Annotated in this window: 207 protein-coding genes and 8 pseudogenes (2 of these 215 running past the window's edge); 91 read left to right on the top strand and 124 right to left on the bottom strand. The window is 61.2% G+C overall.

Annotated features, from left to right (window positions below):
* The 8 genes and pseudogenes from QMO82_RS31745 to QMO82_RS31780 form a co-directional block, all read left to right on the top strand.
* A protein-coding gene (locus QMO82_RS31745) for an ABC transporter permease (RefSeq protein ID WP_097616861.1) crosses the window boundary here: on the top strand, nt 1–131 show its 3' end. Its footprint begins 739 nt before the window's first position; only the last 131 of its 870 coding nucleotides appear in the window; its start codon lies beyond the left edge, outside the window; its stop codon occupies nt 129–131.
* 52 nt (nt 132–183) lie between these two features.
* Complete coding sequence (locus QMO82_RS31750) at nt 184–696, top strand: RidA family protein (protein WP_183610472.1); 513 nt, start codon at nt 184–186, stop codon at nt 694–696.
* Between the two features lie 70 nt (nt 697–766).
* Nucleotides 767–1963: an aminotransferase class V-fold PLP-dependent enzyme gene (locus QMO82_RS31755; RefSeq protein ID WP_183610471.1), complete on the top strand. Its 1197-nt coding sequence runs from the start codon at nt 767–769 to the stop codon at nt 1961–1963.
* A gap of 17 nt (nt 1964–1980) precedes the next feature.
* Nucleotides 1981–3813, top strand: coding sequence for an ABC transporter ATP-binding protein (locus QMO82_RS31760; protein ID WP_183610470.1), 1833 nt, complete (start codon nt 1981–1983; stop codon nt 3811–3813).
* Nucleotides 3814–3902: 89 nt separating this feature from the next.
* On the top strand, nt 3903–4724 hold the full coding sequence (locus tag QMO82_RS31765; protein ID WP_183610469.1) for a bifunctional allantoicase/(S)-ureidoglycine aminohydrolase: 822 nt from the start codon (nt 3903–3905) through the stop codon (nt 4722–4724).
* A 19-nt stretch (nt 4725–4743) separates the two neighbouring features.
* A complete protein-coding gene (locus QMO82_RS31770; protein WP_183610468.1) occupies nt 4744–5277 on the top strand; it encodes a GNAT family N-acetyltransferase in 534 nt (177 codons plus the stop codon).
* Nucleotides 5278–5895: 618 nt separating this feature from the next.
* Nucleotides 5896–6411 carry a tyrosine-type recombinase/integrase gene (locus QMO82_RS31775; protein WP_277546469.1) on the top strand — a complete coding sequence of 172 codons (516 nt, stop codon included), beginning with the start codon at nt 5896–5898 and terminating at the stop codon, nt 6409–6411.
* A gap of 63 nt (nt 6412–6474) precedes the next feature.
* A pseudogene (locus QMO82_RS31780) lies at nt 6475–7132 on the top strand (tyrosine-type recombinase/integrase); the annotation flags it as partial.
* 129 nt (nt 7133–7261) lie between these two features.
* On the opposite strand, the gene QMO82_RS31785 reads toward QMO82_RS31780, so the two are convergent.
* A complete protein-coding gene (locus QMO82_RS31785) occupies nt 7262–7843 on the bottom strand; it encodes a TetR/AcrR family transcriptional regulator (protein WP_210305950.1) in 582 nt (193 codons plus the stop codon).
* A 115-nt stretch (nt 7844–7958) separates the two neighbouring features.
* Here QMO82_RS31785 and QMO82_RS31790 point away from each other — a divergent pair, with 115 nt between their 5' ends.
* Together QMO82_RS31790 and QMO82_RS31795 are read left to right on the top strand one after the other, a co-directional pair.
* Nucleotides 7959–8714 (top strand): 3-oxoacyl-ACP reductase family protein, encoded by a 756-nt coding sequence (locus tag QMO82_RS31790; RefSeq protein ID WP_183610467.1) that lies wholly within the window; start codon nt 7959–7961, stop codon nt 8712–8714.
* 191 nt (nt 8715–8905) lie between these two features.
* Entirely contained in the window at nt 8906–9883 is a 978-nt protein-coding gene (locus tag QMO82_RS31795) for an SDR family NAD(P)-dependent oxidoreductase (RefSeq protein ID WP_183610466.1), read from the top strand.
* A gap of 508 nt (nt 9884–10391) precedes the next feature.
* On the opposite strand, the gene QMO82_RS31800 is transcribed toward QMO82_RS31795, so the two are convergent.
* Both QMO82_RS31800 and QMO82_RS31805 read right to left on the bottom strand, forming a co-directional pair.
* Nucleotides 10392–11096, bottom strand: a complete 705-nt coding sequence (locus QMO82_RS31800; protein WP_183610465.1) for an IS6 family transposase — start codon at nt 11094–11096, stop codon at nt 10392–10394.
* A 134-nt stretch (nt 11097–11230) separates the two neighbouring features.
* A complete protein-coding gene (locus QMO82_RS31805) occupies nt 11231–12229 on the bottom strand; it encodes a helix-turn-helix domain-containing protein (protein ID WP_246718416.1) in 999 nt (332 codons plus the stop codon).
* Nucleotides 12230–12451: 222 nt separating this feature from the next.
* Here QMO82_RS31805 and QMO82_RS31810 point away from each other — a divergent pair.
* Nucleotides 12452–12984: pseudogene (locus QMO82_RS31810) on the top strand (IS6 family transposase); the annotation flags it as partial.
* A gap of 55 nt (nt 12985–13039) precedes the next feature.
* Nucleotides 13040–13168 (top strand): annotated as a pseudogene (locus QMO82_RS31815) (IS6 family transposase); the annotation flags it as partial.
* 54 nt (nt 13169–13222) lie between these two features.
* On the opposite strand, the pseudogene QMO82_RS31820 reads toward QMO82_RS31815, so the two are convergent.
* The 3 genes and pseudogenes from QMO82_RS31820 to QMO82_RS31830 form a co-directional block, all read right to left on the bottom strand.
* Nucleotides 13223–14202: pseudogene (locus tag QMO82_RS31820) on the bottom strand (IS5 family transposase).
* A gap of 948 nt (nt 14203–15150) precedes the next feature.
* Nucleotides 15151–15873 carry a response regulator transcription factor gene (locus QMO82_RS31825; protein WP_164577368.1) on the bottom strand — a complete coding sequence of 241 codons (723 nt, stop codon included), beginning with the start codon at nt 15871–15873 and terminating at the stop codon, nt 15151–15153.
* A 13-nt stretch (nt 15874–15886) separates the two neighbouring features.
* A complete protein-coding gene (locus QMO82_RS31830) occupies nt 15887–17125 on the bottom strand; it encodes a sensor histidine kinase (protein WP_183610463.1) in 1239 nt (412 codons plus the stop codon).
* 278 nt (nt 17126–17403) lie between these two features.
* On the opposite strand from QMO82_RS31830, the gene QMO82_RS31835 reads away from it, so the two are divergent.
* The 5 genes from QMO82_RS31835 to QMO82_RS31855 all read left to right on the top strand — a co-directional run bounded on the left by QMO82_RS31835 (nt 17404) and on the right by QMO82_RS31855 (nt 22765).
* The gene (locus QMO82_RS31835; protein ID WP_183610462.1) at nt 17404–18420 is read left to right on the top strand and encodes an ABC transporter substrate-binding protein; all 1017 of its coding nucleotides are present in this window, start codon (nt 17404–17406) and stop codon (nt 18418–18420) included.
* 73 nt (nt 18421–18493) lie between these two features.
* Nucleotides 18494–19945, top strand: a complete 1452-nt coding sequence (locus QMO82_RS31840) for a sugar ABC transporter ATP-binding protein (RefSeq protein ID WP_183610461.1) — start codon at nt 18494–18496, stop codon at nt 19943–19945.
* Nucleotides 19942–20889, top strand: coding sequence for an ABC transporter permease (locus QMO82_RS31845; protein ID WP_183610460.1), 948 nt, complete (start codon nt 19942–19944; stop codon nt 20887–20889). The genes QMO82_RS31840 and QMO82_RS31845 overlap by 4 nt, the downstream gene beginning before the upstream one ends.
* On the top strand, nt 20886–21836 hold the full coding sequence (locus QMO82_RS31850) for an ABC transporter permease (protein WP_183610459.1): 951 nt from the start codon (nt 20886–20888) through the stop codon (nt 21834–21836). The genes QMO82_RS31845 and QMO82_RS31850 overlap by 4 nt, the downstream gene beginning before the upstream one ends.
* A 14-nt stretch (nt 21837–21850) precedes the next feature.
* Complete coding sequence (locus tag QMO82_RS31855; protein ID WP_183610458.1) at nt 21851–22765, top strand: SMP-30/gluconolactonase/LRE family protein; 915 nt, start codon at nt 21851–21853, stop codon at nt 22763–22765.
* A 14-nt stretch (nt 22766–22779) separates the two neighbouring features.
* Here QMO82_RS31855 and QMO82_RS31860 read toward each other — a convergent pair whose 3' ends face one another.
* From QMO82_RS31860 to QMO82_RS31870, 3 genes are read right to left on the bottom strand one after another with little or no spacing between them, the layout of a single operon-like run.
* Nucleotides 22780–24093, bottom strand: coding sequence for an LLM class flavin-dependent oxidoreductase (locus tag QMO82_RS31860; RefSeq protein ID WP_183610457.1), 1314 nt, complete (start codon nt 24091–24093; stop codon nt 22780–22782).
* 16 nt (nt 24094–24109) lie between these two features.
* A complete protein-coding gene (locus QMO82_RS31865) occupies nt 24110–25096 on the bottom strand; it encodes an LLM class flavin-dependent oxidoreductase (protein ID WP_183610456.1) in 987 nt (328 codons plus the stop codon).
* 45 nt (nt 25097–25141) lie between these two features.
* The gene (locus QMO82_RS31870) at nt 25142–25768 is read right to left on the bottom strand and encodes a GNAT family N-acetyltransferase (RefSeq protein WP_183610455.1); all 627 of its coding nucleotides are present in this window, start codon (nt 25766–25768) and stop codon (nt 25142–25144) included.
* A gap of 229 nt (nt 25769–25997) precedes the next feature.
* On the opposite strand from QMO82_RS31870, the gene QMO82_RS31875 reads away from it, so the two are divergent.
* The 7 genes from QMO82_RS31875 (at nt 25998) to QMO82_RS31905 (ending at nt 35334) form a co-directional block, all read left to right on the top strand.
* Nucleotides 25998–26999 carry an MsnO8 family LLM class oxidoreductase gene (locus QMO82_RS31875; protein ID WP_183610454.1) on the top strand — a complete coding sequence of 334 codons (1002 nt, stop codon included), beginning with the start codon at nt 25998–26000 and terminating at the stop codon, nt 26997–26999.
* A gap of 31 nt (nt 27000–27030) precedes the next feature.
* Nucleotides 27031–28668 (top strand): ABC transporter substrate-binding protein, encoded by a 1638-nt coding sequence (locus QMO82_RS31880; RefSeq protein WP_183610453.1) that lies wholly within the window; start codon nt 27031–27033, stop codon nt 28666–28668.
* Between the two features lie 42 nt (nt 28669–28710).
* On the top strand, nt 28711–30333 hold the full coding sequence (locus QMO82_RS31885; RefSeq protein ID WP_183610452.1) for an ABC transporter substrate-binding protein: 1623 nt from the start codon (nt 28711–28713) through the stop codon (nt 30331–30333).
* Between the two features lie 62 nt (nt 30334–30395).
* Nucleotides 30396–31412, top strand: a complete 1017-nt coding sequence (locus QMO82_RS31890; protein WP_183610451.1) for an ABC transporter permease — start codon at nt 30396–30398, stop codon at nt 31410–31412.
* The gene (locus QMO82_RS31895; RefSeq protein ID WP_246718415.1) at nt 31409–32281 is read left to right on the top strand and encodes an ABC transporter permease; all 873 of its coding nucleotides are present in this window, start codon (nt 31409–31411) and stop codon (nt 32279–32281) included. The genes QMO82_RS31890 and QMO82_RS31895 overlap by 4 nt, the downstream gene beginning before the upstream one ends.
* Nucleotides 32278–33942 (top strand): ABC transporter ATP-binding protein, encoded by a 1665-nt coding sequence (locus QMO82_RS31900; RefSeq protein WP_277546468.1) that lies wholly within the window; start codon nt 32278–32280, stop codon nt 33940–33942. Before QMO82_RS31895 ends, QMO82_RS31900 begins: the two co-directional genes overlap by 4 nt.
* 69 nt (nt 33943–34011) lie before the next feature.
* Complete coding sequence (locus QMO82_RS31905) at nt 34012–35334, top strand: NtaA/DmoA family FMN-dependent monooxygenase (protein WP_183610449.1); 1323 nt, start codon at nt 34012–34014, stop codon at nt 35332–35334.
* A 39-nt stretch (nt 35335–35373) separates the two neighbouring features.
* Here QMO82_RS31905 and QMO82_RS31910 read toward each other — a convergent pair whose 3' ends face one another.
* On the bottom strand, nt 35374–36759 hold the full coding sequence (locus tag QMO82_RS31910; RefSeq protein WP_183610448.1) for an FAD/NAD(P)-binding protein: 1386 nt from the start codon (nt 36757–36759) through the stop codon (nt 35374–35376).
* A gap of 373 nt (nt 36760–37132) precedes the next feature.
* Between QMO82_RS31910 and cysE the strand changes: the two genes are divergently transcribed.
* The 3 genes from cysE (at nt 37133) to QMO82_RS31925 (ending at nt 39910) form a co-directional block, all read left to right on the top strand.
* Nucleotides 37133–37981: a serine O-acetyltransferase gene (cysE, locus tag QMO82_RS31915; protein WP_183610447.1), complete on the top strand. Its 849-nt coding sequence runs from the start codon at nt 37133–37135 to the stop codon at nt 37979–37981.
* 324 nt (nt 37982–38305) lie between these two features.
* Nucleotides 38306–39361, top strand: a complete 1056-nt coding sequence (gene ligD / locus QMO82_RS31920; protein ID WP_183610480.1) for a non-homologous end-joining DNA ligase — start codon at nt 38306–38308, stop codon at nt 39359–39361.
* Between the two features lie 315 nt (nt 39362–39676).
* Nucleotides 39677–39910, top strand: a complete 234-nt coding sequence (locus QMO82_RS31925) for a BrnA antitoxin family protein (protein ID WP_097616833.1) — start codon at nt 39677–39679, stop codon at nt 39908–39910.
* A gap of 100 nt (nt 39911–40010) precedes the next feature.
* On the opposite strand, the gene QMO82_RS31930 is transcribed toward QMO82_RS31925, so the two are convergent.
* From QMO82_RS31930 to QMO82_RS31955, 6 genes are read right to left on the bottom strand one after another with little or no spacing between them, the layout of a single operon-like run.
* Nucleotides 40011–40307 carry a YciI family protein gene (locus QMO82_RS31930; RefSeq protein ID WP_183610446.1) on the bottom strand — a complete coding sequence of 99 codons (297 nt, stop codon included), beginning with the start codon at nt 40305–40307 and terminating at the stop codon, nt 40011–40013.
* Nucleotides 40304–41152, bottom strand: coding sequence for an intradiol ring-cleavage dioxygenase (locus QMO82_RS31935; RefSeq protein ID WP_183610445.1), 849 nt, complete (start codon nt 41150–41152; stop codon nt 40304–40306). Before QMO82_RS31935 ends, QMO82_RS31930 begins: the two co-directional genes overlap by 4 nt.
* 20 nt (nt 41153–41172) lie before the next feature.
* Nucleotides 41173–42231 (bottom strand): maleylacetate reductase, encoded by a 1059-nt coding sequence (locus tag QMO82_RS31940; protein WP_183610444.1) that lies wholly within the window; start codon nt 42229–42231, stop codon nt 41173–41175.
* 1 nt (nt 42232) lies between these two features.
* Complete coding sequence (tsdA, locus tag QMO82_RS31945; RefSeq protein WP_183610443.1) at nt 42233–43213, bottom strand: gamma-resorcylate decarboxylase; 981 nt, start codon at nt 43211–43213, stop codon at nt 42233–42235.
* 47 nt (nt 43214–43260) lie between these two features.
* Nucleotides 43261–44493, bottom strand: coding sequence for a flavin-dependent monooxygenase (locus QMO82_RS31950; protein WP_183610442.1), 1233 nt, complete (start codon nt 44491–44493; stop codon nt 43261–43263).
* A gap of 10 nt (nt 44494–44503) precedes the next feature.
* Entirely contained in the window at nt 44504–45043 is a 540-nt protein-coding gene (locus QMO82_RS31955; protein ID WP_183610441.1) for a flavin reductase family protein, read from the bottom strand.
* A gap of 198 nt (nt 45044–45241) precedes the next feature.
* Here QMO82_RS31955 and QMO82_RS31960 point away from each other — a divergent pair, with 198 nt between their 5' ends.
* Together QMO82_RS31960 and QMO82_RS31965 are read left to right on the top strand one after the other, a co-directional pair.
* Nucleotides 45242–45694 (top strand): MarR family winged helix-turn-helix transcriptional regulator, encoded by a 453-nt coding sequence (locus QMO82_RS31960; protein ID WP_097616826.1) that lies wholly within the window; start codon nt 45242–45244, stop codon nt 45692–45694.
* A gap of 181 nt (nt 45695–45875) precedes the next feature.
* Nucleotides 45876–47177, top strand: a complete 1302-nt coding sequence (locus QMO82_RS31965) for an aromatic acid/H+ symport family MFS transporter (RefSeq protein ID WP_183610440.1) — start codon at nt 45876–45878, stop codon at nt 47175–47177.
* 88 nt (nt 47178–47265) lie between these two features.
* On the opposite strand, the gene QMO82_RS31970 is transcribed toward QMO82_RS31965, so the two are convergent.
* From QMO82_RS31970 to QMO82_RS31985, 4 genes are all read right to left on the bottom strand, one after another.
* Entirely contained in the window at nt 47266–47547 is a 282-nt protein-coding gene (locus QMO82_RS31970) for a hypothetical protein (protein ID WP_183610439.1), read from the bottom strand.
* 172 nt (nt 47548–47719) lie between these two features.
* Complete coding sequence (locus QMO82_RS31975; protein WP_183610438.1) at nt 47720–48184, bottom strand: NUDIX domain-containing protein; 465 nt, start codon at nt 48182–48184, stop codon at nt 47720–47722.
* A 24-nt stretch (nt 48185–48208) separates the two neighbouring features.
* Complete coding sequence (locus tag QMO82_RS31980; protein ID WP_183631864.1) at nt 48209–48376, bottom strand: hypothetical protein; 168 nt, start codon at nt 48374–48376, stop codon at nt 48209–48211.
* A 111-nt stretch (nt 48377–48487) separates the two neighbouring features.
* Nucleotides 48488–48886 carry a RidA family protein gene (locus tag QMO82_RS31985; protein WP_183610437.1) on the bottom strand — a complete coding sequence of 133 codons (399 nt, stop codon included), beginning with the start codon at nt 48884–48886 and terminating at the stop codon, nt 48488–48490.
* A 153-nt stretch (nt 48887–49039) separates the two neighbouring features.
* On the opposite strand from QMO82_RS31985, the gene QMO82_RS31990 reads away from it, so the two are divergent.
* Nucleotides 49040–49633, top strand: coding sequence for a TetR/AcrR family transcriptional regulator (locus QMO82_RS31990; protein WP_183610436.1), 594 nt, complete (start codon nt 49040–49042; stop codon nt 49631–49633).
* 88 nt (nt 49634–49721) lie between these two features.
* On the opposite strand, the gene QMO82_RS31995 is transcribed toward QMO82_RS31990, so the two are convergent.
* From QMO82_RS31995 to ligD (QMO82_RS32030), 8 genes are all read right to left on the bottom strand, one after another.
* The gene (locus QMO82_RS31995; RefSeq protein ID WP_183610435.1) at nt 49722–50402 is read right to left on the bottom strand and encodes a redoxin domain-containing protein; all 681 of its coding nucleotides are present in this window, start codon (nt 50400–50402) and stop codon (nt 49722–49724) included.
* 123 nt (nt 50403–50525) lie between these two features.
* Nucleotides 50526–51425 (bottom strand): carbohydrate ABC transporter permease, encoded by a 900-nt coding sequence (locus tag QMO82_RS32000; RefSeq protein ID WP_183610434.1) that lies wholly within the window; start codon nt 51423–51425, stop codon nt 50526–50528.
* A gap of 23 nt (nt 51426–51448) precedes the next feature.
* A complete protein-coding gene (locus QMO82_RS32005; RefSeq protein ID WP_183610433.1) occupies nt 51449–52381 on the bottom strand; it encodes a carbohydrate ABC transporter permease in 933 nt (310 codons plus the stop codon).
* Between the two features lie 82 nt (nt 52382–52463).
* Nucleotides 52464–53768 (bottom strand): ABC transporter substrate-binding protein, encoded by a 1305-nt coding sequence (locus tag QMO82_RS32010; RefSeq protein WP_183610432.1) that lies wholly within the window; start codon nt 53766–53768, stop codon nt 52464–52466.
* Between the two features lie 151 nt (nt 53769–53919).
* Nucleotides 53920–54987 (bottom strand): ABC transporter ATP-binding protein, encoded by a 1068-nt coding sequence (locus QMO82_RS32015; RefSeq protein WP_183610431.1) that lies wholly within the window; start codon nt 54985–54987, stop codon nt 53920–53922.
* 163 nt (nt 54988–55150) lie between these two features.
* Nucleotides 55151–56137 (bottom strand): D-erythronate dehydrogenase, encoded by a 987-nt coding sequence (gene denD / locus QMO82_RS32020; protein WP_183610430.1) that lies wholly within the window; start codon nt 56135–56137, stop codon nt 55151–55153.
* A gap of 21 nt (nt 56138–56158) precedes the next feature.
* Nucleotides 56159–56887 carry a FadR/GntR family transcriptional regulator gene (locus QMO82_RS32025; RefSeq protein ID WP_183610479.1) on the bottom strand — a complete coding sequence of 243 codons (729 nt, stop codon included), beginning with the start codon at nt 56885–56887 and terminating at the stop codon, nt 56159–56161.
* A gap of 162 nt (nt 56888–57049) precedes the next feature.
* Complete coding sequence (gene ligD, locus QMO82_RS32030; RefSeq protein WP_183610429.1) at nt 57050–59695, bottom strand: DNA ligase D; 2646 nt, start codon at nt 59693–59695, stop codon at nt 57050–57052.
* 305 nt (nt 59696–60000) lie between these two features.
* Between ligD (QMO82_RS32030) and QMO82_RS32035 the strand changes: the two genes are divergently transcribed.
* A complete protein-coding gene (locus tag QMO82_RS32035) occupies nt 60001–61767 on the top strand; it encodes an SLC13 family permease (protein ID WP_183610428.1) in 1767 nt (588 codons plus the stop codon).
* A 332-nt stretch (nt 61768–62099) separates the two neighbouring features.
* On the opposite strand, the gene QMO82_RS32040 is transcribed toward QMO82_RS32035, so the two are convergent.
* A complete protein-coding gene (locus tag QMO82_RS32040) occupies nt 62100–62339 on the bottom strand; it encodes a hypothetical protein (RefSeq protein WP_183610427.1) in 240 nt (79 codons plus the stop codon).
* Nucleotides 62340–62496: 157 nt separating this feature from the next.
* Here QMO82_RS32040 and QMO82_RS32045 point away from each other — a divergent pair, with 157 nt between their 5' ends.
* Nucleotides 62497–62982, top strand: coding sequence for a DMT family transporter (locus tag QMO82_RS32045; protein WP_183610426.1), 486 nt, complete (start codon nt 62497–62499; stop codon nt 62980–62982).
* Complete coding sequence (locus tag QMO82_RS32050) at nt 62979–63419, top strand: DMT family transporter (protein WP_183610425.1); 441 nt, start codon at nt 62979–62981, stop codon at nt 63417–63419. Before QMO82_RS32045 ends, QMO82_RS32050 begins: the two co-directional genes overlap by 4 nt.
* A 53-nt stretch (nt 63420–63472) precedes the next feature.
* On the opposite strand, the gene QMO82_RS32055 is transcribed toward QMO82_RS32050, so the two are convergent.
* From QMO82_RS32055 to yghX, 3 genes and pseudogenes are all read right to left on the bottom strand, one after another.
* Entirely contained in the window at nt 63473–63691 is a 219-nt protein-coding gene (locus tag QMO82_RS32055; RefSeq protein ID WP_097616810.1) for a hypothetical protein, read from the bottom strand.
* Between the two features lie 188 nt (nt 63692–63879).
* A pseudogene (locus QMO82_RS32060) lies at nt 63880–64686 on the bottom strand (pirin family protein); the annotation flags it as partial.
* 264 nt (nt 64687–64950) lie between these two features.
* The gene (gene yghX / locus QMO82_RS32065) at nt 64951–65838 is read right to left on the bottom strand and encodes a YghX family hydrolase (RefSeq protein ID WP_183610423.1); all 888 of its coding nucleotides are present in this window, start codon (nt 65836–65838) and stop codon (nt 64951–64953) included.
* A gap of 317 nt (nt 65839–66155) precedes the next feature.
* Here yghX and QMO82_RS32070 point away from each other — a divergent pair, with 317 nt between their 5' ends.
* The 5 genes from QMO82_RS32070 to QMO82_RS32090 all read left to right on the top strand — a co-directional run bounded on the left by QMO82_RS32070 (nt 66156) and on the right by QMO82_RS32090 (nt 71577).
* Nucleotides 66156–67313, top strand: coding sequence for a Gfo/Idh/MocA family protein (locus tag QMO82_RS32070; protein WP_047613509.1), 1158 nt, complete (start codon nt 66156–66158; stop codon nt 67311–67313).
* A 13-nt stretch (nt 67314–67326) separates the two neighbouring features.
* The gene (locus QMO82_RS32075; protein WP_183610422.1) at nt 67327–68211 is read left to right on the top strand and encodes a carbohydrate ABC transporter permease; all 885 of its coding nucleotides are present in this window, start codon (nt 67327–67329) and stop codon (nt 68209–68211) included.
* Entirely contained in the window at nt 68208–69065 is an 858-nt protein-coding gene (locus tag QMO82_RS32080; RefSeq protein ID WP_183610421.1) for a carbohydrate ABC transporter permease, read from the top strand. The genes QMO82_RS32075 and QMO82_RS32080 overlap by 4 nt, the downstream gene beginning before the upstream one ends.
* A gap of 74 nt (nt 69066–69139) precedes the next feature.
* Nucleotides 69140–70345 carry an ABC transporter substrate-binding protein gene (locus QMO82_RS32085; RefSeq protein ID WP_183610478.1) on the top strand — a complete coding sequence of 402 codons (1206 nt, stop codon included), beginning with the start codon at nt 69140–69142 and terminating at the stop codon, nt 70343–70345.
* A gap of 98 nt (nt 70346–70443) precedes the next feature.
* On the top strand, nt 70444–71577 hold the full coding sequence (locus QMO82_RS32090) for an ABC transporter ATP-binding protein (RefSeq protein WP_183610420.1): 1134 nt from the start codon (nt 70444–70446) through the stop codon (nt 71575–71577).
* Nucleotides 71578–71741: 164 nt separating this feature from the next.
* Here QMO82_RS32090 and QMO82_RS32095 read toward each other — a convergent pair whose 3' ends face one another.
* From QMO82_RS32095 to QMO82_RS32110, 4 genes are all read right to left on the bottom strand, one after another.
* Entirely contained in the window at nt 71742–73964 is a 2223-nt protein-coding gene (locus QMO82_RS32095) for an AAA family ATPase (RefSeq protein ID WP_183610419.1), read from the bottom strand.
* A gap of 263 nt (nt 73965–74227) precedes the next feature.
* The gene (locus tag QMO82_RS32100) at nt 74228–75328 is read right to left on the bottom strand and encodes a D-TA family PLP-dependent enzyme (RefSeq protein WP_183610418.1); all 1101 of its coding nucleotides are present in this window, start codon (nt 75326–75328) and stop codon (nt 74228–74230) included.
* Entirely contained in the window at nt 75329–76804 is a 1476-nt protein-coding gene (locus QMO82_RS32105; RefSeq protein WP_183610417.1) for a M81 family metallopeptidase, read from the bottom strand.
* Between the two features lie 30 nt (nt 76805–76834).
* Nucleotides 76835–77317 carry a hypothetical protein gene (locus tag QMO82_RS32110; protein WP_183610416.1) on the bottom strand — a complete coding sequence of 161 codons (483 nt, stop codon included), beginning with the start codon at nt 77315–77317 and terminating at the stop codon, nt 76835–76837.
* 111 nt (nt 77318–77428) lie between these two features.
* Between QMO82_RS32110 and QMO82_RS32115 the strand changes: the two genes are divergently transcribed.
* The 5 genes from QMO82_RS32115 (at nt 77429) to QMO82_RS32135 (ending at nt 82124) form a co-directional block, all read left to right on the top strand.
* Complete coding sequence (locus tag QMO82_RS32115) at nt 77429–77818, top strand: RidA family protein (RefSeq protein WP_183610415.1); 390 nt, start codon at nt 77429–77431, stop codon at nt 77816–77818.
* A gap of 21 nt (nt 77819–77839) precedes the next feature.
* On the top strand, nt 77840–78703 hold the full coding sequence (locus QMO82_RS32120; protein ID WP_183610414.1) for a MurR/RpiR family transcriptional regulator: 864 nt from the start codon (nt 77840–77842) through the stop codon (nt 78701–78703).
* A gap of 39 nt (nt 78704–78742) precedes the next feature.
* Nucleotides 78743–79519, top strand: a complete 777-nt coding sequence (locus QMO82_RS32125; RefSeq protein ID WP_183610413.1) for an SDR family oxidoreductase — start codon at nt 78743–78745, stop codon at nt 79517–79519.
* A gap of 102 nt (nt 79520–79621) precedes the next feature.
* Complete coding sequence (locus tag QMO82_RS32130; protein ID WP_183610412.1) at nt 79622–80845, top strand: MFS transporter; 1224 nt, start codon at nt 79622–79624, stop codon at nt 80843–80845.
* A 76-nt stretch (nt 80846–80921) separates the two neighbouring features.
* A complete protein-coding gene (locus QMO82_RS32135) occupies nt 80922–82124 on the top strand; it encodes an ROK family transcriptional regulator (RefSeq protein WP_183610411.1) in 1203 nt (400 codons plus the stop codon).
* A gap of 27 nt (nt 82125–82151) precedes the next feature.
* On the opposite strand, the gene QMO82_RS32140 is transcribed toward QMO82_RS32135, so the two are convergent.
* Both QMO82_RS32140 and QMO82_RS32145 read right to left on the bottom strand, forming a co-directional pair.
* Complete coding sequence (locus QMO82_RS32140; RefSeq protein WP_183610410.1) at nt 82152–83153, bottom strand: NADP-dependent oxidoreductase; 1002 nt, start codon at nt 83151–83153, stop codon at nt 82152–82154.
* A gap of 49 nt (nt 83154–83202) precedes the next feature.
* Entirely contained in the window at nt 83203–84018 is an 816-nt protein-coding gene (locus QMO82_RS32145; RefSeq protein WP_183610409.1) for an oxidoreductase, read from the bottom strand.
* 90 nt (nt 84019–84108) lie between these two features.
* Here QMO82_RS32145 and QMO82_RS32150 point away from each other — a divergent pair, with 90 nt between their 5' ends.
* Nucleotides 84109–84567 carry a helix-turn-helix domain-containing protein gene (locus tag QMO82_RS32150; protein WP_183610408.1) on the top strand — a complete coding sequence of 153 codons (459 nt, stop codon included), beginning with the start codon at nt 84109–84111 and terminating at the stop codon, nt 84565–84567.
* A gap of 114 nt (nt 84568–84681) precedes the next feature.
* On the opposite strand, the gene QMO82_RS32155 is transcribed toward QMO82_RS32150, so the two are convergent.
* From QMO82_RS32155 to QMO82_RS32180, 6 genes are read right to left on the bottom strand one after another with little or no spacing between them, the layout of a single operon-like run.
* On the bottom strand, nt 84682–86703 hold the full coding sequence (locus QMO82_RS32155) for a beta-N-acetylhexosaminidase (protein ID WP_183610407.1): 2022 nt from the start codon (nt 86701–86703) through the stop codon (nt 84682–84684).
* Nucleotides 86704–86755: 52 nt separating this feature from the next.
* A complete protein-coding gene (locus tag QMO82_RS32160) occupies nt 86756–87700 on the bottom strand; it encodes an ABC transporter ATP-binding protein (protein WP_183610406.1) in 945 nt (314 codons plus the stop codon).
* Nucleotides 87697–88512: an ABC transporter ATP-binding protein gene (locus QMO82_RS32165; RefSeq protein ID WP_183610405.1), complete on the bottom strand. Its 816-nt coding sequence runs from the start codon at nt 88510–88512 to the stop codon at nt 87697–87699. The genes QMO82_RS32160 and QMO82_RS32165 overlap by 4 nt, the downstream gene beginning before the upstream one ends.
* Nucleotides 88509–89411: an ABC transporter permease gene (locus tag QMO82_RS32170; protein WP_183610404.1), complete on the bottom strand. Its 903-nt coding sequence runs from the start codon at nt 89409–89411 to the stop codon at nt 88509–88511. Before QMO82_RS32170 ends, QMO82_RS32165 begins: the two co-directional genes overlap by 4 nt.
* On the bottom strand, nt 89411–90391 hold the full coding sequence (locus QMO82_RS32175) for an ABC transporter permease (protein WP_183610403.1): 981 nt from the start codon (nt 90389–90391) through the stop codon (nt 89411–89413). Before QMO82_RS32175 ends, QMO82_RS32170 begins: the two co-directional genes overlap by 1 nt.
* A gap of 19 nt (nt 90392–90410) precedes the next feature.
* On the bottom strand, nt 90411–92102 hold the full coding sequence (locus QMO82_RS32180; RefSeq protein ID WP_183610402.1) for an ABC transporter substrate-binding protein: 1692 nt from the start codon (nt 92100–92102) through the stop codon (nt 90411–90413).
* A gap of 632 nt (nt 92103–92734) precedes the next feature.
* On the opposite strand from QMO82_RS32180, the gene QMO82_RS32185 reads away from it, so the two are divergent.
* Together QMO82_RS32185 and QMO82_RS32190 are read left to right on the top strand one after the other, a co-directional pair.
* Nucleotides 92735–94273, top strand: coding sequence for a DHA2 family efflux MFS transporter permease subunit (locus tag QMO82_RS32185; RefSeq protein WP_183610401.1), 1539 nt, complete (start codon nt 92735–92737; stop codon nt 94271–94273).
* A gap of 261 nt (nt 94274–94534) precedes the next feature.
* A complete protein-coding gene (locus QMO82_RS32190; protein ID WP_183610400.1) occupies nt 94535–95146 on the top strand; it encodes a L,D-transpeptidase in 612 nt (203 codons plus the stop codon).
* 35 nt (nt 95147–95181) lie between these two features.
* Here QMO82_RS32190 and QMO82_RS32195 read toward each other — a convergent pair whose 3' ends face one another.
* A complete protein-coding gene (locus QMO82_RS32195; protein ID WP_183610477.1) occupies nt 95182–95592 on the bottom strand; it encodes a hypothetical protein in 411 nt (136 codons plus the stop codon).
* A 299-nt stretch (nt 95593–95891) separates the two neighbouring features.
* Here QMO82_RS32195 and QMO82_RS32200 point away from each other — a divergent pair, with 299 nt between their 5' ends.
* Nucleotides 95892–99179, top strand: a complete 3288-nt coding sequence (locus QMO82_RS32200; RefSeq protein ID WP_183610399.1) for a cellobiose phosphorylase — start codon at nt 95892–95894, stop codon at nt 99177–99179.
* Between the two features lie 4 nt (nt 99180–99183).
* On the opposite strand, the gene QMO82_RS32205 is transcribed toward QMO82_RS32200, so the two are convergent.
* The 5 genes from QMO82_RS32205 to QMO82_RS32225 form a co-directional block, all read right to left on the bottom strand.
* Nucleotides 99184–99930 (bottom strand): FadR/GntR family transcriptional regulator, encoded by a 747-nt coding sequence (locus QMO82_RS32205; protein WP_183610398.1) that lies wholly within the window; start codon nt 99928–99930, stop codon nt 99184–99186.
* 183 nt (nt 99931–100113) lie between these two features.
* Nucleotides 100114–100878: a 2-dehydro-3-deoxy-D-gluconate 5-dehydrogenase KduD gene (kduD, locus tag QMO82_RS32210; protein WP_277546457.1), complete on the bottom strand. Its 765-nt coding sequence runs from the start codon at nt 100876–100878 to the stop codon at nt 100114–100116.
* On the bottom strand, nt 100875–101711 hold the full coding sequence (kduI, locus tag QMO82_RS32215) for a 5-dehydro-4-deoxy-D-glucuronate isomerase (RefSeq protein ID WP_183610396.1): 837 nt from the start codon (nt 101709–101711) through the stop codon (nt 100875–100877). Before kduI ends, kduD begins: the two co-directional genes overlap by 4 nt.
* A gap of 705 nt (nt 101712–102416) precedes the next feature.
* Nucleotides 102417–102563, bottom strand: a complete 147-nt coding sequence (locus QMO82_RS32220; RefSeq protein WP_097616699.1) for a DUF1127 domain-containing protein — start codon at nt 102561–102563, stop codon at nt 102417–102419.
* 166 nt (nt 102564–102729) lie between these two features.
* Entirely contained in the window at nt 102730–103710 is a 981-nt protein-coding gene (locus QMO82_RS32225; RefSeq protein ID WP_183610395.1) for a 3'-5' exonuclease, read from the bottom strand.
* A 113-nt stretch (nt 103711–103823) separates the two neighbouring features.
* Here QMO82_RS32225 and QMO82_RS32230 point away from each other — a divergent pair, with 113 nt between their 5' ends.
* Both QMO82_RS32230 and QMO82_RS32235 read left to right on the top strand, forming a co-directional pair.
* Nucleotides 103824–105089: an NAD(P)/FAD-dependent oxidoreductase gene (locus QMO82_RS32230; RefSeq protein WP_183610394.1), complete on the top strand. Its 1266-nt coding sequence runs from the start codon at nt 103824–103826 to the stop codon at nt 105087–105089.
* A 222-nt stretch (nt 105090–105311) separates the two neighbouring features.
* Nucleotides 105312–106343: an aldo/keto reductase gene (locus QMO82_RS32235; protein ID WP_183610393.1), complete on the top strand. Its 1032-nt coding sequence runs from the start codon at nt 105312–105314 to the stop codon at nt 106341–106343.
* A 108-nt stretch (nt 106344–106451) separates the two neighbouring features.
* On the opposite strand, the gene QMO82_RS32240 is transcribed toward QMO82_RS32235, so the two are convergent.
* A complete protein-coding gene (locus QMO82_RS32240) occupies nt 106452–108236 on the bottom strand; it encodes an APC family permease (RefSeq protein WP_183610392.1) in 1785 nt (594 codons plus the stop codon).
* 251 nt (nt 108237–108487) lie between these two features.
* Here QMO82_RS32240 and QMO82_RS32245 point away from each other — a divergent pair, with 251 nt between their 5' ends.
* The 4 genes from QMO82_RS32245 to QMO82_RS32260 all read left to right on the top strand — a co-directional run bounded on the left by QMO82_RS32245 (nt 108488) and on the right by QMO82_RS32260 (nt 112090).
* Nucleotides 108488–110854 carry a DUF1989 domain-containing protein gene (locus QMO82_RS32245; RefSeq protein ID WP_183610391.1) on the top strand — a complete coding sequence of 789 codons (2367 nt, stop codon included), beginning with the start codon at nt 108488–108490 and terminating at the stop codon, nt 110852–110854.
* A gap of 260 nt (nt 110855–111114) precedes the next feature.
* Entirely contained in the window at nt 111115–111324 is a 210-nt protein-coding gene (locus tag QMO82_RS32250; protein ID WP_003548109.1) for a cold-shock protein, read from the top strand.
* 128 nt (nt 111325–111452) lie between these two features.
* Complete coding sequence (locus tag QMO82_RS32255; RefSeq protein ID WP_183610476.1) at nt 111453–111677, top strand: hypothetical protein; 225 nt, start codon at nt 111453–111455, stop codon at nt 111675–111677.
* A 32-nt stretch (nt 111678–111709) separates the two neighbouring features.
* The gene (locus QMO82_RS32260) at nt 111710–112090 is read left to right on the top strand and encodes a DUF6481 family protein (RefSeq protein ID WP_183610390.1); all 381 of its coding nucleotides are present in this window, start codon (nt 111710–111712) and stop codon (nt 112088–112090) included.
* A 38-nt stretch (nt 112091–112128) separates the two neighbouring features.
* Here the strand turns inward: QMO82_RS32260 and minE are convergent, their stop codons facing one another.
* The 16 genes from minE to QMO82_RS32340 all read right to left on the bottom strand — a co-directional run bounded on the left by minE (nt 112129) and on the right by QMO82_RS32340 (nt 127523).
* Entirely contained in the window at nt 112129–112389 is a 261-nt protein-coding gene (gene minE, locus QMO82_RS32265) for a cell division topological specificity factor MinE (RefSeq protein ID WP_183610389.1), read from the bottom strand.
* Nucleotides 112386–113201, bottom strand: a complete 816-nt coding sequence (gene minD / locus QMO82_RS32270; RefSeq protein WP_097611766.1) for a septum site-determining protein MinD — start codon at nt 113199–113201, stop codon at nt 112386–112388. Before minD ends, minE begins: the two co-directional genes overlap by 4 nt.
* Nucleotides 113202–113326: 125 nt before the next feature.
* On the bottom strand, nt 113327–114046 hold the full coding sequence (gene minC / locus QMO82_RS32275) for a septum site-determining protein MinC (protein ID WP_183610388.1): 720 nt from the start codon (nt 114044–114046) through the stop codon (nt 113327–113329).
* A 209-nt stretch (nt 114047–114255) separates the two neighbouring features.
* Nucleotides 114256–114858, bottom strand: a complete 603-nt coding sequence (locus QMO82_RS32280; RefSeq protein ID WP_183610387.1) for a PAS domain-containing protein — start codon at nt 114856–114858, stop codon at nt 114256–114258.
* Between the two features lie 139 nt (nt 114859–114997).
* Nucleotides 114998–116335 (bottom strand): NAD(P)-binding domain-containing protein, encoded by a 1338-nt coding sequence (locus tag QMO82_RS32285; RefSeq protein WP_183610386.1) that lies wholly within the window; start codon nt 116333–116335, stop codon nt 114998–115000.
* An 83-nt stretch (nt 116336–116418) separates the two neighbouring features.
* A complete protein-coding gene (locus tag QMO82_RS32290; RefSeq protein ID WP_183610385.1) occupies nt 116419–117459 on the bottom strand; it encodes a DUF3445 domain-containing protein in 1041 nt (346 codons plus the stop codon).
* 34 nt (nt 117460–117493) lie between these two features.
* Nucleotides 117494–118459: a PDR/VanB family oxidoreductase gene (locus tag QMO82_RS32295; protein ID WP_183610384.1), complete on the bottom strand. Its 966-nt coding sequence runs from the start codon at nt 118457–118459 to the stop codon at nt 117494–117496.
* Nucleotides 118456–119061, bottom strand: coding sequence for a dimethylamine monooxygenase subunit DmmA family protein (locus QMO82_RS32300; protein ID WP_183610383.1), 606 nt, complete (start codon nt 119059–119061; stop codon nt 118456–118458). The genes QMO82_RS32295 and QMO82_RS32300 overlap by 4 nt, the downstream gene beginning before the upstream one ends.
* A gap of 11 nt (nt 119062–119072) precedes the next feature.
* Nucleotides 119073–120206 carry an aminomethyltransferase family protein gene (locus tag QMO82_RS32305; protein ID WP_183610382.1) on the bottom strand — a complete coding sequence of 378 codons (1134 nt, stop codon included), beginning with the start codon at nt 120204–120206 and terminating at the stop codon, nt 119073–119075.
* Between the two features lie 132 nt (nt 120207–120338).
* Complete coding sequence (gene purU / locus QMO82_RS32310; RefSeq protein WP_283196663.1) at nt 120339–121223, bottom strand: formyltetrahydrofolate deformylase; 885 nt, start codon at nt 121221–121223, stop codon at nt 120339–120341.
* Between the two features lie 95 nt (nt 121224–121318).
* Nucleotides 121319–122626 carry a type III glutamate--ammonia ligase gene (gene glnT, locus QMO82_RS32315; RefSeq protein ID WP_183608750.1) on the bottom strand — a complete coding sequence of 436 codons (1308 nt, stop codon included), beginning with the start codon at nt 122624–122626 and terminating at the stop codon, nt 121319–121321.
* A gap of 81 nt (nt 122627–122707) precedes the next feature.
* Nucleotides 122708–124036 (bottom strand): FMN-binding glutamate synthase family protein, encoded by a 1329-nt coding sequence (locus QMO82_RS32320; protein ID WP_097616662.1) that lies wholly within the window; start codon nt 124034–124036, stop codon nt 122708–122710.
* 14 nt (nt 124037–124050) lie between these two features.
* Complete coding sequence (locus tag QMO82_RS32325; protein ID WP_183608751.1) at nt 124051–124737, bottom strand: GXGXG domain-containing protein; 687 nt, start codon at nt 124735–124737, stop codon at nt 124051–124053.
* Between the two features lie 68 nt (nt 124738–124805).
* Entirely contained in the window at nt 124806–125711 is a 906-nt protein-coding gene (locus QMO82_RS32330) for a glutamine amidotransferase family protein (protein WP_183608752.1), read from the bottom strand.
* Between the two features lie 89 nt (nt 125712–125800).
* On the bottom strand, nt 125801–126484 hold the full coding sequence (locus tag QMO82_RS32335; protein WP_183608753.1) for a helix-turn-helix domain-containing protein: 684 nt from the start codon (nt 126482–126484) through the stop codon (nt 125801–125803).
* Between the two features lie 79 nt (nt 126485–126563).
* Nucleotides 126564–127523, bottom strand: coding sequence for a GlxA family transcriptional regulator (locus tag QMO82_RS32340; protein ID WP_183608754.1), 960 nt, complete (start codon nt 127521–127523; stop codon nt 126564–126566).
* Nucleotides 127524–127609: 86 nt separating this feature from the next.
* Between QMO82_RS32340 and QMO82_RS32345 the strand changes: the two genes are divergently transcribed.
* The 4 genes from QMO82_RS32345 to QMO82_RS32360 are packed head-to-tail and all read left to right on the top strand — an operon-like array spanning nt 127610 to nt 132658.
* Nucleotides 127610–128860: a sarcosine oxidase subunit beta family protein gene (locus tag QMO82_RS32345; protein WP_183608755.1), complete on the top strand. Its 1251-nt coding sequence runs from the start codon at nt 127610–127612 to the stop codon at nt 128858–128860.
* A 12-nt stretch (nt 128861–128872) separates the two neighbouring features.
* A complete protein-coding gene (locus tag QMO82_RS32350) occupies nt 128873–129154 on the top strand; it encodes a sarcosine oxidase subunit delta (protein WP_183608756.1) in 282 nt (93 codons plus the stop codon).
* Complete coding sequence (locus tag QMO82_RS32355; RefSeq protein WP_183608757.1) at nt 129151–132108, top strand: sarcosine oxidase subunit alpha family protein; 2958 nt, start codon at nt 129151–129153, stop codon at nt 132106–132108. Before QMO82_RS32350 ends, QMO82_RS32355 begins: the two co-directional genes overlap by 4 nt.
* Nucleotides 132101–132658: a sarcosine oxidase subunit gamma family protein gene (locus QMO82_RS32360; RefSeq protein ID WP_183608758.1), complete on the top strand. Its 558-nt coding sequence runs from the start codon at nt 132101–132103 to the stop codon at nt 132656–132658. The genes QMO82_RS32355 and QMO82_RS32360 overlap by 8 nt, the downstream gene beginning before the upstream one ends.
* Before the next feature lie 358 nt (nt 132659–133016).
* Here QMO82_RS32360 and QMO82_RS32365 read toward each other — a convergent pair whose 3' ends face one another.
* From QMO82_RS32365 to QMO82_RS32415, 11 genes are all read right to left on the bottom strand, one after another.
* Complete coding sequence (locus QMO82_RS32365) at nt 133017–133394, bottom strand: hypothetical protein (protein ID WP_183608759.1); 378 nt, start codon at nt 133392–133394, stop codon at nt 133017–133019.
* 285 nt (nt 133395–133679) lie between these two features.
* Entirely contained in the window at nt 133680–134711 is a 1032-nt protein-coding gene (locus QMO82_RS32370) for a hypothetical protein (protein WP_183608760.1), read from the bottom strand.
* Nucleotides 134712–134723: 12 nt separating this feature from the next.
* Entirely contained in the window at nt 134724–135902 is a 1179-nt protein-coding gene (locus QMO82_RS32375; RefSeq protein WP_183608761.1) for an MFS transporter, read from the bottom strand.
* 11 nt (nt 135903–135913) lie between these two features.
* Complete coding sequence (locus QMO82_RS32380) at nt 135914–137143, bottom strand: glycosyltransferase (protein WP_183608762.1); 1230 nt, start codon at nt 137141–137143, stop codon at nt 135914–135916.
* 15 nt (nt 137144–137158) lie between these two features.
* The gene (locus QMO82_RS32385; RefSeq protein WP_183608763.1) at nt 137159–137866 is read right to left on the bottom strand and encodes a histidine phosphatase family protein; all 708 of its coding nucleotides are present in this window, start codon (nt 137864–137866) and stop codon (nt 137159–137161) included.
* Between the two features lies 1 nt (nt 137867).
* The gene (locus QMO82_RS32390) at nt 137868–138854 is read right to left on the bottom strand and encodes a nucleotidyltransferase domain-containing protein (RefSeq protein WP_272784126.1); all 987 of its coding nucleotides are present in this window, start codon (nt 138852–138854) and stop codon (nt 137868–137870) included.
* Nucleotides 138855–139360: 506 nt separating this feature from the next.
* A complete protein-coding gene (locus QMO82_RS32395; RefSeq protein ID WP_183608765.1) occupies nt 139361–140254 on the bottom strand; it encodes a glycosyltransferase family 2 protein in 894 nt (297 codons plus the stop codon).
* 14 nt (nt 140255–140268) lie between these two features.
* Nucleotides 140269–141489, bottom strand: a complete 1221-nt coding sequence (locus tag QMO82_RS32400; RefSeq protein ID WP_183608766.1) for an MFS transporter — start codon at nt 141487–141489, stop codon at nt 140269–140271.
* A 32-nt stretch (nt 141490–141521) separates the two neighbouring features.
* A complete protein-coding gene (locus QMO82_RS32405) occupies nt 141522–142115 on the bottom strand; it encodes an HAD family hydrolase (protein ID WP_183608767.1) in 594 nt (197 codons plus the stop codon).
* A gap of 12 nt (nt 142116–142127) precedes the next feature.
* Complete coding sequence (locus QMO82_RS32410) at nt 142128–142754, bottom strand: AAA family ATPase (RefSeq protein WP_183608768.1); 627 nt, start codon at nt 142752–142754, stop codon at nt 142128–142130.
* Between the two features lie 126 nt (nt 142755–142880).
* Nucleotides 142881–143612 carry a glycosyltransferase gene (locus tag QMO82_RS32415; RefSeq protein ID WP_183608769.1) on the bottom strand — a complete coding sequence of 244 codons (732 nt, stop codon included), beginning with the start codon at nt 143610–143612 and terminating at the stop codon, nt 142881–142883.
* Nucleotides 143613–143641: 29 nt separating this feature from the next.
* Here QMO82_RS32415 and QMO82_RS32420 point away from each other — a divergent pair, with 29 nt between their 5' ends.
* The 3 genes from QMO82_RS32420 to QMO82_RS32430 are packed head-to-tail and all read left to right on the top strand — an operon-like array spanning nt 143642 to nt 146326.
* A complete protein-coding gene (locus QMO82_RS32420) occupies nt 143642–144676 on the top strand; it encodes a Gfo/Idh/MocA family protein (RefSeq protein ID WP_183608770.1) in 1035 nt (344 codons plus the stop codon).
* Nucleotides 144669–145760 carry a DegT/DnrJ/EryC1/StrS aminotransferase family protein gene (locus QMO82_RS32425; protein WP_183608771.1) on the top strand — a complete coding sequence of 364 codons (1092 nt, stop codon included), beginning with the start codon at nt 144669–144671 and terminating at the stop codon, nt 145758–145760. The genes QMO82_RS32420 and QMO82_RS32425 overlap by 8 nt, the downstream gene beginning before the upstream one ends.
* Before the next feature lie 11 nt (nt 145761–145771).
* The gene (locus tag QMO82_RS32430; RefSeq protein ID WP_183608772.1) at nt 145772–146326 is read left to right on the top strand and encodes an NUDIX hydrolase; all 555 of its coding nucleotides are present in this window, start codon (nt 145772–145774) and stop codon (nt 146324–146326) included.
* Between the two features lie 259 nt (nt 146327–146585).
* Here the strand turns inward: QMO82_RS32430 and rtcR are convergent, their stop codons facing one another.
* Entirely contained in the window at nt 146586–148190 is a 1605-nt protein-coding gene (rtcR, locus tag QMO82_RS32435; RefSeq protein WP_183608773.1) for an RNA repair transcriptional activator RtcR, read from the bottom strand.
* A 210-nt stretch (nt 148191–148400) separates the two neighbouring features.
* Between rtcR and QMO82_RS32440 the strand changes: the two genes are divergently transcribed.
* Nucleotides 148401–149957 (top strand): RNA-binding protein, encoded by a 1557-nt coding sequence (locus QMO82_RS32440; protein ID WP_183609058.1) that lies wholly within the window; start codon nt 148401–148403, stop codon nt 149955–149957.
* Between the two features lie 785 nt (nt 149958–150742).
* Nucleotides 150743–152149 (top strand): RtcB family protein, encoded by a 1407-nt coding sequence (locus QMO82_RS32445; protein WP_183608774.1) that lies wholly within the window; start codon nt 150743–150745, stop codon nt 152147–152149.
* A 74-nt stretch (nt 152150–152223) separates the two neighbouring features.
* Here the strand turns inward: QMO82_RS32445 and QMO82_RS32450 are convergent, their stop codons facing one another.
* Nucleotides 152224–153543 carry a CpaF family protein gene (locus tag QMO82_RS32450; RefSeq protein ID WP_246718344.1) on the bottom strand — a complete coding sequence of 440 codons (1320 nt, stop codon included), beginning with the start codon at nt 153541–153543 and terminating at the stop codon, nt 152224–152226.
* Nucleotides 153544–154012: 469 nt separating this feature from the next.
* On the opposite strand from QMO82_RS32450, the gene QMO82_RS32455 reads away from it, so the two are divergent.
* From QMO82_RS32455 to QMO82_RS32510, 12 genes are all read left to right on the top strand, one after another.
* On the top strand, nt 154013–154216 hold the full coding sequence (locus tag QMO82_RS32455; protein ID WP_018246152.1) for a hypothetical protein: 204 nt from the start codon (nt 154013–154015) through the stop codon (nt 154214–154216).
* 12 nt (nt 154217–154228) lie between these two features.
* Nucleotides 154229–154792, top strand: a complete 564-nt coding sequence (locus QMO82_RS32460) for a prepilin peptidase (protein WP_097616635.1) — start codon at nt 154229–154231, stop codon at nt 154790–154792.
* A gap of 5 nt (nt 154793–154797) precedes the next feature.
* Nucleotides 154798–155595 (top strand): TadE/TadG family type IV pilus assembly protein, encoded by a 798-nt coding sequence (locus QMO82_RS32465; RefSeq protein ID WP_183608775.1) that lies wholly within the window; start codon nt 154798–154800, stop codon nt 155593–155595.
* Nucleotides 155592–157232, top strand: coding sequence for a TadE/TadG family type IV pilus assembly protein (locus QMO82_RS32470; protein WP_183608776.1), 1641 nt, complete (start codon nt 155592–155594; stop codon nt 157230–157232). The genes QMO82_RS32465 and QMO82_RS32470 overlap by 4 nt, the downstream gene beginning before the upstream one ends.
* Nucleotides 157204–157884: a TadE/TadG family type IV pilus assembly protein gene (locus tag QMO82_RS32475; RefSeq protein WP_183608777.1), complete on the top strand. Its 681-nt coding sequence runs from the start codon at nt 157204–157206 to the stop codon at nt 157882–157884. Before QMO82_RS32470 ends, QMO82_RS32475 begins: the two co-directional genes overlap by 29 nt.
* A gap of 1 nt (nt 157885) precedes the next feature.
* On the top strand, nt 157886–158824 hold the full coding sequence (locus QMO82_RS32480; RefSeq protein ID WP_183608778.1) for a hypothetical protein: 939 nt from the start codon (nt 157886–157888) through the stop codon (nt 158822–158824).
* On the top strand, nt 158821–159756 hold the full coding sequence (locus tag QMO82_RS32485; protein WP_183608779.1) for a Flp pilus assembly protein CpaB: 936 nt from the start codon (nt 158821–158823) through the stop codon (nt 159754–159756). Before QMO82_RS32480 ends, QMO82_RS32485 begins: the two co-directional genes overlap by 4 nt.
* A 20-nt stretch (nt 159757–159776) precedes the next feature.
* A complete protein-coding gene (locus QMO82_RS32490; RefSeq protein ID WP_283196658.1) occupies nt 159777–161675 on the top strand; it encodes an ATPase, T2SS/T4P/T4SS family in 1899 nt (632 codons plus the stop codon).
* A 10-nt stretch (nt 161676–161685) separates the two neighbouring features.
* The gene (locus QMO82_RS32495) at nt 161686–162549 is read left to right on the top strand and encodes a type II secretion system F family protein (RefSeq protein WP_183608781.1); all 864 of its coding nucleotides are present in this window, start codon (nt 161686–161688) and stop codon (nt 162547–162549) included.
* Nucleotides 162546–163451: a type II secretion system F family protein gene (locus QMO82_RS32500; protein ID WP_183608782.1), complete on the top strand. Its 906-nt coding sequence runs from the start codon at nt 162546–162548 to the stop codon at nt 163449–163451. The genes QMO82_RS32495 and QMO82_RS32500 overlap by 4 nt, the downstream gene beginning before the upstream one ends.
* A gap of 2 nt (nt 163452–163453) precedes the next feature.
* Nucleotides 163454–164329, top strand: coding sequence for an FHA domain-containing protein (locus QMO82_RS32505; RefSeq protein ID WP_183608783.1), 876 nt, complete (start codon nt 163454–163456; stop codon nt 164327–164329).
* A 145-nt stretch (nt 164330–164474) separates the two neighbouring features.
* Nucleotides 164475–165245 (top strand): SDR family NAD(P)-dependent oxidoreductase, encoded by a 771-nt coding sequence (locus tag QMO82_RS32510; protein WP_183608784.1) that lies wholly within the window; start codon nt 164475–164477, stop codon nt 165243–165245.
* Nucleotides 165246–165508: 263 nt separating this feature from the next.
* On the opposite strand, the gene QMO82_RS32515 is transcribed toward QMO82_RS32510, so the two are convergent.
* Nucleotides 165509–165880 carry a hypothetical protein gene (locus tag QMO82_RS32515; protein WP_183608785.1) on the bottom strand — a complete coding sequence of 124 codons (372 nt, stop codon included), beginning with the start codon at nt 165878–165880 and terminating at the stop codon, nt 165509–165511.
* Nucleotides 165881–166000: 120 nt separating this feature from the next.
* Nucleotides 166001–166885 carry a LysR family transcriptional regulator gene (locus QMO82_RS32520; RefSeq protein WP_183608786.1) on the bottom strand — a complete coding sequence of 295 codons (885 nt, stop codon included), beginning with the start codon at nt 166883–166885 and terminating at the stop codon, nt 166001–166003.
* 125 nt (nt 166886–167010) lie between these two features.
* Here QMO82_RS32520 and QMO82_RS32525 point away from each other — a divergent pair, with 125 nt between their 5' ends.
* Nucleotides 167011–167196 carry a 4-oxalocrotonate tautomerase gene (locus tag QMO82_RS32525; protein WP_097616603.1) on the top strand — a complete coding sequence of 62 codons (186 nt, stop codon included), beginning with the start codon at nt 167011–167013 and terminating at the stop codon, nt 167194–167196.
* 215 nt (nt 167197–167411) lie between these two features.
* Here QMO82_RS32525 and QMO82_RS32530 read toward each other — a convergent pair whose 3' ends face one another.
* Both QMO82_RS32530 and serA read right to left on the bottom strand, forming a co-directional pair.
* Nucleotides 167412–168986, bottom strand: a complete 1575-nt coding sequence (locus QMO82_RS32530; RefSeq protein ID WP_183608787.1) for a carboxylesterase/lipase family protein — start codon at nt 168984–168986, stop codon at nt 167412–167414.
* Nucleotides 168987–169157: 171 nt separating this feature from the next.
* On the bottom strand, nt 169158–170396 hold the full coding sequence (serA, locus tag QMO82_RS32535) for a phosphoglycerate dehydrogenase (protein ID WP_183608788.1): 1239 nt from the start codon (nt 170394–170396) through the stop codon (nt 169158–169160).
* A 450-nt stretch (nt 170397–170846) separates the two neighbouring features.
* Between serA and QMO82_RS32540 the strand changes: the two genes are divergently transcribed.
* Nucleotides 170847–171818 (top strand): DMT family transporter, encoded by a 972-nt coding sequence (locus QMO82_RS32540; protein ID WP_183608789.1) that lies wholly within the window; start codon nt 170847–170849, stop codon nt 171816–171818.
* Between the two features lie 169 nt (nt 171819–171987).
* Here QMO82_RS32540 and QMO82_RS32545 read toward each other — a convergent pair whose 3' ends face one another.
* Nucleotides 171988–172299 (bottom strand): DUF982 domain-containing protein, encoded by a 312-nt coding sequence (locus QMO82_RS32545; protein ID WP_183608790.1) that lies wholly within the window; start codon nt 172297–172299, stop codon nt 171988–171990.
* 403 nt (nt 172300–172702) lie between these two features.
* Here QMO82_RS32545 and QMO82_RS32550 point away from each other — a divergent pair, with 403 nt between their 5' ends.
* The 4 genes from QMO82_RS32550 to QMO82_RS32565 all read left to right on the top strand — a co-directional run bounded on the left by QMO82_RS32550 (nt 172703) and on the right by QMO82_RS32565 (nt 178474).
* Nucleotides 172703–172924 (top strand): hypothetical protein, encoded by a 222-nt coding sequence (locus tag QMO82_RS32550; RefSeq protein ID WP_183608791.1) that lies wholly within the window; start codon nt 172703–172705, stop codon nt 172922–172924.
* 114 nt (nt 172925–173038) lie between these two features.
* On the top strand, nt 173039–173728 hold the full coding sequence (locus tag QMO82_RS32555; RefSeq protein ID WP_183608792.1) for an HAD family phosphatase: 690 nt from the start codon (nt 173039–173041) through the stop codon (nt 173726–173728).
* 99 nt (nt 173729–173827) lie between these two features.
* Nucleotides 173828–174307 (top strand): GNAT family N-acetyltransferase, encoded by a 480-nt coding sequence (locus tag QMO82_RS32560; RefSeq protein ID WP_183608793.1) that lies wholly within the window; start codon nt 173828–173830, stop codon nt 174305–174307.
* 435 nt (nt 174308–174742) lie between these two features.
* Nucleotides 174743–178474: an SIR2 family protein gene (locus QMO82_RS32565; protein WP_183608794.1), complete on the top strand. Its 3732-nt coding sequence runs from the start codon at nt 174743–174745 to the stop codon at nt 178472–178474.
* Nucleotides 178475–178522: 48 nt separating this feature from the next.
* On the opposite strand, the gene QMO82_RS32570 is transcribed toward QMO82_RS32565, so the two are convergent.
* From QMO82_RS32570 to QMO82_RS32600, 7 genes are all read right to left on the bottom strand, one after another.
* Nucleotides 178523–180925, bottom strand: a complete 2403-nt coding sequence (locus QMO82_RS32570; protein ID WP_183608795.1) for a serine/threonine protein kinase — start codon at nt 180923–180925, stop codon at nt 178523–178525.
* A 37-nt stretch (nt 180926–180962) separates the two neighbouring features.
* Nucleotides 180963–182144: a serpin family protein gene (locus tag QMO82_RS32575; RefSeq protein ID WP_183608796.1), complete on the bottom strand. Its 1182-nt coding sequence runs from the start codon at nt 182142–182144 to the stop codon at nt 180963–180965.
* 14 nt (nt 182145–182158) lie between these two features.
* Nucleotides 182159–184675 carry a trypsin-like serine protease gene (locus QMO82_RS32580; RefSeq protein ID WP_183608797.1) on the bottom strand — a complete coding sequence of 839 codons (2517 nt, stop codon included), beginning with the start codon at nt 184673–184675 and terminating at the stop codon, nt 182159–182161.
* Nucleotides 184672–186288, bottom strand: coding sequence for a caspase family protein (locus tag QMO82_RS32585; protein WP_183608798.1), 1617 nt, complete (start codon nt 186286–186288; stop codon nt 184672–184674). Before QMO82_RS32585 ends, QMO82_RS32580 begins: the two co-directional genes overlap by 4 nt.
* Before the next feature lie 22 nt (nt 186289–186310).
* Nucleotides 186311–188266 (bottom strand): DUF4384 domain-containing protein, encoded by a 1956-nt coding sequence (locus tag QMO82_RS32590; protein ID WP_183608799.1) that lies wholly within the window; start codon nt 188264–188266, stop codon nt 186311–186313.
* Between the two features lie 212 nt (nt 188267–188478).
* Nucleotides 188479–188856 (bottom strand): hypothetical protein, encoded by a 378-nt coding sequence (locus QMO82_RS32595; protein ID WP_183608800.1) that lies wholly within the window; start codon nt 188854–188856, stop codon nt 188479–188481.
* A gap of 192 nt (nt 188857–189048) precedes the next feature.
* On the bottom strand, nt 189049–189639 hold the full coding sequence (locus tag QMO82_RS32600) for a hypothetical protein (RefSeq protein ID WP_047613358.1): 591 nt from the start codon (nt 189637–189639) through the stop codon (nt 189049–189051).
* A 150-nt stretch (nt 189640–189789) separates the two neighbouring features.
* Here QMO82_RS32600 and QMO82_RS32605 point away from each other — a divergent pair, with 150 nt between their 5' ends.
* Complete coding sequence (locus QMO82_RS32605) at nt 189790–191397, top strand: hypothetical protein (RefSeq protein WP_283196659.1); 1608 nt, start codon at nt 189790–189792, stop codon at nt 191395–191397.
* Between the two features lie 13 nt (nt 191398–191410).
* On the opposite strand, the gene QMO82_RS32610 is transcribed toward QMO82_RS32605, so the two are convergent.
* The 5 genes from QMO82_RS32610 to QMO82_RS32630 form a co-directional block, all read right to left on the bottom strand.
* On the bottom strand, nt 191411–192670 hold the full coding sequence (locus tag QMO82_RS32610; RefSeq protein WP_183608802.1) for an isoprenylcysteine carboxylmethyltransferase family protein: 1260 nt from the start codon (nt 192668–192670) through the stop codon (nt 191411–191413).
* Nucleotides 192671–192687: 17 nt separating this feature from the next.
* Nucleotides 192688–193311 carry a tail fiber domain-containing protein gene (locus QMO82_RS32615; protein ID WP_183608803.1) on the bottom strand — a complete coding sequence of 208 codons (624 nt, stop codon included), beginning with the start codon at nt 193309–193311 and terminating at the stop codon, nt 192688–192690.
* A gap of 24 nt (nt 193312–193335) precedes the next feature.
* Nucleotides 193336–195918 (bottom strand): caspase family protein, encoded by a 2583-nt coding sequence (locus QMO82_RS32620; RefSeq protein ID WP_183608804.1) that lies wholly within the window; start codon nt 195916–195918, stop codon nt 193336–193338.
* A gap of 223 nt (nt 195919–196141) precedes the next feature.
* Nucleotides 196142–197419, bottom strand: coding sequence for an L-fuconate dehydratase (locus tag QMO82_RS32625; RefSeq protein WP_183608805.1), 1278 nt, complete (start codon nt 197417–197419; stop codon nt 196142–196144).
* A 90-nt stretch (nt 197420–197509) separates the two neighbouring features.
* Nucleotides 197510–198244 (bottom strand): SDR family oxidoreductase, encoded by a 735-nt coding sequence (locus QMO82_RS32630; protein ID WP_183608806.1) that lies wholly within the window; start codon nt 198242–198244, stop codon nt 197510–197512.
* Nucleotides 198245–198654: 410 nt separating this feature from the next.
* Between QMO82_RS32630 and QMO82_RS32635 the strand changes: the two genes are divergently transcribed.
* From QMO82_RS32635 to QMO82_RS32645, 3 genes are all read left to right on the top strand, one after another.
* Nucleotides 198655–199440: an IclR family transcriptional regulator gene (locus QMO82_RS32635; protein ID WP_183608807.1), complete on the top strand. Its 786-nt coding sequence runs from the start codon at nt 198655–198657 to the stop codon at nt 199438–199440.
* A 156-nt stretch (nt 199441–199596) separates the two neighbouring features.
* A complete protein-coding gene (locus QMO82_RS32640; RefSeq protein ID WP_183608808.1) occupies nt 199597–200433 on the top strand; it encodes an amidohydrolase in 837 nt (278 codons plus the stop codon).
* A gap of 208 nt (nt 200434–200641) precedes the next feature.
* Complete coding sequence (locus QMO82_RS32645) at nt 200642–201046, top strand: helix-turn-helix domain-containing protein (RefSeq protein ID WP_097616581.1); 405 nt, start codon at nt 200642–200644, stop codon at nt 201044–201046.
* A gap of 180 nt (nt 201047–201226) precedes the next feature.
* Here the strand turns inward: QMO82_RS32645 and QMO82_RS32650 are convergent, their stop codons facing one another.
* The 13 genes and pseudogenes from QMO82_RS32650 to QMO82_RS32710 form a co-directional block, all read right to left on the bottom strand.
* Nucleotides 201227–201493, bottom strand: a complete 267-nt coding sequence (locus QMO82_RS32650; RefSeq protein ID WP_097611698.1) for a hypothetical protein — start codon at nt 201491–201493, stop codon at nt 201227–201229.
* A gap of 65 nt (nt 201494–201558) precedes the next feature.
* Entirely contained in the window at nt 201559–202302 is a 744-nt protein-coding gene (locus tag QMO82_RS32655; protein WP_183608809.1) for a TfuA-like protein, read from the bottom strand.
* A complete protein-coding gene (locus QMO82_RS32660) occupies nt 202299–203537 on the bottom strand; it encodes a YcaO-like family protein (RefSeq protein WP_183608810.1) in 1239 nt (412 codons plus the stop codon). The genes QMO82_RS32655 and QMO82_RS32660 overlap by 4 nt, the downstream gene beginning before the upstream one ends.
* 139 nt (nt 203538–203676) lie before the next feature.
* Nucleotides 203677–203820: a hypothetical protein gene (locus tag QMO82_RS32665; RefSeq protein WP_183608811.1), complete on the bottom strand. Its 144-nt coding sequence runs from the start codon at nt 203818–203820 to the stop codon at nt 203677–203679.
* A 106-nt stretch (nt 203821–203926) separates the two neighbouring features.
* Complete coding sequence (locus QMO82_RS32670) at nt 203927–205879, bottom strand: BTAD domain-containing putative transcriptional regulator (RefSeq protein ID WP_283196660.1); 1953 nt, start codon at nt 205877–205879, stop codon at nt 203927–203929.
* Nucleotides 205880–206135: 256 nt separating this feature from the next.
* On the bottom strand, nt 206136–206336 hold the full coding sequence (locus tag QMO82_RS32675) for a hypothetical protein (protein WP_183609081.1): 201 nt from the start codon (nt 206334–206336) through the stop codon (nt 206136–206138).
* 53 nt (nt 206337–206389) lie between these two features.
* Nucleotides 206390–206467 (bottom strand): annotated as a pseudogene (locus QMO82_RS32680) (IS6 family transposase); the annotation flags it as partial.
* A gap of 87 nt (nt 206468–206554) precedes the next feature.
* The gene (locus QMO82_RS32685) at nt 206555–207907 is read right to left on the bottom strand and encodes a cytosine deaminase (protein WP_183608812.1); all 1353 of its coding nucleotides are present in this window, start codon (nt 207905–207907) and stop codon (nt 206555–206557) included.
* A 32-nt stretch (nt 207908–207939) separates the two neighbouring features.
* On the bottom strand, nt 207940–208842 hold the full coding sequence (locus QMO82_RS32690; protein ID WP_183608813.1) for a LysR family transcriptional regulator: 903 nt from the start codon (nt 208840–208842) through the stop codon (nt 207940–207942).
* Between the two features lie 71 nt (nt 208843–208913).
* Complete coding sequence (locus QMO82_RS32695) at nt 208914–209909, bottom strand: isopenicillin N synthase family oxygenase (RefSeq protein ID WP_183608814.1); 996 nt, start codon at nt 209907–209909, stop codon at nt 208914–208916.
* Between the two features lie 86 nt (nt 209910–209995).
* Nucleotides 209996–210790, bottom strand: a complete 795-nt coding sequence (locus QMO82_RS32700; RefSeq protein ID WP_183609060.1) for an ABC transporter permease — start codon at nt 210788–210790, stop codon at nt 209996–209998.
* Nucleotides 210791–210794: 4 nt separating this feature from the next.
* On the bottom strand, nt 210795–211568 hold the full coding sequence (locus QMO82_RS32705) for an ABC transporter ATP-binding protein (protein WP_183608815.1): 774 nt from the start codon (nt 211566–211568) through the stop codon (nt 210795–210797).
* A 5-nt stretch (nt 211569–211573) separates the two neighbouring features.
* Nucleotides 211574–212563, bottom strand: coding sequence for an ABC transporter substrate-binding protein (locus QMO82_RS32710; RefSeq protein ID WP_183608816.1), 990 nt, complete (start codon nt 212561–212563; stop codon nt 211574–211576).
* Nucleotides 212564–212607: 44 nt separating this feature from the next.
* Between QMO82_RS32710 and QMO82_RS32715 the strand changes: the two genes are divergently transcribed.
* Nucleotides 212608–212958: a hypothetical protein gene (locus QMO82_RS32715; RefSeq protein ID WP_183609082.1), complete on the top strand. Its 351-nt coding sequence runs from the start codon at nt 212608–212610 to the stop codon at nt 212956–212958.
* A gap of 196 nt (nt 212959–213154) precedes the next feature.
* A pseudogene (locus tag QMO82_RS32720) lies at nt 213155–213244 on the top strand (IS6 family transposase); the annotation flags it as partial.
* Nucleotides 213245–213321: 77 nt separating this feature from the next.
* On the opposite strand, the gene nadC reads toward QMO82_RS32720, so the two are convergent.
* From nadC to QMO82_RS32760, 8 genes are all read right to left on the bottom strand, one after another.
* A complete protein-coding gene (nadC, locus tag QMO82_RS32725; protein WP_183608817.1) occupies nt 213322–214221 on the bottom strand; it encodes a carboxylating nicotinate-nucleotide diphosphorylase in 900 nt (299 codons plus the stop codon).
* A gap of 1 nt (nt 214222) precedes the next feature.
* Entirely contained in the window at nt 214223–215800 is a 1578-nt protein-coding gene (locus tag QMO82_RS32730; protein ID WP_183608818.1) for an L-aspartate oxidase, read from the bottom strand.
* Nucleotides 215797–216768: a quinolinate synthase NadA gene (gene nadA / locus QMO82_RS32735; RefSeq protein WP_017991961.1), complete on the bottom strand. Its 972-nt coding sequence runs from the start codon at nt 216766–216768 to the stop codon at nt 215797–215799. Before nadA ends, QMO82_RS32730 begins: the two co-directional genes overlap by 4 nt.
* 69 nt (nt 216769–216837) lie before the next feature.
* A complete protein-coding gene (locus tag QMO82_RS32740) occupies nt 216838–217836 on the bottom strand; it encodes a hypothetical protein (RefSeq protein WP_183608819.1) in 999 nt (332 codons plus the stop codon).
* 29 nt (nt 217837–217865) lie between these two features.
* On the bottom strand, nt 217866–218678 hold the full coding sequence (locus QMO82_RS32745) for a 3-methyl-2-oxobutanoate hydroxymethyltransferase (protein ID WP_097616573.1): 813 nt from the start codon (nt 218676–218678) through the stop codon (nt 217866–217868).
* A gap of 42 nt (nt 218679–218720) precedes the next feature.
* Complete coding sequence (locus QMO82_RS32750; protein WP_183608820.1) at nt 218721–219947, bottom strand: NAD(P)/FAD-dependent oxidoreductase; 1227 nt, start codon at nt 219945–219947, stop codon at nt 218721–218723.
* Nucleotides 219948–219958: 11 nt separating this feature from the next.
* The gene (locus QMO82_RS32755; RefSeq protein ID WP_183608821.1) at nt 219959–220273 is read right to left on the bottom strand and encodes a MocE family 2Fe-2S type ferredoxin; all 315 of its coding nucleotides are present in this window, start codon (nt 220271–220273) and stop codon (nt 219959–219961) included.
* 21 nt (nt 220274–220294) lie between these two features.
* Complete coding sequence (locus QMO82_RS32760) at nt 220295–221383, bottom strand: fatty acid desaturase family protein (RefSeq protein ID WP_183608822.1); 1089 nt, start codon at nt 221381–221383, stop codon at nt 220295–220297.
* A gap of 131 nt (nt 221384–221514) precedes the next feature.
* On the opposite strand from QMO82_RS32760, the gene QMO82_RS32765 reads away from it, so the two are divergent.
* The 4 genes and pseudogenes from QMO82_RS32765 (at nt 221515) to QMO82_RS32780 (ending at nt 224221) form a co-directional block, all read left to right on the top strand.
* Nucleotides 221515–222543, top strand: coding sequence for a LacI family DNA-binding transcriptional regulator (locus tag QMO82_RS32765; protein WP_183609061.1), 1029 nt, complete (start codon nt 221515–221517; stop codon nt 222541–222543).
* Between the two features lie 163 nt (nt 222544–222706).
* The gene (locus QMO82_RS32770; RefSeq protein WP_183608823.1) at nt 222707–223519 is read left to right on the top strand and encodes a TIM barrel protein; all 813 of its coding nucleotides are present in this window, start codon (nt 222707–222709) and stop codon (nt 223517–223519) included.
* A gap of 58 nt (nt 223520–223577) precedes the next feature.
* Entirely contained in the window at nt 223578–223832 is a 255-nt protein-coding gene (locus tag QMO82_RS32775; protein WP_183608824.1) for a type II toxin-antitoxin system VapB family antitoxin, read from the top strand.
* A pseudogene (locus QMO82_RS32780) lies at nt 223832–224221 on the top strand (type II toxin-antitoxin system VapC family toxin). Before QMO82_RS32775 ends, QMO82_RS32780 begins: the two are co-directional and overlap by 1 nt.
* A 2-nt stretch (nt 224222–224223) precedes the next feature.
* Here QMO82_RS32780 and cobM read toward each other — a convergent pair.
* Complete coding sequence (gene cobM, locus QMO82_RS32785; RefSeq protein ID WP_183608825.1) at nt 224224–224982, bottom strand: precorrin-4 C(11)-methyltransferase; 759 nt, start codon at nt 224980–224982, stop codon at nt 224224–224226.
* A 4-nt stretch (nt 224983–224986) separates the two neighbouring features.
* Nucleotides 224987–226219, bottom strand: coding sequence for a precorrin-6y C5,15-methyltransferase (decarboxylating) subunit CbiE (cbiE, locus tag QMO82_RS32790; RefSeq protein WP_183608826.1), 1233 nt, complete (start codon nt 226217–226219; stop codon nt 224987–224989).
* Between cbiE and QMO82_RS32795 the strand changes: the two genes are divergently transcribed.
* Nucleotides 226218–226988 (top strand): cobalt-precorrin-6A reductase, encoded by a 771-nt coding sequence (locus tag QMO82_RS32795; RefSeq protein ID WP_183608827.1) that lies wholly within the window; start codon nt 226218–226220, stop codon nt 226986–226988. The two genes, cbiE and QMO82_RS32795, sit on opposite strands and share 2 nt — an antisense overlap.
* Here the strand turns inward: QMO82_RS32795 and QMO82_RS32800 are convergent.
* The 4 genes in view from QMO82_RS32800 to cobG are tightly spaced (at most 2 nt apart) and all read right to left on the bottom strand, a layout consistent with a single transcriptional unit that may run on beyond the window.
* Complete coding sequence (locus QMO82_RS32800; protein ID WP_183608828.1) at nt 226952–227716, bottom strand: precorrin-3B C(17)-methyltransferase; 765 nt, start codon at nt 227714–227716, stop codon at nt 226952–226954. The two genes, QMO82_RS32795 and QMO82_RS32800, sit on opposite strands and share 37 nt — an antisense overlap.
* Nucleotides 227713–228444 carry a precorrin-2 C(20)-methyltransferase gene (locus QMO82_RS32805; RefSeq protein ID WP_183608829.1) on the bottom strand — a complete coding sequence of 244 codons (732 nt, stop codon included), beginning with the start codon at nt 228442–228444 and terminating at the stop codon, nt 227713–227715. Before QMO82_RS32805 ends, QMO82_RS32800 begins: the two co-directional genes overlap by 4 nt.
* Nucleotides 228441–229073, bottom strand: a complete 633-nt coding sequence (locus tag QMO82_RS32810; protein WP_183608830.1) for a precorrin-8X methylmutase — start codon at nt 229071–229073, stop codon at nt 228441–228443. Before QMO82_RS32810 ends, QMO82_RS32805 begins: the two co-directional genes overlap by 4 nt.
* A 2-nt stretch (nt 229074–229075) precedes the next feature.
* A protein-coding gene (gene cobG, locus QMO82_RS32815; RefSeq protein ID WP_183608831.1) for a precorrin-3B synthase crosses the window boundary here: on the bottom strand, nt 229076–229819 show its 3' portion. The gene runs 639 nt beyond the window's last position; 744 of the gene's 1383 nt are visible here — the last part of the coding sequence; its start codon lies beyond the right edge, outside the window; the stop codon is at nt 229076–229078.

A 229819-nucleotide genomic window follows, 5' to 3' on the forward strand; every position in this document is an offset into this window, starting at 1 on the left:
AATATATCGGCCAGGCCGACTGGATGACGCTGTTTCCCGGCGTCGCCATCATTCTTTCGGTGCTGTCGCTGCAGATGGTCGGTGACGGCCTTAGGGACATGCTCGACCCAAGACTTCGCAAGGATCTTTAAATCCGCCGACCCCTCGGTCGGCTTAATCCAAATTCGCCAAATCGAAAATTGCATGACAGGAGTTTGCGTGAATCAGTTTCCCACCGCCGCCGGCAAGGCCGAGAACTCGCCTTACGAACGGCTTGCCGCCCTCGGCATAACGCTGCCGCCGCCGCCGCCGCCGATCGCCAATTTCGTGACGCATGTGCTGGAGGGCAATATGCTCTATCTCTCCGGCCAGGGACCGCGCGAGGCCGACGGCTTCCTGCATGCCGGCAAGGTTGGCGCCGACGTCGGTGTCGAGGCGGCCTATGATCATGCGCGGCTGACCGGCATCAATCTGCTCGCCGTCATGCAGGATGCGCTCGGCGATCTCTCCCGCGTCAAGCGGGTGGTCAAGCTGCTCGGCATGGTCAATGCCGTGCCCGAGTTCGAGGATCATCCGAGCGTCATCAACGGCTGCTCGGATCTCTTGATCGAGGTCTTCGGGCCGGCTGGCGAACATGCCCGCTCGGCCGTCGGCTTCGGCTCGCTGCCCGGCAACATCACCGTCGAGATCGAGGCGATCGTCGCCTTGCACGGCTGACGAGAACTTTCATATTGGGAGCAGGGTTCTATTTTATCCCGCTACTCGCCCCAGAATTCTGGAGACCTTCATGTCCACTGATATCAGACCATCAATCGGTCTTCGCCCCGTCATCAACGTATCGGGCACGATGACGGGCCTCGGCGCTTCGATCGTCGTGCCGGAGGCGATCGAGGCGATGGCGTCGATCCTGCCGCATTTCGTCGAGATCAACGACCTGCAGCGCAAGGCCAGCACCGTCATTGCCCGGCTGACCGGCGGCGAGGCGGGTTTCGTCACCGCCTCCTGCTCGGCCGGCATTTCGCTCGCCGTTGCCGGGGCCATCACCGGCGACAATCTGCTGGCGATCGAGAAGCTGCCGGATGTCACCTCCGAGAAGAACGAAGTGCTGGTGCAGATGGGCCATGTGGTGAGCTACGGCGCACCGGTCGACCAGGCGATCCGGCTTGCCGGCGGCAAGGTCGTGCTGATCGGCCAGGCAACCTCGACGCATCGCTTCCACATGGAAAATGCCATCACCGAAAAAACCGCGGCTGCAGTCTATGTCGTTTCCCATCATGTCGTCGACTACGGCCTGCTCAACCTGAAGGAATTTGTCGAGATCGCCCATGCCAGGGGCGTGCCGGTCATCGTCGATGCGGCCTCGGAATATGATCTCAGGGTTTTCCTGGAGCAGGGCGCCGAAATCGCCCTTTACTCCGGCCACAAATTCCTCGGCGGCCCGACTTCGGGCATCGTGGCCGGCAAGAAGGAACTGGTGCGCCACGCCTTCCTGCAGAATATGGGCATCGGCCGCGGCATGAAGGTCGGCAAGGAGAGCATCTTCGGGGTCATGGCGGCACTCGAAGCCTGGGAAAGCCGCGATCATGCCGGCATCCGCGAACGCGAGACCGGCTATCTCAACCTGTGGAAGCGCGCGCTCGACGGCCGCCCCGGTGTCACCGCGCTGATCGAGCCGGATCCGACCAACAATCCGCTCGATCGGCTGCGTCTGATCGTTGAGCCCGAGCAGGCGCATATCACCGCCTGGGATCTGGCCGATGCGCTGGCGAGGGGCAACCCGCCGATCATCGTGCGCGATCACGAGGTGGAGCACCGCTATTTCTATCTCGACCCGTGCAACCTGCACCCCGGTCAGGAGACGATCGTCGCCGAACGTCTGGCGGAAGAACTCGACAAGGCGCGTGCCTCCAACGAGATCATCGCAACGCCCATCGAGAACCGTAGCCGGCACCGTTTCGATGGTATGCTGCGCTGGCCGGATTGAGCCGAAGAGGAGCGGATATGGCCAGGGTCCAAGCGCAACCGATCGAGTCGGCAGACGTTCTTTCCGTCGACGGACTGACGACGTCCTTTCTGGTGGACGGCGTCTGGAAACCTGTTGTGCGCGACGTCTCCTTCACCGTCGCACCTGGTGAAACGGTGGCGATCGTCGGCGAATCCGGCTCGGGCAAGAGCGTCACCTCGCTCTCGATCATGCGGCTGCTGCAGGCGGATACCAGCCGTGTAGAGGGCCGCGTCATGCTCGGCGGGCGCGACCTGCTGGCCTTGCCGGAACATGCCATGCGGCAGGTGCGCGGCAACGAGGTGGCGATGATCTTCCAGGAGCCGATGACATCGCTCAATCCGCTCTTCACCATCGGCGACCAGATTTCCGAGGCGCTGCTCTGCCATTCCGATATGAGCAAGGCGGACGCCAAAGCCGAGACGATAAGACTTCTGGAAAAGGTCCGCATCCCGTCGGCCGCCTCGCGCTTCGGCGAATATCCGCATCGTTTTTCCGGCGGCATGCGCCAGCGGGTGATGATCGCCATGGCGCTCGCCAGCCGGCCGAAACTGTTGATCGCCGACGAGCCGACGACGGCGCTCGACGTGACCATCCAGGGCCAGATCCTCGATCTCATCAAGATGCTGCAGGAGGAGGAGGGAACCTCGGTTCTGTTCATCACCCATGATATGGGCGTCGTCGCCGAGATCGCCGACCGGACGGTGGTGATGTATCGCGGCGAACAGGTCGAAAGCGGCGCCACCGCCGATATCTTCCACCGCGGCAGACATCCCTACACGAGGGCGCTGCTCTCGGCCGTGCCGGTGCTCGGCTCGATGCAAGGCCGGCAAAGGCCGCTGCGCTTTCCGGTGGTCAATACGGCAACCGGGGAATCCGACGTGCCCGCCGAGGCGGCCGATACGGTGGCGGCGACGCCGGTGTTGCAGGTGAAGAATCTCACCAAGCGCTTCGACATTCATACCGGCCTGTTCGGCCGGCTGACCAGCCGGGTGCATGCGGTCGAAAACGTCTCTTTCGATCTGCATGCCGGCGAGACGCTGTCGCTCGTCGGAGAATCCGGCTGCGGCAAATCGACGACGGGGCGTGCCATCATGCGCCTCATCGAGCCACAGGCCGGTTCCGTTCTAGTCGAGGGCAGGGAGGTGCTCGGCCTCGACAGGAAGGATTTGCGCGAGATGCGCAAATCCGTGCAGATGATCTTCCAGGACCCCTTTGCCAGCCTCAATCCGCGCATGACGGTGGGGGCGGCAATCGCCGAGCCCTATCTCGAACACAGGATGGGCAATGCGAGAGAGGCAAAAGAGGTGGTCGCCGACCTCTTGGTAAAGGTCGGCCTGTCCCCGGATATGGCCGCGCGTTATCCGCATGAATTTTCCGGCGGTCAGCGCCAGCGTATCTGCATCGCCCGGGCGCTCGCCTTGCAGCCGAAGGTCATCTTCGCCGATGAAAGCGTCTCGGCGCTCGACGTTTCGATTAAGGCGCAGGTCATCAACCTGATGCTCGATCTGCAACAGAGCCTCAATCTCGCCTTCCTGTTCATCTCGCACGACATGGCGGTCGTCGAGCGCGTCAGCCACCGTGTGGCGGTGATGTATCTCGGCGAGATCGTCGAGATCGGCCCGCGCGCCGCCGTCTTCGAAAATCCGCAGCATGCCTATACGAAGAAACTTATCGCGGCCGTGCCAGTGCCTGATCCCGATCGTCGCCATGAAAAGCGTATGGTGGCGAATGACGAGATCAAGAGCCCGATGCGCCCGGTCGATTATCGGCCTCCGGCCACCTTCTATCGCGAAGTCGGGCCGGGTCATCTGGTGATGGCCGATCGGTAGTGCAGCCCTGCGCGAGCCATTGGGAGTTGCCTAACGGACCGTCGGCGCATAAAGCAGATGCATAGCCAAATGCTTGGAAAACCGCACCAATGAACAAGACAGATTATTTTTCGAAGCTCGGCGGTTTGCCGCCGCAGACCCAGCTGCTTTCCGGCAAGGCCGTTTTCACCACGGCTTACGCGGTCATCCCGCGCGGCGTCATGACCGATATCGTCAGCAGCGTTCTTCCGCATTGGGCGGGAACGCGCGCATGGGTGCTCTCCCGGCCGCTCTCCGGTTTCTCCGAGACCTTCTCGCAATATGTGATGGAGGTTCAGCCGGGCGGCGGAAGCGACCGGCCGGAGCCCGACAAGCGGGCCGAGGCGGTGCTCTTCGTCGTCGAAGGCGGCATGACGGTGGAGCTCGACGGCGTCAGCCACGCACTGCGCGCCGGTTCCTTCGTCTATATTCCGGCGGGTTCGGCCTGGCGCCTCAAAAACGATGGTTCGGCCGCGGCGATCTTCCATTGGATCCGCAAGGCCTTTCAGGAGGTCGAGGGGCTGGAGCCGCCGCCGGCGATCGTCACGCATGAGGACGATCATCCGATCCGGCCCATGCCCGACACCGACGGCCGCTGGGGCACGACCCGCTTCATCGATCCGGCCGACGTGCGCTACGACATGCACGTCAATATCGTCACCCTCGAGCCGGGCGCCGTGATCCCCTTCATGGAGACCCATGTCATGGAGCATGGTCTCTATGTGCTGGAAGGCAAGGCGGTCTATCGTCTGAACCAGGATTGGGTCGAGGTCGAGGCCGGCGATTTCATGTGGCTGCGTTCCTTTTGCCCGCAGGCCTGTTATGCGGGCGGCCCCGGCCGGTTCCGCTACCTGCTCTACAAGGACGTCAACCGCCACATGACGCTTTGGTAGGAGCTGTCGCGGAGGGACGATGAGGCTCGAAAGCGAACGCCTGATTTTGAGACCCTGGCGGCAGTCGGATCGCAAACCCTTCACTGCGATCAACGCCGAGCCCGACGTCGTCAGATATCTCAATCCTCTGACCGACGACCAGTCGGATGCGATGCTCGACCGCATCGACCGGCACTTCGAGGATCATGGTTGGGGGCTGTGGGCTCTGGAGGAAAAGGCAAGCGGCGCGTTGATCGGCATGTGCGGCCTCAACAATGTGTCGCCGGCCTTGCCGTTTTCCCCGGCCGTCGAAATCGGTTGGCGGCTTTCAGCCTCCCGGCACGGCGCCGGATATGCGCGCGAGGCGGCGGAACGCTCCCTCGATTTTGCCTTCAGCGATCTGAAGCTCGACCGCATCGTCAGCTTCACCGTGCCGGCAAACAGCAATTCCTGGGGTTTGATGAGACGGCTCGGAATGAGCCGGGTCGGTGAATTCAATCATCCCAATTTCGCGGAGGGGCACCCGTTGCGCCATCACGTGCTCTACGAGCTGCGATCGTCAAACGGTCTTTGAAAGCCGGATTTCAGGGTTCGCGCCGGCCGTTGATTGAGATGAAACCAAAAGGAGTAAATTTGATAATTACTCAATCTTAAATTGTAAAAGTGGCGTAATCTGTCGATTGGAACTGTCCCCTCAGGCTGCTCACAACCAGCATGAGCGCTTCATACGGCATTTAGTTTCGCGCGTTAGCAGAGGTGTGCAGTGAAGCCTCCGCCGCCGCCCGTACGAGTCATCTATTCCCGCGCCGCTTCTGCCGGTTCTGCTTCGATTTGCGGTGGCCCGATTGCGCCCTATTGTCCAGCGCGATCAGGCGGCGCGCACCCAACGTCAGCTGTTGCGGTCAACATCTACACCGCCTCCGCCCATTTCCCGTATACTGAAAATACAGCATCTCCGCTCAGCGTCGTGATATTGAGCGAAAGCGATTGAGTGCGGCTTCCAGACAGCGGCATGTCCAGGCCACGCCACCACATAGCGCTATAAGGATGATCAGATAATACAGCGTGGGTTGGTCAGCAGCCTTGATTACCGAAGTTTTAGAGTGCACCTCCCCCTGCGCCAACATTACGAACGGGACGCTCAAAGGCAGAGGAACCTCGTTCGACGGTTTTGTCGCCGGAGGAGGAGGCGGTGATCGTGGCCCTCAGGCGTTATACGACGGTCAGAGCTTTTGCCCGCCACCTCCAGGTGGTCGACCCCCAAACCCAGATTCCGCCTTCGCACATATTTCCACCACAACGAAGACCGCGTCCTTTCATCTATTCAGACGAACAGATCGCCGATCTCCTGAAGTCGATGCTCGACCTGCATCCTGGAAGCTTCCGAGGGCCGACATATCATTACTTCTTCGGCTTGCTGGCATCCACCGGACTTCGATTCTCAGAGGCGGCGCGGTTGCTTCGTGAGGACGCCGATCTGGAAGCAGGCATGCTGACGATCCGTGAGACGAAGTTCGGAAAGACCCGCATCGTGCCGCTGCATCCGAGTACGACGCTGGCGCTTCGGCGATATGCGTCAATCCGTGACGATCAGACGGGTAAGCAAATACTTCTTTACCGGAGACCTTGGCAAGGCCGTGATCCATGCCAACCCACACTTCTCCTTTATCCTCTGGACACGCCAGGCGGGACTGAGGCAGCCGGATGAGCGTGACGGTCCCAGGATTCACGATCTCCGCCACACCTTCGCCGTTCGAACGCTGCTATCCTGATCCCAGGGAAGATCGGGTCGAAGGGGGAAGTGCAATTTCTCACCCGAGACCGAAGCGATCCTCGCGGCTCCTGATCGACGAACCTGGGTTGGGCGTCGTGACCATGTTTTGATGCTGACAGCCGTGCAGACAGGGATGCGCCTCTCCGAACTCGTGGGCCTTGATCGAAGTGCCGTCACCATCGGCACAGGGGCGCACATCCGGTGTTTCGGGAAGGGACGCAAGGAACGCACTACGCCGACAACCAGAATGCTCAATGTTACGCTCAAAGCCTGGTTGGACGAGCCACCGGTTGGGAACGGCAATGCTCTTTTCCCGACCGTTCACGGCGGGCGGATGAGCCCTGATGCCGTTCAGTATCTTCTGGCAAAATACGTGTTAACGGCGTCGAAGGGCTGCTCGTCGTTACGATCAAAGCGGATATCTCCCCATGTCCCTCGACATAGTGCGGCGATGGAGTTGCTGGATGCCGGTGTCGACAGCACGGTGATCTCATTGTGGCTCGGCCATGAGTCCATGCGGTCCACACAGCCTTACTTGCATGCCAACCTGGCAATCAAGGAGGCCGCTCTAGCCAAGATCGACCCGTTCAATGGACAATCGCCTGGCCGGTTCAGGGCCGGCGACGAGTTATTGGCGTTTCTCGACAAACTTTGATCCCTGCCGGAGCTATTGACATCGCGGTGAGGGCCGCGATGTCATGCCGAGCCCACCAATCATCGAGGAACTCTCACTAGGCAGGAAAGCGCCACCACAGGACATTGCATTCCCCTTGACCGCGCATCGTCACAGCAAAAGGCCATCCGCCAACAACGCCACCATCCGTTGCGCCTGAGCGGGGTCGTCATTCTCCGACATTGATAAACGGGCGATTGCTCCCAGCAATTCATCTGCGGCGATGTCCGAACGGATGCGGCCGGTGGCTGACGCCGAAGCAAGAAGTTCTTGAAGAGCGGGACGAAGGCGTGCCTCGAAATGGCCCGGCAAGGCTGAATAGGCGGGTTCGCCCGAGTGAAGTGCTCCTGCGAGCCCGCGCTTGGTTGCGAAGAACGCAGAGAAGCGCTGCATCCACAATCGCAATGCCTCGAAGGGCTCGTGACGTTGCGCGAGATCGATAGCTGCGTCTGCGCAGTCGTCGATTTCGCGACGAAAGACAGCGGCGATCAGGTCAGACCGCTGCGGGAAGTGCCGGTACACCGTGCCCAAACCCACGCCTGCCTTGTTGGCAATGGTGCGAATGGGAGCATCCACTCCCTCGACGGCGAAAACGTCTTTGGCCGCCTGCAGCAGGGCATCCAGACTACGCTGCGCATCCGCACGCATGGGTTTGGTCGCCCCCTTCGCATCGCCATCCGATCCTGTTTCCATATATACTCCTTGACAAACGGAACATCGTTCCACATTTAAAGTGAACGTTGTTCCGTTTCCCTGTAACCGGTCCGACGTCTTTTGACAATGGCATGGCCCTCATGGAGATCGCCCGATGAACACTGAAATATTTAATCTTTCCGGGAAAGCCGCCCTTGTAACAGGGGGCAGTCGCGGCATCGGCGCGGCCTGCGCCAAGCTTCTGGCTCATCGTGGTGCTTCGGTCGCGATCACCTATTCGAAGAGCGCGGAACGGGCCGAGGCACTTGTAGCTGAGATCGTAGCCGCAGGCGGATCGGCCTTTGCAATCGTTGCCGACGCTGGTGACGCCAACGCCACCAAGGCAGCCGTGGCTCAAGCCCTTGATCGGCTCGGCGGTCACCTCGACATCCTGGTCAACAACGCTGGCATTGCCGACCACGGTCCGGTTGGACTGGTGAGCGAGGCCAGCTTCGAACGACAGATGGACATCAACGTGCGCGGCGTCTGGTATACGACTTCCTCCGCCGTTGCGGCGATGCGTGATGGCGGACGGATTATCAACATCGGCAGCTTCTTCAGCGAGCGCGTGCCGACGCCCGGTGCCAGTTCCTACGGGATGACAAAGCACGCCGTGGTCGGGATGACCAGGGGGTGGGCACGTGATCTCGCGGCCCGCCAGATCACGGTCAACACGGTCGAGCCGGGACCGATCGCGACAGAAGCCAATCCTGATGAAGGTGACCGCGCCGCAATGATCAAGACCATGGTCCCCCTTGGTCGCTATGGACAGCCTCACGAGGTAGCCGAGCTGGTCGCCTTTCTGGCGTCACCAGCAGCGGCTTACATCACTGGCGCACAAATTCTCGTGGACGGGGGTATGCTTGCCTAACGCTGGCGTGGCAGTCCCAGACTTGAGGATACCTATCGGCATGACCACCTGCCTCTACGGCGCATTATGAGCTGAGCTCCGAGACGAGAGCTAGATTTATCATCTCGGGGATCGGCATACCTTTAGACTTCGGCTCGCGCGGGACCGGTCCGGCATAACCCCGCTTTTGCCCACATGCAGGAACTATCCCGATGAGCCATAAGCAACACCCCATCGGCAGTGGCTTCGCGCCCGCGTCGACAGCAGACGACGTCCTCGCCGGCATCGATCTTACTGGTCGGAACGTCGTCGTCACCGGCGGCCACGCCGGCATCGGATTGGAGGTCACACGCGCACTCACTAAGGCCGGTGCATCTGTCGTAGTTGGGGCCCGCAATCCCGATGGAGCCGCCGAAGCATTAAGAGGCCTATTTCGCGTCGAGGTGGACAAGCTCGACTTGATCGACCCGTCGTCGATCGACGCCTTTGCCGCTCGTTGGCTCGACACGGGAAAGTCGCTGCACATCCTTGTCAACAATGCCGCCGCGTCCGGCGGACCCGAGCGCGACGCGCGAGGATACGAAACACAGTTCGCAACCAATCATCTCGGCCATTTCCAGCTAACGCTGGCGCTGCTGCCAGCACTACGTGCCGCCAGGGGCGCGCGAGTGGTCAACGTATCCTCCGGCGCTCATCGGTTCGGACGCATCCGCTGGGAGGACCCGAACTTCACAACGGACTTCGACTCGCTCGCCGCATACGCCCAGTCCAAGACGGCGAATGTGCTGTTCGCGGTCGAACTGGATCGTCGCTACGCAGCGGACGGGATTCGCGGGTACGCGGTCCATCCGGGGGTCGTCGCCGGCACCAAGCTTAACAGCGCTGCCGGCGATGAAGCACTGCGCAGAATGGGCCTGATCGACGAGGCAGGCCTTCCAATTATCGATCCCATCATCGGCAAGAAGACGCCTGCCCAGGGTGCCAGCACGATCGTCTTCGCTTCTGCTAGTCCTTTGCTTGACACCGTTAGTGGCGTGTATCTCATGGACAACGACATTGCACCGCTGAACGATGAGCCTCGATCGCTTAATGATCAAAGCATCCCGGCCGACGCGGCGTCGCATTCAATCGATCCGCACTCCGCCAAGCGGCTTTGGGATATGAGCAAACGGCTGCTTCGGCGGACCTGACTTGAAAGTCACCGCGGCCGTATCACCCGCATTTCCATATCGGCACTTGCAACAAGCGAATGCCGGCTTCGGGCCGAACCCGGTCTTCCAACGCGTTCAAATTATGCCGAGCTTTCGATCCTGGATTACCGGAAATCTCGGGCCTTAGGGAAGTTACTCGGCATAGTATCGGGCTCGGGATAAGTGCCCGTCTTCATATCGACACGTTGAAGATCAAGGCGCGGAATTTTCACTAACAAATGCCGTCGTCTCGCTTGGGCTTCGAAGTCTTCGATGATTGCAACTGACGCGTTAGATGCAGCAATTACCAGCAAAAATTTCGTGTTTTTTCCCTGTTGCGATCTGCTAGATTCTTCATAGCCTATGAAGCTGCAGGATTATTGATGGACGAGCAACTTGAACTCATCAATAACGCCTGTGGGCTGCTTTCCAGCATAATCCATCATTGGTCCACCGGGAGATGTCACGTTATCGAGCTGTGATCGAACTACCCCAGCTGCCCCTGAGATCAGGCAGCAGCGCTTGTCACGGCTTTCCAATATGCGATTGCGAGGACGCGGTGAATGTGAGTGGCCAGGGCGGATCGTTTGTGATGCGGGGTGACGAAGAGATTTCGGAGTGCCGAGAAGATCGAGATGAACCGCTGCAAGCTGCCGGCTGACCGGAAACCTTGCATCGTGCGTTCCCGTTTTCGCAGCGGCAGATGAGAATTTTCCGCTCGATTGTTGAGACCCTTGTGGGACCGGTGCTCGACAGCCGGCATAACATCACGCTTGGCCGCGCCATACGAACGGAGCTTGTCGGTGATGATCCGTTTGGGCGGCATGCCTTGCTTCTTCAGCAGCCTAATGAGCAAGCGTCTGGCCGCCTTCGTATCGCGTCGGCTGTGAACAAGCTCGTCGAGAACGTACCCGTCTTGATCAACGGCACGCCAAAGCCAGTGCTTTCGGCCCGCGATCGAAACCACCACCTCGTCCAGATGCCAGACGTCCCGCTGCGACGGCCGCCGGCGACGGAGTTGCTTGACGTAGGCCGGTCCGAATTTCCAACCCCATCGGCGGATCGTTTCATACGAGACGACAATGCCGCGCTCCAGCAGCATTTCCTCCACCAGCCGCAGGCTCAGCGGGAACCTGAAATACAGCCACACCGCATGGGCGATGACCTGTTGTGGGAAACGGTGACGCTTGTAGCTGATGGTTGAATTCTTCATCCCGCCATCTTTACACCCGACTCACTGACAGCAGGTTTATGTGACAACTCCTCTCTGCCATCAGCGCCGATCCGCCGCAGACAATCCGGCTAAAAATAAAACCCACCGCAATCGACCGCGATTTCGGCAGCCTGCTAAGCCTTCAATGCTTCCGATGGCAAGTGTCCAAAGCGCTTCTTGTATTCGGCTGCGAACCGGCCGAGATGCGTAAATCCCCATTTTGCAGCTACATCTGAAATGGAGCTTTTCAAGCGTGAATCCAGCAGATCGCAATGAACGGCAGCCAGACGTAATTCACGCAGATGGCTCATAGGGGTCGTATTTCTGAACTGTCTAAAGCCTTGTTGTAGCGTGCGAATGCTGACATTCGTCGCGACCGCAATTTCGGCGAGCGATATCGGCTCGGCAATATGCTCGTGCATGAAGTCGATCGCCCGCTTTACGTGGCGCGGAACCGGTGAGGGGACACTTTGGGCCAGCGCGTCCGAATAGCCATGTTGGCAGTTCTCGAGGATAAGATACGTTACGGCATCGCAAAGAGAGGCAAGAGCCAAGGGCGATCGCCTTAACGCTCCGTTTTCGTCAAGGCCGCGATGAAGCTGCTCGGCCAAATGCATCAATGCAAGACCCGAATTCGACGTAAGATCGATATAAGGATCGATATTGATTTTCCCGCGGATGGTCCGGTCAAGCATATGGCTAAGCAGGCTTAAAACCTTTGGTTTATCAATGAACAAAGCGAGATGGCGACGCGGGCCGATCAAGAGGGCACCGTTGTCAGATTCTCCTTCGAAGATGGCTGCCCGCGCTGGAGTCGATTCAATCGGCTTCCCAGGATAGTTGAAAACCGCATTGCCCTGCATTGGCAGAAAAATATCGATCTTTTCGCCTGGTGCCTCTCGCTTGGCAACGAATGTCCCTTCGTAGGAGCAATCGGCGACACTTACGGCACCCGCAGACAGAAAACTACAGCGGAAGGCAACAGGACTTTTGTCCAGAGTGGTAACGCTGATCGGTGACCTCGGAGTCGACAAAATCTCAGAGAGTTGATCCACATCAGTTCCACTAAACGCGACTTTGGATATGGGCGGCATTGCTTTATTTCCAAGCGTATCTCCGGCGTGAATGGGCATTTCTCCGCTTCGCGTACGAGAATTTAGCGACATCATAACCTCAACCAATTAAGCAACCTGCGAACGCTAAGCACCTCAAGATTCACCTAAGGATTTATTTTCTGCACGAAGCCCTTTACCCTCACCCATAGACTTTCTTGGTAATTAAACAATTTTCCCAGCGCAAACAATGGAGTTGTCACATAAACCTGCTGTCAGTGAGTCGGGTGTAAAGATGGCGGGATGAAGAATTCAACCATCAGCTACAAGCGTCACCGTTTCCCACAACAGGTCATCGCCCATGCGGTGTGGCTGTATTTGAGGTTCCCGCTGAGCCTGCGGCTGGTGGAGGAAATGCTGCTGGAGCGCGGCATTGTCGTCTCGTATGAACGATCCGCCGATGGGGTTGGAAATTCGGACCGGCCTACGTCAAGCAACTCCGTCGCCGGCGGCCGTCGCAGCGGGACGTCTGGCATCTGGACGAGGTGGTGGTTTCGATCGCGGGCCGAAAGCACTGGCTTTGGCGTGCCGTTGATCAAGACGGGTACGTTCTCGACGAGCTTGTTCACAGCCGACGCGATACGAAGGCGGCCAGACGCTTGCTCATTAGGCTGCTGAAGAAGCAAGGCATGCCGCCCAAACGGATCATCACCGACAAGCTCCGTTCGTATGGCGCGGCCAAGCGTGATGTTATGCCGGCTGTCGAGCACCGGTCCCACAAGGGTCTCAACAATCGAGCGGAAAATTCTCATCTGCCGCTGCGAAAACGGGAACGCACGATGGCGATGTCAGGTTAACGGCGATGAAGCTGTTGGCTGATAGTTGGCGGTCATGATCCAGCCCGTTGTCAGATACAAGCGTCATCGTTTCCCACCCGCTGTGATCGCCCATGCGGTCTGGCTCTATTTCCGATTTCCGCTGAGCCTGCGTCTGGTGGAAGAGATGCTGCTGGAGCGTGGCGACTTTGTTGCATCGATCACATTCCGGTCGAGATAGCCCAACCCTTTAGATTTTTCATGCCACACGCCTGAACTCTGGACGGCCAAGCTCAGTCATCCGGTTGAGAACACGGACGCCGATTTTTGCTTCAGTCGTCTGATTGTCGAAATTCCTCGCTTTGAGTTTCGGCCCGATCACCGTCTTCCATCGACCCATTTGGGTCTCAACCCGGCTGCGCTGGTTATAGCCGGTGGATTTCTGCCAGGCCATTCGTCCCTTGGTCTCGATTTCCGCGACGTGGCGGTCGCGTATCGATGGGTCCAGCGCCGATTGCGGGCTTTGGACTGCTGTCTTGGGAGGCGGGATAATGACCTCCACGATTTCGCCATGGCGGTCCGCCAAAAGATCACGGGTCGGCGATCCATCGTAGGCACCATCGGCGATAAAGCGCTCCACAGAACCATCAATCTGATCCAGAAGATCAGCCAAGGCTGTGGGATCACCGACATCGTCTGTGGTCAGATTGGAGCAAATGATCTCGCCGCTGACAAGATCAAGACCAATGTGAAGCTTGCGCCATTTCTTCCGTTTGACTTTGATTTTGTGCTTGTTTTCCAGCCATTCGCCCTCACCAAAGACCTTCAGGCCGTGCTATCGACCACAAGATGAACGGGGGCCCGGCTTGCTGACCGGTACCGGATTGACGGTAAAGCCAGTCCCTTACCCCGGCGCGACAGGGTGGAGAAATCCGGCACGGCAATATCAACTCTCATCAGTTTCGCGATACTGCGCATCAGGCCTTGAGTTTGGCGCAAAGGCAGATCGTAAACAACACGCAGGGTCAGACACATCGCAATTGCCAGGTCCGAATATTTCGGCTGGCCACCACGCGACGTCCGCCGCGACGCCGACCACTGACCAAGCGCCTCATCGCTTACCCAGACCGTCAAATCACCGCGTTGTCTCAGGCTTTCATTATACGCCGACCAATTCGTGACCTTGAATTTCTGCTTGGCTATCTTGTGCCGTCGGCCATCATTGAGCTTATGCGGCATCGAAAATATCCGGGGACGAAAAACGGTCGCCTGATATCAGACCGCCGGCGATCCGCGCAACAAGGTCGCAAAAAGGGAGCATCCGAGGAGATTCGATCGAATTTTTGACGAAGGGTTTGTTGCGCCGGCAGGACACATCAGCCCAAGTCTTGAAGTCCTTCATATTCCCGGAATGGGTTCGCTCGTGCTTGTTCGTGTCGCTTTTTCACCTTCGGTAGCCACACCGGTTGGCTTTGCTCTTGTCGACACTCTTGGAGTCGAAAGGGTCGGGAGATCGCTTCGCTGGGACAAGATCGCTGACCGATCGGAGGAACTTTGGTCAAGCGACGAAAAAAATCAGGGACTCGTTACTGAAGAAGGCACGAGCTAATTAGGGGAGTGATGACCTTAGCCCTCCGAGCAGGCCGCCCGATGTTTCAGTATATAATCTGGTTCACAGCTCTTCCTCCAACACGTGTACGTAATGTTGCAACGCCCAGATGGGGTCAAGTGGAGGAGCGGGACAATTTCCCTGGCAGCTTATATTGAGGTTAAGTGTCCTCATCGCCAGGAAGGTCGCATCGTTCGCCGACATGGACTATGAAGCGTCCACGCAGATAGTCGTTGTGATAAAGCGGCGTAATGTCGAAGAGTTGACCGTCGGTGCCGCGCACTACAGAGTGGGCTGTGTAAACGACGTGATCGGGCCCGCCACTCATATATGCTATCCAGTTCGTGACCTCCGGTGGGCAGAACCGCATCGTCAACTACCGAATGAAGGGCGACATGATGGTCGTCGGACCAGAGCTCCGCGGAAGATATTCGAAATCCAAGAGTGAACCTGGAGGTCGGCGACCTTTACTGCCGTCGATACCCGCCGGAGTTCCATAAGCTATCTTATGGAACTCGTCCTCATCTCCAGCGTCGGCACCGGTTCTGGGCATTCTATCGACACCCGGTCATCGGAACCTACTTTCCCTCCAGCCACTCCTGCAGCTCTGCTTCAGCCCGCTCCAGGGCGCTGTAGTTCAAGAGTTTGCGCAGGAAAGCGACGGTGACGGCGCGGGCGCGGAGATTGAAGCGGCCGTCCTCGTGGTCGTCGCCGGCGCTCTGGTAGACATCGAGCTTGTCGTAGAGCTGCTGCAGGCGGTTCTGCACGCTGCGCAGCGACAGGCCCCGGCGTCTGGCAATCGCCCGGTCGGTGAGGCCGAGGGCGATATCGACGAGGATCTCGTATTCGGAATCGGTAAAACCGTTCGTCTGGCCGAGGCTCTTCTGCTGGAGGCCCCGCACCTCGCGGTCGATGACGCACTGGCTCTCGATGAAGATCGAGCGCAGCGCAAGCTTCAGCCGCTCGTCGGAGGCTGATTTCAGCACATAGCCGTAGGCGGCGCCATCCGGCACGATGCGCGAGACGCCGCGCACATAGGCTTCGTCCGAATAATTCGACCAGAACAGGATGCGGGTCTCCGGCCGCTCCTTCCAGATCGTGCGCGCCGCCTCGATGCCGTTGCGGTTCGCCATCTGCAGATCCATGACGATATGCGCCGACTTGTGGTCGCGGGCGAGTTTTTCGCCGACCGTCCCGTTCTCCGCCTCGATCACCGTGTCGCATTCCGGCAGGGCGGCGTTGACGGCCTCATGCAAATAGGAGCGGTGCAGCGGGTCGTCCTCGACGATCAGAACCTTCATCGCGCCCTTCTCCTCAGTTCGGCTCGCGTGCCGGGTCGTGCGGGCCGAGCGGCAGCACGACGCGCACCACGGTGCCGCGATTGTTGTGGCCTGGTCCGGTCGCAAAGCGCGCCGAGATCAGCCGCGCCCGGGTCTTCATATTGTCGATGCCGCCGCCGATCCGCCCCCGCGCCTTGGCGAGCCCGGTGCCGTCGTCGGAGATTTCGATCGATAGCCGCTCGTCGTCGGCCTCCAGCCGCACCGTGACGGCGAGCGGCGCGGCATGGCGCACCGCATTGTTGATCGCTTCCTGGGCGATGCGGAACAGCGCGACGCTGACGGTCGGTTCCAGTTGCTCCAGCGCGCCATGCGTCTCGTCGACGAGGCCCCATTCGATGGCCGATCCGGTGTCGCGGGTCGAGCGGTCGAGATGATGCTCGATCGCCTGGGCGAGGCCGAAGAGCTGAAGCACGGAGGGTTTTGCCTGCTCGATAATCTGCCGCAGATCCTGCATGCAATGCTGCAGCGAACGGGAGAGCGGCTCCAGCGCCTCGGACGCCACCTCGCCGTTGCGCGACAGCCGATCGATCCGGCGGGCGAGCCGGGTCAGGTCGGCGAGCGTCTGGTCGTGCAGGTCCATGCCGATGCGCTGGCGTTCCTGTTCCAGGGCTTCGGTCAGCTTCAGCGCGCCTTGCCGCAGCCCTTCCTCGCGGGCGCGGGCCTCGGCCTCGACGATCGCCGAGCGTTGCGCCTGCTCGGCCGCCTGCAGCGCAAAGAAATAGGGTGTCAGCAGATCAGCGATGATGCGGGCGCGTTCGATATCCTCCATCGTATAGACGCTCGCCCGGTGCGACGAACAGGAGAGTGCGGCGATGATCGTGCCCTGCACCTTCATGGGCACATGCAGGCGGCTGCGCAGCGACTGTTCGACGATCGGCCGCTTGAACGCGCCCTCGAAGTGGAAACGCGGGTCGGTCATGGCGTCGTCGGCCAGCAGAAACTCCACCTCGCCCCGCAGCAGCGAGCGGATGGGGCTGTTGACCACAGGCGCGCCGGCGAGATCGCCCCAGGCGGTCTCGATGCCGGTCTCGTAGGCGGTGTGGTAGTTGCCGCCCTCCAGAAGCACGCAGACATCGAGATGGTCGTGCGGGATGATATGGGCGACCTCGGCTGCGACGGAGCGGATGGCCGAGCGGAAGTCGAGCTGGCCCGCGAGCAGCCGGGAAATACCGAGATAATGGTCGAACATGGCTGCGGGTGCAGGTTGCAGCATTGTAGTTCCTCCCCGAGACGGCAACAGGCTCCTCAACCCGCCGCGATCTCTTGCAGTAAGCGCCTGCGGAAGCGCCGCGTCTTGCATAAACCCGCAGCTTGTTGCGCAAAACCCGCAAACGACGTGCTGCCTTGCCCCTGTACAGGCCGGTCGATCTCCCGCATCCTGCCCTTACTGAGAGGAGGAAGCTCAGTGCAAGAACAATTTTCACTCGGACCCCGATTGGGCCGGCAGGGTGAAGCGATCCGCCGACCGGCGCGATCATCAGGGAGGAAGACATGACAATCCGCAAGATGCTTCTGGCATCGGCCGCCATTGCTTGCGCCGCGATGCCCGTTTCCGCCTTTGCCGACACGTCGGCCAAGAAAATCGCCCTCTCCAACAACTATGCCGGCAACTCGTGGCGCCAGGCCATGCTGACGAGCTGGGGCAAGGTGACCGGCGAAGCCGTGAAATCCGGCATCGTCGCCGCTGCCGACCCTTTCACCACAGCCGAGAACCAGGCGACGGAACAGGCCGCGCAGATCCAGAACATGATCCTGCAGGGCTATGACGCGATCGTGCTGAACGCCGCCTCACCGACCGCGCTGAACGGGGCGGTCAAGGAAGCCTGCGACGCAGGCATCACCGTCGTGTCCTTCGACGGCATCGTGACCGAACCCTGCGCCTGGCGCATTGCCGTCAATTTCAAGGAAATGGGTCGTAGCGAGGTCGAGTACCTGTCGAAGAAGATTCCGGGGGGCGGCAACCTGCTCGAGATCCGCGGCCTGGCCGGTGTCTTCGTCGATGACGAGATCTCGGCCGGCATCCATGAGGGCGTCAAGCAGTTCCCGCAGTTCAAGGTTGTCGGCTCCGTTCACGGCGACTGGGCCCAGGACGTGGCGCAGAAGGCAGTTGCCGGCATCCTGCCAAGCCTGCCCGACATCGTCGGCGTGGTGACGCAGGGCGGCGACGGTTATGGCGCCGCACAGGCGATTGCCGCGACCGACCGGAAGATGCCGACGATCATCATGGGCAACCGCGAAGATGAGCTGAAATGGTGGAAGGAGCAGAAGGAAGCCAAGGGCTACGAGACCATGTCCGTGTCGATCGCGCCCGGCGTCTCCACGCTCGCCTTCTGGGTCGCCCAGCAGATCCTCGACGGCAAGCAGGTGAAGAAGGACCTCGTCGTGCCCTTCCTGCGCATTGACCAGGACAATCTCGAAACCAACCTCGCCAATACCCAGGCCGGCGGCGTCGCCAACGTGGAATACACGCAGGCGGACGCCATCAAGGTCATCGAGCAGGCAAAGTAAATCTCCCGGTGACTGCCGCCGCGGCCGCAAATGGCCGTGCGGCACTCTTTGCGAAGCAGGCATGGCGGGCAGCATGGATGAGGTTTTGAAGGCGGTGATCGCCGTCGATGGCGCCAAGGTGAGCTTCGGCGCGGTCAGAGCGCTCGACGGCGTCACGCTCCGCGTCATGCCGGGCGAATGCGTCGGCCTCGTCGGCCACAATGGCGCCGGCAAATCCACCATCGTCAGCGTCATCAATGGCGGCCTGACACCGCATGAAGGAAGTGTAGCGAGCGACGGCGAGCGGCTGGAGCGCTATGGCATCAACGCAGCGCGCGCCCGCGGCGTACGCTGCGTTTTCCAGGAGCTTTCGCTCTGCCCCAATCTCTCCATCGTCGAGAATACGCGCATCATGCATCGCCATCTCGGCGGCTTCGGCTGGCGCAGGCGCGCGGCAGAGATCATCGAGAAGAGCCTCGACACCGTCTTTCCCGGCCACGGCATCGACAGCGGCCGGACTGTCGGCGACCTTTCGATCGCCGAGCGGCAGATGGTCGAGATATCAATGGCCTTTTCCGACGCCGGCACCCCGCCGCGGCTGGTGATCCTCGACGAACCGACCTCGTCGCTCGATGCCAGCCTTGCCCGGCAGATGCTCGACCATGTCCGCCGCTTCATCGCCACGGGCGGGTCCGTCATCTTCATCTCGCATATCCTGCACGAGATCCTCGAAACCGCCGACCGCATTATCGTCATGAAGGACGGCCGTGTCGTCGCCGAGCGCCTGGCGCAGGGCTTCGATCATCACGGCCTGGTGGAAGCGATGGGCACCGTTGCCAAGGACGAGGCCGGGCAGCGCTCGGCGCGCGAACTATCCACCGCGCCGCTCATTCTATCGCATCAGGCAAAAGGCCTGCCCTTCACGGCGCGCAAGGGCGAGATCATCGGACTGGCGGGTCTGGCCGGCCACGGGCAGACCGAACTGCTGCTCGCCCTGCATGCCGCCCAGTCCGGCAACTGGCTGCCCGAGCGCGATCCGCTCGTCACCTTCGTCGCCGGCGACCGCCGCCTCAACGGCGTCTTCGAGCTGTGGAGCATCCTGCGCAACTTCTCCATTGCCTCGCTCGGCGATCTGTCCCGGCGCGGCCTGATCCTCGCGGGCGCAGAGGAGACGAAAGGCGCCGACTGGAAGCGGCGGATCGAGATCCGCACGCCTGATATGGCCAACCGGATCCTGTCGCTTTCCGGCGGCAACCAGCAGAAGGTGCTCTTTGCCCGCGCCCTTGCGACGCGCGCGCCTGTCGTGTTGATGGACGATCCGATGCGCGGCGTCGATGTCGGCACCAAGCAGGAGGTCTACGCGATCATCCGCGAGGAGGCAGCGCACGGCCGCACCTTCATCTGGTACTCGACTGAAATGGACGAGGTCCGCCTCTGCGACCGCGTCTACGTTTTCCGCGAAGGCCGCATCACCGCCGAACTCGCCGGTGATGCCGTCAACGAGACGAATATCATCGCCGCCTCCTTCGAAGGGGTCGCCGCATGACGGTCCGGCTGTCGTCCGACGCCATGCGTCTTGCCATTCCCGCCCTGTCGCTGACGTTGCTGCTCGCCGCCGTCTTCTGGCTGCAGCCGCGCGCCATGAGTTATGTCGGGCTCAACCTGCTGTTCAACCTGGCTGTGCCGATCGCGCTGGCGACGATCGCCCAGATGCTGGTGATGGCGGTGAACGATCTCGATCTGTCGATGGGCACCTTCGTCAGCTTCGTCGCCTGCGTCACCGCAACATTTTTGCGGGATGCCCCGGTGACCGGCGTGCTGATCCTTGCCGGGGCGATCACCACCTATGCGGCGCTCGGCGTCGTCATCCATCTGCGCAACCTGCCCTCCATTGTCGTCACTCTTGGCATGAGCTTCGTCTGGGGCGGCCTTGCCGTGCTGCTGCTGCCCGCACCCGGCGGCCAGGCGCCGGACTGGGTGCGCTGGCTGATGACCGTCAAGCCGCCATTGGCGCCGATGGCGATTGTCGCCAGCATCGTCATCGCCTTAGTCGCCCATCTCCTCGTCATGCGCTCCTCGCTCGGGGTGCTGATCCGCGGCATCGGTGGCAACCAGCGCTCGGTCGAACGCGCCGGCTGGTCGATTGTCGGGGCGCGCGCCACCGCCTATGGACTTGCCGGCTTCTTCGCGGTGCTTGCCGGCATCGCCCTCGTTGGCCTGACCACCTCGGCCGATGCCAATATCGCGCTGCGCTACACGCTGCTGTCGATTGCCGGCGTCATCCTCGGCGGTGGCGAGTTTATCGGCGGTCGCGTTTCCCCCGTCGGCGCCGTCATCGGCGCGCTGACGCTGACGCTCGCCGGCTCGTTCCTGTCCTTCCTGCGCATCTCGCCGGATTGGCAGATCGGGGCTCAGGGCGCGATCCTGATCATCGTCCTGGCACTCCGCCTGATACTGAACCGCCTGGAGAAGCGGGAGAAGCGCCGATGAGCCCTCTCCTTGGCCTGTTCCGCAAACCCTGGATCTGGTCGTGGCTGGCCGCCTTTGTCGTCTGGTTCCTGACGATCATGGTGACGCTCGGGGCGAGCACGCTCGGCCTGTCGCAGGCGGCCCTCACCTTCGCCGCTTTTTCGGTCGTGGTCGGCATTGGCCAGATGTTCGTCATCACGCTCGGCCCCGGCAATATCGATCTCTCGGTTCCCGCCACCATGACGCTTGCCGGCACGGTGGCGCTGAAGCTGATGAATGTCGAAAACGGCATGATCCTGCCCGGTCTTCTCGTTGCCATTCTTATCGGCCTTGTCGTCGGCCTCGGCAATTATGCGCTCATCAAGGCGCTGCGCATTCCGCCGATCATCGCCACACTGTCGATGAGCTTCATCGTGCAGTCCGCGGCGATCTGGACGAACCGGGGATTGCGCATCAAGCCGCCGAGCCTGCTGGCCGAATTCACCACGTCGAACACGCTCGGCGTGCCGAATGTGGCGATCGTCGCGCTCCTGATCTCGCTGCTGGCCTGGTTCCTGCTCGAGAAGACGATCTACGGGCGCTGGATCTCGGCGATCGGCCAGAGCATGCCGGCGGCGCGCATGGCCGGCATTCCGGTCGATGGCACGCGTTTTGTCACCTACCTCTTCTGCGCCGTGCTGGCATCGGTCGCGGGTTATCTGCTCGCCTGCTTCTCCGGCGGCGCCGCGCTCAATATGGGTTCGGAATACCTCTTGATGTCGATCGCCGTTGTGGTGATCGGCGGCACGGCGGTTGCCGGCGGCGATTCCAACGTGCCGGGCATCTGGGGCGCATCGCTCTTCATGTTCCTGGTTGTCTCCATGCTCAACACCTACGGGGTCGGCGCCGGCATTCGCCTGATCATGACCGGCCTCATCATCATCAGCGTCATCATGCTTGCCGGCGGCCGCCGGGCCGGCATGCGATAATTGGGAAGACTGCCATGGCAGAGGCCAGCATCTACGAAATCCACGACCCGCGCTTCCGGCAGTTGATCGTCACGAGCGCCGGTCTCGACGAACTCTATTCCTCCTGCCGCTGGGCGGAGGGTCCCGTCTGGTTCAACGATGCGAACCAGCTCTTGTGGAGTGATATTCCCAACCAGCGCATGCTGCGATGGACGCCGGAAAGCGGCGTCTCCGTCTATCGGCAGCCCTCCAACTTCACCAACGGCCACACGCGCGACCGGCAGGGCCGGCTGATCTCCTGCGAACATGGTGCGCGCCGCGTCACCCGCACCGAGGTCGACGGCTCGATCACCGTGCTTGCCGATCGTTTCGAGGGCGCCAGGCTCAATTCGCCGAACGACGTGGTGGTGAAATCGGACGGCACGATCTGGTTCACCGATCCCACCTACGGCATCATGTCGGACTATGAAGGCTATCGCGCCATACCCGAGCAGCCGAGCCGCAACGTCTATCGGCTCGACCCGGCGACCGGCGTGCTTGCGGCTGTCGTCAAGGATTTCACCCAGCCGAACGGCCTCGCCTTCTCGCCCGACGAGACAATCCTCTATGTGGCGGATTCGGCCGCTAGCCATGACGAAAGCCTGCCGCGTCACATCCGCGCTTTCGACGTGGTCGACGGCGAAAGGCTCACCAACGGCCGCGTCTTCTGCCTGATCGACACCGGCATTCCGGATGGCATCCGCACCGACGTGAATGGAAACCTCTGGTCGAGTGCTGGGGATGGCGTGCACTGCTTCGACCCAATGGGCAAGCTGATCGGCAAGATCCGCGTGCCGCAAACCGTCGCCAACCTCACCTTCGGTGGCCCCAGACGCAATCGGCTGTTCATTGCGGCGACGCGGTCGGTTTATGCGGTCTATGTCGCAGTCAGCGGCGCTCAGGTGCCGTGAAAAGCTGACCCGCTCTAAACGGCAGCGGCGAGAGGCGGTGTCGAATATTGCGCGGTCGGATCCGGCAGCCCGAGGTTGGAACGCAGCGTGCCCTCGCCGTAGTCGCGCCGGTAGACACCTCTTTCCTGCAGGATCGGCACGACCCGGTCGACGAATTCGTCGAAGCCGCTGGGCGTCAGATGCGGTGCGAAGACAAATCCGTCGGCCGCGTCGGCCTGCACATAGCGGTTGATCTCGGTGGCGATTTCATCCGGCGTGCCGACGAAATGCTGCCGGCCGGTGACGCGAATGATCAGTTGGCGAATACTGAGCTTGTCGCGCTCGGCCAGCTCGCGCCAGACACGCGCGGTTTCCAGTCTGCCGGCGACGTCCTGATTGTTGGCGCGCCCCTGCGCCAGCCGCGTCTCGGAAATATCTGGCTCGATCTCAGGCAGAGGTCCCTCCGGGTCGTAGCTGGAAAGATCCCGGTTCCAGACTTGCTCCAGAAACACGATCGCATTCCTGGGGCTGACCTGCTGAAGACGGATCGCTCTCAGCTTCTCCTGCGCATCCGCCTGGGTGTCGCCGATGACGAAATTGGCGCCGGGCAGGATCTTCAGCGCATTCGGGCTGCGGCCGTATTTCGTCAGACGCCGCTTCACATCGGCATAGAAGGCCTGCCCGGCTTCGAGCGAGCCGTGGCGGGAATAGATCAGGTCGGCATGGCTGGCGGCAAGCTCGCGCCCCTCGTCGGAATCTCCCGCCTGCGCGATCACCGGCGCGCCTTGCGGAAGCGGCGACAATGCCGATTGCCCGCCAATGTCGAAATGCCTGGAACCGGCCGCGAAGCCCCCCTCGGTCCACAGCTTGCGCGCGGTTTCGAGGAATTCGCGGGCGCGTTCGTAGCGCTCCCGGTGCGGCAGGTGATCGCCACGACGGAAATTCGCGCCGGTAAATGCGCCCGGGGAGGTGACGACATTCCAGCCGGCACGTCCGCCGGAGAGAATATCGAGCGTCGCCAGTTGCCGCGCCAGCGGATAGGGTTCGTTGAAGGTGGTGGTCAGGGTGCCGATCAGGCCGACATGATCGGTGATCGATGCCAGCGCCGTCAGGATCGCCAGCGTATTGGGGCGACCGGCGACATCAAGCTCATGGAAGCGGCCACCCTGCTCGCGGACCCGCAGACCCTCCGCCAGAAAGATGAAGTCGAATTTTCCGCGCTCCACGGTTTCGGCAAAATGCCGGAACGACGAAAACGCGATCTGGCTTCCGGCCGCCGGATCGCTCCAGACTGTGAAGTTGTTGACGCCGGGAAACTGGGCTCCCAGGATAACCTGTTTCTTGGTCATGGACGGTCCTTTCCGCTCACGCAGCAGAGGTGTAGCGATTGATGGCCTTGGGCAGGCCGAGGCGCTCGCGAAGCGTCCCGCTTCCCGGCTTTCGTAAAAGAGACGCGGCTCTGAGCGCCGGAAGGAGTTCGTTGACGAGGTGATCGAGTTGGCTGGGATCTCGGAGGATCAGGCGGACACCATCGGCGCCTGATGCTGCGACCCGGGCAACTTGCGCGGCAAACCCGGCGACGGAAATCGGCTCAGCATCGACGTCGAGATCGACAAAGACGGCTTGTGTTTTCGGATTACCTGGAAGGGTGCGGAGATTGATCCTTTCCGGGATGCCGGGCCGAATGAAGACGACATCGGCCGTGGCCGAGGCGTCGTCGCCTTCGATCTGGACGGCGGCCACGACCGGCTGGCCTTGCGGCGGGCGCGGTGTGATGGACGGCCCGAGGACTTTGAATGCCGCGCTTTCGAAATTGATGTAGTGCAGTTTGGCGCCGTCCAAGAAGCGAAAGCTCTCCCGGTCGCGGATGATGGCGTCTTCTTCCCAGCTGTCCCACAGGCGGCGGATGACCTCGATCGCGTCTTTTGCGTCCTGTTCCAGTGCCGCCCCGTCTGTCGTGGGAAAACCGTCGAGTGCGCCGATCGCCTGCTTTGCCTGCAGGGCGCGATCGCCGCGGAGCTGTTGCGCGAAAAGCCCGGCCCGGCCCTCGCTGACATAATCCAGGGTCGCGATGGCGGTCGAAATGTGGAAAGGTTCCAGATAGTTGACCGGGGCGCCGGCGATGATGCCGATCTTGCGGCTGCGCGGCGCCAGCCAGTTGGCAAGCAGAATGGCATCCAGCCCGTCGCCGCCGGCTGCAGCGAAACCGTCCTCCAAAGTGATGAATTCGACCACCTCGTCAAGACGGGAAACCAGGGTCCGCCAAAAATCGCGCTGGGAGGCGTGGTTGTCGAACGGGTATACGGCGAGATCAACGCCGATGCCGACTTGAAGTCCATTGGGAAGCGTCATGATCTGTTCCGTTGGAATGGTAGATTGGTAATGGCGCTCGCGCCGTCATGCGGCGGAGGCGTCGTGGCTTGCCAGCCGGTCCCTGATCTTCGCTTCCTGTGCTGTCTTCAGCGCGGTGACCCGCGCAGTCGCCTCTTCGAAGGAGGCTGCGGGCGGATAGATCGGTGTTGTCCCCACCTGCCCTGCCTTTTCGCCGATATGTTTTTCGAACGGCAGCGAACGATAGAGAGAGGGATCGGCTGATGGATCGAACAGCGGGCGGTAGCCGAGCGACAGATAAAGGGCGACCGCCTCGGGCTGGCGGAAGCCTGTCGAGAGATAGGATCTGGTGTAACCAAGCTGCGCGGCGCTTTCCTCGAGCGCCAGAACGATGGCGCGGGCCAAGCCCTGACGCCTGAGATGCGGATGCGTCCAGATCCGCTTCATTTCGGCCGTCTCATCGTCGTGGCTCATGAAGGCGCCGCCGGCAACGGTTTGACCATTCCGCTGCAGCAGCAGGAAATCTCCCAATGGATGGGAAAACAGCGAAACGGGATAACGGAAGATCTCCGCCCGCGCCCCGCCGGGGCGGCTCGCGGCTCCGTATCTCCCGTCATATTCGCTGACCAGCCCGTCGATCAGGGGCTGGGCAGCAGGGTCCAGCAATGATGACCGGACAACTATATCAGTCATGAACACGCCTCCGATGAAGGTCTGATCGCTTCCGGATGCGGTTTCAGTAAATGCCCTGAAGGTCGTCCGGCGCGCGCCTAGCATCGTCAGCATGCCCGATCGGAGGATCGGTTTGCACGGCATGATTGTTGCGTTTGCCGCCGAATATTAAAAGATCATTGCTCGATTTGATAGTTTACTAAAATTATAGATTGCGTGTTTTAATCGACCTGCCGGGTCGGGAGCAGATATGTCATACGCCCTCAGTTTTCTCGATAAAAGTCCGATCCATGGCCCGGAACCGGCAGCCGCAGCGCTGCAACGCAGCCTGAGCCTGGCCAAAAGGGCCGAGGATCTCGGCTATCGGCGGTTCTGGGTGGCCGAACATCATAACTCTCCCAGCCTCGCAAGCTCGTCGCCTGAGGTGTTGATCTCATTTCTGCTGGCTCGAACAAGCCGCATCAACATCGGCTCCGGCGGAGTCATGCTCCAGCATTACAGTGCCTACAAGGTCGCGGAGAATTTCAACCTGCTTGCCGCTCTCGCGCCGGGCCGGGTCGATCTCGGCGTCGGCAAGGCGCCCGGGGGCCTGCCGCTGTCGACGCGCGCCCTGCAGCAGGCCTACGACCCCGAACGCAAGCCGTCCTTCTCAGAGCAATTGACCGAACTCGATGGTTTTCTGCACCACGGAGACGCCGGCCAATCGCAGGACGAACGTCCTGTCGCCTTTCCGGTGCCGGACCAGCCGCCCGGCCGCTTTGTGCTCGGCGCAAGTGCGGAGAGCGCGACGCTCGCCGCCCGTCTCGGATGGGGCTTTGTCTATGCCGCGCATATCCACGGAGATGCGAGCGCGATCGCCGAAGCGCTGGCGGCTTACCGCAATGCGGGCGGCACATCGGCGCTGTTGGCCCTGAGCGTCATCACCGCAGAAACGAATGCGCTTGCCGAAAGCATCGGCGGCGAGACCCGCCGGTTCCGGGTCGAGGTCGAAGGCGGCCAGGCAGTGAATGTCGGCAGCGAGGATCAGGCGCGCGAATATGTGCGCCAGTCGGGCAAGACGCAGTACCAGATCGAGGAGCGAAGCCCGCGCCTCATTCGCGGCACGCCGTCGAGCGTCCATGCCGAGCTGCAGCAGCTGCACAGGACCTATGGTGTCGCCGAATTCATCATTGACTGCCCGCTGTCGGATGGGGCGCAACGCCTGAAAACGATCGAACTCCTGGCAGCCGGGCGCGCAGCCATCGCCGCCTGATCATCGGACAACAAATCGGGGGGCCATCACCGTGGTAACAAGACGAGATTTTCTAGCCGGCACCGGCATTGCGGCCCTCTCCCTGTCGGCAGGATTGCGGCCTTCCCCGACAGAGGCCAAGGATCTGCCGGCCAGCGGCGGCTCGCTGAGCTGGGGCGTCGAAACGGAACCGAGCACGCTCAATCCGCATCTGAACGGCCAAGCCAAGGCCAAGCTGATCCTGCGGAATGCCTATGAAACATTGCTGGCCCGCACGCCGGATGGCGGCTACGTGCCGTGGCTGGCGAAAAGCTATTCGGTCTCCGACGATGGCAAGACCTATACTTTCACCCTGCGCGACGATGTGACCTTCAGTGACGGCGAAAAGCTCGATGCGGCCGCCGTGGCGCTCAACTTCACCAAGCTGAAAGAGCCGACCTATTCCGGCAGCATCAGTGCCGGTCACGTTTCGTATGTCTCCGAAGCGATTGCGGTGGATTCCCACACGGTGGTGCTGAAGCTTAACGACGCCTATTCGCCCTTCCTCGACGGCGCCGCCGGCATAGAGATCCTGTCGCCGAAATCATTCTCGTCGTCGCAGCTGAAGTCGGGTGGCCCTGACATCGCAGGCACTGGCCCCTTCATTCTCGACCGCTATGTCAAGGGCCAGGAAATCCGCTTCAAGAAGAACCCTGGTTATAATTGGGCTCCTGAAAACGCAGCTCATCAGGGCCCTGCCTATCTCGACGAGGTGATTTATCGTTTCCTGCCGGAGTCGGCGGTGCGAACGGGCGCGCTGACCTCCGGACAGGTGCATGTCATCGAAGGCATAGCCGGCAATGATGCTGCCGTTTTCAAGGACAATCCGGATTTCACCTACCAAAGCGCCATCAACACCGGAACGCCCTACACGCTCTTCCTCAACGTGACGGCCGGCCCGACCACCGACGTCAAAGTGCGCAAGGCGGTGTTGGCGGCCATCGACGTGGAGCGGGTGATCGCCTCGGTCTATCGCGGGGAACGCAAGCGTGCCTGGGGCATTCTCACGCCCGCCGACACGGATTTTTACGACAAGAGCATCGAGGGCCGTTACGGCTTCGACGCTGGGCTCGCCAACAGCCTTCTCGACGAGGCAGGCTGGACCGCAAGGGACGCCGATGGTTTCCGCACGAAGGATGGCAAGCGCCTGACCATCGAGATCGTGCAGTCCCAGGCGACGCTGCGTGACCAGCGCGACATCCTCCTCCAGGCCGTCCAGGCGCAGGCCCGCCAGAACGCCGGCATCGATCTTGCCTTGCAATATGTCGATGCCGGGACCTATGCGAACCGTCAGAAGGACGGGCAGTACGGCATCATCCCCAATTCGACCACGACGCAGGAAAACGGCGTCACCATCTATTTCCATTATCTGCCGCGCGCCAAGGGCGGATCGATCAATTACAGCCGCACGGAAGCACCGGAAATTTCCGCCTGGCTTGCTGAAGCTGCCTCGACGCTCGATGCCGGGAAACGCTTCGAGATCTACGCTGAACTGCAGCGCTTTGCGCTGCTCGATCAAGCGCTCGGACTGCCGCTCTATGTGCCTGATGATCAGATCGCCGCCTCCATTGCGGTCAAGGGCGTCGGTTTCCGGCCGTTCAAGCGGCTTCCTGAAAACGCATACGACATCTGGCTGCAGCAGCCGGCATGAGCCGAGCTCCGTCGGCTTTCCAACAAGGGAGACAAAACCGAAATGCCTATCCGCAGACAGTTCCTGACCGTGACCGCAGCCGTTCTTGCGGCCTCCATGCTGCCGGGTCTTTCCATTGCTGAAGATGCCAAGCCTGTTAGTGGCGGCAAGTTGGCATGGGGCGTCGAAACGGAGCCCGCCACGCTCAACCCGCAACTGAACGGCCAGGACAAGACCAAGCTTCTGCTGCGCAACGCCTATGAATCGCTGCTCGCCCGAACGGCCAAGGGTGGATACGTTCCGTGGCTGGCGACCGAGTACAAGATTTCCGAGGACGGCAAGACCTACACATTCAAGCTGCGCAATGACGTCAGCTTCACCGATGGCCAGAAACTGAACGCTGAAGCCATCGTGACGAATTTCACCAAGCTCAAGGATGCGGCCTATTCCGGCAGTGTCAGCGCCGGCCCGGTCTCGCGTATCGAGGAGGTGAAGGCCGTGGGCGACGACACCGTCTCCTTCACGCTCAAGCAGGTCTATGCCCCTTTCCTCGACTATGTCGCCAGCTTGGAAATCCTCTCTCCTTCCGCTTTCGCCTCTTCGCAGCTGAAGTCCGGAGGACCTGAAATCGCCGGCACCGGACCCTTCATCCTGAAGCGCTACGCCAAGGGCCAGGAAATCCAGTTCGCCAAAAACCCCTCCTATAACTGGGCGCCGAAAATTGCAGCCCATCAGGGGCCGGCCTATCTCGACGAAGTGACCTATCGCTTTCTGCCGGAATCCTCGGTGCGGGCCGGGGCGCTCACCTCAGGCCAGGTCGACGTGATCGAAGGCATTTCCGGCAATGATGCGGCGCTGTTTAAGGAAAATGCCGATTTCAGCTATCAGACCGCATTGAACACCGGCACGCCCTATTCGCTCTTCCTGAAGGTCACCTGGGGGCCAACCCAGGATATCCAGGTGCGAAAGGCGCTGGTGGCGTCCATCGATGTGGATGCCGTGTTGAAAGCAGTCTATCGCGGCGAGCGCACGCGGGCCTGGGGCATCACCTCCCCGATCGATCCGCAGTTCTACGACAAGAGCATCGAAAAGGCCTACGGCGCCGATCCGAAGCTCGCCAACCGCCTGCTGGATGAAGCCGGCTGGACGACGCGCGATGCCGACGGTTTCCGCACGAAGGACGGCAAGCGTCTGACCATCGAGGTCGTTCAGGCCCAGGCCACGGTGCGCGACCAGCGCGACGTGCTGCTGCAGGCGCTGCAGGCGCAGGCGCGTCAGAATGCCGGCATCGATCTCGCCATCGTCTTCGTCGATGCGGGCACCTATACGGACCGGCGCAAAACCGGCCAGTTCGGCTCGATCGCCAATTCCAATACACCGACCGACGCCATCGACATCGAATATCACTACCTGCCCCTGGATAAGGGCGGCACCATCAATTACAGCCGCGCCGCCGCGCCTGAACTGGCGCAATGGCTGAACGAGGCCGCCTCGACCCTCGACAACAAGAAGCGCTTCGAACTCTATGCGGGTCTGCAGCGCTTTGCCATTGTCGACCAGGCTTATGCCCTGCCGCTGTACGAGCCTGAGGATCAGGTGGCGGCAGCCGACTATGTGAAGGGCATCAGCTTCCGTCCCTTCAAGCAGCTGCCCGAAAGCGCCTACGACATCTGGCGCAGCGAATAACTCCGTCCCGTCAACGCAACCCGGCGGTCGTGGCCGCAGGGCCCATGCAGGAGCGACAGACAATGACTGCTGATAACACGACGGTCCTGGGCAAGGCGCCCGCCGCCTTTTTCTCGCGGCGGCGCCGGCTGAATCGCAACAGCCTGAGCTCGCAGATCCTGGCCCGGTTCGGCTCCGGTATCCTTGTTCTGTGGGCGGCGGTGAGCCTGAGCTTCATCAGTCTCCAGCTCGCCCCTGGCGACATTGTCAGCCTTCTGATCGGTGAACAGTTGCGAACGCCGGAGGTGGAAGCCGCCATCCGCGCCGAGTGGGGTCTGGATGAGCCGCTGCTGACGCAATATTTCTCATATCTCTCGCGTATCCTGCATGGCGATTTCGGCCGTTCCTACATCCTGCAAACCGACGTTTCCGGCCTGGTCCTATCGCAAATGCTGCCGACCTTGAAGCTGACGGCGGCGGCACTGGTGGTTGCGGTGGTATTTGCGGTGGCCAGCGCCGTCATCACCGCCGGCAAGCGCCTGCCCCGCAGCATCGCTGGCGGGATCGAGCTCATTCTGATCTCGACGCCGACCTTCTGGCTCGGCATCCTGCTGCTGTTCGTCTTCTCCTTCACGCTGAAGCTTTTCCCCGTCTCCGGCGACCGGGATATTTCCGCACTGGTGCTGCCGGCCCTGTCGCTCGGCCTCTCTCTCGGCGCCGTCATCGGCCAGGTTCTGCGTGAGGGGCTGGAGCGGGCTCTGGAAGAGCCGTTCGCCCTGACCGTTCGCAGCTGGGGTGCCGGCGACCTCGTCCTGCGGCTGCGGCATGGCCTGCGGCACGCCGCTCTGCCCGCCGTCACGCTGACAGGCTGGCTGATCGGCAACCTGCTGTCCGGCGCCGTCATCACCGAGGCGGTGTTCGGCCGGCCGGGGCTTGGGCGGATCACGGTCAACGCCGTTCTGGCGCATGACCTGCCGGTCGTGCTGGCGGTCGCCGTGCTTTCCGCCTTCGTTTATGTCGTGCTGAGCACGCTGGTCGACATTCTCTATCTGCTGCTCGACCCTCGCCTGCGCAACGACGCCAGGGGGGCAGGCCGATGAGTGTTTCCTCCACGGCGCCGGAGCAAGGAAACGGCCGACCCGTCCGCCTGCTCCGCGCGGCCCTGTCCCGACCGGGCGTTATCGTATCCTCACTTTTCCTGTTACTGGTGGCGGTTGCAACCATCTGGCCGCATGTCCTGACCGCGGCCGATCCGATCGCCGCCGACCCGTTGCAGGCGCAGTTGCCGCCTTCCATCAACCATTGGTTCGGCACCGATCATCTTGGCAGGGATGTCTTTTCCCGTGTCGTGCATGGCGCCCGCTACTCCATTCTGATCGGCGTCAGCGCCGTTGCCATCGCTGCCGTCGTCGGCTCGCTGCTCGGTCTTGTCTCGGGCCTCGCCCGCGGTCTCGTCGACGAAGCGATTTCGCGTTTCCTCGACGTGGTTTCCTCCTTTCCGGATCTGCTGCTGGCGCTGGTGCTGATCTCATTCACCGGTCCCGGCACCGTCAACCTGATCTTCGCGCTCGGCGTGGCATCGGTGCCCCGTTTTGCCAGGGTGGTGCGCGCGCAGACCTTCGTGATCGCCAAAAGCGGCTATGTCGAACAGGCCAAAACATTCGGGCTGACGCCGCGCGTGCTGGTCATCCGCCATGTCCTGCCGCATGCGATAGCCCAGGTTCCAATTCTGGCGACGATCGGCCTCGGCACGACGATCATCCAGGCCGCCGGCCTGAGCTTTCTCGGCATGGGGCCGCAGCCTCCGGCACCGGAATGGGGCGCAATGCTGGCCGAAGCCCGCAATTACCTTCGCGTCGCCTGGTGGATCGGGGTGTGGCCCGGTCTTGCCATCACGCTGACGGTCATTGCCATCAGCGTTCTCGGAAAACGCTGGCAATTGGCCTTCGAAGGCAGGAGGCAGTCGTGACATCAGTCGTTCACATCACCAATCTCAGCATCGGCTTTCCGCAGAACGAACGCGCCAATGCCGTCGTCCACGGCATCGACCTGACGATCGACAAGGGGGAGACCGTTGCTCTGGTGGGTGAATCCGGTTCCGGCAAATCCGTGACAGCCCGTTCGCTCATCGGCCTTTCCGGCGTCGGCGCCAATGTGCGTGCCGACCGGTTCGACATCGATGGTGAAAGCGTCCTCAATTTCGGCGAAAGGGACTGGCGACGCCTGCGTGGCGAAAAGATCGGCTTTGTTCTTCAGGATGCGCTGGTGTCGCTCGATCCGCTACGGCGGATTTCCCAACAATTGTCGGATGCCTTCGGCAGACGCGGCCTTTTCTCCCGCCCGAATGTCGGCCGGGACAGCCACGCGCTGCTGCGGTCGGTCGGCATTCCCGACCCGGAAAGGCGCCTGCCGCAATATCCGCATCAATTGTCCGGCGGGCTGCGCCAGCGCGCCCTCATCGCCACGGCGATTGCCAGGCAGCCGTCGCTGCTGATTGCCGATGAGCCGACAACGGCGCTCGACACCACCGTGCAAAAGCAGATCCTCGATCTCCTGGCCGAGCGCCGGAAGGCCGGGCACACGCTGCTGCTGATCAGCCATGATCTCGCCGTCGTCTCGCGCCTGGCCGACCGCGTGCTGGTGATGCAGAATGGCAGGATCGTCGAGGAAGGACCGCCGGGCAGGATCCTGAGCAATCCGGAACATCCCTACACAAGGCAATTGCTCGATGCGGTGCCGTCGGCGGGATCGCGGGGCTTTCGTCTGTCTCCTCCCAGCGAGCTTCATTCCCGGCAACAGACTGCGCGGCCGCCTGCAGAACCAGTCGAGCGGTTGCGTATTCCGCTGCCGGCCAAACATATCGACCAGGAGAACCGCGTCCTGTCGGCCCTTAATCTCTTCAAGCGTTACGGAGGGGCCGGCGGCGCATTTGCCGTCAATGATGTGTCGTTCGACCTCGCCGCCGGCGAGGCGCTGGGCATCGTCGGCGAGTCCGGCTCCGGCAAGACCACCGTCGCGAAGATAGTCCTCGGCCTGGTCGAGCCGGACGACGGCACGGTGTTCATCGGCGGCGAGCAGTGGAGCAATATTCCGGAAACTCGACGCCGCTTGCGGCGCGCCAGCATGCAATTGATCGCCCAGGATGCCTTGAGTTCGTTCGACCCGCGCTACACGGTCGAAAAGATCGTCGGCGAGAGCCTCGACTCCGTCGGCATCTTCGGCGCGTCCCGCCGCGAGCGTGTGCTCGAAGTGCTGGATGCCGTCCGCCTGGGGTCGGCCTATCTCCACCGTCATCCGCGGGAGCTCTCCGGCGGCCAGCGCCAGCGGGTGGCAATCGCCCGCGCCTTCGCGCCGCGACCGCGGCTTCTGGTGGCCGATGAACCGGTCAGCGCCCTCGACGTTTCGGTGCAGGCACAGGTTCTTGATCTGCTCGCCGAACTGCAGGCCGCCTCCGGTACGGCGCTTCTCTTCATCTCCCATGATCTCGGCGTCATCAACCATCTCACCGATCGCGTGCTGGTGATGAAGGACGGCCGGATCGTCGAGGCGGGCGGCGTCGAGCACGTCTTTTCCGCTCCGCAGCACAGCTACACCCGCGCCCTGCTGGATGCGGTTCCGGCTTTGGCCTGACCGGCGCTTGCAACAACGCCCGGCAAGAGCTTGCCGGAGACATGAAATTCCATCTGCGAGAAACCCGTCATGACCCCTACCCGCAAACGTCGCCTGAAGACCCTGACCGGCGCCAGCAGCGTCATCTCCGCGTCGAATGACACAACGCCATCGACGGGTGCAAAGCGTGCCGTCGAGCTCGCCCGCAAAGCCGAGGCCGAGAAGATCACCGGCTTGTTCACCGCCGATCTTCTGCATATCGACCCGGCCGGCCTTGCCGGCACAGCCGGCATCCAGGAACCGATCATCGCACTTGCGGCGCTGAGCCAGGCGACGTCTGAGATCGGCCTGATCGCCACCGTCTCGACCACCTTCCATCACCCTTACAATCTGGCGCGCCAGATCGGTACGCTGGATCATGCCAGCGGCGGCCGCACCGGTTGGAATGCGGTGACATCCTCAGTCGGCGAAGAGAATTTCGGAGAGACGCTGCCGAGCCCGGAGGAACGTTATGAACGCGCCGCCGAATTCATCGAGATCGTCAACGCGCTCTATGATGCCAATGAACGGGACGCGGCCCAGCGCAAGGGTTCCGGAGCCGTCGGCATCGACCCGGCCAAGTTCCATCGCATCGATTATCGCGGCAAGCATTTCAGCGTCGCCGGCCCGTTGAACGTGCCGCCCTTGCCGCAGCGCCGCCCGGTGCAGTTTCAGGCCGGTCAATCCGAAGCCGGGGTGACGGTGGGCGCCCGCTATGCAGAGGTCGTCTACACCTCGCAGCCCAAGCTCGAGGACGCCATCGCCTTCGCGACCGATCTGCGCCGCCGCGCGGCGAGTTTCGGCCGTGGTAACAATCTGCCCTTCATCATGAATTCCTTCCATTCGGTGATCGGCGAGTCCGACGCCGACGTGGCGCGGCGGCTGAAGGAAAAGCACGAACGCATCGATTATGAGCAGGGTCGGCTGAAGCTCGCCGACATGCTGGGCGGCGATCTCGATCTCTCCGGCCTGCCGCTGGACAGGCCGCTGCCGGAAACATTGCTGCCTGACGTGACCAGCATCAACCGCAGGCGCGGCAGGGTGGAAATCTTTCGTCGCTACGCCCGCCAGGGGTTGACGCTGCGCGAGCTGATCATTCAGGCCCAGGAAACCGGCCACTGGTCGGTCGCCGGCACGCCGGAACAGCTGGCGGATGCGATCGAAGAGCGCGTCAAGGCAGGCGTTCTCGATGTCCTGTCGCTGCACGGCCTGGGCAATCCCGACCAGGAGGACCTGCTGTTGAATGGATTGCTTCCGGAACTCCGGCGCCGTCAACTGATCGATACCGACTATGTCGGAGAAGATTTCCGTTCCAATCTGGAACTGCCGCCGCTGGCGCCGCCGACGGTCAGCCAGTCATCGCGAACGGCCTGACGGCAGGCCGTTCCCAGTTCGGGAAGACGCATGTCAGTCTTACACGTCGTCAAGGACTTTGGCGACGTCGTGGGCTTTGGCCACCTCACCGATCCAGCTGTTGAGCAGTGACGCAGCCGCATGGCTTTGCGACACGATCTGAGGCACCAGATCGATATCCGGGAGGCTGCCGAGACCAAGCGGCCCCATTGCGAACAGCGCATGCAGCGCGCCCGACCTGGTTCGCCCGCTTTCGTCTACGACGATCCCGATTTCGAGTTCGTCCCGCGTTGCCAGACCCGCAACGATCAGCGAGCGGACCAGCGGGCTATCGGTGCCGGACGGTCGGAATCGGCAGTCGATCGTCAGATCCGCGGGAAGGACCTCGAGCCCGGCCGGGGCCGAAAACAGCACGCCGTTCGTGGCGATACGATCCACTTTTCCCTTCCTCACGGTAATCGCGCCGCTGGCGATCGCATGATGAAGGCGCTGATAGTGCTCAGGCGGCAAGCGGTTGCGATGGCTGTCGTAAATGGCCTTCACGTGGCGTTTGAACCGTGCACGTTCTTGTGGCGTCAGTCCCGCCCAGAGGTCGCGTGCGCGTGAACGAAAGCCGTTCATGATGCCTTGCCATCCCGTACCTTCCAGATCGGCCTTGCTCGCAGCCTCACGCAGGAAGCGGAATGCGCCGCGCAGCGTGCCCGGCACGGGTTGGTCGGTGAGAACAGCTCCGACGGCGGCGGCGGCATGCGACTGCGGCAGGAAGCCCGATTCCGAAATCAACGTGACATGGGAAATCTTGGCGTCTGCCAGCAATCCCAGCGCCCTGTCGACCGCGTGGATGCCGCCGCCGATCACGACAGCATTTTGCGCTCCGCCGGCAGGAGCCAAGTCCGACGTTTCCCGCAGGCCGTAACCGGTCGCGAGAAAGGCGGCATCGAAACGGGTTCGCTGCTCAGGCCCGAGGAAAACCGAATATCCTCCACCCGGATGCCTGTCGATCGCCGTCACGGCATCCGAGCTAAACTGGACGATGACATCGGGCCGATGCGTCAGGGCTTCGGAGAAGCGTTTATACACATAGGTGCTGAAGATGTCTCCGGGCACGAAGGCGTGTTCGAGACCGGCAGGATCCGATGTCAGGCGATCGCGCCATGTGTCGTCCGTTTCCAACCACCGGCGAAAATCGTCCGGCAGCTTGGGATCGACGGAAAGGTCGCGAACGCGGCTGGTCAGCACCGTCGACGCCGGTTGACTGATGCCCTCGCTGATATCGATCTTTGCGCGCGGATCGAACATCACCAGATGGAAGGGCCGATCAACTCTCTTGAAAAGAGCGATTGCGGTCATGATCCCGGTAAAGCCCCGGCCGATAATCGCAATCCTTGCGAGATGGTCGGCATCCCTGCTCTCCGGGTTCGAAGAACGTGACGAGAGAAGAGTCATTCATCGGCTCCTTCTGCGTTGGATCGCCCGGCCCCGTATCCGCCAGGTCCGATCGACCACATAATTCTCTACCAAAATAATAGAAAATGAAATCCGGAACGCAAGCCCTATTCGACTGGAAACAATGACGGCCCGGTTTCGGTGTTCGGCGGGCCTTGGTTTTCCCCTTGCGGCTGCTAGCTCCAAGCCTTCCGGAGCACCGGTGACGGGGGATGCGGCGGCTTGGTAATAATTTCCCGCTCCTTGCGAAAAAAGAGAGGAATTTTAGAGTGACCGCGAAGATTGATGTAATTTTAAACCATCTATCACAGGCAGGATTACCTTAACGTCTGCATGCGGATGTCGCGACATCCGCATGCGGAAGGAAGGTAGCATGACGGTCCCCTTGGTCAGCTTGAGCAATCTTTCGACGGAGCCCCTGGCCTCGCCTCAGGTCGCCGCGATTTGGGAGGCTCTTTGCGCGGAGGCCGTCAATGCTTCGGCCAAGGATGCAGCCCTCACGCGCGCCATGAATTCGGCAGTGCTTTATCACGCGAGTTTCGCCCAGGCGCTCGCCCAGCGGGTCGCGATCAAACTGGCCAATCATGACCTCGACCATGACGAGCTGCTGGCGGTGATCGCCCAGGCCTTCATCGGCAATCGCAATATCGTTGCCGATGCCGCGGCGGATCTGACGGCGATCAAGGAACGTGATCCGTCGAACACGGAAATCCTGACGCCATTCCTGTATTTCAAAGGCTTTGTGGCCTTGCAGGGCCAGCGCGTCGCCCACTGGCTCTGGCACCATGACCGCCTGCATCTGGCGCGCCACATCCAGAGCCGTATTTCCGAAGTTTTCGGCGTCGACATTCATCCGGCCGCAAGGATGGGCAGGAGCATCATGCTCGATCATGGAAGCGGCCTTGTTATCGGCGAGACGGCTGTTGTCGAAGACGATGTATCGATCCTCCAGAACGTCACATTGGGAGGGACGGGCAAGGAGACCGGCGACCGGCACCCGAAGGTGCGGCGCGGCGCCCTGATCGGAGCCGGAGCCAAGATCCTCGGCAACATCGAAATCGGCGTCGGCGCCAAGGTGGGGGCAGGCAGCGTGGTCGTCAATGCCGTCGAAGCCTACACATCGGTGGCCGGCATTCCGGCGAAGCAGGTGGGCAAGCGCCACTTCAACCTGCCGGGCATCACCATGGACCAGACCTTGTCTGAACCGGAGTATATGATTTAAGGCGTGAGGTATGCTTGCTACGGCGATCCTGCCCGGCTCAGATCATCGCCGATCGGCCGTTTCTTCCGTGAGGGTTCTTTTCCAAAGGCGTTCGGCGTCGATGTAGCGTGACGCCGCAAAAAGTGCATGGAATCAACTGCATCTCGCGACTCGCGATATGAGCGGCGCATGCGCCTTAAATCGTTGAATTTCGATTCGTTTCGACGCGGAACAACCCGCCGGCCGATTCGGTTGACTCGCATTGGTTGCGTCATGTCGTTAATGTCTGGACGCACGGCGAAAGTCGGTCGAGGCCGAAATCGGTCCGGGAAGGTAAATTTGAACATGACGCGCTCGCGCCGCCCCTCATTGCCATTCCTCAACGAGTCCAACTCGACCCTGCAGTCTGGTCCGATCCGCAAGCGCGATCCTGACCAGCCAAGCCTTCCGTTCGATCCGATGCCGTCGAGGATCGAACCTTGCCTTGCGCTGCTGAAGCCCACCGTGCCGCTGGGATCGGATTGGCTGTACGAGGTGAAGTGGGATGGCTATCGGCTTGCGATCCATATCGAGCCGAAGGGCGTTCGTGTCATCACGCGCGGCGGCCATGACTGGACTCACCGCTTTCCCGCCATCGCCGTGGCAGCAAAAGACCTGGGTGTGACCACCGCCATACTGGACGGGGAAGCGGTGGTTTTGGACGACCACGGCCGATCGGATTTCGGCGCGTTGCAACGTTCGCTTGGCGGCCGAGGCGGCAAACGGGTTTCGGCCGAGTCCATGCTCTACGCCTTCGACCTCTTGTATCTGGACGGGCATGACCTCACAGGCACCGAGCTCGCCGTGCGCCGGCACCTTCTTGAAGACCTGCTGCCGCAAGGCGGCGATGGGAAGATCCGCTTTTCCGAAGAGATTGAACTGCCCGCCGAAGACCTCCTCGCGCACGCCTGTCATCGTCAGCTGGAAGGCATTATCGCCAAGCATCGCGACCGGCCCTACCGCAGTGGCCGCACGGGCGACTGGCTGAAGATCAAGTGCGTAGAGAGCGAGAGCTTCATGATCGTCGGTTACGAACAATCGCCATCCGCCCGCGGCGGCATCGGCAGTCTGCTGCTCGCCGGCAAGAAGGGCTTCGACTGGGTCTATGTCGGGTCGGTTGGAACCGGTTTCAGCACACGGGATGCCGAGCAGTTGAAAAAGACGCTCGATCGCTTGAAGACGAGCCGGCCGGTCGTTTCCCTGAAGGGCAAGCGCTTCGTCTTCGTGCAGCCGACGCTCATCGCCGAGATCGAGTTTCGCGGCTGGACGGATGACGGCAGTCTCCGCCACGCCTCCTACAAAGGACTTCGCGAGGTTCAGGACAATGCCGCCGTGTTCGATATGTCCGGCTTCGGCCGTTGAAGGACCACGATCATCAGCCTACCTCCCGGATGGTGCTCTGGCTTATGGATCGGGAGTTCGAACGAAAGTAGTTGTCGGTCGCGGATATCGAGCCATCAGTTCTTTAAGAACGGCCCGACCGCAGCACCTGGGCGGCCTAGCTGGATCCGGCCGTCTCTGCGACGTCGCTGATCAAGTCCCTGCCGCCCAGCACTGGCGATCGAACAGGTCGGCTAAATCGCCGCATCGTAAAATAAGATAAATAGTCGACGAAGCGGTCGACATCACGTATGCCGCTCGAATGTCGCTCCCGACAGGCAACAGAAAGTGGCAACTATGGCAAACCCGCCCCGCAGACCTGTCAATCCAATGGACGCTGCCGAAGCGTTGTTCAAACCAGCGAAGAAGAAGGTGGAACAAGCTGTTGAGCGACCGGCGCTGCCGAATAGCAAGGAGCTTGTTTCGCTCAAGATCGACAGTGATGTGCTTGCCTTTTTCCAAGAAGATGGCCCTGGCTGGCAGGATCGGATCAACGATATATTGCGCGCCGCGATGAAGAGCAGGCTCTGACCCTGCTGCACCGGAGTCGCGTCGCCGGCCGAGGCGTGGCCAGCTTCACTCGCAGTCTTCGACATGACCAGCTGCGGCAGTTCAGAGCTCGAAACGCCGATCAGAGATTCTTCCGAAGAAGCCCAAAACTGGGCCGCCATTCGAATATATCGACGCTGCCGTAAACACCGGAGCGGACGAAGGGATCTCCTGCGCTGAACGCCTCGAACTCGGCGAGCGTTTCGACTTCCGCGATCACTAAGGCCGTAGAACCCTTGCCCTCCGCCGGCGGTGCAGACGGTCCGGATAGCAGGATGCGGATCGCCGCGCCATGCAGATAGGCCTTGTGTTCCTCGAGCAATCGGGAACGTTCGGCAGCCTTGCCGGGGTCGGATAGCGCATAGCGGGCAACGATCATTGTCTATCCTCCACGGGCGTCAGCACGAAATCGAAGTCGGAGCGCCAGACCGTCGCACGATCGACACGCTCGAAAGGCGCGATCAGGCTGTTTTTGACACCAAACACCGTATCGGATTCCAGATAGGGATCGTCGCCGACGAAAGTGTGGGTCACGAGCTTCTGATAACCTGAAGCCGTGATCAGATAATGAGTATGGGCAGGACGGTAGGGATGGCGGCCGAGGGACGCCAACATCTGGCCGACCGGGCCGTCATCCGGGATCGGATAGGAAACCGGCTTTATGCCGACGAAACTATAGGCGCCATCTGCGCCGGTGACGAAAATGCCCCGGTTGTTCCACTTCGGCTGGATATCCGGCTGCTGGACGTCGTAGAAGCCATCGGAATTATCCGACCATACATCGATCCGGGCTCCCTCGATCGGATTGCCGTTAAGATCCAGCACTCGCCCGATGAAGAGACAGCTCTCGCCCTTGCCGTCGAGCGAAATGTTTTCACCCATCTGCCGTACCGGCGCCCCTTCGAGATGAAACGGTCCAAACACCGTATTTTCCGTGGCGCCTGGTGGACGCCGGTTGTTGATCGCATCCACCAACATCGACAAACCCAGCGTATCGCTGAGCAGGATGAACTCCTGTCGCTCGTCATGGCAGAGATGGCCGGTTCGGGTCAGGAAGCCGATGGCCAGCTCCCATTCTTCCTGGGTCAGGCTGATATCCTTGGCAAAGGCATGCAGGTGCCTGACAAGCGACGCCATGATTTCGGCGAGACGCGGATTAATGTCCTGCCCCATCCGTGAGTTGACGGCTTCCGCGGATCTTTCTTCGCTGAAATATTCAGGCACGTGGCCATCCTCCTAAGGCGTTAACGCGGCCGCGCGCCCTCCCAGGCGCTCTGCAACAAAGCCCGGATCGCTTCCCGTTCGATCGGGCGCGGGTTCCAGTAAGGGTTCTGGGCGGCGAGTTCCGCCGCACGGTCCAGATCGGCTGCCTTCATACCCAGATCGCGGAGCGCCAGGGGGGCACCGATCGAAGCGGCAAAATCATAAAGACCGCCGCCCAGCGAGCCGCCGAAAAGATCGGCAGCCGGCTTTAACGCATCCGCTGCAGCCTCCGCGTTGTAGGCGGCAGAATGGGGAAGAATGACCGCATGGGTTTCCGCATGCGACAGATCGAAGCTACCGCCCAGCGTATGGCAAAGCTTGTGATGGAGGGCCATGCCAACTGCTCCGAGCACTGTGCCGCACAGCCAGGAACCGTAAAGCGCTTCGCTTCGCGGCTCGATGTCCCTAGGCGAATTGACGATTTGAGGTAAAGCCTGCTTCAGCGCGCGCAGGCCCTCGACCGCCATCATTGACGAAATGGGATTGCGATCCTGTGCATAGAGACCTTCGACCGCATGCGCCATCGCATTGAGCCCGCTGCTGACGCTGATGTTGACCGGCAATCCCAATGTCAATTCAGGGTCGTAGATCACCACTTCGGGCAGGATGCCGGGCCCGCGGACCGTCGTCTTCTGCCCGTTCTCTGTCTGGCCGAGGATCGGCGTAACCTCTGATCCCGCATAGGTCGTCGCCACCACGATTTGTGGGGCGTCGTTGCGATAGGCGATCGCCTTGCCGAGACCGATCGTAGATCCGCCGCCGATCGCGACCACGCAATCGGCGGCGGCTGCGTTATATGCCGCCATCGCGCGCTCGGTCACATCGACCGGCGTATGCATCGTCGCATCGTGGAATAGTCCTGCAGCAAGCGGACCGAGGGAAGCAGCGATCCGTTCAGCCTCCGCTTTCTGGTGCGGAGTCGAAAGGATCAGGGCGCGCTTGCCGCCCTGCCCTGCAATCGCCTCGGCGAGACGGTTCAACGAGCCGCTCCCGAAGAAGACCTGGGCCGCGCTGGCCGTGTATCTGAAAGGTGCAACCATGCTATCGATCGAGTTTGAACAGTGAAACCGCGTTGGTGCGACCGATCTTCAGACGGTCGGCTTCGGAGATGGTCGTGCTGTCGAACCAATTTGCAGCATGGTCGATGTTCTCGAATGGCCAGTCCGTCGAGAACAGAATTCGGTCCGCGCCGATTTCCAGCATAGCATCGATAAGCGATTGCGTGCGGAAGTTCCCCGACGTCGTGATGTAGAAATTCTCGTTGAAATAATCGGCAATCGGGCGTTTGGCCGGATAGTTCTTTTCCACCTTGACCCACGCATTCCGGTTGTCGATGCGCCACATCATGTATGGTAGTCCCTCGCCCATGTGACCAACGATGATCCGCAAAGCCGGATGTTCGTCAAACAGGCCGGATCCCATCAAGCGTAGCGCATGAACAGCGGTCTCCTGCGCGAACGCCCATGTCGGCCCCATCAGCCAGGAATGGCCGGCATAGATCCGGCTATCCTGCGGCAGCGGGTTGCGCGGATGCAGATAGAAGGGAACGTTGAGCTTTTCGACTTCGGCCCAGAACGGACGGTATTGCGGCAGGTCGTAGTAGAGCAGCGTCGTTCCGTCGCCTTCCTGCGAGAAGCCATTGACCAGTGCGCCGACGAAACCCATCGTTGTCACGCAGCGCTGCAATTCCTGCGCGGCTGCATCCGGATCCTGCAGGGGCAAAGCTGCAAATCCCAGGAAACGGCTCGGGTTCTTGACGCATTGCTCCGCCAGAAAGTCGTTGGCGCGCCGGGAAATCTCCAGAGCCTTTGCCCTATCCGGGATCGCCTGCACGGCCGGAGCGTTCAGCGACAGGATCATTTTCTCGATGCCGTGGGCATCCATCAGCCGCAAACGCTTGTCCTGGATATCCAGAAGACGGGCGGACAGTTCCGTCCAGTAGTCGCCCGGCACGAATCCAGCCGAATCCTGCAGCGTCTCGGGAATGGCGAAATGTTCTTCAAGCGCGATCTTGCCTTGCACGATATGCTCTCTTTTCTGTCTTGTATCGAAATACTGAGGATGGCGGATCAGAATTGCCCCTTGGGCGGAAGACCGAGCAGCTGCTGGCCGACCATGGTGCCCACGGCATCCCAGTTCATTGAAATGTGGCGGCCGACGGCATTTGCATCGCGCCATGCTCGCTGGACGGGGTTGGACATTTGAAGGCCGAGGCCGCCCGTCGATGCATTGAGTGCTTCCACAGCCCGAAGCGCCAGGCTGACCGCAAAGGACTGGCTGCGACGGGCGAGAATTCGATCGTCCTCGGTGATCTCGCCGGCGCCATCCTCGCGGGCCTGGGCCAGTTGCTGCGCTCGGGCAATATCGCGCAGAATGATTTCGCGGGCGGCATCCACGGATGCGGAGGCTTCTGCCACGCGCAGCTGGATCGTCGGAAATTCCGCGATCTTGTTGTTGCCACCGGCAACCGCACCACGTGTCACACGAGCCCCCATATGGTCGATATAGCTCTCCAGTGCGCCCTTCGCCGCACCGACGGCTGCGCTGCCGAGGCAGAACGGAACCCCCATGAGGAGCGGAATGTTGAAAAGGCCGATACCCCTATAGCCACGTCCGCCCGGCGTTCTGCCGGAGGTCGCGTCCGGAAAACTCAGCATGCGGTATTCCGGAACGAAGACGTCCTTGAGGATCAGGCTTTTCGAGCCGGTGCCCGCCAGGCCGACCACGTCCCAGGTCTCGGCAATGCCATAGTCGCCGGCGGGAACCAGAAGGAACGCCGGCACAGGACGCTCCCCCTCGCCGTTTGGCGGAATGATCGCCGCACAGAGTGCCCACTGGGCATTTTCGCATCCGCTCGCAAAGGCCCAATCGCCAGATAACCGGAAACCACCTTCGACGCGTTCCGCGATACGGACCGGCGCATAGGAACCGCAGAGCAGCGCATCCGGATTGCTGCCCCACACCTCCTGCTGAACCCTTTCATCGAACATGGCGAGGAGCCATTGATGCGCGGAAAGGAGGCCGGCAACCCAGCCGGTGGAGGCACAGGCCGACGACAGTTCGATATTTGCATCGACAAGCTCGGCAAACGATCCCTCCTCCCCACCGAAACGGGCAGGCTTGACGATATCGAAATAGCCGGCGGAGCGCAGCAGATCGATATTGCGTGCCGGCACGCGGCCGGATTTTTCGGTATCGCGCGCGCCGGCACGGATCTCGTGCAGCACCGGGGCGATACGATCTGCAAGACATGCGTTCTCAACCCGCGCCGAGGCGGGAAACAGGGCAGCTGTATTGTTCATGGAACTACCTTCAGTTCTGGGATGCGGGAAGTGCGTGCTGTGGCGCGCAGTATTTCGAATTCTCGTACATCAGCGCGGTCGTGTCGTCGGAATGGCGTGTATCCACCACCTGCCCGATGAAGATCGTGTGCGTTCCATAGGGAACTGCGCCCATACGGCGGCAGACAACTGAGGCATGAGCGGAGCCCAGCACCATCATGCCGCGCTCGTGGCGAACCCAATCGGCAGCGTCGAAGCGGCGTTCAGGCGCAATCTTGCCGCTGAAACCTTCCGATACGGCTGCCTGCCTGTCGGTCAGAATGCTGACTGCGAATTCGGGCACCTCGAGCAGCATGTCATGCAGGTAGGTGCGATTGTTCAGGCAGATGATGAGAGATGGCGGATCCATCGAAAGCGATGTGACGGCCGTTGCCGTCATTCCATGATCCACGCCGTTGCGACAGGCGGAAATGACCGTCACCGTCGCCGGGAAACGGCGCATGGTCGATCGAAACGCATCGCTGATCGGTGCGGGGGCCGGCGCTATGCCGAGGGCAGCAGTGGCAGACATGATTTCCTCCCGTGTCTCCTCGGTGTCCAAATTATTGCATTTGCAACTGTTGTCAATGCAAATTTATAATTTAGGCGGAAAATGCTTGATCTACCAGCCGTTCTCGGCGGCCGAAAGCCAATCATGTTGTCATCCCGGTCATTTAGGTGCATGTCGAGAGAGCCCTCAGCAGGCCGAATCCCACCAGCAGACAGAGATATGTACAAACTTACCGATTCCGTTCCGTATCTTCTCAACCGCGCCGGCGTGCGGATAGCCGAGGTGTTCGCGCAGAGAATTGCCGAAGACGATCTCAGCGTGGCGATGTACCGGGTTCTGGCCATGCTCAAGGAGCGCCGGGAGAGCACCCTGGGGGATCTCGCCGACGTCGTCTCCGTCGAGATTTCGACACTTTCGCGCCTCGTCGGCACACTGGCCAAGCGCAAGCTGGTGTCGCGAACACGTCCGGAAGATAACGGCCGTATCGTCATCGTAAGGCTGACCCCGCAGGGCGAAGCGCTGACGGAAAGGCTTATGCCGCTTGCCGTGGAACTTGAACGCACTGCGGTTCAGGACATGTCGGACGAGGAGGTCGCAGCCCTGAAGAAGGCGCTGCGCCGCATGCACAGCAACCTGCCGGCAATATCCGGAAAGGGAAAAGTTGCCAGCTGAAAAGTTTGCAGTTGCAAATATTTTATTCGCAAGTATTTAATAACGTGTCATCGTTGTCTTGACATCGCCCGCTCACGGGTGAGTCTGGCGCTGGGAGGAACCACGCCGGCAACGATCCAGGAGGATTGTACATGGATCGACGCGGACCTGCCGCTGGCAGGAGCGTACTTCCTGTACTCAAATGTATGGGGAGGGAAAATTGGCCATACAAGATCTCGCTATTGTCAAGGAACACGTTCGCAGCCCGAATGTCATCATCGCCCTTTGTGGCCTGCTGATCCTGTTCGACGGCTATGACCTGATCGTTTACGGCGCGGTCGCGCCGGCGTTGCTCGGTGAAGCCAGCTGGGGCCTGACGCCCGGCCTGGTCGGACGCGCTGCCTCCATCACCCTGTTCGGCATGCTGCTGGGGGCTCTGGTCGCAGGAACGCTCGCTGACAGGATAGGGCGCCGCAAGGTCATCATCGGCAGTCTGCTGAGCTTCTCCGTTATGATGATCGGCAGCGGTCTTGCGCCGAACTTTCTCGTTTTCGAGGGAACACGCTTTCTAGCCGGCCTGGGCCTTGGAGCTCTTTTTCCCACGGTAACCGCTCTAATCATCGAGTTTTCTCCGCCGAAACGGAAGGCAATGGCCTATTCGATTGCTCTTCTCGGTTATCTGGCCGGCGGCATCATCTCGGGCGTCCTCGGAATGCTGCTGATACAGACATACGGATGGCGTCCACTGATGATCATCGGCGGCGCACCGATCCTGCTTCTGCCTTTCTTCATCCGCCTCATCCCTGAATCCCCCGAATGGCTGGCAACGAAGAACCGCCGGACCGAAGCCAACCAGATTGCAAACCAGTACGGGCTGCCCGATCCCGTAGCCAGGCCTGTTGCGTCACGCCAAGTGGGCATCCGGTCGCTGTTTTCCGAAGGTCGCCTGCTGCCGACATTGAACGCATGGGGCATCCACTTCTGTTCGCTTCTGCTCACATTCGGCATGGTCAACTGGCTTCCGACCATCATGAACAAGATGGGCTATGACCTCGGTTCCGCCCTGCTCTTCTCCGTAACCCTCAATCTCGGAGCCGCAATCGGCCTCCTGATCGGCGCAAGGATTGCCGACCGCGGAAATGTCAAAATAGTCGTCGCAGGCATGTTTCTTCTCGGAGCCTGCTCGATCTGGTTGCTGACGCAGGTGGATCAGGGCCTCCAGGTCTATGGACTCGTCGCACTTGCAGGTACAGGAACGATCGGCACGCAGATCCTCGCCAACGTTCTCGTTGGAAACCTCTATCCGGTCGAGATCCGTGGAACTGGCCTTGGCTTCTCGCTGGGCATCGGCCGTATCGGAGGCATGATAGGACCGGCCATCGGCGGTGCGGTTCTGGGTGCAGGCCTGGCTCCGCAGTGGAACTTCTACATCTTCGCATCGGTCGGAGCCGTAGGATGCGTCCTCGCACTCATGACATTGCTGTATCGGAGAAAGGCTGATTGATTGCCAGATTGTCGGCGGGTCTGGGATCCAGTGCCTGCCGACAATGCAAACCTGGTGAAGCCAAAAATCTGAAAGATTGCAACGTGCTCTAATGAACCATTCCGCGTGGTTTCGCCCGGTTGGCAAATTGGTGGACGAGCATGATGCCCTGCTCGAGGAGCAACTCGGCCGCCCGCAGATCGTGCGGCGCAAGCTCACCGGATAGTCCGCGGATCGTATTGGCGATGCAGACGGAGTTGGCGACGAAGCGGGCGTCGCCCTCCCCTTCGGCCTCCTCGGCGGTTGCTTCCAAGGCATCGGCGACGGTGTCGAGCAGGCTCGACCGTTCAACAAGCGTCATGTCGTTCAGGGTTTTCGAAATGCCGTTCATCATTGTCTCCTCGCGCGTTCTCAAGGCGGCCCGCAGCGCCGATTTCTCGATTTGAGAGAGGTGGCTGTGACTGTCAGATGGAGATGGATGTCTGCAGAAGCAACGCATGGCTGCCGCGCGCTTCACGCATGCGTACAGCACGACGGGCGGATCAATCACTATTTCGCACCGATCATTGCTGATGCTTCAGGAGGTCGGCAAGCATCGCCCGCTGCCCTTTCAAGAGCTTTGTTGCTGCCTCGGCGAGGGAAAACCAGCCTGCACGATCAACCTCCGGAAAGCTCTTGACTCGGCCCGATTTCGGCGGCCACTCCATTTGAAATTCGGAGTTCCGGATCGCGGTCAGGTCGAGCACCGGATCGGCTTCGATCGACCAGGCGACGACGATCTTGCCGCCATGCTGCCGGTATTCACCCAGCCGTGTGAAGATGCCGTCGACGGCCACACCCAGCTCTTCGGCCGTCTCCCGCATCGCCGCCGCCAGCTCATCCTCTCCCGGCTCGACCAGGCCTTTCGGGATCGACCAGGCAGCCTCGTCTTTCCCAGCCCAAAAGGGACCGCCTGGATGGACGAGAAGGACTTCGAGGTCCTTGGACACGCGCCGATAGATGAGAAGCCCGGCGCTGCGGATTGCCATCGCGTTGTGCTCTTCTTGCGTTCATCAAGAGGCCAGGCATTCCTCGCAGATGCCGCAGCCGTCGTCGTCCATCCACCGGCACCGGCGCTTGCAGCATAGGCAAGCACGGCCATCGGCCCGCTCTTTTGTGTCTTCCGGAGGAATGATCTCGATCGTCGTCTCGAACAGGGTGTCAGCTACAAGTTCCGCCATCTCGTCGCTCCATCGGTCTCTTCATATGAGATAGGAGGGGCGACCGACATCGGCAAGTTCTCCGCGACGGCAGCGGCAGGGCGTCTGCCGTGCCGCCGGGATTGGGGGATGTCAGTGACTGGCCGGAATGCGGGCGATGACCTTTATCTCGAAGTCGAAGCCGGCGAGCCAGTTTACGCCAAGCGCCGTCCAATTCGGATAGGGCGGCTTGCTGAAAATCTCCTGCTTGACCGCCATGATCGTTCCGAACTGGTTTTCGGGGTCGGTGTGGAAGGAGGTGACATCGACGATATTATCGAGCGTGCAGCCCGCGGCACTCAGCGTCGCCTTCAGGTTTTCGAAGGCCAGCCGGACCTGGCGTTCGAAATCGGGTTCGGGCGTCCCGTCCGAGCGGCTGCCGACCTGTCCTGATACAAACAGTAGATCGCCGGATCGGATGGCGGCGGAATAGCCGTGCTCCTCGTAAAGAGCGTGCCTTTCGGCAGGAAAGATTGCTTCGCGTTGGGTCATTCTGATCTCTCTTTCTTGTTGGGAACACCGATGAGGGTCTGGCGACGCTTCACAAGCACGCCCTTCATTTGATATACGGTACGTATGTGATATAGCTGACATACGCGTCGTATGTAAAGTCCATATACGCTTCGTATGTGAATTGAGGATCGAATGGCGAAAACACGCAGCGAAACCGTGCAGGAAAACCGCGCCAAACTGATCGTGGCGGCGCGAAAGGCTTTTGCCGAAAAAGGGTACGCCGCAGCGTCGATGGACGAGCTGACGGCTGACGCCGGTCTGACACGGGGCGCGCTTTACCACAACTTCGGGGACAAGCGCGGGCTGCTGGCAGCCGTCGTCGAGCAGATCGATACCGAAATGGCGGCGCGCGCCAAAGAGATCGGGGCGCGGGCAGGCAACGATTGGCAGGGCCTGCTCGCCGAGGGTGCGGCCTATATCGAGATGGCGCTCAATCCGGAAGTCCAGCGCATCGTGCTGCTCGACGGACCGGCGGTGTTGGGCGATCCCTCGCAATGGCCGAGCCAGAACAATTGTCTGCAGGTGACCAAGAGCGCTGTGGAGCGCCTAACCGCACAAGGCATCCTCAAGCCGCTGGACGCAGAAGCGGCCGCCCGATTGCTGAGCGGCGCGGCTCTCAATGCCGCTCTCTGGATCGCCGCCAGCGAAAACCCGCAGAGCGTGCTGCCGAAGGCGGTCGAGGCTTTTCATGCCTTGGCGGCAGGTCTGCTTTTGCAGCGTTTGTGATCTGCTAGAGCAATTCCAGGCAAATCGCGAAGCGCTTTGCCTGGAATTGCGTTAAAAATAAAAAAGCTGGCTGACCGTTGGCTGCAGGTCAGTGCCCAAGGCTGCCGGCGGCGGCGATGATCTCCGCCGCAGTCGGGAAGACGGAGAGGTTGTTCGGCTCGTCGAGCGCCTCGATTCGTGCCCAGCCGATGGTGCCGTTCGCATTAACCAGGAAGTGCCCGACGAGCTGGGTAGCGTGGTTCGCGAAGATCGCATGATCGGCTTCGGTCAGCTCGAAGCGGTCTTTGGCGTTGAGTATCGTGTTGGCTTCCATCGGGTGCAGCGGTTCCGGCAGTTCGCCGGTGGGGTTGATGCGTACCGCCTGGAACTGCGCCATCGTTGCGGCATAGGGCCATTCGGGCCGCTCGCGGCTCCCATCGGGCAGGAACTCGGCATGCGGCACACCGTAGGCCCGATGCGTGCGGCAGTCCGGGTCACATAGAAGCGTTATCGGCGTCGGCCGGTGGCGGAAATACAGGCGGGCACGTTCCACCGGCGTGTTGATAACGGCCACGGTCTCCACCCCGGCGGCGCGCAGGGTCGGCTCTACGCTGGCAAGCCGTTCCAGTTGGCGCCGGCAGAACGGGCAGTGCAGCCCGCGAAAGAAGCCGATCAGGAACGGGTGACCTCTCAAGTCGGCGAATGAGACCGTTCCGTCGAAGTTGGCTGCGGCCAGTGCGAATCCGGGCGCGGCTTCTCCAGGTTGCAGCGGGCGTTTCTGGTCTCCCATGGAATAATTCCTTTATCGTATCGTCCACGAGGACGACCGAAATTCAACTATACCACTTGCGGCAAGAAGGCCCAGTGCTTGACGCTGAGACGCTGGATGTGGTCGGCAGGCCATTTGCCGCGGTCACTCCTTCACCGCCCCGGTCATCGAGGAAACATAGTAATCCACGAAGAACGAGTAGAGGATGACCACCGGGAGCGAGCCGAACAGGGCTCCCGCCATCAGCGCCCCCCATTCGAAGACATCGCCGCGCACCAGCTCGGTCAGCACGCCGACCGGGATGGTTTTGTTTTCCGAGGACTGAATGAAAGTAAGGGCATAGATGAATTCGTTCCAGGACAGCGTGAAGGCGAAGATGCCGGCGGAAATCAGCCCCGGCACGGCCAGCGGCAAGATGATCTTGATGAGGATCTGCCATCGGTTGGCGCCATCCACCAGCGCGCTTTCCTCCAGCTCGAAGGGGATCGAGCGGAAATAACCCATCAGCAGCCAGGTGCAGAAGGGAATGAGGAAGGTCGGGTAGGTGAAGATCAGTGCCAGCCGCGAGTCGTAGATCCCGAGCTTGAAGACGATGAAGGCAAGCGGGATGAAGAGGATCGACGGCGGCACGAGGTAGGCGAGGAAGATCACCAGGCCGACCGAACGCGAGCCGGTGAAACGGACGCGCTCGATGGCATAGGCGCCCAGGACCGAGGCCACCAGCGAGAGGAAGGTGGAGCAGACCGCCACCAGCATCGTGTTCCACAGCCAGCCCGGATAGGAGGTTTCGAGGAACAGATATTTGATGTGCGCGAGCGTCGGTCCCACCACCCAGAACGGGCTGTAATTGCTGTAGTCGGTCAGCTGTTCGTTGGGTTTCACCGCGGTGATCGCCATCCAGTAGAAGGGAAAGAGCAGCACGAAGACGAAGACGGCCATCGGCAGGTAGAGCATCACGATCCGCCGCGGCAGGCGGTTCAGATAGCTCATGCCTTCGGCATTGTCGGTCAGGGCCTGATCGGCGGTGTTGGAATGTGTCGACATCGTCATTCTCCAAATCTTGGCGCTTAATCCTGGCCGCCCTGTTGCCATTTGCGCCGTTGCAGGCCGAAGAAGCTGAACATGATGGCGCCGAGCAGGAAGGGCACCATGGCGACCGCGATGGCCGCACCCTCGCCGAGCTGGCCGCCGGGAATGCCGCGCTGGAACGACAGCGTTGCCATCAGATGCGTCGCGTTGACGGGGCCGCCCTTGGTCAGCACGTAGATGAGCTGGAAATCGGTAAAGGTGAAAAGCACCGAGAAGGTCATGACGACGGCGATGATCGGCGTCAGCATCGGCAGCGTCACATAGCGGAAACGCTGCCAGCTGGTGGCGCCGTCGAGCGAGGCTGCCTCCTGCAGCGATGCCGGGATGGTCTGCAGCCCGGCGAGCAGCGAGATTGCCACGAAGGGAATGCCGCGCCAGACATTGGCGACGATGACGGAGATACGCGCATTGATCGGGTCGCCGAGGAAGTTGATCGGTCCGCTGATCAGCCCCAGCTTCATCAGCGACCACGAGATGATCGAGAACTGCGAATCATAGATCCACCAGAAGGCCAGCGCCGAAAGTACCGTCGGCACCACCCAGGGCAGCAGGACGATTGCCCGGAAGAAGGATTTGTAGGGCAGGTGCTGGTTGAGCAGCATCGCCAGCCAGAGGCCGAGCGCGAATTTCAGCACCGAGGCGACGAAGGTATACAGAACGGTGTTGAAGACCGACAGCCAGAACACCGAGTCGTCCATCAGGAACTGGTAGTTCTCAAGCCCGATGAAGATGCCGTCGCGGCCGATCCTCGTATCGGTGAACCCAAGCCAGACGCCGAGCCCCAGCGGGTAGGTGAGAAAGCAGACGAGGAACACCGCCGCCGGCAGCATGAACAGGAAGCCGAGCACATTGTTGTTCTGCAGGAGCGAAGAGACCGGCCCACGTCTATTCTCCGAATTCGCCATCGACATTGCTTATCTCCCAGATCGCCTTTTGAACCCCAGATCTTGCGGCATGCCGAAGGCCGGCATGCCGCTTGTTTCGAGGTGCGGGTCAGACGCGATAGTAGCGGTTTGCCCGGCGTTCAGCTTCCTTCATCGCATCCTCCGGCGACATCTGGCCGGTGACGGCGGCCGCATACATGTCGACCAGAACGTAGTCGGCCATGGTTGCTGCCGAGGCATAACCGAGCGGGCCGGCATAGCCGTTCGGGCGCAGCTTTTCCGAAGCCCGCGCATAGGGTGCGTGGATCGGATCGGATGTCCAGATCGGGTTCTTGGCGAAGGCCTTGAGCGGCTGGCAGCAATAGGCGCTGGAGCCCTGGATCCAGGCATTCATCTGGTCGGCTTCCATCATGAACTTGATGTAGGCCTTGGCCGCTTCGGGATATTTGCTGTGCTTGAAGAGCAGCAGCGAGCTCGTCTGGCAAAGTTCCACGCTCTTGCCGACAGGCCCGATCGGGAAGTTCGTCGTCCGGATATCCTTGGCGATCTCGGCGAGCTTCGGGTCGTTCTTGGCGGTGTAATAGACCGACACGCCGTTGGCGATCAGCGAGACCTGGCCGGCCAGGAAGGCGCGATTGTTGTTGACGTCCTGCCAGCTTTCCGTGCCCGGAATGAAGGTCGCGTAGAGTTCCCTGGCATAGTTGATCGATGCCAGCGTCTCGGGGCTGTTGATCGTCACCTTGCCGCCTTCGTCGACCATCATGCCGTTGTGGCTCCACAGCAGCCAATGGGCATAGTTGTTGCCGTCGCCGACCGCCTTGCCGTGCGGGAAGCCGGCGGGCGTGCCCTTTGCCTTCATCGCCTTGCACAGCTCGAGGAAACCAGCCGTATCGTTCGGGAATTCGTTGAAACCGGCAGCCTTCACATGGGTGTCGCGATAGACGACGGCATTGCCGATCGCCGTCAACGGCATGGCGATGAACTTGTCGTCGCGTGTGGCGTAGCCCTTCACGCCGTCGTACCAGCCATCATACTTGTTGCCGAGATAGTTGCCGAGTTCGGTGAGATCGACCAGCTTGTCAGGATATTGATGGGCGTCATCGAACCAGCACATGATGAGATCGGGACCGGAGCCGACATTGGCGGCAACGGCTGCCTTCGGGCGAATGTCCTCCCAGCTTTCCTTGTCGATGCGGACTTCCACACCCGTGGCTTCGGTGAATTTCTTGGTATTGGCGATCCAGGCCTCTTCGTCGCCCTTGACGAAAGGCGTCCAACGCAGCAGCCGCAGGCTGGCGCCGCTTTCCGGCGTGTAAGTCGGCTCGGCCTGCGCCAGAGATGGCCGGATGCCGAGGCCGGCGGCGCCGGCGACGGCAGCCGAGGCGGCAAGAAAGTCACGTCTTCTGATCCTCATGAGATTCCTCCTCATCAAAAAGCGGGTACGAACTTGCCGGCACTCACCTCCCGCTTGGTGAACGCCGCTCCTTGCATCCCTGAGAAGGGATGCGTGCCTGCCTGCAGGCGACGAGAGGGCTCCTCCGCCCCCGCGCCACCGCCGGCCGGCCTCAGTCGGTTAATCTCCGGCCGCTCTCGGCGTCGAAGAGATGAACATGCGCGGCGTCGATCGCCACGCGCAGGGTTTCGCCCGGCCGCGCGTTGACGCGTTCGCGGAAGACGCAGCTGAGGTCGCTGCCCCCGAGCTTGAGGATGAGATGCGTCTCGTAGCCGGTCGGCTCGATCACTACGATTTCGCCGGGCAGGCCATTGGCATCGAGCAGGATATATTCCGGACGAAGCCCGTAGACGAGATCGCGGCCGATGGCGTCGGTCGGCGGATTGGCGACCGGGAGCGCGGTGCCGTCTGGTGCGTTGAAACGTGCCGGGTTTTCCGGATCGAGCCTGCCCTTGATCATGTTCATCGCCGGCGAGCCGATGAAGCCGCCGACGAATAGATTGGCCGGCTTGTCGTAAAGCTCGAGCGGGCTGCCGATCTGCTCGACGACGCCGTCATGCATGACGACGATCTTGTCGGCCATGGTCATCGCCTCGATCTGGTCGTGGGTGACGTAGACCGTCGTCGTTTTCAGCCGCTGGTGCAACTCCTTGATCTCGGCGCGCATGGCGACGCGCAGCTTGGCATCGAGGTTGGAGAGCGGTTCGTCGAACAGGAAGACCTCCGGATCGCGCACGATGGCGCGGCCCATGGCGACACGCTGGCGCTGGCCGCCGGAAAGCTGGCGCGGATAGCGGTCGAGCAGCTTATCGAGACCGAGGATGCCGGCGGCATATTTCACCCGCTTCTCCGCTTCCGCCTTCGGCGCCTTGTTCAGCATCAGCGAGAAGCCCATGTTCTGCTCCACCGTCATATGCGGATAGAGCGCATAGTTCTGGAACACCATGGCGATGTCCCGATCCTTGGGCGGCAGGGTGTTGACCACGCGCCCGCCGATCTTGATCTCGCCGCCGGAAATGTTCTCAAGTCCCGCCAGCATCCGCAGCAGAGTGGATTTGCCACAACCCGACGGGCCGACCAGGATCACGAACTCCCCGTCGGCAATGTCGATATCCACGCCTTTGATGACCGGAAATGCACCGAATGATTTCCGCACATCCGCGAATTGAACGCCTGCCATACTCACTCCTCCCAGAAATCGAGCGCTACATGCTGTGTATTGGTATTTTCGTTATGTCTTGCCGGCGGCTGTCATCTTCTCTCTCTCAGGTCCTTCAGCCATCGCAATCTCGCATCTGTGCGGGTGCCCGGGCGGGGACGTTCTCCCTATCGGGTTTTCCCCCTCATCGGGACGCATCCGGAGCGTCTTCGGCGAGGTAGACCTCGATCAGCTCGTCGACGCTGGTTTCGGCGGAAAAACCCAGCTGCGTCGCCCGTTCCGGCGTAAAGGATTTCGGCCATCCGGCGACGATCCCTTCAATCACCTCGTCGCGGCGACGGTCGATCAGCTCCGCCGCCTCCGGCCCGGCGACACGGCGCAACGCATCGATCTGGTCGGCAACCGTGGCGGCAAGCCCCGGCATGGTGAGCGTGCGCCGAACGCCCAGCGACGATGTGTCGAGCGTGGCGGCGTGGATCAGGAAGCCGACGGCCGACCGCGGGCTCGCCAGCCAATGTTTGACGGTTTCCTCGACCGGAAGAACGGCGCGCTGGCCGGCCAGCGGTTCCCGCAGGATGCCGGAAAAGAAGCCTGAGGCGGCGGCGTTCGGCGCGCCGGGCCGGATCACGATGGTCGGCAACCGAATTCCGATGCCGTCGACGAAGCCGCGGCGCGAATAGTCGGCAAGCAGAAGTTCCGACATCGCTTTTTGAACGCCGTAGCTGGTGAGCGGCGCCAGCACATAATCGTCGGGAATGGGATCGGGAAACGGCGAACCATAGACCGCAATCGAGGAGGAGAAGACGAAACGGGGGATATAGGCCTGGCGGCTTCCTTCCCGGCGGATCGCTTCCAACAGGGCTCGCGTGCCGTCGAGATTGACCCGATAGCCGAGGTCGAAATTGCGCTCGGCTTCGCCGGAAACGATCGCGGCGAGATGAAAAATCACGTCGGCTCTGAAAGCCGCCAGGGCCGCCGCCGCACGGCTTTCGGAAATATCGGCCGCCAGCGCTTCGACCGGCACGGAGATGCCGGCGGGCACCGGCGGGGCCGCGACATCCGCGAGCGTCATGCGGGTGATTGCATGATCGCCAAGGGAACCGCTACGCCCCAGTGTGGCGGCGAGCTTCCGGCCGATCATTCCTCCCGCCCCGATAATGAGAATATGCATCGCGTTTCGCCTCCTTGCGAACTACGAGAAGAGTAATTTGGTCGTCGTATAAATACGGGTTTCGTGGATTGCGAAGGCCGCGGCCGCGGCATCCGGGTCCCGCGTCTCCAAGCCGGCGAGGATCAACCGGTGATCGGCGATGCTGGTGGCGATCGTCCCGGGCTGCGATACGATGCGCCTTCGGTGGCTGAGAAGATAGGAATAGAGGTCGGCGGCCATGTCGGCCAGCACCGCATTGCCGCTGGAACGGTAGATGACGGTGTGAAATTCCCGGTCGCAGATCAAAAAACGGACGGGATCGTCGCAGGCGGCGTCCTGTGCTGCGATCGACTTGCGGAGATAATCGAGCGTCGACGGCTCCATCTTGACCGCCGCGGCCCTGACGACCTGTGCTTCGATCAGCAGCCGCGCCTCGTGAACATGGTCGAGACTGTAGGCCGCAATGTCGCGATACCGCGCAGCCTGGACCGCCAATTCGCCGACATCCTCTGACGCCACGACCGTTCGCGTTCCTTGTGCAACCGAGAGAATTCCATGCGTGGAAAGGATAAGGATCGCGCCGCGGACGGTCTCGCGGCTGACGGAGAGCGCGGAAGCCAGCTCCCGTTCGCTGGGCAGCGGGTCGCCGGCTTTGAGGATGCCGGTGGCGATGAAGGTCGCAATCTTCTGGACGACGAAGTCTTTCATCGACTTCTTCGGCGCTCCCCCAATCGCCGCAACGTCGTCTTCGAGCATCGCCCGAACATCCATCGCCATCCCTCCCCCTGAGGTCTACTGGTCCGGTAAGTGGGCCAGTAGACCTCAGGGGCAAGAGATTGTCAACGCCTGGATGTCCTCGATCGATTCCACAGTTATTTGGAGTAGTTTCGTGAAGCGGCAATATCGGGCACGCAGAGAAATTCACTCGGATGCTCAAGCCGCCTTGGAAGCCTTGCCGAGGCGTTTGATCGCTTGCTCCAGCGGGCGCTGGCCATCGCAGTAATCCTCCCAAGCCGGCGATTTCGACAGCAGTGCCGGCACGGTGCGGATGGTGAAGCGTTTGGGGTCCAGATCTGATTTGACCTGGGTCCAGGTCAGCGGCATCGAGACGGTCGCGCCCGGCCGGGCGCGTGAAGACAAGGGCGCCACGGCCGTCGCCATGCGATCATTGCGGAGATAGTCGAGGAAGATGCGGCCGTTCCTCAGGCTCTTGGTCATCTTGATCAGATAGAGGTCGGGATTGTCGCGCGCCATCTGCTGGCAGACGTCGTGCGCGAAGCTCTTCGCCTGCGCCCAGGAAAGCGGCTTGCGCTTGTTGATCGCAAGCGGCGTGACGACGTGCAGGCCCTTGCCGCCGGTCGTCTTGCAGAAACTGATCAGACCCAGTTGGTCGAGACGATCGTGCATTTCGCGGGCCGCGGAAACGACTGTGGAGAATGGCACATCGGGGCCAGGGTCGAGGTCGAAGACGAGCCGGCCCGGCACCTCCGGCTTGTGCGGTTCGCAATTCCACGGATGCAGCTCGACGGCGCCGATCTGCGCGACGGCGGCCAGACCCTCGACCCGGTCGATCTGCAGATAGGGCTTCTTGTCGCCGAAGACCTTGACCAGTTCGAGAAGGTTCGAGGTGCCGGGCATCGCATGGCGCTGGAAGAACTGCTCGCCGCCGATCCCATCGGGCGCGCGGATGATCGAACAGGGGCGCCCCTCTATGTGCGCGATCATCCAGGCACCGACGGCTTCATAATAGCGTGCCAGCTCTTCCTTGGTCACCGGCCTGCGGTCACTGGCATCAGGCCACAGCGTCTTGTCCGGATTGGAGATCAATACGCCCATGACCTCGGCCTTGGCGCCCTTTCGGCGGATCGGCCCGGCCTTCACCTCCGCCGCCGGCTCCGGCACGTCGGTCTCGGCCGGCTTCGCCGGCCGTTCGGCCTTGACATCCCTCGCCGGTTTGTCCGCCCGCAGTCCCTTGAAGGCCGCCTGGCGGACGATGCCGTCGGCGGTCCAGCCTGCGAACTCGATTTCCGCCACCAGCCGAGGCTTCAGCCAAGTGACCTCGGCCTCCTTCTTCGGCGCGTCGAAGCCGGTGAAGGGCGATTTCGCCGTCTCGAGCGCTTCCAGCTTCGGCAGCAGCGTTTCCACTGTCTTTGCGCCATATCCTGTGCCGACGCGGCCGACATAGACGAAGTGGTCGCCGCGGTAGACGCCGACCAGCAAGGAGCGGAATTTGCCGTTGGTCTTGGCATAGGCGCCGATCACCACTTCGTGGCCGGCGCGGCATTTCGACTTCGCCCAGCTGTCGGTGCGGCCCGATCGATAGGGTGCATCGCCCTGTTTGGAGACGATGCCTTCCAGTGAGAGCTTGCAGGCAGAGCGAAGCACCGCATCGCCGCCGGTCTCGAAATGCTCGACGAAACGCAATCGAGGGTCGCTGCCGGCATCCGACAGCAAGTTTTGAAGCCGCGCCTTGCGGTCGACGAGAGGCAGCGACCGCAAGTCCTCGCCACCCTCATAAAGCAGATCGAAGGCGAAATAGACGAGATCGCCGGTCTTGCCTTCTGAAATGGCAGCCTGCAGGGCGGCGAAATCCGGTGCGCCGTGGTCGTCGAGCGCGCAGATCTCGCCGTCGATGATGGCGTCGGGCAGCGCCGCTGCCGCCTCGGCGATCTCGGGATATTTGCCGGTCCAGTCGAGTCCTTTCCTCGTCTTCAGCGTCACCTCGCCCTCGAGCGTGCGCATCTGGATACGGTAGCCATCGAACTTGATCTCGTGAATCCAGCCGGAACCACCAGGCGGACGCTCCAGGGTCTGGCAAAGTTGCGGCGCAATGAAGTCCGGGAGATCGACGGTCTTTACCTTCTTCGGCTGTCTCCCGGCCCGGGCCTCCTCTTTTCTCTCTTCGGCGGCCAGCCCGTGATTGCTATCCCAGACGGCATCCGCCTTGATATCGCCGCCTTTGATCATGAAGGGCTTCGGCTTGCGGCCTTTGCCGGCGGCGATCGCGTCCATCGTTCGGCCGGAGGCGACGGAGGTGTCGTTGTCTTCCAGGATCGCTTCGCCATTGTCGTCGACCGAGAAAGCGTCGTGGTGCTTGATCAGCAGCCAGTTGGTTCGCTTGCCACCGTCGCGATCATTGCGCATGCGCACCAGCACGAAGCTGCCATGCAGCCGTTCGCCTTCCAGGGTGAATTTGAAGTCACCCTTGGCGAGGGCCTGCTCCGGACTTTTCTTTCCCTCGGGCTCCCAATAGCCGCGGTCCCACAACATCACCGTGCCGCCGCCATACTGGCCTTTCGGGATCGTGCCTTCAAAGTCGCCGTAATCAAGCGGGTGATCTTCCACCTCGACGGCCAGCCGCTTGTCGTGCGGATCGAGGGATGGGCCTTTGGTCACCGCCCAGGATTTGAAGACGCCGTCGAGCTCGAGCCGCAGGTCGTAATGCAGCCGGGTGGCATCATGTTTTTGGATGACGAAGCGACGGCGATTGCTGCGCGCGATCTGCTTATCGCCGCTCGGCTCCGCCGTCTTCTGAAAGTCGCGCTTCGATCGATATGTCGAGAGGTTGTCACTGGCCATGGTCGTTCCCGCAAGCAGCATCCAAGCATGGAATGCCGGCCGGCGGCAGGAAGTTCCATGACGGTCTTCTCCAGCTGAATATTGGAAAGAAGTGTGTCTATGCCGGGCCTCGCCTCATCGAGGAGAGGCCATCCCCGACATCAGAAAGCACAGCCAGGCGGGCCGCCCGGGACGGAGAAGCAGCCGGCTTTCCAGGCTCATCCGATTGCCGGCGGCAGGAAGCAGCGAGGATCGATGAAAATTTGCCCGGCTCGCCGCATCATTCTCTTGCGTCAAACGTTAATTGCTACCACCGGGGTGCAAACATGCGCGTTGATCAATGGCTTTCTCTTCTCGTCATCGCGCTCATGATGGGCGCCTTCGTATGGGGCCGTTATCGATACGATATCGTCGCCGTGAGTTCCCTTCTCGTGGCAATCATCGTCGGCATCGTCCCTGCCAAAACTGCCTTTTCCGGTTTTGCCGATGACATTGTCATCATCGTCGGCAGCGCGCTCATTGTCAGCGCGGCGATATCCAGGTCGGGCATCATGGATGTCGCGCTACGCAGATTGTCTCCCGAAAAACGCGGGCCACGGATGCAACTGATCATTTTGATTGCCATTGTCGCGGCCCTGTCAGCCTTCGTCAAAAATATCGGTGCGCTGGCGATCATGATCCCGGTTGCCGTGCAAATGGCGCGGAAATCACGCGTATCGCCGTCCATATTCCTGATGCCGATGTCTTTCGCCTCTCTGCTTGGAGGGCTGATGACGCAGATCGGCACATCGCCGAATATCATCGTTTCCCGGGTGCGTGAGGAGATCACCGGGCAACCGTTCGCAATGTTTGACTATACGCCCGTCGGCTTGGCGCTCGCCGTCGCCGGCATCGTCTTTTTGGCGCTGTTCTACAAGCTGCTTCCTGAAAGATCGCGGATAGAAACGTCGATGGACGAGGCGGTGGCGATCAAGAACTATACGACCGAAGCCAAGGTCACCACGCCATCGGGGGCGATTGGCCGGTCCGTCAGCTGGCTGCAGAAACCGGCTGGCGGCGATGCGATGGTCACCGCAATTATCGGCGGCAGCGGCCAGAGACGAACGCCCCTTCCCGATACCGTGCTGAAGGATGGCGACCTTCTGATCATCGAGGGAGAGCAAAGCGCCCTCGACAAGATCGTCAGTGAAGCCAAGCTTCAATTGTCCGATCGCAAACACGAGCCCGAGATACGCCAGGACATCAGTTCGGTCGAAGCCATTGTCGGCGAACATTCCCGATTGATCGGCGTCAGCGCAAAAGAGGTTTCGCTCTTCCACAACACCGGCCTCAACCTTCTTGCCGTCAGCCGCCGGGACAGGCGCTTCACCGAGCGCCTGGGCGAGATCAAGATCCGCAATGGCGACGTCGTGGTCTTGCAGGGCGACTTGCAGAAACTGCCGGATCTTTTACGCGAATGGGGATGTCTGCCGCTGGTCGTACGCGATATGAAGCTCGGCAACGCTCGCAACGGCATGATCCCCGTCATGATCCTGATGGCAACGATGGGGGCGACAGCCTTCGGCGGCATTCCTGTCGCGACAGCATTTTTTGCCGCCGCCTTTCTGATGGTGGTCACCGGATCCGTTCCCTTGCGCGAAGTCTATCATCATCTTGATGCGCCCATTCTGATCATGCTGGCCGCTCTCATTCCGATCAGTGACTCGCTGAGAACCACAGGCACCACCGACATTATCGCGGACCTCCTCTCGCGAACCGCCGAAGTGCTCCCGCCATTCGGCGCTCTGGCATTGATCCTGGTTGCGGCCATGGCCGTGACGCCGTTTTTGAACAATGCGGCGACCGTTCTGGTCATGGCACCGATCGCCGCGACCTTTGCCGCCAAGCTGGGCTTTCGGCCCGATGCTTTTCTGATGGCGGTGGCGATCGGCGCCGGCTGTGATTTCCTGACGCCCATCGGACACCAGTGCAACACGCTGGTTATGGCGCCGGGCGGCTATCGATTTGGTGACTATGCGCGATTGGGCCTGCCACTTTCGCTCATCGTCCTGCTTGTCAGTGTGCCTGTCCTGCTGGCTGCCTGGTCAATCTGACTTATGCCGGTCTTCTTTCGAGATGCCAAATCTTGGCAACGATCCGCCAGCCGTCCTTGTCTTTCACAAGACACAGATACGGGTGCTGCTCGAAACCAGCCGCGTATCGCTTGATGAGATCGCTGCTGCGACGGGCCTGGGCAGGTCCGAGAATCTCCGATTGCAGTTCGTTCAAACCTATGGCGTCAGTCCGTCAAATTACCGGAAGCGGTTCGCGACGCCGGGAATGGGCTGATCGGAGAAGTGGCGGACCAGCTTTGATGCACCCAGCCGATCCTAAATTCGGGCATCCCTGCTGATTCAGGCTGCGCCACCGGCGCAGCCTGGCGGCGTTACTTCCACTGCGTCCCGTCGGCGGCGGCGCAGCCGTAAGGTGGCAGGGAACCGGCAAAGGTGCTTTTGAGCTTGGCGCAGCCCCAGCTGTTGATCGGGCCGGGCATGGCATTGTTCAGCGTGATGCCGATTTCATCATAGGGGCTGTCGGTGTTGGTGACATAGCGATACCAGCGGAAACCGGTAAAAACGACGACAGCCAGAGCGATGATCAGCAGCAGGCGAACCAGTTTTTTCATAATATTTCCTTCAAATGCAACCGCCGCCGTTTAGCACTCCCATGTCGAAGCTGAAAGCTCCGGCCTGGTGCAACACACGCCAAAAATGGTTGCTGAACGTGCCGATGAATGGCCCTACTGCATAATTCCTGAAATCGATTCTCTGACGGGATCTGCAATGACCATCGAAGCGGCACGTAATTCGCATCCCATCTACTTCGTCGGCGCTTTTGCGACGGGCGGGCTCCTGACGTTCATGGTGCACCTCAACGGTGAGCTGGCCCGTTACGGCAATCCCCTGTTCTCATCCTGGACCGCGCACGGCACCGGCATCATCGCCGCCGTCATCCTTCTCCTGGTGGTCCGCCGCCGACGCGTTGCGACGGCGGAAAAGCCCCCAAGCGCGCCGTGGTGGGCCTATTTCGGTGGGGTATCGGGTGCGGCAACGGTCATTCTGACCTCGACCGCGGTCAACTCGCCGCTCGGGCTCTCCGGCACCCTGGCTTTGGGTTTGGCAGGCCAGGTCGCCTTCAGTCTCGCCGCCGACAGCTGGGGATTGTTCGGTCTGCCGAAGCGGCGCCCGGATATGCAAGACATCGCCGCCCTCGGCCTGGTTGTCACCGGGGGTGCACTCATTATCCTGTTTGGGCGAGGTGCGGCGTGACGGTGTTCGTTCTCCTGGCGTGTCTGGGCGGCGTGCTCGTCGGGCTCAGCCGTCAGCTCAATGGGCGGTTGAGCATATCCACCACGCCGCTGATCGCATCCTTCTGGAATCATGCCATCGGCTTTGCCGTGCTCACCTGCCTTGGCCTCTTTGTCGGAGGCCTGCTTCCTGCCGGTGCTGCCGAGGCGCCCTGGTATGCCTATCTGGGTGGTTCCATCGGCGTTGTTTTCGTAGCGGCCGGCAGCTGGGCGATTGCCCGCATAGGCGCGGTCAATTCGGCTCTGCTGATCATCGGTGGCCAGATGGTCACGGGGGTGGCGCTCGACTATGTCAGCGCCGTTCCAACGTCGTTCTGGGCGAACGCGACCGGAATTGTTCTCATCATCGGCGGAATGATGGTCAGCCGGAGACGCCGCAAAGCCGGCGGTTCGCAATAGCCAACGCTACGCATACCGAGAAGCGCAGCAATCTCCGGGGAGATATAGCTAGTCTAGCTCGTGCGTCCAAGGGTGGACAGGGCGTCCTGCAGCCTGAGCGCCGCAAGTGCCTTCGTGGCCTCATCCGGAGGCCATCCCGCTTCCAGCGCCGCGGCCAGGACCAGCGATTCCGTCTGAAGCTCGAGCTTCTCATAGAGCGGCTCGATGGCTTCGCGCGCTGTGACAAGGTGCTGGTCGGGTGGAGTAATGGGTGTGGCGGCAACCCTGGGCATGAATGCTCCTCCTTTGAACGCTAAGGTTCGAAACCGATGACGGACATCCTTGTTCCGTCCAGATCGGCTTTTTGGCCCCGGAATCATTACAGAGAGCCACGTATCCTGGTAGCCCGGCGGTCGGTCCTTCGCGGGCGGTCTTTGGCATCGGCGCAGTGCTTCGCGCGATATGAAAATTCGCGCGAAAAATGACGATACCACATATTGCGAAATATCCTCCACCTCAGAAATGCGCGAATGATGATTGCCGGCGGAATCTTTTTGTGGTCGCCGACAGTCCCCTGCTTGGTGATCGCTGCGTTCGGATCGAGCAGGAACGCAACCAACGTGCTTGGGCTCTTCGCTTCCACCTCGAGCCTGTCATCGGATACATGCAGTCCCTGCTCCCCTTCGGCAAACGCCTGGGCACCGACGACGACGGAACCGCCAAAGACGTAGAAATAGAGGTCTCGGCCTTGTTTCCGGGGGAATTCCACCTTGACCCCCGCGTCCAGCCTGACATCGAAGAAGTCGATCGCGCTGCGGACATAAAACGGCGCACCTTCCCCTTCCGGCCCGACCAGGTGTCGCCAGACGTTTACCGCGACGGCCGGGACCGGTCCGTACTGGATCTTCGGCTCAAGATCGACCGCGTCAGGGCGAACAAGGATCTGCAGCATCCGCAACGGCGGATCGGATGCCAGCGTCTCTTCGGAATGCCAAAAGCTTGCTCCGGCATTCATCACCATGAGATGATCGCGATCGATCAGCAGCCGGCCGGCGGCCTTATCGTCATGACGCATGACACCTTCGGGCACCCAGGAGATGATCTCGTCATTCCTGTGCTCGTGCATCGCGATCAGCCGGCCAGGATCGAGAATGGATTCAACGACCATGGCAAGCGGGCCATGGCCGTGATCGGTCGGCTTCGGCTTCAACCACCCCGGCATGTTGACGTGCGCGACGAAGCCTCCCGTATCGCGCACCACGAATGTCCGTTCGCCCTTGAGCAGCATCGCATCCTCCATGCTTGCAAGGCAGTGGCGACAGCAGGCGACGACAGCGCCGCGCATCTTTTCAGATGCGAAAAAGCCGCTGTAACACTCTGAATGACTGTATCATTTTATCCTCAAACCGGTTCCGATCTAAGGAATTATGCATCGGCCAGAAGGCCCGCCGGGACGATCGCTGACCGGCAAAGCCATCGGCCGGGTCGCAAGCCACGGGGACGAAAGGACGGCGGGGATACCTCCCTGCCGTCACATCATTCAACTCCGGCCTCAGGCGAGATATTTCGTAAACCAGTCGACCGTCCGCTGCCAGGCGAGCTTGGCTGCCGCTTCGTCGTAGCGCGGCGTGGAATCATTGTGGAAGCCGTGATTGACGTCGGGATAGACATAGGCTTCGTAGGTTTTTTGAGACGATTTCAGCGCGGCTTCATAGGCCGGCCAGCCTTCGTTGATCCCCTTGTCCAGCCCGGCATAGTGGAGAAGCAAGGGCGCCTTGATCTTCGGCACGTCCTCGGCGCGCGGCTGCCTGCCGTAGAACGGCACGGCGGCGGCGAGTTCCGGATAGGCCACTGCCGCCGCATTGGCGACGCCGCCGCCGTAGCAGAAACCGGTGATGCCGACCTTGCCGGTGGTGAGATCGCTGTGCATCAGAAACTCGACCGCCGCGAAGAAGTCGTTCATCAGCTTCTCCGGGTCGACCTTCTGCTGCAGTTCCCGGCCCTTTTCATCGTTGCCGGGATAGCCGCCGACCGAAGTGAGGCCATCCGGCGCCAGCGCGATGAAACCTGCCTTCGCCACCCGCCGCGCCACATCCTCGATATAGGGGTTCAGACCTCTGTTTTCGTGAACGACCACCACGGCCGCGACTTTGCCGGCGGCTTTTGCGGGGCGGACGAGATAGGCGCGGACATCCCCATTTCCCTTTGGCGAGGGATAGGTGATGTATTCGGCTGATATATCGGGATCGGTGAACTCGACTTGGGTCGCCAGCGCATAATCGGGGCTCAGCGACGCCAGAATGGCCGCCGCCGTCACGCCGCCGACGGCGAATTTGCCGGCCCGGTCGAGAAACTCGCGCTTGGTGATTCTCCCATGCGCATAATAATCGTAGAGTTCGAGAAGTTCCTGAGGGAAATCCTTGGCTGTCATGCGGGTCATGCTGGTTCCTCCTGGCCTCTTTTGTTCTCATGCCATCCTACACAGGTAAGCTCGCGACTCTTTTCAATATTTCGCGAGTTTCGCGTGAGCTTGCCGGCTGGGGCAACCGGCGCTGAACGACTGCCTTGGCTTCGGGAGCATGCGCGCTGCGTCGGCGAACCGCGTCCGGCCAGCCGCTGTAAGCAATCGGTCGCCAGCTATCGATCTATGAAAATCAATTTCATGCTTGCGCTTCGATGCCCGTTTTCTATTGACGCCTCTCGTTTTTTGTCCCAACTTAAAGAAAATAAATTACCTAAATTGGGAACTTGATCGGCATGAAAGTGGGAATCATCGGGCTCGGATTCCGGCTCGGCTATCTCGGCTATGTCTTTAAAGCGATCGATAGCAGCTTCGACATTGTCGGCTATGTGGATCCGGAACCTGCCGGGCTTCCCGGATTGACGGAAAAGGGGATTTCAGTCGGCAAGGCTTACGGTTCGCCGGAAGAGCTGCTGGCTTCGGAAAAGCTCGATCTGCTGATGATCGGCTCCCCCAATCACCTGCATCTCGATCATATCAGGCTCGGCCTTCAGGCCGGTCTCAAGGTCTTCTGCGAAAAGCCGATCGTCACCACGATTGCCGAAAGCATCGAGCTTGCCCATCTGATGGCGAAGTTCGGCCATGAGCGGCTGATGGTCGGTCTGGTGCTGCGTTACTCCCCGCTTTACAAGGATCTGCGCGCCATCCAGGCCGAGGGCAAGCTCGGTCAGATCGTGTCGATCGAGGCCTCCGAACATATCGAGCCCTATCACGGCGCCTTCTTCATGCGCGACTGGCGCCGCTACGAGCGCTATTCCGGCAGCTTCATGCTGGAGAAATGCTGCCACGACCTCGACCTTTATAATGGTGTCGTCGGCGCGCGGCCGGAGCGCGTCGCCAGTTTCGGCGGCCGCAAGAGCTTCATTCCCGCCAACGACCCGGCGCGCGAAGGCATCAACGACCTCGAGCTCTTCCATCGCAAGCCGAGCGGCTGGATGGGTTCCGACAAGGTCTTCGACAGCGATGCCGATATTATCGACTACCAGGTGGCGATCGTCGAATATGCCAATGGCGTCGGCATGAACTTCCACACCAATCTGAATGTGCCCGACCAGTTCCGCCGTTTCGCCATCATGGGCTCGCGCGGCATGGCCGAAGGCGATTTCGTGCGCGGCTATCTCGATGTGCACGAGCAGCTGACCGGCAATAAGGTGGTCGAAAACAAATATGCCGCCACCGAACTCTCCCAGCATTACGGCGCCGACGAACAGATGGCGAGCGACCTGCTGGAAAGCGTGCGCACCGGGCTCGAACTTCCGGTGTCCACGCTGAACGCGCTCGAAGCCGGCATTCTCGCCTTGGCGATGGACGAAGCGAGGATGAAGAAAACTGTCGTCGATCTCAGACCGATCTGGGACCGCTTCGACGAAGCCCTTCACGCAAGAGCGGCTTGAGGAGGGCGGCAGGATGAGTGTTCAAAGAAGCACGGTCATCTTTGCCTGGATCCTTCTCCTTCCGGCCGTCCTTTATGTTCTTGCCATCGTCGCCTATCCCCTCGTCGATACGTTCATTCTCTCCTTCACCGACGCATCGCTCAAGAAGACCACCAATTGGGTGGGCTGGATCAATTACGAGAAGATCTTCAACGAGCGCTTTGCCGAAGTCATCTTCCGCACCTTCATCTGGACGTTCTTCTCGGTGGCGCTGAAAATGGTGATCGGCACGTTCGGTGCGACCATGCTCAATGCCGCCGTGCCGGGGCGCTCGCTGTTCCGGCTCTTGACCATGCCGCCCTGGATCGTGCCGATGGCGATCGGCATCTTCATGTGGGGCTGGATGTATAATGGCCAGTTCGGAATGATATCGGGCATGCTCCAGCGCTTCGGTCTCGTCGACGGCCCGGTCGCCTTCCTCGCTTATGGCAGCACCGCCTTCTGGGCAACGATCATCACCGACGTGTGGATCGGCGTGCCGCTGGTGACGATCTATTTCCTGGCGGCGATCCAATCCATTCCCAAGGATCTTTACGAGGCAGCCTGGACCGATGGCGCCGGCCGCTGGTACCGCTTTCGCCGCATCACTCTGCCGCTGATGGTTCCGGCGATCATCACCATGTCGATGCTCTCGCTCATCGCCACCTTCAATTCGTTCGACATCATCTGGATCCTGACACAGGGCGGGCCGAGCGGCGAGACGACGACGATGATCATCGACACCTATCAGACCGCGATCGGTTCGAAGAAATACGGGGAAGGTGCTGCGCGCGCCGTGTTGATCTGCATCTTCCTGTCGCTTTTCTGCTTCGCCTATTTCCGCGTCACCCGCCGTCTCAATCCGGAGAAGCGCGCATGAGCAGTGCAGCCATGATCGACCGTTACCGCTGGTGGGAAATCATCCTGATCTATTGCGGCATCGCGCTGTTTCTCTTCTTCGTGCTCTCGCCCTTCGTCGAGGGCTTCCTCGTTTCCCTGAAGCCGCTCGCCCAGCTCTTTTCCTCACCCTACCGCTTCTGGCCCGAGAACGGCTCGCTCGAAGCCTACCGGACGATGTGGATCAGTGTGCCGGGTTTCGGCCGCTATATCTTCAACTCCTTCTTCATCTCGACCGTCGTCACGGTGATCGTGCTCTGCCTGGTCATTCCGGCGGCCTACGCTTTCGCGAAGTTCGAGTTCAAGGGCATGGGGATATTGCTCGGCGCCTTCCTGACGGTGAACATGTTCTCCGGCGCCGTGCTCCTGATCCCGCTCTTCCGCTTGATGCGCAGCATGGGCGTGCTCAACACCTATCTCGCCATGATCGTGCCGGGCGTCGCCTTCCTGATCCCGTCGGCGATCTGGCTGCTGCGCACCTATATGATCCGCATTCCCCAGGAGCTCAACGAAGCGGCCTTCATGGATGGCGCCAGCCATTTCTACACGCTTCGCCGTGTCATCCTGCCCATCGCGATGCCGGGCATTATCGTCGTCGCCATCACCACCTTCATCGGCGCTTACGCCCAGCAATTCATCTTCGCGCTGACGTTCAACTCGAAGACCGAATACATGCCCCTGCCGGTGGGGCTCTTTGCTTACTTCGGCAAGCAGGAGGTCATCTGGAACGAACTGATGGCGGCTTCCTTCGTCGGCATCGCGCCGGCGATGATCGTCATCTTCTTCCTTCAGCGTTACCTTGTCGGCGGTCTGACCGCCGGTGCGGTGAAACAATAAGAGCAAAAAACGAGTGAACAGCTAACAACCACAATGGGAGTCACGACGTGAGCATTACCATTAAGACAGGCCTTATGGCGCTTGCCCTGCTCGGTTCGACGGCACTGACCGCAGTCACTGCTCAAGCGGCCGACAAGGAAATCAGCTGGATCTATTGCGGCGACACGATCGACCCGGTCCACACCAAATACATCAAGCAGTGGGAAGAAAAGAACACCGGCTGGAAGGTCACGCCCGAGGTTGTCGGCTGGGCGCAGTGCCAGGACAAGGCAACGACGCTCGCCGCCGCCGGCACGCCGGTCGCGATGGCCTATGTCGGCTCGCGCACGCTGAAGGAATTCGCCCAGAACGACCTCATCGTTCCGGTGCCGATGACCGATGACGAAAAGAAGAGCTACTATCCGCACATCGTCGATACCGTGACTTTCGAGGGCAATCAGTGGGGTGTTCCGATCGCTTTCTCCACCAAGGCGCTCTACTGGAACAAGGACCTCTTCAAGCAGGCCGGCCTCGATCCCGAGAAGCCGCCGAAGACCTGGGCTGAAGAAATCGAGATGGCCAAGACCATCAAGGAAAAGACCGGCATTCCGGGCTTCGGTCTCTCCGCCAAGACCTTCGACAACACGATGCACCAATTCATGCATTGGGTTTACACCAACAACGGCGCAGTGACGGATGCCGAAGGCAAGGTCACGCTCGACAGCCCGCAGATTCTCGCCGCGCTGAAGGCCTACAAGGATATCGTCCCCTACTCCGAGGAAGGCCCGACGGCCTATGAGCAGAACGAAGTCCGCGCCATCTTCCTCGACGGCAAGGTCGCCATGATCCAGGCAGGATCGGGCGCCGCCTCCCGGCTGAAGGAGACGAAGATTGCCTGGGGCATCACGACGCTGCCGCTCGGTCCCGACGCCAAAGGCCCCGGCACGCTTTTGATCACCGACAGCCTGGCGATCTTCAAGGGGTCCGGGGTCGAGGACAAGGCGACGGAATTCGCCAAGTTCATCACCTCGCCCGACGTCCAGTCGGAATACGAACTGCAGGGCGGCGCCGGCCTGACCCCGCTGCGTCCGTCGGCGAAGGTCGAGGAGTTCGTCGCCAAGGATCCCTATTGGAAGCCCTTGATCGAGGGCATCAACTATGGTGGCCCCGAACCGCTCTTCACCGACTATAAGGGCTTCCAGAACTCGATCATCGAAATGATCCAGTCGGTGGTGACGGGCAAGGCTGAACCGGAAGCCGCACTGAAGAAGGCTGCCGGCGAAATCGAAGCCTTCAAGTAAGCTCTCTTGAGGCTTCTTCGGGTCGCGGCGGGATGGCCGCGGCCCCTCCCCTTATGACGATCGAATGTGCGACGAAGGCCGCTGGCGGAGACAGATTTTTGGGACAGCTTCTTCTCAACAAAGTTCAGAAATTCTATGGCGACTACGAAGTTCTGAAGGGCGTGCAGCTCGAAGTCGGGAATGGCGAGTTCGTCGTCTTCGTCGGCCCGTCCGGCTGCGGCAAGTCCACGCTCTTGCGCATGATCGCCGGTCTCGACGCGACCAGCGCGGGCGACATCGTCATCGATGGTATCAGGGTCAACGACCTGCCGCCGGTCAAGCGCGGCATCGCCATGGTGTTCCAGTCCTACGCGCTCTATCCGCACATGACCGTCTTCGAAAACATCGCCTTCCCGCTTCGCGTCGAAAAGATGGAGGAGCAAAAGCTCAAGGCCAAGGTGGAAAATGCCGCGCGCATCCTTCACCTCGAACAGCGGCTGCAGCAGAAACCCGGCATGCTGTCCGGCGGCCAGCGCCAACGCGTCGCGATCGGCCGCGCCATCGTGCGCGAACCGAAGATTTTTCTGTTCGACGAGCCGCTGTCCAACCTCGACGCTGCACTGCGCGCCGACATGCGCATCGAGCTTGCCAAGCTGCACCGGGCGTTGAAGGCGACGATGATCTATGTGACGCACGACCAGGTCGAGGCGATGACCATGGCCGACCGGATCGTCGTGCTCGACGCCGGCGATATCTCCCAGACCGGCGCGCCGCTGGAGCTTTACCACAAGCCGGCAAACCAGTTCGTTGCCGGCTTCATCGGCAATCCGAAAATGAATTTCCTACCCGTCACCTGCAAAAGCGTCAGCGCCAACGGCGTCGAGGTGGATTATCAAGGCCAGACGGCCGTTCTGCCGGTGACGCCGCGCGATGGCATGGTCGGCAAGGCTTTGACGCTCGGCATCCGGCCGGAACATATCCAGCTCGGCGGCGGCGATATCGTCTTTATCGTGACGCCGACGGTCATCGAGCGCCTCGGCGCCAATACGGTCGCTTATGCCTCGCTCAACGGCGAGGCCGAGAATTTCTGCGCCATGCTGCCCGGCAGCGTCGGCATCCGCGCGGACGCGCCTGTCTCAACCGGCATCAACGCCGCGGATTGCCACCTCTTCGACGAGGCAGGCATCGCCTTCGAGCGGCGCGTGGAGCTGACCGAAATCGATATGAACGTGATCAATCCGACGGCGGCCTGAACCGACTTGGCGTCGTGTGGGCGGTTTGTCCTGCGAGCGGTTCGGGTCCGGGGCGAAATGGCACCCCTGGCAATTATGGCTAGCGGGATTTGGCCGCCGCCTGGAAGCTGATCTTCCCCGACTAAGGGCGACGTGCTTGCGCTCTCTGACCACCTCTGCCGTGCCTAAGCCGACTTTTCTTTAGGTTCTGGAATAGTCAGTTTGGCGATTGCTGCATCCAAATCCGCAGTTCCAGTTTGCTGCAGGATTGATGCCTGGTACGCATCGGTGAGACGCGTTTTAATGCCCGCGTTTATGGCGTCACGAAGGTACGTAATACCATCACGACCTGCTTGCAGTTCTCCCTTGATAACGGCCTCAGCACTTCCAATTGCGAGCTCGGCAAGTTTTTTCGCAGAAACCTCGGCGATGTTCGCGGCAATTGATGTGTAGAGAACGCTTCCCACGCCATGGAATTGTTCGATTTCCTTCACGAGAACGGTGTTCGCATTCGGGGTTGCGGGCTGGACATAATTTCCCGTTCTACTACGGGTCTCACGTCGCCAAAGCATGTCCTTCGCCTCCGCCATTGTGACATGATCTTGCAGCACAAGGATCACGGCCTTGACGCGCTGTCCTTCCTCGACGGGAACGAGGGTCGGGCTGCCTTTACGGGAGTTGCTTGAACGCGCGAATTCGACCCGGAATGGTGTCAATATACCAGCCGACATTCGCCGAGCGATAACCTTTTCGAGTTCGGCACCTGGCTCGTTGATCAATGAGCCGTATGCGAGTACTCCAATGGAGCGCTTCGGTTCTATCTCGGGAAGCTGTTTTGCGATCGCATCGACCAAAGAGTAACCTTTCCGGGTGTTCATGGTCCGTAAGGTCAAGTCCTGAAGGTGCGAACGTGACTTGATCCCCAAACACTCGGCGGCAACATCCAACAGACCCTTGTTGTCGTAGAGGGCAACGATCTTTTCGTATTCGCCCTTTACGATGTGGGTCCGGAATTCGGACAGCAGGGAGCCATAAATCTGTGCAGGGTCGATCTGAGCGGTTGCGATTTGATATTCACTCGCAAGAGCCGCGCTATCCTTCGACTTCAGTCCGATTCGCTTGAGAGCCTGATCGATTTTTCGTTTCGTCGCGGATAATGCGTACTTCTCAGCATCGCTTGTCGCGAGTTTGAAGACCCTTTGCTTCAGATCATTCAGGCGTTTGCTAGATTCCGCTTTGTCGAAGTGGCAAAGCGCAGCAAGTTCCTCGAATGGCTCCGGCAGCAACAGCAGGTTTTCAACCTCTGCCACTGCGAGTGCGTGGACATTTTTGGCTTTGAGGTGTTCGATCAGCCGGTCTTCACGACCATCGGCGTCAATCAACCCTGCGCAACCTAGACGGTGAAATGTCTTTTGTTTTTCCATGCTGGCGACCGCATGGATCACGCTATCGCAGCTGCCAATCGGCATTACGGTAAAGTCCTTGTAGACTGAGCGATAGATGGCAACGTCCAGACTTCCTGCATCACCCTCGGTGAAGAGCACAGGAAGCCGACTCCCCACGATGCGCGTGACAACCTCATCAGGGATTCCCGTGTCTGCGGGTATTTCCTCCAATTCCCACTGTTCACCCTGATCTCCGCTCTCGTAAGAATTGATAGCAAATTTTCGGGCCGTGGTTCGCGTCGCTGCGAACTCAACATCGTGCGTCAGGTAAGCAAAGACACAATCATGTCGTGCAGCCTCGATTGCATCCCACATCTTCGCTAAGATCGATCGATTGATATGGAGTTCAGGCTCATCGATGAGGACAAGTGTATTCGGCCGTGCAAGCAGAGCTTGGCCGAGCATGTAGAAGATCGCACGCTCTCCATCGCTTAGCTCAGCGGCGTCGTAATCAGCGTTGGTCGAGCCATCACTCTTGATCTTGATGTTTCCTGCTTGGATTACCAATTCGCGGTGGGGAAGGAGATCGTCCCAGATCGATTTCAACCGATCGAGTTTGGTGGCTGGAGGAAGTACGGTTGAGTCCATGAGGTGCGCACGTCGGTGCTGGACAGATACTTCATTTTCGTCCGCATAGAGCCCTGCCACTACATGGTCGAAGTCAGAAAGCATCGCTATCGCCGGCTTCGAGTGCCAACGATAGCCAGCGCGATTTCCGCGCCCATCTTCGTGTCCCCATATCAGCCTGTTCAAGGCGGCTTCTAGGTTGGGGGGCTGAACCTTGGTGTTCATCGACAATGATCGGTGAGCCCCAATCCGATGAACCTCCAATCGTTTTGCTTCGATCATTACGCCGAGCCGACTCTTTCCTGATCCATTAGGACCGAGGAACAACAGCGTCTCGCCTACCTTGGCGTCGATTTTGAACTCGCCGCTCGATGTCGGCACGGATATGTTGAACATCAAGACCGTCGCTAAAACGCTTATAGTGAGGCGGCAATCTATAGAAGAGCGGGATTCTTGACTACAGGTTCTTGCTCCGATTCTGCAAATGCATGCTCAACGTGAACCGCTCGGAATGTCCGCGTCTGGTACAACGAAGTCATCCGCCGCGCGCAGGTCTTGCTATGCGACTGCATCCTTGCTGATGCGCGAGATCGCGAGCACTCCCCCAATAACCGCGGCCTTCGGCGATCAAGGCCATTTCACCCTCAACCGGAACCGCCCTACCAGACAAGCCCGCGAGCCGCGACCTCTTCGACGCGGGTCACCACGCCGCCCCCATGGAAGACCATCGTATCGAACAGGTTTGATACCACGCAGGTGTGGTTCGGGATGATGAAGAGCTTCTCGCCGATCTGCGGCCGGGGGCCGGTGCAATTTGCGAGATCGATGACGCCGTGTTCTTCCGAGAGGCTGGTGATCCGCGCTTGGGGATAACCGACGATCAGGCCGTAATCGCTAAAACCCTGAAGATCCGAGGTCAGCGCCTTCGAGCCGGCGTCGATGACGGCGCGGTCGGCGGTTGGCCGTGAGACGACGGTTGCCAGCACATGCATGGCGCAATCGTCCTCGGTGCAATGGCCCATGCGCAGCATCTGCCGGTCGTTGTAGATATAGGTGCCGGCGCGGTGTTCCGTGGCCGAGGTGACGAGATGCGCCTCGAACAGGCTTGGCGTTCCGCCATTGCTGACGATCGGGCAGGTTATCCCCTCGGCTTTCAGTTGTGCCAGCGTTTCAGCGATGAAGGCTTCGACGGCGGCGGCCGATTGCGGCTTCGGATAGGTCACGATGCCGCCGAAGGTCAGGCCGTCGGCAGCGGCGATGCGCTTGGCGAGCGAGGCGGCATCGTCCGGTGTCTGCACGCCGCAGCGCCCGCCGCCGGTGTCGCATTCCACAAGCACGGTCAGCGGCTTGTGGCCGGAGAAATGCGCTGCCAGCCCATCGACCGTCACCTCGCTGTCGGCGACGACCTTGAGGGCCGGAATTTTCTCGTTCAGCCTGGCCAGGCGCTCGAGCTTCTGCTGTCCGAGGATGTTGAAGGTGATGAGGATGTCGCCGAAGCCGGCTGCGGCGAAGACCTCGGCTTCGGTGACCTTCTGGCAGTTGATGCCCTTGGCGCCGGCGGCAATCTGCGCGACGGCCAAGGCCGGGATCTTGTGCGTCTTGATATGCGGGCGGAAGTTCAGCCCATGCTGATCCATATAGGATTGAACACGGGCTATGTTTGCCGCCAGCCTGTCTTCGTCGATGACAGGACGCGGCGTCGAGAGATCGGCGATCCTGTCGCCTGCCTTGGCGACGACGGCAAAGCTGGCATCATGCATCTAGGCGGCTCCGCGTTGTAGCCCGTGTGGATCGGCGACGATCGGCCATATAGTTTTCGGCGCCCGCCGATAGGGTGTCGTCGCCGGATTATTGGGATAGGGCGTTCCGGCGGAGCAGTAAAGAATCTCGGCGGCGATCTTCGAGAAGGAGGCGAAGAAGTGGTTGGTGGATTTGATCACCAGGATCTTCTGCCTGGCGGGATCGATGCCCATCACCGAAAAGAGGCTCGGATCGAAGCTTTGGGCGCGGGTCGAATTGAGGATGATGTCGATCCCGTCAAGCACGATATGGGCGGCATCGCCGAAAGGGGCGAGGCTCTCGCCGAACTGCATCTCGGCATTCTTCACCAGCTTGACGATCTTGACGGTGCCGTCGATGGGGTTGCCGGTGCCGGGCGCCGATTTGGCGCCGAAGCGCAGCGGAATCTCCGCCCCCTCGCCCGCCGCAAAACAGATCTGCACGGCGACGGGATCCCAGATGGTGCCGATCGCGGCACTGGTGACGCCGCGGGCCAGGAGTTCTGCGAGAATAACCGTCGCATCCCCGGCCGTGCCGCCGCCCGGATTGTCCCAGACATCGGCAACGACGACGGGCCATGCGGTGGCCGCCATCGCCCGTGCGACGGCTTCCTTCTCGTCGATCTGCGGGACCATGAAAGTGCCGCGCTTGGAAAACAGTTCGAGGCCGAGTTCGCGCGCCAGAGCCGCGCCTTTTTCCGGCTTGTCGTCGGTCACGACAAGCAGTTTCGTTCCCATTTCGGGAACGTCGCCGACCATGAAGCCGTGGATCACCGAAATCGACAGAATGTCAGGATCGTCCTTCTCGATCTTCATGATCTTGTCGACGAAGGAGCGCATCGGCTCGCGCGATGTCGGGAAGACGTCGATCATCCGGCAGTCGAACACCGATACAGCAGGCTTGACCCGGCCTTCCAGCGTATCGACGGCGATGCGCCAGAGGTCCTCGGCGCGATCGACGAAATCCGTATGCGGAAATTCCTTGAAATAGACGGCGAAATCGAGGGCTGCGACGCGTTTTGCGGTGAGATGGCTGTGCGGATCGAGCTCGGCGCAGATGAGCACGTCAGGCCCGACGATCGCGCGCATACGCTGGAGAAGATCGCCTTCCGTATCCTCGTATCCGGCCGCCACCATAGCGCCGTGCAGGCCCATGACGACGGCGTCGACCGGCATTGCGGCGCTGAGCTGGCCGAGGATTTCGTCACGCAGTTCCTCGTAGGTGGCCCGGTTGACCAGGCCGGCGGGGTCGGCCCAGGTGGCGGTTCCCTCGATCAGCTCCCAGCCTTTTTCCCGGGCGACGCGCCTGCCGACGGTGATCGGCGCGGTGCAGAGCGTCGGCGTTTCCGGATGCTGGCCGGGCGGGGCATAAAGCGAGGCTTCGAATGCGCGGCGATCCACGCAGATCGGGGAAAAGGTGTTGGTTTCGGTCGCCAGTGCTGCGGTGAAAATGCGCAAGAAAGTGGCCTTCGTGTTGTCGGCCCCGCCTCAACCCATCGGGTTCGGCAGGTAGCCGGTGAAACCTGAGATTTTCCAGCGTCCTTGGTGAAGCCTGCAATAATAGAGCGTCTGCCATTGCAGGATGTCGCGGGTGCCGTCGGACTTGGTAATGCCGCCGTCGAATTTCTTGCGGACGAGCGCCGTCTCGCCTTCGATCTCGATATCCTCGAGCGTCGTCGTGGTGAAGATCGCCGTGCGCGCATCTTCCGCGAAACTCTGCTGGGCGAAATCCTCGGCCTGCCTCAGCCATTCCTGGCGATAGGCCGACAGCGTCGGAAATGCGAGGCGCCACTTGTCGGGGCTGACGGCCTTCTGAGCGTCGATGCCGATGAAGCCTTCTTCGACGAAATCATGCTCGACCATCGACCAGTCGGCGGCCAGAAAGGCATCGATATCGCGCGGAACGAGCATCTCCCAGATCGCAGATCGGGCGCTGTCGGTGGGAAAAGGATTGAGGAAAGGATCGCGCATGTCTGCCCCGGATTGAAATTCTTTTCATAAATGGCGTTTTTCACTGGTCAAATTCTGCTTTCTATGGTCACTTGTCAACTTATCAAGAAAATAATTTGCAAGGACTTCAGCATGCCCATCAAGCGCTATGGCACTGTTCAAACCGGCGCCGGCGGCAAGGCGCTGCCTTTCGCGCGTGCGGTCGAAGCCGACGGATGGCTCTATGTTTCCGGCCAGGTTGCGATGGAAGATGGCGAAATCATCGACGGCAACATCATCGCCCAGACCCACAAGACGATCGCCAACGTTCTGGCGATCCTCGATGAGGCCGGATACGGCGTCGAGGACGTCGTGCGCGTCGGCGTCTGGCTCGACGATCCGCGCGACTTCTGGACCTTCAACAAGATCTATCAGGAATATTTCGGCGAGCATCCGCCGGCACGCGCCTGTGTGCAATCGTCGATGATGGTCGATTGCAAGGTTGAGATCGACTGCGTGGCCTATAAGAAGAAGGATGCATAGAGAATAAGGGCGGGAGCGGATTTGGATATCTTTTCGACATTGCAGGAAGACAAGAGCCGGCTCTCTCCCTCCGAGAGCCGCATCGCGGAGATCATCGTCAACGATTTCGAATTTGCGGTGAATGCCTCGATCATCGAGCTTGCCGAACGGGCCAAGGTATCGCCGCCGACCGTCACCCGTTTTTGCCGCCGGCTGGGCTGCGAGAGCTTTTCCGATTTCAAGGTGCAGCTTGCCCGGACCGCCCATATCGGCGTGCGCTATCTGAAACCGGAATCGAAAAGCACCGATCCGGCCGACGTCGCCCAGGATATCATCACCAAGGCCCAGAACGCGCTCTTTCTGCTGCACCGGTCGCTCGATCTTGCCGCGATCGAAGCCGCCGTCGCGCTGATCGCCAAGGCCGATATGATCTATGCCTTCGGCTCGGGCGGCAATTCGTCGATGATTGCCGACGAGCTGCAGAACCGGCTGTTCCGTCTCGGGCTTCGCATCACCGCCAGTTCCGATCACAGCATGCAGCTGATGATGGCCGCCGCGGCGCGGCCGGGCGACGTGCTGATCGGCTCGTCCTTCTCCGGCCGCAATATGGAGCTGGTGCGGGCCTTCGAGCTTGCCCGTGAGACCAAGGTGAAGACGATCGCTCTCACCCAGACGGACAGCCCGGTTGGCAAGGCGGCCGAAATCGTCGTGCCGATCGACCTTCCCGAAGGCAATAACATCTATCGCCCGACCTCGACGCGCATCGCCTACATCGCCACCGTCGATATTCTGTCGAGCCTCATCGCCTACGCCGTTCAGCCGAAGGCGACGACCACGCTTCGGCGCATCAAGCAGCAGCTGGTCATTCACCGCGACGGCGATGACCGGCAATTGCTTGGGGATTGAAGCCAACGAGATTGAAATAATGAGCGGGAGCGCGGGAAAATGACCCAATCGGCAGCCATCGTCACGGGTGCGGCGGGCGATATCGGCGCGGCGATCGCCGCACGGCTTGCCGATGAGCACGATGTCGTGTTTCTGGCCGACATCGATGCGGAGGCTGCTGCGGCGGTGGCTTCGAAGCTCGGGCCTGGCAATCGCTTCGTCGCCGTCGGATGTGATGTGACCAGCGAGGCGAGCATTGCGGAATTGGTCAGACGCGCTGGGGATGTCGGCGTGGTTCGAACGCTGGTCAACAATGCCGGTGCGGCCCGCGCCACCAGCCTGCACGAGACAACGCCTGACATTTGGCGGGCGGACGTTGCGCTCAATCTCGAAGCGGCGTTCCTATGTTTCCGCGCCTTCGAGCCGATGCTGAAGGCCTCGAAGGGCTCCGTCGTCAACATCGCCTCGGTCAACGGCATCGATGTCTTCGGACACCCGGCCTATAGCGCCGCCAAGGCCGGCCTGCTGCATTTCACCCGGTTGGTCGCCGTGGAATACGGCAAGTTCGGTATCCGCTCCAATGCCGTCGCACCCGGCACGGTGAAGACGCAGGCCTGGGAGGCCCGCGCGAGCGCCAATCCGAATGTTTTCGAGGAAGCGCGCCGCTGGTATCCGCTGCAGCGTGTCGTCGATCCGAAAGATGTCGCCAATGCCGTCGCCTTCCTGGCCGGTCCGCTGGCGGCAGCGATCACCGGCGTCTGCCTGCCTGTCGACTGCGGCCTGACGGCCGGCCAGGCGGAACTGGCACGAACCTTCTCCCAATCGGAGCATTATTAAATTTGGGCCTCCGATCTCCGAGCCGAAACGATAGCATGATATGACCTTCAGGTAGGCCCGCCGAGGCCGCGCCTGCCGATCTCCCTGACGATTGATGATCCCATGAGCCGCCTCTTCCCCGCCGTCTTCCGCAATCCGGCGATCCGCGCCAGCATGATCGCCATTTTCACCTTCGGCATGGCCGGGGCGATGACCGCACCCTACCGCTCGATCATCGGCATCCGTGAGCTGGGGTTGAGCGATGGTCTCTATTCCTGTCTGGCCTTCGCCTCGGCGGCGGTGAACGTGGTCATCAGCATCCTGCTCGGCAATCTCGCCGATCGGCTGGGCGAATACCGTTCGGCGATGATCGGCGCCTGCCTCTTCGGCATCGTCGGCTACGGCATGGTCTACGCCTTTCCCACAGCGGCGATCTTCATCATCAGCGGCTTGCTGCCGCTGCCGATCTTCGGGGCGCTGAACTCGCTGCTGTTTGCCAATGCACGCGCGGCGATGCACGGCATGAACCGCAGCGACATGGTGACGGCCAACTCCGGCGTGCGCGCCATGATCTCGCTCTCCTGGGTGCTGATCCCTGGCATAACCGGCCTGCTGCTATCAGGCGCATCGAGCATGCTGCCGGCCTATCTCTTTGCCGCCATCGCATGCCTCTTATGCCAGGGCATCATCCTCTTCGCCCTGCCGAAGCGGGTGGCAACGGAGATAACAGCGGTTCAGCATCTCACCTATTTCGGCGCGCTGCGGCAGGTTATTTCGCCACGGATTTCGGCGCATGTCGCCGGCGTGGCGCTGATTACCAGCACGCTGCATCTAAACGACGCGCTTCTGCCGTTGATCGCCACCGGCGCCGCCCATGGGGCGCTCAGCGACGTCGGCATTCTTGTCGGCATCGTCGCATTGCTGGAGATCGTCTTCATCATCGTCTGGTCGCGGATCGCGCGGGAGGCCGGCCAGATGACGGCGCTTGCCGCCGGCACCATCATCTATGCGGTGTTCCTCAGCCTTCTCGGCTTTGCCTCGCAGCCGTGGCACCTCTATGCGCTCACCCTGCTCGCCGGCATCGGCGCGGCGGCGATCATCAGCATTCCGATCACCTATCTGCAGGATCTCATTGCCGATCGGCCGGGGCTCGGCAGCGCCCTGATCTCCGTCAATATCTTTGCCAGCGCCGGGATCGGCGCGCTGGTCTTTGCCGCCGGCACTTATGTGACAGGCTATTCCGGGACCGCCATCATGAGCGCCGTCACCGGCCTGTCGGGGATTGCGATCCTCGGCCTGCTGCAGAGACGAAATGCCGTTGCGCCTGTTGACGCCGGGGTTCAATAAAAGCCGGCGAAGAATGTGGCTTTCATCGTTATCCGTCTTGTGACAAGGGTGAGGCACCATTTCCTTTGAAGGCGACATGAAGGCGATCTCCGGCACGAATCTCGAGCAGGCCAAGTCTCACAACCGGCGCGTGGTGATCGAGGCCGTGCGGACGAACGGTCCGTTGTCGCGCGCGGCGATCGCCCGGATGACGGCGCTAACCGCCCAGACCGTGTCTAACATCGTCGAGGAACTGGAGAGGTCGCATCTTCTGGTGCCGGCCGAGGCGCAGAAGCTGGCCCGCGGCCAGCCGATCATCCCCTATTCGATCAATCCCGCCGGCGCCTATTCGATCGGGCTCGAACTTGGCCGCCAGCGCGCCAGCGGGGTTCTGACGGATCTCTCCGGCGCCGTCTGCGCGCGCATCGAGCGCCATGTCGAGCATCCCGATCCGCAAAGAGCGATGCCGGCGCTCCAGGCAATCGTCGAAGATCTTCAGCAGGCCTTCGCCTTCGACCGAAACCGGCTGCTCGGCGTCGGCATGGCCCTGCCCGGCCGCTATGCCGATGGCGGCATCACCTCGCTCAGCCCGCAGAACCTGCCCGGCTGGCAGGATTTTCCCGTCGGTCATGAGCTGGAACAGCGGGTCAAGGTGCCGGTGCTGGTCGAAAACGATGCGACGGCAGCCGCGATCGGCGAGCGCCTTCATGGCGTCGCCCGCGGCCTGGGCAGCTTCGTCTATCTCTTCCTGGCCGGCGGCGGCGGCATCGGCGCCGGAATGTTCCTCGACGGCCACCTCTACAAGGGCAGCCGCAACAATGCCGGCGAAATCGGCCATATCATCGTCGAGCCGCACGGCAAGCTCTGCAGCTGCGGCAAGCGCGGCTGCCTGGACCGCTATGTCTCGCCTGCTGTCGCCTATGAATTCATGGGCATTGCCAATGCCGAGGAGCTGTCATCAGACGATCTCGGCGCGCTGATCGCCAAGGGCGGCGAAGGCCTGGACGCCTGGCTCGACCAGGCCGTCCAGCCGCTGCGGCAGACCCTCGATTTCCTCGAACTGGCCTTCGATCCACAGACCATCGTGCTTGGCGGCAGCATATCGACATCGCTGATGCGCCGGCTCGCCGAACGGCTGGAGCCGCTGCACGTCCCGATCGATCCCAACCGGAAGCGCAGCGTGCCCCGCGTCATGATCGGCATGACCGGCAAGGATACGGCGATCCTCGGCGCTGCCGCCCTGCCGATCTTTTCCGAAACCAATCCGCGCTTCGACGTCCTGCAAAAGCCGCTCGGCTAAACCGAGGGCTCGTTGGCCCTTCAGACCTCACTTCATCGCGATGACGACCTTGCCCTTGACGCGGCCGGTTTCCACGTACTCCAGCGCCTCGTTGGTCTTCTCGAACGGGAAGGCCCGGTCGATGACGGGGCGGATGGCGCCCGCCTCGATCAGCGAGGTGATCTTGCCGAGTTGCGCGCCGTTTGCCGTCATGAAGAGGAAGGAATAACCGATCCCCCGGCGTTTCGCTTTCCGCCTGATGCCGAAGCTCAAGAAGCGTGTGACCTGCCGCAGCAGCCAGCCGAAGCCGTTTTCCCTGGCGAAATCGGGATCGGGCGGACCTGATATCGAGATCAGCTTGCCGCCCGGCTTCAGGACGGCGAGCGATTTCTCCAGCGTATCCTTGCCGAGGCTGTTCAGCACGACGTCATAGCCCTTCAGCACTTTTTCGAAGTCGTCCTTCTTGTAATCGACCACCACGTCGGCGCCGAGGCTTTTCACCAGATCGATATTTGCCGTGCTCACGGTCGTCGCCACATGGGCGCCGAGATGTTTGGCAAGCTGGATCGCGACGGTGCCGACGCCGCCGGAGCCCGCATGGATCAACACCCTCTGCCCCTTCTGCAGCTTGGCGCGCTCGACCAGCGCCTGCCATGCGGTCAGCGCCACAAGCGGAATGGATGCGGCCTCTTCCATGCTGAGATTGGCGGGTTTCAACGCGATATCGGCAGCGTCGATAGCGATATACTCGGCGAAGGTGCCGATCCGATCCTGGCCGGGACGCGCATAGACCGCGTCGCCGGGTTTGAATTGCCGGACATTGGCGCCCACCCGGACCACGACACCAGCGACATCATTGCCGAGCACCAAGGGGAGCCGGTAAGGCAGGATCAGCTTGAACTCTCCGTCCCGGATCTTGGCATCCAGCCGATTCACGCTGGCAGCATGGATCTCGACCATGACGTCATGCTCGCGCAGCTGCGGTTCAGGGCTCTGGCCGAGCCTGAGGGCGCCGCCTTTCTTGTAGCGATCGATCAGGAATGCTCTCATGAGGGCGAACTTTCGTTTTGTGATGAGCCGACCATGCGGCAAGCCCGGCTCAACCGGGAAGCTTGTTGAATTTCCGCAGGCTCTTGTCGACGAAGGACTCGGGCAGGAAGCGGCGGATGAAACGCACCTGGCCTGCCGCCTTCCCGGCCGTGTAGCGTCTCTTGGGCGATGGCGCATTGGCGGCCTTGACGACGGTTGCGGCGACCACTTCGGGCGCATCGCCTTTGGAGACGATCTCGCGCATCAGCTTCTCCGCGTCGGCGCGCACTGCATCATAGACGGCAAGCGGCTTGTCCGGCCGTGTGATGTTTTCCTCGAAGGAGGTGCGGGTGACGCCCGGTTCGACGAGCACGACGCGGATGCCCTGTGTGCGCACTTCATGATCGAGGGATTCCGAATAACCTTCGATCGCGTGTTTGGTCGCTGCGTAGAGCGCGTTGAAGGGCGCCGGGATCAGCCCGAGGATCGAGCTCAGGTTGATGATCCGGCCGCTGCGCTGCCGCCGCATCACCGGCAGCACTGCATTGGTCATGCGCATCGTGCCGAAGACGTTGACGTCGAACACGGCTTTGGCCTGCGCCGTCGTCGATTCCTCGGCACCGCCGAGCAGGCCGATGCCGGCATTGTTGACGAGAAGATCGATCCGTCCCGTACGTTTCAGAACCTCGTCGACGACGCCTTGCACGGATTGATCGTCAATGACGTCGCAGACCAGCATGGTGATGCCGTCGGCGGTGTCGGCCATCGGCTTTCGGCTGGTGCCGAAAACCCGGTAACCGTCGCGCCGCAGCGCCTTCGCCGTCACCAGCCCGATGCCGGAGGAAGCCCCGGTGACCAGGGCAATGCCGCGTTCTCTCTTGCTCATTGACGTCTGCCTTCGTTTTTGTCGTGGAACATCGATGCGCATTCTGTTACTATCAAATCGATAGCAAGTCACTACTAAAAAGATATCGACATGAAGAATCTTTCGGAACAGCCCTGCCTGATCGCCCGCAGCCTGGCGCTCGTCGGCGATGCGTGGAGCATGCTGATCATGCGCGACGCCCATTCGGGGCTGACCCGCTTCGATGAGTTTCGCAAGAGCCTGGGCATCGTCCCGACAATGCTGACGGGGCGGCTGTCATCGCTGACCGAGGAAGGATTGCTGGAAAAGCGTCGCTATTCCGAGCGTCCGCCGCGCGACGAATATGTGCTGACGGAAGCCGGCCGCGACTTTCTGCCGGTGCTGTTTGCAATCGGCGCCTGGGGCCGCAAGCACCGCAGCGGCGGTGCAGTCACCCGCTTCTTCGACGCGGAGACCGGAACGGAGATCGACCCCGTCACCATCGACCGCGCGACCGGCGCGGAGATTGGAACGCGCCCCATTCGCATCGCCGCACCCGGATGCGCCCCGCCACAGGATCAGCAGGACTGACACCGGTTGCAGGCCCGGCATGGCTCTCAAGCTCTCGGATTGAGAGCCATCCGAGGTCTCCATGACAATCGCCGCCTCCGGCGATGGCAAATAGTCCTCAATCAAACCAAAACCTTACGACTGCTGCAGCCCGTAAAGTAGCGGCATCAGCCCTGCGAGCGCTTTGAAGCGCTCCCAGGACTTCGACGACGGCTTCGTCCAGCCGGTTTCGGCAAGTCCGGAAATGCGGGGGAAAACGAGACGGTCGAAAACGGCGCGATCCGTCATCGGTTCTGACCAGATGCAGGCCTGGATACCGAGGAGTTTCTGTTTCTGCGCCGCTGTCCAGCCGCCGACCGGATCGAAATTATAGAGCTTTTCCGCGTCGGAGGTTCCCGCCCAGCTGGCGCCGGGCTCGTCCCAATCGGGCCTGAGCGCCATGTCGAGATAATAGACCTGTCCGGGGCAGACGACCATGTCGTAACCGCGTTCGGCAAGTTCGGCCGAGACCTCGACATTGCGCCAGCTGCAGAGATAGCTCTTCGCCTTGTCGATGACATCGCCATGGGCCGCCTCTTCCCAGCCGCCGGTGATGCAGCCCTTGCTCGCCAGGAAGCGCTGGACGCGGCTCAGGAACTCCGCCTGCAGGATGGCGGCACCCGAACCGTGGATATCGTCGGCGCCATGCGTATTGGTGACGACGTTCAGCCGCTTGGCATGCGCGTCGGCAACCGCGCCGCCGGCGACCGTGCGCAAGCGGTCGAGCGCTGCCGGCGAGCCGGACCACGCCCCGAGCGGCACCTCGTCGGCCCCGAGATGGATGATCTTGAACGGGAAGAGTTCGATGAGTTCCAAAAGGATCGTCTCGACGATCTCGTAGGTCTTCTCAAGGGCGGGATTGATGCAATTGTCGGGAAAACCCTGAACCGAATAATAGCTGCCGACCTCGGCCGGATCGCGCAGCTCCGGTATGGCCTGCTGCATGGCATAGCAATGGCCGGGCATATCGATCTCCGGCACGATTTCGACGCCGAAGCTCCTGGCCTCGGCGACGATCTCGCGGATGACGGCCTTGGTGTAATAACCGCCGGTGCGGGCCGGGCTTGACCCCAGCAGCGGCGGAACGGCAAGACCGTGGCCGCGCCAGGCGCCGATTTCGGTCAGGGCGGGATAGGCGTCGATCTCGACGCGCCAGGCCTCGTCGTCGGAAAGGTGCCAGTGGAAGCGGTTGAGCTTGTTCCAGGCCAGCACTGCGATCAGCTTTTTGACCTCGGCCGCGCCGTAGAACTGGCGGGCGACATCGAGATGCAGGCCGCGCCAGCCCATCGCCGGCTCGTCGACGATCTCGCCGGATGCCGGAAATTGGAAGACTCCGGGATGCAGCCTTGCGCCGCGCCAGATCTGGCCGAGTGTGACGAGGCCATAGAGAAAGCCGGTCCGGCTGCTTGCCTCGACCGTCAGCGTCTCCTCGTCAAAGCTCAGCCGATAGGCTTCGGGGCCGAAGCCGGCGACATCCTTCAGGGCGACGGCTACTGCGCCTTCCGCTTCCGTGCGCACAATGCCTTCGACGGCAAAGAGATGATTCACCAGCGCCGCGAAGCTTTGCGCAGCCGCTTCCCCTTCGGCACTCTGCGCCCGCGGCGCAAAACCGGCCGGCAATGGGCGGCGGGAAGTGACCGCGACATGGTTCGGCCAGGGAATGATCGACACCTGAACGGGCGCATTGACGGGAACCGGATAGATTTCGGCGCCACGCTTCAGCGGCGCATTGCTGACCGAAGACCGCGTCGGTTCGATGCTGAGCACGATGGTGCTGCCGTCGGAAAGCGCGAGATAGGCGCTCGTCGCTCCGTCCGTCCAGTGGCGGAACTGCCAGCTCAGCGCATAGACCGAGATCGTCCAGGTCTCGCCGGCGCCGAGAACGAAATCGGCCGGCGGCTGGAATTCGGTGAAATTCGAGAGCCGCTGCGAGACCGTCGCACCTTCGACGCGCCCGGCCGGATCGACGCGGCCCGGGCCGCTGACGCAGAGGGAGAAATTCGAAAGTGGCGCGGTGCCGAGGTTCTTGAGGCGCAGGACATAGGAGAACTCCTTGCCGTCGGCTGGCGGATTCCAAAGGGTTTCAAGCCGCAGGGCTTTCGGTCGCGGTGTGGACATGGTCACTGTTTCCTTTTGAGAATTGGCCTCTTGAGAATCGGGCTTTTGAAAATCAGCTCTTGAGCATTCCGGCATTGGAAACGCCGAGCGCGCGTATGAAGTGGTTGGGGCCGACCTGCTCGATGACAGTCGATTCAGGACGGCTGAGCGAGCGTACCTTTTCCGCCTGTTCGAGGAAACGCGCGCTTCCGCCCGTCACGAACGGCCGGCTGCCATCCGGAACGGCTGACAGCAGCAATCTTGTATAGGGATGGCGCGGATCGGACAGAACCGTATCGGTGTCGCCCCATTCGACCATCTGGCCGGCGAACATGACGACGATCTCCTCGGCCACATGTGCGGCCGTTGCGATGTCGTGGGTGATATAGAGCATGGCCAGGTCATTTCCCCGTTTCACTGTCGCGAGCAGATCGAGAATGTCCTTGCGGATAGAGACATCGAGCATCGAGGTCGGTTCGTCGGCGACCAGCACGCTGGGTGCAACGGCTAGGGCGCGCGCGATGTTGACGCGCTGCCGCTGGCCGCCGGAGAGCTCATGCGGAAATTTCTGCCTGGTCGAATCGGGTTCCAGCCCGACGCTTGCCAGCAGCCGGGCAATCTCTTCGGCAAGATCTGTCCTCGCGCCGCTCTGCCGATGCAATTGCAGCGGCCGCGCAAGATGATGGCTGACGGTGAAGGCCGGGTTGAGCGAGGAGAATGGATCCTGGAAGACCATCTGCACCTCCCTGCGGTAGCGATGCTCATCCCCGGCCCCGCCGCGGGCGGTCAGTTCCTGCCCGCGGAAAAACAGCCTGCCGCCCGTCGGCCTGTCCAGGCGGGCGATGATGCGGGCACAGGTCGTCTTACCGCAGCCGGATTCGCCGACGAGCGCCAATGCCCTGCCGGGAAAGAGCGAGAAGGACACGCCTTTCAGCGCGCGGACCGGACCGAAATCGCGTTGGATGTCCTCGAGCCGGATCACGGCGTCAGCGATAATAGGATTTGCCTCCGCTTTCATGCCACGACTCCCGATAGATGCGAATGATTGGGAAGCTGTGGAATCGCATTCCAGAGCTTCCGCGTATATTCGTGGCGCGGCGCATGGGCGACCTGGCTGATATCGCCCACTTCGACGAGCTCGCCCTTCAGCATGACGCCGATGCGCCGGCAGAGCTGCGCCATCAGATGCAGATCATGGGTGATGAAGAGCACCGAGAAGCCGTAGCTCCGCTGCAGGTCGACGACCTGCTCGAGGATTTCCCGCTGCACGACGACGTCGAGCGCCGTCGTCGGCTCGTCCATGATAATGAGCTCGGGTCTGAGCGCCAGGCAGATCGCGATGACGATGCGCTGACGCATGCCGCCGGAGAACTGGTGCGGGTAATCGCCGATGCGATGGGTGGGAATGCCGACGAGGCGGAACATCTCCTCGGCCCGAGCCCTTGATTCCTCCCGCGAGCAACGGGTGTGCCGGTAGAGAACGTCATGGAACTGCGCCTCGACCCGCATCAGCGGATTGAGCGAATTCATCGCACTCTGGAAGACCATGCCGATGCGCTTCCAGCGGATCCTCTGCAACTCGCGTTCCGGCAGCCTCAGAAGATCCTGTCCATCGAGCCTTATGCTGCCGCCGCTGATCCAGGCAGGCGCCTTGGAAAGACGGGTGATGGCATAAGCGATCGTGCTCTTGCCGCAACCGGATTCACCGGCGAGCCCGAAGATCTCGCCGCGGCCGATATTGAAGGAGACCTCCTTCACGGCGCGGAATTCTCCCTTGTCGACGAGATAGTCGACATTGAGCTTTTCGATTTCCAGAAGATTGTCGCTCATCGGCCAAGCTCCAGTTCCCTGTTGCGGGCGCGGTTGAGGCGGAACCAGCGCGTCAGCGCCGGGCCGGAGCGCAGCTGCGGATTGGCGATCTCGTCGAAGGTGAAATTCAAAAGAGCAAGGCCTAGCCCGGTCAGCGCGATGCCGACTGCCGGCATCCCGATGTCCCACCATGCGCCGACCATGATTGCCGAGGAATTCTGGGCATTGTAGAGCATCGTGCCCCAGGAGACCTTCAGCGGATCGCCGAAGCCGAGATATTCGAGCGTCGTCTGGGCAACGATGGCGTAGATGATGCTGCCGACCAGGTTGATGCCGATCAGCGTCGTCAGGTTCGGCAGGATTTCGACGAAGATGATGCGCCAGGCCGGCTCGCCGATCATCTTCGACGCCGTGATGAAATCCCGATTGCGAAGCGCCATCGTCTGCGAGCGTGTCATCCGGGCGCCCCACGGCCAGGAGGTCAGCGCGATGATCGTCATGATCGTCATCGGTCCCACCGTGCCGGCGAAGGAAGCGAGCAGGATTAAGAGCGGCATGTTCGGGATGACGAGCACGGCATTGGTCGCAAGGTCGAGCAATGCATCCGTCCTGCCACCGGCATAACCGGCGACGAGCCCGATCGCCGTGCCGAGAACGGTAATGGCAATCCCCGTGGCAAAACCGACGGAAAGAGAGCTGCGGGCGCCCCAGACGAACTGGCGATAGACATCCCGCCCCATCTTCGTCGTGCCCATGACATGTTCGATCGACGGCGGCTGATGCGAGCGTCCGACCCGCGCTCCGGGCTCACCGGGCGCGACGATCGGCGCAAACAGCGCCATCAGCCACAGGACGGCGATGATGATGAGGCCGGCCAACGCTTTCTTCTGCTTGAGGATGGGCCATAGCGTAAAGCTCATCACGCAGCCTCCCGCAATCTCGGATCGACAAAGCCGTAGATGATGTCGACGAGGAAGTTGGCGCCCAGCGTCGCGAGCGTCATCAGCAGCAGCTGACCCTGGATGACCGGGTAATCGCGGGCGATGCTCGCGGTATAGAGCGTCAATCCCAAGCCGGGATAGTTGAAGACGATCTCGGTGACGATCGAGCCGCCGAAGACGGCGCCGAGCATCAGCGCCAGGTTGGTCAGCACCGGAAGCATGGCATTGCGTGCGCCGTAGCCGAACATCACGGTGCGGTGGCTCAGCCCCTTGGCGCGGCCCATGGTGACATAATCCTCGCCGAGCACCGAGATCATAGACGAGCGCATCGTCGTCTGGAATTCGCCGATCAGGAACGGCGAGAGCGTCAGCACCGGCAGGATCGCATGGGCGAAGACGCTGCCTGCGAAGGTGAAGTTGAAAGCGGGATCGAGGTTCGGATCATAGGCATATCCCACCGGAAACCAGCGCAGCGAAACCGCGAAGACGAAAAGCGTCGTCAGCGCCACGATGACCGGCGGCACCGAAATCATGATCACCGACAGCGGCGAAACGATCGTGTCGAAACGTCCGCCGCGGCGCCAGGCCGAGACCGCACCGAGCACGACACCGACGCAGAGTGAAAAGATAATCGCCGTCGTCACCAGGAAGACGGTCCAGAGCGTCGACCGTCCAAGCACCTGGACGACGGTCTGGGGGTAATATTTGACCGAGACGCCGAGATCGAGGGTGACAAGCCCCTTGAGGTAATCGGCGAATTGCCAGAGCATCGGCTGGTCGACCGCGCCGAAGCGCGCCTTGATCGCCTCGACGGCCGCGGGCGTCGCCCGCGGGCCGAGCTGCGCGACCATGGCGTCGACCGGGCTCCCCGGCATCAGCCGGGGAAGAATGAAATTCACGACGATGGCGAACGCCAGGGCGACCGCATAGACGCCGAGACGCCGGCTCGAAATGCGCATGTCCGCTCCCTTGCGAGGCTTAACTGACCGGCTTCAGACGCAGCAGATGCATCAGGCGCATGCGGTTGTTGTCATGATCCTCCGGGTTCATGATCGGGTCCTTGTCGGTGACCCAGCCGGTGAAACGCTTGCTGGAGAACTGGTACCAGGTCGGTCCGTTGAAAACGGGCACGACGGGGAAATCGTCGGCGATCAGCAGCTGGATGTCGTTGAAGATCTTCTTGTGCTCGTCCTCCGACGTCGCCTTCAGATATTGATCGAAAAGGGCGTCCAGCTTCGGGTTCGAATAACGCGAGGGCGCGCCGGTGATCCGCCCGCCATAGACGGTCGACAGGCTCTGGTAATAACCGCGGAACGGCGTTGCGCCGTCGGCGCGGGAGTTCATGACGACCTCGAAGCTGCCGTCGATGATCTGCTTGCGCCACTGTTCATATTCCGGGGTGGCGACCGACGCGTTGATGCCGGCGGCGCGCAATCCTTCGACGGCGATCTGCACCGCATCGATCCAGTCCGTCCAGCCGTTCGGAACGATGATCGGGAAGGCAATCGGCTTGCCGCTCGGCGTGGTGCGGAAGCCGTCTGCACCCTTCTTGTAGCCGGCATCGTCGAGGATCTTGTTAGCCTTGTCGGTATCGAAGCCCATGAAGGCGTCCTTGTCGCCTTCCGCCGCCTTGTTGCGCCAGGTCTCGAAGCGAGGCGGCAGGCCGGTAGCATGTTCGTTGACGACGGGATAGCCGAAGCCGGCGATATCGACCATCGACGCGCGGTCCATGGCGAGGCTGAAGGCGTGGCGGAAGTTCAAGTCCTTATAGGCCTCGAGGTTGCCGTCATTGCCGCTCTTGAAATTCATCTGGAAGGCGACGGTTTCGGCCGGCGGCTGCCAATAGCCGTTGTGGCCGGCATCGAGCGCGACGAAGGTCTTGTCGATCTGGGGAATGAAGGAGCCGATCCAGTCCATATTGCCTTCCGGCAGAATGGCGAGCATCTGGTCGTTGCCCGAAATCTGCGGCAGCCTCAGGCAATCGATATGCAGCGAGGCGGCATCCCAGTAGTTCGGATTGCGGCACTGCTCGTAAACCTGCGGCGTGAAGCGGCGCAGCTCCGTCATCGGGCCGGACCCCACAGGCTTCTCGTTCTTGAAGGCCACAGGATCGGAAACGTCCTTCCAGATATGCTCGGGAACCACGGCGAGATCGGCAAGCGTTTCCGGGAAATCGGAGTTGACGGCCTTGAGATCGATTTTCACTTGGGTTGCCGACGGCGTCTCGACGGAGGCAACGGTCTCGCCGACGCCGACCGTGTCGAGGGCGGCATTCTTCAGCATGAGATCGATCGTGTATTTCACGTCGGCCGAGGTCAGCGGTTGTCCGTCCGACCACTTCACGCCGGATCGCAGCGTATAGGTGACCGATTTCATATCCTCGGAGAATTTATAGTCGGTCGCCAGGCGGAACACCGGCTTGCCGCCATCCTCGGCATTGAAGATGACCAGCGGCTCGTAGATGAAATCCATCGTGCTCTGCCGGCGTCCGGCAAGATCGAACGGATTGAAGTTCTGCACCCAGCTGGTCTGCTCTTCGATATGCATCGTCAGCACCGATTCAGCGGCGGCACTGCCCGTCCCGAACGCGACGAGCGCCGTCAGGGCGGTCGCCGTTGCCCAGCCGGCACGCACGGAAATATTGCGGAATAGGCTTTTGCTCAATCTCATTCCAACGCTCCCCTCATTATGTATTTTTGGAGTCAATCAAATTGATTTAATATTGATAGTCAGTTTCCCGCTGGTGCGTCAATTGCCGATTTCAAATTTCTGTGGGCGACTTTCGGGTGACATCTTCGCCCGACATCGACGCACGACCTTCGCTCATGGGATGGCCGGTAGAGCCGGGCCGCCGAGGCTTCACATGCCTTTCCGAGAAGAAATATCGGCCATGCGCGTCGCGTTCGCCATTAAGGTACTTTTAAGTACGACAATTAATCCAACGATGACGGATTGATCGGAGGTTGATAAGCATGAGGCTGCAATCGTCCTGGCCGCAAAGGGAGCCGCGCATCTAATGGAAGCGCAGAACCGCTCTATCCTTTTGTTTTTACGCAATTCCCGGCCACAGCGCGTCGCAAACACCGAGCCTGGCCTTCCGGTCAGGCTCGGTTGCGTTGGTGACGTATTTGTGTTGCAAGGCCCTATCGCTTCCGTCCTCATCCGAACTATGGTGTCGGCATCGGCGGAATCGCGCTCCACGTCTTTGCTTGAGGCATGCGATCGACCGTCTCGATCGTAGACGGGGTCGGCCCTGACCTTCGCACCCGGGGCAGAAAACGTAGCGCTTGCGGGATCATCGCATGGAACGAGTTGAGCCTGCCCATCCCGACGTAACGCCCGCCATCGTCTGGCTCGGCTTCATCGCCATGTGCATCGGCATGTTCATGGCGATCCTCGACGTTCAGGTGGTGGCGACATCGCTGCCGACCATCCAGTCGGCGCTTGATATCGATCCCGATCAGATGAGCTGGATACAGACCGCCTATCTCATCGCCGAAGTGGTGGCGATCCCGCTCACCGGCTTCCTGACGCGGCTCTTGACGATGCGATGGCTGTTCGTTGCCGCCATCGGCCTGTTCGTCGCCGCCTCCGCCGGCTGCGCGGCCAGCGGCAGCTTCGGTGAGCTGGTCGCCTGGCGGGTGCTTCAGGGCTTTTCCGGCGGAACCCTGATCCCCTCGGTGTTTTCGGCCGTGTTCATCCTTTTCCCCAATGAGCGGCAGGCGCTGGCGACGACCATCGCCGGCGTGCTGGCCGTGCTGGCGCCGACCGTTGGTCCGATCGTCGGCGGATGGCTGACCGAGACCTATTCCTGGCACTGGCTGTTCCTGATCAACATCCTTCCGGGGATCGCCTCGGCAATCCTGGCGGCGCGCTTCCTGCCGCGCCAGGCCGTCGATCCCTCCGAACTCAGGCATCTCGACGGTCTGTCGCTTGTGCTGATGGCCGCTGCGCTGACGACGCTGGAACTCAGCCTGAAAGAGGCGCCGACCAGCGGTTGGGCTTCGGCCTATGTCCTCAGCCTGCTGGCGGTCTGCCTGACGTCGGGCGGCGCGTTCATCTGGCGATCGCTGCGCCGGCGCCGGCCGGTCGTCGATCTCGGCAATTTCGGCGATCGGAACTTTCTCGTCGGCTCGGTTTTGAGCTTCGTGCTCGGCATCGGCCTTTTCGGCTCGGTCTATCTGATGCCGGTGTTTCTCGCTTTCATCCGAGGCCACGATGCGCTCGAAATCGGCATGACGATGCTGGTCACCGGCGTCGCCCAGCTGATCACCGCGCCGGTCGCGGTGGCGCTGGAGAAGCGCATGGATGCACGGCTGCTGTCGGCCGCCGGTTTCGCCCTGTTTGCGATCGGCGTCGCAATGAGCGCCTTCCAGGATCCCCGCTCCGATTATGACGCGATGTTCTGGCCGCAGATCGTGCGCGGCGTCGCCATCATGTTCTGCCTGCTGCCGCCGACGCGGCTGGCCCTCGGCACGCTTCCGCCCGATCGCATTCCCGACGCGAGCGGACTTTTCAATCTGATGCGCAATCTCGGCGGGGCCATCGGAATCGCGTTGATCGACACCATCATCTACACCCGCTCGGAGCCGCTGGGACAAAGCCTCTGGGCGCGTCTTCAGGCCGGCGACATCGACACGGCGACATTTGTCGGCGCGCCTCTTCAGGCCATATCGGGCCATAGCGGCAGCTTCGATGCGGATACCACGGCGCTGCTCGATCCGCTGGTCCAGACCGCGGCCAGCGTTCAGGCGATCAACGAAGCCTGGATGGTTGTCGCTGTCCTCACCGGCTGCGCCCTGCTCTCCGTGCCCTTCGCCAGGCGGCCGGGGCCTGCATGAGACCCGTCACGTGACGAGTCCGGCTTAAGCAGACTCACCTAACCTATTGATTTCATGAACGCTGTCTCATGAATTGGTGACTACACATTAAACCGTCCAAAAGTGGCCCGTCAGTTTGGACAAACCTTTCTACCTCGATCGACGCAGGCGATCAGGTCAAATAGGATTCAATATCAGATCATCAAACGCAGACCGAACCCGCCATAGTGCCGCCACAGATTTCCGCCCAATCATGCTCATATAACAAGAGGATGGCATAGAATGCGATTGCTGGTTCTCCTTGCTGCGGCCCTCTTTCTGATAGCGGTGCATGCCCAAGCCCAAGTTTACGCGCCGTATGATGGATATGATGAATACGACGGCTATGGCTATGATGACCCTTACACTCCCTATCCACCTCCTCCCGACTACGAGCCGGAACCTGGCTATCGGGAACCTTTGCAAGAACGTCGGGAACCGTCGACACGAAGCGCGAGAGGAACCATCACCATCGCTACGCGCGAACATACGCTTATCTACACGACGACGTGGGGGGAGCAGTTCGCTTACCCCATTGCCGTCGGCCGGGAAGGCAAACAATGGTACGGCACAACGCGGGTGGTGTCGAAGCGCGAGCATCCCGAGTGGCGGCCGACAGCAAGCATGCGCCAGAAGAACCCAAGGCTTCCGGCGGTCGTGGAACCCGGCCCCGCCAATCCGCTTGGGACCCGCGCGATCTACCTTGCCGACGGGCTGCTCCGCATTCACGGCACCAACGACCCCACCTCCATCGGCACCAACGCATCGAGCGGATGTTTCCGGATGTACCGCGAGGACGTCGAGGAGCTTTACGATATGGTTCAGCCAGGGACCCGGGTGATCGTTCAGCGGTGATCGGATCCGGTGCGGTCGCGGCCCTACGGGAAATATCAATCAGATACAGAAACGTCGACCCATCGACCTGTTCCTTGGTCACCGTAGATATCAACGTCAATCCATACATTGCCACGTAGGATCATATTGGCGGCCTCTCGCGTCATCGTTCCGTTCCGAAGCATTTGCTCCAGAGCTTGCCGATTTGCCGGATCGGCAAAGAATGAGTCTGATTGATCGTCAGAATCGCGCACATGGTACTGATGGAAATTCGCCCTGTCTTGCCGGATGATCTGCCACGGCTGGGTAAGTCTGGCCCCATTTGAATTGTAAAGATCAGCCTCGCCGATATACGCGCGATAGCTCTCGATCAAGCGGTTGCTGTGGGTGGCCTGGACTCTCGCTTGAGCGTGCGCTGTTCCCGCCAAAATAACTGAGCTGAATAGAATCGATAATAATTTTCGCATGTTGCCCTCTCTCAATGAGGGGGTCTTACCGAGAGTTACGCCAATTCGCCAAGCAAAAAGCGTCTTGTTGGAAACGCCCACGGATGCGGCTTGTATTGCACCGTTCGAAGGGATGTGCGGCTGCAGTCGATCTTCGCCAACACGAGCCGGACTGGTACGCGATAGGCCAGTGTTTGTTGCGCTCTAATGTGCGTTCGTCACGTCACGACACTTGCCGATCTTCCCGCTGCCGGTAAGATTTCTCTCAATCTTTTTGCGTCATCCTCCGATTCCCCTTGAAGCCAATCGACGAGATCTCAATGGCCCCGGACCTCACCCGTAGTTTTCAAATGCCCCGACGCGAAGATCTCGGCCTCCTTACGATCAGCAACGCTTCCGGCCTGTCGATATCGGCGCTGCCGAACGGCACGCTGTTTGCCATCGAATATGCCGACGACAAGGGATCGGTGCAGATCAACCAGATCCAGGGCTCGCCGCTCACCGGTGGCATCGGCCGGCTCTATCTGCGCGCCGGGGGTGCTGCACCCGAGGTCGTCGAGATTGTCGGGCCTTACGCCGATGGCAGCTTCGGGCATGATGCGACGAGCTTCTCCTGGAGCGGCAAGACGGACGATATCGGCTACACCGTTCGCCTGGAGCTGCATCCCTCCGAAACGGCGTGGTTCTGGCGGGTATCGCTGCGTCATCTGAAGAAGGGAACGCTGCCGGCGGACCTGGTGCTGATCCAGGATGTCGGTCTCGGCGACCGCGGCTTCCTGATGAACAGCGAGGCCTATGCCTCACAATATGTCGATCACCATATCGCCGACCACGAGACATCAGGCCCTGTGGTGATGAACCGGCAAAATCTCAAACAGTCGGGCGCCCGCAATCCCTGGCTGGTCCAGGGCTGCCTCGAAGGGGCGGCTGCCTATGCCACGGATGCGATCCAGCTGGTGCAGGCGAGTGATCGTCTCGACGACTTGCTGGTCGGCCCCTTCGGCACCAGCCTGCCGAGCAAGCGGCGCCAGCAGGAGACGGCCTGTCCCGCCATCCAGTCGAAATCGCTCTCGGTTCCGGCAAGTGGCGCGACCACGACCTTCTTTGCCGTCTTCGCCGCCGATCATCCCGAGGCGTCCGGCGATGCCGACCTTGCGCGGCTCGATGGGCTTGTGGCCCCGGAAAGTGCCGCCGCCGATCTCGCAGAGGTGACGCCGGTCCGCAGCCTGCTGCAGGACGCTACGCTGTTGAAGGCCGAGGCGCTGGATAAAAGGGCGATTGGCCAGCTTTATCCCCAACGGAGCCTGGAAGAGCGGGTCGACGGCAAGCTGCTGTCGTTTTTCGTCTCCGACGGCGTTTTGAACCGCCATGTCGTGCTGCGCGACAAGGAGCCGCGGGTGGCGCGCCGTCACGGCGCCATCGTCCGCAGCGGCCAGAATATGCTGCTCGACGATGCGACGCTTGCTGCGACCTGTTGGATGCAGGGCATTTTTGCCGCCCAGCTGACGATCGGCAATACCTCCTTTCACAAACTCTTTTCCGTGTCGCGCGACCCCTACAATCTGACCCGCGCCAGCGGCCTGCGCATCATGGCGGATGTCGGCGCCGGCTGGCAGCTGCTGGCGGTGCCGTCGGCTTTCGAAATGGGGCTCAGCGATTGCCGCTGGATCTATCGCCTCCCCGAAAGGACGATCATCGTATCGGCGGTCGCCTCCGGCGAGGATGCGGCGATGCAGTGGACCGTTTCCGTCGAGGGCAAGCCGTGCCGCTTCCTGGTGTTCGGCCATGTCGTGCTCGGCGAGCGCGAATATGATGCGGGTGGGCAGATCGAATTCGATACCGCGCGCAAACGTATTTCTTTCCGGCCGGATCCGGCCTGGCTGTGGGGCGAGCGTTATCCCGATGCCGGCTATTGGCTGGTGAGTTCGACACCCGATGCCATCGATGCGATCGGCGGCGACGAACTGCTTTATGGCGATGGTGTAACGCGCAATGGCGCCTTCGTCGCGCTGCGCTCCCGGCCGACGCAAGCGCTCTCCTTTGCCGTCGTCGGCTCGATGGCCGATGCTGCTGAAGCCGAGCGCCTGGCGCAGCGTTATGAGGCCGGCGTCACCGATGAAGCCATGCTGGCGCCGGCATCGAAATTCTGGCGCAACGCCATACGCGGTATGACGATCGACAACCCTTCGCCCGACCTTGCCGCGCAGACAACCCTGCTGCCCTGGCTCGCGCATGATGCCATCGTGCATCTGAGCGTGCCGCACGGCCTCGAGCAATATACCGGCGCGGCCTGGGGTACACGCGACGCCTGCCAGGGGCCGATCGAATTCCTGCTCGCTTACGAGCATGATCATGAAGCCAAAGAGGTGCTGAAAACGGTCTTCAGCGAGCAGTACCTGGCCAAGGGCGACTGGCCGCAATGGTTCATGCTGGAGCCCTATGCCAATATCCGGGCGGGCGACAGCCATGGCGACATCATCGTCTGGCCGCTGAAGGCGCTCTGCGACTATATCGAAGCGACCGGCGATCTCGCCATCCTCGACGAGAAAGTCTCCTGGCGCGATGAAAAGACCATGCAGAGGGCGCCGGAGCCCGACACCATCGCGATCCATGTCGAGAAGCTGCTTGATACCGTCCGCGAAGCGTTCATCCCGGGTACGCATCTGATCCGCTACGGCGAGGGAGATTGGAACGACTCGCTGCAGCCGGCCGATCCGCATCTGCGCGACTGGATGGTCAGCAGCTGGACCGTCGCCCTGCTCTATGAGCAGATCGTTCGTTATTCCGCGATCCTGCGCCGCCTCGGCCATGGCAACAAAGCCAAGGGCTTGAGAAAGATCGCCACGGCGATGCGCCGGGATTTCAACCGCCATCTCGTGCGTGACGGCATGGTTGCCGGCTACGGCATCTTCGATCCCGCCCATGACGGCGTCGAATTGCTGCTGCACCCGAGCGACCGGCGCACCGGCCTCTCTTTCTCGCTGATCTCGATGACGCAGGCAATGCTCGGCGGCCTGTTCACGCCGGAGCAAAGGCGCGATCATATGAAGCTGATTGAAGAGCATCTGCTCTTCCCCGACGGCGTGCGGCTGATGGAGAAGCCCGCGACCTATGCCGGCGGGCCCGAGACGCTGTTTCGCCGCGCCGAATCCTCCTCCTTCTTCGGCCGCGAGATCGGCTTGATGTATGTGCATGCGCATCTGCGCTACTGCGAAACGCTGGCGCTCGATGCCGAGGCGGAAGAACTCTGGAAGGCGATATCAGTCGTCAATCCGATTTCGGTCACAGTAGCGCTGCCGCATGCGTCGCCGCGCCAGCGCAATACCTATTTCAGCAGCAGCGATGCCGCTTTCCATGACCGCTATCAGGCGGCGGCCGAATGGGAGCGCGTCAAGGCGGGAGAGATCGCCGTCGACGGCGGATGGCGCATCTATTCGAGCGGCCCCGGGCTCTACACCAGGAGTTTCGTCGAAAATATCCTGGGCTTCAAACGGCGCTTCGGCCGGCGCAGACGCAAACCGCTTCTGCCGGAAGTTCACGCTTCCGTCGATCTGCAGACGGATCACGCCGCCTGGCGGCGGCTGATGACGCCGAAAGCCGACGCGTAACAGTTCACGACGCGCTATTGGCGTCGCGCAGTTCCTCGAAGCGGGCGGCACTCTTCGACAGGTGGGTTCGGATGGCGCGGCGGGCGGCGGCTTCTTCGCCGTCGCGGATCGCCGTGAATATGGCATGGTGCTCGCGGCGCATGCGCGCTGCATGCCGCTTGCGCTCGGTCGCCGTCATCTTGTCCAGCCGTGCCCATTGCCGCGGCACCATGATGTCGCCGAACGTATCGAAAAGGCGACCGTAATAGGAATTCTGCGTCGCGACCAGAATGGACCTGTGGAAGGCGTAATCCTCCTGCGCCCCGTACCCGCCCTCTTCCAGCGCCTTGTCGAGGGCATCGAGGCGATCCTGCATGCGGGCGATGTCCTCCGGCGTGCGCCGCAGCGCGGCAAGGCCGGCGGCTTCATATTCGACCCCCATGCGCAGCTCCAGCACGCGCAGCACCTCGTCGATCGACTGCAGATCGTTGGGAATGATCGAGAAGGATCGCGGGTTGGGATCGTTCGAGACGAAAGCCCCGAGGCCCTGGCGGGTGGTGATCAGCCCCTTGGCGCGCAGCGTGGCAAGCGCCTCGCGCACGATTGTCCGGCTGACGCCGGTCGCCCTCATGATCGTCTGTTCGGTCGGCAGGCGCTGGCCGGGCTTCAGGTCGCCGGATTCGATCCGCGCCATCAACGTATCGGCGAGGCCGCTGCGCAGGTTCGGCGGCTGCCGAACGGTGTTGAAGACCGCGTTGTCCCTATCCGTCATCCCTATCGAATCCTGCCTGTCGATGCGGCTGCGCCGGCCTCATGTCCTTTTGCTAACGTATGCCGGCAGGAAAGGCAAAACCGACGTCGGTCACGGCAGCTCTATGCCTGCAAGGCGGCGCGCCTTTTCAGACGCGCGGCGCTGCCGCAATTTGAATGATGCAGTCGTCGTTCAGTGGACGGATCACCGCGCCAGCCAACCGCCGTCGACCGGCAGCACCGTTCCGTGCACGTAGTCGGATGCCGACGATGCCAGGAATACGGCAGCGCCGCCGAGTTCGGCTGGTGTTCCCCAGCGCGCGGCCGGAATGCGGGCAAGGATGGCGGCGTTGCGGTCGGCATCCTCGCGCAGCGCCGTGGTATTGTTGGTCACGAAGTAGCCCGGCGCGATGGCGTTGACGTTGACGCCCTTGCCGGCCCATTCGCAGGCCAGCAGCTTGGTCAGTCCGGCAAGGCCGCTTTTCGAGGCGGTGTAGGACGGGATGCGGATGCCGCCCTGGAAGGAGAGCAGCGAGGCGATGTTGATGATCTTGCCCCTGCCCTTTTCGACCATATGGCGTCCGGCCGCCTGCGACAGGAAAAAGGCGGTCTTCAGATTGACGTCGATCACCGCGTCCCAGTCTTCCTCGGTGAAGTCGAGCGCATCGGCGCGGCGTATGATGCCGGCATTGTTGACGAGGATGTCGAGGCCGCCGAAAGTCTCTATGGTCTCGGTGACGATCCCTTTGACCGGTTCGATGGTGGAAAGATCAGCCTTGACGACATGGAAGCGGCTGCCCGCTTCCTTCACCAGCGCCTCGGTTTCGTCCATCGAGGAGCGCCCGACGGCGACGATCGACGCACCAGCCTCAGCCAGGGCTGCCGCGATGGCTTGGCCGATACCGGTATTGGCGCCGGTGACGACGGCAACCCGGCCCGAAACGTCGAAGGGATTGGCCACGGTGCTCACCTCAGATCCGCAATGGCGATATGATCCATGTCGGTGAAGCTCTTGTTGTCGCCCGCCATCGCCCAGATGAAGCTGTAGTTCTTGGTGCCGGCGCCGGAATGGATCGACCAGGGCGGCGAAATGACCGCCTGCTCGTTGGCGACAAGCATATGCCGGGTCTGCTGCGGCTCGCCCATGAAGTGGAAGACGCGTTGCTCGGCTTCGAGATCGAAATAGAGATAGGCTTCCATGCGGCGGTCATGCGTATGGGCCGGCATGGTGTTCCAGACGCTGCCCGCCTCGATCATGGTGAAGCCGAGCGTGAGCTGGCAGGACTGGCAGACATCAGGATGGATGAACTGGTAGATCGACCGCTTGTTGGCCGTCGCGGCTTCGCCCGGCGTCAGGTGGCGGGCCTTTTCGCGGGTCAGCAGCACAGTCGGGTGCGTCTGATGCGCCGGCGTCGAGACCAGATAGAACTTTGCCGGATTGGCGGCATCCGCGCTCTCGAACCGGATGTCCTTGGCGCCCTTGCCGGCATAGAGGCAATCATATTTGGCAAGATCGTAATTCGTGCCGTCGACGATGATGCGGCCGGCGCCGCCGATGTTCAGCGCGCCGAGTTCACGCTCGGCAAGAAAGGTTTCCTGTCCGATCGCCGTCGGCGCCGTCAGCGTCAGCCCGGAGCTCAGCGGTGTGGCGCCGCCGATGACCATGCGGTCGTAGTGGGAATAGGTGAGGCGGATCTCGCCGCTCTCGAAGATGGTATCGACCAGAAAGTGACGCCGCAGCGTTTCGGTGTCGAAATTGCGCACAGCCTCGGGATGGGAGGCATGTCTCACGTCGATCTGCATGTCGAATTTCCTCAGTTTTCGTTGTCGTCAAGCGTTGCTGCTGTCGCGAAACAGGCTCGGCTCGACCGTCCGCTCCGCTCGGCAATGAACCATACGGTTACATAGTTGTACGACAAGTTCGAAGTCAATATGTTTCTGCCGGCACGCTTGCGGCAGGAAGCGACCCCCGAAAATCGGGAGCAAAATCAAAGATAAGCGGGAAAACCCTCATCTCCAAGCGATGGATCGCAGGCGGTCATTCTCAGCCTGATAGAAATTTCTAGAGCATGTCGCGCAAAAGTATGCAGTGGTTTTGCGCTGAAGACATGCGGCAAACCAAAGACTTAAAGCGTGGCAAGCGAATCTGAAAGATCGCGACACGCTTTAGTACCCAAAACGAAAAAGCCTGCCGCGGGAGGAGGTGCGGCAGGCTTTCGAAAAAAACCGAACGACAGCTGGGAGGAGGAGTGCTGCCGTTCCACAGGCGACCCTGGGAGGAGGATGGGGCGCCTGTATATCGAAGGGATGCGGGAGGAGGTGCATCGCTTCAATGGAAATAATCATACTTATTTCCTGCTCAGTTAGTAGGCATTTCTTTGCAGGGCAGCTATGCGTTATGCGAAAAGCGGGCGGCTCGTCGTCCGGCCGGAAAGCACAAAAAGCAAAGCGCCCGCTCGGGAGGAAGCAGGCGCTGGGCAAGTCTCGAAAAATGTGGTCTGCGGTCCGTTAGCGGCCGATGGCTGCGCGCGCAACGTTGCGGATGTCGCCGCGGCCGATGCCGAGGTCGTCCAGTTCGCGTGCGGACATACGGCCCAGTTCAGCGACCGTCTGACGGTACTTGCGCCAATTGTTGAAAGAGCGTGCGACGTTCATGATGATCCCCTTTCCGTGGGCTTTCGAAGCCTAGCTGCCAGTCCTTGGCGCTTCGTTCGCTTCGATGCGCTGTATATAATACGGGACTCTTTGGAGTTGCAGCGCCAATGCATCACTGCACCTATGCGGCGCTTGCATGGGTCGTTGTCTCCGAACCGCTTCGCGGTCAGAGCTTGAAGCGATCGAAGGCCGTCAGCCGCACCGTCGGCGGATCCGCTTCTCTCCATCTGTAGATTTCAGCGCGCAGATAGGAAAGCTCGTCGCCGAGCTCGTCTTCGCCGACTTCGATCCACCAGGACTTCAACCGGCCGTCGCTTCCATCCGACCAGCGATAGCCCCTCGCCTTCAGATGGTCTTTCATTTCGAACGGGCTGTGTTCGGCAAAGATGCGGATGCGCGAGCGCTGGCTGGCGCGGTAGAGCTCGGCAAACGGACTTTCCCCCTCGCTCTGCGCCCGATCGAGGATTTCCAGCAGCGCGTGGCAGTCGTCCACCGCACGATGGCCGTCATGGAAATACCCGGCCTGGCCGACGAGATAACCGAGCTTGGTGCCCTCGAAGCCGCGGGCGCTCCAGTCGATCTCCGAAACCGAACATGCCCAGGCCTTGCCGGCGAAAATCGTCGAGAAGGCCTCGCAGAACGGCCGGTCGAAACCGGCATTGTGGGCGATGATCAGATCCGCCGGCTCGATCAGAGACCGCAGCGCCGGGATATCGATGACCTGTCCTTCGACCATCGCATCGGTAATCCCCGTCAGTCGGGTGATCTCCGGCGGGATCGGCCGGGACGGCTGTTGCAGGCCGCCATAAATGCCAACGATATCGCCGATCGCGCCGTCATCATTGAAGGTGAAGGCGACGGCGCCGATTTCGATGATCTCGTCGCTGCGATGGTTGAGACCTGTCGTCTCGGTGTCGAGAATGATACCGAGCCGCGAAAACTCCGGCCGTCTGACCGAGGCAATCGGCCGGGCGATCAATTTTCTGAGGATGCGATAATTGCCGCTCTCTTCGAGCGTCCGCGCCATGTCTTCATCGGAATGGACGACCGGCTGCGGCAGCGGCCGGCGCGATGGACCGCGCGCCTTGGCGATCGCCGGCGATGCCTTGGCAAACATGTCGAGTTGCGAATCTCTGTGCACGCTCATCGGACCTGTATGTCACGGAGAGGCGGTTTAATCCATCGCAGGCGGGGTGCTATCCCCTTGCGTTTCGTGGACATGGAAGCTTAGCTGAGGGGTGAGCGATCGAAGGAGGCTGCATGCCTGGTGACAATGGCAAGGGTGCCGAGGAGGATGTCGTCATTATCGGCGCCGGCGCCGCCGGCATTGCCGCCGCCCGTCGCCTGCAAGCAACCCGCCCGGATCTTTCCATCCTGCTGCTGGAGGCCGGCGATCGTCTCGGCGGCCGTGCCTGGACGGTCGGGCTGCCCGCATCCGACATCGGGCTCGATCTCGGCTGCGGCTGGCTGCATGGGGCGCGGACCAATGCCTGGACCGCGATTGCCGGCGAGGTCGGGCTGACGGTCGATCGCACCCCTGCGCCCTGGAACGGCGGGCGCCAGCTTCAGCGGGATGGCGTCGACCGCCATGCCGCGCAAGAGGCGATCGGCACCTATTTCGAACGCCTCGAGAGCCATCAAGGCAACGACACCGATCTGGCGGCGATGCTCGAACCCGGCAATCCCTGGAATGGCCAGATCCGGGCGATCGGCACCTATATCACCGGCGCCGAACTGGAACGCTCGTCGGTCATCGATTACAACAGATACGATCCCGGCCCCGGTCCCGACTGGCGGGTGCGCGAGGGCTATGGGAGGCTGGTCTCGCTTTACGGCAAGCCGGTTCCGGCAAAGCTCGGCACCGAGGTCACGCGCATCGACCATCGTCATGCCGGCCGGATCGGCATCGAGACCAACCAGGGTGGGCTCAGCGCCCGCGCGGTGCTGCTGACCGTTTCGACGAATGTGCTCGCCGCCGGCAAGATCGCCTTCGATCCGCCATTGCCTGACAAGATCGAGGCGGCAACCCGCTTGCCCCTAGGGCTCGCCAATAAGCTTTTCCTGAGGCTTGCAAATCAGGAGGCGCTGCCGGCCGATACCCATATGCTCGGCTCCCTCAGCCGCGGCGCGACCGGCACCTATCAACTCCGGCCGTTCGGCGCTCCCGTCGTCGAGGCTTATTTTGCCGGCGACCTCGCGCATGATCTGGAGCGGCAAGGCAGGGAGGCTGCCTTTTCCTTCGCCGCTGATGAGCTGGCGGCACAATTCGGCGCTGACATTCGCAGGGAATTGTCGGTGGCTCATATGTCGGCCTGGGCTGCCGCGCCCCATATCGGCGGCTCCTATTCCTATGCCGAGCCCGGCGCTTCTGATCTGCGCGGCCTTCTCGCCGCGCCGCATGACGAACGGATTTTCTTTGCCGGCGAAGCCTGTTCGCGTTCGCGTTATTCGACGGCGCACGGCGCCTATGAGACCGGCGTTGCCGCCGCCGATCTGATCGCCGGCTCGTTGCCGCAAAATCCATAACGTCGCCGGCGGCGACGGCGGGTGGGAATATTTTTTCCCACTTGTGGCACGGGCGGGATTGGTTATGCTGCCCTCGCCCCTGCGCAGAGAGCCAGGGCGCCATACGTCATCCCGGCGGCAAGCGGCCGCCTCAAGCTCGATATTGTCATTGATTGCAGGAGCCCCGGCTTCTACCCCGACCGTTTGCGTGTCGGCTGCGGGTATCCGCATGAGGAGGAAGAAATGGACTATCGCAAGCTCGGTCCCAGCGGGACCGTCGTCACCGCCTATTGCCTGGGCACCATGACTTTCGGCGCGGAGGCTGACGAGGCCGCCTCGCACAAACTGCTCGACGATTACTTCGCCTGGGGCGGCAATTTCATCGATACCGCCGATGTCTACAGCGCCGGCAAATCGGAAGAGATCATCGGACGCTGGCTGAAGGCGCGCCCGACCGAGGCCCGCCAGGCGATCGTCGCCACCAAGGGGCGGTTTCCGATGGGCAACGGACCCAACGATATCGGCCTGTCGCGCCGGCATCTCGGCCAGGCGCTCGACGATTCGCTCCGCCGCCTCGGCCTCGAGCAGATCGACCTCTACCAGATGCATGCCTGGGACGCGCTGACGCCGATCGAGGAAACGCTGCGCTTTCTCGACGATGCGGTTTCGTCAGGCAAGATCGGCTATTACGGCTTCTCCAACTATGTCGGCTGGCACATCGCCAAGGCCTCGGAGATCGCCAAGGCGCGGGGTTATACACGTCCGGTGACATTGCAGCCGCAATATAACCTGCTGATGCGTGACATCGAACTCGAAATCGTTGCGGCCTGCCAGGATGCCGGCATGGGCCTGCTGCCGTGGTCGCCGCTCGGCGGCGGCTGGCTGACCGGCAAATACAAGCGCGATGAGATGCCGACCGGCGCCACCCGCCTCGGCGAGAACCCCAATCGCGGCGGCGAATCCTACGCGCCGCGCAATGCGCAGGAGCGAACCTGGGCGATCATCGGCACTGTCGAGGAAATCGCCAGGGCGCATGGCGTCAGCATGGCGCAGGTGGCGCTCGCCTGGACGGCGGCCCGGCCGGCGATCACCTCGGTCATCCTCGGCGCCCGCACGCCCGAACAGCTCGCCGACAATCTCGGCGCCATGAAGGTCGAGCTCTCCGAGGAGGACATGGCGAGGCTCAACGAGGTGAGCGCTCCCCAGCCTTTGGACTATCCCTATGGCAAGGGCGGCATCAACCAGCGCCACCGCAAGATCGAAGGCGGCCGCTGAGCTTCCGTCTATAACCGGATGAGACATCTCGCCCGGTCTGCAACCACCAATGAAAAAGCCGCCATGTTTCCATGGCGGCTTTTCGGCCTTTCTGCTTGGGAGGCGATCTTAGGCCGGAAGCTGGAAGATGACGTTGGCGATCAGGACGATCGCCAGGCCGCCGGCGAGCGCGAGATAAGGCAGCATGCCGGCTTTCTTGACGCCGAGATCCTGGCCGACGAGACCGAGATCCTCCATCGCGCCGGCCGGGAATTTGCCGCCGTCTCTGATATAGTGGCGATAGGCGAAGACCGGCAGGATCAGGGCGGCGAAGATGAAGCCGACCCAGAGCGCATTGGAATAACCCCAGACCTTGGCGCCGGCACCGAGGAACAGCGCGTTGACGAAGGCCAGCACGGTGTTGAGGCCGATCAGCCAGGTCGGCGCCTTCCAGGGACGTTCGATATGGCCGGAATCCATCCGGTGGATCCAGCCGGAATTGAGGTTCAGGAAGTTGAAGATGATATAGCCGACATTCGAGACGGCGAGCACGAAGAAATAGCCGCCGACATCCGAGGCGATCGCCAGCAGGAAGAGATTGAAGGCGAAATCGGTCCACATCGCCCGCGTCGGCGCACCGTGCTCGTTGACGTGGTCGAGGTATTTCGGCAGCCAGCCGTCCTTCGAGCCCTGGTAGAGCGTGCGCGACGAGCCTGCCATTGCCGTCATGATGGCGAGGAAGAGCGCCATGATCATCAACACGACGAGCAGCTGGGTGACGACGCGGCCGGCGCCGATCAGGCCGCCGAGCGCTTCGGCAACGCCGGTGCCGTCGACGATGCCGGGGGCCAGCATGCCGGCATGGCCGAGAACACCCTGGAAGGCGAAGGGCACGAGGAAGAAGAACAGGCAGCAGGCAAGGCCGGAATAGAAGATCGCCTTGAAGGTGTCGGTCTTCGGGTTCTTCAGTTCGCGGGTGTAGCAGACCGCCGTCTCGAAGCCGTAGGTCGACCAGGCGGCGATATAGAGGCCGCCGAGAAACAGCGTCCAGCCGCCGTTGCTCCAGGTGCCGTCGGCAGCGGCATAGGCAGCCGTCGGCGGCACGAGGCCGGTGACGTTGGTGGCAAGGATCTGGCCGCTGACGATCGGATAGAGGCCGATGATGAGCAGCGGCACCAGCACGATGATTGCCAGCCACTTCTGCACGCTTGCCGTTTCCGAGATGCCGCGATGCTGGATCGCGAAGATGATCAGCATCAGGATGCCGCCGATGAAGAAGGTGGCGTTGATATTGGCGGTGGCAAGGAAGGGAATGCTGAAGCTTGCGAGCGACCAGCTGCGAATCGCCGGCGTGAGCGCCGCGACGCCGTCGGTGCTGAGCAACGCCTTGACGGCGTCCTCAGGCGTGGTGCCGGCATGGGCTGCGATATATTCGGCGACGCGGGGGCTGTCGGCCGTGATGGAAGCGGCATGCGCTGAGATCCAGTCGAGGACCATCTGCGAATCCGCCGCGGGAATCGGGTAGAAAGCGTTTAGGATGTAACCGGCGGCGATGGCGCAGCCGAGCGACAGCACCGGCGACCAGGCAAACCAGTTGCACCAGACGGACAGCGGCGCGATGAATTTCGAATAACGCAGCCAGGCGGTGGCGCCATAGACCGAGGCGCCGCCGGATTTGTTGGCGAACATGCCGGCGATCTCGGCATAGGTGAAGGATTGCAGGAAACCCATCACCATCGAAATGATCCAGACGACGAAGGCGAGCTTGCCCGTCGTGCCGGCAATGCCGCCGATGGAGAAAAGAACGAGCGGCGGTACGCCCGCCGCCACCCAGAATGCGCCCTTCCAGTCGAGCGCGCGTACTAGTTTACCTTCGGTGCCGGAGGAAATTCCGGCCTCCACAACATCTGTCATCGGTGAAATTCCCCATATCTATCTGTTCCGGACGTATCTCTGTACGTCTCCCCGAACGTGTCTCCCTGACAGTCTTAAGTCCGCCCGGATGATTTTGGCGATCCGCGCTCCCAACGGATTCCCCGAGTCTGAACTCTTTATGCATAGTGAAGATATTTTCTTTTTAGTCAACTCGACTTTACTTTCCCAGGGCATTTTGTAACCTGCATGGATGGGTGTCCGAGGACGCCCGATCCTCCCATGAGGGCAGCATGCGAGAACTTCATCCTGCTACGGGCCTGCGGCCGGCCACTGCGAGCCTCGTGCATTATCCCGGCATTCCCACCCTGCCGGAGGGAACCGAGCGCTACCGGGCAAAGGGCGGCGGATCGGTCGTCGTCCGCGTTGCGGCGGGCGACCGCGTGAGCGTCGTCGACAGCGAGGGCGGGCAGGTCTGCGAGATCTCTTTCCTCGATGAGAAGGGCCGTTTCCTGGCGGCCGGTCTTGGAGCGGCGTTCAGCAAATCTGCCGAGGGTTTAAAGGCCGTTCTTCAGACGGAAGATGAGAGTGCCGGGCGCACGCGCGCAGCCCTTCAACGGCGCGGCGCCGACCTTGCGGCAGCCGGAGCGCTGCGTCTCTTCGGGACCGGATCGACCCCGGGCACCCAGGCGGATTTCACCATTTCCATGAAAGGTCTGCTGATCGTCGCGGCACCCGCCGCCGCCATGTCGCCGGAGGCACAGGATACGGCGACGCCGATCGAGATCAGGATCAAGCGCAGCCTGCTGATCCGCGATTATGCCTCCGCCCTGCCGGAGCCGGCCGCCGATCCGGTCGAGGATATCCGCATCCGGGCGGCGACCGCCGCAGCCTATTTCGTGCGTGCCGGCGAATTCATCCAGATCATCGACGTTTATGGACGCCAGTGCACCGATTTCCAGGCCTTTGCCGCCCGCAAGGTCGACAAGGGCCTCGATCTTGCGCTTGATTCCACCGTCACCCGCACGCTGCTCGGCCGCAGCTATCCGATGCCGGGCCTGCCCTCCAAGGCCTTCGACCGGGATTTCGAGCCGCTGGTCGAGGTCGTCCAGGATACGGTCGGGCGCCACGACGCTTTTGCGACCGCCTGCAATGCGCGCTATTACGACGACATGGGTTATCCCGGCCATATCAACTGCACGGACAATTTCAACGCGGCGCTGGCGCCTTACGGCATTGCCGGCCGCAAGGGCTGGGAAGCGCTGAACTATTTCTACAACACCAGTATCGACCACAACAACCAGCTCTATCTCGACGAGCCCTGGTCGCGTCCCGGCGATTATGTGCTGATGCGGGCGCTGACCGATCTCGTCTGCGTCTCCTCGTCCTGCCCCGACGATATCGACGCGGCGAACGGCTGGGATCCGACGGATATCCACGTCCGCACCTTTTCCGGAAAAGAGAAATTCTCACGAGCGGTAGCCTATCGCATGACCCCAGATGCCGACGCTGAACTGACGCGCGAAACCGCCTTTCATCCCCGCCTCTCCGCGCTGACGCGGGATTACGCCGAATATCGCGGCTACTGGCTGCCGAACCGTTTTTCCAGCGAAGGACCGGTCGAGGAATATTGGGCCTGCCGCGAGCGCGCCGCCGTTATCGATCTCTCGCCCTTGCGCAAGTTCGAGGTGACGGGGCCGGATGCCGAGGAACTCTTGCAATATTGCCTGACCCGCGACGTGCGCAAACTCTCGACCGGCCAGGTCGTCTATTCCGCCATGTGCTACGAAAACGGCGGCATGATCGATGACGGCACGCTGTTCCGGCTCGGCGACACGAACTTCCGCTGGATCGGCGGCGATGATTTCAGCGGCATATGGCTGCGTCAGCAGGCCGAGAAAAAGGGCTTCAAGGCCTGGGTGCGCTCCTCGACCGATCAGCTGCACAATATCGCCCTGCAGGGCCCGAAGAGCCGCGATATCCTGAAGGAGATCATCTGGACGGCGCCCCGCCAGCCTGCGATCGGCGAACTCGAATGGTTCCGCTTCACCGTCGGCCGCATCGGCGGCTTCGAGGGCGCCCCGGTCGTTGTCTCGCGCACCGGTTACACCGGCGAGCTCGGCTACGAGATCTTCTGTCACCCGAAGGATGCGCTGACGGTATTCGATGCCGTCTGGGAGGCAGGGCAGCCGCACGGGTTGACGCCGATGGGGCTGGAGGCGCTCGATATGGTCCGCATCGAGGCCGGGCTGATCTTTGCCCATCACGAATTCACCGACCAGACCGACCCGTTCGAAGCCGGCATCGGCTTCACCGTGCCGCTGAAATCCAAGCAGGACGATTTCATCGGCCGCGAAGCGCTGCTCCGGCGCAAGGAGCATCCGCGTCATCTGCTCGTCGGGCTCGACCTCAAGGCCAATGAGGCCGTCGGCCATGGTGATTGCGTCCATATTGGCCGAGCCCAGGTCGGCGTCGTCACCAGCGCCACGCGTTCACCGATCCTCGGCAAGACGATCGCGCTCGCCCGCATCGACGTCACGCATGCAAGCCCCGGCACCGAGGTCGAGATCGGCAAGCTCGATGGCCACCAGAAGCGACTGCCGGCGACGATCGTGCCGCTTTCCCATTACGACCCGCAGAAGACGCGGCCGCGCTCATAATGCCTCCTTTGCCGGCAATTGGCTTCTCGGCATGCAAAGCGGTCGGTATGCAACCTGATGGTGATCTCGCACTCCTGAAAAACTAAAAGTTGACAAATTCGACGTGGATGACTATATCCCGGTTGTCGATATTGCTTGTTTGACTTTTGTTATCGCACGCTGGCAACGTGCCCTGGACGAACTTCCCTCTTCAAAATCGAGATCATCATCCGCCGTGCTTGCGCACGTGCGGTCTGTCAATTGCTATGAAAGGGTTTGTTATGACCACTGGCACAGTTAAATGGTTCAATTCCACCAAGGGCTTCGGCTTCATTCAGCCTGATGACGGCGGCGCTGACGCCTTCGTCCACATCTCTGCCGTCGAACGCGCTGGAATGCGTGAAATCGTCGAAGGCCAGAAGATCGGCTACGAGCTTGAGCGCGATAACAAGTCGGGCAAGATGTCCGCTTGCAATCTCCAGGCTGCCTGAACTGAAATCTGCTTTCCTTTGACCGCGGATGTACCGGCACTGCCGAAAGCATGATACTATCAAGGTCAGGCAATTTGCCTGGCCTTTTTGCTGCGTTCGCTGAGCGACGTATGAACTCCAGGACGAATATGACAGAGTCACATAGCAAATCACGCAAGCAGGCGGAGATTGCGTTTGGAAATGCGCAATCGCAGTTCCTTGCGCGAAGCCGGACGGTCGAAGAAATCGATCCGACGGTGCGGGCCCGCGAGGAAAAGACCTTGCGGTTACGCGAAGCCCGTGAGGCCAAGGAATTGCAGGATCGCTTGACAGCGGCTACTGCTCTTGCCGCGAAGCGAAAAAACAAAATCTGACCTTCGGGTCGTCAAACAGTCAGGAAACAGATTTGAAACACGCCAGAAACAACGAGCTTTCCGATCGTCGCAGCGCCGCTGCCGAAGCCAAGGCCGCTCTCCTCAATGCGTATCGTACCGCCAAGGATACGGCCGAACCCACCCGGCTCGCAAAGCAGGCGGAGCGCCAGGCCATTGCCGCGGCCAGGGAAGAACGGCGTGCCGCGCGGGAACAGGCAAAGCTTGAGGAACTGGAGCGGGCTCGATCCGCGGAAGCGGAACGTCAGGCTGCCGCCGAGGTCGCGGAACGGGCCGAGATCGAGGCCCGCGAAGCGGCCGACAAAGACCGGATCGCGCGCGTGATCGCCGATGAAGCCGCCCGAAAGGCCGCACGCGATCTGCGTTACGCCAATCGAAAAGCCAGAAAGTCGTGATACCAAGCGCTGCCTGTCACGACAGGCAGCGCCGTCTTTCAAGCAGCCTGTACGGCTGCATTCAGCGGAATTTCGACATCGATCTCCAGGGTCGAGACAAATTCGTTGCGGTCGATCGTTACCTGCACCTTGTCGTGGTCGAGTTCGACATGCTTTGCGATGACTGCAAGGATTTCCTCGCGCAGCAGCGAGACCAGGTCAGACCCCGCCGAGGAGCGCTCGTGAGCAAGCAGCACCTGCAGGCGCTCGCGGGCCGCCGGTGCGGTTCTCTGCTTGTTGAACAGACGCAATATATTCATGCTGCCCTCCGTCCGAAGATCTTGCCGAAAATGTTCCGCTTTTCCTCTGGGATCGCGATCGGCAGAACCTCGCCGGCGAGCCGGCGGGCGGCATCGAAATAGGCCATCGCGGCCGGGCTTTTGCTTTCCGCCAGCGTGACCGGCGCACCGATATTGGAGGCGCGCAGGACATCCATGCTCTCAGGCACGATGCCCAGCAGCGGGATGGACAAGATCTCCAGGACGTCGTCGACCTTCAGCATGTCGCCGCGTTCGGCGCGGTTGGCGTCGTAGCGGGTGAGCAGCAGATGCTTTTCCATCCGCTCGCCGCGTTCGGCTTTGGCGGTCTTGGCATCCAGCAGGCCGATGATGCGGTCGGAATCGCGCACCGACGAGACTTCCGGGTTGGTGACGACAACGGCAACGTCGGCATGGCGCATGGCGAGCGTCGCGCCGCGTTCGATCCCGGCGGGGCTGTCGCAGATGATCCAGTCGAAATAACGCTTCAGGTCGTTGATGACGCGCTCGACGCCTTCGGCGGTCAGATTGTCCTTGTCGCGTGTCTGCGAAGCCGGCAGCAGGAACAGGGTTTCCAGCCGCTTGTCGCGGATCAGCGCCTGGGGAAGCTTGGCGTCGCCCTGGATGACATTGATCAGGTCGTAGACGACCCGGCGCTCGGCGCCCATGACGAGGTCGAGATTGCGCAGGCCGACGTCGAAATCGACGACGACGACTTTTTCATTGCGTTGCGCCAGTGCCGCTCCCAATGCGGCGGTCGAGGTCGTCTTTCCGACCCCGCCCTTGCCTGACGTGACGACGATCACTTTCCCCATGTTTCTCTCCTTTGCCGTGGCCCTCTGCATAATTCCTTAAATCGGCATCGATTTAAGGAATTATGCAGTAATTCAAAGTGTTGCAGCATCCCCCGCGCATCTCGAAGAGACGCGCGGCGCTGTCGTCAGATCAGTTTTTCCGCCATGATCGCGTCGTCTTCGAGCCAGAGCTGAACAGCCTGTCCGCGAAGATTGGGGGCCATGTCTTCCGCCATTTTGTAGATGCCGTCGATGGCCACCAGCTCGGCCTCGAGCTTGCGGCAAAAGATCTGCGCCGATGCGTTGCCGATGGAGCCCGCCATGGCTCGGCCGCGCAGCGCGCCGTAAATATGGACCGATCCCCCCGCGATCACCTCGGCGCCGGAGGCGACCGATCCGATGATGGTGACGTCACCTTCCGGAAAGATCACCGATTGTCCCGAACGCACAGGTTCCCGGATGACGATCGATTGCATTGCCGGACGGGTCTCGGTGACTGCCGGTTTGCCGGGCGGATCGACAGGCTCCTTTGCCTGAACCTCGATATCGGAAACCGATCGGCCGCCTTTGAGTGCCGGCGGCATGCCCGAACCGAGGATCGACGGCCGCGCGCCTTCGATGCCCATGATGCTGACATTGCGCTTGGCAAGTTCGGCAATCAGCTCCTTCAGCTGCGGCTTGTCGATCTGCAGATCCGTCAGGTCGAGCACGACAGGCCGGCCGAGGAAAAAGCCGGCCGAACGTGCGGCCAGATCGTCCAGCCTGATCAACCAATCATCGATCGGAAGATCCGGGGACAGCATGACCGCGAGGAAAGAGCGGCCCTTGATGCGGATAGAGCGAGCGTCTGTTAGCACTTTGGTCATCTATGTGAAGAAATCGTTGACCATGTGTAGCGCTGCTATGGTTAACAAAAAGTTAACGCGGCCTTAATATTACCCGTAACGACATGAGATTCTGCAAGTTCAGGATTGTCGCAACTTATTGGAAAGGCTTGATATTCCCCAGCGCACCACGCGGTTAATAATACGGCTTTCCGCTTGGGCCGCAAATCCGCCTCTGCGCTGGTTAACGCTCAGCCTTCCGCCTTGCGTTGTGCGTTGGAAATAGCGCGTGCGGCCTCTTCCGAGGAGTTGGCGAGCGTGCGCATCTCGGCGGCCAGCACGGCAAAACCTGATCCGGCCGTACCGGCGCGGGCGGCTTCGATGCCGGCATTGACGGCGAGCAGCTTGAGGTAGCGCAGGGATTGCAGGATCTCGCTGGTCTTTGAGGCGGTGACGCGCATGTCGGCGGTCTGCTCGTCGATTCGCTGGTAGAGTGATTCGATGTTGATGATGCTGCCTTCGAGATAGAGAAGTTCACCCTTGTCGTCCCAGATGCCGCCGCCGGTCTCGGTCACCCAGATCAGATGCCCCATGGCATGGCGGATGCGGTATTCCATCGTCCAGTCCGTGCGCTTTTCCAGCGCCCGTCCGACGATCTCGTCCATCAGAGGCACGTCTTCCTCGTACATGATCGCGGTGAAGGTGCGGGTGCGGTTGCCGATGATCTCGTCGGCGGGATAACCGAAGATGCGCTCGACGCCGTCGGTCATCTCAAGCATGGTGTAGTTTTCGTCGGCGCGGCAGCGGTAGAGAAAACCGTTCATGCGCCCGAGAATGCTCGTTTGAAAATCCATGAAGGCCACATCCGAAGAGAAGAGTTGCAGATGGATTTATGCCGTCTCGCTATAGGTCTTTATGCCGACGCGTGTCGTCGTCGCGATATGCCGGAAGAGCGTGCACGAACACCCTCCTCCGGCAATGCAGGCCCCCTCGTCAGTTGCGCAGATATTCCTCCATGGAATCGTCGAGCGCCTCGACCCAGGGCGTGTGGTGCGTCGGCGACATGTTGCCGGTCATCAGCGACCGATAGGCATGGTCGCGGAAGCCCATGATGTTATGGGCCTTGTGATGTTCCCACTCCATGAAGGTCCGGTTGGTGCCCTCGATGTCGAAGGAGGGATAATCGGTTTCGGCAAGCAGTTCCTTCACATAGTCGCCCTGATACCAGATCATCTGCTCGGCATCCTCGAGCGTCTCCTCGCGGGCGCGCCACATGTCGAAATTGGCCTTCAGCTCCTCTTCCGGCGGCAGGGTGATGCGGCCCATCATCACGTCGCGCGCCCACCAGGCCTGCACGTCGAACATGTTGAAGGTGTAGAACTGGTCCTGCATGCCGATGTAGAAAAGCTGCGGGTTCTTGTCGAAGATCACCCCCTTGTAGAGGCTGTCAGCCCAGAGGCGGTTGGCGGTCTTCAGCCGGAGATCGTCGGGCAGGAAGGGGAAGTGGTGCTGGTAGCCGGTGCAGAGGATCACGGCGTCGACCTCCTTGGTCGAGCCGTCGAGGAAATGCGCCGTGCGGTTTTCGAGCTTGGTCAGCAGCGGCCGCTCCTCGAAATTCTCCGGCCATTTGAAGCCCATCGGCTTCGAGCGGTAGCTCGTCGTGACCGATTTTGCGCCGTATTTCCAGCATTGCGAGCCGATGTCTTCGGCCGAATAGCTGCGGCCGACGATGAGGATATCCTTGCCCTTGAACTCCAGCGCGTCGCGGAAATCATGGGCATGCAGCACCCGGCCGTTGAAGGTCTTGACGCCCTCGAAATAGGGCACGTTCGGCGTCGAGAAATGACCGGATGCCACGACGACATAGTCGAATTCCTCGTCATACATCCGGTCCTCGATGCGGTTATGCGCCGTCACCGTGAACTTCTTCGTCTGATCGTCGAAGCGGACCATGCGCACCGGCGTGCTGAAACGCACCCAGTGGCGGACATTGGCCTTCTCGACGCGGCCCTTGATATAGTCCCAGAGCACGGCGCGCGGCGGGTAGGAGGCGATCGGCTTGCCGAAATGCTCCTCGAAGGAGTAATCGGCAAATTCGAGGCATTCCTTCGGGCCGTTCGACCAGAGATAACGATACATGCTGCCGTGCACCGGTTCGCCATATTCGTCGAGGCCGGTGCGCCAGGTATAGTTCCAGAGTCCGCCCCAGTCCGACTGCTTTTCGAAGCAGACGATCTCCGGGATTTCGGCGCCCTTCTGGGCGGCCGATTGAAAGGCGCGCAGCTGCGCCAGCCCGGAAGGACCGGCACCGATGACGGCAACTCTTGTCATGAAGCATTCCCCTCTTGATGATATCGCATTGCCTGGATTGCGCGTCTGCAAAGACGCGCGGCTCTGGTGCGCATCGCTGCGCGTCAGTCGGGATAGATGCCGGGGCTGGTTGGAGCCCCGTCGTCATATTTGGAAAGCCAGTCGATTGTCGTCTCGCGGAAGCGGGTGAGCCCCTTGTAGTCGATCAGCTCCGGCGGCAGCGTCTTCAGCACGCGCGGGAAGCGCCGCGCCCATTTCGGCACGGTGACGAGCTCTTCCATGTTCATCAGGTAGCAGCGGATGACGAAGAGGATGGCGTTCGAGCGCGGCAGGCGCCAGAGGCTCTGCAGCTCGACGCGCAGATGCACCTTCTCGCCGACATTGTCAGGCGTCACCGTGGTGCGGTCAGGACCCCACTTGTGATAATTCTCCGGGCTGGTGTCGAGGCGCGGATTGATCGTCATCGTCCAGTTGAAGCGCCGTGTCGGCTTGCCCTGCTGCAGGTTCAGCAGGAATTTCAAGGCCCGGTCGAAGACGCCGATTTGATGGGCGAGCGGCACCGGCCCGTGCCATTCCATGAAGTTCATGCCGATGTCGAAATCGAGCGACCAATCGGCCTGCGTCGTCACCATGCCGGCATCCATCCAGAGATTGCCGTCGCGCTGGTCGACGATGCAGAAATCGCCCTGGGCCTGGCGGGTAATATATTCGAAGGGCTCACAGGGCAGCGTCGAGGCATCGCCGAAGGTGAAGCTGTCGTCGATGCCGAGCGGTCGATTGATCCAGCGCCATTGGTCGCCGTCGCGGATCAGCGTGAAATGGTCGGGGTAGCCCGCCGCCTGCTGTTCCATCAAAAGTTCGAGCGTATCCCACTGCGCGCCCATCATGTGCGGCAGCGCCTGGTAGCGCAGCGGATCCTCCTTCAAGACCTGCGCCCGGTCCTGCATCTCGGCGACATAATGTTCGTCGACGTCGATCAGGCTTTCATAGACGGTCCCCGGCCGGCCGTGCACATGCGGCTCCATATTGACCGAATACATGTATTCGTCGCGATCGAAGGGAAACGGGAAGCGGCGGATGTTACCGGGGCTGTTGCGGTAGCTGAAATCGTCCCGGAATGTTTCCTGCTTGAAGGCGATTGCCATGTCCGGTCTCCTTGTTCCGCCGTGTCAGATGCCGCTAGAGATCAAGATGCAGCGTGTTTCCCTCGAAGCGGGAAACACAGATCATCACCTTGCGCCCGGATGCTTTTTCTTCGCTCGTCAGATAGACGTCATGGTGCAGCAGCTTGCCGTCGCAGGTGACGACTGCGGTTTCGCATTGACCGCAGGCGCCGCCGCGACAGAGGAAGGGCGCGTCGACGCCCGCCGCCTCGATCGCTTCCAGCATGCTTTCGTGATGGCCGACCTTCACGGTCTTGCCGGATCGCAGGAGTTCGATCGCGAAGGGTTTGCCGGGCAGCGACGACAGGAACCGTTCCGAATGCAGGTTCTGCTCCGGCCAGCCGGCGTTGAGACCGCTTTTCAGCACGCCGTCGATCATGCCGGAGGGGCCGCAGACATAGAGATGCGTGCCGAGCGGCTGGCTATCGAGCAGGCGCGTCAGCGGGATGGCGCCGCCTTCGGCATCGCAATGGATCTTAATCCGATGCGGACCATAGCGCTCCTGGAGTTCCCGCCAATAGGCGCCGCGGTCGCGCGTGCGGATGGCATAATGCAGTTCGAAATTGGCGCCCTCGCGGGAAAACTGCTCCATCATCGCAATGAAGGGAGTGATGCCGATGCCGCCGGCGATCAGAAGATGCTTGCGCCCGCGCCAGTCCGGCTGGAAGAGGTTGACGGGATAGCTGACCTTCAGCTCGTCGCCTTCCCGCACCTTCTCATGCATGAAGGTGGAGCCGCCGCGTGAATCCTCGACATGCAGCACGCTGATCTCATAGGCCGCGCAATCATGCGGCGGCGACATCAGCGAATAGGCGTTGCGGCGCATGTGGCCGCCATCGTTCATCGAAACGATGACATGCGCGCCGCCGGAGAAATATGGCATCGGCTTGCCGTCGAGGCGCTCGAAGCGAAAGCGCTTGATGCGTTCGGCGATCGGCGTGATGCGCGCCACGCGGACGGGAATTTCAGTGCCACCGCTCAAAGGAACAACTCCTCCGGCTCGGGTGCACTGCCGGGCTCTTCCGCATCGATATTGACGCCCTGGAAGGCGGCGAGCCGGCGCGAATAATGATCGCGCACCAGAAGCGAGAGCCCGCAATGGCTGCAGGCGAAGGGGCTGGTGGTGACGTCGTCGGTGATGCCTTTGCAATGGACGCATTGCACGCGCCTGGCCAGCGAGCCGCGGTGCTCGGTGATAGCAGAGGCATGGTCCATGCCGTAATCGAGCGCGACGAGCATCGCCTGGCCGATGAAACCTTCGGTGCCCGAGATATAAAGCCGCGTGCCCATATGGGCGGTGGCAAGCGAGCCTTTCAATCGGAAGAGCAGCGTTGCGATCGTCGGGGCGGTGAAGAACATGTCGGCGCCGAGGTGGCGAAGCGCCTCGTCCAGGCCGGTGCCTTGCGAGCCGCGGGCGACATAGAGAATCTCGCTGCGGGAAAGCGCCGCTTCGTCAAGCGCCGGCTGCTGGTCGAGCAGAGCCTTGGCGCCCTCCCCTTCGAGTGCGAAAATGTGCCGCCGGGCATTGGGCTGGATGGTCAGGCCCGTGTAAACTGGTCGGCTCTTGATGCCTGCAACGAGCATTGGCGTGCTCCTTAACCCAGGACAGTCCTCTTCTTCTTCTCCGGATCGTCGAAGGGAAGCGTGTGGGCGGTGGCGCCTGCCTTGACGGTCTTGCCGCGGACGTCGAGTTTCGTCCCATGCACTGCCTTGTCAACATCGAGACGGGCGATCGCCATGGATTTCTTCGTCAGCGATGAATAGCTCGGGCAGGTGATGACGCCGACTTTCTTGCCGTCGGCAAAGACCTCGTCGCCGAGATCGGCCGGCCCGTCGGCATCGATCAGCATGCCGAAGATCTTGAAGCGCTCCTTGCCCTTGAGGCGGGCATGTTCCTCGGCGCCACGGAAACCCGTCTTGCCGGGGCTGACGGTGAAGTCGAGGCCGAGTTCCCAGAGACTGTCGCCGGGCGGCTGGTCGGCGAACGGATACATCTGCGAATTGTCGTAGGGGTAGAACAGCAGGTAGCTTTCGACGCGCAGCATGTCGAGAACCGAGAAGCAGCAGGGGATGATGCCCATCTCCTTGCCCTCCTCGACGATCCGGTCCCAGACCATGACGGCGTCCTGGCCGCGCACGAAGATCTCGTAGCCGCGTTCGCCGGTATAGCCGGTGCGCGAGATCATCACCGGCGCGCCGAACAGCGTCGTCTGCATGTGATGGAAATATTTGAGATCGCGGATGCCGGGCACATATTTGGCGAGATAGTCGACCGCGAGCGGGCCCTGCAGCGATAGGTCGTGCAGGTCGTCGTCGAAGAGCACGGCGCAATTGCGGCCGGCGGCCTGCCTGACGACCTCCTCGTGGCCGGAGCCCGAGCCATGCACCAGCATCCAGGAATTCGGGCCGGTGCGATAGACGATGCAGTCGTCGGTGAAATGGCCGCGCTCGTTCAGCATGGTCGCATAGACCGAGCGGCCGGGATAGATCTTCGTCAGGTCGCGGGTGGTGATGTAATCGAGCACGGCGATGGCGTGCGGGCCGACCAGGTGCACCTTCTTCAGGCCGGAGACGTCCATGATGCCGGCCTTGGTGCGGACGGCGACATGCTCTTCCGACATGTCCTTGTCATAGGTCCAGGCGGTCCCCATGCCGCTCCAGTCCTCGAGCTTCGAGCCAAGAGCGCGGTGCCGATCCGCTAAGGTGGAGAAACGCCATGATAGAGCCATTTTCGTTCCCTCTTGTTTCCTGTACGGAATATTTATTTCTTGACTATATAAGTCTTTCGCGTCGTGGCAAGCCCATCCGGCATGCATTTCCCCAAAACTTCTGTAGCATCTGGCCTGCCGCCGACGACCCTCTTACCCCATGCGTTCGGAGGCGTAGCTGCCAGGGCTGGCCGGGAAGACGACGGTGCGGTTGCCGTTGATGAAGGTGCGGTGATGGATATGGGCGTGGATGGCCCGCGCCAGCACCTGGCTTTCGACATCGCGGCCGATCGAGACATAGTCGTCGGGCGACTGCGCATGGGTGATGCGCGCCGTGTCCTGCTCGATGATCGGGCCCTCGTCGAGATCGGCGGTGACGTAATGCGCGGTTGCCCCGATCAGCTTGACGCCGCGGCCATAGGCCTGCTTGTAGGGATTGGCGCCCTTGAAGCTCGGCAGGAAGGAGTGGTGGATGTTGATGATCTTGCCCGACATCTTGCTGCACATCTCGTCCGACAGGATCTGCATGTAGCGGGCGAGCACGATTAGCTCGGTGCCGGTCTGCTCGGCCACTTCCATGATCCGGGCCTCGGCCTGCACCTTGTTGGCCTTGGTGACCGGAATATGGTGGAAGGGGATGTCGTGATTGACGACGACCTTCTGGTAGTCGAAATGGTTGGATACGACGCCGACGATGTCGATCGGCAGGGCGCCGATCTTCCAGCGGTAGAGCAGGTCGTTGAGACAATGGCCGAAGCGCGACACCATCAGCAGCACCTTCATGCGCTTCTCGCTGTCGTGGAATTCGTATTCCATTTCGAAGGGCGCGGCGACGGCGGCAAAATCGGCGCCGATCTCGGTGCCGGAAAGTCCCTCTTCGGAAATGAAGCTGACGCGCATGAAGAACTTGCCGGTATCGAGATCGTCGAACTGGCTGGAATCGATGATGTTGCAGCCCTTCTCGGCCAGATAGCTCGAAATCGCCGCCACGATGCCGCGCGTCGATGTGCAGGATACGGTGAGTACGACGTTCTTCATGCTGTCTCTTCCTTCGCCGTTTCAAGCGCAGAGGGCCTGGTCACGCCGGAACTGTCGGCGTGACCAGCATGTCACTGCAGATGTCTGCCCGCTTCTCAGATGTCGAGCGTGCTGTCGCGTTCCCACTGGGTGAAATGCGAGCAGTATGCATTCCATTCCCGATGCTTGAGCTTGAGATAGGCGGCCGAAAACTCGGCCCCGATCGCCGCCTTCAGGCCCTCGTCGGCATCATAGGCGCGCAGCGCATCGAGCAGGTTGAGCGGCAGGCGCGGCGCATCCTTCACCAGATGCCCCTCGGCATACATGTCGATATCGTAGTGCGGGCCGGGGTCTGCATGGCTGCGGATACCGTCGAGGCCGGCGGCGATAATGATCGCCTGTAAGAGGTACGGGTTGACCGCCCCGTCCGGCAGGCGCAGCTCGAAACGTCCCGGCCCCGGCACGCGCACCATGTGGGTGCGGTTGTTGCCCGTCCAGGTGACGGTGTTCGGCGACCAGGTGGCGCCCGATGTCGTGCGCGGCGCGTTGATGCGCTTGTAGGAATTGACCGTCGGATTGGTGATCGCGGCCAATGCGGAGGCATGTTTCATGATGCCGCCGAGGAAGGTTTTACCCTGGGCGGAGAGCCCGAAGGCCATTTCCTTGTCGGCAAAGGCGTTGACCTTGCCGTCGACGTCCCAGACCGAGATGTGGGCATGGCAGCCGTTCCCGGTCAGGCCCTTGAACGGCTTCGGCATGAAGGTGGCGCGAAGGCCGTGCTTTTCGGCGACCGACTTGACCATGAACTTGAAGAAGGAGTGCTTGTCCGCCGTTTGGAGCGCGTCGTCATATTCCCAGTTCATCTCGAACTGGCCGTTCGCGTCCTCGTGGTCGTTCTGATAGGGCTTCCAGCCGAGCTCGAGCATGTAATCGCAAATCTCGGCGATGACATCGTAGCGGCGCATCACCGCCTGCTGATCGTAGCAAGGCTTCTCGGCGGTATCGAACTGGTCTGAAATCACCGAGCCGTCGGAAGAGATGAGAAAGAACTCGGGCTCGACGCCGGTTTTTACCCGGAGCCCTTCTTTCGCAGCTTCGGCGACCAGTCTTTTCAGCAGCACACGCGGTGCCTGTTCGACAGGCTGATCGTCCATGACGCAGTCGGCGGCAACCCAGGCGACGTCCTTCTTCCATGGGAGCTGGATGACGGAGGAAGCATCGGGAACCGCAAACAGGTCGGGATGGGCCGGCGTCAGATCGAGCCAGGTCGCGAAACCCGCGAAACCGGCGCCATCCTTCTGCATGTCGGCAATGGCTTCAGCCGGGACCAGTTTGGCGCGTTGACCGCCGAACAGGTCGGTGTAGCTGATCATGAAATATTTGATGCCTTTGTCTCTGGCAAAAGCAGCAAGGTCCAGTGTCATTTCTCGTTCCCCTTTGGATTTCTTGGAGACACTTAGGTTATGGATATGAGACGGCCGGGACTCTTGCCCGGCCGGTAGAAATCAGAAGCCTCCCTTGCCGGGAATCCAATTGGTGCCGGCGAGCGGCACCTGCGCCATGGCCGATGCCTCGATCGTCAGTGCGACCAGGTCTTCCGGCTCGAGATTGTGCAGATGGTTCTTGCCACAGGCACGCGCGATCGTCTGCGCCTCGAGCGTCATGACCTTGAGGTAGTTGGCGAGGCGGCGGCCGGCCGCAACCGGGTCGAGGCGTTTTGCGAGCTCCGGATCCTGGGTGGTGATGCCGGCCGGATCCTTGCCTTCATGCCAATCGTCATAGGCGCCGGCCGTGGTGCCGAGCTTCTGATATTCCTCTTCCCAATGCGGGTCGTTGTCGCCGATGGCGACGAGCGCCGCCGTGCCGATCGCCACCGCATCGGCGCCGAGCGCCAGCGCCTTGGCGACGTCGGCGCCCGAGCGGATGCCGCCGGAAACGATCAGTTGCACCTTGCGGTGCATGCCGAGATCCTGCAGCGCCTGGACGGCCGGACGAATGCAGGCAAGTGTCGGCATGCCGACATTCTCGATGAAGACATCCTGCGTCGCCGCGGTGCCGCCCTGCATGCCGTCGAGCACGACGACGTCGGCGCCTGCCTTCACGGCAAGGGCAGTGTCGTAGTACGGACGCGCGCCACCGACCTTGACGTAGATCGGCTTTTCCCAATCGGTGATCTCGCGCAGCTCCATGATCTTGATTTCCAGATCGTCGGGGCCGGTCCAGTCCGGATGGCGGCAGGCCGAGCGCTGGTCGATGCCCTTCGGCAGATTGCGCATATTGGCGACGCGGTCGGAGATCTTCTGGCCGAGCAGCATGCCGCCGCCGCCGGGCTTGGCGCCTTGGCCGACCACGACTTCGATCGCATCGGCGCGGCGCAGATCCCTAGGGTTCATGCCGTAGCGCGACGGCAGGTATTGGTAGACCAGCGTTTGTGAATGGCCGCGTTCCTCATCCGTCATGCCGCCGTCGCCTGTCGTGGTCGACGTGCCGGCGATTGTTGCGCCGCGACCGAGCGCTTCCTTGGCATTGCCGGACAGCGCGCCGAAACTCATGCCGGCAATGGTGATCGGCGTCTTCAGCGTGATCGGTTTCTTGGCGAAACGGGAGCCGAGCACCACTGTCGTGTCGCATTTCTCGCGGTAGCCTTCGAGCGGATAGCGCGAGATTGAGGCGCCGAGAAACAGCAGGTCGTCGAAATGCGGAACCTTGCGCTTGGTGCCGGCGCCGCGGATATCATAGATACCGGTCGCGGCGGCGCGGCGGATTTCGGCGAGCGTATAATCATCGAACGTCGCGGATTTGCGCGGCGGGGTGTAGGGGTTGTGGTAGCTCATGGATGTCCCTCGCCTCAATACGCGTCGGCGTTGTCGATGTTGAAATTGTAGAGCTTGCGGGCCGAGCCGTAGCGTTTGAACTCTTCGGGCCGGACGCCCGTGACCCCGGCGCGCTCGAGCAGTTCGGCAAGCTTGTCCAGATGTTCCGGCCGCATCTCTTTCTCGATGCAGTCGGAGCCGAGGCTCTTGACCTCGCCGCGGACGAATAGCTTGGCTTCGTAGAGCGAATCCCCCAGCGCATCGCCGGCGTCGCCGAGCACGACGAGATGGCCGGACTGGCCCATGAAGGCCGACATGTGGCCGATGCTGCCATGAACGACGATGTCGATGCCCTTCATCGAAATGCCGCAACGCGACGCCGCATTGCCCTTGATGACCAGCAGGCCGCCTCGGCCGGTGGCGCCGGCATACTGGCTGGCGTCGCCCTCGATGACGACGGTGCCGGACATCATGTTTTCGGCAACGCCCGGACCGGCCGAGCCGTGAACCGTCACCCTGCCGCCGTCATTCATGCCGGCGCAGTAATAACCGACCGATCCCCTGACAGCGACCGTGACGGGGCTGTCGATGCCAACGGCAACGGCATGGCTGCCGCGCGGATTGACGACTTCGAATTCCGTGTCGTTGGCCCCTTGAGAAAGGGCGTGCAGCGCGCTGTTCAGTTCGCGAAGAGGGGTGTTGGAAAGATCGAATATGGGCATTTATTCCTCGTTGGGAATCCTTGTTGATCTGGGAGACGGTCCGCGCCGGCTCTCGGCTCTCGCGCCCCTCAGGCGGCCTTGTCGTGATCCCAGAAGTAAACGGTTGCCGGCTCCGGCTCCCAGACACGGGCATTCTCGATGCCGGGAAGGTTGACCAATGCGCGGTATTCCGAACCGAAGGCGACATATTGCTCCGTCTCGGCCATGACGGCAGGCTTGCAGGCGATCGGGTCGCGCACCACCCCGAAGCCGGACTTGGTGCCGACGACGAAGGTGAAGAAGCCGTCGAGATCGTCGAGCGCGCCGGTCAGCGCCTGGCCGAGATCCTTGCCCTTGGCCATTTCGGCCGTCAGATAGGCGGCGGCGACTTCGGAATCGTTCTGCGTCTCGAAGGTCATGCCTTCGCGCACCAGTTCGCGGCGCAGGTTGTTGTGGTTGGACAGCGAGCCGTTGTGCACGAGGCACTGGTCGGCGCCGGTCGAGAACGGATGGGCGCCAAGCGTGGTAACGGCCGATTCAGTCGCCATGCGAGTATGGCCGATGCCGTGGGTTCCGCTCATCGAGCGGACGCCGAAGCGCGCCACGACCTCTTTCGGAAGGCCGATTTCCTTGTAGATCTCGACGCTTTCGCCCGATCCCATCAGGCGGACTGCCGGGCGGATCTCTTCGAGCGCCTTGCGCACCGCTCCAAGCTTGGACGCGTCCAGCTCGATGACCGCATGGGTGCTCTTGACCGATACGTCGGCTTTGATGCCGGCCTTTTCGAGGTCGCCGGCCAGGCCGTCGAAGTCCACGCCCGGATTGGCGGACTGGATGGTGATTTTTGCCCTGCCCTCGGCCGTGCCGCCATAGATTGCGATACCGGCTGAATCCGGTCCGCGATCCGTCATGGTGATCAGCATATCCGAGAGCAGACTTCCCAGCTGAGGTTCAAGGCTCTTGTCCTTGAGGAACAGTCCTACAATGCCGCACATAGCGCGTGCCTCCGTTCATGTTGAGAAAGGACTAGCAGGTCTGTATCAGGATATCAACTGGGAAGAATAAAATTTTCCTCTAAAGCAAATCAGCCCCCGGAACTCTGCTGGGGATAACTGATGATCGAGAGGTACTTGCTCGGCAGTTTCACCAGCTGTTCCGGCCCATGCGGCGCATCCGCGTCGAAGAACAGGCTGTCGCCCGGCTGCATCTGGAAAAGTTGGTCGCCGTGGCGGTAAACCACTTCGCCTTCGAGCATGTAAAGAAACTCCATGCCCTCGTGCTGGAAGGTCGGGAAGATGTCGGAATCAGCCGTCAGCGTGATCAGATAGGGCTCGACGATGACGCCGCTGGTATTGTTGTCGATATGGCCGAGCAGATTATATTGGTGGCCGGCGCGGGTGCCGCGCCGTTCGAGCTCGATGCCCTGCCCCGCCTTGACGAAGACGGCATTGCGCGGTTCCTCGAAGCGGCGGAAAAAGGCGGTCAGCGGTACGCCGAGCGCCCGCGACAGCGATTGCAGCGTCGTCAGCGACGGCGAGATATTGCCGTTTTCGATCTTCGACAGCATGCCGAGTGAAATGCCGGTCGCGGCCGCCAGATCGGTGACCGTGATGCCGAGTTTCTTGCGGTAGGCGCGCACCTCGTGGCCGATCGCCATTTCGAGGTTGTTTTCCTTCGGTTCCCGAACGGCGTGCGGGTCCTGGGAAAAAGGCGCGCGTCCGCCATGCGCCTGTTCCGGTTGCTCTGCCGCTTCACCTTTGGCTTTCATCGGATTTCCACTGCCGCCTTCTCTTTTGTCAGAGGGCAACCCTATCGTCATAGTGAAAATTTCTCAACCGTGAAGAAAACTATTCCCGCCGCGCCGCGCACGGAGCGATGCCGTAGACGGCGCGGAACATGCGGGAAAAGTGGCTCAGACTGGAAAATCCGGTGGCCACCGCGATCTCCGAGACGGAAAGCGGGCTCTGCTTCAGCAGGCGATGGGCATGCTGCAGCCTGATCCTGCGGTACTGATCGAGGAAGGTGGTGCCGAGATGGGCGGCAAAGAGCCGGTCGAGATGACGGGCGGTGACGCCGGCGATGCGCGCCATGGCGGCACGCTCGAGTGGCATCTCGATCGTCTCCTCCATCCGTTCGAGCACGCTGAGCAGGCCGGGATGGTGGACGCCGTAACGTTCGGCCAACGAAGCACGCTGGGGGGCAGCCGGCTCGTTGACCTCCGTATGAAGATACCAGTCGCTGACCCGGCGGGCGAAATCCGGCCCCATGCGCTCGGCGATCAGCACATGCATCATGTCGAGCGGCGCGATGCCACCGCCGCAGGTGATCCGGTTGCCGTCGATCATGAAGCGCGCCTGACGCGGCGTGAGCTCGGGGAAGGCTTCGAGAAGGGCGGCCGCATGCTCCCAGTGAATGGTGAAGTCGCGGCCGCTGAGCAGCCCCGCGGCGGCCATCAGATAGGGGCCGCCCGAAATGCCGCCGATCCGCACACCTTCGCGCGACAGCTGTCGCAAGCAGGCGAGCACGCCGGGATATCGCCAGTCGCGCGGCAACCCGCCGGCACAGACGAAAGCCGTTCCAAGTCCGGAGCCCCTGACGGGCAGAGGTTCGGCGGGGACGCCGACACCAGAGGAGGAAAGCGCCGGCGCGCCATCCGGCGAGAAGATCCGCAGCCGATAGATCTCGCGGCCGGCCAGAAGGTTTGCCGCCCTGAGCGGCTCCGTCGCCGAGGCATAGGACATCAGCGCAAATCCCGGGATAAGGATGAAGCCGATCGTCTGGACATTTCTACTATCAACAGAGGACATGTCTCTTTCTTAGCGATTCATGTCCTTACTGTGCAAGTTCGTCCGCTTCTTTCTGGCATCATGCCCCTGTTCTTTCCGGGTGACTCATGCGCTATTCCGCTCTTTCGATTTTCCTGAACGGCCTTCGCGGCAACAAAGGCTGGGCGCCTGCCTGGCGCGATCCGGCGCCGAAGCCGCATTACGACGTCGTCATCGTCGGCGGCGGCGGTCATGGTCTTGCCACCGCCTATTATCTCGCCAAGGAGTTCGGCGTCACCAATGTCGCCGTCCTCGAAAAGGCCTATCTCGGCTCCGGCAATATCGGCAGGAACACGACGATCATCCGCTCGAACTATCTGCTGCCTGGCAATAATCCGTTCTACGAGCTGTCGATGAAGCTCTGGGAGGGATTGGAACAGGACTTCAACTTCAACGCCATGGTCTCGCAGCGCGGCGTGCTCAACCTCTTCCATTCCGATGCCCAGCGTGACGCCTATACGCGTCGCGGCAACGCCATGCGGCTGCACGGCGTCGATGCCGAGCTGCTCGACCGGCAGGCGGTGCGCCGGAAATTGCCCTTCCTCGATTTCGACAATGCCCGTTTCCCCATTATGGGCGGCTTGTTCCACCCGCGTGGCGGCACGGTGCGCCACGATGCGGTCGCCTGGGGTTATGCCCGCGGCGCAGACAGCCGCGGTGTCGACATCATCACCCAATGCGAGGTGACCGGCATCCGCCGCGAAAACGGCCAGGTGACCGGCGTCGAGACCAGCAAGGGCTTCATCGGCTGCGGCAAGCTGGCGCTTGCGGCGGCCGGCAACTCCACCGTCGTCGCCGATATGGCCGGCCTGCGGCTGCCGATCGAAAGCCATGTGCTGCAGGCCTTCGTCTCCGAAGGGCTGAAACCCTTCATCGACAATGTCGTCACCTTCGGTGCCGGGCATTTCTACGTCTCCCAGTCCGATAAGGGCGGCCTCGTCTTCGGCGGCGATATCGACGGCTATAATTCCTATGCCCAGCGCGGCAATCTCGCTTCGGTCGAGCATGTGGCCGAGGCGGGGCTCGCGATGATCCCTTCCCTGTCGCGCGTGCGCTATCTGCGCTCATGGGGCGGCGTCATGGATATGAGCATGGACGGCTCGCCGATCATCGACCGCACCCATATCGACAATCTCTACCTTAACGCCGGCTGGTGTTACGGCGGCTTCAAGGCCACCCCCGCCTCCGGCTTTTGCTACGCCCATTTGATCGCCCGCAACACGCCGCATCAGACCGCCCGCGCCTTCCGGCTCGACCGCTTCGCGCGCGGCTATCCGATCGACGAAAAGGGCGTCGGCGCCCAGCCCAATCTGCACTGAGGATATTCGACCATGGCGAGCCTGATTTCCTGTCCCCATTGCGGCGTCCGACCCAAGGAGGAATTCTCGATCCGCGGCGATGCGAACCTTGTTCGGCCGGCGCCGGATGCCGGCGCGGATGTCTGGTTCGACTATGTCTATCTGCGCGACAATCCGCGCGGCCGGCACAGCGAATACTGGCACCACGCCTCCGGATGCCGCCGCTGGCTGATCGTCGAGCGCGATACCGTCACCCATGCCGTCCACGGCGTCAGGGATGCCGCCCTTGCGAAGCTCGGCGGAGAATCGGCATGACGAGCTTCCGTCTTTCCTCCGGCGGCCGCATCGACCGCGCCACTTCGCTCGGCTTCACCTTCGACGGCAGGCCCCTCGAAGGCCATCCGGGCGATACGCTTGCCTCGGCGCTGCTTGCCAACGGTATCAAGCTCGTCGGCCGCAGCTTCAAATATCACCGCCCGCGCGGCATCCTGACGGCGGGCGCTGCCGAACCGAACGCACTGGTGACGACAGGCAGTGGCGGGCGCACCGAACCGAACACACGCGCCACGATGATCGAGCTTTATCAGGGGCTGACGGCAAAGAGCCAGAACCGCTGGCCGTCGCTCGGCTTCGATGTCGGCGCGGTCAACGGGCTGCTCTCGCCCTTCCTCAGCGCCGGTTTTTACTACAAGACCTTCATGTGGCCGGCAGCCCTCTGGGAAAAACTCTACGAGCCGGTGATCCGCAAGGCGGCCGGCCTCGGCAGAGCCTCTTACGAAGCCGATCCCGATTCCTACGAGAAATGCTGGGCGCATTGCGATCTGCTGGTGATCGGCGCCGGCCCTGCCGGCCTTGCCGCAGCGCTGACTGCCGGCCGCGCCGGCGCGCGCGTCATCCTCGCCGACGAGGGCCCCGAACTCGGCGGCAGCCTGCTTTCCGACAACGTTTCTGGCGACGGCAAGCCGGCGGGCGCTCTTCTCCAAGAACTGCTTACCGAACTGGAGGGCCTGGAGAACGTGCGCCGCCTGCCGCGCATGACGGTGTTCGGCTGGTACGACGACAATGTCTTCGGCGCCGTCGAACGGGTGCAGAAACATGTGGCGATGCCCGATCCGGATCGTCCGGTCGAACGCTTGTGGCGCATCGTCGCCCGCCAGGCGATCCTGGCGACCGGCGCCGAAGAACGGCCGCTCGTCTTCGGCGGTAACGATATTCCCGGTGTGATGATGGCAGGCGCCATGCGCAGCTATCTCAACCGGCAGGCGGTGGCGCCCGGCCAAAACACGGTGATCTTCACCACCAACGATACTGCATATGACACCGCCGCCGACCTTGAAGCCGCCGGCCTCGCCGTCGCGGCGATCGTCGACAGCCGCGCCGATGGCGGCAAGGGCTGGCAGGGCCGCGCTGAAGTGCTGAAGGGCGCCCGGATCATCGATGCGTTCGGCGGCAAGCGCCTGCGCGGCGTCAGCGTCGAAACCAAAGACGGCCTTCGCCGGATCGAAGCGGATGCGCTTGCCATGTCGGGCGGCTGGAGCCCGATCATCCACCTTGCCTGCCATCGCGGGGCGAAGCCGCAATGGTCGGACGAGGCCTCGGCGTTTCTGGCGCCTGTCCAGCAGGAGGGCCTTGCCGTTGCCGGCGCGGCAGCCGGCATGGGGCAAACCACGGCCTGCCTCGGTGATGGCGCCGCAAAGGCGGCGGCGGCGTTGAAGGCGATTGGCTTTGCAGCGGCGGAGCCGGCCTTTGCTGCTGCTTCCGAGGCGGATGCACAGGCAAAGCCGCTCTGGTCGGTCAAGGGCTCGAAGGGCAAGGCTTTCGTCGATTACCAGAACGACGTGCATCTCAAGGATTTGGGTCTCGCCGTCCGCGAAGGCTACGGCCACGTCGAACTCGCCAAGCGCTACACCACATCAGGCATGGCGACAGACCAGGGCAAGCTTTCCAACATCAACGCCATCGGCATCCTCGCCGAGGCGCGTGGCGTGTCGCCCGCCGAGGTGGGAACGACGACCTTTCGGCCCTTCTATACGCCGGTTTCCTTCGGCGCTTTGACCGGGGCATCGCGCGGCAAGGATTTCCAGCCGGCGCGGAAATCACCGCTGCACGGCTGGGCTGAAAAGAACGGCGCGGTCTTCGTCGAAACCGGCCTCTGGTATCGTTCTTCCTGGTTTCCGCGCGTCGGCGAAACGACGTGGCGCGAAAGCGTCGACCGCGAAGTGTTGAACATCCGCAAAAATGCCGGCCTCTGCGACGTCTCGACCCTCGGCAAGATCGAAATCTTCGGTAAGGATGCGGCTGCTTTCCTCGATCGTATCTATTGCAACGGCTTCGCCAAGCTTGCTGTCGGCAAGGCGCGTTACGGCATCATGCTGCGCGAGGATGGCTTCATCTATGACGACGGCACCACCAGCCGCTTCAGCGACGATCACTTCTTCATGACGACGACGACCGCACTTGCTGCCGGCGTTCTGACCCATCTCGAATTCTGCGCCCAGACCCTCTGGCCGGAGCTCGACGTCTGCTTCGCCTCCTCGACCGATCAATGGGCGCAGATGGCCGTTGCCGGACCGAAGTCGCGCGCCATCCTCTCCGAGATCGTCGACGAGGATCTGTCGGATGCAGCCTTCCCCTTCATGAGCGCCCGCAAGGTTTCACTGTTTGGCGGCCGCATCGAAGGCCGGCTTTTCCGCATCTCCTTCTCCGGCGAACTCGCCTACGAGCTGGCGGTGCCGGCCGGCTATGGCGAGAGCGTTGCCGACGCGATCATGGCATCAGGTGAGAAACACGGCATCTGCGCTTATGGCGCCGAAGCGCTCGGCGTTCTCCGCATCGAGAAAGGCCATGTCACTCACGCGGAGATCAACGGCACGGTCACGCCAGGCGATCTCGGTTTCGGCCGCATGGTTTCATCAACCAAGCCGGATTTCATCGGCAAGGCAATGCTCGCCCGCGACGGCCTGCAGGATCCCGAGCGCCCGCGCCTTGTCGGCGTCAAGCCGCTCAATCCGGCAAGCGGCTTCCGCACCGGTTCGCATATCCTTGCCGAGGGCGCTGCGGCGACGCTCGAAAACGATCAGGGCTACGTCACATCGAGCGCTTTCTCGCCGACGCTCGGCCATACGATCGGCCTGGCGCTCGTCCGGCGCGGGCCGGAGCGCATCGGTGAAAAGGTGACGGTCTGGAACGGCCTGCGCAACGAATTCACCGATGCGGTGCTCTGCCATCCCGTCTTCATCGATCCCGAAAACGAGAAGCTCCATGCCTGATCTTCCGCAACACAAACCGGTTCTGGCCGGGACTAGATATACCGGCATCTCAGGGGCGGGCATCCGGCTGGAAGCCTTGCCGGAGGGCCATCTCCTGCATGTGCTCGGCGCAATCGAGCCCACCGCGCTCGCCGCGGAATTGGCTAAGGCAGGCTTTGCGAAAAGTTCGATCCGCAAGGCGGGCTTCCGCCAATGGTTCATCGCCGGCGACGAGCCGCTTAGCCCCGCCGGCCTCGATGCTCTCGCAGTCGCACTTGCGGGAAAGGCCTACGTCATGGACCAGAGCCACGGGCGTGTGCGCATCGGCGTCTCCGGCCGCTCTTCGCGGCTGCTTCTGTCGAAAGGCACCGCCGTCGATCTGGATCCTTCCATCTTCCCGGAGGGCCATTCTGTTATGACGATGATCGGTCATCTCTCCGTACAGATCGTCCGCACCGGCGACGACAGCTTCGAACTCACCGTTCTGCGCAGTTTTGCTGAAAGCCTTTGGGACGAACTCGGGCATATGGCGGCGAGCGCCGACAAGGACGGCGCATGGGGGCAGCCCTGACCGAAGCGTCCGCAATTCTGGCGGCTCCGGCGTTTTGACAAAGATAGCAGCTTCAGAGGCTTGCACGTCCCGAAGTCGAGATCAATGGTTAGCGCACAAAGCTTTGACACTGCCTCGGGATTGGGGAAAACTGCAGGTGAAAGGCTGAGCACCGGTTGAACCACAGCGTATCGACCTTCGTTCGGATCATCGTAATATGCCCGCCGCTGGAGACGTAGTTGGATGCACATCGAGATCGATCAAATGCGGCCCCTCCTTCAAAGCCAATAGGATAATCTTGCAAATTGCGACTTAGACAGCTCGAGTTCTATCGCTGACACCGCGCTAAATGAGGAATCGAGGAGCGCCATAATTCACCTTACCGTCCTCGTTCTGGCGTCCAGATCCATTGCTTGGGCACCAAAACTTCGAGCCGATCTCCTTCAACGACGTTGCCGCCGAGTTCGATGGTGCAGAGTAGACCTCGAAGGGTGGCCGCCGCCGCAACGAACTCAAGTTCTAAGTTGCTACGGTGAGGATAGAACTCTTTCACCGCCGCGCCGGAGCCCCGACACGGGTATGTCCTGTCTTCGACAAGAATACATCCGCCGTTGGGCAGACGCATTCTTGTTCCGCGTGGAAGAGACGAAAAGTCTTCTAATCCACTGATCAAAAAATTGGCATTTAGCCATTCCGGGTCAATTTTCGATATTCCCAATGACACTGCTAGGGCGTCGAGATCTTCGACGGAGAGCATACTGATTTGTCTCTGATTCCTGATTTCGGTGTCTATAGGAAGCCAAGGTACTCGTCGGTCGGATGTTCGGGTGAAACCTCGATATTTCGAGTTTCTTGTGGACTCATGAACTATCCCCTGAAGGTCCAACGTAAGTTCGCCGACTCTTGATGTGTACGAACTCCCTTCAGCGCGGACATAGAGGCCTGTGACAAAGCACTCAGTCTTAAATTTCTCTGTGCTGTTACTGATCATTTTCCCGCGAGTTGAACCTGATATCTGATAGTGTTGGTGACTAGCGGGCCTCTATCGCCAGCGTGGTTGGGCTAACGAAGGCGCTGTGCTCAATTCCCTCTGTCTCTTACGTGCGTTAAAGTCACGCACCGTGGAAACAGGGCCCGTCAGGTCGATTGCTCCCTCTACTTCGAAAACGCGCTCAAATTTAGAGGAACGCGCTTCAACCAGCAGATCGTCCAGGAAGTCGATTGCAGGCGCGAACCCTAAACACATGTGACGGCCACTGCCGAACGTAACCCCAAGGGCTTCGCGCTTATTGTTCTTTTCTAAGAGCGCACCGTTACACCGTAGCACGTCGATACCCACCCACCTGGGTTGTTCCTGTTCATCAGGATATAGTCTGTTGATGAAGCGGAAAGGCGGCATCTTCCCAAGGGCATCGAGGAGAAACCTCTCGCGTTCGGGACGAGACAGATCCCTGCCCGCTTCCAGTTCAGCGGCTCGATATAGTACGCTGGTCGCTGCGGCGATCATCGGCGTGTAGGAATCGATCAGTAGGTTCATGATCGCTCCTACGTCATTTCCTCGACGTATTAGAGCGCCTACCAATCCATCCGAAGCAAAACGTTCGGACCCAAAGAAATTATCGATGTAGGACAACGCTTTCGCTGCTTCATCGACCTTAGTGTAATCATGGAATATTACCAGTTCGATCAGCGGATCGGACATTTGCATCAATTCCAGATCCGCCTCTAGGCTGACGCCGAAATACATCGAGTGCCAGCGTAAGACTGCCATCATCAGATCGTCAGCGGTTATGCGATCTCTCCTAAAGAGTTCAGCTAGACTCGCGCGAACCATGTCACGCTGCTTGTATTCGTAGCTGCTGATACTTTCCAACAGCCTCTTCCTGACAGCCAAGTGCCTCTCGCCGTCGTTGTACATGGGCCATTGCTGAAAAAAGCGCTCGACCTGGGCCGCAACCAATGGGTCTATGCGTGCAATCTTGTCGTAATCTTCTCGTTTCCTGTTCGCTATCGCATGGGGGCAACCCAAAATTCTGGTAGCCTCATCAAACGTACTGACGATCCTTTTTTCCACAATGCTCCCCTCTTAACTGCGTTGGCTTCTAAGGCGCGAGTTGCGTGCATATTCGGTGGACATCGCGGCTACCCCAATCACGACGACGAGAGCCGCGAAGGCGAAGACCGAACGGTAGTTGAAGCTCGCCGCGTACCCGAACAGAACAGCGCTTGCGGCGGTGGCAGTGACTGAGACGACGTCGATCAGCGAAGTGGAAAGGCCGAGGCGTCCCGGTATCACTTCCTGCAAATACCCTATCGAGACGGAAATGAGGCAGGCAGCCGCTACGCCGTTCAAGATCTGTAGGCCAAGCAATTGAATGGGCGTGGCAACTACCGAGACGAGGAGGAGGTAGATGGCAAACAAGAGCGCTGAAAACGCAATTACCGCTACTTTGCCGTAACGACCTGCCAAAGTCCCCCAGAAAATGATTAGGGGCACCTCAACCAGCGCCGGAATAGAGACCGCGTAGCCGACGTCGCTTGCGGTCCCTTTTAGGTCGTTCAAGACAAACAACGGGATCGCCATACCGGAAAGCGTCAGCCCTACCCGGATACAAATCATTCCCAACACGCCAAGCCAGACGTCACGCACTGTTTCCCAATTGATGGGCTGCGGAGGCGTCGGCTTCGTTTGCGTATCCCTTAGATCGTTGGCTCGATTCGAAAACCAGATGCATCCGAAAATCGCCGCCACGAGTGTGTATAATGCCGGAACCAGCAGCAGAATAGAGTAAGCGGAGTACTTTGCGATAACGACCGCTACGATGGGAGGTGAAATTACCCACGCTAGAGAAAACGTGCTGCGTAGCCAAGAAATCGGCCGCTCAGAGTCCTCGTGCGTTGCCGCCAGATATAACCTTGCATATCCGAACATTTGGGAAAAGAGCACGGCACTGAAGGGCAGGCACAAGCAATATATCACAGCGAATGCTGCTTCTGTGCGAAGGAAGAATATCGAAAGCATACCGACGATCGCAACTACCGCGCATAGGACGACAAGCGAAGCCCTGTTATTTATGCGATCGAATAGCTGCCCAAGGAAGAAGGAAACGGCAATGACGGTCACCGAAAACGCCACGGTCAGACTGCCATAGACTGCAGGCGAAAGGCCTATGCCGTCTATCGCCACAACGGCGATGTAGGGCAGAAGCGTCGCGTATCCTGTACCGATAAGAAACGCGCAAACAAAAAGAGCTACACGCTGCATGTCAGCCTCCCTCAACCCAAAACCATCGACAGGTGAAATTCAGTCTCCGCCATCGAAAACACTTCCGATTTTCCCAAATCCGGCAGATCTGCCTTAAGAATGGCTGCGGGAGGCCCCGCCTCCATGATGCGAGACACGTCGTCAGCGGAGCGCACATAGCGATCCACAAGATCAGCAGCAGCAAGGTTGTGCCGCAGACCAAATTTCCGAGCGGAACTGACCATGCCATTCAGCTTTTGATACCAGATCCGGCCGTGGCCGTGATGATTCCATGCGGTTTCGAGATGCGAATCGAAAAGGATCACCCCTTCACATCGAGCTTCGAAAGAGCGTTTCGTAGCAGACCCCGCCAGATCGAAGTCAAAACAGAAATCGAAACGATCCATATCGTCCAACATGAGCCGCAGCGGTTCGCGATGGAACAGCTTGAAAGGCGAGACAACATCCGGAAACACCGTCGTTACCGCAAGCAGACGCTGAATGTGGAAAAGAATGCGCAGCCTATCGAGGAAAGCTTCGCGGCTGGGATGAAACCAAGAGTAGGGACTACTGGCCCAGCGGTTTCCAATTGCTACTGGTGACGATTCCAGAATGGGCAATAGGAGCCCCAATTGCGCAGCATGTATGCTGTTGTCGCAGTCAGTATAGCCAATGATATCGAAGCCTTCAGCAACAGCGGCAAGGCAGCCTAAAACGACCGCTCCTCCCTTGTTTGACTGCTCCAAGGTTGTCAGCCTAGACAGCGGACCGCTAGAATACGGGTAGCCTTGCTGCAATTTAAGGACCGTGGCTCGTCCCTCGAAGCCCGCAGCGGCAATGAGTTCACTCGCAACATCTCCACTTCCTTCGGGGCAATCGTCATCGACAAAAAAGACGTGCCAATCCGTCTTTGTTCCTGAAAAGAGCCAATCGAGTGCTAGCAATTTATCGACGGCGCAATTTTCTCCGTGAGGATTGGTCTCGTCGCTGGGGCGCAACCGGCGCACTTCCCTCCACATCGGGACAACCAAAGCCAACCTTTGGGAAGTCTCCGATTGGATGGCGGCGCGTTTCGCCTTCGCGAGAAGTGAAGATATGCTGGCGATCACCGGATCGCCATCTGGTATCTCCATCAGATCGGTAACATCGGAGCGACTTGTATCAATTGCCTTAGTAGCAACATCCAAGAAACGCCTTCGATAGTTTCCGTCTTGCATGACGGATTTAAGTGAAACGTCATCAAGAACTATTGAGTCTGCCACGGATACCTCTAAATTTTATATAGAAACTATTTCAACCCACGCTTCTGAAATTTTCCACGTGGACAGTTGGTAGGAGGCAAAAGATGCGTTATTCGGCCGTATTTTGAATATGTCGGAAACGGCCAGAGCATCATTGAAGAAGGTTTCGACGATGCGCATAATTCCGGCATGCGTGAAAACACATATTGTCTGGTGAGCACGGGAATCGGCCAGCATTTCGAGATCAGTCAGGAATGAGGCTACCCGCCGAGCAGCTTGGCGGTAAGTCTCGCCACCGTCGGGAGCATAATCCACGTTCCCGGCTGCGAACTCTGGCACGTCAACTCTCGGCCCCCCTTGCAGTACGCCGAGATCAACTTCGGAGATTCTTGCGTCCCGCATTATTGGCAGCCGTATGTCTCTCTTCGCGGCGAAGATATTCGCGGTTTCCCACGTACGGGTGAGATGGCTCGCAACTAGCAAATCCGGCGGCTCAAGGAGCGTCAAAGGAATGTTTGCGGCTTGCATTCTTCCTTTTTCGGTAAGCCTGGTATCCAAGGTTCCTGACACAAGTCCTTGGTTGTTCAGCTCGGTTTCTCCATGCCGGATGAAATAAACGGTAGCCGTCGTCTGCGGCCGGACCCAAGATTTGCGACGTTCAGCCATATCGGTCCAGCTATAAATGTTTGTTCCCGGAATCGCTTTTGACACGTACAATTGTTGCCCTCGTGCAAATAATTTCACACTAAAAAATCAGTCTCGTTAAGAATCTAGGCGACCACATGCCGCTGTTCTCATGAAGAAATCGGTATAGTTCCGATGTTAATTTTCTTGAGTTATTTTCAAGAGAAAGAAATGTGATATTCAAATGACGATCTTCATAGGGTAATCTGCTCAAACTTAATCGAACCTCTGAAGAAGATATCATTTCCAAAAAGAAGTCGTATGCTTCTTCTATAATATGGAAATTGCGATCGCGGCATTCCTCGAAGACGAAACGTATTCTGTCGAGAGGAGGCAACTCAATCGCACGAAGGAACCAGTCGTAGGCTTCGCTCTCGCGTTTCCCGCTAGCGCAAGCAAGGACGAGCAGGAGGCCGCAATGCATGATTATTCGGCTGTGTTTTAGCTTGACGTTCCTGAGCGCCCATTTTTCCTTTTCCTCCCGAAAAGAGGACTCGTTGTTGACACAAACGGTCCGGAAGTACCGGATCGCGTCGTTGAGAAGGAAAGTAAATGAAGGCTGCTCGGAACGTGAAAAGACGTAGGTGTGCGCGATCGTCGACACCTGGGACTTAAGGAGATCAGCGTTCGCCACAGATGCGTGCTCCAACAGAAGAAGAAGCCGCTTACTTACGTTCTCGTAAGTATCCCCGGCAGTTCCGATATTCGCAATCAGATCGACCAGTTCAGTGGCCTTATTGAAGACCCCGTGAGGATTTGGAATTGATAGACCGAGATCCCTCGCGATTTTGGAGAGCGCCGTTAGTAGCTTTTCCTCGTTCGTTTTTCCGAGAATAATGAAGTCGATGTCAGACTGCGAGGACGCTTCCAACCTGGCCAACGAGCCAACAACCGCAACCGAGGTGGTGTTGTCCAAATCGAGGGTACCGAGGCGTTGGCGAATGTCATCTATCTTCTGAAGCGAGAATAAACGCGCTTGCTCTAGATGCCGGTGTCGTCGCTGCGCCCCTCTATCAGTATTTGTCTCGACTGCGGCATCTCGGCGCATATTGCTTTCCTGGTGATGGTTGGAGCGGCTGCGAAGGGGTTATCTGCCTCGGCGACCTCACGGGGCGGTGTGTCTACCATGCATGGAAATCTTCACCTTTCCCAGGCAGCCGGTGGTCATGCAAATGCAGTCTACCTCCACATCTTCTATCGTCATCAGCTCGCGCTCGGGGGAGGCACAAAGTGAGCCTTTTGTCGCCTTGCGATTAAAACCGCAGCGCTGGCAACTGATTATAAGACCTTGCTGCTCCGAAAGATCCCGGAGCTGTACGTCCCTTTTCCAACCCTCGAAGTACGGCATGATGCAGTCCACCTGTTTCAAATGTGATTGTCCCTACCTGAGCCCTCTTTACCGATTTTTTATACCTACACGCGATTCGTCAACAAAAATACGATTTGAAATTGTTCGTTTAATCAGAAACGGCCTGTTGCCGATTTGTCCTTTCCCCATTTCAAGGTCGCAGTCTCCGCCTTAAGATTTGGAGAGGGACAGCAATCCTCCCCACATTAAACTTTAGCTATCTCAGCATTACCGCGCCGATCTTTGGCAATTCTTAGAATTTTTTCCATTCGGATCAGGAGCTCAGTCCAAATATTATCCAATACATTATTATTTGGGTTGAAGTATGGATCTAAAATGTACTGGCACATTACCGAAAAATCTCGGTGCTTGGACGAAAAGTAATCCAAATTCTGCCGCCATGCTTTATAGCGGGTAGCTTCTACTGGCCATTTGAACTCATGATATTGATGGAGGCCTGCGATAGAGGGGTTGTAAATAAGTTCACCTCCAAGTTTTCGGAACCGGTAGGCAAACTCGCAATCTTCAAAGCCCCATCCCTGAAAATTCTCATCAAACCCCGACAACGCTATCGCATCCGCCCGGCGCATGGACATGTTGTGGCCGAAGCAAAGGTGCCAGCCGATCTCTATCTCTGCAAGACTTGACGAAAAGACGGAAAAGAAGTCGGTTCGATCATCGTCAACTGATGGAAGCTCGAAAATCTCCTCGGTAGACAAGCCCTTCGGGGTAACGGACAACTGCCTCCTCGGCCCGACCTGCAGAAGTGGCGACGCGGAGAAATCGAATAACTTCGCATGGCTTTCGACAAAATCTGACCGAACGACCATGTCGCAATCAAGGAAGATAACGACATCTGCTGACGAAGCGTGAAGGCCCGCATTGCGAGCCTTAGATATTCCGCCATTCCGTTGCGAAATGTACCGGATGTTCTCCGAAATCAGATTATGTAGGACCAGATTCTGTGGAGGGACAACCGACCCATCATCTACCACTAATATTTCGTAGCGCCTCGGCGTGCGTTGGCTCACGAGTGACGTAAGCGTGTTCGTCAAAGCATCGATGCGATCCCTGTAAGGAATGATTACGCTGATATGCATAGGTGTGTCCTCATTTAGGTTTTTGCAGATTGCTCCTCCGGGGCACTGGCCGCACCACGTTGAAGAGCAAATAGCGTTACGGCTGCAACGAAAGCAAAGATGCCCGCCACCGCCGACAATCCTGAGTACCCGAGTGACGAAACGCCTATCCCGAGTGTCCCGGAGGCAATCGCCCATCCGGCGAAGCCAGTCACTGAGATCAAAGAAGTGCTTAAACCTAGTTGATCCGGAATCAAGTCTTGCAAAAACGTAATATTAATACTCATTAGCGCGGACGCGCCGATTACATTCAACGGAATTATTAGATATATACCAGCTATAGACGAAGCATTAGATTGAATGACCAAGTAAACGGAATATATTATTGCCGCCACAGCGATTATGGTGGATTTTTTAAAGCGCTTTAACTGTGACGACCAAAACAGCATCATTGGAATTTCTAACAGGGCTATTGCTCCGGCCAAAAAGCCCACATCAGACGCAGTGCCTCTCGCTTGATTCATGACGATGAGCGGGAAAATTATGCTGTTTATCTTTCGCGCCCCCTCCAAAAGCGACATCGCCGCGATAGGGATTAGAATTCCGTTCACAAGAACTCGCCCGTTGGTTTTGCGGGGAGACTTGGGTTTCTCAGCAGGTTGGATTACGGGCAACGGCTTCGCGGTCGCCAAAAGAACAATCGTAATCGCATAAAATGCAGCGCCGAATGTGTAGAGCCACTGGAACGAAAGACCCACAAGGACAGCAAGCCCGACCACCGGTGGAATGAGAACATATGAGCCCGCTATCAATGTTCTGGATGCAGACGTTATTAGTTCTGCGTCGCCCTTTGACATGGCCGACGCGAACTGCCGGATAGATGCAAAAAATTGCTGGAACAATGTCGCAGCGAACGGAAGCAAGATGGCATGGACGACGACGAACGTGATGGTCCCAAAGTCTACCAGCATTGCGACATGGCCGAGCAAACCACAAATTGCCGCGACAAGCATAATGCCATATCTGCTGTTCAGTCGGTCGCTCAAAGCGCCGAGCGCCATGGAGAAGACTAGCGAAACGACCGAAACCACTATTAGGAATGCAGAATACATCTGCGGAGATAATTTTAGGGTCTCAAGTGCAATTATCGATTGATAGGGGGCCACCGATGCGACGGCACTGCCGGTCAATAACAAGCAAATAGCGTTCCTGAGAGCGCCGCGATTTGAAGTCACAATACCGATATAGTTGCTCAAAGCAGCTCTCCTCCTCGCAATGGTTCAACCATTCAGATGTCGAACCCATGCTCGGCTAATTGCTCATATATCTTCGCGTTTCCGACGTATTGTATCGACGTTATCCCTGCGCGAGCACCCGCACTAACAAACCTCGGGTCATCGTCGATGTATAAAATCTGATCGGTGCTACATGCCGCCTTGGTGATAGCGAATTTGTAGAATTCTGCATCAGGCTTCGCCTTGCCAATCTGATAGGAAGCGACGATAAAATCGGCGGCATCAGCGAAGCCGTGATGCAGCATCTCTTTTTCCAATCGCGAGGTGGCATTCGTCACAAAGCCGACGCGGATGCCGCTAGATTTGAGAGATCTTAGAAGAGTAATGTATTCATGGTTGAGATCTCCCAGGTACGACAACCACCTGCGAACCAATTCCGACGGCAGGTTCTTCGCAAGCTCGGCTGCCCAATCCTCGTGATGTACTCTTCCGACAGTGGCCGCAAAGCCGATTTCTGAACCGAATGCCGAGGTCATAATCGTACCGATCGGCAGACCGAACTCGTGTTCGAGTTCACTTACAATCAGTGGGTTCCACATAATGGCCACATTGTGGACGTCGGACAGCACGCATCGAAATTTTGCCATTGGGCCTCAGTTCTAGTGGCGGCATTCTGAAACAAAACGAGGCTCCCGGAAGCCCTCGATGAATTGAACGCATTCTTCGACGATGGTTGAAATTGGTGCCTGGGCCCCTATCGATTTGCAGGGCCACGACGCTTTGCGCAAAGAACGAAAATACTCATTAAAACGCTCAACAAAATCGGAGCTTTCAAAGAAGCTCGGTCTGTTAGCGTCGATCAGTGCTCTTGCCTGGACTGTCGCCGGTTCCGCATCAAGGTGGATGGTGGCGTCAAGATTGATTTCTCCGGCGAAGGAAGTGGCCGCTTCCCAACATTCGTCAATGAATGCGGACTCCCATCGAGCGCTCCCATACATGTGGGCGACAAGAGTTTCGACTGTTCGGTCGATCAGCAAGATGGTGTCCGTCGCCGCCTGGCAAGTCGCCAATGAAATTCGTTGAGCGTTGATATTAGCAAAGAAGCGAATGGCTTTTAGTTGCTCAGCCGTAGTCTGGGGATTCAGAGGGGGAAGCCGTCCACCGGGAAAAAGGAAATACATGAATTCCGGCACAATCACCACGTCATGCGAAAGCTTAGCGGCCAGTTGGATTGCCAACGTTGTCTTCCCTGCGAGAGCCGTACCCTCGATGCCGATCAACATCATCCGAAACATCCGTCTTTTCTAAAATACCCGCTACAGTTGAATTTTATGACAGCCTAATATGGCATCCATCATTGCAACCTTCGAGGGATAATGGAAGTAGAGTCGGGATGGAATGGCCGCGTCAAATTAGCGCACGGTTCCCCTTCCGTACCAGTTCTGCCAATGCCTAGCCGACTTCAGCCTAAATTTTGACATGTAGGGATTGGTCCAAAAGATCATTTTCCAGGCAGGCCATTTGTCCATTCTCCGGCTAGAGGGAAAGACAAAAACGTCGGTTGGAATACCCAAAAGTTTCCCATGTTCCTGCGCATGATCATGTAGACGCCAATAAAAATCCGTGTCCTCTGCAAACCACAAACCCTCATCATATCCGCCGATTGCCTCAAACTCTTCACGGCGAATGTACTGGCAAACACCCTGCGTCATCGGCCTACTGGATCGAGCAGCATACCAGTCCCAAAATCTCGCATATTGTTGAATTAGCCAGCTTTTTGGCTCGTAAAAGCCTCGCACAGCGCCGCCAACGACTCCCGCCTCAGCGAAGGCAACTAAGGTCGCGAAAAAGTTCTCGGGAACGATCGTGTCGGCGTCGACAAAGACGATCATTTTACCCTTCGACCCCTTTGCACCAAAATTGCGCACGGAGCCAATGCTTCCCCCTCGCGGCAGGTTCAGAATGGTATCAGCCAAGTTCGCTTCGCGGGCGGTGTTGTCAGTGCTGCTATGATCGACCACGACGATCTCCGCACTTGCCTCATTTTTAGGCACGAGCTGGATGCTTTGTCGCAACGCTACCAGGGTCTTGGCAATATACGCCTCTTCGTTGTATGCAGGAACCACTATCGAGAAATCAATCATCGTATTTTGCCCCCTAGTATGAAAGTTTGATGACGATGGACGGAATAATTTCTTCGCCTATAGATAGCGTAACTTCTGAGTTTGTGAAGGTAGGAATTGTCGGCCTTGGAGCCCAAGGACGCGACGTGCTGTTACCGACTCTGCAGTCTCTTAAAGAGGTAAGGATCGATGCAATTTGCGATCGCGATCCTCAACTAAGAAAGGAGGTCTCGGGTCAAGCTTCGATCTCCAAAGCATACGCCAACATTGAAGAGATCCTCCAAGATGACGACCTGGATTGTTTAGTGGTCGCGTGCCCGCCGGATCGACACTACGAAATTGCGATTGCGGCCCTAGAGGCCCAAAAGCCAGTCTTCATCGAGAAACCTCCCGCGACCAATTTAGGCGACCTAAGGCATCTGGTTGAACTGAGTGAAAAACTAAACATCGTGAATGGTGTTGGTATGAACTTCCGGTTTGCCACTGCCATTCAAAAAATAAAACAGCTAATCGACACCAACGCCTATGGCACCCCCGCGACAATAAACATCAAACATCTTGCAGGATTCCCAAGGCAGCCGATGTGGGGCGTCAGCTCACTTGAAGCATTGCTGTTTGCGCAAACTATTCACCCTGTAGACTTGGCGATATATTTGGCCGGACAACCGGCACACTTTAAATCTCGGATCGCTGAGAACGACGGCAAGATTACGATCTTCTCCCACATTGGATTCGAGAGCGGCACTGAATGCACCGTGATCACAGGTAATGCTGCTGAAAAATTCTATTGGGGCCTTGAGGTAATAACCAACCAAGGTGCGATTATTGAGTGTCGGCAGTTATGGGAGGTCAACGTTTGGACACCTAGCCACCGCGAAGATTTTCCTTCGCGTGAGTCATGGCGCAACACTTGGACTGCCGGTCCTTTAGATAGAGGCTTCAGCCGAGTCGGCTATCGCGGGGAGCTTTCGATTTTCCTCGACTGCGTCCGAACAAAGAAACGTTTCACGCCGAGTTTTTCGGATCTCATCCCTACTTACGGAATCTTGTCAGATATTGCCGCACAGGAGATTCAACGTGATTGATATTAAGCACTCTGTTGTCAGTGAAGAGATGGCCAAGGCTGTTTTTGAAACGCTATCAAGTGGCCGACTTGCGGGAACGGGAACAATTATTGAGGAATATGAGCGCGGCTTGGCGGAGGAGTTCGGCTCACGTTTCGCGGTCGCTTGCTCTAGCGGGACGACCGCAGTATCTTTGGCGATCCTGGCCAGCGGAATTCCCTCGGGTTCTACCGTTGCGGTGCCCTCGATAGTTCCGACCATGACGCCATTGGCCGTCATCGGCGCGGGCTGCATACCACATTTCGTAGACATCGGCAGTCCGGAAACTGTGGGTGTCAGCTTCGATCAAATAAAAGCCCTTGCCCTCGCGGGCAAAATTCAGGCCGTCGTGGCGGTTGCGATGTGGGGGTATCCGTCTTCGGAAGCTGAGCTGGCGGAGTTGTGTGAAGATCTGGGCATCGTCCTTATCGAGGACGCGTCGCATGCTCACATGGCGACACTTGGGAGCAGGAAACTCGGCACGTATGGTCGTGTCGGAGCCTTCAGTACGCATGAGAGAAAGCTCCTTTTCACGGGCGAAGGTGGCTTCTGTCTGACTGATGATGAGACAGTTGCGGTACGATTGAGGGCCTTGCGAGAGTTCGGTCGGCTGGGGAAGAACGGAACATTCGCTGAATCAAGCGGCTATAACTTCAAACTAGCTTCTCCCTTGGCTGCGTTAGGGCACGTCCAGGTGCGAAGCTTGGAAAAAAGAATTGCCGATCGTCAAGTTGTATGGGGGAGCCTGTACGAACTCGCCCGACAATCGAAACAAGTCTCGCCAATCGAACTTCCGTCCAACAGCAGACCTTCGACGTACGGATTTCTTGCGCTTGCGGCGGAGCGAGAGACTGCCGCCCGGCTGCAAAATGACCTTGAGGCAATTGGCGTGTTATCGGATACGAAGAAATACAATCACCGGCCCGTTTATGAGATTGGAATCTTCAAGGATCATGCAAAAGAGGACTGCAAACATTCGAGAGACTTTTGTGAAAGGGCAATCGCCTTACCGGCACATGAGGGCGTGTCTGCCATCATACTGGACAAAATTGGCTCGGTGATCTGAGGGTGGATTGCGTGACGGATCTAAACTCCTTCAAACAAAAGATCGAAACATACGCCCTGAAGGCCTCCTCGCAGCAGAACGAGAGAGATTATCAAAACGCAGTTCGGACGATTGACCTGCTCACATCTGTCCGAGAGCCGTTTGGCCGCGATCCAAATTTTTCCCATATAACAGCCTCTGCGTGGGTAATGAATGAGTCGCGCAGCGCATTGATACTAACCCACCACAAGAAGCTAGATACTTGGCTACAGGTAGGCGGGCATTGTGACGGCGACCCATGCCCCGAAAGAGTCGCCTTGAAGGAAGCGAACGAGGAAACTGGCCTGAAATCAATTCGGCAGATGTCCACCGAGCCTGTCGATATTGATATCCACCTCGTTCCGGCGAATGCCAAAGAGCCAGCGCACTACCATTACGACGTTCGTTACATCTTATTAGCAGATGAAAACGAGCCTCTCGGTATGTCAGATGAGTCGAACGATTTGAGATGGGTCCGGTTTTCCGAGCTAGATCTATTCACCAATAGGCCCTCGGTATTGATCGCTAGGGAAAAGCGAGGCTTATGAACGCCTCCGGCTACCCTACGGTTGTCCTGCCGCTTGGTGGTCGCGCGGTTGGTCGGACCGAAGTTCCAACAGCCGGGCTCAGCAACGTCTGCTGATAGTTCTCAAGCCATCGCCCGCGCGGCGGCTTCAGCCCGCGGCCATTCTGGGTGCTCCGCGCCCCACGCAAGGGCAAAGGAGATGTCTTCGCCGTCCCGGCAACGGCCAATGGTTGTCCATGACCGAAAGAGATGATTGGCGTTCATCCCAGCATAAGCCCTTATCAGGGTCTCTTGACGTCCTCGAATCTGAGGCTGAAACGCGCGAGATATTTGCTCAGGCGATCGGCGTCGTTGCTGCTCTTTTTCTCCAATCGCGATATCGCGAACAAGGCTCTGCCCGCCGCGCTTGCCGTGGCATGTTGACGACAGGTTTGAAGAACAGCGGCAAGCTGTGCTGCGTCGAAGCGATCGAGGCGAGCGGCGGTTTCCGTACCCAGCACGTCTTCAAGGATCAGATCCACCCCGCCGTCGTCGCTTGAGCTGCGCCAAAACGCATTCAGCCGTCGGACTTCATCGTCAACGACGTCGGTCGTGATGCGCCCATGCGGCGCGAGGGTCGCCATGCGGGTTACCGAAGCCGACAGGTCGCGAAAATTGGCGCTCCAGACGGCCTGCGGGCCAGTTGCGAACGTGAGATAGCGTTGGCGTGCTTCCTTGTTGAAGGTGACATTTTCGCCTTCTCGTTCCAGATAACGCCTCAGCTCGAAGTCGAGATTGGGCTCTATGTCTTCCTTGCGTTCCCGCAGGGCGGGCAGTTGGAAGGTCCAGAGGTTCAGGCGGGCATAGAGATCTTCGCGAAACCTTCCCTTTCGGACATCCTCGCCGAGATCGCGATTGGTGCCGGCCAGCAGCTGAAACTCCGCCGACACTTCCCGATCGGCGCCCACGGGCAGGAACTTCTTTTCCTCGATCGCGCGCAGGCACATGGCCTGTTCGTCGAGGCCGAGTTCGCCGATCTCGTCGAGGAACAGCACGCCCTTGTTGGCGGATTTGAGCAAACCGGCACGCTCGCCGGCGGCGCCGGTAAACGCTCCCTTCACATGGCCGAACAGGGTGGACATGGCCTGGTCGCCGCGCAGCGTCGCGCAGTTGACCTCGATGAAGGGGCCACTGACCTTGCGCTGGCTCTTCTTCAACTCGTAGATCCGGCGGGCAAGTTGCGACTTGCCGGCGCCGGTCGGGCCGGTCAGGAGAACGGGCGCCGTCGAGCGGATCACCACCCTTTCGATCTCGTCGATCATTCTGTTGAAGGCGGCGTTGCGGGTCGAAATTCCCGATTTCAGGAAAGAGGCGGCGTCTTCCCGCTCGGAAGCGAAGCGCTTGGCGATCTCGTCATAGCGGGAAAGGTCGAGGTCGATGATCCGATGTGTGCCGGCGAAATCCTGCTCCGGTTCCCGCTCGCGCGGCGGCGAGAGCTGCAGCAGCTGGCCGGGAATGATGCGGGCTTCGGTCAGCAGGAACCAGCAGATCTGGGCCACATGGGTGCCGGTGGTGATGTTGACGAGATAGTCTTCCGTGTCGGGGTCGAAGTTGTAATTGCGGGCAAAGTCCCTGAGGCTCGTATAGACCTCGGAAAAATCCCAGGGGTCCCGGAAGTTGATGACGTTGCTCCGCACCTCCGTCGCCGGCGCCACGGTTTCGATGTCGGCAACGATACGGTGACAGAGAGCTTGCGAGCGGTTGTCGTGGATCAGTTCCAGCCGGTCGATGAACAGGCCCGGCTGCTGGCAAAGCGCGACACTGGGCCGCCAGCGACTCCAGCGGTTTTCCCATTTCCCTGCATCCAGGGTGGTTCCCAATATGCTGATGGCGACGCGGCGCTTCATGTCTTATCCAGAACTATAAAGTGATATAATATGCGATAATATAATCTGGATACGGATTTTCGCAATTCATGATTGCGTTCGATGTGGCGTAAAAATTTCTCCTTTTAAAACAAGCAGATGAACGAAAGTTTCGTGTATGCCTCGCTCTTTTCTCCAAACTGGCACGCGTCTTGAAATGTATCTGGCATGAACCCAACAAGAGGTGCCGTCATGGTCAACAAGGCGATCTTCAAAACCTATCTCGGGAAACTGCTTCCGGGAACGGATACAAAAAATCATGAAGCGGCTCCGGCCTACCAGCTGACGCCGCGCGAGGCGCTGGCGCAATATGCTGTGACCGGCACCTTCAACGGCACCTTCTATGCGGATGGGGCCGAGCAGCTCGACGCGGTAAAGACGCTTGCCCTTCAGGTCGAGCCAGAATTTCTCGCCAAGGTGGCTGTTTACGCCGCTGAGAAGGGGCAGATGAAGGACATGCCGGTGACGTTGCTCGCCATGCTCTCCAGCCTTCAGAGCGACGCCTTCGCCCGTGCATTCCCGCGGGTGGTGAAGAGCGGCAAGATGCTGCGCGGCTTCGTGCAGGTCATGCGCTCCGGCGCCACGGGTCGGAAGTCCCTCGGCACACGTCCGAAGAAGGTGGTGCAGGCGTGGCTCGAACGGGCGAGCACCGAGCAGATCCTGCGTGCGATGGTCGGAAACGATCCTTCGCTCGCCGACGTCATCCGCATGGTGCATCCGAAGCCGGCGACGGAGGAGCGCAAGGCGCTTTATGCCCGGGCGATCGGCAAGCCGCACGACTACGCGGCACTGCCTGAGCTCGTCAAGGCACTGGAAGCGTTCCGACGCGACCAGACGGCGCCGGTGCCTGATGTTCCGTTCCAGATGCTGACCTCGCTGCCGCTGACGCGGGAGCATTGGGTCGAAATCGCCCGCAAGGGCGGCTGGCAGATGGTGCGGCAGAACCTCAACACCTTTGCACGCAACGGCGTGTTCGAGGTCGAGGGTTTTGCCGAGGCGCTGGCGGCGCGGCTTGCCGATCCGGAGGAAATCCGCAAGGCAAAGGTCTTCCCCTATCAGCTGATGATGGCGTGGAAGATGGTCGACGGCCAGGTTCCGGATGTCGTGCGGGATGCGCTTCAGGAGGCGATGGATATCGCCATCGCCAACGTGCCGTCCCTGACGGGCAATGTGGTGCTGTGCCCCGACGTGTCGGGTTCCATGGGTTCGCCCGTGACCGGCTACCGCAAGGGCGCGACGTCCTCGGTTCGCTGCATCGATGTCGCCGGTCTGATGACCGCGGCGTTCCTGCAGCGCAACCCGAAGGCGCGGGTGCTGCCGTTCGAGAATGACGTGGTGCATGTCAGCCTCAACAAGCGGGGTTCGGTGATGACCAATGCCGGTAAGCTGGCGAAAATCGGCGGCGGCGGAACCAACTGCTCCGCACCGCTGAAGAGGCTGGCAAACGAGAAGGCCAAGGTCGATCTCGTGGTGTTCATCTCGGACAATGAGTCCTGGGTGGATGCGCGCGGGAGCGGACAGCCGACGGCTGTCATGACCGAATGGGCCAGGATCAAGCGGGTCAACCCGGCTGCAAAGCTGGTCTGCCTCGACATCCAGCCCCATGCCACGACCGAGGCGCCGACGCGGGAAGACGTGCTCAATATCGGCGGCTTCTCGGATGCCGTCTACGGAGTGATCACGGCTTTCGCGGCCAATAGCAACGGAGCGGATGGCTGGGTGAAAGCCATCGAGGCGATCGCGCTCTGACGGGCTCACAGGAAGCAATACCCTCGCGCCGCCGTGACCGGCGCGGGGAACCGTGACGAATGCCGGATGAAACTACAGATCGTTAAATCTCCAGGTCGCGGGTTCGAATCCCGTCGGGCCTCCAATTCATGGACCCGTAGCTCAGCGGATAGAGCAGGATGTTTCACCACACCTCGTCGTCACGGACGAATCGAATGACATGGCGAATGCATGGGGAACTACATGGCCGCGGCAGGTTCGAATCCTGCAGGGGATTGTACATCCCTCTGGTAGCGGGAAGTTTCTTGGTCACTTGTCGCCATAATGGGAATTGCAGTGGCGAATGCCGGACGGAACTACAGCCGCCAACGTTGGATGGTCTGGCAGGTTCGACTCCTCCTGGGCATACGCTCTCTGGCACGAGCGGGGCCATCCGGTTTCGTCCATCCTCGTCGCCGCTGCAACTTCCTGCCATGCAGGAACGAACTACCCCGGCGAATGCCGGCAGGACTACAGGGATAGAGCGGCTCGCTGGATTTCCGGCAGGCAGGTCGGGTGTTCAAATCATCCCGCGCTTCCGAAGGGAGCGCGTAGCTCAGTAAATTGTCCTGCCACATCTCGTCGCCGGGGTGATGAAGAAAGGCCCTGGGCGAATGCCACCGGTGACTACAGGGGCCGCATCGCGCCATGATCATGGAATGCGTGCGGCGAGAGAGATCTCCGGCAATGCTCGTCGCCCAGGTGGTGTGAAGAGAAGCAACGGAACAAGAAGGACTGCAGACGCAGAAAAGACAATGATAGCGGTAATGAGCGGACAGGATTTGATCGATGCCGGCATGAGCCAGGGGAAGTGGTTTCGCCCGGCTCTCGACGCGGCCAACGCGGTTTTGAGCAAGGGTGGTTCGGTGGCGGATGCGCTGGAAGCGGCAAAAGCCTTCCAGCCCGGGCCGACGCTTGCCTTGAGGGCCGATAACGATATCGAGATCTATTCCAATATCCGTGCCGAGAACGCCTTTGAGCAGGACAATGTCGAGAAGGTCAATGCGACGATGCGGGCGCTGGTGCGCACACCCGTCGTCCGTTCCGCGGCGATCATGCCGGACGCTTGCCCGGCTGGTCCGGTGGGAACGATCCCGGTCGGCGGTGTGGTTGCGTCCGAAGCGATCCATCCCGGCATGCATTCGGCCGATATCTGCTGCTCCATGGCGATCTCGATCTTTCCTGGCACAGACCCGAAGTCGCTTCTGGATGCCGTGCATGCCGTGACGCATTTCGGTCCCGGCGGTCGTCCGCGCGGCGCCCAGCTGAAGCCTTCCGAGGCGACGCTTTCGGCCTTCGAGCAGAATCCTTATCTGCGCGACGGCGTGCTGAGCGCCGGCATCGAGCATTTCGCCACCCAGGGCGACGGCAATCATTTCGCCTATGTCGGGACGATGAAGTCGACCGGCGAAACCGCGCTTGTGACCCATCATGGATCGCGGGCACCGGGAGCGCGGCTCTACGACAGAGGCATGAAGGTCGCCAACCGGTTTCGAGAACGCATCTCGCCCGAGACGCATCGGGAAAATGCCTGGATTCCGGCGGATACCAAGGAAGGTGACCTTTACTGGTCGGCGCTGCAGACGATCCGCCAGTGGACCAGGGAAAACCACTATGTCCTTCACGACATGGCGGCGGAAAGGCTCTCGGCCAAGGTCGCGGACCGCTTCTGGAACGAGCATAATTTCGTCTTCCGGAAGTCGGACGGGCTGTTCTACCACGGAAAGGGTGCGACCCCTGCCTTCGACAACTGGGCGCATGACGCGACCGATCTGACCATCATTCCGCTCAATATGGCGGAACCGATCCTGATCGTTCGCGGCTCGAACGCTGCCCATGGCCTCGGCTTCTCGCCGCATGGCGCCGGCCGTAACTTTTCGCGCAGCGCACATATGAGGCAGCTGTCTGCGGAATATGGGGCGGATTCGCGCGGTCTGAGCCCGAACAACATCGCGGCTATTCTGGAGAAGGAAACAAGCGGTCTCGACGCGCGGTTCTTCTCCGGTTTCGCCGATGTGTCGGAATTGCCGAGTGCCTACAAGAACGCTGCGAACGTGCGGGCGCAGATCGAGCACTACGGCCTCGCCGATATGGTCGACGAGGTGATCCCCTACGGGAGCATCATGGCCGGCGACTGGCAGAAGAACGCGCCTTGGCGCAACAAGCGCCGGTAAACACCAGGGAAGGCAACCAGGTTTGCCTTCCCTTCCCTCGAATGCATCATGCAGTTGGCGTCCGCCAATAGATTTCAAGCCGTTGCCCGCACCGCGGCTTCGGCCTTCATCCACTCCGATCGCTCCGCGCCTTGCAGCTCTTCGATCGCGTCGGTGGCGAAGCTCGGGACGACGCCGGTCCACAGCAATGCGCCATCGGAATTGGAATGGCCGTCGCCCTCGAGCTTGTAGATGCTTTCGACGATATACTGGCCGTCATTGTTGAGGCCCTTGATCTCGGAAATCTCGATCACCCGGCGTCTGCCGGTGCGCTTGAAGCGGGCGATCTGCACGACGACGTCGACCGCCGAGGCGATCTGGGCGCGCAGCGGCCGCAGCGGCATATCGATGTCGGACATCAGCGCTAAGGTTTCCAGCCGGTGCAGCGCGTCATAGGGCGTGTTCGCATGCACCGTCGAAAGGCTGCCGCTGTGGCCCGAGGTCATCGCCTGGATCATATCGAGCGCCTCGCCGCCGCGGCATTCGCCGACGATGATGCGGTCGGGCCGCATGCGCAGCGATGAGCGGAACAGGTCGCGGATGCTGGCGCCGCCGCGGCCGAAACGGTCGGGCTTCGTCACTTCGAGATAGACGACGTGCTCCTTGCGGATCTGCAGTTCCGACGTGTCCTCGATGACGATGATGCGCTCGTGGTCGGCAAAGGCTTCCGACAGCGCGTTTAGCATCGTCGTCTTGCCGGTGCCGGTGCCGCCGGAGATGATGACGTTCTTCTGTAGCCCGACGGCCGCCTGCAGCAGCGACAGCGACTCCTCGGTCAGGCTGCCCTGGGTGACGAGATCGCGGATGCTGCGATGTTCCTTCAGAAAGCGGCGAATGGAAATGCAGAGCCCGGTGCGGGCGGCCGGCGGCTGGATCATCTGCACGCGCGACCCGTCCGGCAGGCGGGCCTCGACGCTCGGCTCCTCCGGCGTCAGCCGCTTGCCGGAGAATTGCGCGATGCTGCGCGCGGCCGATTCCAGATCCTCGCGGCTGGCAAAACGCGTATCGGCGCGTTCGAGCTTGCCGCGCCTTTCGACGAAGATGTCGGATGTGCCGTTGATCAGGATTTCGGAAACGCTCGGATCCTCGAGGAGAAAGCGGATCGGCCCGAGCAACTTGTCCAGCGCTCGGGTCAGGACCTGGAAGGTTGCCTGTTCGGCAGCGTCGTCGGAAACGGCCTTCATCAGAGCGGCATCCCCACCAGAACCGTGCTCATGCCGAACAGTGTCGCCATCATCTGAACGGCGGTCGGAAAGAACATCATCAGTGGAATGAGGACCAATCCAAGTATCAAGATGCTGCTCATCGTTTCCATCGTTTTCTCTCCGGATCGACTGGCGGACCATGCCCGCCATTTGAGGAAAGCTTAATCCAGATCCTCAAATAACGCCATGGTTGGGCTCCGCGAAGGCAGCCTTTGTGCGCGCGGCGCGCCATTTCTTCTATCGCTTTGAAAGAATTGACCAATTATGGAGCAGTAGACGAAGCCGCACAAGGCCGCCCAAAACTTCGTTTCCGCCGGTAAAACTGCAGCCGGTTCAAACGGTTAGTTAAGAATATCCGGCGTCAACTGCGATTCTGCCAGCGATGCCTCCAAGACAATTGGAACCCTTCGTTTCGTTTGCTTGACGGAGGGCTGGCCTTGGGCGCACTCTTGGGTCTTAATGGTGTTGCTCAACAAGCGTTGGCCGCCGGGGAAGATAAGCTGAAGCAGAAAATATCATTGGAACGAGCAACGTGCTGGTTCGGATCGATAGCGTATGCTTGCTTCATCTTCACGAAGGTCTTCGATCCGAAACAAACCTAGGAACGAGGAATACGCAGATGTTTGGAAAACTCAAGACTCTCGCAATTGCACTTCACAAGGACGAACGCGGCGACATGGCCCAGATCGTCCTGGCCGTCGCGCTGATCGTCATTCCGCTGATGCTGCTCCTGCTCGCATTCGGCAAACAGATCGGCGAATGGTTCAACGAAAAGAACACGGCGCTCTCGGATGCCGAGAGAATTCCCGAGCCGGGTCAATAAGTGGACGGGATCATGGATACCACCTATGATCTGACCCTGATGCCTGCAGCGGCGGCGCTTGCCGTCGCCTGCACCATGACCGCGGCGGTGCTCGATCACCGCCATGGTCACATCCCGAACGCCGTGACCTATCCCTGCCTGCTTACCGGCTTCATGCTGGCAGCCGTCAGCGGCGGTCTGGCGGGGATCGGCCTTGCCTTTGCCGGCCTGCTTGCTTCAGGCCTGATCTTCATCATCGCCTTCGCAGCCGGAAGCTGCGGCGGCGGCGACGTCAAGCTGATGGCGGCGCTCGGCGCCATTCTCGGCCTGTGGCCCGCCATCGACGTCACCCTTGCATCGCTGATGGTCGGCGGCGTGATCGCCGTTTTCTCCATGGCGCGGCGTGTTCAGTGGAGCGTGCTGGCCCGAACGGTCGGACTGTTCGCGCTGCTCCTGCCCGCCGGTTTCCGCGATGCCGCTTCGGTGCTGAAGCCGCGCGAAACCCATCATACCGTCCGCTTCGGCGTTGCCGCTGCGCTCGGACTTCTCTGGTGCCTTTTCATGCCTGATTTCACCCCTCTTTCACTCGTGAGGTAACGGCAATGCGCGCGGAACTCGAACGCCCCCTCTTCGACGGTGCCTTCTGGAGTTCGATCCTGCACTCGCGGACCTTCTGGATCCCCGAGGATCACGGCGCGCTCTTCGGCACCTTCGCGATCGCCATGATGCTGCTTGCCTCGATGCTGCTGCTGCCGCGACTTTCCGCCCGCCGGCGTCGGATATCGGAGCTGCACGGCGATACATCCGGCAGCACGACGATGATGGATTTCGTGCTCGTCACCCCGGTCTTCGTCTTCTTCATGTTCGTGGTCTTCCAGTTCACCATCCTAGCCAAGAACCACCTCTTCACCCATTATGCCGCCTATGCGGCGGCGCGCAGCGCCCGCGTCTATTTCTGCCCGGCCCTGCCGATCACCATCCGGAGCCTAATCGACGCCAAGACCTGCGATGACGATGCCGCTGCCGGCAAGGCCGATCTTGCCGCCCGCCTGGCGCTGATCCCGGCCGCACCCTACGACCAGCTGAAATGCGTCGGCGCCTGCCAGCCACCGGAAGAGGCGCTGAAGAGCCTTGCCGATGCCTCGGGCCTTTCGAAGAACTGGCGCGCGATGCACAACCAGGCCCGCTACATGTTCGATCCGCAGAACGTCACCGTCACCGTCGATCGCGCGCCGATGGCGCTCTATGCCGCCATCAACCGTTCGCCGCACGTGCCGGTTACCGCCAAGGTGGAAGCGCGCTTCCTGCTGCTCGAATATGCCGGCTGGGTCTTTGCCCGCGGCCAGCGGAAGGACGGCCGTTACTACACGATCTCGACGGCGGAGGTGAACCTGCTATGACACCGACCCTCATCAAACGTCTGCACCGCGACGAACGCGGCTTCCTCTCGCCGATCATCCTCTACATGACGATCGCGCTGGCATTGATGATCGTCTGGATCCTGAATACCGGCCAGATGATCTACGACAAGCAGCGCACGCAGGATACCGCCGACGCCGCCGCTCTCGTCCATGCCGACTGGGAAGCCCGCTATCTCAACATCATGGCGATGAACAACGTCGCTTCCTCGCAAGCAACCGTCGTCATGGCGACGTCGGTCGCCTACCAGCTTACGACAGCGGAATTGGCCCTGCGCTCGGGTGTCATTCTGGCGAAACTCGCCGAATATTCCTTCACGGAAGGCTTCGGCCCGGCATCGCTGCTGCCGCCGATGCCGCCCATGCCCTATTGCCCCGGCTGGCAAAAGGTCCCGATCGTCGGCGGCATCATCTACGGCGCTTGCCTGGCGTTCCAGGGATTCCGGGCGACGGAGGCCACCAAGGCGATTGCCTATACGGTGGCGGCGCAAGTCAAATACGATCCCTGGGGTCTCATCAACAAATCAAGCGACATCATCGATGCGATGAACGACCTCAACGATTACCTCGTCGAGAGCTTCCCGCAGCGGGTCGGCAACGAGGCCCTGCATCTGGTGCGCCTGAACAAGTCGGATCATGTCGTCTTCCATCCGCCGTGCGAGTCCTGCAACGACGCCGGAGAGGGTGCGGGCGGCAACCTGCCGGTCGATCGCGACGGCATCAATCCAGCCGCTGCCTATGCCGAAATGTGCCTTGCCATGGCCAATGGCACCCAGGGACAGGATCCGCTGCTCATGCGCGGCGAGTTCGCCAACCGCGGCTTCCCCAACGGCAAGGGTCCGCTGACGGCCGGCGGCGTCGACGGCAGCCATATCCGCGACTGGGTCAACCACGAGAGCGGCATCGACGATCAGCTGGTGGAGTTCTACATCTTCTATGAAGCCTTCGGCCCGGCCTATCTGAGCAAGATCCCGTTCAAGGCGATCATCGAGCAATATGCCGATCTCAGCTGGTGGCAGGAACTTCTGCTCGATGGCAGCTTCTTTGTCGCGGAGGAATTCTTCGGCATCGAATTCGGCATCGTAAACCCCTTCCAGCTGCCGATCGACGTGCCACCGCGCTATTCCGACAAGCAGACAAAAGACGAGAACGATTTCACCCGCAAGTTCGACATGATCTGGAACCAGGTCTGCGGCCCGGCGGGCGGCGCGATCTCGGTGGCGGGTGCTAGCCTGCCTGTGGTCTCCTTCCCCAAGCCTTACTGGCTGAAGGGACGCGTCCCGTTCAACTTCACGCCCTTCGGCGGCGAGCAACTCGACGACTATCAGACCCTGGCGATCGTTTCGCGCGCGCCCCGTGCCCGGCTGCAGATCCGCATCTTCAAGGACAAGACACCGTCCGCCTATGCGTTCGCACAGAGCTGGGTCCACAATTACACGGCCTTCGATCTCTACACCCAGGACTGGCTCGCATCGCTCGCCCCGGCCACGCTCGCCGACGATATCGGCGCGGTTTCGAACACCATCAAGCAGAGCCCGGCCGCCGACAGTTATACCGGCCTGACCCGTGTCTTCGACCAGGGAGGAGCCAATGCCTGGGCTGCCGTCAACACACACTGAGCATGCAGGCGGCGCGCCGGCCGGCGGCCTGATGATGCGGCTGCACCGCGACAGGCGCGGGCTTGCCTCGATCGAATTCGTGCTCGCGGCGCCGGTCATCCTGCTGATCGTGATTTTCGTCATCCATGCGAACAGGATTTCCACCAAGAAGGTCGGCACCATGCTCGCGATGCGCAACGCTGCCTTCGCCGAGGCGAACGGGCTGGACTGCACCTCCGACTTCTCCAACGTCTTCCCGATCCCGGCTCTGCCGGCGCTGCCCGGACGCGACGCCATGAGCTGCTCGCGCACGCCGTCGCATGAAGGCGGCGGTGAACCTCAGCGTAGCTTTGTCTGGGACGACGTGCAGAACACCCTGAAGAGCGACGGCCGCGACTTCGGCGATATGGTCGGCGACCTCGCCGATGAGAAGCCGCAGCTGGTCACGGCGACCGCCGACCGCGTCTACAAGTTCAGGGATTCCGACGATCTCGACACGATCAGGAGCCTGCGCTGGAAGGATGCGTTTACGGTGGACGACGCAACGCTGTTTGCCTCGCACAACAACGAGACCACGCGCCGCGGCTACGATCCGACGGTGCGCCGGGAAATCCGCGATGTCGCCGACGATTCCGGCGATCTCTTCGACGGCGTCTTTCCGGGAGCGAAATAAGATGGGACAGGGCGCGCGCATCTCCTTCCGTTTTGCCGGCCATCTCATTGGCCATCTCACTGGTTGGGCGCTCGTCATCGGGCTCGCCATCGCCGTGGCAACACCGGGCCATGCGGAGGTCTACAAGGATTTCCGGGCGACGTTGAATTCGATGCTGGCCGGCATCCTCGGCGCGCCGGAGCGCGCGCCGCGCGATCTCGTCATCAACGGCCAGCCGCTGGAGTTCACGCCCTACCAGAGCGATCGGAGCATTTCCGATATCACCGACGAATGGCTGCGGGTGCTGGCCGTCAATACAAGGCCTGCCCTTCCCAAGAGCAATGACAGGCAAGAGCTGACCGCCGTCATCGCCGCCAATATGCTGATCGTCCCAAAGGTAAGCCGCATCCGCGACGACCTCGCCGTGGTCGTCCGCTTCTTCGACGGCGACGGCGAGGCCGCCCTCGATTATCTCAGACGGCAGGACCCGGCAAATCCGTCGGCAAGAGCGCCGATCCCCGGCGTTTCGATCATGATCCGCCGCCCCGCCGATGCGCCGACGACAGAGGTGCTGATGAGCCGCTTCGACGATGTCGCCTCGACGCTGCCGGCCTTCGCGGCGCCTGCCGATGTCAGCAAGCTGCCGATGTCGCTGCGTCCGCCGGCCGGGGTCGAGGTGCTGAGCGATATCGGCGATCGCGACAAGGGCCACACCTCGCGCACGGTGGTGTCGAAAGGCACGCTCACCGCCGCGCGCTGGTCGGATCAGCGCGCCGATCTGCTTGCCCGCGACGGCTTCAGCATCGAGACGCCGGCGGCTCAGCGCGGCGGGGTCACCGCGCTTTACGGCCGGCGCGGCAGCGTCGAGGCCAATGTTCTCTATACCCGCAGCAAGGCCGACGGCAGGACCGTCGAGGTCATTCAAATCCGGCAACCCTTCGTCGAAGGAATAACACCATGAACTGGAAGCTCATTGCGGCCGTCATCGTCGGGCTCATCACCGGCGTTCTGCTCTACTTCTGGACCGAGAGCGTCAAGAACGAGCAGGTGGCTTACGCCTTCATGCGGCTCCAGCCCGACCGGAAGGTGACGCGCGGACAGGCGATCACGCCCGATATGCTCGCCGAACCGGTGATGCTGCCGGAAAGCTTCGGGGCGCTCGCCAAGCTCGCGGTTCCCGCTGCCAGCGCCTATCAGGAATGGCTGAAGGACCGGACGGCCGCCGCCGACATTCCGGCGGGCTCGGTGCTGCTCTTCCAGTATTTCGATGACAATGACGGCGGGCGTCTGACGACGATGATCGCGCCCGGCAAGCGGGCGCTCACCCTGCCCGTCAACGCCGCTGCGGCCGTCGGCCACTTCGTCGAGCCCGGCAGCTATGTCGATATCCTCGGCACGGTCGACGAACCGGTCGAGCCGGTGGCGCCGGCCGCGGTGGCGCAGCCGGGAGCGCCGGGCCAACCTGCCGTTCCGGGCCAGCAGCCTGCCGCGACCGGACAGCCGCCGGCTCCGGCCCAGCCGCCATCGCCGGTCGAGCAGATGCTGAAGAACTATCTCACCCAATATCCCGGCGCCGACGAGAATGACGTCAACGCCTACCGCAAACAGGCGCAGGATTATAAACTCGGCATCAGCTCGCGCACTCGCGTCGTCACCCGCACCTTCCTGCAGAATGTCAAAGTGCTGGCCGTCGGCGCGGCGACGACGGCGGAGGGTGCCGTCACCAAGGCCAACAGCACTTACAACAACGTGACCGTCGAAGTGACGCCGGCGGAAGCCGAAATGCTGATTTTCGCCCTCGGCCAGTCGAACGGCAGCCTCAACCTCGTGCTGCGCAATCCGGCCGACAATACCGTCGAGGACCTGCCGAGCATCAACTGGACGCGCATGTGACCGTCGCGGGGGAATGAGCCATGCTGTTGAAGATTTCCTATGAGGACGGCAGCGGGCGGGAGGTGATCCCGCTTTCTTGGAACGAGACCTATTTCGTCGGCGAGAGCAGCACGTTGACGCTGCCGGCCGGCGCGGGTGTCGTTCGGCTGCGCGGCAGCCACGTCTCTTCGCCGCAATTTGTGTTGCGGAAATCGGGCCAGGGCTGGTCGGTGCAGCATCATGGGCGCAACCCGACGCGGGTCGACGACCAGCCGCTGCGGGCCGGGACGCCGGTGGCGGTGTCGGCCGGCATGTCGATCTGGGTGCCGAACGTCACGATCGAACTGGTCGAGCCGGCCGCGGCCGCCGAAGCGGTGACGCAGTTTCCGGACCAGGAGCGGGTGCTGGCGCTGCAGATGGAGATCCATGAGCGATTGCTAAAGGACACCCAATATGACCGGCTGGTGAAGTCCTCCGATTTCGGCCGCGAGGAGACGCGGGGCCGGATCCGCGAGCGGCTCGACATGTTCATCAAGGAGGCGCTCGACGGCGCGCCGCAGGATCTGGTCATCCTCGTCATCAAGAACGCCGTCTATCGCTGGCTGGCAAAACGTATCGCCCGGACGGGACGGCGCGACGCCTCGTCGAATGCCGCAAGTCTGCTCCGCGAGGAGCAGGACAACCGCCGCCTGTTCGACGTCGGCAAGGCGCTGATCTCGGCCCTGCAGCTGAAGCTGAATTTCGAATCCACCCGCGCCGACTTCGCCCAGCTCGACAGCCGTTTCAGCGCCGCCTTCCAGGCCCGGCAGGCGCTTTTCAATGCCGGCGACCGCTATGAGATCGCCCATATGCATCTGCGCTCCAATATCGAGGAGCTGATGTATCGCTGGGGGACGATCTCGGAGCTGATGGATCTCGACGTGATCTCGGAAATCATGGTGACGCGGTATGACGAGATCTACGTCGAAAAATTCGGCCTGCTGGAGCGCTATCCCTTCGCCTTTGCCAACGAGCGGCAGCTGATGAAGGTGATCGAGCGCATCGCCGTCGATTCCAACCGCTCGATCAACGAGAGCGAGGCGATGGCCGATTTCCGCATGCCGGACGGTTCGCGCGTCAACGCCGTCATTCCGCCGCTGGCGGTCAAGGGCGCCTGCCTCACCATCCGCAAGTTCGGCGGCAAGTCGCGGCTCGACATCAGCAAGCTGGTGACCGCAGGTGCGCTGAGCGAGCCGATGCGCGCCTTCCTCGAGGCGGCGGTCCGCGCCCGCAAGAATATCGTCGTCTCAGGCGGCACAGGCTCCGGCAAGACGACGCTCTTGAACAGCCTGTCGCAGTTCATCCCGGTCGGCGAGCGTGTCGTTGCCGTCGAAGACACGTCCGAGCTGCAGCTCGACGGCATCCATGTGGTCTACCTGCAATCGCGGCCGAAGACGGCGGAATCCGAGACCAGCGTCACCATCCGCGACCTCGTGCGCAACGCCCTGCGCATGCGCCCCGACCGCATCATCGTCGGCGAGTGCCGCGGTGCGGAGGCGATCGACATGCTGCAGGCGATGAATACCGGCCATGCCGGCTCGATGACGACGGCGCATGCCAACACGCCGCAGGACATGATGACCCGCCTGGAGGTGATGGTGCTGCAGGGCCAGAGCTCGCTGCCGGTCATGGCGATCCGCCAGCAGATCGTCGCCGCCGTCGAACTCGTCGTGCAGCTCAACCGCCTGGCGAACGGCCGCCGCGCCGTCACCGAGATCTCCGAGGTGATCGGCATCGATCCGGATACCGGCTTGATCATCGTCGAGCCGATCTTCAATCTCGTCGGCCGCGCCGGCGGCCAGGCGGTGCATGCCTTCACCGGCTACCTGCCGAGCTTCGTCGCCGAACTCGTCGAGTTCAACGACGACGGCGAAATCGAAAAACTGGACATGTTCGTTTGAGGGGGAAGCGATGAATATCAGCATTCTGCAGATCTTTACGGTCGCCCTCGGCGCTATAACCGCGGGACTGCTCGTCTGGGGCGCGCCGGTGCGCTGGCCGGCGCCGCTGCTGCGCGCCACCGAACGTGACATCGCGCTCGCCAGCGAGGCAGCGCAGGTCTTCGGGCGCGATGCGGTTCCGCCCTATACGATGATCCTCGCTTATATCATCACGGCGATCGTCGTCTTCGTGGTGGTCTCGCTGATCTTCGGGCCGATCTTCGGCATCGTCGTCGCTATCCCGGTCGCCATCTTCCTGCCCAAGGGCGTGATCCGCTATTTTCTGCAGCGGCGCTGGCTGCAGATCGAATCGCAGCTTCCCTACGCCGTCGACCAGATCGTCTCGGCGGTGCGCACCGGCAAGCCGCTTGCCATCGCTGTCAATGCGGTGGCCGATACCGGCCAGATGCCGGCCTCGCGCGAGTTCGAGCGCATCGCCCGGGAACAGAAGCTCGGCATCGGCCTGGTCGAGGCGCTCGACCGCCACGGCCGCAACGTGCCGAGCCTGCATTTCAAGATGGTCGATGCGGCGCTTGGTCTCTTTGCCCGCCAGGGCGGCGACATTTCCGAGCCGCTGACGGAAATGTCGAAATCCTTCAAGGAAATCTGGAAGCTCGACCAGAAGATCACCACCTCGTCATCGCAGGCGCGCATGAATTTCCGCGTCGTCAATGGCGGCGCGCTGTTCATGATCCTGATGATCTTCTTCGGCCAGCCGGAGCTGATCGACAAGGTGTTCGGCAACGCCATCGGCATCGTCATCGCCATCGTCGGCGCCATTCTCTATGCCACCGGTTTCTTCTGGATGCGCTCGATGATGAAGGTGTCGGTATGATGGCGCATATCCCCCTCGCCCCGATCGCCGTGGTTTTTGCCGGCATCACCGCGGCGCTGTTCGTCTGGTGGATCGGCGATCTGCTCGGCAGCATCCAGGTGGTGCGGCGGTCGGCGGGCGGCGACGGCCCGCCGCCGAATATCGTCGACAGCATCGGCATGCGCACGCCGGTTGAATTCGTGCTGACGCATTTCGAGCCGCTGCTGGCCGATTACGGCGCGCAGCTGGAGCAGAAGCTGATCTATGGCGGCCGGCCCTTCGGCGGCGTCACCGGGCGGGAATATATCGCCCTTCTCGTGGTCTTGAGCCTGTTCGGCTTCGTCGTGCTCGGCCTGCTGTTCGGCATTGCCAGCGGCAGCGTGATCGGCGGGCTGGTGGCCGGGCTGATCCTCGGCCTGATCCCGGCCATCTATTTCTGGGTCGTCGCCGACGACAAGATGCAGGACCGCAAGGAGCGCATCTCGCGCGAATTTCCCTATTTCCTCGACCTCGTCGTCATGACGCAGCAGGCGCAGGCGACCCTGCCGGAAAGCCTGCGGCTCTATGCCGAGGCCGCACCCGGCACCGTCATGAGCGAGGAGATCGACCAGACGCTGAAGGACGTGGCGCTCGGCACCGGCATGGTCGAGGCGCTGCAGCGGCTGGAGCGCCGCATGACCGCCGAGGAGGTGGTGCGCGTTATCCGCGCGGTGATCCAGGGCGAAGTCGAGGGCAGCAACCGCGTCGAGCTGCTGCGCGAACATGCGCGCGACCTGCGTTTTCGCCGCTGGGAAAAGGCCGACAGGGCCAGTGAAAAGCTGAAGGCCAAGATCGTCATGCCGGCGATGATGATCGTCGTGTCGATCCTGCTTCTGGTGCTGGCGCCGGCAATCGTCGAGATGATGTCGAGTGGGATGTTCTGATCATGGCCTTTTCCTTCTTTCGCGGAAACAAACCAAGCCTGCTGCAGACCGGCCCCGGCGGCCAGAGCCGCAGCCATGTGCTCGACCGGCCGGAAATGTCGATCGGCCGGGCTGCTAATGCCGATATCGTCGTCGACGATCCGTTCCTGGCGCCGATCCACGCCCGCATTGAAAAGCAGAGCGACGGCGGCTTCATCATCCGCCGCATGGGGCTGAACCCGATCATGCTGCGCGGCGAAGCGCTGTTGCAGACGGCCTCGCTGAAAGCCGGCGACAGTTTCCGTCTCGGCAAGGATGTCGAATTCCAGTTCGTCGTCAAGGCAGCCGCCAAGGAGGCGCCGAAGAAGGAGGCTGCCAAGGCCGGCGAGATCAAGCCGAAGAAGCCGCTCCTCAAGCAGCCGGCCTTCCTGGCCGGTATGGGGGTGGTCTATCTCGCCATCGTCGGCATCATCGGCTATGTGATCCTGTCGGACAGCGGCAGCGCGGAGGGCGGCCCGACGGTCGAGCGCATCCATGCGGAAGCCGCCCGCATCCCGACATGCATCAAGAATGCCCGGCGCATGCGCCAGGTTTCCGAGCAAAGCTTCAACGGCGCCGTCGGCGGCCGCGTCGGCAGGGATGGCGAGGCAACCTATGCCGCGCTTTCGCTTAGCGCCGAACCATCGGATGACGCAGCACTTGCCAAGGCCGCCGAGCCGATCGTCGAGGCTTACAAGCGCACGGCGCTCGCCGCCTTCGCCTCGGAAACCCGCGGCAACAATACGCTGGCACGGAACCTCTACCAGCAGACCTACGATCTCGTTCCCGACGTCAACTGCTCGGCCGCGCGTTTCGCGCTGCAGCGCCGCGCCGCCACGAAGCCGCCGGCACGGCGGTGATCGGGGCTCTGCGGAGATGCTTGCGCGTCGGCCGAGTTGTTCGGCGTTGCACGGGGCTATGATTGTCCGAGAGGCTTCCCGCTTTGCACTCCGGCAGTCGCACAATTGGCCAGGTCCAAATAAGGTTCATCAAGGGAGCACCATGATGCAGAGGAATGCGCCGGACTTCAGCCTTGAAGGCAAGGTGACTTTGATAACGGGAGCGAGCCGTGGCATCGGTCGAGCTTGCGCGCTTGCCTGTGCCGCGGCAGGCTCCGATATCGTCTTGGGGGTCCGCAATGTCGCAGCGTCGGCGGATCTGGTCGCCGAACTCGAGGGCGCGGGACGAAAAGTCCTCGCTGTTGAACTGGACATTCCCAATAAAGACCATATCGCACAAGCCGTCGACGCAGCGTTGACGACATTTGGCCGGCTCGACGTCCTCGTCAACAATGTCGGCGTGGCTCCAGGCAATCTCGCGGAACTCGTCGAAGAGAAGGACCTTGACGAGATCCTCGATGTCAACATCAAGGGCACATTCCTGATGACGCAGGCAGTCGGGCGTCACATGATCAAGCGCAATGGCGGCCGGATCATCAGCATCAGCTCACAGGCGGGCACCGTGGCGCTTCGCGGCGAGGCAATCTATTGCATGAGCAAGGCGGCAATCAATCACCTGACGCGCTGCCTTGCAGCCGAATGGGCACGCTATAATGTCACCGTAAACACCGTATCGCCGACTTTCATCCATACGGATGGTACAGCCCCTTTTCTATCCGACGCCGCCAATCGCAAAGCGACGCTCGATCACATTCCCCTCGGCCGGATCGGTGAAACCGACGATGTGGTGGGTGCCGTCGTCTTCCTGGCATCGCCGGCTGCCAGCCTGATCACCGGCGCGAACCTGTTGGTCGACGGTGGATGGTCCGTCGCCTGAGGCCGAGGTCACATCGTCGGGAAGGGTCGTGCCGGAAGACATACTCGCGAATTCGAAGAAGTCTCCCAAATGCGCTGGGGTGAAAACCGCAGGCATGGTTGTTTACTATACCTCTGCAGCCGGATACGTCGGCCCTGACAAAGCAACGTTCAGGGAGTCCTATGGAGACGGAATTGTTCGCGACGTGACTTTCGACCTCAACGTAGTCAAGTAGACCGCGCGGGGATGGCTCAAATAGCTGAATGGTCTCTATGGCTTAGCAATCATCCAGCGATCGTCGACGCACAGTAGGTGAAATAGCTCCCATACAAATCACCCATACCGTTTCCGATCGACCAATCCGTTACGCTGACGTGAGTCCGCCCAGCTCCCGTTTGGACAACATCGATGATGGTCTGCATTTTGTGTGGTGGGAGGGAAATAAATCTCACTTGTTTCGCATCATCATGGTTTTCGCGAAGCCAAAAATTGCTGGGCAGATACTTCGTTGCGCAGCTGGCTATCGCTTTATAGTCGCCGTTCAACTCAAAATCGGTAAAATGTTGAAGCATAGGGTCGCAGCCGCATAGCGAGATGACGGCCAAAAGTGCCGCCAAGCGCTTGCGACAGCTTACGAGAATTACTGGTTTTACCATATATATTGTTTCCGCGCTGAGCCTGAACCCGGTAATTCGTCAAACCTCGATGACGTATGCTTGGATAGCAACCACATGGATGAGCAGACAACCCCTTAGCCATGTCTGCCTCGATCGACTTTAGCCAAACCGGTCCACCAGGAAATCGATCACCGTGCGTAACATCGCTGTCGGTCGCCGGTTCGGGGCATAGATGAGGGACATGGGCACAGGCTTGTAGGACCATTCCGGCAGCACCTGCTCAAGCCGTCCTTCGGCGATGTCGGCGGCGAGCAGCAGTTCCGGTTGAAGCACGATTCCGGCGCCGCTGAGTGCTGCCATGCGAAGTGCTGCCCCCTGGTTGGTCGAGAATTTTCCGGAAATCAATACGTCGCGCAGTTCGCCGCCCGGCCCGACCAGATGCCAGCGATCCTGCATGCGCCAATAGGAGTGGCCAAGGCAGAGATGGTTCGTCAGAGCCTCCGGCGAGGCCGGCCGGCCATGGCGGGCAAGATAGTCCGGCGCGGCGGCGAGAATCCGCCGGTAGGGTGTGAGCGGGCGGGCGACCAGGCTGCTGTCGGCGAGCGGACCGATGTGGATACCGAGCTCGAAACCCTCGCCGACGAGGTCATGGACATTGTTGTCGAGCGACAGCTCGATGCTGACGTCGGGATAGGCGTTCTGGTATTCGATCAGCGCCGGCACCAGGATTTGCGTCCCGAAGCTGACGGGTGCCACCAGCCGAAGCCGGCCGCGCGGCGCCGACTGCAGCTCGCTTGCCGAAGCCTCGGCCAGCGCCACTTCGGACAGCGCGCGTTTGCACCGCTCGTAATAGAGCTGGCCGACCTCTGTCAGCTGATGGCGGCGCGTCGTGCGATGGATCAGCTTCGCCCCGAGCCGGGTCTCGATGGTCTTGATGTGCTTGGCAACCATGGCCGGCGACACCTGTGCGATCTCCGCGGCCGCCGCGAAACTGCCATTGTCGATGACCCTGACGAACATCGCCATGCCGGCCAGCTTGTCCATGATTGCCTACCTGTCGGTTTCGAATGACGATACCTCAAGCTTATTTATCAACCGGAGCATTTACAACATAGTCGTCATGCCCGCGCCAAGGCGACGGCATTACCAACCATGACCCAGGAGAAACCATGCCCATTCTTCACCTGCAGATGCATCCCGGCCGCACCGACGATCAGAAACGCGCCTTCGCGCGCGAAGCGACCAAGGCCGCCGTCGAAACCCTGGCGTGCCCGCCGGAATCGCTGGAAATTCTGATCACGGAGATTGCCAAGGATTCCTGGGCGGTTGGCGGCAGGCTCAAATCCGAGGCCTGAGGGACGATCCGCAGTGTCGAGGGCTCGAGCTGCGGGACGCCACCGCGATGGTATTGGGCAGGGAGCCGGCACTCGGCTCCCGTGCTGAGGGGGCGACTGGTTGATTTTACTGGCCGCCCCAAGGCGGATGACAATGACAAGCGTGTTTCCGTTCTATGCGCCACAGCGGTTCCCGCATGGGAGAGGCAACACACCGAGCGACCGGCGCCCCCCCGTCACTTCTTTTCCGCCCAATAGCTTTGCCAGAGGTCGAGCCTGGGCTTTAGCGTATCGGCTCCGACCGTCACGCCGTGATTGGTGAAGTCGGTGACCCTGTGGACGGATGGGTCGTGGTGAGGCCATTTTGGCCGTGAGCCTCCATTGGGGTCACCGCTCGTTGCAAATTCGACCCAGTAAGCACTCGCCAATGTGGCCATGGCCCAGTCGGCAGGTGTCACCTTGTCTTTCACCAGTGCGTTTGGAATGTTGAACGTATACGGAATTTCGAAGCCGTGCAGGGTGCCTTTCCATGTCGGATCGTTGCGGAGAGCCTCGGCGACATAGGAGAAACGATACCACCACGTCGGCTGACCAGCGCGGATCATCTCGTCAGCGAGGTGGCGAGATGGTTCAACAACCGTTTTGTCGGCCAGAACCTGCTGCCTCAACTCATCGAGCGTCTGTTGGCCTGTGGGATCGTAGAGCGTCCGGGCTTCGGCTGCATGGTTCCCGAAGAGCGCAAAGAGATCGTCTTTCGTCGCTGCCTGACCGATGCCGAGATCACGATTATTTGCCCCGACGATGACGGGAACCGGCGCTTGACGGCCTGCCGCAAAAGCCGCTTCCGGCGTTTCGAGCAAAAACCGCCCGTCAATCATCGCGCCGGAGATGCCGATGACGGGCTCGCCTGCCGACATTCCTGCCAGCACGTCTTGTGCCGATGCACCTTCGGTCAGCTTTTTCGCAGGCAACGCCCGAAGGGCGGCGAGAGCGTCGGCATCGCTCCCATTGATTCCCAGAGAAGCCGCATAGTCCAACGCGGTTTTCTCTGCCGCTTTTAAAGGTGACAAAGACGTGCTCTCAGCACGCGCGGTAGGCATATCCGGCGACTGGAGAATGGCGCCGCGGAACAGCCCCCGTGACAACGGCGATACCATGTGCGCCATCACCGAGCCGCCACCGGCCGACTCTCCGAATATCGTCACTTTCTTCGGGTCACCGCCGAAGGCTTCGATATTTTGCTGGACCCATTTCAAGGCTGCCAGCTGGTCCATGTAACCATAGTTGCCGACGGGCTCGTCAGGGGATTCCCTTATCAGCGCAGGATGGGCAAAGTAGCCGAGCCGTCCCATCCGGTAATTCATGCTGACGAACACAACTTTGCGGGCGGCCAGTTGGCCACCGGGATATTGAGGGGTGTTTCCATGGACAAGAGCGCCGCCGTAAATCCAAACCATCACCGGGAGGGGTGTTTTGGAGCGCTTGGCGGGTGTCCAGACATTGACGGTCAAACAATCCTCTGACTTCGGCAGGTCATCGGTCTGCATGCAGGACAGACCGAAATTGCTTGCATCCCTGGTGCCGCTCCATGGCTTTATTGGCCTGGGATTGCGCCATCTCAGATCACCAACCGGTGGTGCGGCGTAAGGTATGCCTTTGAAGCTGACGACCGTGCCCGACCTCTCCCCCTGCAACATTCCGCTGTCGATTTTAACGGTGTCGTCTGCCGCACTTAATCGTGGCGCGAACGTCATCTGAGAAGATGCGACTGCCAAGAACAGCAGAAACTTGTGACTGCGGTTCACAAACACTGCACTCTCCACCGCTAAAGTTGAGACGGTTTCAGAGCAAAATACTCCGATATAACGGCAACGAGAAGCGTCCATCCGACGTCGACCAAAGTCCGCGATTGGCGCATCCCCCGGGACATTGCGTGTTTCATTCTGCCAGTCTCAATGGCGATGGACCATTTGCTTGATGCGTCAATAGACCAAACGCGTTCTGATCGTTCCCGGGATCTCGCGCAGTGCCTGACTGATATCGTCGGCTGCACGGGACACGTCCTCGACTTCGATAACCACATAACCCGTATCGCCATGGGTCTGTAGGAATTCGGCGACGATATTTAGCCCACGCGACGAGAAGACCTCGTTCAACTGGATGAGCATGCCGGGGCGGTTTTGGTGAACATGGATGAAGCGTGTACCGGTCGGGCGTTCAGGCAGCTGGACCTGCGGAAAGTTAACGGCGCCTATCGTCGAGCCGATGTCGGAATATTCGACCAGCTTTCTGGAGACTTCTCCGCCGATGCGCTCCTGGGCCTCTTCTGTCGAGCCTCCGATATGCGGCGTCAAAATGACATTGCTCAAGCCCTGCAGCGGCGTTTCGAAACGCTCTTTGTTCGATGCCGGCTCCCTGGGAAACACATCAACCGCAGCACCTGCCAGATGGCCCTCTTTCAAGACTTTCGCAAGCGCGTCGAGATCGACCACCGTGCCGCGGGAATTGTTGATGAAGATCGCGCCTTTCTTCATACGGCGCAGTTCGGTTTCGGTGATCATATTGTGCGTCGATGGCGTTTCCGGAACGTGCATCGTCACATAATCCGAGATTTCCAGAAGCTCGCCGAGCGAAGCCATCGATTCCGAATTGCCGCGGCGCAGCCTATCGGAGAGATCGAAATAGCGCACCACCATGCCCATGCTTTCCGCAAGAGCACTCAGTTGCGAGCCGATATTGCCGTAGCCGACGATGCCGAGGGTTTTTCCGCGGACTTCTCGGCTGCCGACAGCGGATTTCTCCCATCCGCCCTGGTGCGCCGACGCCGAGCGTGGGAAGATTTGCCGCGTCAGCATGATGATCTCGCCGATCACAAGTTCGGCCACCGAGCGGGTGTTCGAATAAGGCGCGTTAAACACCGGTATCCCGCGGCGGCGTGCCGCTTCCAGATCGACCTGGTTCGTGCCCACGGAAAAACAGCCGACCGCGATCAGCTTCTTGGCAGATTCGAAAATGTCTTCTGTCAGTTGCGTTCGGGAACGAATGCCGATGATATGCGCATCAGCGATATGGCTTTTGAGATCCCTGTCATCAAGCGCTTTCGGCAGATGCACGAGATTGGTGTATCCGCAAGACGAAAAATAGTCCACGGCGCTCTGGCTGATGCCTTCAAGCAGAAGCACGGAAATTCGGTCACGCGGGAGGGAAAGCTGAGGAGGCATAGAGAGACTTTCGTTTTCCTAGTTTTGAGAAGAAGATGTGGTCTGTAGGCCATCCTGGCGCAATGATACGGCTTTGCGACTATCCGACAAACAGTGCAAGCACAAATCCCAATACTCTCTGCTGCTGCTGGATGTGTCTCGGCGGTCGATCCCCAATTGCGCACGTCGATACCATGACGTCGCGAGCTGCGTGCTCGCGCTTGAAAGGTGTTGCGGCCGAAGCGGATGCTTGGTCTCCCGCTCACTTCATAAGAGCGGAACCACCGCAACTGGCGCAAAGCGGCCGAGGCTCGTCGGCGACCGGTCCCAAGCAGCCAGAGCCTCTTCATCGGGACATGCTGCGTTTTAATCGTCGCCGGCCCGCCGACATGGGAGGTCGTCCTCGCCCAATAGGCGAAGTGCCGCCGCCTTCATCTGTGCAGCGCTGGGGAATTGTGGCATAACTGGGCCATGGCGATACATGTCTTGGCGGTCCATCGCGACACGGTCGGGACGGAACAGGCGGCGGGCGGTTCGCTTACGGCTGCCTATTCCGTGGGGGTTTTCTGCTGGCTGCTGTCGGCCGGCGTCTATATCGCCGCGAAATGGGTCTCTTCGGAGATGCCGCCCTGGGCGCTTTGCTTCTGGCGCGTGCTGATCGCCTGGGCGATCCTGATGCCGATCGTGTACCGGCATTTCGGCGCCATGGTCGCGCTTGTGCGGGCTCGCGGCCTCGAGCTGCTCGCCATCGGCGGTGTGGGGCTTGGCGTCTGCCAGGGCCTGATTTTTGTCGGCCTCGAACATGCCGATGCCACGACCGCCGGCATCATCATCGCCCTGATCCCGATCATCACCATGATCCTTGCCCGTTTCATCCTGGCTGAGCCGATGGGACGCTGGCAGGTGATCGGATCGATCCTCGCCTTTCTCGGGATCGTGGTCATCATCGTCAAGGGCAGCCCGGCTGCGCTCTTGCGTCTCGACCTCAATCCCGGGGAGTTGTGGATCGTCGCCGGCGCGTTCTGTTTCAGCCTCTATACCGTCCTGCTCCGCCGGGCGAAATTCGATCTCAATCGCCTTGCGCTGCTGGTGCTGCTCCTCGGTGCAGCGGTGCTGACGGCGTTGCCCTTCTATCTCTCTGAGCTTGTCTCCGACGAGCGCTCGACGCTGAATGCCAGCGGCCTTATCGCGCTCGGCTATGTCGCGATCCCGGGCGGCGCGGTGATGTATTATCTCTTCAATCGCAGCATCGAGGCCCTGGGGGCGGCGCGGGCGGGCGTGCTGCTTTACATCCAGACGATCTTTATCGCCATGCTCGCCTACCTGTTCCTCGGCGAACAGCTGCAACGCTATCATCTCGAAGGCGCGGCACTCATCGTCGCCGGCTTGCTTCTCATCATCCTGCTGAAGCCAACGACCAGAGCGGAGGCGACCAAAGCCTGAGTATGAGCGCAATGGCTTTCCCAATGACCGCTTCTGGGGCGCATAGCCGCCATAGGCCCTGTAAGGCCAGGGCCTGGTCGGCACATCCCCGTTTTCGGCCAGCGAACTTAACGACCGCTTCTTGGCGCAAACCCGACGTCGATAGGCAGGTAGCCCCTGGAAATACGGCCTATGTTCGCATCATCGGGGGCAAGTCCGGTCGCCGCTCTGCCAGTCCTCGCGGCACGAGCGAGAGAGTGGCGATCCCCGCCTCATCGGCCGCACGCAGAAGCGCTTCCCGGAATTGTTCCGGGGCAATCTTCCCGCTCAATGCGTCGACGCAGGCTTTCACGGCAGCCACATATTCCTCGCCGTCATCGCAAGGCCAGTCGTGGATCAGGAGACGCGCCGCGTCGCCCAGCGTCCATACGATCTTGCGAGATGCCGGTCCTCGCAAAGCGAATCCGACCGGCGTAAATGCTGATGATGTATTCCAGCACATTGTCCTCGACCCCTCAAGGCACGGGTACTACAGTCCCCGCAATCAATATACGCGCGTATTTTGAAATTTGGAATTGAAAACTATCGAGGGGCACGGCTTGAGCGCGAGGCTGTGGAATCAAGAAAAAAGGGCGCCTATGGCCTTATGTCGGAGCGCCCTGCGCTGCGTCGACAGGTGTTGCACTGATAGACGCATTATAGGGTTCGCAACAGATTATCCTGCCCCGTGTCATCGGCATACCGCTCCCCTTTTTGGTCTCCACTCTTCAGATCGCTCACCGTAATGGGGGGCAAAGCGACCCTGCACATCACATCGAGCGGTGAATTATTTTGTGATTTTAACGACTTTGGTGACGAAACTAAAAACAGCCTTCCTGTAAGCTTGCGGCTTTGGAGCTGTGCGATTGATCACAACACGTCACTTCACCTTCGCGGCAATTCTGCTCGGCCTCTTTGGATGCTTGGCCGGGGCTTATTCGCTAACCAATCTGTCGCTCGAAGGGATGGATCGGAGCCGCTTCACCTATGAGTTTAGGAGGTGCTACTATCCAAACTGCGACCGCATGATCGTGCATGACAGATGGCTCGACGAAGCTCTGGCAAAAGCACAGCGACGCAGTCATTGATGATCGGCCAGGGGCCGTTGTCGGCCGAAGCGGACAATCCGCTTTGTGTTTTCGTGGTGCAGTCACGGCAAGACAGGATACACTCAAGCGAATACCCGTTGTCGAAAGCCATCAATGCAGCGCCTGCCCCGTGCTCCCAAAGCCGTCCTGTTCGACATGGACGGTTTGATGTTCGATACCGAAGCTCTGTACCGGGATGCGACGATCACGGCTCCACGGAATGCGGGTTTCGAATTGCCCCTGTCGGCCTATCTTGAAACCATTGGCTTGCCGGCTTCCAGTGTCCGCGAACTCCTGTTGGCCCGGTTCGGCAAGGATGCCCCTCTGGAAGATCTCTGGAGGCAGGCTTCGGAACTCTTCGCGCAGATGGTGCAAACGGATTTGCGAGTGAAAGCAGGCTTGCCGGAAATTCTATCCTTTCTCGAAGCGGCGCGGATCCCTTCGGCCATCGTCACCTCATCGGATCGGACAGCCGTCGAGGCGCATCTTTCCGCAACCGGGCTGCAAGGCCGGTTCCAAACCATTGTTGCCTATGGCGATCACACGGCGGGAAAGCCGCATCCCGCGCCATACCTGCTGGCCGCCGAGCGGCTCAACCTGCCCATATCGGAATGCGTTGCCCTGGAAGACTCCCGAAATGGGGTTCTCTCCGCATCAAGCGCGGGCGCGATGACCATCATGGTGCCGGATCTGGTTCAGCCGGCTCCGGATGTTGTTGGCCGCTGCACTTGCGTCTTGGCGGACCTTCACGCCGTTCGGGACTTGATCGCAATCTCGATCGTGGGAGCCGCCGTGGAGCCGTGAGGGAACAAAACTGCAGGCCTAGAGATGCACTCTGCCCTTCATGCAGTTGACAGGCCGGGACGGTTCTTTCATCTGGAGCGCAGATCAGGAGCCTCTCACATGACCCTTACAGTACGCCCCGCGAAGCCTTCAGACGCGGCAACGATCCTGCGATTTGTCCGCGAATTGGCCGACTATGAAAAGGCGATCCACGAGGTCGAGGCGACCGAGGAGAGCACGCGTGCGGCGATCTTCGGCGACGGTTCGGTCACGCATGCGCTGATCAGCGAACGCGAAGGCCAAGCGATCGGCATGGCGGTCTATTTCTTCAGCTATTCGACCTGGCAGGCGAAGAACGGCCTTTATCTGGAAGATCTCTACGTAACACCGGAGGCGCGCGGCTCGGGGGCCGGCAAGGCGCTGCTGCGGCGCCTGGCACAGATCGCGCTGGAGAAGGGCTGCGGCCGCTTTGAATGGAGTGTGCTCGACTGGAACGAACCTTCGATCCGCGTCTATGAGGCAATCGGCGCGGAGCCGCAGAAGGAATGGATCCGCTATCGGATGGCCGGAGAGACGCTGGCGGCGTTTGCCCGCGGCTAGGATACTCTATTTTTCTTGGCCGCTGCGTTTGCGTCTTGGCGGACTGACCTGCCACTGAGAATTTCCTCCAGAATGGATTAGAGTCCGGCCTATTAAGGGACGGACGAATGAAGAAGCAGAGATTTACGGATTGGAGGCGAGACCAGCGGCTCGCTGGAACCGGTGTGCTGAGGGAGCAGGAGGCTGGCGCGAAAGGCGGCCGACCTCTGCCGCAAGCACGGGATTTCAGAAGCAAGCATTGGGGAAAACTCACCACCACCACAAATAGAATTTTGAGGGATTGCTTCGATCAAATATCTTCGCGGCGCCGTGGAGATTTAGTCCTTGCGATTCGTTGCTGAAGGTCCAGCCATACCTGACGAGCTTCTCGTCGCTCGCGACGATGGGCGCGTGATATTCTTCTGTGGAGCGGGAGTTTCCAGAGCAAGAACAGGCTTGCCGGATTTCTTCGGCTTGGCTGAGGCGGTTATAACCGAGTTAGGGGTGCCGTCCCAAAGCCCTGTTCATCGTATTCTGGCGGAAGCTCGTGACATCGAAAAGAGGACAGGAGTCGCCGGTCTCATATCCGCTGACAAACTGTTCGGCTTGCTGGAGCAAGATTTCAATCGCAAGGACATCGAAGCTGCTGTTGCAAAATCACTGAAGCCAGGGAATGGCGCGGATATGAGCGCCCATCGCATGCTTGTTGATCTAGCAACGGCTCCCAACGGCAACGTCCAACTCGTCACCACAAATTTTGACCGGCTTTTCAATGATTGCAGCGCGGCCGTCGGCTCCACGCTTTTCCCGAATTTGCCCGATCCAGCACGGCAAGGGGCAATAAACGGGATAGTCTACCTGCATGGAAGAGCAACCCTTGATTATCGGGGTGCAGAGAACGATGGCTTTGTGCTTTCAAGCGCGAGTTTCGGAAAGGCTTATCTGTCTGACGGCTGGGCTGCGAATTTCTTCAAGGAGATTCTGAAAAGGTTTGTGGTCGTCTTCGTTGGATACACGGCGGACGATCCGCCGGTGCAATACCTCCTTGAGGCGCTCAACTCAGATGGAGGCTACCTAGAGGGTGTCTACGCTTTTCAATCAGGCACAGAGGACGCAGCGATTAGGAGGTGGAGGCATAAGGGCGTTCGAGCGATCCCATATGATCCAACCGACAGCCACAAGGCGCTTTGGGACACGCTAGAGGCTTGGGCGGCTCGTGCCAACGACATCGATGGATGGTATGACGCTATTCTACGAAAAGCGCGAAAAGGTCCCGATAAACTCGCGCCGCATGAGCGCGGTCAGGTTGCGCACGTCGTCGGAACGGCTGAGGGCATTCGCCGGTTTGGCGCGGTGCAATCTCTTCCAGCGGAATGGCTATGCTCCTTTGATCCGTGCATCAGGTACGGAAAGCCAGGTTCAATTGGAGACGGCTTCAAGAGAAGCGATCTTTACGTCGATCCGTTCGATTTGTATGGATTAGATTCCGATGATGTTCCGAAGAAAATCGAACAAGGAAATTATCACGCAAAGCGTGATGTGCCGAAAACCGCATGGAGCGCTTTTGAGCCGAGCGCCGAAGATCGGCTTACGCTCGGTGGTGGCACCTCATCGTCATTCAGGGGACCGCTCTCAACGCTTCCTATTCGACTTCCACCACGGCTCGATATCCTCGCTGTTTGGTTCGGAAAGATATCACATGCACCGGCGGCTATTTGGTGGGCTGCGAAACAACTCGGTCTTCACCCATTCCTAGTAGAAGAAATTCGCTGGCGCCTCAAAGATCAGGAAGATCCTGTCAATGATGATGTTCGCACGGCATGGAGCTTTCTTTTCGAAGCTTGGCAACACGATCCACATCGAAGCAGACGAGCTGCCTATGAACTCCAAGAGGCGAAAAAAGCTAGGGGATGGGATCGAGCCGCAATTCGGCAGTTGTCTGCCTATGCTCGGCCGTATTTCACGGCGCAGCCTTCATACTCAAGTTCGCCAATACCGCCCGTTGGAAAGCGTCTCCACCTGCGCGATCTTGTTCATGTCGACGTCGAATATCCCGACATCGCAGCGTTCAACGATGTACCAATGGAACTCAAGAGCCATGTTCTTCGGGAATGCAGGCGTAACTTAGAGATCGCGGTCGACCTTGAAAGCGAGATCGGCGGATTTGGACTCAGTCACGTCAGCCCAATTATTCCCGATGACAATCCGGAGATAGATCGCTATGCGCGATCCAGAGGCTTGAGCCGCCTTTTACTCTCATATGTGTCAATGCTTTCAGGCCTCATCGAAGCCTATCCAAACTCTTGTCGCCACGAAATCGATGCGTGGCCAACTGATGACAAGACGGTCTTTGCAAGACTTCGCATCTGGGCGCTGGGGAATAAAATTCTTGTGCCCGATCAAGATTTCCTTCCTCATTTTAAGAAAATCAGCCGTGAAGCTTTCTGGTTCCCCGATCATCAACGCGACCTGCTTTTGTCCCTGGCATCTCGTTGGAATGACCTCGGCATTGACCAACGGAAGGAGGTTGAGCGGAGACTGGTCCAAGGGCCAAAACGATGGAAGCGGGAACAAGCTCAACAATATGAAGAGCGGAAAAATGCGGCGATTGCGACACGCGTTCGCTGGATCGCCACAAACACGAACGGGCTTACCTTCGATGCCGACAGTTACGTGGCGAAAATCCGCCTAAAGGCCCCTCGTTGGGAGCCAGATTGGGCAAACTCAGCTACAGATTCGCGCGAGGGACAATCTGGTACGGTTCGCACCGATACTGATATCGAAGTTTTAAAGGATGTCCCTGCATCGGAACTGCTTAAAGAAGCCAAAAATGCCTCGGGAAGAAGCAGTTTTCTAATCGAAAAAGACCCGTTCGCTGGGCTAACAAAGAGCCGCCCATTAAAATCGTTGGCGGCTCTTAAGGATGCCGCGAAGAAAGGAGATTTTCCGGTATGGGCGTGGTCACGTTTTCTGGAATCTTCAGCCCGCAAGAATGATAATCCAGCCCTGATCTGCTTGATCGCAAATCGATTGATAAGCTACCCGATTGCGCCACTGTCAGAGCTAATAAGACCGATTTCCAGCTGGTTTGAGACTGTGTCGGAAAAGCTGGCGGCTGCGGACATTCCCTTATTCGATAAGACTTTCGAATACCTCATTTCAATTCTACTTTTCGCTCCAGAGCAAGCGAGTTCCTCCATTGTGCGAGGGGATGAGGAACCTGATTGGACGATGGAAGCCATAAATTCGCCTGTTGGACGGATTGCTGAAGCAATACTCGACGACCCACGGAAACAGGGGCTTGAGTGGCACCAAGGCCTCCCGGCAATTTGGCGGCAACATTCCGCAGATTTGATCAACCTCGCTGGAGACCTCCGTCGCCATGCCCTGGTGATTTTCGGCCATCAAACAAACTGGTTGTTTGCCGTCGACCCGGAATGGACTCGGGCTAATGTTCTGAGCGTGCTCGATGGAGGTGACGTCTCTGACCAAAATGCCTTGTGGGCAGGCTTCTTTTGGGCTGCGCGTGTGCCAGACACCGACTTGTACGTTCAACTTAAACCACACCTTCTCAGAAGGGCGACGGAACGCAGGAGTGTCCGGCGAAATTATAACGAGATCATCGCCGGAATGCTTATGGCCGGTTGGGCCAGTTTCGATTCTTCGGGTAGCAGGTTGGTAGGTAGCGAAGAACTTCGTGATTTACTCACATCTACTGATGACGAGCTGCGTTCTCATGTGATCTGGCAATTAGAAAGATGGTCGGAAGAAGCGACAAAAGCAGGTCCCGACCCCGACCAAAATTGGTCCAAATTGTTGGTACCCTTTCTCAAGGAAGTCTGGCCAAAACAGAAGAGCGTCAAATCACCTTTGGTCTCCGCCCGATTGTGCGAGCTTGCGTTTTCAAGGCGAGATGATTTCGTGGAGGTGGTAGATACGATCCTTCCCCTTGTATCGAAAATTGAAGGCGATCAGCTCTTCCTCCCTATTCTGAAAAGGTCGGACAAGTCGGTGATCGACGGAAACCCAGGCAAGACACTGGAATTGCTGTATGCGGTTCTTCCGGATAAGGTACGAGCATGGCCGTATGGCACTGAAGGCGTCCTCAAACGCATTCAGGATGCTGAACCTCTCCTGACAACCGATATTCGATTGCTTGAACTGCTGCGCCGCGTCGAGCTTCGTTGATGTCGAAGCGTCGAATCGGCGCGGCCTCGGCCCCACCCTTCCGTCCCCTCACCGCAATTCGGCCGTAACCCGGAATATCCCACCCGCCGACGCATCCGAGCAGACGACGAAGGTGGAGCCTTCCTGTGCCATGAAGGCGACGTTGCCGCCGGCTTCGCAGGGTGTGGCGCTCCATTGCAGGATGATGTCGCCGTTGTCGGGCAGTTTTTCCGTGGGGAGCTTCGTTGCACTTGCCATCCATTCGGTTGCCGACGGCAGGTGGACGGGGGCGTTCAGCTGTTTCGACAGCCAGGCGGTGTAGTTCTGGGCGACGGCAAGCGGCACGTCGTCGGCCGGCTGCTGCGGATTGCCGGCATAGGCCTCAGCCGCGGCCGGATCGGAATTGGCGGTGTAATATTCCGCCATCTCGGCGCGGGTGACGGCCTTGGTCTGCATGCAGAAGGACTTGTCGATCTTCACCGCGCCATTGGCAACGCCGAGCATGCCGCCGAGCTCCTTCATCGAGGAGGTCATCAGCCGGACATTCTCCAGCGAATAACTTCCGGCCGGCACGGTCTCGAAGGCAAGGGTCTGCGAAACCGGGCAGAAGCCGCGCGCCGACAGCGCCTCGAGATCTGCCAGGATCGGCTGGTAGGCTGCGAGCGCCAGCTTATAGGCTTGCGCCGTGTAGCGGCGGTCGGCCTCGCCGATCTTCGGGGCGAGAGCGGCAAGCGCCGGCTCGGCGGCACCGGCGCGGGTGGCGATCGAGGCGTTGAGATCGGCGACTTTCTGTTTCAGCGCGGTGGCCTCGTCTTTCGCCGCCATGACATCGGCGATGACGGCGTCGAACAGTTTGGCGGCGTCGCCATAGGCTGAGGTCGCGGCCGGCATCTGCCATTGCTCGGCCTTGGCCTTGGCATCGGTCATCAGGCCGCTCGCCTTGGCGACGTCGGGGCTATCGCCGGCGCCGATGCGGTTGACGGTTTCGCGTTTGGCCGCGGCGTCCTTTTCGGCCGCCGCCAGCGCGGTGAGCGCCTTGGCGAGATCGTCAAACGTGGTTTTCGACTCGTCATAGGCGCCGACCGCGGCATGCATCTGCTTAGCAGTGGCGGCCTCGGCGGCGGTCTTCATCTTGGCGTCGGCCTCGGCAAAGGCCGGCGCCTTGTCGCCGCCTGCGGCCGAAGCGGCCGCTTTCGCCTTCTCGGCATTCTCTTTCGAGATGGCGATCAGTGCATTGCCGAGATTGATGGCTGCCGTTTGATAGCCCGGAAGGGCCTTTTCGTAATCCTCGTCTTTCAGCAGCGCATCGGCAGACGTCAGCGCCGCAGCACCCGTGTCATAGGCGAGCTTTGCCTGGTCACCGGAAGGACGCTCCGGCGCCTTGGCGGCGATCGCCTTCTGTTTGCGGCTTTCGGCCTCCTTCTTCCAGGTGCCGACATCGGCGACGAGCTTCGGATCCGGGGCGAGCAGTTTTGGGATGGTGACGACGCCGACGCCGATGCAGATCAAGAGCAGCGCTCCGATCATGGAGAGCTTGGCCAGCGTCCACTTTTTCGGCTTCGGCACTTCCGGCTGCTGCATGCCGCCGCGCGGATCCCACGACATCGGCTGGATGCCTGTGGTCACCCGGGCAAATTCGCCGAGCGCATCGGCGCCCGTGCGCGGTCGCGCGGCGGGGTCGCGGCTCAGCATCCTCTCCACCAGGCTTGCCAGCCCCTCGGGAAAACCGGGGATCAGCACATCCAATCGGGGAAAAATGTTGGAAGGGTCGAGATGGATGTTCTTCCAGCTCTGCTCACGCTGGTGCTCGTCTTCCCAGACCATGACGCTGTCGAAAACGCTGGCATAGGTCTGCCGCGGCAGGAAGAGCTTGTAGGCGATCATGCCCATGGCGTAGATATCGAGCGCCGGCGAGGCGGAGAAGGTGCCGCTGGCATAGATCTCCGGCGCGCCGAATTCCGGCACATAGGGCGGAATGATGTGCTCGCCGATCTTCGAGATCAGGTGCAGGTTGCCGATCCGCACCGACAGGCCGGAATAATCCTCGGAGACATAGATGCATTGGTCCGTCAGCGCATTATGGGCGTAACCGGCGCCGTGCAGCGTCGCCAGGCCTTCGAGGATGTGGCGGCCGATCTCGACGGCGCGTTCGTAGGCCACCATCTCCGTTTCGTCGAGATATTGGTGCAGCGTCTTCGACGGCCGTTTCTCGACGATATAGAAATTGTCGTCTTCCGGCGATGGCGGAATGAGATCCTCGATTTCGACGAAGCGCCGTGCCGTCAGCGATTTGGCCTCGTTGATCGAGGTCCAGACCCGTTCGAAACGCGCCTTGTCCAGTTTCAGCGCCACATCCGGCGTGACGATGAAGACCGCATGATCCATCCGCTTGTCCTGAGCGGGATAGACGACGAACTCGTTTTCATAGATCGGCTCGCCGATCGTGTAGCGGGCGATCAGATCACTTCTCATGCACGTGTCCCCCTGCATTCATTCATGAAACCGAATTCTATTCGCCCGCCAGAAGCGGATCTCCAATCAGGCCTGCGGCGAGCAGCAGGCCGCTTCTCGTATCGCGAAGCGCGAAGGCGAAACGGGCATCGGCGACGACGCGAACAAGCTTCGGGTCGATGCTGCGTTCCGTGATGACGGCCGTCGCTGCCGCTGCCTCCGTGCCGTTTTCGTCAACCTTGATCATCGTCTTCTGCAGGACATGGGACAAGCGGATGTTTTCCCTGGTGAAACCCGGGAAACTGGCATGCTTGGCCTTTTCGGGCGCCACGCCCATCGCAGTCAGTACCGGCATCAAATCACGCCCGTCGTTCAGGGAAAAGCGGGGTAGGAAGATTTCGCCCTTGGCGGCCTCGAATTTCTCGCCCTGCAGCCAGGAGGCGAGCACCTTCAGGTCCGTGCCGCCGAGACCCTTGCCGGAGCGCGCGGTCACCACGACCATGCTGTAGCCCTCGCCTGTGTAGGCAAGGTCGACGGCGGAGAATTTCTCGTCGGAGCGGAATTTTTGCCCGTCGCCGGCAAGATGCATCATCGGCACCGAGACCGTCGAGCCGTCCGGCCGCTGAAAGGGGCTTGCCGGGCTTTCCCTGTCGAAGGACGTCTTCCAGCGCGCCTTGAAGGAGAGTGCGCCGAGGCTGACGAAGCCACCGCCGGGCGGCGCGTCGAGGATACTGGGAATGGCGCCCCGCGTGGCGTCCTTGACCCAGCCGTTGATGTGCTCGACCGATTTCGGCCCGTCGAGATCCTCGATCGAAGGCTTGATCCGGTGGCCGGCGAGCATGGGAAGCGCATCGGGGACGAGCACCAGCCTGTCGTCGAAGACGATCGCGACCGCCGTCGCCAAGGGCGCATCGGCCGCTGCCGGCTTTTCCCCGGTCATGGCGTCGAGTACCTTCTCCGGTCCCTTCACCTCGGCGCCGAAGCCGAGGCTTTTGGCGATGGACGCTTTACCCTCATCGGAGGCGCCGAGGCTGGCGACACCGAGCGCGGCGGCAAGGCTTGCCGGCGACACGATGATATTGGCGACACCCTCCTTTGCCAGCGTGCGGTCGATGAGCTCGGCGGCAAGCCCTGCCTGCGCTGTCAGCATCGCCTTGCTGTCGCCGGCATTGCCGGCATGGGCTGGGGCAAGCGCCATCAGGGAAGCGGCAAGCCCGGCCAGCAGAGTGGATTTCGGCATGGTTCGCTCCTGTTTTAGCGGATGCGATAGAATTTGGAATCGAACGACCATTTGCCCTGGACGCCGGTCTCGTCGTCGCCGACGATCCTGAGGCTGCGGGCAAGATCGTAGACATAGTTGAAGGCGGCGCGCTGGCCGACCAGCGGTGTCGGCACATCGGGCAGGTCGAGCACCTCGATCGGCTTGTCGCTGAGGATGGCGACGACCATGCCGACGCCGGCCGGCCCCTCGACCTGATATTCGAAGCCGATATAGGGATTGCGCGCATCGGGCACGACGACCGGCCGGGCCGGATCGAGCCGGTTGTCGCCTGTCTTGGCCGTCGGCTTCAGGCCCATCGAGCGTTTGTTTGGGTAAAGCTGCGTCAGCTTGCCGGCGGCGTCGATATCGACCAGGATCAGGTAACCGGATTTCTTGGTGGAGACGCGCATCGCCACCTTGTCGCCGATGCCGACCGAGGTGCCGGGCAGCATGTCGACGGCGACGCCCGCCTCATTGTCGCTCTTCAGCGTGTTCTCGACGGCGGCGACCGCCGTCTTCGCCTCCTCGCCGGTGATGACGTCGCGGCCGAGCGCATCCGGCTGGCCGTAAAATTGCGGCACCGGCGTGAAGCGGCAGTCTCCGGCATGCGTCCGGCAATATTCGTCCGATTTGCGCCGGACGTAGTCGAGCAAAGCGGCATTGCTGACGTTAGGCTTGTCGGCGGCGCGCGCCACGCCATTTTCCACCCCTTCGATGAAGTTGCGGGTGAAAACCCCCAGCGCCGGCTTGGCCTCGCGGTCGACGAACGCCCACTGGCCTGAGTTGACCGCCGACCAGACCATGGCGCTTTCGCCGCCGAAGGAGAATTTCGCTTCCTTGCCTGACTTGTTCGGCGGTTCGAGTGCGGCCAGCGCCGGGCCGAGGCAGCGCACGGTGCCGGAGGGTGCGGCCACCGCGCTGCGGCTGCCGGGGCCGACATGGCAGGCGTCGATCAGCAGGGTGACGCGGCGGTCCTTGAGGCTGTTCAGCCGGGCGGCGATCTCGGTTTCGCGAATCTGGTTGGTGACCGTCACCTTGCCGCCCTCGCGCAGCAGCTTGGCATCGGCTGCGACAAGCGTCGGGCTCGTCGTTTCCTCGGCGCCCATTTCTTCCGAGCCCTGGCCGCTGAAATAGAGGAAAACCCGGCTTCCCGGCGTCGACTGGCGCACCAGCCAGTCGTCGATTTCGGCCAGGATCGCCTCGCGGGTCGCCTTGCGGTTGGTCAGCGTGTGGATCTGTTCCGGGCGGTAGGCAAGCGTTTTGGCGAGGAAAAGCTGCATCGCCTTCACATCGCTGGCGGAGCCGGTCAGCTTCGCCTCGCGCATCTCGTAATCGTCGATGCCGATCAGCAGGGCGCGGTCGCCGGGCGAGCCTTGGGTCACCGGTGTCTGGACGGTTGGGGACTGGACGGCGGGTTCGTCGGCGGCAGGCTGCTCAGTGGGTGTTTCGGTCGTGCCGGCCGGCGCGCTATCGCCTGCGGGCGGGGTGTCGCCGGTGGACGGCGAGGTTATGGCGAGGTTGGCCTCCTGCTGGCCGGACTGCTTCTGTTTTGCCCCGGTGCCGGTGGTGGTCGACGCGACCTGATCGCCGGCGGCCGGCCCTTCAACATTTGGCACGTCGCCGTCGGTCTTTGCGGCAATCCAGTCGCGGAAGGCGGCGACGCGGGTATAGACGCCGTAATGTTCGGCCTCGGCGCAGCCTGCACCCCAGCTGACGATGCCGAGCTGGATCCAGCGCTTGTCCGGACGCTGGGCGACCAGCGGCCCGCCGCTGTCGCCCTGGCAGGCATCCTTGCCGCCTTCGGCATAACCGGCGCAGACATTGCGCTCGTCGATCGGGTTCATCCGCATCGAGCTGTCGCGATAGGCGGCGCGGCAGTCCTCGCGCGGCACGATCGGCAGTTCCACTTCCTGCAGCTCCGTCGGCAGGTATTTGTCGTCCCAGCCGTGATCGGCCTTGGTGTAACCCCAGCCGGTGACGACCGCCTTGTGGCCGGCGGCCTCCACCGCCTCGTCCGAGGCCGAGGCGAGAGTGGCCGGCTTCGATTTGGCGGGCTCGGCGAGCTTGATCAGGGCGATGTCGTTGGCGAAGACCTTGCGGTCGAAATCCTCATGGATGATGACGTCTTCGACTGATAGCCCCGGTTTGTCGGGGCCGTCGACCGCGATCACCTTGTCGATCTTCGACTTGCCCTCGACGATCAGCAGGTCGCGGGCGAAGAGATCCTGCTTGCCGGAGCGGCCGCTGGTGACGCAATGGGCGGCCGTCAATATCCAGCGCGGTGCGATCAGCGAGCCGCCGCAATGGCCGCCGAAGCGGCCGCGCTGCTCGGGATCGGGCGCCAGGATCTTCACCTGCCAGGGCCATTCGCCCTTTTTCGCCGCCTGGCCGCCGATGACGCGCCCGCCATCCTCGCCGGCAAAATCGGTATCCTGCTGCGCCGGCACGGGAGCAGCCAGAAGCAGCATGACGGAGGCAATGGTGAGGACCCGGCTGATCGACGTGCTCATAACTTGGCTCCGGCGGAGGTATAGAGGACGGTGAATCCGACGCGCGCGCCCTCGGGCAGGAATTCGCCGAGGCGCCTGGCGATATTGCCGGCGGTGCGGCGCCTGTCATTCTGCTTCAGGAACTCCACAAGTTGCGGCATCGGGTTTTCCGAGGTGACGGCGACGAGCAGGTCGGTGCCGAACGGCGCGACGACGGAAAGATCGAGATCGAAGGTCTCTGACATCTCGGTCTCGGCATCCCTTTCGCCGGGATAGAGAAACTGCACGGTGCCGTCGCCGGTGACGTCGAAGAGCACCAGCTTGCGGCCCGATAGATCCGAAACCGTGACGCCGACGCGCTCACCTTCGCGATGGACAGTGTCGGAGGGCGTCACGCGCACGGTCTGCGGGCCTGCTTCCGACAGCCGCTTCAGCGTGTCGAGCGCGGCCATCCGGTCGACGACGAAAGGGATGTCGCCGGCGCCGATGGCGGAGGCGACGACATCGCCGCCGGCAATCGCTTCATGCTTTTCGGGATCGAAGACCAGTTCGGCATCGGCACCCTCCGTCAGCTTGAACGGCGTGACGGCCGGGTCGAGCCCCTGCAGCACCGGCTCGGCGCCGAGGGCGGCAACGCTGATCGGCGCGGGCTCGGCCGGCGGTGGAACGGTTGATTTCGCTGCCGCCGACGTCGTGCCTGCACCGTCGTAGGTATAGACGACGGCGCGATCGAGATCGGTTCCGGGCGGGCTTTCGGTAAAAATGTTCTGCCGCTGGTCGGTGAACTGGTAGACCGACTGGCGCACATATTCGAACAGTTCGCGGCGGCTGACGGCGCCGTCGCCGTTGCGGTCGGCAGCGCCCTCGAAGGCACGGGCGGTGGCATAACTCAGTGCGCCGCGTTTCTGCGGAATGCCGGGAATCGAGATCTCGGGCGACTTGGTGTTGTCGTCGACGGCGGCGAGGAAGGTCAGCCGTTTGTAATCGAAGCCGGTGGACAGCGCATCCGCCGTGGTTGAGATCGGCGCGAGGTCGTCCTCCTCGATCGTATAGGAAGGCGCCTGGCGCCAGGTGATCTCGGCGCCGCGCGGATCGACATCGCGGGTCATGCCGCCGGCATGGCAGGTATCGGCGACGAAGACGACATCGGCGCCCTTGGCCTCGAGATTGCGGATCAGCACCTTGAATTCATCGCCGAAGATGCGCTCGCGCGATCCGGGCAGCCGGGTGTCGAAGCCGGCGAGCACATAGACCTCGTCGCGGCCGCTCGGTTTCGAGCCCTTGACGCGCTCCGGCTCGCTCGATCCGTGACCGGCAATGCCGAGCACGACGAGGTCGCCAGGCCCTGCCCTTTCCGTCACGGCCTCGATCGCATGGAAAATGCCTTCGCGATCGGCAGCCCCATTCTTCAACAGCGTCATGTCTTCGACGCCGACCGAGCGCAGCGAAAGCGAAAGGTCCTCGGCATCGGCGACGGCGCCGTGCAGCGGCGGGACGTTGCGGTAGAGATCGATGCCGATCAGCACCGCCCGGACCGCGCCGCGCTCGGGCGCTTCGATCGTCCTTGCCAGGCTGTCGGCGGCCGCCAGGGTGAGGAGGGCAAATGCGGCGGCCATGGAAACGGATGCGGACATGGCCAAACTCCCCTCGCCCCCGTTATTCGCGGCGCCATTCGACGCGCCGGTTCAGCGCATCGACATCGTCTTCGGTGAGGTTTGCGGTGGCGGTCACGTCGACCGGCTCGGAGGCGCCGCGGCCTTCGGCGTCGATCGTCGCATCGATGCCGTGGCTCTTCAGGAAATCGGCGACGGCCTGGGCGCGGCGCTCGGAGAGCTTCTGATTATAGTCGTCAGCGCCGCGCCGGTCGGTATGGCCGACGAGGATGATGCGGCCGGGTTTCTGCTCCTTCAGCGCTTCCAGCAGTTCCTCGGCGGCCTCGGTGCCGATCGAGGTGAAGCTCGACTTGTCGAAATCGAAGGTGATCGGCACCGGAATCGAGACCGGCACGATGCCGCGGACATTCTCGGAATAGATGCCGCCGAGCACGCCGCTGCGGTGGTCCTTCTCGGCCGGCACGAAGCTACCTTGCGGATTGTCGCTGGTCGGATTGGCGGCAAGGATGCGGGCCTGGGCGGCGCGCTGGATGAGATCGGAGATCGTCTCGGCCGGCGGCGCCTTCGGCGTGCGGGTCTCGTTCTTGATGATCTCGATCGCCTGCTGGTAATCGGCGGCGGCATCGGCAAAGCGGCGGGCGGAGAAATAGATCTCGCCGAGCGTGGCGGAGGCCTGCCAGAGCACCTGCGGGCTATCGGCAGCGACAAGCAGCGGCTCATAATCGGCGACCGGCTGATTGGCGGCCATCATCTCCTGGGCGGCGGCAAGCCGGAGGGCCGCGACGCGGCGCTGGGCATTCACCTGGAACTGGCCACAATCGGCGCTGACGGCGATCGTATCGGCCTCAGCGGCGGCAGCATTGATATCCTTGGCGGCAACGGCGGTGTTCAGCTTGTCGAGCAGGGCGGTGCAGGCGGGCGTATCGGCGTTGGCGACCTCGATCTCCTCGCCGGCTTGATCAGGTTCGGCCGATCGGCCGAGGTTCAACTGCGGCATCTTGATGCTGAAACCGCCGGGCAGCTTGAATTGCGGCATCTTGAGCTGCGGCATCGGCAGTTTCGGCATCTTCGTCTGGGAGGTCTGGGCCGGCTGCTTATACTGGGTGGTCGGCTGCTTATATTGGGTCGGCCGGGTGGATGAGGTGGTGTCGGCGGGACCGATCAATTCCAACTCGTCGGCGGCAAGCTCCTGGCCGGGCGCCAGATTGGTGACGATCTTGTATTTCTTCGGAGGCTGCGTCGTGGCCTGTTCGACAGGTTTCGGCGCCACCTTTTTCGGGGTGACGGGCTTCGGTTTTTCCACCACCGTTTCCGGCTTCTTGGCGACTTCCTGTTTCGTCACCGGCTTCGGTTTCGGCGCAACGGGCGGCTTGGCAGCCTGCTCGACCGGGGCCGGTTTTGCTGCGGGAGCGGCTGCAACCGGCGGGGCTGCGGAAGGCGGCAGGGCCGTCGGACTATCGACCGTCGTCAGCATCAGCGTCTTGCTGCTGATCTTGGTGCCGAGGCTGCGGGCTTCTTCAAGGCTGCGGGAAACGGCATCCATGCCACCGTCGATCGAGCGGAACATGCCGCTGCCGCTGCCGCCGAGATCGGCGAAGATGGTCAGCGGCTTGGAGGAATAGAAGACCTTGATCTGCTCCTGGCCGACCGGGCCTGAGACCTGCAGCCGGGCGCCGCTTGCCGGATCCGGCACCTGCACGCGCTTGCCGGCGCCGACCAGCGCATCGGTCTGGTACTTGTTCGGGAAAAGCTTCACCACGGAGCCGTTTGGTGAAACGTTCAAGACCGTGACATAGGCGTTCTCGCTCGACTGGATGAAGAGGCCGACGACTTCGCCGATGGCGTATTTGGCTTCTGCGCGATCGAAGGTGATGCTGACGGGGCCGGTCTGGGCCGGCGCTTCGGTCAGTGTGCGTTCGTTCTGGGCCCCGACGGCGGGAACCATCGAAAAGAGCGAAAGAAAAGTGGCTGCGGCTAGGATGGCTTTGCGGTTCAGCATTGGAAAACCTCCTCTTCGAACAATCTCACACTGTGTTGAAGATGAGAATAGCACTGACCGGCGAAATTGGGATGGCTTGGCCTGTCTTGCTTGAGGGAGGGTTACAAATTATTTGGAACCCGAAAGAATCTACCCAGGCAAAGAGGTGAGCAAGACTCACGACCGGCAATATCCGGCGGCTGTTATAGTCCCGTTCGACTGCAAGATGACGGTTAGTTCTTGGGTTTCTGCCCGGCTGATTTCAAAATCGAGATCAGGTCGCTCATTCCCTCGGGCGAGGAATTGTAGAGCCAGAGAATATCCGGATTGTCGATCGCGAATTCCTTGCCGGGGCCGGAGCCCATGTCGCGGCCGGGCGAGGTCGCATCGGGCAATTTGCCTTCACCGGGTGTCAGCCCCTCGGCGCTTTCGTGTTTGGCGATGATTGCGGTCGCCGCGGCAAAGGCCTTTTCATCCTGTTGGCGCAGCGCCGCCAGCGCGGGGTTACGTGCCGCCAGCGCATCCTCGACCGGCCCGGCATGGCTAAGCTCAGGGATTTGCAGCGCCAGCAGCAGGCCGATCGACAGGGTTATGAGCCAGGATTTCGTCATCGTCGTCACATCCGTCTTATGGGCGCCATTACGCGACAAGCGTCCCGACAATAGGGAGAGGCCGTGGGGATGGCAACGGCGCTCCGTGCCAATCGGTTGGGAGGGGTGAAATCGATTGGCCGCGGCGCTTTCGCTCCTTGTTTTATGCATGTCGTTGTCCCGGAACTGCTGCACACTTCCGAGCGACAGGCATCAGAGGATCTTCAATTGCTGCAGGCTGAGGCGCAGATCGCGCAGCATCTCGCCGAAGATCTCCTCGATCATGCCCGTCGACCAGACGACCATGGTGCCGTAAGGCGAGCGCTTGCGTTGCATGAAGCCCGCCGTCTCGAAATCGATCAGCGTCTTGCGGCAGGTCTCGCTCGACATCACCGCGACCAGGAAACGGGCGAGATTGGACTGGTCGATCGCGCCTGATTTCTCCGCCCAGTTCTGGATCAGCCGCGGCTTGGTGTCGGCGGTAAACATCGAGGCGAGCGCCCGATCCTGCGACAGCCCGAGGCGCTGCAGCTTGGCCGGATCGCGGGTCAGCGACACCACGTAATCATTGTGCAGATCGGCGAAGCGTTCGATATCCTCGGCGGTGTTTATGCCGAAGACCTTCATCGAATAGAGGAACTCGGCCATCAGATAGGTCGGCTCAGAGCGCAGCTGCGCCAGATGCTTGTCGTCCTTGCTGGCCGAGGCCGCGCAGACGCGATCGGAGAAACCTATCCGTGCGGCGCGAACCTGCTCCAGCAGGCTGATGTCGAGCGCCAGTTCGTCACCGTTCCATTCCAGCATCAGCATTCCCTGCCAGCAAATCTTCGAGACGATGATCTTGTACTATCGCCGGCTCCGATCTCCAAATCGTTTGGAAAGCAACAGCTTGCTGATGAGGCGCATCTATCTTACCATTTTGAATGGCTTGGCAGTCTTTTTGAGGTCGAGGCAATGCGTGGTTTGGGGTCGCATATTCTGTTTGCCGCGGCACTTACGGTCGCCTCGCCAGGTTTTGCCAAAGACACTTCGATCATCGAACTTCCAAGCGGCGACGGCGCCCGTTCGGTTGGCATCATTTCCGCCAATGAGGAAGTCGAGGCATCGGGGCCTGCGGCGATCACCGTCGGCGACGACGGCACCATCTATATTCTCGACCAGAACAATGGCCGCGTGCTTGCCGTCGACGCCGAGCGCTCGCAGGCTGAGCCGGAGATCTTGCCGCTGCCGGAGAATGCCGCGCCGGAGGATCTCGCCGTCGTCCATAACGAACTCTATCTCTGGTCGGATGGCGTCGTGCCGCTCGAGCGCGCCACTGAGGCCGACGACCGGTCGCAGACGCTGCGCGCCGTCGACGGCGGCGGCGATGCCGATGATTATACCCGCTCGGTCTTTGCCTCGATGGGCTCGGTCTCGCCGGGTCCGCTGAACAGCATCATCGACGAGATCGGCCGCAGCACCAGCCGGCCCGAGGCCCGCCCGCCGGTCATGCAATATGTGCCGAGCCGCGGGCTCGGCGATATCGTCGCCGAGGTCTCGGCTGCCAACCACAAGGCGGAGATCCTGCTGCGGCGCAGCAGCTCGGAGGAGAATTTCCTGTCGCTGCAGCTGACATCCGAAGGCCGGATCGGCACGGTCGAACTGCTCGACATCGACACGACGGGCAGGCCCTATGCGCTGGTCGAGCTGGTGCCGGCCGACCGGCCGGAGCGCACCGGCATGTTGGTGGTGCGCTTCACGCCGAACGGGGCGATGGACCGGGTCTACGACCTGCCGATCGAACCGGGCACGGTCTTCTCCAGGCGTTTTGTGGCGATCGGCCCGCGCGGCGACGTGCTCTATCTCAACTCCGGGGAAAGCCGGGCGCAGGTGCTGCGGCTCGACGGCCGCGAGCCCGGCCGTAAGCTTGCCGTCGCCAGGCCGGCCAAACAGCCGACTGCCGGCAAGCCCGGCAAGGTTCCGAAGGTGGCGATCGTGCCGAAATCACGCAGCGACGTCATTGAGCGGGCAATCGGTTTCGAGACGCTGAACTGGCTGGTGACGCCGACCGCCTATGGCAGGGATCCTGGCCCCGGCTGCCTCAACATGAACCGGCTGCGCCGCCCGATCTATCTGATCGGCAAGCGCGGCCAGACGGTGAAAGGTGTTCCCTATTGCTGGGGCTGCAAGACGCCGCTCGAGAATTTCATCGGCGGCGTCGAAAAGGGCCAGACCGCCGGCAATGTCTGCACCAAGAGCGCGCCGCAATCCGACATCCTCGGCGTCGATTGCTCCGGCTTCGTCAGCGATGCCTGGGGCTTGAAGATGCATGTGACGACCCGCGCCATCCCCGGCATCACCAAACGCCTCTCCGACCCCTGGTCGCTGCGGCCGGGCGACGCGCTGAACAAGCCGGGCTCGCATGTGCTGTTGTTCATGCGCTTCACCGGCGACCGCAAGGTGGAGGTGATGGAGGCCTCGCCGAATGCCTGCAAGGGCCGCGTCTGCCGCAACACCTATTCGCTCGGCAGCCTGCTGATGCGCGGCTACCAGCCGGTGCGTTTTAAGGGGCTGGATGGTTGAATGAAAAGCAGCTTCAGGCTGCCGGCTTTGACATTAACCGTCGCTTCGCCATCGCCAAAAGCCCATGTGCCGCGACGCTCTCGGCATAGTCCTGATAGGCAGGATCCCGGCTCAGCATGCGCTCTTCGGCGCGGGCGCGCATGACGTAGATCAGGCTGACGATCGCCAGCATGCCGGCCCGCGCAAGCCCTTCCGCAGGGCCGCTGGCGATGAAACTGGGGGCCGCAAACAGCCACCAGGAGATGTTCTTGGCGACATAGGCCGGGTGTTTGATGAAGCGATAGGGGCCCGAGGTGATGATACCGCGATGGGTCAGGTTGGAAAATCGCGGCCCGAAGGCGATGGTCGCCCAGACATAGATCAGGGTGCAGAACAGCGTCGCGACGCTCCAGAGGATGAAGACGGCCGAGCCCTCCCGGATCACCGTCTCCCAGCCCGGCCCGTCGCCATAAGGCACGAAGGCATGCGAAATCACCGGGAAGAACGGCTCGTAACAGATGAGGCAGACGAGCCAGCCGAGCGCCGTCGTCTCCGTTGCCCTGACATGCCAGCCGAAGAGTTTGAAGGTGGCGATATAGCCGCCGGCGGCAAGTACGGTGTCGAGAAGAAAGGCAAGCCGCAACAGGCCTTCGAACCAGGCGGCTGAGAGCGGCGGAAACGCCCAGGCCGGCTTCTCGGCAAGATCGGAAAGAGCCGCCATGCCGCCCGAGAACATCAGCACGAGAAAGAAGCATTTGATCGCAAGCAGGCGCAATGCGAACAGCACGTCCTCCTCGCGAAAATCCTGCATCAACACCGCGCGCCCGACCTGATGGAGATAATCGTCGGGCTGCTCGGCGATCAGATCGGTCACCGCGACGTAGAGAATGGTGGCAATCGCAAGTGCGATGGAAATGGGGATAGTCGTATGGCTGGCCTCGATGATCCATCGGATCGCCGACGACTGTGTGAAAAACGGAAAGACCGAGCAGACAATGACGACCACCCCAAAAAGCGCAGCGAGGCCGACAAGTTTCGTTCCGACGCGCCGCCAGAAGATGGCGGGAGCCTCGTCTCGTCTCGTTCGTGATGCCCAGGCCCGACGAGCAGCAAGTGTGCCGTCGACGACGAGCCAGGCCACGAGAAGGCAGAACACGGCAAGCGCCATCGCCTTGCCGGGCTCAAGCTGCAGATAGGTCGAGAGCGCAACGCCGATGAGAACTCCGACAAGGGTCCCAGTCTGGCTGACAAGAGGGTTCCCGGTAAAGGTATCCCTATCCTGCGGTATCGGCACGCGCTCGGCTTCCTCGATTACATTGCCGCCTGAACGAAACCCCGAGAGCGTATCCGTGCCGCCCGCGTCGCAAGCGCCATCGCGGCTTCAGCTGTCACGGAAGACGCATCCCCCGGCAGCGAGATCATCGCAATATCGAGCTTGTCGTAATCGACCATGTAGTAACCCGATGCGGTTTCGATGACCGCCTCAGGCCTGATTGCCAAAAGATCCTGCGCCATCGTGCCGACGAACATCGGGCCGCCCCAGATGTAGCGGAAGGCATAGACCGGTATGCCCTGAGCCGAGCTGCCGAGCCGACGGATATCGGTCTTCAGGCGGCGATCGGACCCCCAGCCGCCGCCGGAGCTTGAACTGGAGCTGCCGCCGCCCATGCCGCCGCCAGAGCTGGAATTCCCACTGGAACTGTTCTCAGAGCGGCTGAAAGCCGGTTGATTGGTGCTTACGGCCACTTTTTTAACGGTGGGCGTGGTTTTCCTGGCAGGCGTAACGTTGCTGGCCGGAGCAACGTTTTTGGCCGGCTCTTCGCTGGCGAACAGCGTCCTGGCGCCAGGATCGAAGATGCAACTCTGCAAGATTGCGCCGGAGCCGGCAAGGAAGGTCGAGCAAAGCAGAACACGGATGATGAGCTTTCTTGTCATGAAGGGCGCCCCCAGGTCGCCGTTTTAGAAGAGATCGTACCTCGGATTTCGCTTGACCCATGTCGCCTTGGCGAGCTGAACGAGCCTGTCGTCGAGCGACTTGGTCTTCGGAAGCGCCTTCTTCTCCTGAGCGGTCAGCTCGGCGGCAAAGGTCTCCTCCGCTTTCTTCTTTGCAGCATTCGGCAAGGTCTTGAGTGCGGCTTTCGCCTGGTTCTTCGGGTCGCCGCTGCCCGGCATATTGATGGCGGTCGCCAGTGCGAAATAACGCGCTGCCGTTGCAAGGCTGTCAGCGCCACTGCCTTCTTCTTTCGCCAGCATCGCGCGGTCCAGCGCGCCCCAATAGTCACCGCGTTCGGCGCCCATCTCCAGCCACTTCACCGCTTCCGCCTTGTCCGCGGTAACGCCGACGCCATCGCGGTACATGCGTCCGAGATTGGTCGGGGCATAGGGCTGACCGCCCTCGGCCGCCCGGGTGAAAAGATCGAGCGCTTTCGACAGATCCTCCGGAGCGCCTTTCCCGAAACGGTAGACGAGGGCAAGATTGTTCAGCGAATAGATATCGTTGCGCTGGACGCCGGCCTCGTAGAAGCGGATGCCGCGCTCCGGATCGGCCGGAACGTTGACGCCGTTCAGAAAGATGTAGCCGAGCTCATTCATCGCATAGGTATGGCCGAGATCGGCGGCCTGCAGCATCAGGCGCAATCCCAGTTGCTGATCGGCCTTGGTGCCGCGGCCGTAGTAGAGCGCCTTGCCGTAGCTGTGCAGGGCAAAGGGATCGCCTTTGGCCGCACCGCCCTTGGCGATCTCGCTTGCCTTGGCTGCGTCGCGCGGGACGGAGGCACCGAACTCGTAGAGGCTCGACAGTTCATAGATCGCCCTGACATGCCCGGCATCCATCGCCTTCTTGATCGTCGCAAAAGCCGTCTTCGCATCGCGGTTGGCAAGCTGGGCGCGGCCGAGCTGATAGACGAAGCGCGCCACCGTGGGATAGGTCTTTATCGCCTCCGTGCAAGCCGGCAGTGCATCATCGGGGTCGATCTCGTTCGGCAGTTTACCCGATGTCACGCCCTGCAGGTCGAGGGGGGCTGCGGCTGCGGTGTCGCAGGCGTCGAGCGCCGGCTTGAAGTTGATGGTGGCGGGCGGCAGATTATCGTTGGCGGCCTGCAGCGTCAGGGCGAAAGGCTGGTTTTCGGTGCCGATCTGCGGCTCGTAGGCAAGCGCCGGAATATCGGCGGCTTCCAGCACATGGCCGAGCCCGATCACCCGGTCTCCGGCGCGCAGCGTGCCCTTGTCGGGCAGCGCCGCAACCTTGAAGGTCATCTCCGCGGCCGATGCCGGGACGGCAGGCAGGCCGGCTTCAACCGGGCCGACGCCGATCATGGTGCTCACGTCACGCGGCAGCGTTTTCAGATAGGTATCCGCATCGGCAAGCCGAACCTGCTTTTCCTGTTCGAGCTGGGCGAGCTTGGCGCCGGCATCCGCCGAGACGGTGATCGCGACCACGCCTTGCGTCGCCTGGCCGTAAGGATCGCTCACGGTGTAACCGATCAGGCTGACGGTTCCGGCGGCAACACCCGATGAATCATAGGTCAGCGCCGTCAGTGCGGCGGCCGGCATCTTCGCGCCCTGGTCGACCGGCTTGCCGTCGAAGCTGAGCTTTCCCGTCTTTGGAAGCTGGTTAAGGGTGACGAGCAGCGCCGAGCCGGTCTCGTCATGCGGTGGGGCGATCGGCAATTTGGTCGCGGCCGCACCCTCCGGCACGCTCACCTGCTGCATCGCTTCGACGCTCGGCGGCGGCGGCGCCGGAATGAAATAGAAGCTGTCCATCAGTGAGGAATTTTCCCAGGGGACCTGCTTGCCGCCGGTCATGGCGATCACATCACGGCGCACGTCGGTCAGGACCTGGCGGATTTCCTTGTTGGGTTCGCTGGCGCGCTTGATGAAGGATTCTGAATAGGGGCTGAGCGCGCCCTCGCCATCGAGCGCCACCTGGCCGGGCTCTGTGGAAAAGGCGATCAGGCTGCCGAGATCGCTGTCGATACGTGCAAGTCCGCGTGTGGCGCCGACCGGTTCCAGTTTTTCCGCCATCCAGAATTTCTGGGCGTTGAAGGGATTGTTGCGGCAGGCGTCGAGGAAGATCAGCTGAACCCGTGAATTCTGCTTGAGATGGTTGAGGATGAGGTCGAGCGGCATGGTTTGCGTCTCGACGTCATAGGGCGTCTCCAGCGTCGCATCGACCGGCACGATGAAATTCTGCCCGCCCACCTGGATGCCGTGGCCCGAATAATAGATCAGGCCGGCCTCGGCATTGCTGGTCGAACGCAGGAAGCGGCGCACCGTATCTTCGAGCCCGATGCGGTCGACATTGACGCCGATCGTCACGTCGAAACCGGCAGCCCGCAGCGTGGTCGCGACCTCTTCGACATCATTGGCGGGATTGGGGAGCGAGGGCAGCGTCTTGTAGACCGAGTTGCCGATGACGAGGGCGACGCGGCGTCCGCTCTCGCCTTCGGTCGTGGCGGCATGCGCCGTGCCGATCGACAGCAGCATTGCCGCGACGATCAGCAAATAAGCGCACAGTCTCCTGACGTGGTGAAACTTGGGCATGGCTCGATCGCAAACATCTATTGTCCAGGGTTCAATAAAATTTGCTGGCCTGCTGGTGCTGGGCCCCCTCCGCATTCACACGACGAAAATATTCCTCGGCGCTCCAAAAGGCAAGCTGCGCCGCCTCCAAGTCAATTGGAGCAGTCCCGTCAGATTGGAAGTCCATCACCGACAAGAAAGACTGTCGAAATCAGCAATTTAACATGCGGCGGACGAGGTTTCCTTAACCTCGAAACGTATAGTTGCTGATCGAGGCCGGTTTCATCTCGATGGAGAAGCCCGGCAGGGTCGGCGGCATATAGGCGGCGTTCTCGATCCGGCAGGGGTCGAGGAAGTGTTCGTGCAGATGATCGACATATTCGATGACGCGGCCGTCCTTGGTGCCCGACACCGCGACATAATCGATCATCGACAGATGCTGCACATATTCGCAGAGACCGACGCCGCCGGCATGCGGCCAGACCGGCAGGCCGAACTTGGCGGCGATCAGCAGCACGGAGAGAACCTCGTTCAGCCCGCCCATGCGGCAGGAATCGATCTGCACGATGTCGATCGCGCCCTCGGCGATGAACTGCTTGAACATGATGCGGTTCTGGCACATCTCGCCGGTCGCGACCTTCACGGGCGCGATTGCCTGGCGGATCTTGCGGTGGCCGGCGACGTCGTCGGGGCTGGTGGGTTCCTCGATGAAGAAGGGCTTGGCGAAGGAGAGCGCCTTGATCCAGTCGATCGCCTGGCCGACATCCCAGACCTGATTGGCGTCGATCATCAGGTAACGATCGGGACCGATCACCTCGCGGGCGATCCGGAGACGCCGGATATCATCTTCCAGATCGCGGCCGACCTTCATCTTGATATGGTCGAAGCCGGCGTCGATCGCCTCCTGGCAGAGGCGGCGCAGTTTCTCGTCCTCATAACCCAGCCAGCCGGCCGAGGTCGTGTAGCAGGCATAACCCTCCTTTTCGAGGATGGCAATGCGTTCCGCCTTGCCCGCCTCGGCACGTTTGAGGATCTCGATCGCCTCGTCGCGGGTCAGGACGTCGGTGAGATAGCGGTAATCGACGATGTCGGCGATCTCTTCTGGCGACATCTCGGCGACGAGCCGCCAGACCGGCTTGCCGGCCTGCTTGGCCAAGAGATCCCAGACGGCATTGACGACCGCGCCGGTCGCCAGATGAATGGCGCCCTTGTCCGGGCCGATCCAGCGCAGCTGGCTATCGCTGGTCAGATGCCGCCAGAACCTGCCGGGATGGGCAAGAACCTCGGCGAGGTCGGCGCCGACGATGAGGTGGCGCATCGCTTCGATCGCCATGCAGCAAATGTCGTTGCCGCGGCCGATGGTGAAGGTCAGGCCGTGGCCGGCTAGATCAGGCGCGTCGGTATCGAGAATGACATAGGCGGCCGAATAATCCGGATCGGGGTTCATCGCATCGGATCCATCCAGGCTTTGCGATGTCGGAAAGCGGAGATCGAAGACGCGAAGGTCGGTGATGCGGGTCATGATTGTTCCTCCCGATTATAATTGTATAGGCCGAGTCTATAAGACCGGCAGAACTGCCGGCCGGGCTGCCGGTCGGCTGGGCCGCCGATGTCAGATCGTCCAGCCGCCGTCGATGGCGATCGCCTGGCCCGACGTATAGGTGGCGCCGGCGAGATAGACGGCGAGATCGGCGATCTCTTCCGGCGAGCCGAGCCGGCCCATCGGCTGGCGGGCGATGAAGGCGGCACGCGCCGCGTCGTAATCGCCCTGCGCGCGCATGCGGTCCTGCAGCGACGGGCTTTCCACCGTGCCGGGGCAGATGGCGTTGCAGCGGATTCCTTCCGCGACGTAATCGGCGGCGACGGATTTGGTCAGCCCGATCACCGCCGCCTTGGTGACGCCATAGGCGAAGCGGTTCGGCACGCCCTTGATGCTGGAGGCGACGGAGGCCATGTTGATGATCGCCCCGTCCTTGCGCTCGAGCATGCCGGGCAGCACGGCGCGGATGGTGCGGATCATCGCCTTGACGTTGAGGTCGAGGGCGAATTCGAAATCGGCATCCTTCATCTCGAGGATCGAGCCGGCGTGGACGAAGCCGGCGCAGTTGAACAGCACGTCGACGGCGCCGATCTCGGCGACGAGGGCATTGACCGCCTCCTCTTCGAGCACGTTCAGCTGATGGGTCGAAACCCCGGTTTCCGCCGCCAGCGTCGCCAGCGCGTCGGTGTTGATGTCGGTCGCGTGGACCTTGGCGCCGGCCGCGGCAAAGGCGGCCGCCGTCGCCCGGCCGATGCCCTGGCCGGCGGCGGTGATGAGAACGGTCTTGCCGGAAAGTCTGCTTGTCATGTCACGGGCCTTTGCTGGAATTGTCTACGCGGTACGGAATGCGGTTGATGTCTTCGAGGGCTAAAGCGCGTCGCGATCTTTCAGATTCGCTCCTCGCGTTAGGTCTTTGTTTTTACGCATGTCTCGGCAAAAGCGTTTCACGCTTTGCCTGGCAAAACCGCTGCACACTTTTGCGCGACATGCCCTAGAGCATGACGCCGAAAAGTGGGAGTGGTTTTCGGACGATAGCATGCTTCGGGCGAGCTTGTGATCTCCTTCGCAGCCTCGCAGTGCGCTGCAGATCGGCTGTCTTTAGTGATGATTTGTCTGTTTATAGACAAACAGACGATTGGCCAAGGGTCAAGCGTAAACTTTTCCTTTTCCGGCTGCGGTTCTGCGTATATGCAGAATGTTATTCACAGGAGGAAGGAATGGAGACCGACGAGTCAGACCGCTACCGCGCTCCTGCCCTCGACAAGGGGCTCGATATCCTCGAATTGCTCGCCGGCGTCGACAGCGGCCTCACCCAGGCCGATATCGCCAAGCGGCTTGACCGCAGCCCCAACGAATTCTACCGCATGCTCGACCGCCTGGTGCGCCGCGGCTACGTCACAAAGCTGGACGGCGACCGCTATTCGCTGACGCTGAAGCTCTTCGGTCTTGCGCAACTGCACGCGCCGGTGCGCCGGCTCGCCTCCTACGCCACGCCGCTGATGCGCGATCTTGCCCAGCGCACGCGCCAGGCCAATCACCTCGCCGTTTTCGATCGCGGCGCGGCCGTCGTCATCGCCCAGCAGGAGGCGCCTGATTATTGGGGGTTCTCGATCCGCATCGGCGCCCATATCAACCTGTTCGACACCGGTTCCGGGCATGTGCTGCTCGCCTTTCGCAGCGCCGAGGAGCGGGAAATGATGATGTCGGAACATGTGCGCAGCCGCGCCGACATCGAACTCGGGCCCGAATTCTACGATCGCCTCGACCAGATCCGCGAGCGCGGCTACGAGATGATGGCGAGTGCCCAGACGGCGGGCGTCTACAATCTTTCCGCGCCCGTTCTCGGCCCCGACCGGCGCTGCATCGCCGCCCTCACCTGCCCCTTCATCGCCCTCGTCAACGCGCCGCCTGCGCCCGATATCACCCAGACGATCATGCTGGTGCAGAAGGCTGCCGCCCAGCTTTCGCTGTTGGCTGGGGCGGATGTCGTCAATTCCGGCTGATGGGTCCGGTCGGAGGTCCAAAGGAGGGGGGTGAGGCCGGGTGGCTTTCCCCATTTCCCCCGAATCACGGAAATGCCAAACCGCCCGGAATTTCTATTTGAACAAACCATTCACCAGGGATAGGTTGCCGCAAAACCACTCTTGGAGGAGAAGAGCGTGTTCATCGACACCCATCTGCATATCGTCGATCGCTCGGCGCTGCCCTATCCCTGGCTTTCCCAGGCGCCCGCTCTCGATCGTGATTTCCTCTACGAGACCTATGCGACCGAGGCCCGGCGCTGCGGTATCACCGCGGCGCTGCACATGGAGGTCGATGTCGATCCCGCCGCCATGCAGGCCGAGACCGATCACATCGCAGGTCTCGCCAAAAAGGAAGGCAGTCTGCTTGCCGGCGCCATCGTCTCCTGCCGGCCGGAAGACCAAGGCTTCGCCGCCTATCTCGAGCGGCAGAAGGCCGATCCCTTCGTCAAGGGGTTCCGCCGCGTGCTGCATGTCGTGCCCGATAATGTCTCAGAAGGCGCCTTGTTTCGCGAAAATATCCGGCGGATCGGCGGCAGCGGCCTGACCTTCGACCTCTGTACCTTGCCGCACCAGGCGGGCCGGGTGACGGCTCTCGTCGATCTCGCGCCGGATGTGCAATTCGTGCTCGACCATTGCGGCGTGCCCGATATCCGCTCGGATGCCTTCGAGCCGTGGAAGGCCGGTTTGTCGGAGATTGCCCGGCGGCCGAACGTCGTCTGCAAGATCTCCGGCGTCGTCGCCTATGCCGATGCCGAGACATGGACGGCGCAGACGCTGCGGCCCTATATTGAGCATGTGATTGCAAGGTTCGGCTGGGATCGTGTCGTCTGGGGCAGCGACTGGCCGGTCTGCACGCTCGGCGGCGGCCTCTCCACCTGGGTCGCGGCGACCCATGCCATGCTTTCCTCCAGCAGCGAGACGGAGCGTTCCAAGCTGCTTTTCGCCAATGCGCAGCGTCTCTGGTCGCTTTGAGGTCACGAAATCATGTGATGTGCTGTGGCTTGCCAAAGTGCTACTTTGGCATGTCTTTTGCTTGTGTAAGGATGAAGTAACGCAAGTGTTTCGGTTTGGGACGACTTACTACCGGACAATTGCTAGCTTTAGCCATCTCAGGTAAAAGTTGTCAGATACGGATATGGCGAATAACTTCATATCTGGTATCCTCAGGAGGGAAAACAAAATGAAAGAAGAACCGCATGCAGTGGATGTCCATGTCGGAAAGACGATCCGTATACAGCGTCTGCTGAGGAAAGTTTCCCAGACGGAACTGGGAGATCGTGTCGGCGTCACGTTCCAGCAGATTCAGAAATACGAAAAGGGCTCCAACCGCGTTTCTGCAAGCATGCTGGTAGAAATTGCCGGCGCTCTGAAGGTCGACGTCAGGACGTTTTTCGACGACATGGCCACGCCTGATACGGCCAACGACAACCCCGCCCCCAGCGAGGAATTCGTTATTTCGCGCGAAGGCGTGCTTCTCAATGCGGCGTTCTTTTCGATCAAGAACGAAGCTCTTCGCAAGAAGATCCTGAAGCTCGTCCAGGCGATCGCTCATACCGAACAGTTGGACGCGGACGCCGCCGAATAGACCGGCTGGCCTTCACGCGATCCCAACGGACCGCATGAGGATCAACAGCGATCGATCAGATCAATAGCAATCGATCAGGATCAACTGTCCTCGATCGGATCAATTTGCCATTGAATGGAATCAACCGGGATTGATCGGGATCAATTGCGATCGATCGTGATCAACGGGGGGTGATCGGGATCAATGGGGATTGATCAGGATCAGATTCTCGCTCGCATCCTTCATTGCGATCTTGGCCTTGCTGCCGAGCAGCTTCTCGAGATTGACGTCTAGCTCCCGGTCGGGATCTATGCCGTCCCAATCGATGACGACCTGCAGCAGCGCCATGTTCGTCAGGTGCATCAGATTACGCAGCTGAAGCTTTTCAGCCTCCTCCTTGGCTGCCGACAGCAGCCGGAAGATCCTTGCGTATTCGCTGCCCGTAGGCTCGTTGTGTTGTTCAAACATCGTTCCCGCCCCTTTGGTCGCGAAACCCTAAGATTCCATCACCCTTGCATCTTCCGCCGCGACCGTTATTCAAGCGTTACAGGAACCGCATTGCGCGTGACTTCGGCGTGCAGAAGCTGCCAATGCGAGGTGGCGGCAAAGTGCCAGTCACGGTTGACGGGCAGGTATTCGTCCCGGCGCAGCCATTCCAACACCAGCCGGGCGTCGTTGCGCTTGCGCTCGACGCGATTGCCGCGGATGGCGGCGAGGATGATGTCGCGGCGCGGCTTGCGGAAATGGCACTCGTCGACCACCTTGGCATAGGTGCGCTCGGAGAAATGCAGGAAACGTCCGGCAAGCAGCAGTTTCTTGCGTTCACCGGGGGAGATCTCGCCGCCGGCAAGAAGCGCATCGATCGTCGGCTCGAAATCGACCCAAGGCACCGAAAGCGGCAGCCAGCCGAGTTCCTGCGGTGCATGCACGAGGGCGACGGCCTCGTCGTCGAGCAGCCGCCCGGCCTCGTAATCCTCGAAGATCGAGCCGATTCCGACCATGCCGAAAGGCGCGCATTCGGCTGCCCGCAATGCGCCCATGCTGGCGCCGCCGGCAACGGCGACATTATGGTCGAGCGCGAAAAGAATTTCCTTGTGCCAGACGGACGGCAGATCGCCGAAATAGCCGTCGACGAGGCCGATGGCGGTGGCGCCGTCGTGAACGGCCTTCAGGATGTCACCGCAGGCGGCCGGCGGCCGGAAATCGATGCGAGGGGACATGGCTCTCGCCGCAGCGAGATCGCTGCCAAGGCTCGGGCCGACGAACAGCACCTTCATGATTGGGCTCCTCTCATGGTGTTGACCGCGCGCAGGCCGAGCTGGATGTACTGGCCGGAGATATCGACCTCCAGGCCCGGTACGATCACCCTGACGACGGAGACCGGCAGAGCCCGGTGCGCAAACGGCACGACGACGATCTGCTCAATGCCGGTTGCAGCCAGCCGGCCGGCAATCTGGCCGATGGTTTCCTGGATCGTCGCCGCGCGGCGATGACGGGGCTGGAAGGCGCGCATCCGGCCGTCGCCCTCGCAGAGTTCGACCACCTGCTGCATCGCCGCGCTCCGGTCGAGGCGCTGATAGATGCGCGGCGAAAAATCGTCGCGGCTGCCGGCAATCGCGGTCAGCCGGCTCTGCGCCGCTTCGGTGATGGCGCGCAACGCGGCGCGCACGGGATCGGGGTGGCAGCCGCAGCCGCCGCAGACATGCAACCAGCGCGCATCGACGCGGTCGGAAAGATTGCCGGGCATGATGACGGCGAGAAAAGCGGGAACGCCGATATCGGTGGTCATGTCGAGCAGCAGCAGCCGCATGCCGGCGCGCGCGATCCGATCGGTCATGATGTCGATGACCGCATCGTTGAAAGAGGCGGGGTCAATGCGGCTGTCTTTCAGCCGCTGCGGGGATTTCAGCTGGGTCAGAGCCCAGGCGTCGCGCTCCACCAGCTCGCAAAGCCCGTGCAGCACCGCTTCTGACGGCGTGTTGCCGGAGGCGAGCCCATCGCTCGACTGCTCGAAGCCCGGCGGCCTGTCGCCGCGATGATCAAGGCCGACGAGCCACCAGGGCACGAAGACGCTGCTGCCGGAAAACATGTCGAGCCCGGAGCACCAGGGAATGGGATTGCTGCCGATCTCGTCAGGCGCGCAGCGTGCGACATTGTCGAGATCGATCATCGCGGCATGTTCCGCCCGCATGTTCTCGACTGTCGCCTGCGTCAGGTCGGCGGGTGGGATTTCGGCGATCCGCGTCTCGATCGCTTCCATGGCGGCCGAGGTCATGGCGGCATCATTGTCGATACCCTTGCCCTGAAACACCGAGAGCGTATGGCTGTTCGGGCGCGTGGCGAAGGCGACGGGGATGTTCAGGACGTCAAGTGCAGTCAGCAGACCGACGCGGGTGATGCCGAATTCGCGCAGATGCGGCCGGATGGCTGCGAGTGTCTGGGCCGGCGTGACCGCGCGATCATGATAATCGCTGACGCCAGCCGATGACCGTTCGAGATCATCGGCAAGCATTTCAAGAGCATTTTCGTTTTTCTTCGAATCACGAAGATGCTCTATCTCTTTGTCTTCACGCAATTCCGGACGCAAAACCGCTGCACACTTTTGCTGGAATTGCACTGGGCCGGTGAAAGCGGACATACCGGTCTCGCCCTTAGCGGAACCTCAGCGCATGCGTCAGGCTCTCGAGCGCATTAGCGGAAACGTTGAGTTCGTCATGTTTCATGGCTGCCTTGGCGGCTGCAGAGAAGCGCAGGGACTGTGTCTGAACTGCGGCGGTTTCAGCATTCGTCTTCATGGTCCATCTCCGATTGGTCGGGCAGCGTCTTGCTGCCGTTAACCATCGGAAGGAAACATTGCCTGCGTCATTTAAGCGTTACAGGCTTCGTTAAAAGGCGACGCAATCAGGGAAGGCCGGCCAGTTGCAGGCCTTTTATCAGCGGTGCGGTAAAGGCAGGATCGCGATCGGGGACGAAATGGCGGATATCCTCGCTGCGGAAATCCGGGAAGTTTTCCAGAACCGTCCTGGCATAGTTCCCGGCCTTGACAGTATCGCCTGCCATGGCATGCGAGGCGGCCAGCAGACGCGCCGTCGCCTGTTTCGCCTTCACCGGCTCCAGCGCCTCGATCGCCTTTTCATACTCTTCGCGCATGAAGTGGATGCCGCCGAGGTTCCAGTAATAATAATCCGGCGGTAGCGGATTGAGTTTGAAGGCCGCGCGGCTGAGTTCCAGCGCCCGATCGAAATCGCCGTCATGGGAAAGCGCGTCGGCGAAATCGGCAAGGATGTCGGCATCGTTGGGATTGAGATCCTGGGCCTGCTGGAAATATTCCAGGCTTTCGTCGAAGCGGCGGCGATAAAGCGCGACGAAGCCAAGCTCGCGGTAAGCCCGGCCGCTATTGGGGTCGGACTGCTGCGCCAACCGCGCAGCGCCGTTCGCCTCATCGAGCAGTTCCTTGTCCCGCATGCCGCGGATCAGCCATTCCATGCCGAGCGCGCGCGACACGCCGGCATGGGCGGCCGAGAAATGCTCATAACGGTTGAGCGATGATTTGAACCATTTGCGCGCCTGGCGCAGATGCTGCAGGTCGGTCTGGGCGATCAGCCGCTTGCCTTCCAGGTAAAGACGATAGGCAGAGGCCGGCGCGTCGCCGATCGGCATCGCCAGTTCGTGGCGCTCGATCGTGTCGGCGAGCGAGGAGACGATCCGCCGCGTCAGATGCGCGAAGGATTCGCTGATCTTCTGCATGACCAGCGGCAGTTCCAGTGCCCAGATCACCTCCGATGTCGTCGTGCGCGTCAGCCGGCAGGTGGCAAAGACATCCTCGTCGCGGCCCTGAATGGTGACGTAGACCGCATAGTCGAAGCTGAGGTCGAGCGGGCCGGGCACGGCACGCGAGGGATCGATCGAGCGGCTGAGGATCTCCAGGCTGGTATGCGCGGCAATCACCTTGAAGCCGCGCTGCTGGCTGAGGCCGATGGTGACGTCTTCGAGAAGCGCCCGGCCGACGCGCTCCATCAGCGGATCGGTGAAGATGCTTTCCGGCGGCAGGATGATGATGCGCGGCTGGCCGAGCAGATCGGCCGATATGCCTAATACCGACGAGCGCTCCGGCGCGGCAACTTGTGCTGCCGGGATCAGGCCGAGTTCGCGGGCAAGCGCTGTGGTGCTTTCCTCCGGCTCGGTGTCGAAGTCGTCCTTCAGCTGGCTCTTGCACTTCAAATAAGCCTGACGGGCCGCGGCCGGATCGCTCAGCCTGACATGGGTGCGCATCAGGGCGCGATAGGCCGTCTCATTGGCAGGGTCGAGCTGCAGCAGACGCCGGGCCAGCGTGATCAGCTCTTCATCGGATCTGTCCTCCGATGTTTCGATCAGCCGGGTGAGATGGGCCGAGCGCAATTCGTCGATACGCTGGCGCTCGAACGTCAGCCAGTCCTCGGCGCCCTGTGTCGGCGATTTGGCGCCTTCGAGCAAATCGCCGTTCAGCATATCGCTGTCTTCGGGGGCGAGCGGCCCTTTCCGCTTCAGGATATGGATATCGACCTCCCAGCCGTCGGCAAGCCCGATATGGGTTCGGGTCGCGGCAAGCAGCGGCGGAAGGCCGGCGGGAATGCTCTGTTCGATGCGCGCCAAGAGCTGGCGCAGGCTGCCTGCCCGCTTTTCCGGCAGCTCCGATTGCCAGAGCTGACGCCGGACGGTTTCGCGATCGAGTTCGAGATCGGCTTCGGCGGCGAGCATGGCGAGGAGAAAATAAGACTTCTCCGGCAAGGGGAGTTCCTTCCCCGCCGCCAGCAATCTTGGTCTTCCGAGCAGGCAGAGCCTGTTCGTCGACATCTGCCCGGATGTCCGTTGCATCTCGGTTCTCACCCCTGAAGCCAAGGCGCGCAAACGCACCGGCCAATCAAAAGCATGTTAGAGCCATAATAGCCCGGCGCATAGCGGCTCTGCTATAAAAAAGAAGAATTTTCATCGAATATTTGCATAATCGCGCGTCACTCGCGGAAGGAATGCTTGATCAACACTGTCATCAGGATACGGTTTGCGTTCCTTGGCGGCAGGTTATTTGGCGACGGTCCGTATCACGGGCTGTTCTCGACCGAATTGCAGCCGCCTATAGTCCGAGCCCCTTGATGTGCTCGATCGAACGCCGGGCGAAGCGGCGCCAGTCGGCCGGATTGTCATGTTCGGTGACGATATGCTCAGCCTTCGTCCGGCGAAATAGCGGCACGAGCATTTCCCAGTCGATGATGCCGTCGCCGGTGGCCGTCCAGCCGTCCTCTTCGACATCGTAAACTTGACGATCGCAAGGCAATTCTAGGCTGGCCGCGCCCGGCGGTACATGCCCGAGCGATTTGCGCCCACAGGATGGGAATTCTCTGCCCGATTGTTCAAGCCCTTGTGACAGCGATGTTCAACACCGGGCATGATCTCACGCTTTGCAGCTTCGATGGTCAAATAACGGACATCGGGACTGAAAAGAAAAGGGGACCGGCAGGCTTCGCCGGTCCCCTTTTTTTCCTAGAGAGCGGCTCAAGCGGTCTGGAAATCTGTGAGCATGCTGTAAGAGGGCAATGTCCTGTTGGCGAAGATCCCCTTGCGGAGGAGGACGCGGTCGGAGTGCGGACGGGCGATAACCTGGTCGAGGCTCCAGGCTTCCAGGATCATCAGGTTTGCCGGACGATCGACGCCGATCGTACCGGCGTCGATGCCCATGATGCCAGCGGGTGCGCGGCCGGCAAGAGCGGGCGCATCCGCGTAAGGATGGTCGAGATGCAGGATGCGCACCGCTTGCCGCCAGGTGTCCAGCATGTCGTGATCGCCATAGGCAAAGAACGGATCGCGGCAATTGTCGCCGGCCGCGGCGACCGGAATGCCAGCCGCCTGCAATTCCAGCACGGGCGTGACCCCGCGCCAGCGCGGCGTGCGGCCGTCTTCGCGATCCTGGAGATACATGTTGACGGTTGGCAGCGTGATGATCGACAGGCCGGCATCGGCGATCAGCGCGATCGTGTCGCGCAATTCTTGCTCGCCCAGAAGCGCAAGCGAACAGCAGTGGCCACACGTCACGCGCCCCTCGTAACCGTGGCGGATGGCGGCACGCGCCACATGCGGCAGGGCATCGGCCTGTGCCGCCTCGTCGACATGTAGATCGATATCGAGTTCCCGCTCCTTCGCCAGCGCAAACAACCGGTCGAGCAGCAGGTCGATATCGTCGAGGCCTGACCCATGGGTGCCCCCGGAGGCGCGGGTGACGCCGCCGAGCAAGCCGCCGTGGACGGCAACGATATCGGCAAGGCGGGCGCCATAGTCGTCGCGATAGGCATCGAGCGGCACGAGGCCGGCAGCCTGCAAGGTGATGCAGCCTTTCCAGCGTTCGCGCATTTCGGCAAACGCGCTCCAGGTGATTTCCGCCTGCCCCTCGTGACTGTCGAGATGGGTGCGGATAGCGGCCACGCCATGGGCGTCGGCCGTTGCAAGACCGAATTCCATCCGTCGCAGGAGGTCGTCGGCATTCCAGTGGGCAAGGCGGTCCGCCGTCGTCGCGGCGCGCGCGCCGGGATGCGTGCCGCCGGAATCGGGCGCACGTCCCATGGTGTGGCCCTTGTCGAGATGGGCGTGCGCGTCGATCAGAAGCGGCCAGACATGGCGGCCGTCGAGCGCGACTGTATCTTCGCCACCATCGGCAAGGGCCGGCGTTATCGCAGCGATCCTGCCGTTCTCGACCAGAATATCCACGAGGGTGGAACCGTCCCGGTCCACCTCCGCACCACCAGGCGCGTCATCTGCAAGCAGCGCGACCGGGACGCGCGCCTTCGCAAGACGAATGCGCTCCGGTCTCGCCAGACGGGCGGCAAGGCTGGGAAACAGGGACAGATCGTTCATGGGGGGTCTCTATTGGATGGGTTGCCGAGCGGTCAGTTCTCGTCGAACGAGGCGAGCAGACGCTCCTGCGCGAATTGCATGAAATGGCTGCCGGCGGGCGAAAGCGAGCCGCGGGCGCGGTGGAGGATATTGAGCCGTTGTAGCGAGCCGGTTCCCGTCAGCGGAATGAAGACCAGGTCGCCAGTCGCCATTTCGCGGTCGACGTCGAGCCGGTTGAGGAAGGTGATGTGAGGCGTTGTCCGGGCAAGGCGCTTCATCAGTTCCATCGAATTGGTCTCGACGACGGGAACAAGGGTGGCGCGCGCCGGGGCAGTCGCCTCGACGACCTCGCGCAGCGACAGCGATCGATCCGCCAGAACCAGCGGATAGAGCAGGCAATCGGACATGCGCACGGTCTTGCGGTTTGCGAGGGGATGGGCGGGCGCGACGACGGCTCCCAGCGCATGGCGAAACTCGGCGGCGCGTTGCAGCCGGCTATCGTCCGGCAGGTTGTAGGCAATGGCGAGATCGGCCTGGCCGAGCGCAACCATCTCCGCAACAGTCGTCCGGTCGCCGACCATGATCCGCAGGCTGACCTGCGGATGTTTTTCTCGGTAAGCGGCAACGATCTCGGCAATCCGGCCCGCAGCGAGCGTTGCCATGGTCGCCAGCACCACCTCGCCGCGATTGAGCCCCTTGAGGGACTGGATCTGCGCTCGCATCCGCTGATGCGCCTGCAGTGTCTCGCGAATGTGCTGGATGAGGATCTCGCCGGAACTCGTGAGTTTCAGGCCGCGCGGCAGGCGCTCGAAAATGGGTGCCTGCAGCTCTTCCTCAAGCTCCAGGATATAGCGGTTCACCGCAGAAGCGGCGACATGCAATGTCTTTGCCGCCTTGCGGATGGAGCCCTGTCGGGCCACCTCGTCGATATAACGCAGCGCGCGTCCATGAAGCATGATGGGTCCGTTGCCTGACGGGAGTCGGATTGACTGTTCCACGATGTCACCGCAACGGACCATCTACAACGTCACTTCTTGGCGAAATTGGCGTTGATGCGCCGGGTCAGGTATTCGCCGGCGGTGATCGCCTCGTATTTGCCGAGCGGACCCTCAATGACGGCATCGCGGTTTGCCTGGCAGAAGAACGGCAGGGACAGCCGGCGGCCCATATACTCATTCTCGCGCGGCATACGCACCCGGTGCAGCGTCGACTGCAGCTGGTCGTCCGACCAGCGCATCAGCATGTCGCCGATGTTGCAGGTGATGTAGCCCTTGCGCGGCGGAACATCCGTCCATTCCTTCAGGGCTGCATCCTTGCCCGGGCACACCTGGAGCCCGCCTTCGCCCTCCTTCTGGTGAAGGATGGTCAAGCAATCGAAGTCCGAATGCGCGCCGGCACGCCACGCCGTGAAGTCTTCCGGCTTGGCGCCTTCCATCGACATGTAGTGGATGAGGCGCAGCGTCGATTGATACTGGTCTGAAGACGGGTCATGCGCCTTGGTGAAGAAATCCTCGGCAAAGCCCATCTTCAGCGCGAAGCAGGAGAGGATGCGCATGCCGAGTTCCCAGTTCTGGCGCTCGAAGCGGAGCATCTTTTCCCGGAAGCCCGGAAGATCGTCTTCGCTCGGCCACAGGTTGAGGCGGATCATGTCCGGCCGGGTGAGCTGGAAGCTCTCCTTGTTATCCGGCGTACCGGTGGAAGGGCGGACCTGCGCCTTGAATTCCCAGCCGGCATTGATGCCTTTCGGCATCGGGGTTCTCGCCTTAACCTCCGCCGGCAGTTCGAAGAATGTCCAGGCGGTGTCGAAGGCCGCGTCAATATCGTCCTGAGCGATGCCGTGATTGTAGACCTGGAAGAAACCGATATCGACCGAGGCCTGCCAGAGTGCATCGGCGATCTCGTGCTTGCGGTTGTCGAAGTCAGAAAGGTCGATGACGGGGATCTCCCGGTCAACGGTCGTGCCCATGCCGCCGATGGTCGCTTCCTTGGCGAGTTCCGCGAGGGTGTCTGTCTGGATATTCATACTATTCTCCTTACGTGAATGCCGGCGAACCGGCGGTTGAGGAGCAATGTCCGGGCAGGGCCCGACTGCTTCTACTCCGGATGGGTTCAGCCGTTTTTTGGCAGGCTCCAGGGAAAGAGGAGCTTCTGCGTCAGGACCACGGCCTGAAACAGCAAGAGCGACATAGCGGCGAGCACCAGCAAGCCGGCCCAGGCCTGTGGCAGCTTGAACAGGGAGGTCGACAGCTGGATGAAATAGCCGACGCCGGCTTCGGATGCGCAGAACTCCGCAACCACGGCGCCGATGACGGCAAGCGTGATCGAGATTTTCAGCGCCGAGAAGATGTAGGGCACCGCAAACGGCAGGCGTATCTGGGTGATCTCGCGGAAGCCCGAGGCGCGCAGACTTCGCGACAGCTCGATCAGCTCCGGCGGGGTTGCCGCAAGGCCCGTTGCGGTAGAGACGACGAGCGGAAAGAAGGTGATGAGACAGGTGATAACGATGCGTGGCGCATCGCCGGCCCCGAGCACGACGATGATGATCGGCGCAATCGCCACCACCGGCGTCGACTGCACGACGACGAGCAGCGGATAGAGCGTTCGCGACAGGAATGGCGAGCGCATCATGACCACCGCGAGCGGAATGGCGATAACGATGGACGTCGCATAACCGATCAGCGCCACCCGCAACGTCGCGGCGATGTGACCCATCCAGCGCTCGAAGCCGATGGAGGAGAACGAGCCGAGGATCGCGCTTGGCGGCGGCAGCAGATAGGTCGGGATCGACAGGAGCCGCGCTGCCGCTTCCCATAGCAGCACCGTGCCGATCAGGGCCGCGGCGGTTGTGATGCCCGGCAACGCCAGCACCTGCTTGAGGAGCGCGACCGGTGTCCGGCTCTGCATGGCCTCACGCCGCGTGACGGGTGAGGAGGAGATCGCGGAGGTAATCGGAGAGGTCATGGATCACCTTGTCCTTTGCAGTTTCAGGGCCGCGTGGCCGGCCGACGGGAACGGTGACTTCGGTCAGGATCGAGCCCGGCCGTCCGGTCATCACCAAAACGCGGTCGGATAGAAGCGCCGCCTCGCTGACGGAGTGGGTGATGAAGACCACGGTCTTCGGACGTTCGGAAAAGATGCGCAGCAGATCGAAGCCCATCACCTCGCGCGTCAGGGCATCCAGCGCCGAGAAGGGTTCGTCCATCAGCAGGATATCCGGGTCCATGAGCAGCGCACGGGCGATGCCGACACGCTGCTGCATGCCGCCGGACAGTTCGTCAGGCAGGCGTTTCTCGAAGCCGGCAAGCCCGACCATGCTCAGCAATTCACCCGCCCGCCCGCGCTCCTCTGCCGTTACCCTGCCGGTCTTGTGGCGGGCGGGAAACACGACATTGTCTTCGACAGTCGCCCACGGAAGCAGCGTCGGCCTCTGGAAGACGATCCCGATGTCGTCACGCGGGGCCGTCACGGGCAGACCGAAGACGTCTACCGAGCCGGACGTCGGCTTCAACAGGCCGGCGATCATGCGCAGCAGGGTCGATTTCCCGCAGCCCGAAGGGCCGAGGATCGAGACAAACTCATGCCGGGCCACATCGAAACTGACGTCGCGCAGGGCTTCCGTGCGCCCGGACCGGGTTTCGAAAACCTGTCCCAGCCTGTCGAAGCGGATAGCGGGCATCGCCATGGCGGTTACTCGGTTACGGCGAAGGTGCGGTTGACCACGGTTTCCGGATCGAGCTTGGCCGGATCGATGTTCTGCGCTTCAGAGACACGGCGCCAGGTTTCGGCGAGGCGGGCGGCTTCGAAGACGCCGAGGCCGTCCTTCTCCGTCACCTCGTTGAAGATCAACGGCAGCGTGTCCTTGAGCGAACCCTGGACATCTTCCGAGCCGAGTTCCGGTACGGTGGCGGTGACAGCAGCGGCAGCCTTCTCCGGATTCTCCTTGGCGAACTCGACGGATTTCTTGTAGGCGGCGATAAAGCGGGCGGCGACCTGCGGACGCTTGGCGAGGAAATCGTCGCTGGCGATGAGAGATGCGGAATAAAGCTCGAGCCCGGCTGCCGACCATGGCAGGGCAACGATCTCCTTGCCAGCTTCCTTGCCTTGGTTGCTGTAACGCGTCAGGTCGGTCATCCAGGCGATGATGCCGTCGGCATTGCCGGTCATCAGCATCGGGCCGAGTGCGCCGGGATCGGCCTTGATGAGCTTGATATCCGCCATGTCGATGCCGGCATCCTTGAGGACCAGCGGCAGGTAGACATTTGACGACGTGAAGGGCGACGTCGCGATCGTCTTGCCCTTGACGTCAGCGACGCTTGCGATCGAACCGCCCTTGGCGACGTAGAAGGCATGCGGCCCCTTGTTGAATAGCGACATGACGGCGGTCACCTTCACGCCTTCATTGGCGCGGGCGGCCATCAGGGCGCCGATATCGGAAATACCGATATCGGAGGACGCGGAGGCAAGGCGCGAGATGGCGTCGGTCGAGCCGCGACCGGAGGCGATCTCCACCTCAAGGCCGGCGTCTGAACAGAAACCTTCCTGAATGCAGACGTAGATCGGCGCCTTGTCGCCACCCGGCAGCCAATCGAGCTGAAAGATCACCTTGTCGGCGGCGGAGGCGGCGCCGGCAGAAAGGGTTGCGGCAAGTGCATAGAAGGCAAGCTTGATGCGGGACATGGGTCGACCTTTCGCAATTGGTGTTCGGTTTTTAAGGACGGATAGTGATTGGCGACGCGCTCCTGGTCGAAGCCATCCGCGACAAGCCTGGCAATTGCGCAATCGCGTTTTTCAGGACGCTTGCTGCGCAGGCATGCAAAGCAACGCTGCGCGCCAAGGTGATCAGCTCCAGCGTCGATCTCTGCGGATGTCGGGGCGAAATGACTGGTTTTTCCCTGCATTTGGACATCTCCTCGACAGATTTACCCGTCGAGCAATGTCCAGAACCGAGGCTCAGACCGCTTCTACTCGCAGGTCTTTTGTCTCATGAATATCCGGCGTTCTGCAAGATTTTAAACGCTTCAATTCTTCTGCTGAAAAAACAGGCGAAATTGACGGAATTGAGGTTGAAGTGAACAGGATCTTCAGCAAGGTGATTGAAATAAAAGGAGAAACTCCTCTGCAATCGAGTGGCCGGCGGCTGAAGAAATAAGCGTTCTAATATTTAGAGCGCTTAGCTCGTAATTTTCTTGTCGCACCTTCAGCTTCCATCTGCATTTTCCGGAGCATTTTTCTGGTGATCGACCCACATCTGGACGGTTCCAATGGCGCGCGCCGCGAGTGATGATCGCCGACAAGCTTCGATCCTGCGACGCTGCAAAGCGTGAGATTATGCCCGGTGTTGACCATCGCTGTCACAAGGCTTGAATAATCGGGTCGATGGCGGCTGCGGACGTTATGCCTATTACGACGGTGCCCCGCCGAAGCGGGCCTAGGGATCACAGAACCTGTGCGATCCGTTTTGGGCTTGCGTCCGTTGCGATCGCGGCTTCGAGGAAATCGAGCCCAATGTCCAGCACCGGCGCGCTGTGCGTCAGCCAGCCGACCGAAATGAGGTCGACGCCGGAAGCGGCGATCGCGGCGGCTGTTGCCGGCGTGACCCGGCCGGAGGCCTCGGTGAGGGCCCGGCCGGCGACGATGGCGACGGCTTGGCGCAACTGATCCGGCGTCATGTTGTCGAGCAGCACGGCATCGACGCCGGTCTCCATCGCTTCGCGCAACTGATCGAGTCTGTCCACTTCGACCTCGATCTTCACCAGATGACCGATGCCGGCGCGCGCCCGGCGGATCGCCTCAGCGACGCCGCCTGATATGGCGACGTGATTATCCTTGATCAGCACCGCATCGTGGAGCGCGAAACGGTGGTTCATACCGCCGCCGGCTCGCACCGCATACTTCTCCAGCGCCCTCAGTCCCGGCGTCGTCTTGCGCGTGCAGGCGACGGCGGCTTTGCTGCCGCGGATCGCGGCGGCAATCTCCGCCGTCACGGTGGCGATGCCGGAGAGATGGCCGAGGAAATTCAGCGCGGTGCGCTCGGCGGTCAAGAGGCCGCGCGACGGACCTTCGATGGTGGCGATCACGTCACCCGGCTTGACCGCGTCACCATCCTGGAGATGGCGGCGCATGACGATCTCCGGATCGACGAGGGAAAAGGCAAGTTCGGCCGCATCGAGGCCGGCGATCACGCCCGGCTGGCGGGCGGCCATGACCACCGTCGAGCGGTGATCGTGAGGGATGACAGAGCCCGAAGTGATATCGCCGGCAAGACCGAGATCTTCGAGCAGGGCTGCCCGCACCAGAGGTTCGACGATCAGGCGCGGAAGCGGAACGAGGCTCATCTCAGGCACTCCTGGCAAGGGCGTAGGGCGGGGCAAGGACATAGGGTGGGGCAAGAGCATAGGGCTGTGTGGCGCCGGCGATCTCCAGCACTTGGGAAAGGCGCATCTGCCGCCGGTTGGCCTGGGCAAGCTTCAGCGGAAAATCGGTGCGGGCATGGGCACCGAGCGATTCCATCCGCAGGCTGGCAAAGACGGCGATCGAGAGCGCCACGATACCAGGATCGGCGGCAGGGCCGTCACCTTCGGCAACCGGCAGCAATGCGGCGATCGCCGTCTCTAGGGCATCGGCATTGCGCAAGACGCCGAGATGACGCGAGACGATCGGCCGGACGAGTGATGCATCGGCCGGCGCCGGCAGCCTCTCGGCGATGATGGCGTCGTCAGGGCCTGCCGGCATGGCCGAGATGTCGCGTGCCGTCCGCATGCCCATGACAGCTGCTTCCAGCAACGAATTGCTGGCAAGCCGGTTGGCGCCGTGCAGGCCGGTCGAGGCCGCTTCGCCTGCGGCCCAGAGGCCGGGCACCGAGCTGCGGCCGTTTGCATCCGTGGCAACGCCGCCCATGTGATAGTGAACGGCGGGTCGCACGGGAATGAGGTCTTTCGCCGGATCGATGCCGGCCTCGCCGCAAAGGGCTGAGATGACGGGAAAGCGCGCGGCAAAGCGGCTGCCGAGCGCATCGCGGGCATCGAGGAAGACCCTGCCGCCGCGGGCGATTTCGGCGCTGATCGCCCGCGCCACCACGTCGCGCGGCGCAAGCTCGGCGCCTGGTATGCGGGCCATGAACCGGTCGCCGCGTTCGTTGACGAGCAAAGCCCCCTCGCCGCGCACCGCCTCGCTGACCAGCGCCAGTGGCCGGCGACGTGAATCCAGCGCGGTCGGATGGAACTGGACGAATTCCATATCGGCGAGCGCGGCACCGGCCCTTGCTGCGAGCGCGATCCCCTGGCCGAAATTGCCCATCGGATTGGTGGTGGCGTCGTAAAGCCCGCCGATACCGCCGGTGGCAAGCACCACCCTTGAAGTCGGCAGAATGGCGGCACCATTCGGGGTCGCGCAGAGCAGGCCGGCGACACGCTCGCCATCCATCAGAATCCGCCGCGCCTCGAAGCCTTCGAGCACCGATATGGCAGGCGTTTGCGCGACTGCCCGCACCAGCGCGGCGACGATCGCCGCACCCGAGCCGTCGCCTTCGGCATGGACGATACGACGACGGCTGTGCGCGGCCTCCAGCCCGAGCGACAGTTCGCCCGCAGCATTGCGGTCGAAATGCACGCCGGCTCGCTGCAACGCGGCGATCGCCGCCGGTGCTTCGGCAATGATGCCGGCGGCAATTATGGGATCGCAGAGGCCGTCGCCGGCGCTGAGCGTATCGGCCAGATGTAGCGCCGCGCTGTCGTCGGCGCCCATGCCGGCGGCGATGCCGCCCTGCGCCCAGACACTCGACGTTTCTGCGCCGAGGGCGGCGCGGGTGACGATGACGCAGCGTTCGGGTGCGAGGGTCAGCGCGGTCATCAGCCCCGCAAGGCCGCTGCCGACGATCACCGTGCGTCCAGTGAGATGCCCTAGAATCTCGGTCATATCGCCAGCATCCTTTCGACGGCACGGCGCGCAGCCACCGCAATTGCCGGATCGACGGTCACTTCGTGGCGGTTTTCCTCGAGGGCCGCGCGGATATTGGCCAGCGTGATCCGCTTCATATGCGGGCAGAGATTGCAGGGGCGAATGAATTCGACGTCGGGGTGGTGCACGGCGACATTGTCGCTCATCGAGCATTCGGTGAGCAGCACGACACGTGCCGGCTTCTGCCTGCCGACATAATCCGACATCACGGCGGTAGAGCCGGCGAAATCGGCTTCCGCCACCACCTCGGGCGGGCACTCCGGATGGGCGAGAACGGTCACGCCGGGATGGTTTTCGCGCAGTTGGCGCACATCCTCGGCGGTGAAGAGTTCATGCACCTCGCAATGACCATGCCAGGCGATGATCTCGACATCCGTTTCGCGGGCGACGTTGCGGGCCAGATATTCGTCCGGGATCATCAGCACCTTCGGCACGCCGAGCGATTCCACCACCTGTTTGGCATTGCCCGAGGTGCAGCAGATGTCGGAGGCAGCCTTCACTGCGGCCGAGGTGTTGACGTAGGTGACGATCGGCACGCCGGGATGGGCCTGGCGCAGCAGGGCAATATCCTCGGGCGTGATCGAATCCGCCAGCGAACAGCCGGCGCCGAGATCGGGGATCAGTACGGTTTTCTCCGGGTTCAGGAGCTTGGCAGTCTCGGCCATGAAATGCACGCCGGCCAGCACGATGACATCAGCATCGACCTCGATCGCCTTGCGGGCGAGCGCCAGGCTGTCGCCGACGATATCGGCTACCCCGTGGAAGATCTCCGGCGTCTGGTAGTTATGCGCAAGAATGACGGCGTTGCGGCGGCGCTTGAGCTCGAGGATGGCGTCGACGTCATTTTCGAACGTCATCCATTCGGCTTTGGGAATGACGCGGCTGACGCGCTCGTAGAGCGAGGATGCGGAAACAGGATAATTCATGACCGGCTCCTAATTATGCTCTATCTGAGCATATCATAGGCAAAGAGATATTCTCACGATGAGCATATGTCAATTGCGGGAGAGCGGTAATTTCGTGCCTGCCAGCGCCCGTTCTTCGAGCACCGTGTGGCGGAAGCGGAAGAGCTTGGCCGGCCGGCCGCCGGTTTCGCTTTCGGTGCCGCCGGTTTCCTCGACCAGTTCCTGCTGTTCGATCAGCCGGCGGAAATTCTGCTTGTGCAGTGTCAGTCCCGCCAAGGCCTCGATGGTGCGCTGCAGTCTCAGCAGCGTGAAACTCTCCGGCATCAGTTCGAAGACGACGGGGCGGTATTTGATCTTGGCGCGCAGCCGGGCGATCCCGGTCGCCAGAATGCGGCGGTGATCGGCAAACATCGCCCGGCCGAGATTGGCCTCGGCGGCGCATCCGGCTTCGGCGACGAGTCCTGCTTCATAGAGTAGTTCATAGCGCTGCAGCGCCAGATCCTCGTTCCAGCCGCCGCCGTCGAGGCCGAAGGTAAAGTCCGCCCGGCGATGGCGGTGGTCGCGCCTTGCCGGATCGGCATCGGCCCAGGCTTTCAGACGCGCCATGATCTCGTCAAGCACTGTCGGCCGGCCCTGCCGATGGTCTTCCCAGGGAAAATATTCGTACCAGCCGTGCCATCCCGGCCGGCCGGCACCGGACTGTTCGTTGACGAGGCCGAGATAGCTGATCGAGATCGTCCGCCCGCCCGGGATGTCGTTGTTCCGGTCGCGGTCGGCGAAGGTATAGAGCTGTTCGAGATAACCGACGGGGTGCTCCGTCTGCTCCTGCACCCATTCGCGCAGGCCCGATTGCAGGGTGCGATGGCCCATTTCGAAGGGGCCCGACGGCAGCGCATTGCCGGAGCGGATCGTCATCACGCGCGGCTCGTCCCCCGTCACCGCGACGAGCACCGCAATCAATTCCGCATGCGCAAAGCCGATCGTCACAGGGGGCCGAATACTCCGTTCCGAATGGGTCGAACGGATCATTCCTGACACAGGCCGGGACGGAAGCCAATGGAAAGGAAGCGCCTTTGCGGCGCTTCCCACATCATCGAGACAAGAGAGCGCGTTTGCCCTTAGCTATTGCCCGTCTCACTTCTCAGCCGGTCCAGGAAAACCTTCAGCTCCGCCTCGTCGATGCCGACGTTGTGGCGCTTTTCCGGATAGGCGCCGGTCCGGACATCCTCGGCGAACTCCGTGAAGGCGGCGATGCGTTCGCGCTGCAGCCGATCGTGTTCGGCGGCGAAATTGCGATAGACCTTGGCATGGCGGGGATAGTGATCACGATTGGCGCCGAGCACGTCGTCGGCGAAGAGATATTGGGCGTCGCAGCCGCTGCCGGCGCCCATGGAGATCATCAGCATCGAGGTGTTGCTGCTGATGGCGGCAGCGACATCGCCCGGCACGACTTCGATTTCGGCGGCGAAGGCGCCGGCCTCTTCCAGGGCCTTGGTCTGCCGCCAGATCTCGGCCGCACTTGCCGCCGTCTTGCCGACGGCGCGGAAGCCGCCGGTCCAGGTCGCCTTGGACGGGATCAGCCCGAGATGGCCGCAGACGGGGATGCCCTCGTCGCGCATGCGCCGGATCGTCTGCAGGCTGGCGGCGCAATAGACCGCATCGCCGCCGGCCTTCAGCGCGGCAAAGGCGGCGCGCAGATAGTCCTCGGCCGAGACATGGTCGCCATATTCGAGGCCCGGAATGGCAAAGGGCGTCGGGGCGATCTCACGAAAGACCGGGCCGAGCAGCGAGGGTGGCACCGAGACGATGTCGATGCCCGCCTTTTCGGCCGCTTCCGCCTCCTCCAGCGAGGTGACGCGCAGCATGGTGAGCTGGCGCTTGCCCTTTTCCGCAAGCAGATCGGCGACGGTCGCGCGTCTATGTTTCTTCATCGTCAATTCCTTTGAAAATATCGGGTGAATATATCGGCCGGCTCAGGCGGCCAGCAGGGATTTCAGTTTGATGTCGTTGGCTGCGAGCGCTGCCGGATCGGGATGGGCGCGCGCGGCGATCAGCATTTCGGCGAGGCGGATGTCGCGTGCCACCGCATTGCCCGGCCCGATGCCGCTTGCGGCGATCAATCGGCCATCGGCATCGAGATGAAAGAGAATGAAGGCGCCTGCGCCGAGGTCGCGGCGCTGATGCGTGGCAGCCCCTTCGGCAAGGCCCGCAATCTGCAGCGTCATGTCGTATTGATCCGACCAGAACCATGGCACGGATGAAACGGCTTCCTCGAGACCGAGCATGTTGGCCGCGGCCAATGTGCCCTGCTCCTGGGCGCTACGCCAGGATTCGAGCCGCACTCGCCGGCCGCCATAGATCGACAGCGGGAAGGAGCAGCAGTCGCCGGCGGCAAAAACATCCGGTGCCGAGGTCTGGAGATATGCGTCGACGGCAATGCCATTGTCGATCGTGAGCCCCGCCCTTTCGGCGATCTCGACATTCGGCCGCGCGCCGATGCCGACCAGGACGAGATCGGCTGTTATCGCCTCGTCGGTCGACAGTCTGATCAGCGCCTTGCCGCGTTCCACGGTCAGCGCCTCGATCGAGACGCCGCAGCGGATCTCGACGCCTTCCGCGCGGTGGCGCTCGGTCAGGAGATGAGCGATCTCTTCCGGCACGCCGCGCTTCAGCACGCGTTCCAGCCCCTCGATCACGGTGACCTCGGCGCCGAGCAGCCGTGCGGTCGCTGCAAGTTCCAGCCCGATGAAGCCGCCGCCGATGATGGCAATATGCCGCCCCGGCTTCATGACATCGCGCAGTGCCGTTGCATCGTGATGCGTCCGCAGCGAGCGAATATGGGCGCTGCCCTCCGGCGCGCCGGGGAAAGAACGCGCGGCGGCACCCGTCGCCAGCAGAAGCTTGTCATAAGAAAGCGTCGTCCCTTGGGAAAGCGTGACGGTCTTGGATGTCGTGTCGACATCCCTGGCTTCCAGGCCGGTCAGCAGCCGGATGCCGCTTTCGGCATATTTTTCCACCGTAGCAATGAATTTCGGAGCGTTTGCATCGGCGGAACCCGCTTTCGAAAGCGGCGGGCGTTCATAGGGATGAAGAGCTTCGGCTCCAACAAGCGTGATCTCGCCGTCAAAACCCTTTTCCCGCAATGCGAATGCGGCGCGCGCCCCGCATTCGCCTGCGCCCAGGATAACGAAATGAGCCACAGCAGCCTCCCTCAGACCGAGATGAAGACGGTGCCGCCTTCGACCTTGACGGGATAGGTCTTGAGATTGACGCAGACCGGTGCGCCCTTGGCTTCGCCCGTCTTATAGTTGAAGCGGCCATTATGTTTCGGACACTCGATGATCTCATCCATGACAAGCCCGTCGGCGAGATGGATATGTTCATGCGTGCAGAGCCCGTCGGTCGCGAAGAATTCGTCATCGGGGCTGCGGTAGACCGCGAAGGTGCGCCCACCATGATCGAAGCGGATGACATCCTCTTCGTCGATCTCGTCCTTGCCGCAGACTTCGATCCAGTTTCCGCTCATCTTGTCCTCCCTCGATTGTGATTATTGCGCGGCCGGAGCCAGCTCGTTGTGGAATTCTTCGCGATAGGGCCTCGCGGTGGCCGGCAGTTCGCGCTTCAGAAAATAATCCTCGTTGCGCAGCTGGCGCAGGAAGGCCGGGATCATCTCGCGGTAGCCGGACCAGATCGACGCGTTCGGCGCCGGCAGGTCGTGCTGGATCATCGCGTGCAGCCTGGGCAGCGCGTGATAGGGCACCATCGGGAACATGTGATGTTCGACGTGGTAGTTCATGTTCCAGTAGATGAAGCGGCTGATCGGGTTCATATAGACCGTGCGGCTGTTCAGCCGGTGGTCGATGACATTGTCGGCCAGGCCGCCATGCTGCAGCAACCCGGTCAGCACATGGTGCCAGGCGCCGTAGAGGCGCGGCAGGCCGATCAGCATCAGCGGCAGGATCGAACCCATGGAGATCGCCACGGCGATCGTCGCGATATAGATCGCCAGCCAGATGCGGGCGAAACGGATTGCCTTCGGCTGCTCCATTTCGGGAATGAAGGTCTTTTCCGCCGCGCTGACGCCGCCGAAGGCATTGCGCAGCATGTCGACGATCGCATGCCAGGCGTCGAGAATGCCGAAGAAATTGAGCACCAGCCGGAAGAGATCGGGCGGCCGCATGACGGCGATCTCGGGATCGCGGCCGACGATGACGGTATCGGTGTGATGGCGCGCATGGCTCCAGCGCCAGGTCACCGGATTGCGCATGATCATGAAGCAGGCGATCTGGTAGACGGCATCGTTCATCCAGCGCGTCTTGAAGGCGGTGCCGTGACCGCATTCATGCCAGCGGCTGTCGGAGGCCGAGCCGTAGAGCACGCCATAGGCGAGGAAGAAGGGCAGCGCGATCCACGAGCCCCAGAAATACATGCCGAGCCCGGCCAAGACCAGCATGCTGCCGAGCCAGATGACGGTGTCTCGGATCGCCGGCGCATCGGAGCGCTGCATCAGCGCCTTCATCTCCTTGCGCGGAATATCGGTGTGATACCATTCGGCTGCCGCCAGCCCCGTCTCGACGGCGGCGCGGCCGCTTTCGCCGAGCAGGTCGTAATCACGCTTCTTTGTCTCGGTCGCCATCATCCGCCTCCCGTTATGCCGTTGCCGACAGAATAGGTTGACTTCGGGAGAGGCTCAATGCAGGCTTGATGCAATCTATCAAAAACCATCATGAATTGCTCGCATTCATGATCGAATCCATCAGGAACGCCATGCGTCGTCCCACCATATCCGATCTTGCCCGCGCCTCCGGCGTCAGTGTCGCCACCGTCGACCGGGTTCTCAATGCCCGCCACCGCGTGCGGGAGGAAACGGCGCGACGGGTCTATGACGCGGCGCAGGAGATCGGCTATCATGCCGTCGGCCTGATCAGACAGCGCGTCTTCGAGGATCTGCCGCAATATAAGCTGGCCTTCCTGCTGCAGAAACCGACGCAGTCTTTCTATCAGAGCTTCGTGCGCGAGATCGAAACCGCAGCGCGTCTGGTGACCAACGCGCGCATCCAGACGCAGATCGACTTTCCCTCAGCCGCGACGCCGGCGGCGATCGTCGAGAAGATCAAGACGCTCGGTGCCCGCAATCAGGCCGTTGCTCTCGTCGGCCCGGATTATCCGGCGGTGACAACGGCGGTCGAGGAGCTGAAGGAGCGCGGCATTCCGGTCTTCTCGCTGCTCTCCGATCTCGCCACCGGCGTGCGTGACGCCTATGTCGGCGTCAACAATCGCAAGGTCGGGCGCACTGCTGCCTGGATGGTTGCGCGAACGGCGAAGAAGCCCGGCAAGGTCGCCTGTTTCGTCGGCAGCCATCGTTTCCACGGCCATGAATTGCGGGAGATCGGCTTCCGCTCCTATTTCCGCGAGAATGCCCCTGAGTTCGATGTCGTCGATACGCTGATCAATCTGGAGACCGCCGAAATCACCCATGAGGCGACGCTGACGCTGCTGCAAAAACATCCTGACCTCGTCGGCCTTTATGTCTGTGGCGGCGGCATGGAGGGGGCGATTTCCGCATTCCGCGAGGAAGGCGTCGGCGGCCGGATCGTGCTTGTCGTCAACGAGCTGACGCCGGAGAGCAAGGCCGGTCTCGCCGACGATATCGTCACCATGGTGGTCGCCACCCCGCTGCCGGCTCTCTGCAAGGAGCTTTTATCGCTGATGCTCGGCGCGATCGAGCATGGCGAGGCCGCGGTTCCCGGCCAATCCTTCCTGCCCTTTGATATCTACATCTCCGAGAACATCTGAAGAATGATGGAATTCTATCATTTCGGCTGAAATTCTTTCAGCAATGAGGGGCGGCACCGACGATCACCGATGGATTGGCCTGGGAATTCCGATAGAGATTCGCTCGCCCATTCACGAGGAACTGCTCCGCTTATGTCGCGGAGACGAGGAGGATATATCCGTCATGACTTCGATCCGCTTTGCGCTCAACCATATGGCCGCACCGTTGCTCGCCATCGATGATTTCTTCGCCCTGGCAAAGTCGCTCGGCATCGACTCGGTCGAGATCCGCAACGACCTTTCCGGCAATGCCATTCTCGACGGCACCAAACCCGAAGCGATCAGGGAAGCCGCCGCCCGTCACGGGCTGACGATCATTTCGATCAACGCCTTGCAGCGTTTCAACGAGTGGAATGAAGCTCGTGCGAGCGAAGCGCAGGAACTGATCGATTATGCCAGCGCATCCGGCGCCAAGGCGCTCGTCCTCGTTCCGAAGAACGACGGCACCGGCTGCGCCGATGGTGAACGCCAGGCCAATCTGCGCCAGTCTCTGGTGGCGCTGAAGCCGATGCTTGACGAAGCCGGGATCATCGGTCTCGTCGAGCCGCTCGGTTTCGAGATCTGCTCGCTGCGTTCGAAGACCGAGGCGGCCGAGGCGATCAAGGAACTCGGCGCACAATCGACCTTCAGGCTCGTCCACGACACTTTCCACCATCACCTTGCCGGCGAAGCGGCGACCTTCCCTGAGCTCTCCGGTCTCGTGCACATCTCGGGCGTCAGCGACCCCGCCGTTTCCGTTGCCGATATGCGCGATTCCCACCGCGTGCTCGTCGACGGCGACGACCGGCTCGACAATGCCGGGCAGATCAAGGCGCTGCTGCAGGCTGGTTATGCCGGCCCGTTCTCCTTCGAGCCCTTTGCGGCTGAGGTGCATGCGGTCAAGGACCCGGCCGGTGCGCTTCGCGCCAGCATGGAGTATCTCAGCACACGGGTTTGAATTGAAAGAGAGAGCCGGATTAGGTACGAATGTACCGACTAGGTATCTAGGTATCCTCATGGCTCTCAACATCAAAGATCCTGTTACCGAAAAGCTCGCCCGCGAGCTTGCGGAAAAGACTGGTGAAAACATTACAACGGCGACCCGGCGCGCGCTTGAGGAGCGTTTGCGGCGGGTCAGCAGTCGTCCACGCAAGGAGGAACTGCTGCGCGACGTCGAGGCGATCCAGAACCGGATCCAGGCGCTGCCGATCCTCGACAACCGCAGCGCCGACGACATTCTCGGCTATGACGAGAATGGATTGCCGACCTGATGGTGATCGATACCTCCGCGATCCTTGCCGTTCTGTTCAGGGAGCCGGAGGCTGCGGAATTCCTCGATAGAATTGCCGGCGATCCGGTGCGGTTGGTGTCCGCCGCCGTGGTCTTCGAGGCTTCCATGGTTATCGAAACGAGATATGGCGAGACCGGTGGCCATGAACTTGATTTGTTTCTCGACAGAATCGATGCCGAGATTGTTCCCGTCGATGTCGGACTCGCTGAGACCGCACGCCATGCCTAGCGACGTTACGGCAAAGGCCGCCATCCCGCCGCCTTGAATTTCGGCGATTGTTTTTCCTATGCGCTGGCTGTCGCTCGTCACGAGCCCTTTCTTTTCAAAGGCAATGATTTTTCCAGGACGGATATCCGCCCGGTCGCCTGAAGCTATTCCCTGCCCCTGAACCGGCGTTGATAGGCCGGATCATAGAGCGAGCTTTCGCGGAAATCTTCCGCCGCGAGCGACGGGCCGACGAAGATGATTGCCGTGCGTTCGATCGGTTCGGCGGCGACCTTTGCCTCGATATCGGCAAGTGTGCCGCGCAGGACGCGCTCGTCCGGCCAGGAGGCCTTGACGACGATCGCGACCGGGCAGTCGGCACCGTAAAGCGGCGTCAATTCCTCCACCACCTGCTTCAGCGCGTGGATCGCCAGATGGATCGCCAGTGTGGCGCCCGTCGCGCCGAATTTCGCCAGCGTCTCGTCGTTCGGCATCGGTGAGGCGCGGCCGGATATGCGGGTCAGCACCAGGCTTTGGGCCACGGAAGGGATCGTCAATTCGCGCCCAAGCGTTGCTGCTGCGGCAGCAAAGGCTGGAACGCCTGGTGTCATCGTATAGTCGATGCCGTGTTTTTGCAGCCGGCGCACCTGCTCGGCCACCGCACTCCAGACCGAGAGATCGCCGGAATGCAGCCGGGCGACATCCTGGCCGGCCGCGGCGGCGCGCAGATATTCCGCCTCGATCTCGTCGAGCGACATCGGCGCCGTATCGACGATGCGCGCATCCGCCGGGCAATATTGCAGCAGTTCCGGCGAGACGATCGAGCCGGCATAGAGGCAGACCGGGCATTGGCCGATGAGATCACGGCCGCGCACCGTGATCAGATCCGCAGCCCCTGGCCCCGCACCGATGAAATGCACCGTCATCCCGTTATCCTTTCGTCCAGCGCCACTGCGTCACCGGCATGGCCGGCCGCCAGCCGCTCATGCCGCCCACGGGGCCTACGCGCGATATTTCGATCCGTGTCAGCGTGCCGCCGCGTTTGGCGTGTTCGGAGAGCAGCACGGCTTCCATCTCCAGCGTCACGGCATTGGCGACGAGCCGCCCTCCCCGTTTCAGCGCGGCAATCGCGGCGTCGATGACGCCAGCTTCGCTGCCGCCGCCGCCGAGGAAGATTGCATCGGGTTCCGGTAGACCCGCAAGCGCGCCGGGGGCGGTCCCTTCGATGACGGCAAGATGCGGCACCCCGAAGGCGGATGCGTTGCGGGCGACGCGCGCGGCCCGCTCCGGCGATTGCTCGATGGCGATCGCCTTCAGGCTGGGATCGGCCAGCATCCATTCGATGCTAATCGATCCCGAGCCGGCGCCGACATCCCAGAGCAGTTCGCCGTGACGCGGCGCAAGCGCCGACAGCGTCATCGCCCGGATTTCGCGTTTGGTGATCTGCCCGTCATGCTCGAACAACTCGTCCTCGATCCCGGGGCTGAAAGGCAGGATGCGAGCCCCCTCCCCTGCCGCGACATCGACGGCGCAGACATTCAAAGGATCGATGTCTGCGAGATCGAAATCCGCAGCCACAGCACGTCTCTGCCGTTCCCGAACGCCGCCAAGCGCTTCGAGCACCGTAAGCCGCGACTGACCGAAGCCGGCAGCGTCAAGCAGGGCAGCCAGATCGCCGGGCCCCTTCTCGTCCGAGGTCAGCGCGATGATGCGCCGCCCGGGGTGCAGATGCGGCCGGATCAGGTCGATCGGCCGTCCATGCAGCGAGATCGTCGCGACCTCCTGCAGCGGCCAGCCAAGGCGGGACGCGGCAAGGCTGAAGGCCGAGGGTGCGGGGATGATGCGCATCTCGTCCGCCGCGACGTGGCGGGAGAGCGTTGCACCGACGCCATAGAGGAAGGGATCACCGGAGGCGAGCACGACGACCGGCGTGCCGCGCCGTTCGAGAATGGCCTCGACCGAACGCTCGAACGGGCTCTGCCAGGAAAGTCTTTCGCCTGATATCAGCGACGCGGCCAGCGCATGATGCCGCGCTCCGCCGAAGACCGCAGGCGCGGTGGCGATCAGCCTCCTCGCCTCTTCGCCCAGCCCTGCTGGACCATCTTCGCCGATGCCGATAATAGTCAGCCAGCGCCGGCCAGATGCAGGAGAGAGATCAGACATGGAAAGACCTCGCATTCTGATCCTCGGCGGCACCAGCGAGGCGCGTCTGCTCGCCGAAGCGCTGGCGGCGCGGAGAGATTGCGATCTCCTGCTGTCGCTGGCCGGGCGCACCGAAAAACCGGCTGTGCAGCCGGTTCCGGTGCGCATCGGAGGTTTCGGTGGTGCGGCGGCCCTTGCCGATTTCCTGAAGGCCGGCGGATATCACCTGCTGATCGACGCCACGCACCCCTTCGCCGAGCGCATTTCCGCCAATGCCGCCTTTGCCGCCGAGGCCACCGGCATTGCTGCGATCGCTCTGCGCCGCCCCGAATGGCAATGCGTGGGCGGCGATCGCTGGCGTGAAGTGCAGAGCATTCCGGCAGCCATCGCAGCGCTCGGCCCCGCCCCCCGCCATGTCTTCCTGGCGACGGGCCGGCAGGGCGCCCATCATGCGGAAGCCGCGCCGCATCATCGCTATCTCGTCCGCAGCGTCGATCCCGTCGAGCCGCCGCTTGCGCTTGAGAATGTCGACTATGTGATTGACCGCGGCCCGTTCACGCTGGAAGGCGAATGCGATCTGCTGAGACAGCACCATATCGACGTCATCATTGCCAAGAACAGCGGCGGCGCCGCCACCTATGCGAAGATCGAGGCAGCCCGCCTGCTCGGGATCGAGGTGATGATGGTCGCACGTGCGCCGGCCTCCACGGTCACGGCGGTCGAGACTGTCGAAGCGACGCTGGCGGTGATCGATCACCTCTTTCCCCCCGCCATGAAACGCGGGGTATAGACGAGGTCCAACCGGCCAGGCCGCGCGACGATGCGTGTCTCGGCGGAGCCGATGATGACGCAGGTCGCCATATCGGCAATCGAGGCATCCGCCTGCGACAGCTGCTGGACTGCGATGCGCTCGTCCGGCCGTCCGGCCGCCCGCCCGAAAATAACCGGTGTCGTTGGGGGCAGATGGTCGCGCAACAGCTTGAAGGCGTCGCCGAGTTGCCAGGGCCGCGCCCGGCTGATCGGATTGTAGAGAGCGATGACAAAGCCTGCCTTCGCCGCCAGCGCGAGACGTTTTTCTATTATATTCCAAGGCTTTAGATTGTCGGATAACGAGATGGCGCAGAAATCGTGGCCAAGCGGCGCGCCGGCCCTTGCCGCCACCGCCAGCATCGCCGTGATGCCGGGCAGAATGGTGAGATCGACCGCGCGCCATGCCGCCGGCCCGTTCTCGATCGCCTCGCAGACAGCGGCCGCCATGGCGAAGACACCGGGGTCGCCGCCGGAGACGACGCAGACTTTCGCGCCGTCCGCCGCCATGGAAAGCGCTGCCCCTGCCCTGTCGAGCTCTTCGCGATTGTCCGAGGCGTGCCGCAACTGATCGTCGCGGAGCTGCAGCCTGTCGAGATAGGGTCCGTAGCCGAAGAAATCGGTTGCCTGGTCGACGACATCAAGCGCTTCCGGCGTCATCTGCTCGGGATTGCCGGGACCGGTGCCGATCACGAAAAGCCGGCCGCTCATCGGCTGCCCTCCCAGCCCGGCACCAGCACCAGGGAAAAATACGGCGCATCGCTATCGGCCTTGTCGGCTAGCTTTTCCATCGCCGCATTGGCCATGGTGCCGCGCTCGACATAGACGGCTTCGGCAAGCCGGCCGGCCGCCGCCAGGGCCCGGCGGATCTTCGGCAGATTGCGGCCGACCTTCATGATGACGGCGGCTTGCGTATCGGCCAGACGGCGGGTCAGTTCGGTCTCGGTCATCGTACCGGGCAGTACGGAAAGCACGTCGTCACCCTGGACGATCGGCATGCCGGCCAGCGACCAGCAGCCGGACATGGCACTGACGCCGGGGATCACTTCCGTCGGGTAACGCTGGGAAAGCCTGACATGCAGATGCATATAGGAGCCGTAGAACAGCGGGTCGCCTTCGCTGAGTACGGCGACAGTCCGCCCGGCATCGAGGTGGCCGGCGACGGCTTCGGCTGAGCGATCGTAGAACTCGGTGATCAGGCTCCGGTAGCGTTCGTCGTTCTTGTCGATCTCGGTGGTGACGGGATAATAGAGCGGCAGCAGCACTATGCCGGGTTTCAGCAGCGGTTCGACGATCGCCTTGCCGTTGCCCCCCCTGCCCTGTTTGGCGAAATAGGCGATCACGTCGGCGCCTTCGATGGCGCGGACGGCCTTGAGGGTCAGCAGCTCCGGGTCGCCGGGACCCGTGCCGACGCCGATGAGGCGGCCTGATGTCGTCATAGGCCGGGCCTCGCCAGTGCATTGATGGCGGCTGCCGTCATCGCGCTGCCGCCGAGCCGGCCGCGCACGATGGCGAAGGGGACGCCGTAGGAATTCTCCGCCAGCGCATCCTTGGATTCGGCCGCGCCGACGAAGCCGACAGGCATGCCGAGGATCGCCGCGGGTTTCGGGGCGCCGTCGCGCAGGAGTTCGAGCAGATGGAAGAGCGCGGTTGGTGCATTGCCGATTGCGACGACGCTGCCGCCAAGCCGGTCGAGCCAGAGATGCATGGCGGCGGCCGAGCGCGTATTGCCGGCCTCGCGCGCCAGCTCCGGCGTCGCGGGGTCACGCAGCGTACAGATTACTTCGTTCAGCGCCGGCAGCCGCGCCCGGGTGACGCCGTGGGAGACCATTTCCGCGTCGCAGAAGATCGGCGCCCCGCCCTTCAGTGCGGCGCGCGCCGCCCCGACGACATCGGCGGAGAAGACGAAATGCTCCGCCGCCTCGACCAGCCCGCAGGCATGGATCATGCGCACGGCGATTTCGGCTTGCTCTTCGGTGAAGCGCGAAAGATCGGCCTCGGCGCGGATGATCGCAAAGGAGCGCTCGTAGATCGCGTCGCCGCTGCGGATATAATCGTAGTCTGGCATTCCTATTCCTGTCGCAGCGCCTTTAAAACGCCGGTTGCGCCAAGCCGTGTAAGGCAGGCGGCAGCCGATTCGCCAGCGCCTCTGTTGTCTTCGATGGACCGGGCGAGCCTCTCTATAGCGAAATCGATCCGACCGCCAGCGATCCGTTCGTCCGGCTGATCCGCGGCAATTCCATTGAGGATGAGGTTATAGCCCTCGTCCGTGCCCGTCAGGGTCAACGCTGGCCGCGCATGCGCACAGCCCTTGGCGCAGCCGGAGAGATGCAGCGTCAGCGAACCGTCAAGGAGCACGGGTGCCGCCGCAAGAATGCGGCGAGCCAGAGTTCTTGTCTCGTAGAAGGCGGAGCCGCAGGCGCCGGCACCGGCGCAGGCGGCGATATGTTTGCTGTTTTCGCTGGCTTGCCCGATGAAGCCATGCCTGGCTGCGGCGATCTGCATAGCCGGCACTGTATCTGCTGGAAGCCCGATGAGGAAGAAACCGCGGCGGGGCGCAAGCCGGATGGCTGTTGCGCCATGGGCGCCTGCGAGATCGAGCAGGGTAATTAGATCGGGCGCCCGCATTTGCCCGAATTCCGGCCTGACGCCGAGCACGGTTTTGCCGTCTGCCAGCCGATGCAGCCCGGAAAGCGGCATGTTTGCCGCGCGTGACGGAATGGAGCCAATTTTCTCCACAGCGGGAAAACGTGCCCGCAGAAGCGCCGGATCGATATCCCGTGCCCGCCTGCCCTGCCCGAGGTCTGCCAGCAG

This window comes from Rhizobium sp. BT04 (assembly GCF_030053135.1).
Lineage (GTDB): Bacteria > Pseudomonadota > Alphaproteobacteria > Rhizobiales > Rhizobiaceae > Rhizobium > Rhizobium binxianense.

Excerpts from the sequence above, each read along its gene's own strand:
- QMO82_RS32590 (WP_183608799.1), bottom strand. The coding sequence starts at position 188,266 with ATGCTGAACCGCAAAGCCATCCTAGCCGCAGCCACTTTTCTTTCGCTC.
- QMO82_RS32195 (WP_183610477.1), bottom strand. The coding sequence starts at position 95,592 with ATGCGAAAATTATTATCGATTCTATTCAGCTCAGTTATTTTGGCGGGA.
- QMO82_RS31800 (WP_183610465.1), bottom strand. The coding sequence starts at position 11,096 with ATGAAGAATTCAACCATCAGCTACAAGCGTCACCGTTTCCCACAACAG.
- QMO82_RS32605 (WP_283196659.1), top strand. The coding sequence starts at position 189,790 with ATGCGTGGTTTGGGGTCGCATATTCTGTTTGCCGCGGCACTTACGGTC.
- QMO82_RS32125 (WP_183610413.1), top strand. The coding sequence starts at position 78,743 with ATGACCCAATCGGCAGCCATCGTCACGGGTGCGGCGGGCGATATCGGC.
- QMO82_RS32465 (WP_183608775.1), top strand. The coding sequence starts at position 154,798 with ATGCGCGCGGAACTCGAACGCCCCCTCTTCGACGGTGCCTTCTGGAGT.
- QMO82_RS31995 (WP_183610435.1), bottom strand. The coding sequence starts at position 50,402 with ATGGGAGACCAGAAACGCCCGCTGCAACCTGGAGAAGCCGCGCCCGGA.
- QMO82_RS32235 (WP_183610393.1), top strand. The coding sequence starts at position 105,312 with ATGGACTATCGCAAGCTCGGTCCCAGCGGGACCGTCGTCACCGCCTAT.
- QMO82_RS32145 (WP_183610409.1), bottom strand. The coding sequence starts at position 84,018 with ATGAGCAAGAGAGAACGCGGCATTGCCCTGGTCACCGGGGCTTCCTCC.
- QMO82_RS31975 (WP_183610438.1), bottom strand. The coding sequence starts at position 48,184 with ATGGCAATCCGCAGCGCCGGGCTTCTCATCTATCGGCGCGTGTCCAAG.
- QMO82_RS32445 (WP_183608774.1), top strand. The coding sequence starts at position 150,743 with ATGAGCGGACAGGATTTGATCGATGCCGGCATGAGCCAGGGGAAGTGG.
- QMO82_RS32340 (WP_183608754.1), bottom strand. The coding sequence starts at position 127,523 with ATGTCCTCTGTTGATAGTAGAAATGTCCAGACGATCGGCTTCATCCTT.
- yghX (WP_183610423.1), bottom strand. The coding sequence starts at position 65,838 with ATGACCCGCATGACAGCCAAGGATTTCCCTCAGGAACTTCTCGAACTC.
- QMO82_RS32515 (WP_183608785.1), bottom strand. The coding sequence starts at position 165,880 with ATGGTAAAACCAGTAATTCTCGTAAGCTGTCGCAAGCGCTTGGCGGCA.
- QMO82_RS32455 (WP_018246152.1), top strand. The coding sequence starts at position 154,013 with ATGTTTGGAAAACTCAAGACTCTCGCAATTGCACTTCACAAGGACGAA.
- QMO82_RS31765 (WP_183610469.1), top strand. The coding sequence starts at position 3,903 with ATGAACAAGACAGATTATTTTTCGAAGCTCGGCGGTTTGCCGCCGCAG.
- QMO82_RS31835 (WP_183610462.1), top strand. The coding sequence starts at position 17,404 with ATGACAATCCGCAAGATGCTTCTGGCATCGGCCGCCATTGCTTGCGCC.
- QMO82_RS32110 (WP_183610416.1), bottom strand. The coding sequence starts at position 77,317 with ATGCGCGATCCTTTCCTCAATCCTTTTCCCACCGACAGCGCCCGATCT.
- QMO82_RS32280 (WP_183610387.1), bottom strand. The coding sequence starts at position 114,858 with ATGGATTTTCAAACGAGCATTCTCGGGCGCATGAACGGTTTTCTCTAC.
- QMO82_RS32095 (WP_183610419.1), bottom strand. The coding sequence starts at position 73,964 with ATGTTCAACATATCCGTGCCGACATCGAGCGGCGAGTTCAAAATCGAC.
- QMO82_RS31905 (WP_183610449.1), top strand. The coding sequence starts at position 34,012 with ATGACCCCTACCCGCAAACGTCGCCTGAAGACCCTGACCGGCGCCAGC.
- minE (WP_183610389.1), bottom strand. The coding sequence starts at position 112,389 with ATGAATATATTGCGTCTGTTCAACAAGCAGAGAACCGCACCGGCGGCC.
- QMO82_RS31790 (WP_183610467.1), top strand. The coding sequence starts at position 7,959 with ATGAACACTGAAATATTTAATCTTTCCGGGAAAGCCGCCCTTGTAACA.
- kduI (WP_183610396.1), bottom strand. The coding sequence starts at position 101,711 with ATGCAGATCGACGTGAGACATGCCTCCCATCCCGAGGCTGTGCGCAAT.
- QMO82_RS32755 (WP_183608821.1), bottom strand. The coding sequence starts at position 220,273 with ATGAGCGGAAACTGGATCGAAGTCTGCGGCAAGGACGAGATCGACGAA.
- QMO82_RS31795 (WP_183610466.1), top strand. The coding sequence starts at position 8,906 with ATGAGCCATAAGCAACACCCCATCGGCAGTGGCTTCGCGCCCGCGTCG.
- QMO82_RS32490 (WP_283196658.1), top strand. The coding sequence starts at position 159,777 with ATGCTGTTGAAGATTTCCTATGAGGACGGCAGCGGGCGGGAGGTGATC.
- QMO82_RS32075 (WP_183610422.1), top strand. The coding sequence starts at position 67,327 with ATGAGTGTTCAAAGAAGCACGGTCATCTTTGCCTGGATCCTTCTCCTT.
- QMO82_RS31930 (WP_183610446.1), bottom strand. The coding sequence starts at position 40,307 with ATGATCGTTGCCCGCTATGCGCTATCCGACCCCGGCAAGGCTGCCGAA.
- QMO82_RS31760 (WP_183610470.1), top strand. The coding sequence starts at position 1,981 with ATGGCCAGGGTCCAAGCGCAACCGATCGAGTCGGCAGACGTTCTTTCC.
- QMO82_RS32255 (WP_183610476.1), top strand. The coding sequence starts at position 111,453 with ATGACAGAGTCACATAGCAAATCACGCAAGCAGGCGGAGATTGCGTTT.
- QMO82_RS32505 (WP_183608783.1), top strand. The coding sequence starts at position 163,454 with ATGGCCTTTTCCTTCTTTCGCGGAAACAAACCAAGCCTGCTGCAGACC.
- QMO82_RS32015 (WP_183610431.1), bottom strand. The coding sequence starts at position 54,987 with ATGGCAGGCGTTCAATTCGCGGATGTGCGGAAATCATTCGGTGCATTT.
- QMO82_RS32540 (WP_183608789.1), top strand. The coding sequence starts at position 170,847 with ATGGCGATACATGTCTTGGCGGTCCATCGCGACACGGTCGGGACGGAA.
- QMO82_RS32225 (WP_183610395.1), bottom strand. The coding sequence starts at position 103,710 with ATGAGCGTGCACAGAGATTCGCAACTCGACATGTTTGCCAAGGCATCG.
- QMO82_RS32230 (WP_183610394.1), top strand. The coding sequence starts at position 103,824 with ATGCCTGGTGACAATGGCAAGGGTGCCGAGGAGGATGTCGTCATTATC.
- QMO82_RS32305 (WP_183610382.1), bottom strand. The coding sequence starts at position 120,206 with ATGGCTCTATCATGGCGTTTCTCCACCTTAGCGGATCGGCACCGCGCT.
- QMO82_RS32560 (WP_183608793.1), top strand. The coding sequence starts at position 173,828 with ATGACCCTTACAGTACGCCCCGCGAAGCCTTCAGACGCGGCAACGATC.
- QMO82_RS32615 (WP_183608803.1), bottom strand. The coding sequence starts at position 193,311 with ATGACAAGAAAGCTCATCATCCGTGTTCTGCTTTGCTCGACCTTCCTT.
- QMO82_RS32135 (WP_183610411.1), top strand. The coding sequence starts at position 80,922 with ATGAAGGCGATCTCCGGCACGAATCTCGAGCAGGCCAAGTCTCACAAC.
- minD (WP_097611766.1), bottom strand. The coding sequence starts at position 113,201 with ATGGGGAAAGTGATCGTCGTCACGTCAGGCAAGGGCGGGGTCGGAAAG.
- minC (WP_183610388.1), bottom strand. The coding sequence starts at position 114,046 with ATGACCAAAGTGCTAACAGACGCTCGCTCTATCCGCATCAAGGGCCGC.
- QMO82_RS32630 (WP_183608806.1), bottom strand. The coding sequence starts at position 198,244 with ATGACAAGCAGACTTTCCGGCAAGACCGTTCTCATCACCGCCGCCGGC.
- QMO82_RS32415 (WP_183608769.1), bottom strand. The coding sequence starts at position 143,612 with ATGATTGATTTCTCGATAGTGGTTCCTGCATACAACGAAGAGGCGTAT.
- QMO82_RS32070 (WP_047613509.1), top strand. The coding sequence starts at position 66,156 with ATGAAAGTGGGAATCATCGGGCTCGGATTCCGGCTCGGCTATCTCGGC.
- QMO82_RS31850 (WP_183610459.1), top strand. The coding sequence starts at position 20,886 with ATGAGCCCTCTCCTTGGCCTGTTCCGCAAACCCTGGATCTGGTCGTGG.
- QMO82_RS32025 (WP_183610479.1), bottom strand. The coding sequence starts at position 56,887 with ATGGATGTTCGGGCGATGCTCGAAGACGACGTTGCGGCGATTGGGGGA.
- QMO82_RS31870 (WP_183610455.1), bottom strand. The coding sequence starts at position 25,768 with ATGACTGATATAGTTGTCCGGTCATCATTGCTGGACCCTGCTGCCCAG.
- QMO82_RS32290 (WP_183610385.1), bottom strand. The coding sequence starts at position 117,459 with ATGGCAATCGCCTTCAAGCAGGAAACATTCCGGGACGATTTCAGCTAC.
- QMO82_RS32080 (WP_183610421.1), top strand. The coding sequence starts at position 68,208 with ATGAGCAGTGCAGCCATGATCGACCGTTACCGCTGGTGGGAAATCATC.
- QMO82_RS32710 (WP_183608816.1), bottom strand. The coding sequence starts at position 212,563 with ATGTCCCGCATCAAGCTTGCCTTCTATGCACTTGCCGCAACCCTTTCT.
- QMO82_RS32000 (WP_183610434.1), bottom strand. The coding sequence starts at position 51,425 with ATGTCGACACATTCCAACACCGCCGATCAGGCCCTGACCGACAATGCC.
- QMO82_RS31755 (WP_183610471.1), top strand. The coding sequence starts at position 767 with ATGTCCACTGATATCAGACCATCAATCGGTCTTCGCCCCGTCATCAAC.
- QMO82_RS32705 (WP_183608815.1), bottom strand. The coding sequence starts at position 211,568 with ATGGCGATGCCCGCTATCCGCTTCGACAGGCTGGGACAGGTTTTCGAA.
- cysE (WP_183610447.1), top strand. The coding sequence starts at position 37,133 with ATGACGGTCCCCTTGGTCAGCTTGAGCAATCTTTCGACGGAGCCCCTG.
- QMO82_RS32200 (WP_183610399.1), top strand. The coding sequence starts at position 95,892 with ATGGCCCCGGACCTCACCCGTAGTTTTCAAATGCCCCGACGCGAAGAT.
- QMO82_RS32010 (WP_183610432.1), bottom strand. The coding sequence starts at position 53,768 with ATGAGGATCAGAAGACGTGACTTTCTTGCCGCCTCGGCTGCCGTCGCC.
- QMO82_RS32180 (WP_183610402.1), bottom strand. The coding sequence starts at position 92,102 with ATGAGATTGAGCAAAAGCCTATTCCGCAATATTTCCGTGCGTGCCGGC.
- QMO82_RS31785 (WP_210305950.1), bottom strand. The coding sequence starts at position 7,843 with ATGGAAACAGGATCGGATGGCGATGCGAAGGGGGCGACCAAACCCATG.
- QMO82_RS32660 (WP_183608810.1), bottom strand. The coding sequence starts at position 203,537 with ATGCTTGCCGATGATCTCGAACGGTCATCGGCTGGCGTCAGCGATTAT.
- QMO82_RS32580 (WP_183608797.1), bottom strand. The coding sequence starts at position 184,675 with ATGAGCACGTCGATCAGCCGGGTCCTCACCATTGCCTCCGTCATGCTG.
- QMO82_RS32155 (WP_183610407.1), bottom strand. The coding sequence starts at position 86,703 with ATGTCCACACCGCGACCGAAAGCCCTGCGGCTTGAAACCCTTTGGAAT.
- QMO82_RS32510 (WP_183608784.1), top strand. The coding sequence starts at position 164,475 with ATGCAGAGGAATGCGCCGGACTTCAGCCTTGAAGGCAAGGTGACTTTG.
- QMO82_RS32375 (WP_183608761.1), bottom strand. The coding sequence starts at position 135,902 with ATGCAGCGTGTAGCTCTTTTTGTTTGCGCGTTTCTTATCGGTACAGGA.
- QMO82_RS32800 (WP_183608828.1), bottom strand. The coding sequence starts at position 227,716 with ATGAGCGGCCGGCTTTTCGTGATCGGCACCGGTCCCGGCAATCCCGAG.
- QMO82_RS32460 (WP_097616635.1), top strand. The coding sequence starts at position 154,229 with ATGGATACCACCTATGATCTGACCCTGATGCCTGCAGCGGCGGCGCTT.
- QMO82_RS32115 (WP_183610415.1), top strand. The coding sequence starts at position 77,429 with ATGCCCATCAAGCGCTATGGCACTGTTCAAACCGGCGCCGGCGGCAAG.
- QMO82_RS32600 (WP_047613358.1), bottom strand. The coding sequence starts at position 189,639 with ATGCTGGAATGGAACGGTGACGAACTGGCGCTCGACATCAGCCTGCTG.
- QMO82_RS32300 (WP_183610383.1), bottom strand. The coding sequence starts at position 119,061 with ATGCTCGTTGCAGGCATCAAGAGCCGACCAGTTTACACGGGCCTGACC.
- QMO82_RS31960 (WP_097616826.1), top strand. The coding sequence starts at position 45,242 with ATGTACAAACTTACCGATTCCGTTCCGTATCTTCTCAACCGCGCCGGC.
- QMO82_RS32450 (WP_246718344.1), bottom strand. The coding sequence starts at position 153,543 with ATGGCGGGCATGGTCCGCCAGTCGATCCGGAGAGAAAACGATGGAAAC.
- QMO82_RS32775 (WP_183608824.1), top strand. The coding sequence starts at position 223,578 with ATGGCTCTCAACATCAAAGATCCTGTTACCGAAAAGCTCGCCCGCGAG.
- QMO82_RS32520 (WP_183608786.1), bottom strand. The coding sequence starts at position 166,885 with ATGGACAAGCTGGCCGGCATGGCGATGTTCGTCAGGGTCATCGACAAT.
- QMO82_RS32245 (WP_183610391.1), top strand. The coding sequence starts at position 108,488 with ATGCGAGAACTTCATCCTGCTACGGGCCTGCGGCCGGCCACTGCGAGC.
- QMO82_RS32650 (WP_097611698.1), bottom strand. The coding sequence starts at position 201,493 with ATGTTTGAACAACACAACGAGCCTACGGGCAGCGAATACGCAAGGATC.
- QMO82_RS32760 (WP_183608822.1), bottom strand. The coding sequence starts at position 221,383 with ATGGCGACCGAGACAAAGAAGCGTGATTACGACCTGCTCGGCGAAAGC.
- cobM (WP_183608825.1), bottom strand. The coding sequence starts at position 224,982 with ATGACGGTGCATTTCATCGGTGCGGGGCCAGGGGCTGCGGATCTGATC.
- QMO82_RS32810 (WP_183608830.1), bottom strand. The coding sequence starts at position 229,073 with ATGCCAGACTACGATTATATCCGCAGCGGCGACGCGATCTACGAGCGC.
- QMO82_RS32320 (WP_097616662.1), bottom strand. The coding sequence starts at position 124,036 with ATGAGCTACCACAACCCCTACACCCCGCCGCGCAAATCCGCGACGTTC.
- QMO82_RS32160 (WP_183610406.1), bottom strand. The coding sequence starts at position 87,700 with ATGAAAGCGGAGGCAAATCCTATTATCGCTGACGCCGTGATCCGGCTC.
- QMO82_RS31910 (WP_183610448.1), bottom strand. The coding sequence starts at position 36,759 with ATGACTCTTCTCTCGTCACGTTCTTCGAACCCGGAGAGCAGGGATGCC.
- QMO82_RS32045 (WP_183610426.1), top strand. The coding sequence starts at position 62,497 with ATGACCATCGAAGCGGCACGTAATTCGCATCCCATCTACTTCGTCGGC.
- QMO82_RS32730 (WP_183608818.1), bottom strand. The coding sequence starts at position 215,800 with ATGACCGAGATTCTAGGGCATCTCACTGGACGCACGGTGATCGTCGGC.
- QMO82_RS32620 (WP_183608804.1), bottom strand. The coding sequence starts at position 195,918 with ATGCCCAAGTTTCACCACGTCAGGAGACTGTGCGCTTATTTGCTGATC.
- QMO82_RS32345 (WP_183608755.1), top strand. The coding sequence starts at position 127,610 with ATGCGCTATTCCGCTCTTTCGATTTTCCTGAACGGCCTTCGCGGCAAC.
- QMO82_RS32240 (WP_183610392.1), bottom strand. The coding sequence starts at position 108,236 with ATGACAGATGTTGTGGAGGCCGGAATTTCCTCCGGCACCGAAGGTAAA.
- QMO82_RS32100 (WP_183610418.1), bottom strand. The coding sequence starts at position 75,328 with ATGCATGATGCCAGCTTTGCCGTCGTCGCCAAGGCAGGCGACAGGATC.
- QMO82_RS32335 (WP_183608753.1), bottom strand. The coding sequence starts at position 126,484 with ATGAAAGCCAAAGGTGAAGCGGCAGAGCAACCGGAACAGGCGCATGGC.
- QMO82_RS32645 (WP_097616581.1), top strand. The coding sequence starts at position 200,642 with ATGAAAGAAGAACCGCATGCAGTGGATGTCCATGTCGGAAAGACGATC.
- QMO82_RS32250 (WP_003548109.1), top strand. The coding sequence starts at position 111,115 with ATGACCACTGGCACAGTTAAATGGTTCAATTCCACCAAGGGCTTCGGC.
- QMO82_RS32585 (WP_183608798.1), bottom strand. The coding sequence starts at position 186,288 with ATGTCCGCATCCGTTTCCATGGCCGCCGCATTTGCCCTCCTCACCCTG.
- QMO82_RS32390 (WP_272784126.1), bottom strand. The coding sequence starts at position 138,854 with ATGCGCCGAGATGCCGCAGTCGAGACAAATACTGATAGAGGGGCGCAG.
- QMO82_RS31825 (WP_164577368.1), bottom strand. The coding sequence starts at position 15,873 with ATGAAGGTTCTGATCGTCGAGGACGACCCGCTGCACCGCTCCTATTTG.
- QMO82_RS31875 (WP_183610454.1), top strand. The coding sequence starts at position 25,998 with ATGTCATACGCCCTCAGTTTTCTCGATAAAAGTCCGATCCATGGCCCG.
- nadC (WP_183608817.1), bottom strand. The coding sequence starts at position 214,221 with ATGAGCCTCGTTCCGCTTCCGCGCCTGATCGTCGAACCTCTGGTGCGG.
- QMO82_RS32085 (WP_183610478.1), top strand. The coding sequence starts at position 69,140 with ATGGCGCTTGCCCTGCTCGGTTCGACGGCACTGACCGCAGTCACTGCT.
- QMO82_RS31940 (WP_183610444.1), bottom strand. The coding sequence starts at position 42,231 with ATGGTTGCACCTTTCAGATACACGGCCAGCGCGGCCCAGGTCTTCTTC.
- QMO82_RS32695 (WP_183608814.1), bottom strand. The coding sequence starts at position 209,909 with ATGAATATCCAGACAGACACCCTCGCGGAACTCGCCAAGGAAGCGACC.
- QMO82_RS32190 (WP_183610400.1), top strand. The coding sequence starts at position 94,535 with ATGCGATTGCTGGTTCTCCTTGCTGCGGCCCTCTTTCTGATAGCGGTG.
- QMO82_RS32670 (WP_283196660.1), bottom strand. The coding sequence starts at position 205,879 with ATGCAACGGACATCCGGGCAGATGTCGACGAACAGGCTCTGCCTGCTC.
- QMO82_RS32470 (WP_183608776.1), top strand. The coding sequence starts at position 155,592 with ATGACACCGACCCTCATCAAACGTCTGCACCGCGACGAACGCGGCTTC.
- QMO82_RS31830 (WP_183610463.1), bottom strand. The coding sequence starts at position 17,125 with ATGCTGCAACCTGCACCCGCAGCCATGTTCGACCATTATCTCGGTATT.
- QMO82_RS32330 (WP_183608752.1), bottom strand. The coding sequence starts at position 125,711 with ATGTGCGGCATTGTAGGACTGTTCCTCAAGGACAAGAGCCTTGAACCT.
- QMO82_RS32005 (WP_183610433.1), bottom strand. The coding sequence starts at position 52,381 with ATGTCGATGGCGAATTCGGAGAATAGACGTGGGCCGGTCTCTTCGCTC.
- QMO82_RS32655 (WP_183608809.1), bottom strand. The coding sequence starts at position 202,302 with ATGAAGGTGCTGTTCGTCGGCCCGAGCCTTGGCAGCGATCTCGCTGCG.
- QMO82_RS32570 (WP_183608795.1), bottom strand. The coding sequence starts at position 180,925 with ATGAGAAGTGATCTGATCGCCCGCTACACGATCGGCGAGCCGATCTAT.
- QMO82_RS32595 (WP_183608800.1), bottom strand. The coding sequence starts at position 188,856 with ATGACGAAATCCTGGCTCATAACCCTGTCGATCGGCCTGCTGCTGGCG.
- QMO82_RS32040 (WP_183610427.1), bottom strand. The coding sequence starts at position 62,339 with ATGAAAAAACTGGTTCGCCTGCTGCTGATCATCGCTCTGGCTGTCGTC.
- QMO82_RS32395 (WP_183608765.1), bottom strand. The coding sequence starts at position 140,254 with ATGCATATCAGCGTAATCATTCCTTACAGGGATCGCATCGATGCTTTG.
- QMO82_RS32325 (WP_183608751.1), bottom strand. The coding sequence starts at position 124,737 with ATGCCCATATTCGATCTTTCCAACACCCCTCTTCGCGAACTGAACAGC.
- QMO82_RS32480 (WP_183608778.1), top strand. The coding sequence starts at position 157,886 with ATGGGACAGGGCGCGCGCATCTCCTTCCGTTTTGCCGGCCATCTCATT.
- QMO82_RS32150 (WP_183610408.1), top strand. The coding sequence starts at position 84,109 with ATGAAGAATCTTTCGGAACAGCCCTGCCTGATCGCCCGCAGCCTGGCG.
- QMO82_RS32410 (WP_183608768.1), bottom strand. The coding sequence starts at position 142,754 with ATGATGTTGATCGGCATCGAGGGTACGGCTCTCGCAGGGAAGACAACG.
- QMO82_RS32175 (WP_183610403.1), bottom strand. The coding sequence starts at position 90,391 with ATGCGCATTTCGAGCCGGCGTCTCGGCGTCTATGCGGTCGCCCTGGCG.
- QMO82_RS32035 (WP_183610428.1), top strand. The coding sequence starts at position 60,001 with ATGCGCGTTGATCAATGGCTTTCTCTTCTCGTCATCGCGCTCATGATG.
- purU (WP_283196663.1), bottom strand. The coding sequence starts at position 121,223 with ATGAAGAACGTCGTACTCACCGTATCCTGCACATCGACGCGCGGCATC.
- QMO82_RS32420 (WP_183608770.1), top strand. The coding sequence starts at position 143,642 with ATGACGATGGACGGAATAATTTCTTCGCCTATAGATAGCGTAACTTCT.
- glnT (WP_183608750.1), bottom strand. The coding sequence starts at position 122,626 with ATGACACTGGACCTTGCTGCTTTTGCCAGAGACAAAGGCATCAAATAT.
- ligD (WP_183610429.1), bottom strand. The coding sequence starts at position 59,695 with ATGGCCAGTGACAACCTCTCGACATATCGATCGAAGCGCGACTTTCAG.
- QMO82_RS31925 (WP_097616833.1), top strand. The coding sequence starts at position 39,677 with ATGGCAAACCCGCCCCGCAGACCTGTCAATCCAATGGACGCTGCCGAA.
- ligD (WP_183610480.1), top strand. The coding sequence starts at position 38,306 with ATGACGCGCTCGCGCCGCCCCTCATTGCCATTCCTCAACGAGTCCAAC.
- QMO82_RS32700 (WP_183609060.1), bottom strand. The coding sequence starts at position 210,790 with ATGCAGAGCCGGACACCGGTCGCGCTCCTCAAGCAGGTGCTGGCGTTG.
- QMO82_RS31955 (WP_183610441.1), bottom strand. The coding sequence starts at position 45,043 with ATGTCTGCCACTGCTGCCCTCGGCATAGCGCCGGCCCCCGCACCGATC.
- cbiE (WP_183608826.1), bottom strand. The coding sequence starts at position 226,219 with ATGTCTGATCTCTCTCCTGCATCTGGCCGGCGCTGGCTGACTATTATC.
- QMO82_RS32185 (WP_183610401.1), top strand. The coding sequence starts at position 92,735 with ATGGAACGAGTTGAGCCTGCCCATCCCGACGTAACGCCCGCCATCGTC.
- QMO82_RS32685 (WP_183608812.1), bottom strand. The coding sequence starts at position 207,907 with ATGAACGATCTGTCCCTGTTTCCCAGCCTTGCCGCCCGTCTGGCGAGA.
- QMO82_RS32495 (WP_183608781.1), top strand. The coding sequence starts at position 161,686 with ATGAATATCAGCATTCTGCAGATCTTTACGGTCGCCCTCGGCGCTATA.
- QMO82_RS32055 (WP_097616810.1), bottom strand. The coding sequence starts at position 63,691 with ATGCCCAGGGTTGCCGCCACACCCATTACTCCACCCGACCAGCACCTT.
- QMO82_RS32665 (WP_183608811.1), bottom strand. The coding sequence starts at position 203,820 with ATGAAGACGAATGCTGAAACCGCCGCAGTTCAGACACAGTCCCTGCGC.
- QMO82_RS32475 (WP_183608777.1), top strand. The coding sequence starts at position 157,204 with ATGCCTGGGCTGCCGTCAACACACACTGAGCATGCAGGCGGCGCGCCG.
- QMO82_RS32485 (WP_183608779.1), top strand. The coding sequence starts at position 158,821 with ATGAACTGGAAGCTCATTGCGGCCGTCATCGTCGGGCTCATCACCGGC.
- QMO82_RS31770 (WP_183610468.1), top strand. The coding sequence starts at position 4,744 with ATGAGGCTCGAAAGCGAACGCCTGATTTTGAGACCCTGGCGGCAGTCG.
- QMO82_RS31865 (WP_183610456.1), bottom strand. The coding sequence starts at position 25,096 with ATGACGCTTCCCAATGGACTTCAAGTCGGCATCGGCGTTGATCTCGCC.
- QMO82_RS32625 (WP_183608805.1), bottom strand. The coding sequence starts at position 197,419 with ATGACCCGCATCACCGACCTTCGCGTCTTCGATCTCCGCTTTCCGACA.
- QMO82_RS32220 (WP_097616699.1), bottom strand. The coding sequence starts at position 102,563 with ATGAACGTCGCACGCTCTTTCAACAATTGGCGCAAGTACCGTCAGACG.
- QMO82_RS32500 (WP_183608782.1), top strand. The coding sequence starts at position 162,546 with ATGATGGCGCATATCCCCCTCGCCCCGATCGCCGTGGTTTTTGCCGGC.
- QMO82_RS32690 (WP_183608813.1), bottom strand. The coding sequence starts at position 208,842 with ATGCTTCATGGACGCGCGCTGCGTTATATCGACGAGGTGGCCCGACAG.
- QMO82_RS32405 (WP_183608767.1), bottom strand. The coding sequence starts at position 142,115 with ATGGCAAAATTTCGATGCGTGCTGTCCGACGTCCACAATGTGGCCATT.
- QMO82_RS32365 (WP_183608759.1), bottom strand. The coding sequence starts at position 133,394 with ATGCTCTCCGTCGAAGATCTCGACGCCCTAGCAGTGTCATTGGGAATA.
- QMO82_RS32635 (WP_183608807.1), top strand. The coding sequence starts at position 198,655 with ATGGAGACCGACGAGTCAGACCGCTACCGCGCTCCTGCCCTCGACAAG.
- QMO82_RS32165 (WP_183610405.1), bottom strand. The coding sequence starts at position 88,512 with ATGAGCGACAATCTTCTGGAAATCGAAAAGCTCAATGTCGACTATCTC.
- nadA (WP_017991961.1), bottom strand. The coding sequence starts at position 216,768 with ATGAATTATCCTGTTTCCGCATCCTCGCTCTACGAGCGCGTCAGCCGC.
- QMO82_RS31845 (WP_183610460.1), top strand. The coding sequence starts at position 19,942 with ATGACGGTCCGGCTGTCGTCCGACGCCATGCGTCTTGCCATTCCCGCC.
- QMO82_RS31860 (WP_183610457.1), bottom strand. The coding sequence starts at position 24,093 with ATGACCAAGAAACAGGTTATCCTGGGAGCCCAGTTTCCCGGCGTCAAC.
- QMO82_RS31890 (WP_183610451.1), top strand. The coding sequence starts at position 30,396 with ATGACTGCTGATAACACGACGGTCCTGGGCAAGGCGCCCGCCGCCTTT.
- QMO82_RS32575 (WP_183608796.1), bottom strand. The coding sequence starts at position 182,144 with ATGCCGAAATCCACTCTGCTGGCCGGGCTTGCCGCTTCCCTGATGGCG.
- QMO82_RS32525 (WP_097616603.1), top strand. The coding sequence starts at position 167,011 with ATGCCCATTCTTCACCTGCAGATGCATCCCGGCCGCACCGACGATCAG.
- QMO82_RS31885 (WP_183610452.1), top strand. The coding sequence starts at position 28,711 with ATGCCTATCCGCAGACAGTTCCTGACCGTGACCGCAGCCGTTCTTGCG.
- QMO82_RS32770 (WP_183608823.1), top strand. The coding sequence starts at position 222,707 with ATGACTTCGATCCGCTTTGCGCTCAACCATATGGCCGCACCGTTGCTC.
- rtcR (WP_183608773.1), bottom strand. The coding sequence starts at position 148,190 with ATGAAGCGCCGCGTCGCCATCAGCATATTGGGAACCACCCTGGATGCA.
- QMO82_RS32795 (WP_183608827.1), top strand. The coding sequence starts at position 226,218 with ATGGAAAGACCTCGCATTCTGATCCTCGGCGGCACCAGCGAGGCGCGT.
- QMO82_RS32130 (WP_183610412.1), top strand. The coding sequence starts at position 79,622 with ATGAGCCGCCTCTTCCCCGCCGTCTTCCGCAATCCGGCGATCCGCGCC.
- QMO82_RS32555 (WP_183608792.1), top strand. The coding sequence starts at position 173,039 with ATGCAGCGCCTGCCCCGTGCTCCCAAAGCCGTCCTGTTCGACATGGAC.
- QMO82_RS32355 (WP_183608757.1), top strand. The coding sequence starts at position 129,151 with ATGACGAGCTTCCGTCTTTCCTCCGGCGGCCGCATCGACCGCGCCACT.
- QMO82_RS32350 (WP_183608756.1), top strand. The coding sequence starts at position 128,873 with ATGGCGAGCCTGATTTCCTGTCCCCATTGCGGCGTCCGACCCAAGGAG.
- QMO82_RS31895 (WP_246718415.1), top strand. The coding sequence starts at position 31,409 with ATGAGTGTTTCCTCCACGGCGCCGGAGCAAGGAAACGGCCGACCCGTC.
- QMO82_RS31990 (WP_183610436.1), top strand. The coding sequence starts at position 49,040 with ATGGCGAAAACACGCAGCGAAACCGTGCAGGAAAACCGCGCCAAACTG.
- QMO82_RS32440 (WP_183609058.1), top strand. The coding sequence starts at position 148,401 with ATGGTCAACAAGGCGATCTTCAAAACCTATCTCGGGAAACTGCTTCCG.
- QMO82_RS32545 (WP_183608790.1), bottom strand. The coding sequence starts at position 172,299 with ATGTGCTGGAATACATCATCAGCATTTACGCCGGTCGGATTCGCTTTG.
- QMO82_RS31950 (WP_183610442.1), bottom strand. The coding sequence starts at position 44,493 with ATGAACAATACAGCTGCCCTGTTTCCCGCCTCGGCGCGGGTTGAGAAC.
- QMO82_RS31985 (WP_183610437.1), bottom strand. The coding sequence starts at position 48,886 with ATGACCCAACGCGAAGCAATCTTTCCTGCCGAAAGGCACGCTCTTTAC.
- serA (WP_183608788.1), bottom strand. The coding sequence starts at position 170,396 with ATGCCTCCTCAGCTTTCCCTCCCGCGTGACCGAATTTCCGTGCTTCTG.
- QMO82_RS32205 (WP_183610398.1), bottom strand. The coding sequence starts at position 99,930 with ATGACGGATAGGGACAACGCGGTCTTCAACACCGTTCGGCAGCCGCCG.
- QMO82_RS31970 (WP_183610439.1), bottom strand. The coding sequence starts at position 47,547 with ATGAACGGCATTTCGAAAACCCTGAACGACATGACGCTTGTTGAACGG.
- QMO82_RS31980 (WP_183631864.1), bottom strand. The coding sequence starts at position 48,376 with ATGGCGGAACTTGTAGCTGACACCCTGTTCGAGACGACGATCGAGATC.
- denD (WP_183610430.1), bottom strand. The coding sequence starts at position 56,137 with ATGCATATTCTCATTATCGGGGCGGGAGGAATGATCGGCCGGAAGCTC.
- QMO82_RS32765 (WP_183609061.1), top strand. The coding sequence starts at position 221,515 with ATGCGTCGTCCCACCATATCCGATCTTGCCCGCGCCTCCGGCGTCAGT.
- QMO82_RS32170 (WP_183610404.1), bottom strand. The coding sequence starts at position 89,411 with ATGAGCTTTACGCTATGGCCCATCCTCAAGCAGAAGAAAGCGTTGGCC.
- QMO82_RS31965 (WP_183610440.1), top strand. The coding sequence starts at position 45,876 with ATGTATGGGGAGGGAAAATTGGCCATACAAGATCTCGCTATTGTCAAG.
- QMO82_RS31805 (WP_246718416.1), bottom strand. The coding sequence starts at position 12,229 with ATGCCCATTCACGCCGGAGATACGCTTGGAAATAAAGCAATGCCGCCC.
- QMO82_RS32805 (WP_183608829.1), bottom strand. The coding sequence starts at position 228,444 with ATGACGACATCAGGCCGCCTCATCGGCGTCGGCACGGGTCCCGGCGAC.
- QMO82_RS32140 (WP_183610410.1), bottom strand. The coding sequence starts at position 83,153 with ATGAGAGCATTCCTGATCGATCGCTACAAGAAAGGCGGCGCCCTCAGG.
- QMO82_RS31750 (WP_183610472.1), top strand. The coding sequence starts at position 184 with ATGACAGGAGTTTGCGTGAATCAGTTTCCCACCGCCGCCGGCAAGGCC.
- QMO82_RS32285 (WP_183610386.1), bottom strand. The coding sequence starts at position 116,335 with ATGACAAGAGTTGCCGTCATCGGTGCCGGTCCTTCCGGGCTGGCGCAG.
- QMO82_RS31840 (WP_183610461.1), top strand. The coding sequence starts at position 18,494 with ATGGATGAGGTTTTGAAGGCGGTGATCGCCGTCGATGGCGCCAAGGTG.
- QMO82_RS31855 (WP_183610458.1), top strand. The coding sequence starts at position 21,851 with ATGGCAGAGGCCAGCATCTACGAAATCCACGACCCGCGCTTCCGGCAG.
- QMO82_RS32360 (WP_183608758.1), top strand. The coding sequence starts at position 132,101 with ATGCCTGATCTTCCGCAACACAAACCGGTTCTGGCCGGGACTAGATAT.
- QMO82_RS32745 (WP_097616573.1), bottom strand. The coding sequence starts at position 218,678 with ATGAAGAAACATAGACGCGCGACCGTCGCCGATCTGCTTGCGGAAAAG.